Below are 228,645 nucleotides of genomic sequence, written 5' to 3' on the forward strand. Positions count from 1 at the left end.
ACGCCCGCGGCCGCGACCGCGCCGAAGGTCCCGCAGGTGGCGGTCACGTGGAAGCCGCGGTCGTAGTGGGAGTCGGGCCCGACCGCCTCGCCGACGGTGCAGGCGACGTCGTAGCCGGCGGCGACGGCCGCGCGGAACCGCTCGATGTCGGCGTCGGCCGCCTCGGCGGCCGCGAGCGCGGCCGCGATCGTCGGCGCACCCGGATGGAGCGAGGAGGGGAGGTGCGTGTCGTCGAAGTCGAGGCTGTGCGCGAGCGCGCCGTTCGCGAACGCGGCGTCCGCGGGCGTCATCAGTTCGCCGGTCGGGAGGACGGTGGCCGTCTCGTCCGTCGCCGGGTCGGGGGTCGGCCCCGCGATCCGGTCGATCCCGTCGCGGATCGCGGGCGAGGAGTCCGCGTGGGCCGCGCCGCCGATCGCGACGGCGAACCAGTCCAGCAGGTGCGCCGGCAGGTCCGGGCGGTCGCCGTCGACGGTCTCGCAGTGGGCGACGATGCGGTCGGTTACCATGTCGGTGGGTGAACGGCGGACCGCATCAAGGTTCGGCTGACGGCAGGAGGGAAGGGGGGGACGGGCGAAAAAGCGACAGGACGTTCGGTCAGGCCGTGTGCTTCGCTTCCGCGGGATCGTCGACGACCTCGACGCCGCGGTTGTTGACGGCGTGGGGGTCGAGCCCGACCTCCTGGAGGAACTGCTTGTAGAGCCGCTCGACGGTCTCGCCGTCCTTCTGCTTGTCGCTGGCGTGGTCGCACAGCTCGATGAGGTTCTCCGGCACGTCGTTCTCGTGGACGATCCAGTGGTTGATCGTGTCCGAGAGCCGCCGGATGGGCGAGGTGAAGTGGCCGTAGATGTCGAAGTTGAGCGCGTGGTGGCCGCCGAACGGGTCGTTCATATACTTCGCGCGGGGCATCACCTTCAGCACGGCCCGCTGGATCTTGTTGAGCTGGCGCCCGGGCGACTCCTCCAAGGCGGCGTTGACCGCCTTCCGCGGGTCGTCGCCCCACGCGTCGCCGGGGATCGAGACGCCGTCGAGCTCCTGGATCTCTTTGAGCGCCTCGCTCCACTGGTCCGGCGTCGGCTGCGGGTGGACGCGGTACATCGCCTCGACGCCGCGGTCCCACATCAGCGTGTGCGTGACCGCCTTGTTCGCCTTCAGCATCGACTCCTCGATGATGGTGTGCGCGCGGTCGCGGCGGGGGTTGAGGACGAGCGAGCCGTCCTCCTTGCGCTGTTCGTGCATGCGGTCGGCGAGCTCGAAGGCGAGCTCGTTCTCCTCGCCGAGCGGGAGCGAGGGGTCCTCCAGCCGGTTTTCACACTCCTTGTACGTGAGCCGCTCGTCGGAGTTGATGACGGATTTGTAGATGTCGATGTCCTCGAACGAGAGGGTCTCGTCGTCGATCTCCATCTCCACGGTGTGCGCGAGGCGGTCCTCGTTCGGCACGAGCGAGCAGACCGTCTCGGCGAGCACCGGCGGGAGCATGTGGATCGTGTAGTCGGGCAGGTAGACGGTGTTGGCTCGCTGGACCGCTTCCTCCCACATCGCCGTCTCCGGGGTGACGTAGTGGGTCACGTCGGCGATGTGGACCCACAGCCGATAGGCCCCCTCCTCTCGCTTGATCGAGATGGCGTCGTCGAAGTCCTGCGCGTCGACGGGGTCGGTGGTCCACGTCGTCAGGTCGCGGAGGTCCTCGCGCTCGTCGATTTCGGCTTCGATCTCCGCGTACACGTCCTCGGTCCGCGCCTCAGCCTCGCGGATGACCTCCCTCGGGAACTCGTCGCGGATCTCGAACTCCTCGAACAGATCCGTCCGCTTCTCGGCGAGGCGGTCGGCCAACTCCGGCGTGATCGTCACGGGACCCTGGTCCTCCGCGGACCCCGGTTTCGGCTCATCGTCTGGCATACGGTGACCAACGCGTGTCCGTTAGAAAGGCCTGTCGGGGCGAAGGGGTGGGGACATCAGATCGGGACCGAGAGGAGGTCGTTCTCCGCGTCCCGCGCCCCCGAACCACCGTACCCGATCGCGTCACCGGTCGCGCTCGGAGCGGCCGGGCGACTCGCCGTCGTCGGCGACGGCGTCGGCGTAGCGGTCGAGGAACTCCTCGCGAGAGAGCCCGTCCGACTCGATCGAGAGGATCAGCGATTCGAGCCCGTTCCGCGGCTGGTGACAGATCTCGTCGTCACAGTCGGTACAGAGGTACTCGAACTCCTTGTCGCGCCGGTTCCAGCGGTCGCCCTCCTTGTCGTACTCGCGCGCGTCCTCGCGCAGCACCGAATCGCCGCACGCGATGCAGACCACCGTCCGCCGGTCCCGGCTCTTCCGGGAGCGCCACATACTGGCCACGTCGGACCGGGCGTACTTAGCGTTTGGTGCGCGGCAGACGTCCGTCGGACGCCCCGAGGGGGTCGGCACGCCGGAGAACTGCGAGGCGTTCGAGGAGATCCTCACCGGATGAGCGGCCAGCACGGCGCGGCTCTCCCGGCCAGCGAGGAGGTGGACGGCGGTGGCTGAGTACCTCCTCGAGCTCGGATCGTGTCCGCCTCGACGGAGTACGCCCACGAGATCGAGGCGCTGCTCGAACCCGTTCGCGACACCTTCGCGGCGGTGTTCTTCTTCTGGATCGGGCTCATCACCGGCCCGCTGCTGTTCGGCGGCGTGGCGGCCCTGATCGCGCTCGCGGTAGTCGTGACGACGCCGACGAAGCTCGTCACCGGCTTCCTCGCCGGGCGCGCGTTCGATCTGGACGCCCGCCGGTCGGCCCGCGTCGCGCTCGGGATGGCGACCCGCGGCGAGTTCTCGCTGATCATCGCGACGGTCGCCGTGACCGCCGGGGAGGCCGGCGCGTTCGACCCGGCGCTCGCGGCGAGGATCAACGCCTTCGCGGTCGGCTACGTATCGTGATGGCTATCCTCGGGACGGCGCTGATGCAGTACTCCGGGGCGTTCGAGTCGGCCGCGACCTCGTGGCTGGATCGAGGCGGAGACGACGGCGCGGGCGCTCGGGCGTAATCGGGTGGGGCGGACGCAATCGAGCGCGGAGACGGTGGGGGGGACGAACGGATCCGGATCTCCCCCGACCACACGGCACCGCTCACCGCCCCGGTCGGGTTAGAGTAACTGCCGTCGCTGCTGGGTGGTCGTGAAAACCGTCGGCGGTGGAGTAGTCGTCTACGCTTCCAGCGCTTCGAACACGGCGTCGACCAGCTCGCCGGTGTCGGCGATGATCGCGTCCATCTCCTCGTCGTCGGTCGGGAGCCCGAGGAGCCGCGCGACCTTCATGATCGAGACGTGGTAGACGACCTGCTCGTTCGGCGACTCCTGCCGGATGACCATGTTACACGGGAACAGCGCGCCCATCCGCCCCTCGGTCGCGTCGAGCGCGCGGTCGGCCATCTCGGGGTTGCAGGCGCCGAGGACGTAGTACGGATCGCGGCCCGCATCGGCCTTCTCGTTGAGCATCTCCGACGGGGAGAACTCGACGGGAATCCCGAACCCCGCGTCGAGACACACCTCGCGGACGCGCTCGATCGCCGACTCGTGGTCGGTTTCGAGCGTGGTCTGCGTCTCGCCGTACTCCTCGGGATCGAGCTCGTGCGGGTCGAAGGGAATCGCCATACGCCGAGTCCGTGTCGCCCGGACAAAAACCTCGCGACGGACGGGAAGGGAGACGGACCGGACGCGGGGAGGAGGGCGGAGCAGGGAGAGAGACGGAGCAGGGAGACGAACGAAGCAGAGAGAGGCGAGAAACGGCGGACGGCTACTCGGTCGCGACTGGACCGGAACCGATTATCTCCTCGACCTCGGTCACGAACTCGCCTCGGCCCTCGAACAGCGGGACCTCCGACGCCGCGAGCACGTCGTCGAGGTCGCGGGCGCCCTCCGGCGTCCGGATCGTCGCGTCGCCCTCCTGGGCGCGCAAGTCGCTGCGCTTCGCGGGCCACGTGAGACGGGACGCGACGCGGGCGATCGGCTCGCCCGCCACGTCCGGCCCCTCGCCAAGCTCGACGGCCGGCTCCTCCGCTTCGGCCTCGTCGTTGTCGCTCATACCCCGCGCTTTCGCTCCGGCGACACTAATGGTTTCGATGCGAGCCAAGGTGCGGGGCGATTCGGCGCCGCACCGGGAGGGGCCGGCCCGCGGTCGAGGCGGTGCACCCGAAACAATTCGGTGGTGTGGTTATACGATCCGGCGACAACTGTCAGGCGGGATCGCGCACACGACTCCCGCGATGTCGTGCCGCGACGGCACGCACTGATTCCCCCGACCCCCGTCCGTTTTGACGCGTCTCACCGCCAGCCGCGGTCGGTGCCGTTCAGCCGCTCGCACCCGTCCTCGGTGACGACGACGAGGTCCTCGATCCGGCAGCCGAACCGCCCGTCGAGGTAGACCCCCGGCTCCACAGAGAAGACCATCCCCGGCTGTAGCTCCCGGTCGTTGCCGGCCACGACGTACGGCTCCTCGTGGACGTCGAGCCCGACCCCGTGGCCGGTGCGGTGGACGAACGCGTCCCCGTAGCCGGCGTCCTCGATGACCTCGCGTGCGGCCCGGTCGACCGCCTCGGCGGCGACGCCCGGTTCGACCGCCGCGACCGCCGCGGCCTGCGCCTCGCGGACGGTCTCGTGGACGCGCCGGTACTCGGCCGGCGGCTCGCCGTCGAAGACGAGGGTCCGGGTCTGGTCCGAGGGGTAGCCGTCGACTCGAGTGCCGAAGTCGAGCACGACGGGCTCTCCCGCCCGGATCTCTCGGTCGCCGTGCCCGTGGTGGGGCTTCGCCCCGTTCGGCCCCGCGCCGACGATCGTCTCGAAGGAGACCCCCTCGCCGCCGTGCGCGGCCAGCCGGTCGGCGATCCGGTCGGCGAGGGCGCGTTCGGTCATCCCGACCGCGTCGGCGCCGAGGTCGCGGAGGTCCCGGACGGCCTCGTCGGCGGCGACCGCGGCCGCGCGCAGCGCGTCGATCTCGGCCGCGTCCTTCCGGACGCGGAGGGCGGCGAGCGCCTCGCTCGCGAGCCCCCACTCGGCGTCGGGCGCGGCGTCCCGGAGGTCCTGCGCGAACGTCGCCCACATCGTGTCGTCGACGAGCAAGCGCCCCTCGCGGAGCCCGAGGTCGCCGAGCAGCTCCCGGACCGCGGCGGCCGGGTCGTCGCCGTCGGCCCACGTCCGCACCGCGTCGACGGTGGTCGCCTCCCGGACTTGCGTCTCGTAGAGAGCGGGGACGAACAGGGTCGGCTCGCCGGCGGCGGGCACGACGAGGAAGAGGTGTCGCTCGCCCGGCTCCTCGACGAAGCCGGTGAGATACTGGAGGTTCCGGCTGGGGAAACAGACGAGTCCGTCGGCGCCGACGCCCCGGAGTCGTGCCGCCGCGCGCTCGCGCCGTTCCGCGTGGACGTCTTCGGTCACGGTCGCCTTCGTCCCGCCGACCGCTTATAAGTAGGCACTCGTTGAGCGGGCGGCAAGCGCCTCATAACGATATGCGAAGCACCCGCACGATGATGTATGAGCAGTCAGACCGAGTCGACGTTCGACTGTCCCGAGTGCGACGTGACCGCTCCGTCGGCGTCGGTGCCGTACGACGCCCTCGGCTACGCCGTCTGTCCGGTCTGTTCGCACGCGACGGCGCCGACGGACGACGGGAACTGATCACGCCGCCGTCGAGACGCCGCTCCCGAGGCCGCACACCCCCGACGCCGAACCGCGCCGCTTTAGCCGCGTCGCGCGCGCTCTCCGGTATGCCCTGGTCACTGGGACGAGAAGACGACGTGATCACCGAGTGGGAGCGCTCCGACGACTACGCGACGGTCCGGATCCGCGAGCGCGGCGACGGCGGGTTCGTCGCCCGCCTCGACGTGATGGAGCAGGCCGCCGACGAGTCGGCCTACGAGCGCGAGCGGTTCGACGACCGCGAGGCCGCACTCGAGCGCGCGGCGACGTGGCGCGAGGAGCGCGACGTCGAGTAACCAGAGGCGTCGACAGGGAGCGTCGCCCCCACCACACCGCGACTCCGGCGAGGCGATCGAGCCGACGGTCAGGGGAGTGACACCGCGTCGTCGAGGAACGCCTGGCACTCGACGGTCCGGCCGTCCGGATCCTCCGCGAAGAACTGGTAGATGTCGTAGCGGTCGTTCCGGTGTGGCGACCCGACGGCGTCGGCTCCCGGCGCCGCATCGAGTCGCTCGTGGACCTCGTCGACGGCGTCAGGGTCCGAGTACACGAACGTGATCGTCCCGCAGTCGTCGGTGTGGTCGCGCTCGCAGAACCCGAACAGCATGTTGTCGTAACCCAATATGGTGCAGTCGGGCTGTTCGAGCCGCACCGTGGCGCCCATCGTCTCGCGATAGAAGTCGACGACTGCGTCGTGCTGCTCCGTCGCGTTGAACACGATTCCGGACATGGCTCGGAGATCGGACACGGGACACTTCACGGCACCGGGCGGCTTCGGTCGTCCCGGTCCGGAGTCCCGCGAACGCGGCGCCGAGGAGCGTGGCTTTTTATTATCGCTGGGGGTAGGAACCCAGCATGACCGAACCAACGCGTCGTGACTGGCTGCGGGCCCTCGGTGGCGCGACCACCGCGGGGGTCGCGGGACTGGCCGGCTGTTCCGGCCTCGACACCGACGGATCCGGCGAGGGCGATACGGCCGGGAGCGGGGGATCCGGAGACGGGAGCGACGGCGAGGACGACCGACCGACCGAGGGGCCCGACGACGGGCTGTCGACGCAGTTCCGGCGAGGCCTCCGGAACACCGGGTACGTCGACGCGACGATCCCGGAAAGCGTCGAGACCGCGTGGGAGGTGCCGGCCAACCGCGGCGACCACTCGGCCTCGAAGGGGAGTCCGGTAAAGGCGCCGAACGGGGCGATCGTGCTCGCGGACGACACCGGGCGGGTGCAGTCGATCGCGCCGGACGGCTCGGTGAACTGGGCGACCTCGATCAGCGACGACGACCGCGGCAGCCACGGGACCCCGGCGATCGCGGACGGGAGCCTGTACGTCGGCACCTACGACGGCGTGGTCTCGTCGGTGGCGCTCGACGACGGCGAGATCCTGTGGCAGACCGACGCCGGCGACGCCGCCGCCGCCAGCCCGACGTACCACGACGGGAAGCTCTACGTCGCCATCGAGCACGCGACCCCGAGCGGGAGCGTCGTCAAGATGGACGCGGAGAGCGGCGAGATCGAGTGGCGCGACGAGCGCCCCACGAACCACCCGCACTCGACGGTCGCGATCGACCGCGAACGCGGTCGTCTCATCTTCGGCTCCAACGACGGCCACTGCTACGCGTGGTCGTTCCCCGACCTGGAGCGCGAGTGGGCCTACGACACCGGCGGCGACGTGAAGCTCCCCCTGGCGATCAGCGAGGGGATCGCGGTCGTCCCCTCGTGGGCCGGGACCGTCACGGGGCTCGACGTCGAGGACGGCTCCGTGTTGTGGGAGTTCGAGACCGACGGCGGCGAGACGGCGAGGGGGAGCCCCGATCCGGGAGACACGGGCGGCGTCATGTGCGCGCCGGCGGTCCACGACGGCGAGGTGTACGTCGGGAGCCACGACAGCAACGCGTACGCGATCGACCTCCAAACCGGCGAGAAGCTGTGGGCGACGCCGACTGGCGGCTGGATCACCGGGAGCGCCGTCGCCACGAACGACCACGTGCTCGTCGGCTCGTACGACGCGAAGCTGTACGCGCTCGACCGCGACGACGGGTCCGTCACCTGGACCGCCGAGGGCCGGGGCGACGTGACCAGCGCGCCCGCCGTGACCGACGACGGGATCTACTACGCGGAGCGCGCCCCCGAGGACTCCGACGAGGCCGGCATGTGCTACAAGCTGGTCGCGAGCGACTGAGGACCGCCCGCGCCGGCTTCCCTCGCCTCCCGCCGACTACCGCTCCGGGTGGACCGGTCCGTCGAAGCCGCCGCGGACGAGCGGCTTCGCGACGTGTCGCCGGGCGCTCGGCGGGACCTCGTACCAGCCGTGCTCCAGCTCCCGCTCGATCGGTTCCTCGACTTTTCCGGGCGCGTCGGTGCCGCAGTCGCGGCAGCGGTACCCCTGTCCCCGGCCCGCCGACGACATCGACCGCCCGCAGTCGGGACAGGTGGGGACGGCGGGCTCCGTCGCGACGAGGTCGCGCACGGCGAGCTTCTCCAGTTTCAGCGTCGCCGTCGGCCGGTCGCTCTCCGAGCCGTCGCCTCCGGCGGTGTCCCCGGCCGGCCGGACCTCGTGCTCGCCGCACACCGTCACCCGGTCGCCGGGACGGAGGGCGCGCACGCGGTCGCGGAACCGACCCGTCGGTTTGAACGCGACGCACCGGAGGCGTGGGCGGCCGTCGTCGCCGGGGAGCACCACGCGATCGCCGTCGGGGGCCGCCACGTCGACGTGGACGTGACCCCCCCGTTTCGTCTCCGGCTCGCTCGCAACGGTCCCGGCGACGCGGTAGCCCGCGCCGTCGCGCAGGTCGCCGATCGCACCCGGCGCGAGATGTGCGTCTGTGCCCTGATTCGTCAGGAACGTCGCGGCGCGCTCGACCGGCTCGGCGGCGATCGACTCGGCGACCTCGCGGCACGCGTCGGCGTCGTCTCCGCGGATTCCGTGGAGGATGGGGCCGGGCGCGTTCGGGACGCAGACCGCCTCGCCCGTCCCGCGGTCGACGGTGTCCCACACGGTCGGGTACCCCCGGCCCGCAGCCGCGAAGAGGCTCTCGACGTCGACGTCGCGGGGCGTGCCACAGCGGTCCAGCTCGCGGTAGGAGATGCGCTCGACGGTCCAGTCGTCGAACGCCGCCGGGGCGCCGACGGCCGCGAGCGCGCCGATCCGCCCGCGTCCCGCGACCGCCTCCGCGTCGGTCTCGCCGCCGGAGCCGAACGCCGCGTGCCGAAAGCCGTGCGCGTCGGCGAGGGCGAGGGCCTCGTCGAGCGGGAGGCGTCGCCGGAGCGCGCGGCGGGCGAACTCGGCCACGTCGGCCGGGATCGGCGGGGTGATCGACCCGAAACGGTCGCCCGCGGCGTCGCGGTCGGTCGGGTCGGCGTCGACAAAGTCGAGATCGGCGACGACGACACCGGGGGAGGTCCGAGGGTCGTCGGCCGCCGCGAACTCCCGGACGGTCTCCGCGGCGATGTCGAAGGCCGCGTCGGCGTCGAACCCGGCGACGTGGAGCGCGACAGCGGCGTTGCCCCGCGTCTTGTGCTTCACGGCGGGGTTGAGTCGGACGAGGAGGCGGCGGCGGACGCGACCGCCGGCCGCGTCGAGCCGCTCGGCCAGCCGCGCGCCGACGTACGTCGTGCACATCCCGCGCTCGCGGGAGTCGGTGTCGTCGACGGCGACGATGGGCATACGCGTCCTTTTGGGCTCCCGGACAAACCGGTTTCGGGCGTGGACGAGCGGGAGCGCCGGCGAACGGGTATATAACTGCATCGCCACCCCGATCGGGAAAAACGCAGGGTGGCAGGGGTTTCGAGCGGCTACAACTGACACAACGCATATATACGGCGAGCCGCTTGTTTCGACTATGTCCCGGACTGCGCTGATCGAGAACGTCACCGCGATGCTGGAGGACGCGGGCTTCCTCGTCAGCGACCGGTGTGCGGTCCGGCCCAAGAGCTTCGACGTGGCGGCACGCCGCGGCGAGGACCTCGTGCTGTTGAAGATCCTCGGCAACGTCGACGCGCTCGACGCGGAGACCGGCGCCGAGATGCGGCGGCTCGGCGAGTACCTGCAGGCGACGCCGATGGTGATCGGGGTCCGGACCCGCAACGAGGATCTGAAGCCGGGCGTCGTCTACTTCCGGCACGGCGTTCCGGTGATCAACCCCGACACGGGGTACGACCTGTTCGTCGAGGGGATGCCCCCGCTCATCTACGCGGCGCCCGGCGGCCTGTACGTCAGCCTCGACGGCGACCTGCTGGCCGACGAGCGCGAGGAGCGCGGCTGGTCGCTCGGCCGCCTCGCGACCGAACTCGGCGTCTCGCGCCGAACGGTCTCGAAGTACGAGGACGGGATGAACGCCTCCATCGAGGTGGCGATCCAACTGGAAGAGCTGTTCAACGAGCCGTTTTCCAGCCCGGTCGACGTGCTCGACGGAGCCGACGAGGTCCGCGACGCCGACCCCACCCCCTCTGCGCCCGAGACCGACCCGGACGACGAGCACGTCCTCCACGTCCTCACGAACGCGGGGTTCACCGTCCACCCGACCGCCCGCGCGCCGTTCAAGGCCGTCTCCGAGGACGAGGGGAGCGCCGTGACGCGGGTGCTCACCGGTCACTCGGCGTTCACGCCGGCCGCAGAGAAGCGCGCGCGGATCATGTCCTCTATCGGCGAGGTGGCGCAGACCCGCTCCGTCTACTTCACCGAAGAGGACGAGAAGCGCGAGTCGGTCGACGGCACCGCGCTCGTCTCCTGTGAGGAGCTCGCCGGCATCACCGACCCCGAGGAGATCCGCGAACTCATCCGCGACCGAGCGGAAGCCCCCTCCGAAGCCTGATCGCGGGCGGGAGACGCTCCCACCGCTCTGACTGTTGAAACCCCGCCGCTCTGACTGTTGAAACCCCGCCGCTCTGACTGTTGAAACCCCGCCGCTCTGACTGTTGAAACGCCCGTCCGTTATCGGCCGAGCAGCCGGCTAAAGAAACCGCCGTCTCCCTCGTCGTCCTCCTCGTCGTCGTCCTCCTCGGAGAGGACGGTGTTCATCGTCCCCGTGTCGTCGTCGCGGAAGGGGACGCTGCCGGCGAGTTCGTCGTCGGGATCGGAGTCGGTCTCGTCGTTCGGTTCCGACCCCGGCCCGGATTCCGACTCCCCGTCCGCGTCGCGGGCCTCGCTCGGCGAGGGCTCCGCCGGCGTGTCGGACGCGGGCGGTTCGACCGACTCGGCCGCCTCGTCCGTATCGGCGCTGTCGTCGGGCTCGTCGTCCCCCTCGTCGAACTGGTCCGCGTCGAGGTCCGATTCGATCATCGCTTCGAGGTCGTCGCCGTCGACGTGGTCTTCGCCGACCGTCTCCGTCTCGCCGTCGACGGCGTCGTACTGGTCCGCGGCCGGGGCGCCCGCGACATCGGACGACTCATCACCGGCGCGCTCGGCGGGTTCGTCGGTCGCATCCTCGGCGGCGGGGGCGGCCTCCTCGGCCTCCTCGATATCTTCGACGGGCGACTCCGCGGCGACGATGATGTCCTCCTCGTCGCTCGGGTCGCCGAGCCCGCCCTGATCGGCGTCGGCGACGATGATGTCTTCCTCACCCAGCGCAACGTCGTCGGGCTCGGTATCGTCGGCCTCGGCCGTCTCGGCAGGTCCGGCGTCGCTGTCCGCCGCGGCGCCGACGCCCGCGTCGCCGTCCGCCGCATCGTCCGCTTCCGCGTCGCCCGCTTCCGCATCGTCGGCGTCCTCGTCGTCCGGCGCCACGGCGGCGAGCCCGGGACCGTCGATCGACGCGCCGGTCAGCGCCCGTGTCAGGTCGCGGTACGCGCGGGTCGCCGGGGCGTCCGGAGCGAAGACGGGGAGCGGCTCGCCCGACTCCACCGCGCGCAGCACCGCGTCGTCATCGGGGATGCGCCCGATCACGGGTGCGTCGAGGGTCCGGTCGACCGCCTCGATCGGAGCGTCGTCCGCGGCGGTCGCGGGGTCGAGACGGGTGATCGCGGCGCCCGCGACGGAGCCGCCGAGCCGCTCGGTCAGCTGGCGCGTTTTCTCGGTGTCTCCGAGGGCGCTCTGTTCGGCGGTGGAGACGAGCAGGGTCTCGTCCGCGAGCCCGAGCGGGAGCGTGGAGTCGTGCGAGAGCCCCGCGCCGGCGTCGACGAGCACGTAGTCCGCGTCGTCGAAGGCCTCGACGACGTCGCGGAGCCCGGAGGGGTCGGCCGCCGCGTACGCGTCGAGGTCCGCGGCCCCCGGGACGACACGGAGCCCGGACGGTCCCTCGTGGACCGCGTCGGCGGGCTCGGCCGCTCCCGCCAACACGTCGTGGAGGGTGATCCCGCCGGAGGGGACTCCCACGGCCGCCGCGAGGTTCGCCATGCCGAGATCGGCGTCGATCGCGACGACATCGGCACCCGAGTCGGCCAGGAGCGTCGCAACCGCGGCGGTCGTGGTGGTCTTCCCGACCCCACCTTTCGCCGACGCGACCGCATACACCGTTGCCATACGGTGAGGGTCCGGCGACTGGTACTTAAATGTAGGCGGCGACAGCGCGATCGGAGCCGCATTCCGGCGCGATCGACCGTCTGCGTCGCCGGAAGCGCGAGCACACTTTCGCAAACACCTTATACGTCGCTTGTAGAGTTTCAGGCGATTAGTAGCATGGCGAGACCAGAGGTGCTCAACTCGATCAAGCAGGCCGAACGGGACGCGGATGAGATTATCGCGGAGGCTGAGTCGGACGCCGACGGGCGCCTCGCTGAGGCTCGAGAGCGCGCGGACGAGATCCGCGCCGAGGCTGAGGAAGCGGCGGAATCCGAGGCCCAAGAGCGGCTCGAATCGGCCCGCGAGGAGATCGAGGAACGCCGCGAGGAGATCCTCGAATCGGGTCGTGCCGACCGCGACGAGCTCGAACGCGAGGCCCGCGACCGCGTGGACTCGGCCGTCGACTACGCCGTCGAACGGTTCGAAGAAGCGGTGAACCAACAGGCCGAGGAGGCGGTGGATGCTCAGGCCTGAGCGGATGAGCAAGGTGTCGGTGACGGGCTCGAAGCGCGTCATCGACGACGTGATCGAGGCGACGTACGAACACCACTCCCTGCACGTCACCGACTACGACGAGCGCTACGAGGGCTTCTCGCCCGGCGAGTCGCTCGACGGCGCGGAGACCGTCAACGAGAAGCTCGTCACCGTGCGCTCGCTGGAGAGCATCCTCGGCGTCGAGGGGGACGAAGTCGACGGGGCCCGCCCGCTCGACGACGAGGCGCTCGAGTCGGAGCTCGCCGACGTGCGCGAGCGCGTCAACGATCTCAACGACCGCCGCGACGACCTCCAAGCCGAGATCCGCGACCGCGAGGAAGAGATCGAGCGGATGGAGCCGTTCGCGGACCTGGGCATCGAACTCGACCTGCTCGGCGGGTACGACTCGCTCGAAGTGGTCGTCGGCGAGGCGAAGCCGGACGCGGTCGAGGCGACGCTCGCCGACGCGGACGGGATCGACGCCTTCGACGTGTTCGCCGGGAGCGACGTCGTCGCGATCTTCGCGCGCCCCGCCGACGGGGCCGACGAGGGCGTCCTGCAGGACTCGCTCGTCGGCGTCGACATCGCCCTGCTGGAGGTTCCGGAGGCGGACACCAGCCCGGGCGAGTACGTCGCGGAGCTGGAGCGCGAACGCGAGGCGCTCCGGAGCGACCTCGAGGAGGTCGAAGCGGAGCTCGACGCGGTGCGAGAGGAGGCCGCCGGCTTCCTGCTGCGCGCCGAGGAGCAGCTCACCATCGAAGCGGAGAAGAAGCAGGCGCCGCTCTCCTTCGCGACCACCGAGAACGCCTTCATCGCGGAGGGGTGGGTTCCGACCGAGACGTTCTCCGACCTGAAGGCGGCCGTCACCGACGCGGTCGGTGACCACGCCGAGGTCGAGGAGCTGGAACGCGCCTCCTTCACCCCCGACGGCGACCACCACACCGAGGCTGTCGCGGACGGCGGCGCGGAGCCCGCGGCGGCCACCGACGGCGGCCACGCCGGACACGGCGACGACGACCCGCCCGTCGTCCAGAACAACGGCAGCGCGGCCGGTCCGTTCGAACTCCTCGTTCAGGCGTTCGGCCGGCCGAAGTACTCGGAGTTCGACCCGACGCTCCTCGTCTTCCTCACCTTCCCGGCGATGTTCGGGTTCATGATTGGCGACGTGGGGTATGGCGCCCTCTACGCTGCCATCGGGTTCTTCATGTACACCAAGTTCGACGGCGCGTTCCGCGAACTCGGCTCCGTCGCGATGTGGGCCGGCGGCTTCACGATACTGTTCGGGATCTACTACGGCATCGACCTGTTCGGCTACCACGCCTACCAGCTGCTCGGGATCCACTGGCCGGTCGAAGGGAAGGGCCTCTCGCCCGCCGACCTCGACTGGGGGCTCTCCTTCCTCGTCGCCAGCGTCGTGTTCGGGATCGTTCACCTGAACATCGGCCACGTGCTCTCGTTCATGAGCACCTCCCAGCAGCACGATCTAAAACACGCCGTCTACGAGGCTGGCTCGTGGCTGCTAATCCTCAACGGCGCGTGGATCTGGATCTTCAGCGGGGTGTTCCCTAACGCGAAGCCCGACTTCCTGTTCGAGGCGGTCGGGGTGCTGACGTTCGGCGCCGTCTCGTTCAACGGATTCCCGGTCCTGATCGGCTGGGCCGGCGCGGTCGCCGCGGGGCTCGGGCTTGTCCTGCTCGGGATCGGGGAACTGCCGGAGCTCGCGGAGTTCCTCTCACCGCTCGTTAATGCCATCTCGTACGCTCGGCTGATGGCCGTCCTGCTCGCGAAAGGCGGGATGGCGCTCGCGGTCAACTTACTCGCGTTCGGTGCCTACGTCGACGATGGCGGGGAGGGGAGCTTCCACTTCATCTTCACGCCGAGCTACCTCGCCGAGGTGCAAAACACCGCGGACTACCAGATCGTCTTCTCGGGGCTGACGACGGCGTTCGATCCGAGTGTAGTGGGGATCCTCGCGGTCGCGGGCGGGGTCGTCGTGGCCGTCGTCGGCCACATCGTCGTCCTGCTGCTCGGGGTCACGTCCGCCGGCATTCAGGCGGTCCGTCTTGAGTACGTGGAGTTCTTCGGGAACTTCTACGAGGGCGGCGGCCGCGCGTACCTGCCGTTCGGCCGTGACCGGAAGTACACCCGCGACGACTGACGACCGTCTGCCCGCTCGACCCGGGCTTCCGTCTCGCTGTGTTCGCTACACGGACCCGACGATTGCGTCGAGTTCAAAACCGCGTTAGCCGCCGCTTTTCGCTTCGGTTTCCCCGAATTCGTTCGATCGTTTTGGGAAGCTTTATGACTCCTGTGGGGTCAAATAGCAACTGTTCGGAGACGAGCAACCGCAACTACTACCAATGCTTGAAGCTACCAATGCACTCGGGAACGCCGTACTGTCCACCGGAGGAGGAACCCTCACTGACCCCACTGCCGCGGCAGCCATTGCCGTCGGCCTCGCTGCACTCGGTGCGGGCTACGCGGAGCGTGGTATCGGCTCGGCCGCCGTCGGCGCGATGGCCGAGGACGACGACCTCTTCGTCAACGGGCTCATCCTGACGGTGCTCCCCGAGACGATCGTCATCCTCGCACTAGTTGTCGTTTTCCTGGTCCTGTAACGACGACTCCTCTTCTATATCCATGAGTTTGGACACTGTCGTTGAGGACGTTCGAGACGAAGCCCGCGCGCGTGCAGAGGAAATCCGCGAGGCGGCGGAGTCCGAGGCGGACGAGATCGTCGCCGAGGCGGAGGCCGATGCCGAGCGCATCCGCGAAGAGCGGCTCGCCGAGGTCGATCGCCAGATCGATCAGGAGCGTGAGCAGACGCTCTCCTCGGCCAAACTCGAGGCCAAACAGGAGCGGCTCGGGGCCCGTCGCGACGTCTTGGAGGACGTCTACGACGACGTCGAGGCCGCCATCGAGGAGCTCGACGGCGACCGCCGCCGCGAGCTGACCGAGACGCTGCTCGACGCGACCCTCGCGGAGTTCGACGACGACGAGAGCGTCGCCGTCTACACTCGCGCCGAGGACGTCGAGCTCGTCGAGGAGCTCGTCGAAGACCGCAACGCCGCGGTTGACGGCGAGATCGACTGCCTCGGCGGTATCGTCGCGGAGAGCGACACCTCTCGCGTTCGCGTGAACAACACGTTCGACTCGATCCTGGAGTCCGTCTGGGACGACGAGTTGAAGAACATCTCGGAGCGACTGTTCGACCAATGAGCGCCGTCGGGAGCTCGAACCCAGAGTACGTCGTCGCGCGGGTTCGTGCCCGCCGCGGCAGCCTCTACGGTGACGAGGAGTACCGGAAGCTGACCCGGATGGGCCCGGCGGAGATCGCCCGGTTCATGGAGGAGTCGAGCTACGGCGCGGACATCAACGCCCTCGGCAGTCGCCACGGCGGCGTGGACCTGATCGAGTACGCGTTGAACCGGAACCTCGCCGGGCAGTTCGACGACATCCTCGACTGGAGCGAGGGGTCGCTGTACGACCTGATCGCCCGGTACCTCCGCAAGTTCGACGCCTGGAACGTGAAGACGGTCATCCGCGGCGTCTACACGGACGCGGACCAGTCGGCGATCGAAGTCGACCTGATCCGCGCCGGCGAGTTCGACGACCGACGGATCCGGCGGCTGCTCGAGGCCGACTCGATCGACGCGGTCGTCGAGGTGCTCGAAGACACCATCTACGGGGACCCGCTTCGAGAGGCGCACGCCGAGTACGAGGAGACGGGCGTGCTGGTGCCGCTGGAGAACGCCGTCGACCGCGCGTTCTACGAGCGGCTCCTGTCGGGGCTGGGCAACGACGAGCCCACCCGCCAGTACGAGGCGTTCCTCAAGGCGGAGGTCGACTTCCGGAACGCGGCGAACGCCCTCCGGCTCGCCCGGTCGGGCGCGGATATCGACCCCGCGGCGTACTTCATCGAGGGCGGCGAGCTGTTCACCCGGGGGTCGCTCGCGCGGCTCGCGCGGAACCTCGACGACCTCGTCGAGTACATCGCTGACAGCCAGTACGGCGACGAGCTCGGGCCCGCGCTGCGCGAGCTCGAGGAGGCGGGCAGCCTCATCGCGTTCGAGCACGCGATCGACGCCGCCCTGTTGGCTTACGGCGACCGGCTCGGCACGATTCACCCGGTGTCGGTCACGCCGGTGATCTCGTACATCCTCGCGAAGGAGCGCGAGGTCGAGAACATCCGGGCGATCGCCCGCGGGAAGGAGGCCGGTCTGTCGGCCGACCAGATCGAATCGGAGCTGGTGATAACATGAGCCAGGAGATCGCCGTCGTCGGGAGTCCCGAGTTCACCACCGGATTCAGGCTCGCCGGCGTGCGGAAGTTCGAGAACGTACCGGACGACGAGAAGGACGAGCGGCTCGACGACGCCGTCGAACGGACCCTCGAAGACGAGGGGACCGGCATCATCGTGATGCACGACGACGACCTCGACCACCTCTCGCGGGGGACCCGCGAGACGGTGGAGGGGAGCATCGAGCCCGTGCTCGTGACTCTCGGCGGGTCCGGCGCCGGCAGCGGCGGGCTGCGCGACCAGATCAAACGAGCCATCGGGATCGACTTGATGGAGGAGGACGACTAATATGAGTAAAGCAGAATCCACGGAGACCACCCCAAGCGAAGACGGTGTTATCCAAAGCGTGAGCGGTCCGGTCGTGAGCGCCCGCGACCTCGACGCCCGCATGAACGACGTCGTCTACGTCGGCGACGAAGGCCTCATGGGGGAAGTGATCGAGATCGAAGGCGACATCACGACCATTCAGGTGTACGAGGAGACCTCCGGGGTCGCCCCCGGTGAGCCCGTCGAGAACACGGGCGAGCCGCTGTCGGTCGACCTTGGTCCGGGTATGCTGGACGCCATCTACGACGGCGTTCAGCGTCCCCTGGACGTGCTGGAGGGCAAGATGGGCAGTCCGTACCTCGACCGCGGGGTCGACGCGCCCGGCATCGACCTCGAGAAGGAGTGGGAGTTCGAGCCCACCGTCGAGGTCGGCGACGAAGTCGGCCGCGGCGACGTGGTCGGCGTCGTCGAGGAGACGGTCACCATCGACCACAAGGTGATGGTGCCGCCGGACGCCCTCGACGAGGGCGAGACCACCGAGGTCACCGCCGTCGAGTCGGGCTCGTTCGACGTCACCGAGACGGTGGCCGAGCTCGCCAACGGGACGACCGTCTCGATGCATCAGGAGTGGCCCGTCCGCGAGGCGCGCCCCTCCGCGAACAAGAAGACGCCCCGGACGCCGCTGGTGTCCGGTCAGCGCATCCTCGACGGCCTGTTCCCCATCGCGAAGGGCGGGACGGCCGCGATTCCGGGGCCGTTCGGCTCCGGGAAGACGGTCACGCAGCACCAGCTCGCGAAGTACGCTGACGCCGACATCATCGTCTACGTCGGCTGCGGCGAGCGCGGCAACGAGATGACCGAGGTCATCGAGGACTTCCCGGAACTCGAGGACCCGGCCAACGGCAACCCGCTGATGGCCCGGACCTCGCTCATCGCGAACACCTCGAACATGCCCGTCGCGGCGCGTGAGTCCTGTATTTACACGGGGATCACGATCGCCGAGTACTACCGCGACATGGGGTACGACGTGGCGCTGATGGCCGACTCCACCTCGCGGTGGGCGGAGGCCATGCGCGAGATCTCCTCCCGGCTGGAGGAGATGCCCGGCGAGGAGGGGTACCCCGCGTACCTCGCCGCCCGGCTCGCGCAGTTCTACGAGCGCGCCGGCTACTTCGAGAACGTCAACGGGACGGAGGGCTCCGTCTCGGCGATCGGCGCGGTGTCGCCGCCCGGCGGCGACTTCTCGGAGCCGGTCACGCAGAACACGCTGCGCATCGTGAAGACGTTCTGGGCGCTCGACGCGGACCTGGCGGAGCGCCGCCACTTCCCGTCGATCAACTGGAACGAGTCGTACTCGCTGTACAAGGACCAGCTCGACCCGTGGTTCGAAGACGAGGTCGCCGACGACTGGGCCGAGAAGCGCCAGTGGGCGGTCGACGTGCTCGACGAGGAGACCGAGCTGCAGGAGATCGTCCAGCTCGTCGGGAAGGACGCCCTCCCCGACGACCAGCAGCTCACCCTCGAGGTCGCGCGCTACCTGCGCGAGGCGTACCTCCAGCAGAACGCGTTCCACCCGGTGGACACCTACTGCCCGCCGGAGAAGACGTACCTCATGCTGACGACGATCGAGACGTTCAACGACGAGGCGTTCAGGGCGCTCGAAGCGGGCGTCCCCGTCGAGGAGATCGTCGACACGGATTCCGCACCCCGGATCAACCGGATCGGCGTCCAGGAGGACTACGAGGAGTACGTCGAGGAGCTCAAAGCGGAGATCACCGAGGAACTCCGGAGCCTCTACTAACATGAAAGAGTATCAAACCATCACCGAGATCAGCGGTCCCCTCGTGTACGCCGAGGTCGACGAGGCCATCGGCTACGACGAGATCGTCGAGATCGAGACGGCACAGGGGGAGACGCTGCGCGGACAGGTGCTCGAATCCTCGGAAGGCGTCGTCGCCATCCAGGTGTTCGAGGGCACCTCCGGTATCGACCAGAACGCGTCCGTCCGCTTCCTGGGCGAGACGATGAAGATGCCCGTCACCGAGGACCTGCTCGGACGGGTCCTCGACGGCTCCGGTCGCCCGATCGACGACGGTCCGGAGATCGTTCCCGAGGAGCGACAGGACATCGTCGGCGCGGCGATCAACCCGTACTCGCGGGAGTACCCCGAGGAGTTCATCGAGACGGGCGTCTCCGCGATCGACGGGATGAACACCCTCGTTCGCGGCCAGAAGCTCCCGATCTTCTCGAGCTCCGGTCAGCCGCACAGCGAGCTGGCGATGCAGATCGCCCGGCAGGCCAGCGTGCCCGAAGAGGAGGAGGGCGACGACGAGGAGAGCTCCGAGTTCGCCGTCATCTTCGGCGCGATGGGGATCACGCAGGAGGAGGCGAACGAGTTCATGCAGGACTTCGAGCGCACCGGCGCGCTGGAGCGCTCCGTGGTCTTCATGAACCTCGCGGACGACCCCGCCGTCGAGCGGACGGTCACCCCGCGGATGGTGCTCACCACGGCCGAGTACCTCGCCTTCGAGAAGGACTACCACGTCCTCGTCATCCTGACGGACATGACCAACTACTGCGAGGCGCTCCGCGAGATCGGGGCGGCTCGCGAGGAGGTCCCGGGCCGACGCGGCTACCCCGGGTACATGTACACCGACCTGGCGCAGCTGTACGAGCGCGCCGGCCGGATTCAGGGTCGTGAGGGCTCGGTCACCCAGATCCCGATACTCACGATGCCGGGCGACGACGACACCCACCCGATCCCGGACCTGACCGGGTACATCACGGAGGGGCAGATCTACGTGGACCCCGACCTCAACAGTCAGGGCCTGCAGCCCCCGATCAACGTCCTCCCCAGCCTGTCGCGGCTGATGGACGACGGGATCGGCGAGGGGCTCACCCGCGAGGACCACGCCGACGTGAAAGACCAGATGTTCGCGGCGTACGCGGAGGGCGAGGACCTGCGCGACCTCGTGAACATCGTCGGGCGCGAGGCGCTCTCTGAGCTCGACAACAAGTACCTCGACTTCGCGGACGCGTTCGAGTCGGAGTTCGTCGACCAGGGCTTCGACCAGAACCGCGACATCGAGGAGACGCTGGAGATCGGCTGGGACCTGCTCTCGATGCTCCCGAAGGACGCCCTCAACCGGATCGACGAGGAGTTCATCGAGGAGTACTACCGCGAAGACGACTCCGAGCGCGAAGTCGTCGAAGCGGCCGACTGATCGCGGCTGCTCTCTTTCCGCTCTTTCGCACGCCGTCCCGACCAGCGGCGGCAGCGCGCGACTCGCCGGGAACGTGAGTCGATCGGCCTCCGACCGGACACCCCCGGTTACCCCACACGTTTTGGTTGTCCGACACCTTGAGAGTGTATGACACGCCCGGGGCTCCAGACCGACGCGGGGACCGAACGACCGGCGCGTGCGTCTGGAACGGTGACATCGGCGAGTACCGAGACCGTCGATGAGGCGCTCAAGACCCGTTCGATGGACGAGGCGCCGGTCGGGATCACGGTTGCGGACGCGACGCAGCCGGATATGCCGTTGATCTACGTGAACGCCGCGTTCGAGCGGATGACGGGGTACTCGCCGTCGTACGCGGTCGGACGCAACTGCCGGTTCCTGCAGGGGGAGGCGACGCGGGAGAAGCCGGTCGGGCAGATGCGTGCCGCCATCGAGGACGACGAGGCGACGACGGTCGAACTCCGCAACTACCGACGGAGCGGCGAGCTGTTCTGGAACGAGGTGACGATCGCACCACTGCGGGACGACGCCGGTGAGGTCGCGTACTACGTCGGCTTTCAACAGGACGTCACGCGTCGCAAGCGCGCCGAGCAGGCGGCCGCGAACCGGGCGGCGCGGATCGAACACGAGCGGGTCGCGCAGGCGCGCCTCTTGGAGCGGTTGGACGGCGTCGTCGCCGACGTCACCGAGGCGGTAACGCGGGCGTCGTCCCGCGAGGACCTCCGGCAGGAGGTGGTTCGGAGCATCGCGGACACGTACACCGGGGCGTGGATCGGAACGTACGACCCGGCGACCGAGGCGATCGAACCGCGAGCGGCGGCCGGCGAGGTCGGTCCGGAGACCGGACGGATCAGTATCGCGACCGCCGACTCCGACGGGCAATCGGTCAAGCGGGCCGTCGCGGCGGCGATCGACAGTCGGCGCGTACAGCTCGAACCGATCGGCCCGGACGAGGAGGGCGAGGCGTCCGCGGTCGCCGGGGTGCCGCTCTACTTCGGCGGAGCGGTTTACGGCGTCATCGCCGTCTACGCACAGACCGAAGCGTTCCGGCGGCACGAGCGCGACGTACTGACGGCGCTCGGGCGGACCGTCGCGATCGGGATCAACGCGCTCGAGAGCCAGCGGACCCTCCGGGGCGAGGGCGTCGTCGAGTTCGAACTGGCGTTCCGCGGGCACCCGCTGGGCTCGTTCGCCGAGGCGCTGTCCTGCTCGCTCCGCCACGCGGGGACCGTCGGCGACCGCGACGAGCGGTCGCTGCTGTTCGAGACCGACGGAGCGGCGGGCGTCGACGCCGAACGCATCCGCGCGGCCGGCGAGGCGGCGGGCGTCACGGTCCACGCGGTTCTCGCCGCGGAGACCGACGTTCCCGTGATCGAGGTGTCCGTGGAGGAGACGGGGCTGGAGGAGTTGCTCAGGGAGTACAGCGGCGAGGTGTGCGGCTGGGCGATCGAGGAGAACGTCGCGGTCGTAACGATCGAGGTCGGTCGAGAGGCGTTGGCGCGGTCGCTCGCGACCGATGCGATGGAGCAACTGCCGGACGCAGACCTCCGCAGCTACTGCCGGCGTGAACAGACGCGCCAGACGCCCCGCGGGTTCGCCGCGGAGATCGAGTCGCAGCTGACGGAGCGACAGCGGGCCGCGCTGATCCGCGCGTACACGAGCGGGTACCTCGAGTGGCCACACGAGACGAACGGAGAGGAAATCGCCGACTCCATGGGCGTGACCCGGTCGACGTTTCACCAGCACCTGCGAGCGGCACAGCGCAAGATCGCGACGGCGATCTTCGAACGCTGAACGGGCTCGATCGACGGCGAACGCCTGCCGTTAGGGAAGTTTCGTCCGGGTCACTCGGACGGCCACACTAGTTGTGTACGCCGCTTACATCTGATCTTTCCATATGTTTACGTGCGCCATGATGGCACAACCCGGTAGCGAAGGGATCTGGCTCTGGATAGGGACGCTAGGTATGCTCCTGGGGATGGTGTACTTCATCGCCAGGGGGTGGGGGGAGACCGACAGGCGGCGGCAGGAGTTCTACATCGTGACGATATTCATCACCGCCATCGCGTTCGTCAACTATCTCGCGATGGCGCTCGGATTCGGGCTAACGACGGTGACGCTCGGCGGCGAGGAGCTGCCGATATACTGGGCCCGGTACACCGATTGGCTGTTCACGACGCCGCTCCTGCTCATCGACCTCGGCCTGCTCGCCGGAGCGACCCGTAACCAGCTCGCGTCGCTGGTCGGCCTCGACGTGCTGATGATCGCCACCGGGGCGATCGCGACGCTGTCGACGAGCGCGGCCGTGCTCTCCGCGGGCGGGACGCGGCTCGTCTGGTGGGGCGTCTCCACCGGGTTCCTGCTCGTGCTCCTGTACATGCTGTACGGGTCGCTCGACGAGAAGGCGTCCGAGCTGTCGGGGTCGGCCGCGTCGACGTTCAGCACCCTCCGGACGCTGATCGTCGTCGTCTGGCTGGTGTATCCGGTCTGGTGGATCCTCGGCACCGAAGGGTTGCAGATCATCTCGCTCAACGTCGAGACGGCGGGATTCATGGTGCTCGATCTGGTCGCGAAGGTCGGATTCGGGTTCATCCTGCTGTCGAGCCGCGAGGTCCTCGACGCCGCCGGCTCGGCGACCGCGGAGCCCGGAGCGGCGGACTAACGGGGGCCGACGCGCGACCGACGTTCCGGACGGGATCGGCGCGCCACACCCGGCTCGGGACGCCGGTCGGTGTCGACCGGCGGAGCGGCGAGGTGCTCGATCGATGATGCGTCGGTCCGTCCGACGCGTCGTGTGAACCGATCCGTGCGGTCACCGCGGTTACCACCAATGAACGTTCCGTTCACCTACGTCCAGTTTCACCTCGCGTTCCTCGTCCCGGCCGTGCTGTTCCTCGTCGCGACCGGCTTCGTGAGCCGGTCGTCGAGCGACGGAAGCGACACCGGCCAGTCGCACGGCTGGCGACACTACTGGGCCGGCGTGGTCATCATCACGGCCGTCGCGCTGGCGTACACGACCCCGTGGGACAACTACCTCATCGCCAGAGGAGTGTGGTGGTACGGTGACGGGCGAACCGCGCTGCGGATCTGGAACGCCCCGATCGAAGAGTACCTGTTCATCGTCGTCCAGCCGTGGCTGACCGCGTTGTGGCTCTCGCACTTCGATGCCGACAACTCGTGGGAACGATCGGCACGCCCCGTGGCGGGGCGGGTCGTCGGCGTCGGGGCGGCGCTCGCGGTCGGCCTCGCCGGATGGCGACTGCTCGGCACCGACGGGGGGTTCTACCTCGGTGCGGTCCTCGCGTGGTCGGCGCCGGTGGTGGCGCTGCAGTGGGCGGTCGGGGGGCCGCAGCTCTGGGCCCGTCGGCGGGTCGTCGCGCTCGGAACGCTGCTCCCGGCGCTGTACCTCTGTCTCGCCGACCGGATCGCCATCGAGTTCGGCGTCTGGGTCCTCTCCGCCCGGTACACCACGGGAGTCGCGATCGGAGGACTTCCGATCGAGGAGGCGACGTTCTTCGTCGTGACGAACCTGTTCGTCGTACAGGGAGTGATCCTCTACCGGCTGGTGACGATCCGGTGGGCGACTGGGACCGCGGGCGACGAGCAGTCGGGCGACGAGCAGTCGGCCGTCAGGCGGGCTTCCGGCGATGGGAAGCGGGGACGCGTCGGTCCCGGCGTCGACGGCGAGTTCGAGGACGCCGGCGGCTGACAGACGAGAGCGCGACGAGCGCTGGAGTCCGTCGACGAACAATAAAAGGTTAACAGGCTCGGTTCGTTATCTCCCTCCAATAGATGGCCAAGGACGTCAAACCGACACGCAAGAACCTGATGGCGATCGAGGACCGCATCGAGCTCTCCGAGCGCGGTCACGACACGCTCGAGCAGAAGCGTGACGGCCTCATCATGGAGTTCATGGACATCCTCGATCAGGCGCAGGACGTCCGGTCGGACGTGTCCGAGAACTACGAGACGGCCCAGCGCAAGATCGACATGGCCCGGGCGATGGAGGGCGACGTCGCCGTCCGCGGCGCGGCCGCGGCGCTGAAGGAACACCCCGAGATCACGACCCAGTCGAAGAACATCATGGGCGTCGTGGTCCCGCAGATCGAGTCCTCGAAGGTGCGGAAGAGCCTCGACGAACGCGGCTACGGGCTGCTCGGTTCCTCCGCGCGGATCGACGAGGCCGCGGACGCCTACGAGGAGCTGTTAGAGAAGATCATTCTCGCCGCCGAGGTCGAGACGGCGATGAAGAAGATGCTCACGGAGATCGAGACCACCAAGCGCCGCGTGAACGCGCTGGAGTTCACGCTCCTCCCGACCCTGTACGAGAACCAGGAGTACATCGAGCAGAAGCTCGAAGAGCAGGAGCGCGAGGAGATCTTCCGCATGAAGAAGATCAAGGCCAAAAAGGAGGAAGAGGAGGCGGAAGCGGAAGCCGAGGCCGCCGCCGAGGCCGCAGCGGCCGAAGCCGGGGACCCGGAGCCCGCGGACTGACCCCGGCCGCCCGCTCGCGCGTCTAGCAGTCAGATCGATTCGTCTCTATGTCTTGTCCCCACTGCGACGCCGCCGTCGTCGCGTTCGCCGTCCCGCCCGCGCTCCGCGAGCACGCGCCGGCTCCGACGACGGCGATCTGCACGCGGTGTCTCCGGACGTACCCGGCCAGCGACGCCGACGCCCCGACCGACGAGCGCGCCACCGACGGGTCCGGTCCGGACTTCTCGGCGGTCGACCCCGCGTTCCCCGCCGGCGAGGCGGGTATCGCCCTCGCGCTCGCCTGCGGGCAGCTGGAGTCGCTGGCGCTCAACCGGGCGTCGATCGAGGCGCTCGTCGCGCACGCGGAGCGGTCGGGGGCGGACGCCTTCGCCTTTTTCGAGCGACTCGACGCCGCCGACGCCGCGTTCGACCTCGAACGGCGGCGGTCGGCGTTACTCGATCTGCTGTAGCCGAGCTCCCACGGTCGCCGTCGAAGGCGCCGCCCGCTCACCGATCGTCGTCGATGTCGATCCCGTCCGGATCGTTCCACTCGTTCTCTCCGTCCGACCCGTCGCTGCCGTCGTCCGCCTCGGTCCCGGCCGGGCCGAGCCCTTTCTCCCCTCGCCGCCGCTCGTGGACGGCGAGACCGGCCGTGCGCGAGTCGCTCCCCGGCGCGTAGGGGTCCTCCGACGGGTCGTAGTCGCGCTCGCCGCGCTCGAACACGTACGCGAAGAAGCCGAAGAGCGGGACGAAAAAGCAGATGAGCGCCCACTTGTTCCGATTCATCCCGTGGTTCGGCGCGTCGAGGTAGGCGTAGGCGGCGAACGCGACGAGCCAGCCGAGCGGGACGCCGACGAGGATGACAGCGACGAACGGCTCCATACCTCCGCTTCGGGCTCATCGGCTTAAACGCACGGGTGGTGACGGGGAACGAGTCGACGGGGCCGAGCGGACACCCGTCGGCCGACCCGATGGCTCGCCCCGCAAGCGGTGGCGGCGGTGGCTCCGATCAGCGACGCTCGCCGCGGCCGGGCCCGCCGCGTGTCGACCGAGTGACTGCGATCCGGCACGCGAGGGTCGTGAGTACGGCGATCGCGACGCGCGAGACGGACCCCAGCGGGAGTTGGACGATCGACACGAGTGTGGTCGTCAGCGAGAACATGACGACGACGGGGAGTACCCAGCTGACAGCCAGTATCCACGGCGTGGCCAAGCCGCCGAGGCGGCCGGCGCCGAGCCGGAACTCCGCGACCGCTTCGTCCCGGAGCACCCAACCGCCGATCGCGAGGAAGGCGAACAGGCCGACCGTCAGCATGACGTCGACGACCTGCCCGGAGACGAACCGGAACGCCGGCCCGACGAGGGCGAGCGCGCTTCCGGTCGCGGCGATCAGCGCCGTCACGAGCAGCGTCGCCGACCGGCGCGACGCGTCGTAGTTGTCGACGAGCGTTGCGACGGGGGTTTCGAGCAGATTGATGCCGCTCGTCACCGCCGCCAAGAGGACGGTCGTGAAGAAGACCGTCGCGACGAGGGGGCCGCCGGGGAGCGAGGCGAAGGCGGTCGCGAGCGCGACGAACAGCGCGCCGGGGCCGCCCTCACCGGGAGGGGTCCCCTGTGAGATCAGCAGCGGGAGGACGACCAGCCCGGCGAGCACGCCGATGGCCGTGTTCGAGACGGCGATCACGAGCGTGTCGCGCGGGAGCGACGCGTCCTCGTCGAGGTACGAGGCGTAGGTGAGCATCGAACCGGCACCCAGCGAGAGCGTGAACAACGCCTGTCCGGCCGCTGGCCCGAGTACGTCGAAGAAGTGCGCCGTGAGGTACTCCACGTCGAAGTCGAGGTAGAATGCGTACCCCGCGGCCGTGTTGGGCTGGGTGGCCGTCCACACGGCGAGCCCGGCCAGCAACACGACGACCGCGGGAAGCATGACCTTCGAGACGCGTTCGATCCCCCGACTCACGCCGAAGAAGACGATCGTGGCGATGATCGCGAGGAAAACCAGGTGGAAGGCGACCGCAGGGAGCCCGTGGCTCGCCTGACCGAAGTACTGCTGTGGCCGGGCGAAGTACACCCCGGTCGGCGACGACATCGCATACCTGAGGATCCAGCCGCCGACGACCGAGTAAAATGACAGCATGACGACGGTCGTGACGACGTTGAACGCGCCCACCGGTGTGCCCCATCGAGAGCCGATGAGCGCGCGGAGTGCGCCGATCGGCGTCTGGCGGCCGCGCCGCCCGAGGACGAACTCGGTGAGCAGTCCCGGAACGCCGACGCCGACGACGAGGAACAGGTACAGCACGAGGAAGGCGCTCCCGCCGTTGTCAGCGGTCAGCCACGGGAACCGCCAGATGTTCCCGAGGCCGGCCGCGCTGCCGACAGCCGCGAGGACGAACCCCACATTCGAGACCCACGAGTCACGATCGACCATCAGTGTACGATGGTGGCCGGTATACGCGCAAATTTGTGTTGGTTCGGCGGCTCGTCGAACGGGAGGCCGGACCGCGGGACCGAGTTCGGGCTCTCGATGGTGGCCGACATCGCGAAGGCGCACGGGTGAGACGTTAGCGCGGCCGAGGAAGACGATCACGCGGAGGGGGTTCGATCCGCCGGTGTTCAGGCCCAGTACGTCTCCGTCGGCGTTCCGGCCGAAGGACACTATCCGGTCGAGCCCGTATCGACTTCATGCAGCTGTTCTGGCACCGACGGGATCCGCGGACGCGCGACAACGCCGGGCTCGCGGCGGCGGCGGAGGCGGGGACCGTCCTCCCCGTCTTCGTCCACGACGCCGACCCGTTCGAGGCCGTGAGCGCACGCCAGCGGGCGTTCGCTCTCCGCCACGTGAAACGGCTGAAGGCGCGCTATCGGGAACTCGGGAGCGACCTGATCGTTCGGGCGGGCGATCCAGACGAGGTGCTCCCCGCCCTCGCGGGCGAGTACGGTTCCGAGACCGTCTTCTACAACGAGTACTACCGCCCGGTTCGGCAGAGCCGCCGGCGGGCCGTCGACGCCGCCCTCGCCGACGCGGGCGTCGAGAGCGAGGCGCGGACCGACGCCGTGCTGGTGGATCCCGGGCGGCTGGCGGAGCGCTACGCGAATCACGGGCGGTTTCACGACGACTGGGCGGGGGTTCCGAAGGCCGACCCGTACCCCGAGCCCGAGCCGGACGCGCTGGCCGACGTGCGGGACGAGACGGGCGTCCCCGAGGCCGACACCGACGTCGACCTCCCCGGCACTGGGTACGAGGCCGCTCGCGAGCGGTTCGACGAGTTCCTCGACTACGGGATCCGGTCGTACGCCGACACCCGCGACGACCTCGCGCGGGCCGTCGAGGCCCCGACGCACGCGGTCTCCCGGATGTCGCCGTATCTCGCGACCGGCGCGATCGGGATCCGGGAGACGTGGGCGGACGCGACCGACGCGTTCGAGGCGGCGACGGGCGACGCGCGCCGCAACGTCGACAAATACCGCGACGAGCTGTCGTGGCGCGAGCAGATGTACCACCTGCTGTACTACAACCCCGATCTGGCCGTGGCGAACTACAAGTCGTTCCCGAACCCGATCGCGTGGCGCGAGGCCGACGGGGAGTTCGAGGCGTGGAGGCGCGGGGAGACCGGCTACCCGCTCGTCGACGCCGGGATGCGTCAGCTGAACGCGGAGGGGTACGTCCACAACCGCCCGCGACAGGTGGTCGCGAGTTTCCTCGCGAAACACCTCCTGATCGACTGGCGGCGCGGGGCGCGCTACTTCACCGAACAGCTGATCGACCACGACTACGCCTCGAACCACGGGGCGTGGCAGTGGACCGCCTCCACCGGCACCGACTCGGTCGACGTACGCATCTTCGATCCGGTGGCGCAGATGGCGAAATACGACGTCGACGCGACGTTCGTGAAGGCGTACGTCCCCGAGCTCCGCGACGTACCGGCCGAGAAGGTCGTCGACTGGCCGACCCTCTCGCGGGACGAGCGTGAGGGGCTCGCGCCCGACTACCCGCACCCGATCGTCGATCGAGACGACGGGTACGAGCGCGCCCAGCGGGTGTTCGAGGAGGCGCTCGGGAAGCGGTGAGACGGTCGCCGACCCGGTCGGAAGCCGCGACGGGGTGCCGGCCGTCCAGAGCGGTGGCACTTCGCATGCGGTGGGCTCGGTCCAGATCCGCTTCCGTTCGTGGCCCCGCGTCCGTCGACCCCGGACTGACTCCCGTGCTGTCGACGCCGCCCCGTTCGGGGACTCTCACCGACGCATCGTCAGGCGTGTCGGCGTCGGGAACCGCCTCGTCGCCGTCGACTGAGCCGACATCCGTTTCGAACTGATCGAGTGTGTCCGAGAGCCGGGCGGCGCGCTCGGAGAGCGACGAGAAGGATGGAGATGACGAGCTTCGCTCGGTAGTTCCGGCGGATCACCCCGGAGTGAGTCGCAGTGCGACCCGGCCAATCACCGATTCGCCGGCCTCGTCGCCCGCAGAGCCGTCGGAGTGGTCTTGGGGCGCTCCGCTGGTTCGTCGTCCCGTATCGTCACTCATGCGGCTCCCCCGTCTGCGGAGTCGACTTCGGGCCCGAGAATGCGCCGTCCGTTGCTCGCGGCGACCGGAAGCAAGCGTCACATCGACGGGATCGAGCGGTCGGCGATACGGGTTTACCGTCGGGGAGTGTAGCGGGACCGATGGCACAACGGTCTCTCCCCGTTCGCGCGCTCTGGTTCGTCTTCGTCGGGTGGTGGGCGACGCCGGTCGTCGTCAACACCGCGTGGCTGCTCAACGTCACGGTCGTCCTCCTCCCGATCGGCATCAAACTGATCAACCTCGTACCCACGGTGCTCACTTTCGCGGAGCCGCGGTCGCTTTCGGATCCCGACGCGGAGCGGGGGCAGCGCTCGCTCGCCGTCCGAGCCGTCTACTTCGTCTTCGTCGGCTGGTGGCTGAGTCTGCTGTGGGCGAACGTGGCGTCGGTCCTCGCAATCACGGTCGTCGGACTGCCGGTCGCCGTCTGGATGCTCAATCGGTTGCCGTACGTCACGTCGCTGTACCGGTTTCACGGGTGAGCACGGGGACGGTCGTCGAGGTCGGGCGACCGGTCGGCGGTCCGTATCCTCGCCCGATCCGACGGGTTAAAACTCTCACCTCAGCAATCACCCGGTAATGAGTCTCGTCGTTACCGACACTCTGGCAGACGAGCGCGTCGAGTTCACGGCCGACGGCGACGTCACGCTGTACGTCTGCGGTCTGACGGTGTCGGACGACCCTCACCTCGGACACGCCCGGCTGTGGTTCCACGCCGACGTGCTCCACCGGTGGCTCGAACACGTCGGCTACGACGTGCGCCACGTCGAGAACGTCACCGACGTGAACGAGAAGATCACGGCCCGCGTCGGCGAGCGCGACGCGTGGCGCGACGAGCGCGACGTGGCCGAGACGTTCACCGCGACGACCTTCGACGCGATGCGCGGCCTCAACCTCAAGCGAGCCGAGGTGTACCCCCGCGTCACCGAACACGTCCCCGAGATCGTCGACCTCGTCGAGACCCTCATCGAGAAGGGGTACGCCTACGAGTCGAACGGCTCCGTCTACTTCGACGTGACGCGCTTCGACGACTACGGGGCGCTCTCGAACCAGGAGATCGACGCGCTCGAAGCGCAGGGCGAACCGGACGAGCGGTCGGAGAAGCGGAACCCCGCCGACTTCGCGCTGTGGAAGGCCGACGGCGTGAGCGAGACCGCGGCGCGAGAGCACGCGAAACACGACCACGGCGAGACGACGCCGACCGGTGAGACGTGGGACTCCCCGTGGAGCGAGGGGCGCCCCGGGTGGCACGTCGAGTGCTCGGCGATGTCGACGACGCACCTCGGCGACACCCTCGACATCCACATGGGCGGGCGCGACCTGGTGTTCCCGCACCACGAAAACGAGATCGCGCAGTCGGAGGCCGCCACCGGCGAGACGTTCGCGCGCCACTGGCTCCACGTCGGCCTGCTGGCGATGGACGGCGAGAAGATGTCCTCCTCGATCGGCAACTTCTGGACCGTGCCGGACGCGTTGGAGGAGCTCGGCGTCAACGTCGTCCGAACCTTCTACGCCGGCGCCGCCTACCGCTCCGAGCAGGCGCTCACCGAGGAGACGATCGCCGAGGCCGAGGAGCGCTGGGAGCGCCTCTCGCGCACCTACGACCGCGCCGTCGACGCGCTCGACTCCGTGGACGCCCGCGCGAAGGCCGACGACGACGACCTGCGCGAGGCGGTCGAAACCGCCCGTGACGACTTCACGGCCGCGATGAACGACGACCTGAACCTCCGGGAGGCGACCGCGGCGCTCCTGGACCTCACCGACGCGGTGAACCGCCACGTGGACGCGGTCGAGGACGCGGGAGACGACGCCGGGTCCGCCTACGACTACCGCGCCCTCCGCGAGGCCGTCGGCGCGTTCGAGGCGCTCGGCGGCGACGTGCTCGGGCTCCAGTTCGAGTCGCCGACCGACGGCGACGTGGACCTCGCCGGCGAGCTTGTCGAGCTCGTGTTGGACGTGCGCGAGGCCGAACGCGAGGCCGGGAACTACGAGCGCGCCGACGACCTGCGTGACGCGCTCCACGAGGTCGGCGTCGAGATCGAGGACGGCCCGGACGGCGCGACGTACCGGTTCGAGTAGCGGTCGCTACTCGGCCGAAGAGGGACGGCGCCTCGTGAACAGAACCAACCCGCCGCCGACAGCGATGAGTCCGATCGGGAGGAGAGCCACCGGAATCGGGAGCCGGCACTCGTTCGTTCCGTCGGGCGTGTACAGCAGGTCCGACCCCGCAAGACCGACGAGGCCGACTCCCTGCCGCTGTGCCTCCGGGACGCCGACGTCGGTGCAGCCGCCGACCAACAGGCCGGGGAAGTTGGCCAGCTGCGCGAGGACGACGGCGGATCCGACCGCGAGAAACGCGCCGCCGAGGAGGGCGAGCCGCCTCATAGCCGACAGCTAACGGCGGGGACACGCATAACATGTGTGCCGACCGCGTCCCGTCATAGGTGTGGAGGTGTCCGTGATCGCACCCTTGCGAGCGGGCTGTTACTCCAACACGTGTTCGGTGTCGTATGACCCGAGCACTTTGACCCAGCCGTTGTCGGCGATGGCCTCGATATCCTCGACCGCCTTCGCCATGTGCTTCTCGTAGAGCCCGGCGTCGACGTCGAAGTGGAACAGGTAGTCGCCGAGGCGCTCGCCGCTCGGACGCGACTCGATCCGCGAGAGGTTGAGGTTGCGGTCGGCGAACGCCTCCAGCAGTTCGAGCAGGAGACCGGGGTAGTTCGCGTTCGGGTAGACGATGAGGGTCGTCTTCCCGCCGGCGTCGGAGCGCGCGGACTCGGGCGCGACGACGAGGAAGCGGGTCGCGTTGGACGTGCGGTCCTGGATGTCCTCGGCGAGGATCGTGAGGTCGTCGCCGGCGTTGTCCGGGTGGCCGATCCCGGCGATGCGGGCGTCCTCGCGGGCGCGTTCGACGCCGCGCGCGGTCGAGGCGACCGCTTCGAGGCCCGCGTTCGGATAGTTCGCCTCCAGCCAGTTGCGACACTGCGCGAGCGCCTGCGAGTGGCTGGCGACGACCTCGAACTCCGACCCCTGCGCGAGGAGGGCGTGGCGGATGGGGGTGACGACCTCGCGGGTGACCGACACGTCGTGATTCGCTAACGCGTCGAGACTCTCCGTGACGGAGCCCTCGATGCTGTTCTCGATGGGGACGACCCCCCGCTCGAACTCGCCGGTCGCGACGGCGTCGACGATGGCGGTGACCGACTCGCGGAACGACACCTCGGCGGCGACGGCCCGCGCCGCACGGTGCGAGTACGTGCCGGCGGGACCGAGCGTGACGGCGTTCATCGACACTACATATCAGACCGCGTTAGAAAAGCGTGCGGGTCGGACGGATATTGGCTGGACGCGTGAGGCGATCGCGATTGGCCGGATGGGGGGCGGCGGTCGATTCGCCGGTAGGGGCGACGGATCGCCGCCTCACTCCCCCTCGGTCGGCACCGCCGCCAGCGCCGCCTCCGCCGCCCGGACCGCGGTCGCACCGTCGCGCCGCCCCACCACGACGACGAGCGTCCCACCGGTGACGCCGGCGGCCTCGACCGCGACGCCGGCGGCCGCGAGCCGGCGGAGGACCGCCGCGAGCGCCGCGGCGTCGACCGCGCCGGTGGCGAGGAGCGCCGTGTCGCGTCCCTCCGGCACGACCGCCGCGCCGCCGACGCGGAGGAGGGGGTCTCCCTCGGTGACGGCGGCGTCTTCGGCCTCGGCCTCGACCTCGGCGATCCCCACCCCGCTCTGCATCGACACGCTGGCCGCGCGGTCGGCGGTCGCGTAGTCGGGGAGCTCCTCGCGGAACCGGCGGAGCGCGGTCGCGATCGCGTCGGTGTCGGCGTCGCCGTCGCCGTCGCCACCGAGACCGGCCTCGTCGACCAGCCACGCGGCGGCGGCGCTGTGGTTGAGGACGCCGGCGCGGAGCGCGTCGAGGACGAAGGGACGGGCCCGGGCGGCCTCGCGGGTCTCGGCTGCGAGCGACATGGCCGGACCTGCGGCGCGGGGCGCCATGGCGGTTTCGGTCGGGATCGAGACTCGCTGGGTCGGCGAGACATCGCAGCGCCGTATTCCCGCGACCTCACACGCTCCGAAGTCCCTAAGAGCGGCGCGCCCCCAGCATGTGTATGCAGTCGCTCGTCATCGTCGCACACGGCTCACACCTCAATCCGGAGTCGAGCGCGCCGACGTACGACCACGCGGACACCATCCGCGCGACCGGCGCGTTCGACGAGGTAACGACCGGCTTCTGGAAGGAGGAGCCGCACTTCCGGGAGGTGCTCCGCACCGTCGAGGGCGACGAGATCTACGTCGTCCCGCTGTTCGTCTCCGAGGGGTACTTCACCGAACAAGTGATCCCCCGCGAGCTCCGGCTCGACGGCTGGGACGTCTCCGAGTGGGACTCCGACGGGCTCTCTGCCGACCAGGCCACCCTCGTCGCCGAGGACATCGGTCGCGAGGTCCACTACTGCGGTCCCGTGGGGACCCACCGCGCGATGACCGACGTGATCGTCCGGCGCGCGGAGTCGGTCACCGGCGACCCCGACGTGGGCGACGACTTCGGCCTCGCCGTCGTCGGTCACGGCACCGAGCGCAACGAGAACAGCGCGAAGGCGATCGAGTACCACGCCGACCGGATCGCCGAACGCGACCGCTTCGACGAGGTGCGCGCGCTCTACATGGACGAGGACCCCGAGGTCGACGACCTCCCCGAGTTCTTCGAGAGCGACGACGTGGTCCTCGTCCCGCTGTTCATCGCCGACGGCTACCACACCCAAGAGGACATCCCGGAAGACGTTGGACTCTGTGAGGATCACACCGAGGGGTACGACGTGCCCGAGACGGTCGACGGCACCCGGATCTGGTACGCGGGCGCGGTCGGCACCGAACCGCTGATGGCCGACGTGATCCTGGAGCGCGCGGCCGACGCCGGCGCCGACCTCGGGACCGCGCTCGACGACGTGCGCGAGACGACCCGCGTCGCCACGGGGGACTGACCGTGAGCGACGTTACTCCCGCGGCGACCGACGAGCCCGCAGTGCCTGACATCGACCTCCCGAGCGACGCCTTCGACGCGGTCCTCGACGCGCTCGCCGACCGCGAGGCCGGCGACCCCCTCCGGTTCGAAGGGTTCAGCGTGGTGCGGAGCGGCGAGGACGACAAGGGGGACGGCGCATCCGCCGAGGACACCGCCGGCGGGTACGTCCTCGTCGACGGCGACCGCCGGACCGGGCTGAGCGAGCGAGAGCTCCACGAGGCGCTGGCCGAGCGCGCGCCCGCCGTCACCGACTGGTACGTCTTCGAGCGCGTGGTCGGCGAGTTCGGCCCGCGGCGCGCCTTCCTGCGCTGGCTGGAGGACGCCGACGGCGCGACGGTGGCGGCCCGATACGCCGCGCTCGCGGAGGGGATCGAGCGCGCGTGGGGCGAACTGACGATCACGGCCACCGTCACCGACCGCGGCGAGCGGCGGTACGACGTGCGCCACGCCGACGACGACGGCGTCCCGATCGACGAGCTCGACGCGTACGACGACCCCCTCGACGCCCGCGATCTCGTGACGCTCGACGAGAAGGGGCGCTACCGCCCCCTCAAGACCGCGCCGTCGCTCGCCGGCGGCTGGGCCTTCCCCGACCTCGGCCCGCGGGACGCGTACGAGACGGTCGAGACGATCTACCCCGCGACCGTTGCGAACTGGCACCGGGAGCGCGAGGGCGAGCTCGACGTGAACCACTGGCGCGAGACGATGGCGCGCCAGTCCGGCATCTACGGCGTGGTGAAGACGTGGGACCGCGGCGAGGGGCACGAACACGTCGACTGGGTGGCGGAGGCGTGCTGTGACGACTCGCAGTGTCTGAAGCGACGCGAGTGGCAGTACGACGACGAGACCGATCTCGACGTCGACGGCGGGGACGGCGTCTTCCCCTGCCGGGAGCCCTGCTCGGTCGTCGTCTCGGCCGCGCGCAAGTGGACGCGGCTCGAAAGCGAGCAGCCCCGGACCTACGAGTTCGAACTGACGCCGAGCGAGAAGGAGCAGGTGGAGGACATCATCGACGCGGTCGCGGACGGTCGGATCGACGAGATCCGCGAGGCCGACACGAAGGAAGGCGCGAACCGCTACCGAACCCGGTTTTTGCGCGCCAAGCTGTTCGACGACGAGGGGAACCTCGGCGGCGTGCCGACCGAGCCCGAAGGGGACGGCGAGGAGTAACACCCCCGGCATCGGGGAGGAATAGGGCCCCGACGTTCACCGCGTTGACTTTGGGTAGTCACGCGTACAGCCGCGCATGCGGGCGATCATAAACCCTGTCGCGAAAGCTTTAGACGGGGGAGCGGCCTACTCCGGGGCAATGAGTCGCGGCCCCGAACTGATCATCACGGAGAAGGACAACGCGGCGCGTCGCATCGCCGACATCCTGAGCGGCGAGTCCGCGACGGCGGAGCGGGAGAACGACGTGAACGTGTACAAGTGGGGCGGCAAGCGGTGTATCGGCCTCTCGGGCCACGTCGTCGGCGTCGACTTCCCCGCGGAGTACAACGACTGGCGCGACGTGGAGCCGGTCGAGCTGATCGACGCGCCGGTCACTAAGGAGCCGACCCAGGAGGGGATCGTCGCCGCGCTCCGGAAGCTCGCGCGCAACGCCTCCCGAGTCGTCATCGCGACCGACTACGACCGCGAGGGCGAGCTGATCGGCAAGGAGGCGTACGAGCTGGTGCGCGAGGTGAACGAGGACGCCCCGATCGACCGAGTCCGGTTCTCCTCGATCACCGAAAACGAGGTGCGGGAGGCGTTCGCGAACCCCGACGAGCTCGACTTCGATCTGGCCGCCGCCGGCGAGGCCCGACAGGTGATCGATCTGACGTGGGGGGCGGCGCTGACCCGCTTCCTCTCCCTGTCGGCCCGGCAGCTCGGCGACGACTTCATCTCGGTGGGGCGGGTCCAGGGACCGACGCTCAAGCTGATCGTCGACCGCGAGCGCGAGATCCAGGCGTTCGACCCCGAGTCCTACTGGGAGCTGTACGGGAACCTGACCAAGTCCGGCGGCGACCCCTTCGAGGCGCGCTACTTCTACTTAAACGACGAGGGCAACGAGGCCGAGCGCGTCTGGGACGGCGACGTCGCCGAGGTGCTCACCGAGGCGCTCGACGCGGCCGGCGAGGCGGTCGTCGACGACGTGCGCCGCCGCACCCGCACCGACGACCCGCCGACCCCCTTCAACACCACGGCGTTCATCCGCGCCGCGGGGTCGCTCGGCTACTCCGCACAGCGCGCGATGTCGCTCGCTGAGGATCTGTACACCGCCGGCTACGTCACCTACCCGCGGACGGACAACACGGTGTACCCCGACGATCTGGACCCGCGCGAACTGATCGAGGAGCTGTCGGCGGCCTCGACGTTCGGGGCGGACGCGAAGAGCCTGCTGGACGCCGACCGCGAGATCGAACCCACCGAGGGCGACGAGGAGACGACCGACCACCCGCCGATCCACCCCACCGGGGAGCTACCCTCGGCGTCGGACCTCTCGGAGGACGAGTGGGAGGTGTACGAGCTGATCGTCCGCCGCTTCTTGGCGACCTGCGCCGAGCCCGCGACGTGGGAGCGGCTCCGGGTCGTGGCGCTCGCGAACGGCGAGGCGACCGCGATCGCGGAGCGCGCGGACGGTCTCGCCGCCCTCCGCGACCCGGACGAGGCGTCCGGTCCCGGCGACCTCGCCGCCGACGGCGGGCTCCGACTGAAGGCGAACGGGAAGCGCCTCTTGCAGGCCGGCTACCACGACGTGTACCCGTACCGCTCCAGCGACGAGCGCATCGTCCCCGACGTCGAGGTCGGCGAGACGCTCGCGCTCACCGACCGGCGGACGGACGCGAAGGAGACCCAGCCGCCCCGTCGGTACGGGCAGTCCCGGCTGATCGAGGAGATGGAGAAGCGCGGCGTCGGCACGAAGGCGACCCGCCACCGCACGCTCGAAAAGCTGTACGACCGCAACTACATCGAGAGCGACCCGCCGCGGCCCACCCGACTCGCCGAGGCGGTCGTCGAGGCGGCCGAGGAGTTCGCCGAGCACATCGTGAGCGAGGAGATGACGGCGCAGCTCGAACGCGACATGCAGGCGATCGCCGCGGGAGAGAAGGAGTACGACGAGGTGACCGAGGAATCGCGGGCCCTCCTCGAGCGCGTGTTCGATGACCTCACCGAGTCGCGCGAGGCGGTCGGCGACCACCTCCAGAAGTCGCTGAAGGCGGACAAGACGCTCGGTCCCTGTCCCGAGTGCGGCGCCGACCTCCTCGTCCGGAAGTCCCGGCAGGGGTCGTACTTCGTCGGCTGCGACGGCTACCCGGACTGCGAGTACACCCTGCCGCTCCCGTCCACGGGGAAGCCCCTCATCCTCGACGAGACCTGCGAGGAGCACGACCTCCGCCACGTGAAGATGCTCGCGGGCCGGAAGACGTTCGTCCACGGCTGCCCGCAGTGCAAGGCCGACGAGGCCGACGAGCAGGAGGACGAGGTGATCGGGACGTGCCCCGACTGCGGCGAGGAACACGGGGGCCAACTGGCGATCAAACGGCTTCGCTCCGGCTCCCGGCTCGTCGGCTGCACGCGCTACCCCGACTGCGACTACTCGCTCCCGCTTCCCCGGCGCGGCGAGATCGAGATTACCGACGAGACCTGCGAGGAGCACGACCTCCCGCACCTCCGCGTCCACTCCGGCGACGAGCCGTGGGAGCTCGGCTGCCCCATCTGCAACTACCGGGAGTTCACCGCCCAGCAGGAGGGGTCGGAGCTGCAGACCGTCGAGGGGATCGGCGAGAAGACCGCCGAGAAGCTGAAAGACGCCGGCGTCGACGGCGTCGACGATCTCAAGTCGATCGATCCGGACGATCTGGCCGCCGACGTCGACGGAGTCGGCGCGGACACGGTCCGCGACTGGCAGGCGAAGGCGGACTGATCGGTGGCCGGCGGCGGCATCCCTCACAGTTTATACGCTCGGGGCCCATCCGACGTGTCATGAATGGATCGTGACGGCGAGTCGACACCCCGTGTCGTACGGTCGTTCGTCGAGGCAGTTCCGACCCCGACCGTAGCCTGCGATCCCGAAACGCACGCCATCAGGGCGACGAACACGCCGGCGACCGCGCTGCTCGGACAGGACCGCGGGACCCTGACGCTGATGGGGCTCTCGGACCTGGGCGAAGCAGACGAAACGACCGACGGCGAGCCGGTGTCCGCGGCGGTCGCCGACGCGGTCGACCGGGAGGGCGTCACCGAGTTCGAGTGGGAAATCGGCGGAGAGCGGGGACGCCGACGGCTCTCGCTGTCGCTTCACACGACGACGATCGCCGACGAGCGGTGGCTGATCGTCGGGCTGACCGACGTGACCGACCGCGTGGTCGCAGAGGCCGATCTCCGGTCGCAGCTGCGGATCGTCGACGCCATCGCCTCGACCGTGCCGACCGCGCTGTTCCAGTGTTCCGCGGACGGAACGCTCTCGCGATGGAACGCCCGGCTCGCCGACGACGCCGACCGCGGCGGCGAGGAGCTGTCGGGGACCGACCTGACGGCGCTGTTCGACGACGAGACCCGCGGTGCCGTCGCCGAGGCGCTCCGGCGCGTGTACCGCGAGAACGAGCCGGCCGACTGCGAGGCGACGCTGCTGACGCGGGCCGGAGAGCGCGTTCCCTACCGGCTCGCGCTGGGGCCGATCGTCGACGGCGGCGAGGTCGTCGGCGCGGTCGGCGTCGGCGAGGACCGCACGGAGGCGTCGATCCGCGAGGAGCGGCTCGCCGCCCTGACGCGGGTGCTCCGACACAACTTCCGGAACGATCTCAACGTGGTGATCGGGTTCACCGAGCGGGCCCTCGAGAGCACCGACGACCCGACGCGAGCGACGGAGCTCCAACGCGTCGTCGACACGGCCGAGCGCCTCCTCCGCGTCGGCGAGACCTCTCGGAGCGTCGAGCGGCTCCTCGCCGACCGCCCCGCGCCCGGTCCGATCGACCTCGCCGACGCGGTCGACGAGGCGCTGCTCTCGCTCTCGCCCGACCTCCGCAGGAGCGCGGACATCGAGGTCGACGTGCCGGATGGGATCACGGTGTCGGCGATCGGCTACCTCGCCGAGGCGATCGAAGAGCTCGTCGACAACGCGATCCGCCACAACGACGCCGAGCGCCCGCAGGTGGAGATCACGGCCGCCAAGCTTCCGAGCGAGTCGTGGGCGTCGCTCGTCGTCACCGACGACGGGCCGGGGATGCCGGCCGCCGAGCGCGCGGTGCTCACCGGCGAGGAGACGCCGTTGGAGCACGCCAGCGGGCTCGGCCTCTGGTACGTCAACTGGATCGTCGGCACCGGAGGCGGCGGCTTCGACATCAGCGAGAGCAAGACCGGCGGGACGCGAGTCGAGATGGAGCTGCAGACGCCGAACGGCGGGTGAGGCGGAGAGCGGTCGGTCCGCCGGGCGGCGTCACTCGACGAGTCGGACCTCGTCGCCGACCGCGACCGCGTCGGCCGCGCCGGCGGGAAGCTCGATCACCGTGTCTGCGCGCCCGCGACCCAGCCCGACGAACGGGGCGAGCCGCTTCGTCGTCTGGACCTCGCCGTCGACGAGCCACAGCGCGTCGATCGCGAAGGGGACGAACAGCATGTGGAGCCACTGCGTGTCCGGAGCGTCGAAGGGGAACACGAGCGCGTAGTCGTCCGGGATCGACCGCCGGAACATCAGCCCGCGGCCCTGTTCGAGCGTCGAGCGCGCCACGTCGACGTCGCTCGCGAGGAGCGACGACGCGTCGTCGCCGTCCGGCGAATCGCCGTGGTCAGAGGAAGCGCGTCGATGGACGAGTCGCACGCCGGACACGTGGCGGGCGGCGGATAAATAGCCTCGCGATCGGGCGGCGGGACCGACGGTGCGCGGTCGGAATCGGTTCCGGGCGACCCGCGACTAGCTCGCGTCGCCGTACGTCTCGTCGAGGTACTCGACGATGTCGTCGCTCTCGGACATCCCCTCGATCCCGTTGGCCTCGTCGACGAGGACGGGAACGCCGGTCTGTCCGCTGATCTCCTCCACCTCGGTGCGCTCGCCGTGCGAGCGCGGCACCAACACCGACTCGTACTCCAGCCCGAGGTCGGCGAGTTTGGTCTTCACTTTCGCGCAGTACGGGCAGCCTTCCAGTTCGTAGAGCGTCAGATCCGTCATCGGTTCCCCATACGGTACAGACCCGTAAAGAAGTACGGTGGGCGGTGCACGCCGCGCGCACGGGCGGTGAGAGAGACGGGAAAGCGGGCGGTTGGAAGCAGACGATTGGAAGCGGGCGATCGGATACGAGTGATTCGGGGCGACCGGACGCAAACGCCGGACCCGGATCGGACGGACGACGCCCGGTCTCAGAGGATGATGCCGCGCGTCTGCAGCACGTAGTAGACCACGAGCAGCGCCGCGATGACGTACTGGCCGAGCGCGACCTCGTCGTACTCGCCGACCGCGACCTTGATCAGCGGGTAGGCGACGATGCCGGCAGCGAGTCCGTCGGCGATCGAGTAGGCGAACGGCATCACGGTGACCGTGAGACCCGCGGAGACCGCCCACGCGGGGTCGTCCCAGTCGACCTCGACGAGCCCCCGAAGCATCATGATCCCGACGACGATCAGCGCGATGAAGGAGGCGTACTCGGGGATCGCGGCGACGACGGGGATCACGGCGAGCGACGCGAGGAAGAGCGCGGCGACGACCAGCGCGGTGAGCCCGGTGCGACCGCCCTCCTCGACGCCCGCGGACGACTCGATGAACGTCGTCACCGTCGAGGTGCCGACCATCGCGCCGAAGGTGGTCCCGACCGCGTCGGCCATCAGCGGCCTGTCCATGTCGGGCAGGTCGCCGTCCTCATCGAGGAAGTCGCCGAACTGTGAGATGCCGATGAGCGTCCCCGCGGTGTCGAAGAAGTCGACGAAGAAGAACGTGAACACGACCAGCACGAACGTGAGCGGGTCGATGTCGGCCAGCCCGTCGACGAACGCGCCCGCGAGCGGCGTGATGTCGTACTGCGCCGACGGCAGCGTCTCCGGCGTGACCGTCCCGCGGGCGAAGACGCCGCCGAGGGTGAGCGCCCAGCCGGCGATCGCGGTCGTCGCGATGCCGATGACGATGGCGCCCGTGATGTCGCGCGCCCACAACACGAACGTCAACACCAGTCCCATGATCCCGAGGATCGCCCACGGGTTCGCGAAGACGCCGCCGAGCGTGACCAGCGTCGTGTCGTCCGGCACGACGATCTGGAGCTCCTGAAGCCCGATGAAAAGCAGGAACAGCCCGATGCCCGCGCCGACCGAGCGCTTCACCGGCTCCGGGAACAGCCGGATGACGTACTCGCGCGCGCCAACCAGGGTCAGGAGTATGAACAGGACTCCCTCGACGAAGACGGCGGCCAGCGCGGTCTGCCACGGGACGCCGAGCCCATCCACAACCGTGTACGCGAAGAAGGCGTTGAGGCCGAGCCCGGGCGCGAGCCCGAACGGCCGGTTCGCGTACAGTGCCATCACCGCCGTCGCCACCGCCGCCGAGAGGACGGTCGCGATGGCGATCATCTGGACCACCTCGAAGAAGTCGTACCCGGGTATCTGGATCGCGTCGGCCAAGATGAACGGGTTCACGGCGATGATATACGACATCGCGAGGAACGTCGTGAGTCCGGCGACCAGTTCGGTGCGGACATCTGACCCGTGCGCCTCCACGTCGAACCGCGCGGCCAGCGTGTCTGAAAGCCCCATTGAACGGGTGGAGATACCCCCGGATCGGGTGATAAGGCTTGCTGAACGCCGCGCTCAGTAATACATGAATACGGATCGAGATGGAGTGATTTCCTGTCTATCTCCGAATAGTATGCGCGAACGTGGCTACTCGAACGTCGTCAGCGCGCCGACCGGCGCGTCGGTGATCGCTCGCGCGCGGTCCATCCCCTCGTCGCCGACCGCGATGAGCGCGAACACGCCGGTGACGTCGGCGTCGCCTTGGAGCGCGATGTCGAGGAGGAGTTCTTGAGTCTCGCCCGAGCGGATCAGGTCGTCGACGACCAGCACCGTGTCGCCGGCGTCGATGGCGCTCGCGGGGAGGTAGTAGGTGAGTTCGATGCCCGAGGCCAGCCGCTGGCGCGACTCGATGAACTCCTCGACGGCGGTCTCCTTCGACTTCTTCGCGTACGCGAGCCGGGCGTCGAAGAAGGAGGCCATCGCCGCCCCGAGCGTGATCCCGTCCGTGGCCGCGGTGAGCACCACGTCCGGCGACTCGAACTCGAACGTCTCCGCGGCGACCGGCGCCACCAGGTCGAGGAACGACTGGTCGAAGACGACGCCGGAGTTGTCGACGTACCCCTCGTCGTCGAACTCGACGCGGGCGAGGAGCTCGTCGGCGAGCGCCTCGCGGCCGACCGCCTCGACGACCTCGCTCGCGCGGTCCGTGCCGGGGAGGACGTGACCGTTGACGTACCTGTTCAGGTCGCCCGCGGGCAGCCCGGTGACCTCGGACAGCTCCTCGTAGGTTCGCGTCTCCTTCAGCATCCGCAACACGGCGACCGCCTGCAGCTGGAGGGCCGCCTTCTCAGCTCGGTTCATGTAGATGATCGTGATCGCACAAGTATGAATACGTCGAAGTCCACGGACGAAGGGATCGCCACGAACGTGGGTCTCGGTGCGACCGGCTCGCTCCAGGACGGATGGCGCTACTCCGCCGGGTCGCGGAAGAAGAGGGCAGGGTCGTCGACGGCGAACTCGACCCGGTCGCGGTCGTCGAGCGGGCGGAGTCGGAGCGTCAGCTGCCCCGCGTCGGCCGCGGCCGCTTCGAGCGCGTCCTCGTCCGAGTCGAGGACGTACGTCGGGAGGCAAACGGCGATCTCCGCCGTCGCGTCCTCCGCGACCACCAGCCGGTAGCTGGCCGTCTCGCCCGCCGCCGCGTACACGCGGACCGATCCGATCGCCGCCTCGGAGAGCAGCTCGTTGACCTCGTCGAACTCCGATCCCGGCAACAACACGTGGAGCCGCGCCTCGTCGGCGATCGGGTTCACGTCGCCGGGGTGGAGCGCGAGCGCCTCCCACCCGCGGTCGCGGTACTCCGCCGCGGTCGCCTCGGTGTCGTCGAACACGCGCTGCCACCGCTCGCCGAGGTCGGCTCTGCTCATAGGGAGGGAGCGACGCCGCTGGAAATTAAACCTTCCCGCCTCGGCGCGCGGGTCGATCGGCACGCGAATCGACCGAATGCGCGGCGCTGACACCGGCTATAACCGTGCTACGTGACCACAGATCTTATATCCCCCGATAGTATTGAACTGCCTATGTCACGCGACGACTCGGACGTGAACCGTCGGACGTATCTCACGTACGTCGGAGGCACTGCGGCCGCCGTCGGACTCGCCGGCTGTTCGGGCGACGGCGGCGACGGTTCCGACGGGAGCGACGGCGGCGACGGCGGCGACGGTTCTGACGGGGGCGACGGTTCCAACGGTGAGGACGGGGAACAGCTCCCGGAGCCGGAGACCCGCGAGGAGCACCTCCAGCGAGCGAACCTCCGGCTCAACCAGCGCGCGCCGTGGGTCTTCCTCAACCGCCAGTACAGCGTGTACGGCATCGCGAGCCGGCTCGACTGGACCGCCCGCCGCGACGAGCGGATCGAGGCGCAGGCCATCTCGGTGACCGAGGGCGAGCCGTCGGTCACGATCACCCAGTCGTCGATGGACTCGGGGCTCGACCCCCACGACCACCGCGAGACGCCGACCGACAACATCGTCGTGCAGGCTCACGACGGCGTGCTCGGCCGCAACGCCGACGGCGACATCATCGAGGGGCTCGCGACCAACTACGAGCGGCTCGAAGAGGGCCGGGTCCGGTTCGAGATCCGCGACGGCGTCACCTTCCACAACGGCGACGAGCTCCAGCCGTCGGACATCGCCTACAGCGTCAACCGGGTCGTCGACTCCGAGGTCGGGATCGAGAGCCCGCAGAGCGACCAGCTCGCCGGCGTCACGGGCGCCGAGGTCGTCGACGGCGGCGTCGAGGTGACCTCAGACGGGGTCAACCCGATCGTGTTCTCGCTGTTCGCCTCGTACTGTAAGGTCGTCCAGCAGGACTGGATCGAGTCGCGCGACTCCTCGGAGATCAACTCCGACATGAACGGGACGGGCCCGTTCCAGGTCGTCGAGTACGAACAGGACGTGGAGATCGTCTACGAGCCCTACGAGGACTACTGGGGCGACGCGCCGGAGATCGAGGAGCTGACGATCCGCGCGGCCAGCGAGTCGAGCACGCGCGTCTCGCAGCTGCTCGCCGGCGAGACGGACCTCATCGTCAACGTGCCGCCCCAAGAGGTGAGCCGCGTCCGCGACGAGGACACCACGGAGGTCACGGCGGTGCCGAGCACCCGCGTCATCTTCAACGCGATGCGGTACGACGTGGAGCCCTTCTCCAGCCCGGAGTTCCGGCAGGCGATGAACTACGCCATCGATCTCAACAGCATCATCGAGAGCATCCTGCAGGGGTTCGCCGACCCGACCGGCCAACCCACCCTCGAGGGGTTCGTCGGCGACAACCAAGACGTCGAGCCGTACCCGCAGGACGTCGAGCAGGCCGAACAGCTCGTCGAGGACTCCGGCCACGCCGGCGCCGAGATCACGCTCGAGACGCCCGTGGGCCGGTACCTCCGCGACGTGGAGATCGCGCAGGCCGTCGCCAGCCAGATCAACGAGCTCTCCAACGTCTCCTGTGAGGTCGAGCAGCGCGACTTCGCCTCGCTCGCGGGCGAGGTGACGAGCGGCAACATCGAGGATATGCCGCACTTCTACCTCCTCGGCTGGGGGAACACCACCTTCGACGCCAGCCAGACGATCATCCCGCTGCTCACCTCCGACGGAGCGCTCTCCAGCTACCGGGAAGACGAGGAGGTCGACGAGCTGATGGCCGACTCCCAAAACCTCCCGGGCGGAAACTAAGGCCCGATGGCGCTGGGACGGTTCCTCCTGAAACGCGGGATCCAAGGCGTACTGGTCGTGTGGGGGGTCGTGACCGCGGTGTTCCTGCTGCGGTTCATCACCCCGGGCAACCCGGTGACGTTCGTCGCGCCGCTGGACGCGGGTCAAGAGCTTCGCGCCCAGATAGCCGCGGAGTTAGGTCTCGATCAGCCGCTGTACGTCCAGTACGCCGACTACATCGTCGGGCTGCTGCAGGGAGATATGGGCTACTCGTACCTCCGCGGGACGGAGGCGAGCACGATCGTGCTCGCCCGCGTGCCGGCGACCGTCGAGCTGGCGGTCGCGGCGACCGTCGTCGCGATCGTGATCGCGATCCCGCTGGGCGTCATCAGCGCGACGCGGCGGCGCGAGCCCGCCGACTACGGGGCGACCCTGTTCTCGCTGGTCGGGATCTCGACGCCGAACTTCTGGCTCGGGATCATGCTCATCCTGGTGTTGTCGGTGCAGTTCGACCTGTTCCCGACGAGCCGGCGGCCGATCGGCCTCTTCGAGACGGTCACGTTCCTCGTCACGGTCGACAACGGGATCGCCGCCCCGATGAACGTCGGCGCGTTCCTCGCCGGGCTGCGGACGTGGCTGTGGCACATCGCGCTCCCGGCCGTGACGCTCGGGACGTACTTCACCGCGCTCGTCACCCGGCTCACGCGGAGCGGGATGATCGAGGAGCTCGGACAGCCGTACGTGCGCGCGGCGCGGGCGAAGGGGCTTCCGGAGTCGCTGATCCAGTACAAGCACGCGCTCCAGAACACCCTCATCCCGATCGTCACCGTGTTGGGACTCCAGTTGGGGACCCTGATCGGCGGCGCCGTGATCACGGAGGCCGTGTTCTCGTGGCCCGGGCTCGGCACGCTCGTCATCGACTCGATCAACGTGCGCGACTGGCCGCTGATCCAGGGGTCGCTGATCGTGATCGGGACCGGGTTCGTGCTGATCAACATCTTCGTCGACGCGCTGTACGCGTACCTCAATCCGCGGGTGGTCCACTGATGATGAACCGAAACTGCTCCGCTCGCTCACGTGGTGTCGAGTGTCGTCCGATCGGCGTCGGGTGCCGGCCGATCGAGGTCGCACGCGGGGAGTCCCCCCGACGTGAGCCCCCGACGATCGCTCCCGAGGTGAGCGTCCGATGATCTCGCCCCGGACGCTCCGGAACCTCCGGAGCGAGCTCTCCCGGAGCCTCCTCGCGAAGCTCGGGATCGCGATCCTCGCGGTCATCCTGTTTACCGCGCTGTTCGCTCCGCTCCTGGCGCCCCACGACCCGACGGAGCAGGACCTCGACAACACGAACATCCCGCCGCTCGGCTTCACGGCGACGGAGAACCAGACGACCTCGGAGATGGTCGACGGCGAGGTGAAGATCGTCGAGAAGCAAGTCGTCGTCAACACCACGGCCGAGCACCCGCTCGGGACCGATTCGCTCGGCCGGGACGTGCTCTCGCGGACGATGTTCGGCGCGCGCACGTCGCTGCTGGTCGGCCTGTTCGGGACCGCGATCGCCGTCGTGCTCGGCGTCACCGTCGGGATCACGGCCGGCTACTACGGCGGCCGGATCGACGACGCGCTGATGCGCTTCGCCGACGTGATGTTGGCGTTCCCGTCGCTCGTGTTGGCGATCGCGCTCATCGGGCTGTGGGGACAGGCCTCGCTCCGTCTCCCCGACCCGCTGGTCGCGTCCGGAATCGCCTCTCAGACGATGCCCGAGAGCATCGTGTTACCGGGGACCGTGATCGCCGTCGTCGCGCTCGTGAACTGGGTGTGGTTCGCCCGCGTCGCGCGGGGGGAGGCGCTCTCCGTGCGCGACCAGGAGTACGTGAAGGCGGCGCGATCGATGGGCGGAAGCGACCTCCACGTCATACTCAAACACGTGCTCCCGAACAGCCTGACGCCGATCCTCGTGCTCGCGACGATCCAGATCGCCGCGATCATCCTGCTCGAGTCCTCGCTGTCGTTCCTCGGCTTCTCCGGGGCACAGCTCTCGTGGGGCTTCGACATCGCGCAGGGGCGGCAGTACCTCTCGTCGTCGTGGTGGATCGCGACCGTCCCCGGGTTGGCCATCGTCGCCGCCGTCGTCGGCATCAACCTGATCGGTGACTGGCTGCGCGACGCCCTCGATCCGGGGATCGAGGGACAGGGGGGTGCGTCGTGACCGACCTGCTGCGCGTCCGCGACCTCTCGACGCGCTTCTTCACCGAGGAGGGACAGATCAACGCGGTCGAGGGCGTCTCCTTTACCGTCGAGGCCGGCTCCGCCCTCGGCGTCGTCGGCGAGTCCGGCAGCGGGAAGTCCGTCACCGGGCTCTCGCTCATCGATCTGGTCGAGTCGCCGGGAGAGATAACCAGCGGGGAGATCTGGTACAACAACGCCGACCTCGCGGAGCGGGTCGAGAGCGACCGGCCGGAGGCGGTCGACGGCGACTTCGTCGATCTCCGCCGGCTCTCCGAAGCGGAGCGTCGGTCGCTCCGTGGCTCCGCGTTCAGCATGATCTTCCAGGACCCGATGAGCAGCTTCAACCCCTCGATCACCGTCGGCGAGCAGATCGCCGAGGCGGCCGAGGTGCAGCGCCGCGCGAGCGCGAACCCGCGCTCGACCCGGTCGCGGACGCAGGGGTACGGGCTGGGTCGGATGCTCCTAGACGGCGTCCTCCCCGACCGCTCGTACACCTCAGAGGAGAGCTGGGACCGCGCGGTGGAGCTGCTCGAGCGCGTCGGCATCCCGGACCCGGCCGAGCGCGCCGAGGAGTACCCCCACCAGTTCTCCGGGGGGATGTTACAGCGCGCGATGATCGCGCAGGCGCTCGCCGGCGATCCGGATCTGCTCGTGGCCGACGAGCCGACGACCGCGCTGGACGTGACGATCCAGGCGCAGATTCTGGACCTGCTCGCCGACCTCCAGGAGACCATGGAGATGAGCGTCGTGCTCATCACCCACAACTTGGGCGTCATCGCCCGGGTCGCCGACCGGGTGAGCGTCATGTACGCCGGCGAGGTGGTCGAGCGCGGCACCCTCGACGACGTGTTCGGCGACCCGGTCCACCCGTACACGAAGGGGTTGCTGGGCTCGGTCCCGGACATCGACCGCCCCGGCGAGCGGCTCGAACCCATCGCCGGCAACGTGCCGGACCTCGTCGACGCGAACATGCCCGACCGCTGCTACTTCGCCGACCGCTGTCCGAAAGCCATGACCGACTGTCTCACGCGACCGCCGGAGTACGAGGTGAGCGGCAACCACCGCGCCCGCTGCGTGCTCGCCGAGCGCGAGTACAGCGAGGCCGACGCGGTCTCCGACGCGAGGCTCTCGGGGCCGACCGACGGCGGCGCAGGTGCCGCCTCGGACGGGTCGAGCGCGCCAGACGGGGAGGTGAGCGATGACTGACCCGCTGGTCCGCGTCGACGGCCTCGAGAAGTACTACTACGAGAACGACACGCTTCTGGACCGGCTGACCGGCGCGGAGCCGGAGGCCGTGCGGGCGGTCGACGGCGTCTCCTTCGAGGTCCGCGAGGGCGAGACGCTCGGCGTCGTCGGCGAGTCCGGCTGCGGGAAGTCGACGCTCGCGGAGACGCTGATGCGGCTCCGCGAGCCCACGGGGGGTTCCGTGACGTTCGACGGCGACCCGGTGTACGATCTCTCGGGCGACGACCTCGACGCGTTCAGGCGGCGGGCGCAGGTGATGTTCCAAGATCCGTTCTCCAGTCTGGACCCCCGGATGACCGCCGGCGAAATCATCACGGAGCCGCTCGCGATTCACGACGTGGGGACGGTCGCCGAGCGGCGCGAGCGCGCCGAGACCCTCCTGGAGGAGGTCGGCCTCTCCGCCGATCAGATCGATCGGTACCCCCACGAGTTCTCCGGCGGACAGCGCCAGCGCATCGGGTTCGCCCGGGCGCTCGCCATCGATCCGGAGTTCATCGTCCTCGACGAGCCGGTGTCGGCGCTCGACGTGAGCGTCCAGGCGCAGGTGTTGAACCTGCTCGCCGACATGCAGGCGGAGCGCGACCTGACGTACCTGTTCATCGCGCACGACCTGTCGGTGGTGCGGCACATCAGCGACCGCGTCGCCGTGATGTACCTCGGCGAGGTCGTCGAGATCGGTCCCACCGAGGAGATCTTCGAGAGCCCGCAGCATCCGTACACGAAGGCGCTGTTGGAGTCCGTGCCGCGGGCGGACACCGACGAGCGGGACCGCGTCGTCGAGACGATCCGCGGCGACGTACCCTCGCCGCGGAACCCGCCGTCGGGGTGTTCGTTCCGAACGCGGTGCCCGGAGCTGATTCAGCCGCCGGGACTGGACGTGCCGCAGGCGACGTTCCGCGAGATCAGCGACTTCAGGACCCGTATCGAGAACGGCGACATCGACGTGGACCTGCGGTGGGAGCAGGTCGGCGACGCGAACCGCGAAGACCGGGCGGCGTTCGTCGACTCGCTCCGCGAGGAGGCGTTCGACGAGGATCTGCCCGACGCCGACGAGGAGACGGTCCGTGAGGCGATCCGCGCGCTCGCCGACGGGGACCGCGAGACCGCCGCCGCGACGCTTCGGGAGCGGTACCGGTCGCCCTGCGAGGCGGTCGAACCCGCGCTCCCCGCGGGAGACCACCCCGACGCGTGCCTGCTGAACGAACAGCCGGACGACGTGGAAGCGGCCCGCGAGGAGTGGGAAGCGGAGCACGACGCGTCGGGAGCCGGGACGCCGTCGCAGTAGCGTCTCGCGTGTTTTCCGGTGATCGAGCGAGAGTAGCGAGAGGAGAGAGTAACGAAAGGAGAGAGTAGTAAGAGGGGAGAGTAGCGAGAGGAGAGAGTAGCGAGAGGAGGGTGGACGAAGCGGTGAGAACCCCGGAGCCGCTTCGCCTATCGCTCGCGGACGACGACGAACTCCGCGAGGTCCCGGAGGTACTCGATCGCCTCCGTCTCCGGGGGATCCGCGTCGTCGAGCGCGGCCAGCGCGAGGTCTGACTGCTCGCGGGCGCGCTCGTCGATCTCCTCGGGCGACAGCGACGTGACCTGCAGGACCGAGGGGCGGTCCATCTCCGCGTCCTGCCCGGTCGGCTTGCCGAGGTCGTCGGCGTCGGCGGTCGCGTCGAGCACGTCGTCGCGCATCTGGAAGGCGACGCCGACGCGCTCCGCGTACTCGCCGAACGAGTCGACCGCGTCGGGGTCGGCGCCGCCCGCGATCGCCCCCAGCTCGGCGGCCGCGCGGAACAGCGCGCCGGTCTTGCGGCGAGCCAGCTGCATGTACTCGGCCTCGGTGGTCGGGCGGTCGGCGAGTTCGGTGGCCTCGCCCTCGCCGAGTTCGACGAGCGCCTCGGCGACGGTCCGCATCGCCCGGGGCTCGGCGGAGAAGAGCGCGAACGCCTCCCCGAGGAGCCCGTCGCTGGCGATGATCGCCGGGCCGTGGCCGTACTCGGCCCACGCCGACGGCGTGCCGCGACGCACCTCGGAGCGGTCGATGATATCGTCGATCACGAGCGACGCGTTGTGAACGAACTCGATCCCGGCCGCGAAGTCGACGGCCGCGTCGGGGTCGCCGTCGAACGCCTCGCAGGCGAGGATCGTCACTGCGGGGCGGACCCGCTTGCCGCCGGCGAGGACGACGTGGCCGACCTCCGCGGACAGCTCGTCGGGTTCGACCTCGTCGATGACGGCCTCCAGCCGGTCTTCGACCAGCGCGACCCGGCGCTCCAGGTACTCCATCTATTGCACGGTGGGGCCGGTCGCGCAAAGGCCTAACGGAACGGCGCCCGGCCCCGGCTTACGTGAACTGGATGCCGAGATCGTGGAGCCCGTCGTTGTGCTGTGCGACGTTGATGAGAAGCGGCGTGAGCGCCTCGATCTCGGGCGCGTTGGCGATGCCGCCGGCGTCGAGCGCGCGGAGCCCCTCGATCCCCTCCGCGATGTCCGTGACCGTCCGCTTGGCGTCCTCGTCGTCGCCGATCACGAGCGTGTCGATCCCGAGGTCGGCGTCGAGGTTCGCGAGCCGGTCGGCCGCGAGGTTGTGGAACGCGCCCACGACGTCGACGCCGTCGGGCGCGGCGTCCGCCGCGATCCGCGTCACCGACCCCGCGCCGGGCTTGTGGTAGTGGAACCCCTCGTCGTCGCGTTTCATCCCCGTCGCCGGCGAGACGAGGACATCGCCGTCGTCCAGCTCGTCCGCGATCGCCTCGACCGTGTCACCCACGTGGTACGGCGGCACGGCGAGGACCACGACCGTGGCCGCGGCGGCGACCGTCGCGTTCTCGGCGCCCTCGACCGACGCGTCGAGACCGCGGCTCTCCAGCTCCGTGGTGTACTCCTCGGCCTTGTTCTCCGCATTCTCTGCCTCTCGCGAGCCGATCGAGACGCGGTGCGGCGTGTCGGCAGCCAGCCGGAGGGCCAACCCCTCGCCGATGTCGCCGGTGCCGCCGAGTATCGCGATCTTCATGGGATCAGTGGGACCGCTCGCGTCTTAGGGGTTGCGCGACCGGCCGTCCTCGCCGCGGTTCGGACCGAGAGACTCATTTGGGCTCTCGCAGACGCACCCGTATGGAGGAGCAAGACCGCGTGGCCGCGTTCGTCGCCGAGCACGGGCTGGAGACCGACCTCGCGTACCGGGTCCTCGACCTGAAGAGCGAGGTCGGGGAGATCGCGAAGGAGGTGACGACCTCGACCGACTACGGGAGCGACCCCGACGCCGCCGCGGTCGCGCCCGACGAGGTCGGCGACGCGCTGTTCGCGCTGCTCGCGCTCGCGGAGGCCGCAGGGATCGACGCCGACGAGGCGCTCGCGGCGTCGGTGTCGAAGTACGAGGCCCGGATCGACGCGTCTGGCGACGCCGGGTCGGGGCGATAGCGGCCGCGCGTCCGACCGCCGACCTCCCGAAGCAGGCGTCGGTTCAAGTGCGCCGGCCGCGTACCGGACACATGACAGACGCTCCGTCGCTCGCGCTGCGCTACGTCGTCTGCGACGCCTGCGGGACGGTGTTCGCGCTGCCCGACGACCCCGCGGAGCCCGACGCCTGCGCCCGGTGTGGCGCCCGCCCGCTCCGAGAGCTCCGCGGCGTTCGGGGACCGGACGCCTACTTCGCGCCGTGACCCAGTCCGAGATCCGCCGGATCCGCCTCCCCGTCGGCGATCGCCCGCAGTTCCTCGTCGGAGAGCCGGTCGATCACGAAGTCGGGTATCCCGTCAGGAAGTCCCGCCGGAACCGGTCGGTCGCCGGCAGACCCCCTCTTGACCGCCCCACCGTCGGTGCGAGACGCTCGAGCCGATCCGGCGCCGTCTCGGTCGCTCTCGGCCAACCGGCGCACGGTCTGTTCGACCGTTTCGACCGCCTCGGACTGTCGCTCGCTTTCGACCGCTAGGTCCTGCATCTCGTCGGAGATCCGGTTCGACTGCCGGACCACCTCGTCGACCGTGGCGGCGATCTCCTCGGCCGCGGCGGCCTGCTCGTCCGTCACGTCGGAGACCTCGTCGATCCCGCTCGCCGTCTCCGTCACCGCCTCGGCGATCGAGGTGAGGCTCTCCGTCGCGTCGCCGACGCGCTCGCTCCCTTCCTCCACCCGCTCGGTCGTCTCCGCGAGGCTCTCGGCGGTGTCCTCGGTGTCCGTCCGGATCCCCTCGACCATCGATTCGATGTCGCTCGCGTGCTGCTGTGACTCTTCGGCGAGCGATTTGATCTCGTCGGCGACGACGCCGAACCCGGCGCCGGCCTCGCCAGCCCGCGCCGCCTCGATCGAGGCGTTCAGCGCGAGCAGGTTCGTCTGGTCGGCGATCCCGTTGATCGCGTCGACGAACTCGTCGATCTCCTCGACGCGGCGTTGGAGCGACGCGACGTCGTCGGCCACCTCCTCGACCGCGGCGCCGATGTCGTCCATGGCCGCCGCGGCGTCGTCGGCCGCCGCGCGCCCGTCGTCGGCCATCGCCTCAGCCCGGCTGCTCGTGCGCTCGACCTCGTCGGCGGTCGACGCCACCTCCTCGACGGTCGCCGAGAGGTTCGACAGTTCCGAGGAGATCTCGGCGACGCGCTGAGACTGGTCCTCGGACGCGTCACCCACTTCGGCGGCGCTGTCAGCCACGTCCGCCGCCGACTCCCGGAGGTCGCTGAGCGGCTCGCTGACCTCGGCTTCCACCTCGGCCATCAGACGCTCGTTCCGCTCGACCTCGTCGGAGAGCTTCTCGCTGTACGAGTGGATGTACGTGTCCGTGACGACCTGCATGTCGAGGTTGACGATCCGGAGGACGGAGAGGAGATCTTCGACGGCGTCGTCGACCTCCTCCTCGATGGCCGCCTCGGTCTCGGCGGCGACCGCCTCGCCGGCACCGGCGTCGGCCAGCCGGTCTGTGAGCGAGTCGACGAGCCGATCGCCGATGAGCGGGAGGATGAGGTCGTAGTACACGGCGTACTGACCGATGTAGTGTTTCATCGGCATCTCGAGCAGGTCGTGGATTTTCCCGATCCGCGCCCGGTCCTCGAAGTACTCCGGGCCGTAGTCGCCCTGCGCGAGCGTCACGAGATACGCCGACTGGGTCCGCTTGAGCTGGTCGATCCCCTTGTCGGACCGACCGATCACGTCGGTGGTCTGTTCGTGGGCGGTGAGGTTCTCGTAGAAGTCCGCCGCGATCTGGTCGGCGTTCTCCGCGAACGCGTCCTCGTACTGGCGGAGCCGCCGCTCGTCGGCCTCGTCGAACCCGACGAACTCCTTTCGCCACGCGATCTCGTCGGCGTCGAGCCCGATCTCTTCGACGAGCTCGGCAACGTCGAGTCTGTCGTTCAAGCCGCCCTGCCCGAAGTCGTCCCGACCGTACTCTCCCGGGATAGCCATGCTGGGCCCTCCCCTGTCCCGTTATATAAGACATAATATCCGCGTCTCACGGGTGATACTGGTTTGGGCGACGCGGACCCGGAACTGCGCGGCGTCGATTCGAGACCTCGTGGAGGGGGAATCGCCGTGGAGTCCGCGTTACGCCGTTCCTCGACGGTCCAGCGCCCCGTTGATCGCCAGCGGCACGATGACACCGCCGCCGAGGAACAGCGCGATCGGGAGCCACTCCGGGTACGTCGTATCGAGCGATTCGATCGCCAAGGCGAGGGCGACGGTGAGGAGGATGCAGGCACCGATGACGGCGTTCTCGCGGGAGACCATGCGCGACCCGTCGGTCGCCACCGTCAAATCGGTTGCGGCCGCCCGACCGGCGCGCTCAGGCGACATCGCCGAGCCCGAGCGCGCGCAGGTCGACGTTGTCGGCGACGAGGTCCGCGGCGCGGTCGTAGGGGGACCGCCCGCCGTCCGCGCCGCCGGTCGGCTGGGGGCGGTCCGTCGGCCGCGAAGCGTCGGCCGCCGCGAAGACGGTCGACACGAACGCCTCGCAGACCCCCTCGTTCTCGAAGAGGCCGTGGAGGTAGGTCCCGAGCGCGCGGTCGGTCGCCGCGCTCTCCGGACCGAGCGGCCGCGCGACCGGCTCGGTCGGCGACGACCGACCCATGTGGATCTCGTAGCCGGTCGCGGTCCCGGACGCGCCGGCGAGGGGACCGACCCCGTCGACGGTTCGGCTCACGCGCTCCACGCGCTTCTCCGGCGAGAAGCGGGTCTCGACGGGGAGCACGCCGACGCCCTCGACGGTCGACACCGAGCCGGTTCCCTCGATGTCGGCGCCCGTGATCCGCTCGCCGAGGATCTGGTAGCCGCCGCAGAGGCCGACGATCGGGCCCTCGAACTCGCGGAGCGCCTCGTCGACTCCCGCGTCGCGGAGCGCGAGGAGGTCGTCGACCGTGTTCTTCGAGCCGGGGAGGACGACCGCGTCCGCGTCGCCGAGCGGAGCGTCGCCGGAGCCGTCGAGCGGGACGTACGCGACCCGAACGCCGGGCTCGCGAGCGAGCGGTTCCAGGTCGGTGAAGTTCGAGATGCGCGGGAGCCGCGGGACCGCGATCCGGACCGCCGCCTCCTCGGGAACCGCGTCGTCCGCGCCGAGAACGCCCCGATCGCCGGTGGCCGTCTCGTCCGGCAGCGAGAGACTGTCCTCCGCCGGGAGCCCCGGATCGTCGTGCGGCACGACGCCGAGGATCGGGACGCCCGTCCGCTCCTCGATCTCCGCGATGCCGGGCGCCAAGAGGGACGGGTCGCCGCGGAACTTGGTGATGACCGCGCCGGCGACGCGCTCGCGCACGTCGTCGGGGAGGAGTTCGAGGGTGCCGTAGAGGCTCGCGAAGGCGCCGCCGCGCTCGATGTCGACCGCGATCAGGACCGCGGCGTCGGCGAATCGGGCGCACTCGACGTTCGCGAGGTCCCGGTCGTGGAGGTTGATCTCGGCGATGCTCCCCGCCCCCTCGGCGACGATCACGTCGTGGTCGGCCGCGAGGCGGCGATGCGCCGCGACGGCGGCCTCGCGGGCGCCCTCCCAGTGCGACTCGTAGTACTCGCCGGCCGCGGCGTCGCCGACCGCCTCGCCGTCGATCACCAGTTGGCTCTCGCCGTCGCCGCGCGGCTTGAGCAGCACGGGGTTCATGTCGGTCGACGGCGGGACGCGCGCGGCCCGGGCCTGCACGTACTGAGAGACGCCGATCTCGCCCCACTCGCCCTCGGGCGTGAGCGCGACCCGGGCGTTGTTGCTCATGTTCTGGGCCTTGAACGGGGCGACGGCGGCACCGTTCCGGGAGAGGTGGCGGCAGAGCCCGGCCGCAAGCGTGCTCTTGCCGGCGTGGCTCGCCGTGCCGGCGACCAGTATCGTGTCGGTGTCGGGGGCGGTCACGTGCGACTCCGAGGGGTCACGCGTCTCAGTACTCCGTTCCCCGCCGGGCGCGGTGGCCCGCGTCGAAGGGGTGGGCCTCCTTCCGGACGTTGGTGATCAGGTCGGCGACTCCCTCCAGATACGCCGGCTCGGCGTGGCTCCCGGTGAGGACGAGCTCGAGGCCCTCGGGCTTCGACGCCGCGAGCGCGACGATCTCCTCGGGGTCGACGAGCCCGCGGTCGGCGGCGTACAACACCTCGTCCAAGATGAGCATGTGGACGCCGTCGTCGGGGTCGCCGTCGAGCGGGAGCGCGTCGGTCAGGTCCGCGTCGGCGGCGCCCGCGACGAGCGTCTCGGCGCGCTCGAACGCCGCGCTCGCCTTCGCCTCGTGCTCGTCGTCCGCGGAGCCGTCGAGGAGCCCGTGCCAGCCGTAGTGGCCGGCGTTCTCGTAGGAGAATCCCGGCATCGCGGCGATCGCATTGTACTCGCCCCTGACGCCCTCGACGCTGTCGGCGCCGCCCTTCATGAACTGGAGCATGTGGACGCGGTAGCCGTGGCCCGCGGCCCGGAACCCCATCCCCATCGCCGCCGTCGTCTTCCCCTTACCGTCGCCCCACCAGGCCTGCACGAGCCCGAACTCCTCGGGCGCGCTCGGCTCGATCGGCTGCGGTTCGGGGGCCGCACCGCCGCCGGGAGTCCGCGCGGCGGCGGGATCGTCGCCCTCGGTAGGCGCTCCGTCCGTCGATTCGTCGTCGCTGTCGCCGTCGTCGCGAGTGGTGTCGTCGTGTGTCATGGTTCGAAAACCGTCGCCCGGTCGTCGCCGACGACGCCGTGTTCGGCGTCGGCCGGCGGGCCGGGGTAGTCGCCGTCCGGATACCGCGACCGCAGGCTCGCGCGGACCGCGTCCCGGACGCAGACGCGGGCCGCCGACCCGACCGGGGTGGCGCTGCCTGAGAACGCCGCCGGCTCCCCGGTCGGGTCGTCGCCGACGACGACGGCGTCGCTCGTCGTCCCCGGCACGCCGGCCGTCGCGAGCAGCGTCGCCGCCTTCGCCTCGGCCGCGACCGCGACGAGGTTCGCCGCCGCGCCGTCCGCGAGCCGACGGGTCGTCCCGACGATCAGGTTGACCGTGCCGGGGCGCCGCGACGGCTCACTGGTCGGCGTCGCGGCGTCGCGCTCGGTGCCCCCAGCGTCGGCGTCGGCTGCCGCTCGCTCCGGCTCCATCGGCAGCGTCGCGGGGTTCGACAGCCCGGCGGTCGCGTACGCGATCACCGGTCCGAGGCGCGCACCGCGCGCGTGCGACATCGAGACGCCGGTGAACAGGGTCGGCGGGGCGGTCCCGGTCTCGAACCGCGCCCGCGCCAGTCGCTCGTCGCGGTACGCGCCGAGGTCCGTCCGGTCGAACCCCTCCGGGACCGAGGCGTTGTAGGCGGCGTCGCCGCGCGATCGTCCCCCGTTCCAGCCGGTCGAGAGCCAGCGCGTCTCGGGCCGGCGAACGCGGAGCACGCCCTCGCGCACGGTCGCGTCAAACATCGTTTCCACCCAACTCTCCACCGCCGGTCTGGTCGTCGCCCACGCCCAGCGCCGCGAGCAGGCGGTCGTTCTCGGCGGGCCGGCGCACCGCGACCCGGACGTGCGAGTCGAGTCCGCGGAAGGTGGTCGCGTCGCGGACCGCGACGCCGCGGTCGCGAGCCTCCTCGACGACCGCCTCGGCCGATCGGCCGTCGGCTCCGACGTCGAGCAGCAGGAACGGCGCCTCGGAGGGAGTCACGTCGTACCGCTCCTCGAGCGCCGCCGCCATCCGCGCCCGTTCCGAGCGGACGCGCTCGCGGGTGGCAGATATGAACGCGTCTCGCCGCATGCAGTGCGCGCCGGTCGCGAGCGCCGGGACGCTCACGTTCCACGGGCGGCGGGCGCTCGCGAGCGCCGCGCCGAACTCGCCCGTCGCGACCGCGAAGCCCGCCCGGATCCCGGGCAGGCCGAACAGCTTCGTGAGCGACCGGGCGACGACGACGCCCGCGGTCCCAGCGATCGAGGGGCGGTCGGTGAACCCGCGGAACGCCTCGTCGACGAGCAGGGGCGTGTCGGCCGCGCGGCACCGCGCGGCGAACCGCTCCAGTTCCGCGCGCTCGTAGTCGGTCCCGGTGGGGTTGTTCGGGGCGCAGACCACCGCGAGCGCGTGGTCGGTCGGATCGGCGTCGAGGACCGCGTCGGCGGCGACGAAGACGGGTTCGCCGCCCTCCAGGCGCACCTCGCGGGCGTACTCGCCGAAGCTCGGCGCCGGGAGCAGGGCGGTGTCACCCGCGTCGACCGCGAGCGCGATCGCGGCCCGGATGGCGGCGAGCCCGCCGGGCGTCGGCACGACCGCTTCCGGGTCGCACCCGACGTACTCGGCCGCGGCCTCGCGGTACGCCGCCGGGGGCTCCGCGGGGTACGACCGCGCGGCCGCGAACGCCTCGCGGTACGCGGTCTCGACGCCCGGCGGAACCTCGGGGTTGGTGTTCGCGGAGAAGTCCAGCAGGTCGGGGTCGTCGCTGCTGCCGTGCGGTTCGCGGTCGAGTCCGAGCGCGGTGTCGAGGTTCATTGGTCCGTGTGGTGGTCGACCGAACCGTCGACCGGTGGTTGCGTCACGTCGTGCTTCAGCAGTCGCTCCGCGGTCCGCGCGTCCGACGGGTAGTTGACGTTGACGGCGATCCGGACGTCGTCGGTGAGGTGGACCGCACCGCCGTCGCCGTCAGCGTCGTTCGCCTCGCGGTCACCCGTCCCGACGACGTTGATCCCGGCGGGGACGACCTCGCGACCGTCGATCGCCGTCGTCGCGTCCGCGCTGACGCCCAGCTCGCGCTTCCGGGCCGCCGGCACGCAGACGGTGAGCGAGTCGCCGTCGGCGGCGCGGGCCGCGTCGATGACCGCGTTCACCGCCGCGCCGTCCAACAGCGGAAGGTCGGCGGCGACGGTCAGGAGCGGGTCGCCCCCCGCGTCGACCGCGTCCATCGCGTACTGCAGATCGGCGACGTAGCCGTTTCCGGGGGCGTCGACGACCGGCGGCGACGGGGAGTCGGTCGCCCGCTCGGCGAGGTGGGCTCGCGTCCGCGTCGCGTGCGGGGAGACGACCGCGTGAGTCGCCGCGATCCGGCTCTCGGCGAGCGCGTCGAGCACCCGATCGACCATCGGCCGCCCCGCGATCGCCCGGAGCGGCTTCTCCGTCTCGTCGCCGAGGCGGCTGCCGCGGCCGCCGCACATCAGAAGCGCGTCCACGCGATCACCCCCGCGTGCAGCGCGGCGACCCGCGCGAGTTCGGTGGTGGCGCCGAGCACGTCGCCGGAGACGCCCCCGAGCCGTCGGCGAGCCCACCGCGCGACGAGCGCCGCCGTCGCCAGCGCGGCGAGGACGGCCGCGAACCCCGGCAGGAGCCGCGGCCAGCCGAGCAGCACGGCGGGCGCAGCCAGCGCGAGGACGGGGATGATCGCCCGAGGCGACGACTCGCCGGTCAGCGCGGAGCCGAGCCCCTCGTGGGGCGCGTCGCCCACGCAGACCAGCGTCGCGGTCGCCGCCTTCGCGCCGACTTCCGCGGCGACGACGAGTCCGACCACGGCGAGCGGACTGCCTCCAGCTCCCGCGCCTATCGAGCCTCCCGCGCCCGTCGCGCCTGTCGCTATCTCGGCCAGCGCGAGCGCGGCGGTCGCCAGCCCGCCGACGACCAGCGCGAGCGCGACCGTCCCGCCGACGCCGAGTGCCGAGTCCTTCAGCACGCGCCGGCGCTCCTCGCGGTCCCCGTGGACGACCGCGGCGTCGCCGAGGTCGGCCACCCCGTCGAGGTGGCCGATCCCGGTGACGGCGTAGACGGCGAGCGCGAACGCGAACGCGACCGTGGGGGCGGGGACCGACGCGGGGGGCGAGGCGAGCAGCAGCGGGAAGGCGACGAGCCCGCCGACGGGGTAGCCGACGACCGGGAACGTCCACGGCGACCGCGCGAACGCCTCCCACGCCGCCTCGCCGTTGCCGACCGGGATCCGGGTGAGGAAGCCGAGCGCGCCGCGGATCGCGGTCATGACCATCCGACCACCCCCGTCGGAGGCGTGAGCCAGCCGACCGCCGCCAACCACCCCGCCGCGAGGGCGACCGCGACCCCGCCGGCGACGCCGACGAGCCGGACCGCCCGCTCCGCGTCGGCGAGGCTCGGCGGGCTCGCGCCGGGGTTGAGCGCGTAGTGGCCGGGCTTTTCCAGCCGGACGCCGAGCGCGACCGCGGCGGTCGCCATCGGCCACCCGGAGTTGGGCGACCCCGGTTCCCGCGCCCACGGGGCCGCCCGGCGGAGCGCGCTGGGAGAGCCGGCCGCGAGCGCGAGGCACCCGGCGGTCGCGCGGGCCGGGAGGAACATGGCGGCGTCGTCGAGGCGCGCGCTCGCCCACCCGACCGGCTTCGAGCGGTAGCCGAGCATCGAGTCGAGCGTGTTGACGGCCTTCACCCAGACCGCGCCGGCGACTCCAGCTACGAGCGGGAGCGCGGTTCCGGAGCCGCCGACCGTGAGCCCGACCGTCGCCCCGAGCGCGAACCCGCCCAGCGGCGCGACGAACCCGTCGGCGAGGTTCTCCGCCGCGCTCTCGACGGCCGCGCTCCGGAGGTCGGCCGGCGAGAGGTCCGTCGCGTCCCGTCCCGCGAGCGCCCGGACCGACCGCCGCGCCGCGTCCGGGTCGGAGTCGGTCAGGCCGGCGACCTCGGCCGTCGTCGCCAACAGCATCCGGAGGCTGACGGTGGTGAAGAGGAGCGTCCCGGCGACGACGGCGGGGAGGGCGGCGGCGACGGAAGAGGCCGGAGGCGACGCCGCAAGCGCGACGATCCCGCCCGCGCCCGCCGCGGCGACGAGCGGGAGCGCGACCGCGACCGCGACGCCGACGATCCGGGGACGCGACCACGACCGGTCGAACCGCCCCACGACCGACCCGAACAGCGCGACAGGGTGAACTCGGGCCGGCGGCTCCGCGACCGCGAGGTCGAGGCCGACCGCGATCGCCAGCGCGGCGAGGGGAGAGAGCGCGGAGCCGAGAAGCGGAGCGGGCGACATCTGGATCAGAGCCCGTCCAAGAACGCGTCGAACGCCCCGCTCTCCGGGTGGACGTGACAGTACGTTCCGAGGGTTCGGTGCTCGATCAGGCCGTCGCGGTCGCCGTCGATCCCGGTCCCGCGCTCCACCTCGAAGGCGAACCGGGCGTCGGGCGCGGGGTCAGCCTCCGAGTAGTGGAACTCGTGACCGCGCAGCGTCGTTCCCGCCGACGCCGTCGGCGCGTCCCGCGTCGCCCGGAGTGCGACGTGGTCAAGCGCCTGATACCGGTCGCGCATCTCCACGTCGGCGGGGAGGACGCCCGCCATCGCGTGGCTCTCGCCCGCGGCGGTCGTCAGCGACTCGGCGAGCGCCATCAGCCCGCCGCACTCGCCGAGGACCGGCGTCCCCTCGGCGGCCGCGCTCGCGATGTCGTCGAGCGCCGGGCTCGCCGCGAGGTCCGCGGCGTGCAGCTCCGGGTAGCCGCCGGGGAGGTAGACGCCGTCGCAGGGCGGGAGCGGGTCGCCCGCGGTCGGCGCGAACGCCTCGACGGTCGCCCGCTCGCGCAGGCGCTCGATCGTCGCGGGATACGCGAAGCGGAAGGCGTCGTCGCGGGCGACCGCGACGCGGGGGCGGTCGCCGTCGGCGGGACCGACCGGGCCGGTTGGCTCCGCCGGTTCCGCCGGTTCCGCCGACCCTGCCGGCTCCCGCGCGAGATCGACGAGCCGGTCGGTCCGGAGCCCCTCGGCGGCCGCGGCGAGCGCGTCGTCGGGCACGGGCGACTCGTCGCCCATGTGGAGCCCGAGGTGGCGGTCGGGCACGTCGAGGTCGTCGTTCGGGGGAACGCGACCGAGATAGCTCACCTCGTCCGGGAGCGCCCCGCGGATCCCGTCGGCGTGGCGCCCGCCGTGTGCGCGCTGGGCGATCACGCCGACCACGTCGATCTCGCGGCCGATCCGGTCGGCGTACGCCCGGAAGCCGAGCGCGGTCGCGCCGACGCTCTCCATCCCGGCGCTCGCGTCGACCACGAGCACGACCGGGAGGTCGAGCGCCTCGGCGACCGCGGCGGTGCTCGACCCGTCGCCGTCGTACAACCCCATCACGCCCTCGACGACGCAGACGTCCCCCTCGCCCCGGGCGTAGTTCCGGCGGAGACCGCCCTCCCCCTGCAGCCACAGGTCGAGCGTGCGCGAGGGGCGCCCCGTCACGCGCTCGTGGTGGCTCGGGTCGATGAAGTCCGGGCCGGCCTTCGCGGCCTGGACCGCGTGGCCCGCGTCCTCCAGCGCCCGGATCGCTGCGAGCGTCGCGACCGTCTTGCCGACCCCGGACGCCGTGCCGCCGACGACGAAACCCCTCACGGCTGAGTCCCCTTCTCGGCCAGCAGCCGGTCGGTGAGGTCGGCCACGCGGTCGCGCACGTCGCCGGCGGGGACGCCGGCGCGCTCGGAGAGCGCCAACGCCCCGCCCATCCCGACGCCCTCCTTCGCCTCGCCGCGGGCGTACGCCGCCATCGCCGGGTGGTCGCTCTCGCCGAACGCCGGGTCGGTGGCGGCGAGCGTCAACTCGAGGTCGTCCGCGAGCGCGCCCACGTCGGCGGAGGGGTCGTCGGCGACGAACGAGGTGGTCGCGAGCGGGAGCCGTCGCTCGACGCCCGCGTGGCGCGCGAGCGCGGCGACCGCCGCCAGTTGGGTCCCGCCCGCGAGCGTGACCGGCACCCCGCGCTCGACCGCGCCGACGACGAGGCCGGCGGCCGCGGCGAGCACGGGGTCACCCATCAGCCGGAGCGCGGCGAGCGGGTCGCCGGCCGCGTCGCCGGCGGCGAGGCCGCTCGCGTCCAACCCCTCCTCGACGACCGCGCGCTTGGTCGCGAGGGGGTTCGCCGGCAGCGACGAGGAGACCGCCGGTCGCTCGCCGAGCGCGGTGAGCACGCCGAGCGCGGTCGTCGTGCCGCCGGGGATCGTCTCGGCGACGAGGAGTTCGCTGTCGCCGTCGTCGCCGCCGGACGCGGTCGCTTCCCCGCCCCGAGCTACCCGCGGCGCCAGTGCGCGCGCCGACTCGAAGATCGTCGCCGCGTCCGGGACGGGGTCCGAGTCTCGCACGTCGCCGCCGGGCGCGGCGCCCGCGTCGAGGACCGGCGCCCCCGTCGCGGTCGGGACCGCGAGGCCGGCGTCGACCCCGACGAACCCGAACCCGACGAGCTCGCGCACGGCGCGGGTGACGACCGCCGGCGTCGGACAGCCCGAGGGGCTGACCGGGACGGCCGAGTCGGGTGCGGGCCGCCCGTCGGCGACGATCTCGAGGTCGGCGCTCGGGGTGTGAGTCCGCAGGTCGGGATCCGCTCCCGCGGCGCTGATCCCGTCGATGGCGGCGGTCCGGGTCGTTCCCGCGACGACCGCGAGCGTCACGTCGGTCACGCCGCACCCCCGGCTCGTCGCCCCGATCTGTCGGGGGCGGGGGCCGGTCGATCGCGTCCGTCGCCCGCCCGGTCGATGACAACCACTAGCGGTTGATTAGCACAAGCGGACTTTAATCGATCGGGACTCCGGCTGATCGGTCGACGACGCCCGGCATCGCGGCGATCGATCGCCGGTCGGCCGGTGGGGACGGGGTAATCCGTGTGATTGACCTGCACATTTATATGGGCGGACACCCACGGACAATCGTTAACAATGGTAGCTAGAAGCCCGGATAACGAAAACAAGCGAAACCGGAACAGAGATATCGATGCGGGTTCGGAAAGCCGTTCGCCGGTCGGGCGGCGTCGATTCCTGCAGGCCGCCGGCGCCGGCGCGACCGTCGCGCTGGCCGGCTGTTCGGGCGGGGGTGGCGACGACGTGGTTCGGCTGGGCGCGACGTACATCCTCTCCGGGTTCGCCTCGCTGTACGGCGAGGCCGCCGAGCGGGGGATCGAGATGGCCCAGGCGGAGATCAACGACAACGGCGGCATCGACGGGCGCGACGTGGAAGTGATCGTCCGAGACACCGAAGCGAGCGCCGACACGGCGATTCAGCAGATGCGGAGCCTCGTCGAGGAGGATAACGTCCACGGGCTGTTCGGGCTGGACTCCAGCGGGGTCGCCCAAGCCGTGGCGCCGCAGGCGGCACAGCTCGAGATGCCGTTCATGATCACGCACGCGGCGACCCCGTTCGTCACCTCGCCGGAGGGCGAACACGAGGACTCCGTCGGCAACGACTACGTGTTCCGCGACTCCAACAACCTCACGCAGGACATCTACGGGGCCGCGCGGACCGCCGCCGAACTCGACGCCACGGAGTGGGCGACGATCGGTCCCGACTACGCGTTCGGGTACGAGACGTGGGACTACTTCCAGGACTTCTGTGCGGGCCTCGGTGTCGATGCCGAGTTCACCGCCGAGCAGTTCCCGCCGCTGGAGACGGGCGATTACACGCCGTACATCAGTTCGATCCTCGACGCCGAACCGGACGCGGTGCTCACGCCGCTGTGGGGCGCCGACCTCACCACGTTCATCGGACAGGCCGAGGACGCCGGCTGGTTCGATCAGATCGATCACACGCTGTTCAGCGTCGGCATGGGTACCGACCTCGCGAGCGACGGGAACCCGCTCCCGGAGGGCGAGTACGCCTCGACGCGGTACGACCCGTTCGCCCCCGACACCGAGGCGAACAACGCGTTCCGCGACGCGTACTACGAGGAGTACGACGCGCTCCCGACGTACAACGCCGAGGGCGCGTACCGCGCCGTCTACCTGTACAAGGAGGCGATCGAGTCGAGCGGGAGCACCGAGACCAGCGCGCTCGTCGACGAGTTCACCGGAATGGAGCACTCCGGCCCGGTCGGCGACTACCGGTTTAGCGAGACGAATCAGGCGACGGTGTCGTCCATCTGGGGCACCGTCACGTACGACGACGAGTGGGAGAGCAACGTGCTCGACCCCGTGAACGTGTACGACGCCGGCCCGGACGTGCTGTCCGAGGCGCTCGGTGACTCCGATCTGCCGGCGGGTATCTAACCTGGCGTCGACTCCATGAGCCTACCATCTCTCGTTCCGCTGATCGGGGTTGCCGACGTTGTCATCGGGCTGAGCCTCGGGAGTCGGCTCTTCCTGATCGCCGTCGGGTTGAGTCTCATATTCGGGGTGCTCGGCGTTCTTAATTTCGCACACGGGGGGTTCTACATGCTCGGCGCGTACGTGACGCTCGCCGTCGTGACGGGCCTCATCGACAACTTCTGGATCGCCGCCGTCGCCGGGGCCCTCGCAGTGGGCGTCGTCGGCGCAACCATCGAGTTCGCGGCGATCCGACCGTTGTACGATCGGGTCGACGCCGATCTCGATCAGCTCATCGTCACGTTCGGATTCGTCCTCGTGATCCACGAGGCGGTTCGATTCATCTGGGGGTCGGGATCGTACTCGATCGATCCGCCCGACGTGTTCAACTTCTCCGTGTCGCTCGGCGGGAGCACCTTCAGCGCGTACCGGCTGGTGGTCATCGGTCTCGCGATCGCCGTGTTGGCGGGGCTCTGGCTGTTCATCACGCGGACGTACTTCGGCTCGCTGGTGCGAGGGACCTCCTCTGACCGCGAGATGGCGTCGATGCTCGGCGTCGACGTGCCGCGGCTGTACACCGGCGTCTTCTTCCTCGGGAGCGTGCTCGCCGGGCTCGGCGGCGCGCTGTCCGCGCCGCTGCAGTCGACCAGCCCGGCGCTCGGGGACCAGGTGATCATCGACGCGTTCATCGTCGTCGTCATCGGCGGGCTCGGCTCGATGAGCGGGGCGTTCGTCGGCGCGATGCTCATCGGCATGATGCAGAGTCTGGGGCCGCAGTTCATCAGCGCCGGCAGCATCGCGATCCCGTTCCTCGCGATGGTGATCGTGCTGCTGTTCCGTCCCGAAGGGCTCTTCGGAGGGATCGGCGAATGAGCGCGACGACGACTGCCGGCGGCCGGGTCCGCGAGTTCGTCTCGGCCGCCGCCGACGGCTGGACCTGCGAGCGGTTCGGGATCCTCGGCGCGCTCGGCCTGATCCTGTTAGCGTTCGGGCCGTCCTTCCAGGTCTACCTGTTCACCGACTTCCTCGTCGTCGCGCTGTTCGCGCTCGGCTTCAACCTGCTGTACGGCTACACCGGACTGCTGTCGTTCGGTCACGGCCTGTTCTACGCGGGCGGCGCGTACGGCGTCGCCATCGTGCTGCGGGACCTCGGTCCGGTGTTCGCCGACATCGTCGGGTCCGGGATCTCCCCGCTCCTCACGTTCGTGGTCGGCGGCGTCGTCGGCCTCGCGCTCGTCGTCGGCGTCGCGGTGCCGGTCGGGTGGCTCAGCGTGCGGCTCGAGGAGATCTACTTCGCGCTGATCACCCTCGCGTTCGGGATGTTGGGGTACTCCCTGATCATCCAGGATCCGGCGGGACTGACGAACGGCACCGACGGGATCATCGTGCTGCTCGGCAGCGTCGATATTGGCGGCTCGAGCTTCCGGATCGGTGCTCGCCGGACGTACTACGCGCTCTCCGTGGTCGTCGTACTGGCCGCGACGTACGGGGCGTGGCGCGTCGTCAACTCCCCGTTCGGGACCGTCTGTAAGGCGATCCGCGAGAGCCCGGACCGGGCGTCGGCGCTCGGGATCGACGTCAGGCACCACCGCTGGATGACGTTCATCCTCTCGGCGGCGATCGTGGGGATCGCCGGCGTCTTGCGCGCGGGGCTCGCGGGCGTCGCGTCCCCGGGACTGACGCACTGGTCGACGAGCGCGATCGCCGTCATCGCCACCGTTATCGGCGGCGCAACGTACTTCTCCGGCCCGATCGTGGGCGCGTTCGTCTTCCTCTACATCCGCTGGGCGATCAGCCGCTTCCCGACGCTCGAAGCGTACTGGGAGCTGTTCTTCGGCGCGCTGCTCATCGCCGTCGTGCTGTACTTCAAGCAGGGGACCGTCGGTGGGCTCCTGCTGCTCCGGGATCGGCTGCTCGGGGACGACGACGACGGAGGCGAAACGGACGCCGGCGGAGACGGAGAAGCCCCCGACGGCGACGGGGACTCCGGCGGCGCGGGAGCGACTGTACCGGACGACGAAACACGGACCGACCGCGGTGATGACTCGTGACGACCGTTCTCAAGACCGAAGACCTCCGCAAGCAGTTCGGCGAACTGACCGCTGTCGACGGCGTGTCGATCGAGATCGATGACAGCGAAATCACCAGCATCATCGGGCCGAACGGGGCCGGAAAGACCACGTTCTACAACTTGTTGACGGGCGTGCTCCAACCGACCTCCGGCTCGATCTGGCTCCGAGACGACGGCGAGGGCGGCCTCGCCGACATCACCGACGCGGAGCCGCACGAGGTCGCGCAGGCCGGCCTCTCGCGCTCCTACCAGATCACGAACGTCTTCGAGGGGCTCACCGTCCGCGAGAACGTCCGGGTCGCTCGGATCAGCCACGAGAAGACGCGCCTCGACTTCCGGTCGCGAGCGAGCGGCGACGCGGCGCTCGAAGCCGACATCGAGGAGCTGTTGGAGCTGACCGGGCTCACCGACATCGCGGACACGTCGTGCGACACGCTGAGCCACGGCGAGAAGCGAACCGTCGAGATCGCCTTGGCGCTCGCCATCGAGCCGGACGTGTTCTTGATGGACGAGCCGACCGCGGGGATGAACCCGACGGAGGTGACCGAGATCGTCTCGCTGATCCGCGAGCTCGACGCCGACCTAGATGCGACGTTCGTCGTGACCGAACACAACATGGACGTCGTCACCGACATCTCAGACCGGATCGTCGTGCTCGCCGAGGGAGCGATCCTCGCCGACGGGACGCCGGAGGACGTGTTGAACGACGAACGCGTGACGGAGGCGTACTTGGGGAGTGATAGCGTATGACGATACTCGACGTTGACGAGATTAACACGTACTACGGGAACAGCCACGTCCTCCACGGGATCTCACTGGAGATAGACGAGGGCGAAGTGGTGACGCTGCTCGGGAGAAACGGCGCCGGAAAGACGACGACGATGCGCTCCATCGTCGGGGCGTCGCCGCCGCGGACCGGCTCGATCACCTACCGCGGCGAGGAGATCGCCGGCCTCTCCTCGGACGAGATCAACGAGCGGGGGATCTCGCTCGTCCCGGAGGACCGGCGGGTGTTCCCCACGCTGACCGTGCACGAGAATCTCCGGCTCGCGCACAACCTCGCGAGCGACCCGCGACCGGTCGCGGAGATGTACGAGCTGTTTCCGGCGCTCGAACCGCTGCGGAAGAACGACGGGCAGAACCTCAGCGGCGGCGAGCAGCAGATGGTGTCGGTCGCCCGCGCACTGGTGCAGGCGCCCGACGTGCTGCTTCTCGACGAGCCCACCGAGGGCCTCGCGCCCGTGATCGTCGACGACCTCCGAGAGATCGTTCAGACGGTCGTCGACGAGAACGTGACAGTCCTATTGACCGAACAGAACGTTGACTTCGCGTTCGATCTAGCCGAACGGGGGTATATCATGGACACCGGACAGATCGTGTTCGACGGCACCGTCGAGGAGATCCGCGACCGCGAGGACCTCCTCGAAACGTACCTCTCCGTGGGGACCGCGGATGCCTGAGGAGCTCACGCTCCGCCCCTTCTTCTGGCGGGCGACCAGGCTGTTCCCGGAGACGGAGGTCGTCTCGCGCACCCACGACGGGGTCGACAGGTACACGTACGCCGACTTCGGCGACCGGGTCCGGCGGCTCGCCGGCGCGCTCGCGGAGCTGGGCGTCGAGCCCGGGGACCGGGTCGGAACGCTCGGGTGGAACACCCACCGACACTTCGAAGCGTACTACGCGGTCCCGCTGTCCGGCGCACAGCTCCACACCGTGAACCTCCTGTTACAGGACGACCACGTCGAGTACATTATCAACGACGCCGCGGACGACGTGCTCATCGTCGACCGCGACGCCGTCTCGACGCTCGACGAGCTGTGGGACCGGATCGACGGGGTCCGCGAGGTCGTCGTCATGGGCGAGTCGGTGCCGGAGACGGAGTCCGATATCCCGCTCTCGGCGGTCGAGGAGCTGATCGCCGACGCCGACCCGATGGAGTCGTGGCCGCCGCTCTCGGAGGATGACCCGGCCGGGATGTGTTACACCTCCGGCACCACGGGGAAGCCGAAGGGCGTCGAGTACACGCACAAGATGATCTACGCCCACGCGATGATGGTGATGACGCCCGCCGCGCTCGACATCGCCGAGGACGACGTGGTGATGCCCGTCGTGCCCATGTTCCACGTGAACTCGTGGGAGTTCCCCTACGCCGTGACGATGGCGGGGGCGAAACAGGTGTATCCGGGGCCCTCTCCGGACCCGGCCGACCTCGTCGAGCTGATCGAGTCCGAGGGCGTGACGCTCACGGCGGGCGTCCCCACGGTGTGGATCGACGTGCTCGACCACCTCGACGAACACGGCGGCGACCTCTCCTCGCTCGAGCGGATCGTCGTCGGCGGGAGCGCGGCGCCCCGCGAGGTGATGCGCCGGTACGAGGACGAACACGACGTGACGATCGAACACGCGTGGGGGATGACCGAGACGATGAGCATCGGGTCGGTCTCGCGGCCGACCTCGGAGATGGCCGACGCCGATCGGGAGTCGAAGCTCGACAAGCGGGCGAAGCAGGGGCTGCTCTCTCCCGGGCTGGAGATGCGGGTCGTCGACGACGACGACGAGCCGGTCGCCTGGGACGGCGAGGCGTTCGGCGAGCTGCTCGTCCGGGGCCCGTCGGTCGTCGAGGAGTACTACGACCGCCCCGAAGCCGACGCGACGGACTTCCTCGCGGCCGACGACGGCGGGGCCCGGTGGCTCCGCACCGGCGACATCGCCACCGTCGACGAGGACGGTTTCATCGAGGTCGTCGATCGCGTCAAGGACGTGATCAAGTCGGGCGGCGAGTGGATCTCCAGCATCGAGCTGGAGAACGCCCTGATGGCTCACGGAGACGTCGCCGAGGCGGTGGTGATCGCGGCCGCCCACGAGCGCTGGCAGGAGCGCCCGCTGGCGTTCGTCGTGCCGAAGGCGGACCGCGAACTCGACGTCGAGGGCGTCCGGGCGTTCCTCGCGGACGAGTTCCCCCGGTGGTGGCTCCCGGACGACGTGCGGTTCCGCGAGGAGATCCCGAAGACCGCGACGGGGAAGTTCGACAAGAAGACGCTCCGAGAGACCGTCGACGATCCGCCCCTGCCGTACGCGCCGGGCGAGGGGGGAAGCGAATGACCGACGACGCCTCCCGGACGCCGGACGACGCCTCCCTGACGCCGGACGACGCCCTTCCGGACCTCTCGGGGCGTGTCGCCGTCGTCACCGGCGGGGGACGGGGGATCGGGCGAGCGATAACCCTCGGGATGGCCGCCGCGGGGGCGACGGTCGTCCCCTCGGCGCGGACCGCGGCGGAAGTCGAGGCGGTCGCGGGCGAGGCCCGCGATCTCGGCGTCGAGGCGCGGGGAATCACCGCCGACGTGACAGACGACGACGACGTGGCCGCGCTGGTCGACGAGACCGTCGAGGCGTTCGGCTCGCTGGACGTCGTGGTCAACAACGCCGGATTCAATCCCGGCGACGCGCTCGGCGACCCGGCGGATGTCGAGAGCGACGCCGTCGAGTCGGTCTTGGACGTGAACCTGCGAGGGGCGTTTCGAACCCTTCGGGCAGCCGGCCCACACCTGAAAGCGTCCGGCGGGAGCGTCGTCAACGTCGCCAGCGTGGCGGGGGTCGTCGGTCTGCCGAAGCAGCATCCGTACGTCGCCTCGAAACACGGGCTCGTCGGGGTCACGAAGAGCGCGGCGATGGACTGGGCGCCGGACGTGCGGGTGAACGCCGTCGCCCCGGGCTACGTCGCGACCGACCTTACGGAGACGCTACAGGAGAGCGAGCGCCTCCGGCAGTCGATTCTCGACCGGACCCCGCTCGACCGCTTCGCCGACCCGATAGAGATCGCGGGCCCGGTCGCCTTCCTCGCGAGCGACGCGGCGAGCTTCGTCACCGGCGAGACGCTCGCCGCCGACGGCGGCTGGACGGCGCGGTGAGCCCGGAGCCGGTCACAACCGGTCGGTCTCACCCTCGACGTACGCCAGCGTGCGCGCCGCGAGCGTGGGAACCTGCGTCTCCATCTTGGGGTACAGCGGGTCGTCGCTGTCGTCGTTCAGGTGCCGCGCGAGGAACATCTCGCCCAGCGCGGCCATCTTGTACGCCGCGAGCGCCCGGTAGAACCGCTCGTGGGCGAACTCGCGGCCCGTCGTGCTCTCGTAGCGCTCGATCAGCTCGGCGCGGGTCGGATACCCCTCGCGCGCGGTGAACGTCGACATCAGCTCGGGCATCGCCGGGACCGGATCGCCCTCGTCGTACCAGAACAGGAGCAGCCAGCCGAGGTCGGCGAGCGGGTCCCCGAGCGTCGACAGCTCCCAGTCGAAGACGGCGACGACCGCCGGCGGCGTTCCGGGGCCGTACATCACGTTGTCGAGCTTGAAGTCGCCGTGGACGAGCGTCTCGGGGTGGTCGTCGGGGACGTTGTCGGCGAGCCACTCGCCGACGGCGACCAGGTCGGGGACCGCCCTGACCGCCTCGGTCGTCTCGAACGCCCACTCGAGCTGCCCGGTCCAGCGTTCGACCTGTCGCGCCGTGTACCCCGTGGGACGGCCGAAGTCGTCGAGTCCGACAGCCTCGTAGTCGACCCCGTGAATCGCCGCCAGCGTGTCGACGAGTCGGGTGCCGACCCGTTCGCGGGCGGTCGGATTGGCGAAGCGGTCCGGCTCGGCCTCCCGGAGCACGTCCCCCTCCGTTCGCTCCATGAGGTAGAAGTCGCTGCCGAGGATCGCGTGGTCGTCGCAGGCGCGCAGGGTCTCGGGAACGGGAACGGTCGTGTCGCCGAGCGCGTCGACGACGCGGTGCTCTCGGAGCACGTCGTGGGCCGTGTCGGCCGTCTCGCCTGGGGGCGGTCGGCGAACCACCAGCTCGCGGTCGCCCCACGTGACGAACAGCGTCTCGTTGGAGTGGCCCTCGGCGTGTCGCTCGACCGCGAACGTGTCCGCCGGTCCGAGCTCGGCGGTCAGGTACGCCCCGAGCGCGTCGTCGTCGACCAACCGGTCGAGGTAGTCGGGGTCGCTCACGGCCGATCTGCTCCTGGACGGCCCCCCCTCGATCGGGCCGCCTCCGCCCACTCTGTTTCCGATCGGCTCGCCGCCGACGCGCCGCTTCCCGGCCAGTTCCGTACCGAACGGAGTTCGCCGATTATGGGAGATATGACTAACATTGTAAATCTGTTTGTGATATCGAAGTGGTTAGACTCGGTATTTATAGCTTTTTTGGGCATCTCGCCGGAACTACTATTTACATTGATAAACTACCAACGCTATGGAATACGACGATATCGGTCGCGGGCCGGAGATCGCCGACGCCGTCAGGCAGTTCGTCGACGAGACGGTGCTGCCGGTCGAACGCGAGTGGCTCGGTCGCGGGCCGATCCCGGAGGCGGAGATCGAGGCGCTACGCGACGCAGCGCGCGACAGGGGGATCTACGCGCCGCAGGTCGACGAGGAGTACGGCGGGCTCGGACTCGGCTTCCGCGAGATGCTGCCGGTGTTCGAGGAAGCGGGCCGCAGCCTGCTCGGGCCGACGGCGCTCCGGTGTGCGGCGCCCGACGAGGGGAACATGCACACCCTCGAAATCGCGGCCACCGACGCGCAGAAGGAGCGCTGGCTCCGCCCGCTGGCGGCCGGGGAGATCGATTCGGGCTTCGCGATGACCGAGCCCATGCAGGGCGGAGGCTCCGATCCGAAGATGCTGTCGACGACCGCCGAGAAGGAGGGTGACGAGTGGGTCATCAACGGCCACAAGTGGTGGACGACCGGCGGAGTCGACGCGGAGGTGCTGTTAACCTTCGCCCGCACGGACCAGGAGGCCCACCCGTACGCCGGCTGTTCGGTCATCCTCGTGCCCGCCGACGCCGACGGCGTCGAGGTCGTTCGGAACATCCCGCACCTCGGCGAGGGGTTGGTCGGGACGACGCACGCCGAGATCCGGTTCGACGACGTGCGCGTGCCGGTCGAGAACACGCTCGGCGAGGAGAACGAGGGGTTCACGCTCGTCCAGCAGCGGCTCGGGCCGGCCCGGCTCACGCACTGCATGCGGTACGCCGGAATGGCCGACCGCGCGCTCGACATCGCGACCGCCTACCTCTCCGAGCGGGAGGGGTTCGGCGAGCCGCTCTCGGAGAAGCAGGGGCCGCGGTTCCGGATCGCCGACCGCCGCACCGAACTCCACGCCGCCCGCACGATGGTGCGACACGCCGCCGGACGGATCGCCGACGGTCACGAGGGGCGCATCGAGGTAGCGATGGCGAAGACGTTCGCGGCGAACGTGACCCAAGAAGCGATCGACGACGCGCTCCAGTTCTGCGGCGGCAACGGCATCGCGTACGACCTGCCGATCGCGCGCTTCCACGAGAACGTCCGGCAGTTCCGCCTCGTCGACGGCGCCGACGAGGTCCACCGCCGGTCGATCGCCCGAGACGCCTTCGAGGACCCGCCCACCGAGGAGCTCGAAACCGTCACGCGGTTCGGCGAGTTCGACTGAGCCGGGAGTCCGCGCCGGTCACTCCTCGTCCTCCTGAAACACCTCGAACAGCTCGGGGTCGGTCCCGAACTTGAGGACGTTCGTCACGACGGAGTTGCGGAGGTTGTTGACGAGCTCGCCGTACTCCTTGTAGAACTCGTGTATCCACTTCGACTCCTGCTCGCGGTCTTCGAACATCATGATCGTCTTCCACTGGTAGTCGCCGTCGGAGAGGAAGTACATGAACGTGTGCCGGCTCGACCGGATATGCTCGAGGGCGTCTTCCCAGTGCTCGTCGAACCCCTTCGGATTGAACTGGAACTCGAAGAGCGAAAAGAAGAGATGCTCCTCGTTGGGGACCAACGCCTCCCGGAACACGCCGTCGGCGCGCATCCGCCGGATCGACTCGTTGACCGTGACGTGAGAGACGTCGATGTCGTGTTCCTCGGCGAGGAGGTCGCGGAGCCCCCGCGAGGTGAGCTGGGGGTCCCGAGCGAGCTCCTGAAGGATGATCGTGTCCCGCTCGGAGAGGTTCCAGTCGGGACGCGGCTGTTTCTCGGGCATGCTTTCCGTGGAAGTGAACGCGTCACGGTAATCAGTATTTGGCTCGACGGTCGCCGCCTCGGTCCGCGGTCCGAGTCGGTCGGGCTCTCCGTCGCGCATCGAGCGCGCGACGGAGAGCCCGACCCGCCGCTGTGCGGTGAGCGGGAACGACTCGGAGGGTGAGAGCTACTCGGTGAGCGGGAGGAAGATCCCGAAGATGAACGGGGTGGCGAGCGCGATCGCGGTGCCGAGGAACTCCAGATCGAGGAGGAGCTGCTCCTCCCACCCCGGTACCTGCGCGCCCGTCATGTGGATGTACGCCTCGCCGACGGCCCCGATCAGGAACAGTCCGATCCCGATCGCGACGCCGCGTTTGGTGATCGTCGGGTAGTCCAGGTTGCCGTACCGTCCAGCCATGGCCGTGGCTTGCCGAGAGAATCGCATAAGTGTTGCTCTCTGGTGAGTGTCGCGCCTGCGTCGACCCGGTGGCGCGACCCGGCGCTCACACCAACCCGCCCGCGGTGAACGCCGCGTAGCAGATCGCCACGAGCAGCCCGGAGTGGAACAGCGCCGCGTACCGCCCGCGAGAGGCGGTGCCGGCGAACCACCCCGACGCGAGCATCGTCGCCTGCGTGACGACGTACAGCCGGAAGCGTTCGAGGTCGGGGAGCACCGTCTCCGGCTCGGTCACGAGGTCGGTGGCGCCGGCGAGGTCGGCGAGCCGCGCGGCGTCGATCACCTGCGTGTTGACGACGGCGACGACCGCCGCGACAAGCGCGGCCGCCGCCCACCCGACCGCGACGTAGGGGTGCATCGAGGAGCGGAGCGCGCGCTGTTCGCTGTAGAGCCGCCCGACCTCGATCCGGAGCGTCTCGAAGACGGCGTCGGCGTCGCTCCCGGCGTTCAGGGCGTCGGTGACGACCCCGAGCGTCCCCTCGGCGAGCGGCGTTCCGACGCGGTCGACGAACCGGTCGATCGCGGCCTCCCGGACGTCGGATGACTGGTCCGACGCGTCGGCCCCCGCTGTGCCGCCCGTCGCCGTCGTCGACCGGAGCGCGAACGCGAGGTCGGCCACGTCGTCGTCGAGCACGCCGAGGTCCGCGTCGCGCGCGACCGCCTCGACGGCCGCCGGGAAGGGCCGCCCCTGCGCGACGTGACCCGAGACGGCGTGGACGAAGTCCGTCAGCTCGCGGTCCTTCGCGTCGTCGATCCGGGTGCGTCGCCCCGCGACGACGCCGACGGGGACCGCGAACGCCGCGTACGAGAGCAGTCCCACGTTGACGAGGGTGTACCCCGAGAACGCGAGCGCGAGCGCGATCAGGACCGCGGGCGGCGCGCAGACGACCGCGGCGCTCGCGGGATTTCGCCCGACCGAGGCGAGGATGCCGCGGGGAGTCGCCGGGAGGTCGTAGCTCGCGCGCTGGTTCGGCGGGCGCAGCGTCCCGACCGCGACCGCGCCGACGAGGCCGATGGCGACGAGGAAGGCGACGGCGCCGTAGAGGACGACCGCCCGCGTCGGCACCACGCCGACCGGGGTGTCGACCGGCGGAAGCAGCTCCGGAACGACGACGGTGAGCGCGGTCGCCGCGATGACGAGCAGCGCCGGTAACACCAGCACGACGACGAACAGCTCCGTGAGCAGTTCGAGGAATCGCCGGGCGCGCTTCCGCGCGCGATCCTGCCGGTGCGCGAGCATCCGGCGCTCGGTCCGGAGGTACTCCGCGAGCGCCGCGTCGCCGGTCGCCGCGTGCTTGCGGAACTTCAGGAGGAACGGCGCGAGCAGCTCCCGCGAGGGCGTGTCGCGGGCGACCCGACGGAGTCCCTCGTCGAGGCTCCCGGCGAGGCGCGCGGCGTTGAGCGCCTTCCGGAGCGAGGCCGCGGTCCCGCCGTACGCGTCGTTCGCGGCCGCCTTCTCGACCATCTCTCGGGGACCGTCGCTCCCGGCGGAGAGCAGTTCGAGGTAGCGGACGGCGGGCGGGAGCGTCCGCTCGATGTCGGTCCGGCGCGCCGCCGTGAGCCAGCGGAGGTGGAGCCCGCCGAGCCGCACCGTCGCGCGCTTGGCGAGGAGCCCGGCGAGGCCCGCGGCGACGACGGCGACGCGGTCGGCCGACAGCGACCCGACCGGGACCGGCGCGCGCGCGCCGATCCGGGCGTCGACCGCCGCGAGCAGGCCGGGGGCGGTCGACGCGGCGACGAGCAGCGCCGGGACGATGACGGCGACGCAGGCGACCCACGAGAGCCCGTACACCCTGGACAGGTACGTCTCGAACCCCGTGTCGAGCGCGGTGCCGCGGTACCGCTTCCGGTCGGCGTCGTGCCGGCGGTCGCTCGCGTGGCGCGCGAAGAGGGCGTACAGCACGCGGTCGATCACCGAGGAGCCGCCGGCGCGGGTGAACCCGTCGGCCTCGGCGGCGTCGAGGGCGCGGCGACCTCCCGAAGCGTCGGTCCCCGTCGGAGGCTCGCCGCTCACGGCCTCCCCTCCCCGCCCGTCGTGCGGGCGGCGCGCTCGACGGTCGCCGCCTCGTCGGTCCGGAGGTCCGCGAGGAACTCGAACAGCGCGTCGACGTCGTCGACCCCGTCGCGGACGAGGTACTCGACGTACCGTCGCTTGGACGCGAACTCCGCCTCGACGGCGCCGACATCGCGGTCGGTGTGGTCGGCGATGCGGGCGAGCGCGTGGAGGCGGCGCCCGTCGCCGGGCGCGGTGGGGGTCTCAGCGGCGTCGGAGTGAGACCCGTCACCGTCCGCGGACGGCGACCCACCCGGCGCGCCCGGGAACTGGAAGTCACCGTCGGCGTCGCGCCACGCGATCGTGTTGTAGTACACCGCCTCCGACCCCTTGTCGACGACGCCGGCACCGCCGTGTTTGGGGTTCCCCGTCGGGCTGTGCGCCGCCGCCGGATCGAGCGCCTCGTACTCAGCCTCGGAGAGGAGCTCGACCGCCCGAGAGACGTAGCGCTCGCCGTCGGCCTGCCGCGGGAAGACGACCAGGTCGACCTCGCGGAGGAGATACGCCGGGAGCCCGTGCTCGATCACGCGGTTGACGAGGGCCTCCACGTCCTCGGCGTGGGTGGTGCCGATCACGCCGTGGCCCGTATTCAGGGTCTCGGCGAACGTCTCGAAGCTCGCGGGCGTGTTGATCTCGGCGATCACCTCCACGTCGGGATTCAGGTAGTTCGCTTCGGCCATCAGCTCCGACATGCTCACGGCCTTGTACGCGTCCTCGTGGTCGCGGGTCGTGAGCGACACCCCGGTCTCGTGCGGGAGCCGGACCTCGCGGGACCCCTCGTCGATCGACACCGGCCGGTCGTCGAACGGGATGAAGGGCGTGTGCGCGTTGAGCAGGGTCGTCTTCCCCACCCCGGTCGGCCCGGCGAAGAGGACGACGCCGCGGTGCTCGTACAGGAGCCACAACAGGGTGACCAGATCGGGGGAGAGCGTCCCGCGATCGACCAGATCGACGGGAGTCAGGGCGTCCGCGCTCTGCTTCCGGATCGAGACGTGCGGGCCGCCCTCCGAGATGACGGGGAGCGCCACCGCACACCGGATCGTCTCGTCGACCCCGTCGACGTCGAGGTTCACCTTCGCCGACGGCGTGGAGGCGTTGAGCTCGGTGCCGTCGCGGGCGGCCAGGCCGGTGACGACGTTGACGAAGGCGGTCTCGTCGTCGAACGCGAGGTTGGTCGGGACGCGCCGCCCCGCGCCGCCGGCGTCGCCGAGGGCGTCGTCCGCGGACCCCCGCAGGATCGAGGTCCGGGGGACGACCTTCACGCGCTCGCCGACGCGGTTCGCCTCCACGTCCTCCAGGTTCGGGTCGCGGATCGGGACCGTCAGGATGCCCTCGCCGACGAAGTCGCGGAGCACGTAGTACGCGAGGTCGTCGAGCCGGTCGCGGGCGTACCGCGAGTCGACCGGCGGGACCGCGAGCCCGCGGTCGGCCAGCGCGGACCGGACGCGATGGGCCGCCGCGCCGAGCCACGCGCGGGTGTTGCGCGCGGTGAGCCGCCGCGAGAGGAACCGGCGGGCGTGCTCGGCGACGAACGCCTCGCGGTCGTCGACGACGCCGTTGACGGTCGTCTCCCAGATCCGCTCTTTACACTCCTCGATCAGCGCCTCGTCGCCGGGCAGGAGGTCGGGTTCGCGGACGGCGTACTTCGTCTCGAACGCGTCCGAGCCGAGCAGCCGCTCGCGGGCGACGACCACCTCGACGGAGAGCCCGGCGAAGTCGACCGCGTACCGGGCGAGCCGCTCGGCGGCGACGCGCTCGACGTACTCCGCGTCGGCGTCGATCCCCGTCTCCAGCGGCGCGAACGTCTCGGTGTGGACGACCAGCTCGCGCTCGTCGCCCACGTCGGCCACCTCGATCCGGTCGTCGAGGGCGAGCGGCGTCACGTCGCCGAGCAGCCGGAGGTCGCGCAGCGCGTGGTAGTCGATCCGGCGGCGCGCCGCCGCGCTCGCGTCGAGCAGCCGGTCGAGCGCGCGCTCGTACTTCGGCTCGAACCCCGACTCGGCCCGCTCGTTCACGCCGACCCGCGTGAGCGGGCGGCGGTGGCGCACCCCAGAGAAGTGGTCGCGGACGCGGTCGAGCGCGCGCTCGTCGGCCGCGGACAGCGGCGGCTCCCGAACGTCGTAGCCGAACCGACCGCCGTCCCGCTCGCGAACGGTCGCGACGACCCCGGGCTCCGATTCGTACTGCGCGCGAACCGCGGGCGCGTACCACGCCTCGGGGTCGTCCGGCGGCACCGGTGCCGGGACCGCACCGCTCGGATCGTCGTCCGCGTCGTCGACGATCCGGAGGGTCGGCCCGTCGCTCACGGCTCGGCACCCCGCGTCGCTCGGTTCGTCGCAGCGCGGGCGCCCAGTCTCCGGATCATGGTTCGATCGGCGGGTGGCCGGCGGACCGATTTAAGCGTTATTTTCTGTCAGCAGCGTTTTATTTCAGCGTTCGAAAACGTCCGTGTAAACGATCGGTTCCGGCGGCGGCGCGGCCGCCGGCGCCTCGAGAAGGTGAATGATCGTTCGTCCGAGTTCTCACATATGAAAACGCATTTATACGGATCTCCGTAATTCGCGTTCCACGCCTCAATGAGCAATTCACTGTCGAGCGGCGTGCAGCGTACCTTTCTGCGGTATCAGCACGTCCTCGTGTTCCTCGCCCCGCTCGTGTTCGTCGCGGGGGTGTACGGCTTCGCCCCGGCGCCGGCCGACGCCGGCGTCGGGTACTGGACCGAGTACTGGTGGCTGTTCATCGCGTTCGTCGTCGGCGCGACCATCGTCAACACCGTCGGGATCAGCGGGTCGGCGCTGTTCGTCCCGTTCCTCATCTTCGTCTTCCCGCTCGTCGCGTATCCGTTGGAGCCGACGACGCTGGTGAAGATCGGGCTCATCAGCGAGTCGTTCGGGCTGTCGAGCTCGTCGCTCGCGTTCATCCAGTACGGGCTGGTCGATCGGCGGCTCTCGCTGTCGCTCGTGCTCGGCGGCGTCCCCTTCGTCGTCGGCGGGGCGCTCCTCTCGTTCGTCATCCCGGAGCCCCTGTTCCACGCGCTGTTGGGTATCGCCCTGATCGCGGCGTCGTACCTCCTCTTTCGGGCCGATCTGGGTCACGGTGAGCCGACCGGGAGCACGGAGGGCGAAGGGGTCGCGACGGACGGCGGGGCGTCGCGTGACCTCCCGAACGACGCGAACAAGCTCGGTCCCGCAGGCGTCGAGACGGACGGTTCCGGGACGGTCACCCGGGTCGACCGCGACGGCGACGACTACGTCTACTCGCGCGGCGGCTACCTCGAGCGGTTCGCCAACTACAGCGTCGGCGGCGTGTTTCAGGGGCTCGCCGGCTTCGGGATCGGCGAGCTCGGGATCATCTCGATGCTCCGCACGGAGGTCCCGGTTCGCGTCGCGATCGGGACGAACCACATCGTGGTCGCGACGACCGCCGTGTTGGCGTCCGTCGTCCACGTGTTCGGCGGCGGGCTCGTCGGCGGCCACGCGATGGACCTGACGACGACGCCGTGGAACATGGTCGTCTGGACCGTTCCGGCGACGACGCTCGGCGGCCAGATCGCGCCGTACGTCTCGACGGCGCTGAACACCGAGACGATCAAGGCGGGCGTGGGCGGGCTGTTCGCGATCATCGCGGTGGCGCTGTTCGCGATGGCCGGCGGCGGCCTGTGAGTCGGTCGGGTCGGCGGCGGAGCCGGACACCCCGGCACCGAGTGTGACGCCCGCGGCCGGAAGCGCCCCGAGCGCGGTACGCCCGGCGGTCGAGGCCCTCGCGTCTGAAGCGGTCGAGGCCACAGCGGCGACCCACGAGGGCGACGGCCGGGGGCAGACGGAGAGCCTTGCCCGAACTGTAGCCCCTTTCAGTCGGTCGTGATTACGCCGACGAGATGACCGCACTGGACCGGATCGAGCGGGTGGGTGAGCTCACGAGCAAGTACTTCGTCCTCTGGGTCCTCGTCGCCTCCGGGGCCGCGCTGTACGAACCGTCGGCGTTCACGCCGATCGCCGACTACATCACCCCGCTGCTCGGGGTGATCATGCTCGGGATGGGGCTGACGCTGACGCCCGACGACTTCAAGCGCATCGTGGAACGACCGCGCGACGTGCTGATCGGCGCGGCGGCGCAGTGGCTGGTGATGCCGACGCTCGCGTACGCGCTCGTCGTCGTCCTCGGCCTCCCCTGGGAGGTCGGCATCGGGCTGGTCCTCGTCGGCGCGGCGCCGGGCGGCACCGCCTCGAACGTGATGACGTACCTCGGGCGCGGCGACGTGGCGCTGTCGGTGACGATCACGACGGTGACGACGATCACCGCCCCGCTCGTGATGCCGGCGTGGATCGTCGCGCTCGCCGGCGAGCAGATCTCCGTCACCTTCGCGCAGCTCTCGGAGACCATCATCTGGGTCGTGCTCGTCCCGGTCGTCGCGGGGCTCGCGCTCCGGCTCCTCCTCGATCGCTACGCGCCGACCGCGGCGAAGGTCGGGCTCTCGGTGTTCCCCGCGATCAGCGTCGTCGCCATCGTCGGCATCGTGGCCGCCGTCGTCGGCCTCAACGTCGAGAACATCCTCACCGCCGGCGCGCTGGTCGTCGCGGCCGTCGTCCTCCACAACGGCCTCGGCCTCGGCGCCGGGTACGGGGTCGGGAAGCTGACGGGGATGGCGGAAGACCGCGCCCGGGCGTGCGCGTTCGAGGTCGGGCTCCAGAACAGCGGGCTGGCCGTCGCGCTCGCCACGGCCTTCTTCGACCCCATCGCGGCGCTGATCCCCGCGCTGTTCAGCGTCTGGCACAACGTCTCGGGGCCGGCGCTGGCGACGTTGTTCACCCGTCTCGACGACGAACCGATCGCCGAGTACGAGTCGGCGGTCGGCGCGGACTGAGCAGCCGGGACCGACCCGCGCGCTTTTGTCTCGGGCGCCGGTAGCGAATCGCATGCGCGCCGCCATTTTCAACGGTCCCGGAGAGATCGACGTCGAGGAGCGACCGCGTCCCGAGATCGAGGCCCCGACGGACGCGGTCGTCCGCGTGACACACACCGCGATCTGCGGCTCCGATCTGTGGTTCTACCGCGGCGACAGCGACCGCGACGCCGGCTCCCCGGTCGGCCACGAGCCGATGGGGATCGTCGAATCGGTCGGCGACGACGTGACCTCGGTCGACCCGGGCGACCGCGTGCTCGCCCCCTTCGCCATCTCCTGCGGCGAGTGCGAGTTCTGCCGGAAGGGGCTCCACACCTCCTGTGAGAACCGCGACTCGTGGGGCGGCGACAACGGCGGCGGACAGGGCGAGTACGTCCGGTCGACCCACGCCGACGGGACGCTCGTGCGCGTCCCCGACCGCCACGCCGACGACGAGGACACCCTCCGGTCGCTGCTCCCGCTGACGGACGTGATGGGCACCGGCCACCACGCCGCCGTCAGCGCGGGCGTCGAGGCCGGCTCGACGGTGGCCGTCATCGGCGACGGCGCGGTCGGCCTCTGCGGCGTGCTCGCGGCCCGGCGACTCGGCGCCGAGCGGATCATCGCCGTCGGCCACCACGAGGACCGACTCGACCTCGCCGCGGATTTCGGCGCCACGGAGACCGTCTCGGAGCGCGGCGAGGAAGCGGTCGAGCGGATCCGCGAGCTCACCCACGGCGGACCGAACCACGTGATGGAGTGCGTCGGCGCCGCGAGCGCGATGAACACCGCGATCGACGCCGTGCGCCCCGGCGGCACCGTCGGGTACGTCGGCGTTCCCTACGGCGTCGACGACGAGGGGCTCGACGTGTTCGGGCTGTTCGGCGACAACGTGACGCTCGCCGGCGGCGTCGCGCCGGTGCGCGCGTACGCCGAGGAGCTGATGGACGACGTGCTACAGGGCACCCTCGACCCCGCCCCGATCTTCACGGAGACGGTCGGCCTCGACGAGGTCGCCGAGGGGTACCGCCTGATGGACGAGCGCGAGGCGATCAAGGTGGTCGTGAAGCCCTGAACCCTCGCGTCGGCTCTCCTCGGGCTCGTTCTCGGCACAATCCTTATCAGCCAGTAGTCCTTGACAATAGTTGTCATGTGTCATCACCATATCGAGGCGCGCTCGATCGAGGAGCTCCGAGAGCGTCACCGGTCCGAGGAGGCGGAGGAACGGCTCGATGCGGTCCCCGACGTCGACGCGGGAGACGAGCCGGCGGACGAAGCGGAGGAGACCGAGCCCCCGGCAGAGCCGCGCGCCCCGGCCGACGACTGACGCGGCCGGGTACGATCCCGCCTCGAACCCCGACTATTTTACGGACGGACATCGCGATGAGAGGTGCTGCACGACTCGGGCGGAGAGCGTCTCAGAAGCCGTTTCAGTCTCTCCTAGAAGATCTGTAGCGTTCCGGAGACGACGGTTCTGGCGGCGAAATACTACGTCGATGCCGGACCTCGGTGAGATATCTCTACCACCGAGCGCCGCAGTATGCATACGACCACCGACGCTCCGCTGACGATGAGGCGACGAACGGTGGCCGAGAGATGAGACGAGCGCGGTTCCGTGTCATCTCCGTTGCCACGGTCGTGACCCTGCCTACAGTCATCGCAACGGAGGCGACCGGGACCACGCCGATCGAGGAGACCGATCTGTTTTCGCTGACGACGCTCGGTGCGGTGGTCGGGGCGTTTCTTATCGCGCTGCTGATCGTGGCCGTAGTCCGGCGGCTGGACCGCTGAGAGCAGCGCCACTGCCCCGTCGCGTGGGCCGCGTCGTCGCGGGGGGCGAACGTCCGCGACGCGAATTCATTCAGTTCCGACTCAGAGAAAATACCCCCGCGTAAGGTATCTTTATTTTCATGGAAAAGTGTGATAGACCTGCTAGACATGACGGACGTTACTCTTCGACGAACGCAGCTTGCAACGCCCGCGAGCGACGAGAAGATGATGCACTCGGCGGCCGACAGCGACGCCGACGAGGTGTTCCTCGATCTCGAAGACTCCGTGGCGCCCAACGCGAAGCCCGACGCACGTGAGCCGCTGATCGAGGCGGCTCGCGAGGAGGACTGGAGCGATAAGGTCCTCAGCTTCCGGATGAACGGAATCGACACCAAGTGGTGGTACGACGACCTGATCACCGTCGTCGGCGAGGCCGGCGAGTTTATCGACGACATCATCGTGCCGAAGGTCAAGGCCGCCAGCGACATTCACACCGTCGAGAATCTGCTCGCGCAGGTCGAGGAGAACAACGGGCTGGAGGTCGGCGGGATCGGCCTCGAGCCCCAGATCGAAGACGGCGAGGGGATCCACAACGTCCACGACATCGCTCACGCCTCCGACCGGCTCTCCTCTATCATCTTCGGGCCGGGCGACTACTCCGCGGCGATGGGGACGCCCGGACTCGACATCGGGCAGTTCCCCGAGTACCCCGGTCACTACTGGCATCACGCTCTCTCCGAGTGCAACTCCGCGGCGAAGTCGGCGGGACTGCCGTGTCTCGACGGGCCGTACGCCGACATCGAGGACGCCGACGGGTTCCGCGAGTCCGCCGAGAACGCCAACATGATCGGCTGCGACGGGAAGTGGGCGATCCACCCTTCGCAGATCGAGATCGGTAACGAAGTGTTCGCGCCCGACCCGGAAACGGCCGAGCGCGCCAAGCGCATCGTCGACGCCTACGCCGAGGCGATGGAGAAAGGCCAGGGCGCCGTGAGCGTCGACGGTCAGATGGTCGACGAGGCCACCAACAAGATGGCCCAAGACATCGTCGAGACCGCCGAAGCCGCCGGCATCCTGTAACGCCCGGGGGCGATCTCCGATATCGCTGTTATTCGTGGAGCCGGCCTCGGAACGCGCCGTCCGCGGCGCTCGTTTGCTCGCCGCCTCTTCGACTCGTAGGATACACTCAGTCGACGGATCTCGGGAGGAACGGCGTCGGATCGTCGTGGACGAACTGCACGGTGTCGTCGTTCAGTCGCCGACAGAAGAGTCGGACGGCTCCCGTCTCCCTGATCAGTTCGATCGCCTCCGCCGACTGGCTCGGATCGTAGTACGCGGGGACGAACACGGCGGTCTCGCTCTCGGGGGCGAGCTCGACGACGAGCACGTACACCAGCTCGTCACCCTCCGCCCGGAACACCTCGACGTCCCGGAACTGGCGATCCTCGACGAGCGATTCGAGCTCTTCGAACTCCGGACCGGGGAGGACAACATCGAGGCCGGTCCGGCGGTCCGAGTCCACGAGGACGGAATCGCCCGGGTGGAGTTCGAGCGTCGTCCAGCCGCGCTCCCGGTACTCCGCCGCGGTCGCTTCCATGTCTTCGATGACCGCTGACCACCCGTTTCCGGCCTGTACGTTCGCAGGTGCGTCGTTGCCTGCAGGTTCGCCCATACGGAGAGACGCTCGGGTAGTAGTATAAAAGGTTCCACTAGCCCCAAAGATATTTTTCCGTAAGGCGCTCTACCGCCGATAGTGACTGACCTACTCTCGCTGTCGGCGCTCCGAACCCAATTCAGAACCGAACGGGGCGCAGTCAAGGCCGTCGACGGCATCGACCTCTCGATAGAACACGGCGAGACCGTCGGTCTCGTTGGCGAGTCCGGATCGGGCAAGAGCGTCACTGCCCTCTCGGCGATGGACCTCGTCGACGATCCCGGCGAGATCGCCGGCGGGCGGATCACCCTCGCGGATCCGGCGCTCGCCGCCTCCCTCCTCGAGGAGTTCGACGGCGCGTACGTCCCGTACCCGTCCGGACTGATCGACGCAATATCGGCCGTGAGCAGCGACCTCCGCGCCGGCCGACGCGTCTCCGACACGCCGGCGGAGCTCCGCGGAATGGCCGACGACCTCGCGGACGAGGCGGACCCCGACGACCTCGCGGGCGCCCTCGAGACCGCCGCCGAGCGCCTCGCGAACGGCGTCGATCCGGAGGCCGTCGGAGACGACCTCGAGGCGTCGCTCGCCGACGCCGTCGACGGCTTCGTCTTCCTCGACGCCGGCGCGCGCGAGCGGATCCGCGACGGGGCGACGCCGACCGACGTCGAGATCGGCGAGGGGATCGTCGACGTGACGGCCGCCCCCGAGGCGGCCGTCCGTCGGGTCCGCGGGGGCGAGATGGGGATGATATTCCAGGACCCGATGACCTCGCTCAACCCGGCGGTCACCGTCGGGGAACAGATCGCCGAGTCGCTGCGGCTCCACCGGTACGGCGGTCAGAAGAGCGACTCGTGGGCCAACGGGATCCGCGAGATACTCCCGAAGGTCGGGGGTCGCGAGGGCGACGAGGAGGTGATGGACGAGGTCGTCAGAATGCTCCAAGCGGTCGGTATCCCGGAGGCGAAACAGCGCGTGGACGACTATCCGCACGAGTTCTCCGGCGGGATGCGCCAGCGCGTGCTCGTCGCCATCGCGCTCGCCTGCCAGCCGAACCTCCTCATCGCCGACGAGCCGACCACCGCGCTCGACGTGACGATCCAGGCGCAGATCCTCGACCTGATCGACGATCTGCAGACGGAGTTCGGGATGTCCGTCCTGATGATCACCCACGACCTCGGCGTCGTGGCCGAGACCTGCGACCGCGTGGCCGTGATGTACGCCGGCGAGATCGTCGAGGAGGGGCCGGTCGAGGAGATCTTCTCCAACCCCAGCCACCCCTACACGTACACCCTGTTGGAGTCGATCCCCACCGAGGAGAAAGAGCGGCTAACTCCGATCGAGGGGAACGTTCCCGACCTGATCGATATGCCCGACGGGTGCCACTTCGCGCCGCGCTGTCCGTGGGCCGAACCGCAGTGTCGCGAGGGAGAGATCCCGTATCTCCAGCACGGTGCGGACGACGTCGACCACCGGTCGAAATGCGTTCACGAGGAGTTCGACAAGGCGGCGTACGGCACCGACGGCGTCGAGGTCGGCGCGAGGTCCGCCATCGGCGACCCGATCGTCGAGGTCAGCGAGATGCGGAAGTACTACCAACAGGAGGACGGCGCGCTCGATCGGGTGTTCGGCGGCGGCGACCCGAGCGTGAAGGCCGTCGACGGGATCGATCTCGACGTCCGCGAGCGGGAGACGCTGGGGCTCGTCGGCGAGTCCGGCTGCGGGAAGTCCACGGCGGGACGAGCGATCCTCCACCTGGACCCGCCGACCGACGGGAAGGTGGTGTTCGCCGGCGAGGACCTCGGATCGCTCTCGAAGTCGGACCTCCGCAAGCGGCGGAAGGACATGCAGATGGTGTTCCAAGATCCGATGTCGAGCCTCGACCCGCGGATGACCGCCGGCCAGACGATCATGGAGCCGCTGAAGATCCACGGGCTCGCCGAGGGGCGCCGACGCGAGCGCGTCTTCGAGCTGATGGACGCGGTCGGGCTGGAGCGCGGGCAGTTCGGCCGCTACCCCCACGAGCTCTCCGGGGGGCAGCGTCAGCGGGTCGGCATCGCGCGAGCGCTGGCCGTGGACCCGGACTTCATCGTCGCCGACGAACCCGTGTCCGCACTCGACGTGTCCGTTCAGGCGCAGATCATCAACCTCCTAGAGGACCTCCAAGAGGAGTTCGGCCTCACCTTCCTGTTCATCGCGCACGACCTGAGCGTCGTCCGGCACATCTCCGATCGGGTGGCCGTGATGTACCTCGGCGAGATCGTCGAGGTCGCCGAGACGGACGAGCTGTTCGAGACGCCGAAACACCCCTACACCAGGGCGCTCCTGTCCGCGATCCCGGAGCCGGACCCCCTCGCCGACACGGACGACCGAACGATCCTCAAGGGGGACGTTCCGTCGCCGATCGACCCGCCATCCGGCTGTCGGTTCCGCACCCGGTGCCCGTCGATCATCCCGCCGGACGACCTGGACATCGACCAGGACCGATACCGAGAGGTGATGTTCTACCGACAGCGCCTGGAGTCCGGGGACATCGACCTCGACGCCATCGAGTCCGAGGTCCGAATCGAGGACGAGTCGACGTCGACAGCCGTCGCCGACGGCGGCCCCCACGCGACGCTCTTCGAGTACTTCTTCGACGGTCCGCTCTCGGGGGAGGCGCGTGAGGTCGTCGCCGACTCCTTCGAACACCTGAAAAACGAGCGGTGGGAGGAGGCCGAGGCCACGCTGCGCGAGACGTTCGAGAGCGTCTGCGAACGATCGAACCCCGCCCTCGACGAGAGCGGCCACCCCGCCGCGTGTCACCTCTACGACGAGTGAGCTGAGGGGCAATCAAACGCGCGGACACTCAAGCGGAGTTTATTCGGTGAGTTGTCCTATCGCTCCACCAGAATTATTTAGGTAGCCTATTTACCACCGGTGTATGTCCCACGACACCACGGAAACATCACGGCGTAGCTTCTTGCAACGAGCGGGCGGCGCGACGGTCGCGACGGCGTCAGTCGCCTCACTCGCCGGTTGCGGCGGAAACGGCGGCGACGGCGGCGACGGCAGCGACGGAAGCGACGGCAGCGACGGCAGCGACGGGAGCGACGGCGAGGACGGCAGCGACGGCGGGGACACGACGTCCCTCCGCTACGGTCGCGGCGCCCACTCCAGCACCCTCGACCCGCAGAACACGACCAGCGGCGAGGTCGCGAAGGTCACGAACCAGGCGTACGAGGGGCTGATCGCGTTCCAGCCCGGAGAGGCCTCGCTCACCGAGTCGCTCGCCACCGACTGGTCGCTCGACGGCGATTCGGTGACGCTCACGCTGCGGGAGGGCGTGAGCTTCCACGACGGCTCGGAGTTCACCGCCGACGACTTCATCGCGACGTATCGGCGGTTCGTCGACGAGGACTACGAGTACCACTTCGAGGACGCCTCCGGGTACGGGCCGTTCACCCTCGGCAACTGGGTCGACAGCATCGAGGCGCCGAGCGACTACGAGCTCTCGATCACGCTCACCCAGACGTACGCGCCGTTCCTCCGAAACCTCGCGATGTTCGTCTCCGTCGCCATCTCGAAGGACGCGATCGAGGGCGACACGAACCTCGACGAGGAGATGGTCGGGACCGGTCCGTTCCAGCTCGAGACGCTCGACAACGCGAACAACCGCATCCGGCTCACGACCTTCGACGACTACTGGGGAGACGCCCCGAACGTCGACGAGGTGCTGTTCCTCACTCGCGGGCAGAACTCCACGCGCGCCCAGGCGCTCGTCGAGGAAGAGCTCGACATCATCGACGGGCTCGACCCCGACAGCATGCAGATCATCGAGGGGTCCGACACCGCCGAGGCCCGGACGGCGACGGGGATCAACATCGGATACATGGCGTTTAACCTCTCGCGCGTCGAGCCGTTCCGGGACCGCCGCGTCCGCCGCGCGATCAGCTACGCCATCGACACCCAAGCGATCGTCGAGAACATCTACTCGGGGATCGCCACGCAGGCCGACCAGCCGATCCCGCCCGCGCTGTCCGGCCACAACGACGACATCAGCCCTTACGAGTACGACCCCGAACAGGCGCAGAGTCTGCTCGAGGAGGCTGGCTACGGCGACGGGTTCTCGTTCTCGCTGACCACGTTCCAGAACCCCCGCGGATACAACCCGGCGCCGCTCCCGACCGCGGAGACGATCCGGTCGAACCTCTCCGAGGTCGGCATCGAGGTGTCGATCGACGACCGACAGTTCTCCGACTACCTCACGTACACCAACCAGGGGAACCACGACGCGACGCTCGCCGGCTGGTACACCGACAACGCCGACGCCGACAACTTCTGTTACGTCCTCCTCCACCCCCAGACCGACGTTCCGGAGGGGCAGGACTGGGTCTCCTGGGACACCGAGGGGTTCAACACCTCGAACAACGCCGCGTGGGCCAACAGCGAGTACATGAGTCTCGTCGAGGATGCCCAACGGACCACGAATCAGGAGGACCGCGCGGAGCTGTACCGAGAGGCCGCTCAGGTCGCGCACGACGAGGCGCCGTGGGTGTTCCTCAACTACGCCGACGAGGTCCGCGGCGTGTCTAACAGCGTAAGCAACTACAGCGTCGCCGCGATCGGGGGACCGTACCTCGAAGCGGTCGAGCTCGAGTAGTCGACGCCGAACACAGATTTTTTGACCGTCCCATGCGCTCCTTTTCCTGAATGGTCTCCAAACGTTTCGTATTGAAACGACTGCTCATGTTGTTCCCCGTTCTGTTCGGGGTCGCGACGGTGGTGTTCGCCATTCTCCACCTCTCGCCCGGCGATCCCGCCGTGGTGATCGCCGGTGAGCGAGCGAGCCAGGAGTTCGTCAATCAGGTCCGCGCCGACCTCGGACTCGACGACCCGCTCTGGCAGCAGTACGTTCGCTTCCTCGGCGAGGTCGCGACGTTCGACTTCGGTCAGTCCTACCAGGTGAACCGGGGCGCGGCGGTGAGCCAGATCCTCGTGGATCGGCTTCCGATCACGATCGAACTCGCGCTGCTCGGCCAGTTCGCCGGGCTCCTGTTCGGCCTCCCGCTGGGGATCCTCAGCGCGGTCAAACAGGACACGTGGACCGACCACCTCACCCGCATCGGCGCACTGAGCGGCATCAGCATCCCGATCTACTGGAGCGGCCCGCTTCTCATCCTGCTTTTCGCGCAGTTCCTCGGGCTCCTCCCGACCAGTGGTCGAATCGGCTCCGAGTACTTCGTCGAACCGGTCACGGGGCTCATCCTCGTCGACACGCTGTGGGCGGGGAACCTCGCGGCGTTCCAGTCCGCGGTCATTCACCTGCTCTTGCCGGTGGTCGTGCTCGGGATCTACCAGATGGCGCTGCTCTCGCGGATGATGCGCTCGTCCATGGTCGAGGTGATCCGCCAAGACTACATGCGGACCGCCCGGGCGAAGGGCCAGGGCTCGAAGATCACCGTGATGAAACACGGGCTCCGCAACGCGTTCATTCCCGTCATCACCGTGATCGGCATCCAGTTCGGATCGCTGCTCGGCGGCGCGGTGCTCACGGAGACCGTCTTCGAGATCAACGGCATCGGCACGCTGCTCGTCGACGCGATCAACCGCAGCGACTACCCCGTCGTGCAGGGAACAGTCCTCGTCTTCGCCGTGTTGTACACGCTAGTTAACCTCGGCGTCGACCTCACGTACTCGGTCCTCGACCCACGCATCGAACAATGAGCACAGAGACACAGACCGAAACCATCGACCGAGGCATCGTCGAGCGGCTGCGCGCGAGCCCGTTCCTCTCGCAGCTCCTCTCGAACCGACTCGCGATCACCGGGATCGTCATCATCGTGGGCGTCATTCTGCTCGCGATCTACGCGCGGATCACGTACGACCTCAGCGACCTCATGGCGACCCAGTTCGGGACGAACCCGTCCGAGGCCGCGCCCAGCGCGGCGTACCCCTTCGGCACGGACGGCCAGGCTCGGGACATCTTCCCGCGCGTGATGTACGGGGCCTGGTACGCGGTCCTCTACGGCACGGTCACCGTCGTCGCGTCGACGTTCCTCGGAGTGAGTCTGGGGATCGTCGCCGCGTACTACGGCGACCTGACCGACAACGTCATCATGCGGACGATGGACGTGCTGCTGTCGTTCCCGTCGCTGCTGTTGGCGCTGGCGCTCGTCACCATCTTCCCGGAAGAGCTTGGCCTGTGGCGGGCCGTCGGGGCGCTGACGCTCGTCTACACCCCGCGATTCGCCCGGGTCGTCCGGGGCGCCGCGCTGAAGGTGCTCGAAGACGAGTACACCGACGCCACGAAGGCGCTCGGCGCGACCGACCCGCGGCTGCTCATTCGGCACGTCCTGCCGAACTGTCTCGCGCCGATCACGGTCCAGTCGACGCTCAACTACGGGCTCGCGATCATCGACATCGCCGCGCTGTCGTTCCTCGGCTTCGGAGCCAGTCCGGGAGAGCCGACCTGGGGGATGATGCTCTCGAACGGCGTCGAGTTCGGGCTGTTCTCCGGGGCGTGGTGGTGGTCCTTCTTCCCCGGTCTGCTGCTCGCGCTGACGGTGCTCGGGTTCAACCTCCTCGGCGACGGGATGCGCGACGCGCTCGACCCGCGGATGCGGGAGACCGTTGACTGACCGCGACACCCGCCCGTCCGGGCGAACGATCGGCCGGTGGGTCGGCGTCGGCGGCCTTCTCGGGGTCGTCGTCGCGGGCGTGCTCTTCCCGATCGCCGGGGCGAAGCAGGCGACTGACACCTCGTTCGCGCTCGGCGCGCTCCTGTTCGGCTTCGGCGTCGCGACGTGGGGTGGCGCGGTCGGCTTCGGCGACTCCATGTCGGCGGTACAGGACCACCTCGGCGGCGAGTCGGAGTGGAGCCGCGAGGGGGCGCGCCAGGCGTTCGCCGTGTTGACTTGGGTCGGCGCCGGCTGGGCGGGGACCGCGGTCGCGGCGTCGATACTGTTCGTCGGAATCTAAGCGGGTCGCGTCGACGGCGACTCGGGACGCTTGGGGCGTGACACCGTCGCGCGGTCGGGCCGGGCGTCTCAGAGCGGCTCGATCAGCTCGACCGCGTGGCCGTCGGGGTCCTTCACGAACGCAGTGCGCGCGCCGGCCTCCGGCTGGTCGCCCGGCTCCTTCACGACGCCGTGGTGGTCGATCTCATCGAACGTCGCGTCGACATCGTCGACGCCGACGGCGACGTGGTCGTAGCGGTCGCCGTCGGCGCTCGGCTCCTCGCCGTCGGTGTCCGACAGCTGGAACTCGACGCCGGCGTCGTCGGCGACGTACACGTTGCGCGTGTCGCCGTCGGCGGTCGTGAACTCCCAGGAGCGCTCGAACCCGAGCTGCTCGACGTACCAGTCCGCGGTGCGGTCGGCGTCCGCCACGTTCAGACACGTGTGGAGAATCTCCATGGCCGGGGGTGTCGCGGCACCGTAATAAATCCCGGCGAGCGGCCGACTCGCGATTACCCCATGGAGTGTCATGAACAAAGGTTTTATTCGCGCTTCTCCCCCGCTTAGTATCATGGCAAGCGAGCCCACGCGAGGAGGGAACGTGCCCGACCTGGACACGTCAGCGGCGGCGCTCGGTCACGACCGACCCGACGTGCCGGCGTACCGATCGCTCGCGGCGGATCTCCGCGAGCGCGTCGCCGGCGACGTCCAGTTCGACGAGTACGCGCAGGTTCTGTACGCCACCGACGGCAGCATCTATCAGGCGCGACCGGCCGGCGTCGTGATCCCGCGCTCGGTCGCGGACGTACAGGCGACGATGGAGGTCGCCGCGGAGCACGAGGTGCCCGTCATCCCGCGCGGCGCCGGCTCCTCGCTGGGCGGCCAGACCGTCGGCCCGGGCTGTGTCGTCCTCGACTTCTCAACGTACATGGACGAGATCGTCGACGTCCGGCCCGACGACCGCCGCGCCGTGGTCCAGCCCGGCGTCGTGCAGGACCACCTCGACGACCGGCTCGCCGAAGACGGGCTCAAGTTCGCGCCCGACCCCGCCTCCTCCGCGCGAGCGACCGTCGTCGGCGGCATCGGCAACAACTCCACGGGCGCGCACTCGGTGCGCTACGGCATCACCGACGCGTACACGGAGGAGCTGAAAGTCGTCCTCGCCGACGGCTCGCTGATTCACACCCGCGAGGTCGTGCTCGACTCTCCCGAGTACGAGGAGATCGTCGCGCAAAACGACCGAGAGGCCGCGCTGTACGAGACCACGCGCGCGCTCGTCGAGGAGAACCAGGCCGCGATCGACGAGAAGTACCCGAACCTCAAGCGCTCCGTCTCCGGGTACAACCTCCACAAGGTGATCTACGAGAACGACGACGGCGAGGAGGTGATCAACCTCTCGAAGCTGTTCGTGGGCGCCGAGGGGACGCTCGGCACGATCGTCGAGGCCGAGGTGTCGCTCGTCACCCGCCCCGAAGAGACCGCGCTCGCGCTGTACACCTTCGACTCGCTGGTCGACGCGATGAAAGCCGTCCCCGAGGCGCTGGAGTTCCCGGTGAGTGCGGTCGAGCTGATGGACGACGAGGTGTTCTCGCTGGCCGCCGGCTCACAGGAGTTCGCGCAGTACGCCGAGCCGATCCCGGACCGCGCCACCGCCGCGCTCATGTTGGAGTGGGACTCTGAGCTCGTCGACGACTTCGAAGCGGCGATCGCCGACACGAACGCCCACTTCGTCGACGACGGCGACGCCTTCGACGTGCTGGAGGCGTACTCCCCCGAGGCCCAGGCCGACCTCTGGAACCTCCGGAAGGCGGCGATCCCCCTGCTGATGAGCATGCAGGGCGACCCGAAACCGTACCCGTTCATCGAGGACGCCACCGTGCCGCCCGAGGAGCTCGCGGAGTACGTCGGGCAGTTCGAAGAGGTCCTCACCGACCACGACACCTCGGCCGCCTACTTCGCACACGCCGGGAGCGGCACGCTCCACATCCGCCCCATCCTCTCGCTGAAAGAGGAGGAGGGCGTCGAGAAGATGCACTCCATCTCCGAGGACGTCACCGACCTCGTCTTGGAGCACCACGGCGCCTTCTCCGGCGAGCACGGCGACGGGCTCGCGCGCACCGAGTTCAACCCCAAGATGTACGGCGAGGCGCTCTGGCGCGCGTTTCAGGAGCTCAAGTCGACGTTCGACCCCGAGTGGCGGATGAACCCGGGGAAGGTCGTCTACGTCGACGACGACACCGCGACCGAGCGCGGCTACCCCGACACCGCCGCCGACACGGACATGCGCGAGAACCTCCGATACGGCCCGCAGTACCAATCGATCGAGCCGCAGACCGAGCTGGACTTCTCCGACGAGGGCGGGTTCTCCCATCTGGTCGAGCTGTGCAACGGCTGCGGCACCTGCCGGGAGACGGAGTCGGGCGTGATGTGCCCGACGTACCGCGCCTCCGAGGAGGAGATCCAGGCGACGCGCGGGCGAGCGAACATGCTCCGAGCCGCCATCAGCGGCGAGCTCGACGACGACGAGATCCACTCCGACCGGTTCCAGGAGGAGGTGCTCGGGCTCTGCGTCGGCTGTAAGGGGTGTCAGAGCGACTGTCCGACCGGCGTCGACCTCGCGAAGCTCAAAGCCGAGGTGAAACACGAACACCACGAGAAGGAGGGGTCGGGGCTCCGCGAGCGGATCTTCCGCGACATCGACCGCTTTTCGGCGCTCGGGAGCGCGCTCGCGCCGGTGTCGAACGCGGCGACGAAGATCCCCGGCGCCCGCGCGGTGATGGAGGCCGTCGCGGGGATCGCCGCGGACCGCGAGCTGCCGACGTTCCGATCCGAGAGCTTCGAAGAGTGGTTCGCGTCCCGCGGCGGGTCGACGGTCGACCCGGCGGACGCGACCGACACGGTCGTGCTGTTCCCGGACACGTACACGAACTACAGCTACCCGGCGGCCGGGAAGGCGGCGGTCGAGGTGCTGGAGGCGGCGGGCGTCCGCGTGGAGGTGCCGGACGATCTGGCGCCCTCGGGGCGCGCGGCGTTCTCGACCGGGTTCCTCGACGACGCCCGCGAGCGCGCGGAGGCGAACGTCGCGGCGCTCGCGCCGCGCGTTCGAGCGGGGCAGTCGGTCGTCTTCGTCGAGCCCTCGGACGCGGTGATGTTCCAGGACGAGTACCTGGACCTGCTGGACGGCGAGGCGGTCGAGGCGGTGTCGGCGGCCGCGTACGGGGTGTTAGAGTACCTCGACGCGGGGCGGGTCGACGAGCGGGTGGCGTTCGACGCGCCCGCGGAGTCGCTCACGTACCACGGCCACTGCAACCAGAAGGCGACGAACAAGGACCACCACGCGGTCGGCGTGTTGCGGCGGGCCGGCTACGACGTGGACCCGCTCGACTCCTCGTGTTGCGGGATGGCGGGCTCGTTCGGCTACGAGGCCGAGCACTACGACATCTCGAAGGCGATCGGCCGGATCCTCTTCGATCAGGTCGAGGAGAGCGGCGGCGAGACGGTCACCGCGCCCGGCGCCTCCTGTCGGTCCCAGCTGGGCGATCGCGACCGGGCCGAGAGCCCGCCGCACCCGATCGAGAAGGTCGCCGAGGCGGTGACCGGGCCCGCGTCCGACGCCGACATCGCTGCCGGCGAGCCGGCGAGCCCGGCGGCTGCCGACGACTGAGCGGGGCGCGCGTTCCGACCGGCGTTTCGTCCGGCTACGTTTCGTCCGACCGGCGGCCGCGCCACTTGCGGGGTCGACGCGAAAAAAAGTGCGGGGCCGTCCTGCCGAGTCCGCGTTCAGAAGACGCCGGGGAACACCACGTAGCTGAACAGCAGACACAGCAGTCCGACGCCGGTCGCGTAGTACAGCAGCGGGATCATGTTCAGCCGCATCACCCGCCCCTCCTGTCCGAGGAGGCCGACCGTCGCGAGCGCGGCGACGAGGTTGTGGATCGCGACCAGGTTCCCGATGGCACCGCCGACGGCCTGCGCGCCGACGATGACCGTTCGCGGGAGCCCGAGCTGGGTCGCGGCCTCGAACTGGAACGCGCCGAAGGTGATGTTCGAGACGGTGTTCGACCCGGCCATCGCGGCGCCGAGCGCCCCGATCAGCGCGGCGACGGCCGGGTACACGACGCCGAGAAGGTCGGCGGTCGTCTGTGCGAGCAGGACGATCATGCTGCCGACCGCCGGAGCGCCGGGATGCGCGCCGGACTGGAGCATCACCTGCACCATGGCGATGACGAAGACGAGCGCGATGAACGGCGACACGATCTTCCGAGCGGCCTCCTTCCACGCGTCAGTGACCTCCTCACCGGACATGCTGAAGATCGGGATCGCGAGCACGGCGCTCACGAGCAGCCAGAAGCCCGGCACGTTCATCCACGCGACGGCGCCGTCGAGGCTGGTGCCGAGGATATCGCTCCAACTGACGATGAAGATGTCGCGGTTGATGAAGTTCGAGATCGGACCGACCGCACGGGTCACGACCAGCAAGATCACGAGCAGGACGTACGGCGACCACGCCTTCAGCAGCGACATCTCTTCGCCGCCGCCGAGGTCGGCCGCCTTCGCCTCGGGCGAGACGCCGCCGCGAGTGTCGGCGCCCCCGCCGTTCGACCCGTTCGACTGGCCGGGTTCGATCGATCCGACCCAGTGGTCGGCCCACTTCTCCCGCTCCGGGAACTCCCACTCCTCGTCGGGCAGGAGGTACCCCGCGCGCAGGATGCTCAGGATGATGGCGCCGCCGACCATCGATCCGATAAGCGCCGGGAACTCGGCCGTGAGGAACCACGCCGAGACCCAGTACGGGACCGCGAAGGCGATCCCCGACGCCAGACAGAGCGGCGCGACCTCCCAGGCCGGCTCCAGCGAGCGGTCGTCCGGATCCCCGAAGAAGTAGACGACCATGCCGACCGCGAACAGCGGCATGACGAATCCGACCAGCGCGTGATACGTCGCCGCCCACGCCGCCACGTTGACCGAGAACTCCTGAACGGTCATCCCGCCGTCTTGGATCGCGGTGCGGGTGAACTCAACGCTCTCCATCGGACTCTGGATGCCGACCACGATCGGCGTCCCCACCGCGCCGTACGTGACCGCAATGATGTGTCCGATGATCCCGGCGACGACCGCCGCGAGCGCCGGGAAGCCGAGGCCCAAGAGCAGCGGCGCGACGACCGCGGCCGGCGTCCCGAAGCCGGCGGCGCCCTCGATGAACGTCGCCATGAAGAAGGCGATCAGGACGATCTGGACGCGTCGGTCGTCGCTGACCGTCGCGAATCCCCGATTGATCCGGTCGAACGCGCCGGCCTCCATCAGCGTGTACAACAGCACCAGCGCGCCGAAGACGATCCAGAGGATCTCGATCGCAGTCATGACCCCGACGGCCGACGCCGCCGCCAACCAGTTCACCGGCATGCTCCACGCGGTATAGCCGATCACCAGCGCCGCGACCCACGCCACCGGCATCGCGCGGGTCGCCGGCCAGAGGAATCCGATCAACAGGACCCCAGCGAGAAGCAGCGGAATCGCGGCCACCGCAACGTCGATACCGGTCGTCATGGATCCCCTCCGCGGTTACTCTCAATCGCTCGGTTCGGTCGACAACACATGTGACAGGCTACCATCCACATACGACGCGGAATACATCACGTTCATTAATTATAAAAGGTAACTTTTCGGACTCTCTTGCTTCGCAACTATTTCGTCCGGGAGCGAGTGGCACCGAGATCGGTTCGCTCGCGGTGGACATTCCCAGTTCGAGAGGTCAGCAGGCACGTCAGCGGGCACGTCACGACGGCGCGGATATATCCCCGCTCGGCACGTATCGATCCGCAATGGCACGCAGCGCGGCGAGCGACCGCGGGGGACCCCGCGAGCGCGACGGCGCCCGGTCCGGCGACGCCCCGTCCGGCGGAGACCCGGCGGACGCCTCCCCGCCGGCACTCGCGATCGAGGGCGTCTCGAAGCGGTTCGGCGACGGCGACGACTCGGTGCTCGCGGTCGACGACGTCAGCCTCGCCGTCGAGCGCGGCTCGATCGTCGGCCTGCTCGGCCCGAACGGGGCCGGCAAGACGACGCTGATCAAGTGCGCGCTCGGGATCGTCCTCCCCGACGCGGGGTCGGTTCGGGTGTTCGGCACCGACGTCGGCGACGGGCGACGGGCCGCCTACGCCGACGTCGACGCGATGCTGGAGGGTGCGCGCAACGACTACTGGCGGCTCACCGTCCGCGAGAACCTGCGCTACTTCGCGACGATCGCCGGCGTCGATCCGGACTCGGTTCGGGCCCGACACGACCGACTGCTCGACCGCCTCGAACTGACCGAGAAGGCGGATACGCCGGTCCGAGAGCTCTCGCGGGGGATGAAACAGAAGGTGTCGCTGGCGAGCGTGCTGGCGGGCGGCGCGGAGCTCGTCTTCCTCGACGAGCCGACGCTCGGACTCGACGTCGAGAGCTCCCGGACGCTCCGCCGGGAGCTCCGGCGGCTCGCCCGCGAGGAGGGGCTCACGATCGTCCTCAGCAGCCACGATATGGGCGTCATCGAGGACGTCTGCGACCGCGTGGTGATGATGGCGAACGGGCGGATCGTCGCCGACGACACCGTCGCGGCGCTCCTCTCCGGCACCGACCGCGACGTCATCCGGGTCGTCAGCGCGGACATCGACGACGCCGTCGTCGCGACCCTCCGGGACCGCTTCGACGTGCGGGCGGTCGAAACCGGGCCCGGCGCTGACGCCGCCAGCGTCGAGGTCGCCGCCGCGGGCGACGCACTGTACGACCTCATGGACGCGCTCCGCGAGGCGGGCGTCACGGTGGAGGACGTTCGGACCGTCCGTCCAGAGCTGGAGGACGTGTTCGTCGACCTCACCGGGATGGAACCGGACGGGCGAGGGAAGGCGCCGTGACGGGCGGCGAAGACCCCGCGGCGCGGACCGTCGCCGACCCAGACGACGAGCCCCGACCGGCCACAGACGACGAGCCCCGACCCGCCACGTACTACCACCTCGCGCGGGCCGTGCTCTACCGCGAGTACCTGATCTTCGTCCGGTATCCGGCGAACGCGATCGGGGGGATCGTCGTCGCGCTGTTCTTCTTCGGCGTCCTCTTCTACGGCGGGCGGCTGCTGGCCGGACAGGCGCTGACGGACTCGCTGTCTGGGATCATCGTCGGCTACTTCCTGTGGACGCTGTCGGTCGGCGCGTACTCGTCGGTGTCGAACGACATCGGCAGCGAGGTGCAGTGGGGGACGTTAGAGCGGCACATCACCACGCCGTTCGGCTTCGCGCCGGTCGCCCTGCTGAAGGGGGTCGCGAAGGTGGTCCGGACGTTCCTCACCTCGGCGGTCGTGCTCGCCGTCATGCTGGTGTTGACGGGGACCCGACTCAGCCTCGACCCCTTCACGGTCATCCCCGTCGCGGGGCTCGCGGTCACGTCGGTGCTGGGACTGGGGTTCGCCGCCGGCGGCGTGACGGTGCTATACAAGCGGATCGGGAACTGGCTGAACCTGCTGCAGTTCGGGTTCGTCGCGCTGATCTCGGCGCCCGTCCTCGACGCGCCGTGGACCCGAGTCCTCCCGTTGGCCCACGGGAGCGCGATGCTCCAGCGCGCGATGGTCGACGGCGTCCGGCTGTGGGAGTTCGGCGTCGCCGACCTCGGGCTCCTCGTCGGCGTGGCCGCCGGCTACCTCCTCGGAGGGTACGTCGTCTTCCACTACGCGACGCGACGGGCGCGGCGGCTCGGGGTCCTGGGCGACTACTGACCCCCGCGTCACCGACCCTCGCCCGGTTCGGCGGCGAGCGCGGCGTCGCGCAGCTCTCGGCACCGGTCGCCCGCCACCGTCAGCTCCGGGACCGGCGTCGGGTCCCCGTCGGCGTCGATTGCGACGAAGACGAAGTACGACTCCGTCGTCAGCTCGCGCTTGCCGGTCCGAGGAGACTCGCGGAACGCCCGGATCCGCGTGCGGAGGCTCGTTCGCCCGACCGCGTACACGTACGACTCGACGATGCAGGTGTCGCCCTGCGGCACCGGTCGCTTGAAGTCGAGCCCGTTGATCTTGGCCGTGACGCACGTCTCGCCGGCGGCGCGCATCGCCGACATCGCGCCGATCTCGTCCATCCACTTGACGACGTTGCCCCCGTGGGCCGACTCGTAGTTGTTGGTGTGGGTCGGCTGGACGCGCTGTCGGTTCTCGATGTACGTGTCGCTGACGCTCGGCATGCCCGTTGGTGGCGCGCCTGCGGGAAAAGCCCGCCCCAAGATCGGCTCCTGACCGACTCCTGACGGACTCCAGACCGACACCAGACCAGCACCGAACCTGTTCCTAACCCGCCCCCGAACCGGACCGAACCATCGATCCGCCGCCGCTCGCGGCTTCATCCACGGCGTTATCGGAACGTGTGATTTCGCCTTTAATCCGAAGTAGGGGAGCTTTCTCGGGGTGCGTAAGCAATGCTGAAATCGATCACCACACGGTACGGGGGCGGGTCGGGGCGGCGGTCCGCCTGACGCTCGCCGTGACCCTCGGATTTATCGCCCTCTTCGCGGGCCACGTCGCCACGGTCGGGACGGCGACGGCCGCGACGGCTGCGCTGACGTCGACGGCGGTCGTCGTCACGCTGAACCTCGGCCTGCTGGGTATCGTGCTGGTCGGCAACGTCGCGGTCGAGCTCCGTCGGCTGACGGAGACGTCCGAGGCGGTCGGGCGGGGCGAGTTCGACGCCCGCGCGACCTCCGAGCGGACCGACGAGTCGGAGCGGGCTCAGTCGGAGGCGGAGACGGCTCCGAGGAGACGAGCGAGGGCGGGGAACGCGGGGCCGGGCGTACGGAACCGGAAGCCGCGCCGACGGCGTCCGACTGATCGACCGAGGCGAAGCCCCGATCGGACGACCTCGTCTCTGGTCGAAACATCGAGCAGTTCTGCCGCCGAACACCGATCGTTCGTTGCCGTTTTCGCAGAACGATAAAGCCGCAACAAGATATTTATACTCGCGTGGCATTGTTTAGCATGCATGTCTAGTAGTGCACCCAGCGCGGACGACGACGTGTTCGACGAGTTCCTGTCCGACCGCGGCCACGAGACGGAGATCGCACGCTGGGAGCGATCCTATAACAAACTCCAGTGTCCGGAGTGCGGTGCGCTACACCCGGAAGGAACCGCGCAGTGTGACGTGTGCGACTGGCGTCCGACCTGACGCCAACGGCGTCTCACGGCCGGTTAGCGCTTTTCTTTCGAGGTAAATAGGCGGCAGCATTATGTGGTATCAATCGATAGTGGCGAGTATGCCGACCTGCCAGAACTGCGGTTCGTTCGTCACGACCGACTACGTTCGGGTGTTCACACCGAACGAGGTCGATCGGCCCCGAGTCTGCCCCGCTTGCGAGGATCTCGTTCGCGACGGCGCCGACGTGCGCGAGGCGCGTGCGACGCGAAGCAACTGAACGCGCCGTCCGCAGAAAGTACGTCGACATCCCCGCCAGCGAGCGCAGAAACGCGCCGATCCCGCGTGTGCTCCGGTACGGCCCGAGCCACGGCGTTTAAGGAGAGTCGGGATCTGGAGTAGATAATGACCGATCCCACGGTGACGCGACTGTTCGGCGGTCCGGGCAGCGGGAAGACCACGGCGCTCCTGGATCGCGTCGAGGGGATCCTCGACGACGAGGACGCCGACGTTCGCGACGTGCTCGTCGTCTCGTACACGCGCGCGGCCGCCGCAGAGATCCGCGAGCGACTCGCCGAGCGGCTCGACATCTCCCCGCGGAGCCTCCAGGGGAACGTCTGTACCATGCACGCGAAGGCGTACGAGCTGCTCGATCTCTCTCGCGGTGACGTGGTCGGCGAAGACGACAAGGAGTCGTTCTGCGAGGAGTACGGCGTCGAGTTCGAGGACCAGAACGGCGGCGCCGGGCGCCGGACCGCGCGGTCGACGACGATCGGCAACAAGATCATCGCCACCTCGCAGTGGCTCCAGCGCACCGAGCGCGACGTCTCCGACTGGTACGACGTGCCCTTCCAGTGGAACGTCGAAGAGGTTCGGCTCCCGCCCGAGGAGGACCCCAACGCCCAGCAGGGGAACAAGTACACCCCGACGTGGCCCTCCGACGACGACCGGATCGACATTCCCGAGACGATCCGCGCGTGGCGCGGCTACAAGGGCGACCACGACCTTGTGGGGTTCGCGGACATGCTCGAACGCGTCGCGCAGCGCTCGCTGGTGCCGAACGTCGACTACCTGATCATCGACGAGTTCCAGGACATCACGACGCTGCAGTACAACGTGTTCGAGGAGTGGAAACCCCACATGGAGAAGGTGCTCATCGCCGGCGACGACGACCAGGTCGTCTACGCGTGGCAGGGCGCCGACCCCGACCTGCTCCTCGACACCGACGTCGACGAGGACGTGGTCCTCCCGAACTCCTACCGGCTCCCCTCCGAGATCCTGAACGTCGTCAACGCGGAGATCCGCCACATCGACAAGCGGCAGGAGAAGGACCTGCACCCCCGCAAGGAGGGCGGCACCGTCGAGGCGATCGAGTCGCCGTCGATGCTCGAACTCGTCCGGAACGTCCGGTACACCGTCGAGGACGACGAGGGGAGCGTGATGTGTCTGTTCCGCGCCCGCTATCAGATGTTCGACTTCATCGACGAGTTCATCGACCACGGGATCCCGTTCACGATGCTGACCGACGGTCGGATGTGGACGGATCGGGTTCGGGACTACGTCAGCGCCATCGAGAAGGCCGACGCGGGCGATCCCGTGAACGGCTTAGAGGCCCGGCGGCTCGCCGACATGCTGCAGGACTCGGCGTTCGGTACCCACGAGCGCGACGAGTTCTACGACTTCCTCGACGACCGCGAGGAGGCGGCCGACGCCGACGACATCGCCCAGATCGACGTGACGACGGACGAGCTCGACGAGTTCATACCCTTCATGCCGGACGCCGCGAGCGCCGACGACATGGTCCGGAAGGTGACGAGCTTCCAGCGGAAGTCGATGGGCGCCTACTTCGATGGCGAGTACGAGGGGATGGATCCGACCCGCGTCCGCGTCGGCACCATCCACTCCGCGAAGGGCCGCGAAGCCGACCACGTGTTCGTCGCGACCGACCTCACGGAGAAGGTCGTCGAGCAGATGGCCGCCTCCATCGACGACCCGACCGACGTGGACGGCGTCGAGGAGTTCACGAAAACCACGAGCCCGGTCCCCGTCCTCACCGACAACGAGCGCCGGGTGTTCTACGTCGGGATGTCCCGCGCCCGCGAGCGGCTCGTGATCATGGAGAGCCTCATCAGCGGGGCGCCGACGCTCCCGATCAGCGTGCTCCTGTTCAACGAGCTCCGCGACGAGCCCCCACAGGAGCTCGTCGAAGAGGTGCAGGCCGAGCTGGCCGTTCCCGAACCCGAGCCGTGAGCGACGGGGAGGGAAAGGGGGACGACGGGGCGGACGGCGACCGTGAGGCCGGTTTCGGCTCCCCAGTCGACCCCGAGCAGCGCCGCCCGCTCCGCACCGATCTCACGCCGATCGTCGAGGCGGTCAGGACCGCGGACGCCGACGCTTTCGTCGCGGTCGGCGACCGCTTCGACGACGACCTGCGGTACCTCACGCGCGTCGTCGGCCCAGAACGGGAGTACGCGCTGGTGGTCGTCCCGGGCGACGGCGGAAGCGACGCCGACCGGGCCGTCCTCTGTGTCCCCCCGCCGTTCCGCGAGCAGGCCGAACGGGAGTTCGTCGCCGGTGCTCGGAGCCGACGTGACGGTGACGGCGAGTTCCACGACGGCGTCGCTCGCGAGGTGCGGATCGAGGGCGCCGACGACCACGCGGGCGAGCGCGCCGCGGCGGTCGTGCGCGACCTGCTCGGGGGCGCCGACGACCAGACACTCCTCGTCCCCGCGTCGATCCCGCACGACGCGGCGGTGTACCTCGAACGCGCCGGCAACGAGCTGGCATCGACCGACGCGGTCGCAACGGCGCGGGCGCGGAAGACCGACGCAGAGATCGATCGACTGCGCCGCGTCCAGCGGGCGGCGGTCGCGGGGATGGCGCGCGCAGAGACCGTGTTGGCCGAGAGCGAGGTCGTCGAGGCGGGACCGGCCGAAACCGGGGACGCGGACCACAGACCCCCACTTCGCTGGGACGGCACCCCCCTGACGACGGAGCGCCTGCGACGGGCCGTGAACGCGACGCTCGCCGCTCACGGCGTCCGGGACGCCGGCGACACCGCGATCGGCGTCGGCCCGTCAGCGGCGGACCGCCACTACGTCGGCGACGACCCGATTCGCCCCGGCAGGACGGTCCTGATCGCCATCTCGCCGCGCGGGCCCGACGGATACCGCGGCGAACTGACCCGGACGTTCGTGGTCGACGGGGACGGCGGCTGGGGCCGGCGGGCGTACCTCGCGGTCGAGTCGGCCCGGGACGTCGCGCTCGGCGAGATCGAGCCGGGCGTTCCCGCGAAGACCGTCCACGGCGAGGCAGCCGCCGAACTGGGCGCGTACGGGTTCGACCCGAACGCGGGGGAGAGCGAGGCGGGGTTCACACACGACGCCGGCCACGGCGTAGGCGTGAGTCGCCGCGAGCCGCCGTCGCTGTCGGGGGGGGCCGAACTGCGGCCGGGTCAGGTCGTCGCGGTCGGACCGGGAGTGTACGACCCGGGCATCGGCGGCGTCCGACTGGGAGACCTCGTCACCGTCACCGAAGACGGCTGCGAACCGCTGGCCGAGTATCCGCTCGGGATCGTGCCGCGGGAGCGCGGCGGGTAACTACGGTCGATCTTCGAGCTATCGGCGCTGCTCGTCGCCGCGCTCGTCGCCCCGGAGCCGTTGCGGTAAGAGCCCGGAGAGCAGCCGCCGGAGGATCTCGGTGGGGTCGAGGAAGTACTGCGGGAGGACGACCATCGCGATCGCGACAACGAGCAGGCCGGCGCCGAGCGCGACCTCGCCGGCGATCAGCCGGAAGACGGCGTAGTTCCCGAGCGGGATGGCGAAGACCAACGAGGCCGCCAACCCGATCATGTCCAGCAGTCCGAGTCGCATCGATGTCCCGTTGGCTCTCGGGGGTCAAAAGGGGCGCGGGACGCGGCGAGCGGCGGGCCACGCGTCGGTAAACGGGCGACCGCGCAGCCCGGAACGGCGGCGCGAAGCCAGAACCGATAACCGTCGCCCGCGCCCAGTTCCGGTATGTTTACCGGGATCGTCGAGGACACCGGAACCGTCCGCGCGCGGACCGAGACCGATGACGGGCTCCGCCTCCGGATCGCCGTCGACGGGTTCGACGACCTCCACCACGGCCAGTCGATCAGCGTCAGCGGGGTCTGTCTGACCGTCGAGGCGTACGGCGCCGCTGACACCGGCGACGACGACTGGTTCGACGTGTTCCTCGCGAGCGAGACGGTCGAAAAGACGTACCTCGGCGACGTGGAGGAGGGCGACGCGGTCAACGTCGAGCGCGCGATGCCCGCCGACGGGCGGTTCGACGGCCACGTCGTGCAGGGGCACGTCGACACCGTCGCCGAGGTGAGAGCGATCGAGCGCGTCGGCGAGGACTGGCGGTTCACCTTCTCGATCCCGGCGGGCCACGGCGACTACCTCGTCGACAAGGGGTCGGTGACGCTCGACGGCATCTCGCTGACGGTCGCGGAGAAGCGGGCCGGGGAGTTCGACGTCGCGATCATCCCGACGACCTACGAGCTGACGACGCTCTCCGAGAAGTCGGTGGGCGACCCGGTCCACCTCGAAGTGGACGTGATCGCGAAGTACGTCGAGAGTATGGTCGACGGATACTGATCCAGCCGGCAGCGCACGCCGGTCCCGACGCGTCCGACGCGTCTGCCCGAGCTACGCGTCCTTCGCGCCCTTCACCGTCTCGCGGACCGCGTCGACGCCCTCGTCGTGGAGGAGGTCGCCGACGACGATCACGTCGCTGTGGGCGGCCATCTCGTTGGCCGACTCGTAGCCGTGGATGCCGCCGCCGTAGAAGAGCGTGGCCTCGTCGAGCGCGTCGTGGGCGGCGGCGACCTTCTCCGTGTCGCCGAACATGCCCGAGTACTCGACGTAGACGATCTCCTGGCCGAACATGCGCTCCGCTACCTTCGCGTAGGCCGCCACGTCGTCGGCGCTGAGGTCGCAGTCGGCCTCGGTCAGCTGGGCGACCGACGCCTCGGGGTTCATCACGATGTACGCCTCGGTGTGCGTCCGGCTCCAGTCGAGGTCGTCGATCCGCACCCACTCCTTGTGCGCGCCGGTGATCCAGAACGGGCCGCCGGCGTTGAACACCGTCGGGATCAGGTACCCCTCGAGCGCGGGCGAGTCGATAACGACGCCCGGGTTCGACGGCTCCTGATACAGCGGCACGTCGTACTCGGCGGCGGCGTCGACGACGCGGGTCATCTTCTCCGCGGTGACGTCGAGGGTCCCGCCGATCTCGATCGCGTCGGTCCCGGTCCGGCAGACGTCCTCGAAGGTGTCGTTCCCGTACAGCTCCTTGTCCGGGTCGACCTTCAGCACGTGGTCCCAGTCGTCCCACGGGTTGTTCATCGGAAACGACTCCAGCGGGCGGAACCAAAAAGGTGCGGAACCTGTCTCGCCGGCGCGGTCGACGCCGCCGGTCCGCGCGACGAGGGCTCAGAGCAAGTCGTCGAGCTCGTCGTTCTGGAACGCTTCGGCGGGGTCGGGCTGTCCCTCGGGCTCGTCGCGGACGGCCTGCCGTGCGCGTTCGAGGAACTCCTCGACGCGGCGCGAGCGCTCGACGCCGCCGAGGAGGACCAAGGCGGCCACCCGATCGGAGTCGAGCGGGAAGTCCCCGCCGCGCACCTGCATCGAGCCGGTCTCCTCTTGGAGCCACTTGCGCGCCTTCTCCGCGCCCTTCCGGGAGATCCGCTCGGGGTCGCCCGCGATGGCGACCAGGGCGGCGTCCGCCTCGGTCGCGTTGGGGAGCGACATCCCCGTCATCACCGCGCTCCGGACCGTGCTCATCACGGTCGTCACGTTCTCCTCGGGGTCCGCGGCGGCGGGCGCGGACGCGAACCCGGCCGCGGCCATGCCGCCGGCGCGCAGCGTGTTGATCACCTCGCTCGTGTCGACGACCGACTCGGCGACCCCCTCCACCGACTCGCCGGCCGCGAGGAGGAGCCCGACCCGCTTCGCCATCGAGGCGTTGATCGCGGCGTAGCCGCCCTCGACCGACTCTCCCGAAGAGCGCCACGCGTCGTTGTCGAGCAGGAGTGTCGCGTCGGCCTCACGGACCAGCGTCTTCAGCGACCGTCCGGCGTTCACCTGGTACATCGCCCCCTCGTCGCGGCCGGGGAGGATCCCGACCGCGTACACCGGGATGTCGTACACGCGGCTCAGCTCGCGGACGAGCACCGGCGCGCCGCCGGAGCCGGTGCCGCCGCCGAGTCCCGCGACCACGAACAGCGCCTCCGCGGCGGCGTTCACCTTCGGCGCGAGCGCGTCGAGCACCTCGACGGCGTCTTCCGTCATCACTTCGGCGCCGAGCTCGTTGTCGCCGCCGACGCCGTGTCCGTTCACCCGAGACTGACCGACGAGGACCGTGTCGAGCGGGAGGGGATTCAGGTCCGCCGACGCGGTGTTTACTGCGAGCGCGTCGAGCACCGCACCGTAGCCGGCGTCGGCGTCAAACTCAGCGAGCGCGGTCGTGAGCTTCCCGCCCGCCTGTCCGACGCCGAGGAGGACCGCTTTCATGATCGTAAGATAACCGATCACGTGGTAATACCTTTTCCCCCGATGTTTAAGTAGAGAACTGCGGCCAATCGGCCGCGTGACCGACGACACGAGCGACCATGACCGACCGATCGTCGACGCCGACGAACCGTCCGAGACGGCGAGCGACGGGCGTTCGGAACAGCCACGGGCTTCCCACCGATCCGACCGCACGCCGGGCGAGACGGCCGAACGGGGCGACGACCGCGTCGAAGAGCGCCTCCGCGCGGTCGAGCGCGCGCTCACCGAAACCGACGACGCGGTCGCCGACGTGACCGACGAGGCGACCGCGACCGCTGAGCGAGCGGAGCTGTCGAAGCGACTCGACGACCTCGAGGGCCGCGTCGAGGAGTTGGAGGCGGCGACGCAGGCGATCAGAGGCTACGTCGGATCGGTCCGGGCGGTCAACCAGTCGGTCGAGCGCCGCGCCGATCTGGCGCTCGCGAAGGCGAGCGAGAACGGCGGCGTGGCCGCGGACGACGGAGCGACCGCGAGCGACGGCGAGGTCGCGAACGCGAACGAGGTCGGAGACACGACCGGCAGCGGCGGGCTCGACGGCGGCGTCCCCAGCGAGACCGATCTCGATACCGCCGTTCCAGCGGACCGGCGCCGAGGAGCGGGGGCGGGAGCGCCGGCAGAACCGGGAGCCGATCGGCTCGAGACGGACGAGGAGAGCGCGGACGACTCGTGGGGCTCCGGCGCGCTGGATCGGCTCCGTGACTCGCTGTAACCGACTCCGTGTCGCGGAGGCGAGCCGGTGATTCGCGTCGTTCTCACGGTCCTCGTCGCCGTCGCGCTCCTCGCGGTCTCGATGCCGGCGCTGGAAGACGCCCGCGCCGTGACGACCGACGAACGGCTCGAGGCCGAGTCGGACCGCGTCGAGCGGGCGATCGGGGGGCTCGCATCCGGGTCGATGAGCGTCTCTGACCCGTCGCTGGCCGCCCGGACGACGGTGACGGTCCGTGCGCCGAGCGGCGTCGCTGCCGCGCGGATCGACCGGCTCGCGCTGGTCGAACCGGAACGGCCGGGGGACGAGTCCGGCGCCGCGCTTCGGTATCGGATCGGCGGCGGACGCGACCGGACGGTCCGGATCGCTCCCGAGGCGGCGGCCGCGAGTGTCGACGTCGTCGACGGGCCGATCGCGCTCCGGACGCGCGGCGAGAGCCGTCTGGAACTCCGGCTCGTCGACGACGAGGGCCCGACTGTCGAGATCTCGCGACTCGAGTGAGGGTTTATACGTGATACCGAGGGCACGCCCGCCATGAGCTTCGATCTTCAGTCGCTGTCTCCGCTCGACGGCGACGCCGCGCCGCTCCGCTCGCTTCCGTGGGGCGGCGGCGACGGTGACGACTGTCGATGCGAGCCGTCGTTCAGAGAGCCGGCGGGGACCGGCGTTGAGGGGCGCGTGGTTCTCGCGGTCGACTCCGACGAGTGCCCCGGACGCGGCGACCTCGCCGAGAGCCCCGACTGCCTCGCGACCGTCGTGGAGGCGCTGACCGAACGCGACGCCGACGTGGTCCGGACGCGTCACGCCGGTCGGGAGCGAACCTACGCCGGCCGGGCCGCGGCGTGTCTGATCGCCGCCGGGCGGTTCCGAGAACAGGTCGGGTTCCACGAGACGCGGCTCGCGGAGCGGGTGACTCGCGAGCCGGTAGCGGCGGCGCGGGAGGCGAGCGGCCGTGAGGGGTCGCCGAAGCGAATCGCCGCGGAGACCGGGTTGATCGAGACCGTCGCGAACGCAGGGGAGGTCGACGACGTGATCCGTGCACACTCCGGGCCGACGATCGCGGCGACGCGCGTCGCGTCGGCGCCGCCGCCGGACGCGGCGCTCGTGGACCGGTGGGAGATCGACACCGGCGCGACCGTGCGGCTGTACGAGGGTGCGGGGCCGCTGCGGACGTACCACCTCACCCCGCCGTCGACGCGGCTCGACGACGGGGCGGTCGAGCGCCTCGCCGCGGCCAAGGACCGACTACTCGACGACCCGACCGGCGGCGACAGGGCGCCCGGTCGGGCGGTACGGTCGGTCGCGGCGGCGGGCGATCCGATCTCGACGCTGGTCGACGTGCTCCGGCGGCACACCCGTGGGTACGGCGCGTTCGAGCACGTGTTCGCCGACGAGCGCGTGAGCGACGCGACGCTCTCGGCCCCCGTCGAGGAGAACCCGCTTCGAGTCGTCGTCGACGGAGAGCGCTGTCGCACCAACGTCAGGCTGCCGCCCGAGGGCGCCGCGACGCTGGCGTCGCGACTTCGACGGACGAGCGGGCGGGGGTTCTCCCGCGCGAGTCCGACGCTCGACGCGACGATCGAGACCGAAGCCGGTCGCGTGCGGGTCGCGGCGACGACGGGCCCCGCCAGCGACGGCCTCTCATTCACGTTCCGTCGCGGCGACCCGGACGCGTGGACCCTCGCGCGGCTCGTGGACGTCGAGACGATCACCCCGGCGGCCGCCGGGCTCCTTTCGGTGGCGGTCGAGCGGGGCGTAACCGGGCTCGTCGCCGGCGGCCGCGGCGCGGGGAAGACGACCGCGCTCGGGTCGCTGCTCTGGGAGCTGCCCGCCGAGGCGAGATCGATACTGATCGAGGACACCCCGGAGCTGCCCGCCGGAGCGGTGGCCGCGGCCGGACGCGACATCCAGCGACTCCGCGTGGGCGACGGCGCCGAACCGTCGCCGAGCGAGGCGGTTCGGACCGCGCTCCGGCTCGGCGGCGGCGCGATCGTCGTCGGCGAGGTCCGGGGCGAGGAGGCGGCGGCGTTGTACGAAGCGATGCGCGTCGGCGCCGCCGGCGAGGCGGTCCTCGGGACGATCCACGGCGAGGATCCCGACGCGGTCCGAGAGCGTGTCGTCAGCGACCTCGGCGTCTCCCCCTCCTCGTTCGCCGCGACCGACCTGATCGTCGTGCTCGACGACCACCGCGTCCAGACGGTCGCAGAGGTCGTCGAACACGACGGATCGACCTCGTTCGAGCCGCTGTTTGAGCGAACCGGAGCGGGACTGACTCCCACCGGGCGGATCGATCGCGGAGAGAGCCGGCTCGTCGAATCGGTCGCCGAGACCGGCGAGTCGTACGCAGCCGTCCGCGAAGCCATCGATCGACGAGCGAACAGCATCGGGGAGGCGGCGAGAACCGGCCGGATCGCGCCGGAACGCTACGTCGGCCGCGACGGGACCGGTCGGCCGAGAGGCGGCGATGTCGCCGGTGGCGACCGATGACCGGGCCAGACGGTGATTGTGACGGGAGGCCGCGACGCAGTCCGGGGGACCACGAGGAAGGATCGGCGGAGCTCCGTCGGGCGGTGGCGTTCCTCGGGTGGGAGGCGACGAGCTCCCGGGTGATCGAAGCGGGATACCGGGCGGGGGTGGGAGTCGGCCTCGCCTGCGCCGTCGTCATCGCGTTCGTCTCCGGACCCGTTCCGGGACTGCTGTTCGGGCTGGCGGGCGGTCTGGGCACCGTACACGCCGTCCATCGCGGACCGGTGTGGCTCGCCTCGCTCCGCCGGACAAGAGCCTTGGGGGCGGCGCCCGGGCTCGTCGGGCGCCTCGTGTTGCGGATGCGGTTGGATCCGTCGACCGAGCGCGCCGTTCGGTTCGCCGCGCGGACCGGCGACGGGCCGCTCGCCGAGGGGCTCGCCCGACGCGAGCGAGCGAACGCCGACGGGCCGACCAGTGGACTTCGGGAATTCGCCCGCGAGTGGCGGCCGTGGTTTCCGGCGATCGATCGGGCGGCGGCGCTCGTCCGGACGGCGGCGTCGGCGCCGCCAGAGCGTCGGGGTCGGTGTCTGGACCGCGCGCTCGACGCGACGATCGCCGGAACGACCGATCGGCTCGCCGCCTTCGTCGGCGAGGTCCGGGGTCCCGTCTCGGCGCTGTACGCCTTCGGAGTGTTGCTCCCCCTCGCGCTCATCGCCCTCCTTCCGGCGGCCGCCGCGGCTGGCGTCCCGATCGGTCCCGGGATCGTCGCGGCGCTGTACCTCGGCGTGTTACCCGCGGGACTGCTCGCGGCCTCGGCGTGGCTCCTCTCCCGGCGTCCGGTCGCGTTCGCGCCGCCGAGCATCGGTGGGGACCATCCGGATGTCCCGGAGAGGGGGATCCACGCCACGGTCGCGGGGGCGGGAATCGGGGCCGTCGCCGCCGCCGTCGCGGCGCGGGTCGCCGCCGGATGGGCCGCTCCGATCGCGGGAATCGGCGTCGGCGCCGGCGTCGCGCTGTTCGTCGCCGTCCGCCGTCGCAGAGCGGTGCTGTCGAACGTTCGAGCCGTTGAGCGCACTCTTCCGGACGCGATGACGGTGATCGGCGGCGACGTGGCCGAGGGCGTCGCCGTCGAGACCGCGATTGCGCACGCCGGCGAGCGGCTCGACGGCGCGACCGGCGAGCTGTTCGAACTCGCCGGGCGACGGAGCGAGACGCTCCGCGTCGGCGTCCGAGAGGCGTTTCTCGGCCGCGGCGGCCCGGCGGTTCCGGTGCCGTCGCCCCGAGTGAAGGGCGCGGTCGCGCTGCTTTCCGTCGCGGCACGAGAGGGGCGTCCGGCGGGCGACGTGTTGCTCGAACTCGCCGACCAGCTTGAGGACCTCCGGGAACTCGAGAGCGACGCGCGGCGACAGCTCGCGACGGTGACGGGAACTCTGACGAACACCGCCGCGGTGTTCGCGCCGCTCGTCGGCGGAGCGACAGTTGCGCTCGCCACCGGTATCGACACCGTCGACGCCGGCGGACTGGGCGCCGGAGCGGCGGCCGGGGCGGACGCTCTCAGTACGGGCGGCGTCGACGGCTCCGGTGCACTCGGCGCCGACACGGGCGGAGGCGGCGCAGGGTCGAAGTCGGGTACCGGCGGTGCGCTCTCGATACCGGTGCTCGGGCAGATCGTCGGCGCGTACGTGTTGATCCTCGCGGCGCTCCTCACCGGGCTGGCGACCGGTCTCGAACGGGGGTTCGACCGGACGCTCGTCGCCTATCGGGTCGGGATCGCGCTCCCGACCGCGACCGCGACGTACCTCGGCGCGTTCCTCGGCGCCGGGTTGCTGCTGTAGCGAAACGGGAAGTGCGCCGAGGCCTGCGGACGAGCGTTTAAGTGCGAAGCCGCGGCCAGCCGGCCCGTGTTCGAGACCCATCTCGACGCCACGTACGCGTGGCTCGGTCTGGCGCTAGTGAGCGTCGCGGCTGTCGGCGTCGTCGCCGCGCTCCCTGCCTCTCCGCCGCCGGACGCGAGCGGCGTCGCGCACACGATCGATTCGGTCGCCGCCGGCGAACACCCCGCGACGGCGGAACACGGACTCGCCGCGGACCGCATTCGTCTCACCGACCGTTCGGTTGCGCTCGGCGGCGAAGGCGGGGCCGCGCGGGAGCCGCTGCGCGCATCGCGGATAACCCCGGTTCCGGCGGAGCGACACGGAGCCTCGGACGCCGACGGGCTCCGGCGAGTGCTCGGCGGCGTCCCGCCCGACGCCGCGTTCGACGATCCCGAGGCCTTCGCGGCCGCCGCCGAACGCGCCCGAGCGAGAGACGACGAGTGGCGTCCGGCACCGGATCGGCTGACGGTGAGACGCGTTCACTACGGAGGAGTACGTGTCACGCTCGTCGGGTGAGGGGTTCCTGCGCGGGGACCGTGCCGCAGTCGAACCGCTCGCCGCGCTCGTCGCCGTGCTCGCGGTGGGCGCGGCGCTGGGAGTGTACACTGTCGCACTCGACGACGCGGCGCCGGATCGGGAGCGCCCGACGGCCGAAACGACGCTCGATCGGGTCGAGCCGGTGGTGACGAGGGGCGGCGTCGTCGAGCCGGAACGGCTGCGCGGTGTCGATGAGTTCCGATACGCCGCGACCGTCACGATCGAGGCCGACGGGAAGACGTGGCGGGTCCGGTCGGGTGACAGGGCACCGGCGCCGACGACCACCCGGCGCACGGACGCGGTCGCGGTCGCCGAGCGGACGGTAACGGTCGGCGTCGGACCGGGGCAGAACGACCGCGGAACCCTTCGGGCGGTGGTGTACCGATGACGAGCACCGTGCTCGACGTGACGGTGCTGCTCCTGTGCGTCTCCGCGAGCGTCGTCGCGCTCGGTGCGGTCGGGAACGACCCCGCGGCGGCGGGACCTCGAGCCGCCGAAGTCGCCGATCTGGTCGCGACGGAGACGGTGACGGTGACGTACGCGTCGGACGAGGCGCCGAACGGGACGCGAACGATTCACGCGACACGCGCAGAGCTGGTGGCGCTGGTGGCGACCGAACGCGGAGGAGAAAGCGAAGAGCGCGCGCCGAGAGGGACGTTCGAATCCGAAGCGCTAGCGGCCGTCAAGCGAGGCATCGGTCCGCGAACGCGGATCGACGCGGAGGGAGGTGCGGGAGCGTCAGACGGCGCCGCGAGCGAAAGCGAATCGGGGGACCCGTCGACCGCGTCCGTATCGTCGGCGTCGATCGCCGTCGGGAGCGAACCGCCGCGGAGCGCTGACGTCACGGTCGCGGTGATCGCGCATCCGGTACCGAACGACTCGGGAGAGACCGAAACAGTCAGGATCGTGATCAGGAGGTGGTGAGCGTGGGAACGCGATCGGGCGAAACAGACGCCCCCGGATCCGGTCCGCGATGCCGATCCTTCACCGTCGACGAGCGCGCACGGGTCCCGTTCGCGCTGATCGGCGTGCTCCTCCTCGTGACGAGTTCGACGTACGCCGCGGGGATCGCCGATCAGGGGCTCATCAGCGAGGACCGAAGCGTGGAGCGCGCCATCGAGCGCGTCGACGCCGATTCGACCGCCGCGCTCAGGGCCGCGGCCCGTCGGGCGGCTCACGACGCGGCCGCGGAGCCGGTGACGCGGGCGCCAGACGAGGCGACCACTGGCCCGGGAGACGGACACGCCACGACCGCGGTCAGAAACGAGTCCGCCTTCGAAGACGCGTTCCGGATCCGGCTCGCGATCGCCGGTGCCGAGGCGCTGTCGGCCGTCGACGCCGAAGTCGGCGGCGTGAGGGCGTCGGCGTCGCTTCCGGCGGTAGACGATCCCGAGGAGTTGGCGGCGGCGAGAGGCCGGATCCGCGTCGAGCCCGCAGCGAACGGAACCGCGACGCGCGTGACGTTCGAGGACGTGGAGACGACCGCGACGCGGAACGGGCGAACGGTCGTCGAGCGAACGGAAGACCGGACGGTCGTCGTCGCCGTACCGACGCTCGCGGCCCACGAGCGGACGGCGCAGTTCGAGAGGCGGCTCGATCGGGGGCCGGCCGAGGGGCCGGGGCTGGGGCGTCAGCTCACCGCGAGCCTCTACCCGATGACGTGGGCGCGCGGATACGGCCAGTTCGCGGGGGCGCCGGTCGAGAACGTCCTCGCGAACCGCCACGTGGAGCTGTCGACGAACGCGGGGATCGTCCGGACGCAGCGGGACGTGTTCGGCGCGAGCGATCCGAACGCACGCGGTGGGGTGGCACGGGCGACGGCGCGAACCGGAGTCACCGACCTGCTCAAACCGACCGGCGTCGACGAGGGATCGTGGACGGAGGCCGTGCTCAGCGCCCCGACACCGGGAGAGAGCGACGGCGCGGGAAGGAGCCACGGCTCAGCCGAGAGCGGCGATCTGGCGCCGCAACCGAGCGAGGACGCCGCGTTCGAACCGCCGGGAGATCCGACGGACGAGCGAACGTCGGTCCCGGTCGGCCGCGCGGCCGACGAGGGGGCGACCCGCGTCTACGACGATCTGGACGCGATCATCGAGGACGCCTACCGGGTCGAAGCGAGCGTCGAAACGTCGACGGCGCTGGTCGTCGACGGCGGGCGTCCGACGCCACCGTCACCCGCTGCACCGGAGTCCACGACGACCGGCGGCTGGGACCGCGTCGACCTGACACGGACGGAACGGTCGCCGGTCGTCTCCGGGAGCGGCGTGCCGGAGGGCGTTCCGTCGGGGACGGTCGACCCCGGCGAGCGCGTCTCGTTCGGCGTCGCGACCCGCGAGGCGACCGTCGAGCGCGTCGCGATCGCTGAGTGGGAGCGTGTGACGATCCAGCGTGGACCAAACGGAACCGTCGTCGACGAGCAGGTTCACCGGACGACCACGCGCGACGCGGTGACCGACCGCTACCGGGTGCGAGTGTCGGTGTCAGGGGAACACGCTCCGACCGACGGGGCGCCCGACCGGGCCGCCGCGACGTTCGGCGCGGGCGACACCACCGACGGACCGGACCTGCGCGACGCGCCGTCGGCCGCCCGTGCCGATCTCGGTGTCGACACCGACGGCGGCGTCGACCGGATCGCCGAAGAGGCGGTCAGCCGCGGGGCGGTCCGCGATTCGACGACCGTCGTCGGCTCCCGATCGGCCGGCGATCGGGACGCCGTCGCGGCCGAGGTGGCCGCGCTCGCGAGCGACGTTCGCGACATCGAGACCGAGGCGTCGATGGAGAACGCGGCGGTCGGTGAGGCGGAGCCGTACGCCGACCTCGCTCGCGCGCTCCGCGACCGACGCAGTGCTCTCGTCGACGCGCCGGCGACGTACGACGGCGCCGTTGATCGGGCGGGGACCGCCGCCCGCGCCGCGTACCTCGACGCCGTGATCGACGAGCTCGAGGACGCTGCCGACGACCGCGAACGCGCGACGAACGGGTTCCTCGACCGCGTGAACGGCGCGTTCGACGGCCCCGACGTGGGCGACGCGCTCGCCAGCCGCGAGGCCGCCCGCGACCCCGGAACGTACGCAGTCGGCGCGGACGGTCCGGGTGGGGAAGTGACGTTCGCGCCGCGCGGGTCGCCGGGATACCTTCCGCGGACGACCGTCGACGGAGAGTCGGTCAGCGGCGTGAACGGAACGACGACGCGTCCGCTCGCGGTTCGCAACGTGAACTACGTCACGGTGCCGTACGGGGAGGTGTCGAGCGGCGTCGTCGACCGGATTCTCGGCACCGAGAACACGGTGCGGGTCGGGACCGCCGGTCGGTCGCTCCGCCTGGCGAACGAGGCGCTGGCGGTCGGCGACGACCCCGATCTGCGGGCGGATCGGGACGCGCTCGCCCGACAGATAGACGGATCGCTGGCCGAGGTGGACAGGGAGCTCGAAGCGGCGATCCGGGTCCGGACCTCGCTGTCGCGCGACGAGCGGCGCAGGGCGCTCGACGAGGCCGCAGCGAGCTACGGGACGACGGGCGAACGCGCCGTCGCCGTCGGCAACGGCTCGTACCCGGAACGGGTCGCCGCCGAGGCCGCGAGCGTCGGGTCGCTGTCGCCGGCGGCCGAGGAGGCGCTCGCCGCGAACCTCCGCGTCGCGACTCGGACCGCAGCCGGGAGAGACGCGGTTCGGGTCCCGACCCGGTTCGTCGACGACACGACGAGCGGCGCGCGAGTGCTACTCAGAGACCGGCTGGAGAAGGCGATCGAGCGAGAGGCGGCGCGAGCGGGCGAGGCGGCGGCCGGAACGGTGAGCGAGAAGGCGGTCGAGGAGCTGGGCGAGGAGTGGTCGCTGAAGCCTGCGCGGACCGTCGGCGCGGGGCTTCCGGTCGCGCCCGTTCCGGGGTACTGGGTGACGACCGTGAACGCCTGGCGGGTGCAGGTCCGCGGAGAGTATCCGCGCTTCGCGCTCCGTGCCGACGTGGGAACGCCCGGCGAGCGCTTCGCGTACGTCCGGAGCGAGGGCGACGTGACCGTCGAGGTCGGCGGCGAAACTGTGCAGCTCGGCGAGACGGACCCGGTCGCGTTCGAGACCGAAACGGTGGTGGCCGTCGCGGTCCCGGCCGGTCCGCCCGGCGTCGGCGACGTTGACGGAACTCGCGACGAGCGATCCGAGGGGTGGCCGTGCCCCGGCGCGATGGGGGAGCCGTCACCGAAAGGCGACGGGGGCGGGAGCTGTGCGGAGCCGTGACCCGACCGCAGCCGTTTTGAGACGCGACGACCGAGTGCGACCATGTTTCACGAGGTCGTCGTCGACGGCACGACGGGAGCCGAGAGCGGCGCGGACGAGGTGACCGCGGCAGCCCTGCTCGCGTCGTTCGAGACGCTGGTGAGCGAGGCGGCCGCGGAGGCCGAACGAGAAGCGCTCGCCGAGGAGACGGGACTCGACGAACCGACCCTCGACGCCGCCCTCGGCGGTGACGTGGCGGAGATCCGGTTCGAAGACGCGGCCGCGATCGTCGCCCTTCCGACCGATCGCGACGGCGACGCAGTCGTCGCCGAGGTCCGCGACCACCTGCTGATGGGGATGGCGACCGCGGTGCTCGACGTCGACTCGATCGCCGCCGCGATCGACGCGGATCTCACGGGACAGGAGGTCCAGCAGGCGCTCGAGGGGCGCGCCGCGATGACGCTCGGCCAGCTGGCGGAGATCATGGCGGTCATCGAGCAGCGGAAGCCATGAGAGTCGTCGTCGTCGGCTGCGGCTACGTCGGCCTCGAACTCGCCCGACAGCTCGCGGAGCGGGGACACGCCGTGACGGGGGTTCGGCGATCCGACGCCGGGATAGACGCGATCGGATCGGTCGGGGAGCGCATAGACGGCGAGGGGGACGCGGAAGGCGAGGGGCGGGTGGACGCCGTCCGCGCGGACGCGACGGACGCGGCGTCGCTCGACGCGCTGCCCGACGCCGACGCGGTCGTGTTCGCGGCCAGCTCCGGCGGGCGTGGCGCCGCGGCCGCCCGCGAGGTGTACGTCGACGGCCTCCGAAACGTGATCGAGGCGTACGGCTCGCGCGGGTCTGCTCCGGACAGACTCGTCTACACGTCGTCGACGGGCGTGTACGGCGACCACGGCGGCGCGTGGGTCGACGAGGAGACACCGATCGAACCCACGACCGAGAAGACCCGCGTCCTCGCCGAGGCGGAGCGGACCGCGCTGGAGACGGCGGCCGAGTTCGGGATCGACGGGACGGTCGCGCGCTTCGCGGGGCTGTACGGACCCGACCGCTACCGGCTCGACCGCTACCTCGACGGCCCGGTCACGGCCGGCTACCTCAACATGGTCCACCGCGACGACGCCGCCGGGGCGGTCCGATACCTCCTCGAAACCGACCGCGCACGCGGTGACGCGGTTCTGGTCGTCGACGACGAGCCGGCCGACAAACACGCGTTCGCCGACTGGCTGGCCGACGCGTGCGGCGTCGCGCGGCCCGAAAAGCGATCGAAGAGCGAACGGATCGCCGCCGGGGACCTCTCCGAAGCGGCCGAACGGCGGATCCGGACGAGCAAGCGCTGCTCGAACGACCGCCTGCGGGCGCTCGGTTACGAGTTGGCCTATCCGACCTTCAGAAAGGGGTACTGCGACGCGGTGCGGGCGTTCCGAACGGCGGACGAGTGATCCGTCCGACCGGCGCGGCCGGCTTCGCCCCGGTCATCGCGTCGTTGTCGGTGGGTCGAAACGGTAACGAACCTTGATGTATCGTGAGCGAGTCGACCGGCACGTATGTGGTCTCTGAGCGGGATCGACGACCGGCTCTCGCAGGCGGAAGTGCTGGCGCGGGAGAACCCGGAGCTCGTCGTCGTCGCCGCGGTCGTCGCGCTCGTCGCGCTCGTCGGTGCGTACGTGCTGTTCCGCGCTCGCAGGACGCCCGGCGTCAGGTTCCGCCGGCTGTTGGCCGATCGCGACGAGGTCGCGGTGCTGATGCACCCGAACCCGGACCCGGACGCGATGTCGGCGGCGCTCGGCGTCGCGTCGCTCGCGGAGCAGCTCGACGTCGACGCGACGGTCCAGTACCCCGGACAGATTCGTCACCAAGAGAACCGGGCGTTCCGCACGGTGCTCGATCTGGACTTGAAGCCGATCGAGCACGTGAGCGACCTCGCCGCCGAGTCGGTCGTGTTGGTCGATCACAACGAGCCGCGGGGGTTCGCCGGCGCCGACGGTGTGCTCCCGTTCGCCGTCGTCGACCACCATCCCGGCGACGGCGCCGGCGACGCGTTCACCGACGTGCGGACCGACTACGGCGCGACGGCGTCGGTGATCGCGGAGTACTTCCAACAGAACGGCGCGACGCCGGTGCCGCCGGACAAGCACGCGAGCGAGACGGACAGCGACCTCACGCTCCCCACCGACACGGCGACGGGGCTCCTGTACGGGATCCTCACCGACACGAAACATCTCACCGTCGGCGCGAGCGAACCCGACTTCGCCGCCGCCGCGTACGTGTACCCCGGCGTCGACCAGGACCGGCTCGACCGGATCGCCAACCCCGCGGTCGACGCCGAGGTGTTGGAGGTGAAGGCGCGGGCCATCGCCGGCCGCCGCATCGAGGGGTCGTTCGCGGTCGCCGACGTGGGGGGCGTGAACAACGTCGACGCGATCCCGCAGGCGGCCGACGAACTGATCCAACTGGAGGGCGTCAGCGCCGTCGTGGTGATCGGCGAGCGCGACGGGACGGTTCACCTCTCCGGCCGGTCGCGGGACGACCGCGTCCACATGGGGAACGCCATCGACGCCGTCATGTCCGACCGCGACAACAGCAACGGGGGCGGCCACTCACGGATGGGCGGCGGGACGATCGCGCCGACGGTCGACCCGACCGGCGACGAGGATCCGGAAACCGTCGACCGCGACGCGCTCGCCGACGACCTGTTCCGCGCGATGGCGGGCGACGTGTGAACGGCGACAGACAGCGGGAGAGGAGCAGCGCCGGAGACGGAGCAGCCACCGGGAGTTAAGTCGACAGCGACGAAGGGTCGGGTATGAGCACGGATCTCGCGCTCGGCGATCTGCCGACCGACGACGGGTGGCGCGCGCTCGTCGGCGTCGGCGTCGGTTACGCGATCGCGACCGGACTGATCTTCGCGTTCCTCTTCGTTCTGCCGTACGTGGTCGTACGCGCGCTGTAACGGCCGGCGACGCGTCGAACTGACGGACGGCGTCTCGAACGGTCGACGACGTGACCGAACAGGGGAGAAATCGGAAGCGGTGAGCCGTCTCAGGCGAACGCCAGCGAGTCGTCGGCACCGGTCTCGTCGTCCGTCTGGAGCTTCTCGTGAGCTCCGAGGAAGTCGTCGAGCGTAACCTCGGTGCGGTCGTCGCGGATCGCGAACATCCCGGCCTCCGTGCAGATGGCCTTGATGTCGGCGCCGGACGCGTCCGGCGTCAGCTCGGCGAGCTCGGTGAAGTCGATGTCGCTCGCGAGGTTCATCTTCCGGGTGTGGATCTGGAAGATGATCTCGCGGCCCTCGGTGTTCGGCTTGGGCACTTCGATGAGCCGGTCGAAGCGGCCCGGGCGGAGGATGGCGGGGTCGAGCATGTCGAAGCGGTTGGTGGCGGCGATGATCCGGACCTCGCCGCGCTCGTCGAAGCCGTCCATCTCCGAGAGCAGCTGCATCATCGTGCGCTGGACCTCGGCGTCGCCCGACGTCTTCGAGTCCGTCCGCTTCGAGGCGATCGCGTCGATCTCGTCGATGAAGAGGACGGCGGGCTGGTTCTCCCGCGCGACCTCGAACAGGTCGCGGACCAGCTTCGCCCCCTCGCCGATGAACTTGTGGACGAGCTCGGAGCCGGCCATCTTGATGAAGGTGGCGTCCGTCTCGTTGGCGACCGCCTTCGCGAGCATCGTCTTCCCCGTACCCGGCGGGCCGTACAGCAGGACGCCGCTCGGCGGCTGGATGCCCACGTCCTCGAACATGTCGGGATGTTCGAGGGGCATCTCGACGGTCTCGCGGACCTCTTGCATCTGGTCTTCGAGCCCGCCGATGTCGGCGTAGGTGACGTCGGGCGAGTGCTCGACCTGCATCACGCGGGCGCGCACGTCCGTCTCCTTCTCCAGCTTCTTGACGACGGACAGCGAGTTGTTCACCGCGACCCGGTCGTCCGGGTTGAGCTTCTCGCGCATCTCGGCGGTGATCTCGGTGAGCGCCTCCTGGTTGTTCCCGTGCTGCTTGATGACGGCGCCGTCGGGCGTGATCTCCTGAACCGTCGCCACGAACAGCGGGGACTGCTTCAGCTTCTTATTCTCGTGTGTGAGCCGCTCGAGCTTCTGCTGGTACTTGTTGTTCTCGGCGTTCGCGTCGAGGAGCTTGTCGCGCATCTCCTCGTTTTGCGACTCCAGCACGTCGAGCTCCTCTTGGAGGGACTCGATCTTCTCCTGTCTCGACGCCGACCCCTCGTCGTAAGGGAGCTCGACGTCGTCGACGGTGTCTGTCATTGTGCGTAATAAAGCGTCTCGCGGGTAAGAGGTTTCGGGTGGGGGAGAGATACCAGGCTGTGTTCGCCTAAAATATTTCCAATAGTAATTAAATAGGATAGTAAATATTATCTAATGGCATGAATTAGGAGAGTGTACGCATGAGTGCCACCGACGCCGTCACCGCCGAGGAGGACGTCACGGACCGCTGGAGCGCCGTCAGAGACCTGCCGCCGAGCGCGAAGCTCGTCGCGAAGGTGCTCGACTACAACGACACGCTCACGCAGAGCGAGCTCGCCGAGGAGACCCTGCTCCCGCCTCGGACCGTCAGATACGCGCTCTCGCGGCTGGAGGAGGAGGAAGTCGTCGACTCCCGGTTCTCCTTCGCCGACGCCCGGAAGCGGCTGTACACCCTGTCGGTGTAGCCGATCGGGAGCGACCGCTTCTTCTCGGACCACTCCCCGCCGCGTACACGCTCTCCATCCGACACACCCCAGAGCCACCGCTTATGAGCGATAGCGACCCAGCACGCCCATGGTCTCGACCGCCGCCGTCAAGCGGGCGCTCTCCGCGCTGGCCAGTCGCACCGACACCGCGACCCGACCGTCCGTCGCCGTGATCGACGAGGCCGAGGCCGCGCGGGGCGACCTGCGCCGCGCCGCCGCGTTCGTCGACGCCGACGGGCTCGACCGGCTCGACGACGCGATCGGCGCCGCCGAGCGCGCAGGTGACGAGGCCGACGCGGAACGCGGGCGCGAGGCGCGCGCCGCGTTTCGCCGGTTTCGCGAGGCGGCCGCTGGCAGCGACGTGCGAATCGTCGATGGCTGGAGCGACGAGAACGACGAGAGCGACGAGCGTCGCCGATAACCCGCCGGACCACTTCCGCCCCGCCCCCGGAACCACTAAACCCGATACCGGCCAAGACCGGGGCAGATGACACGGGTGATCCACACCGGCGACACCCACGTGGGGTACGCGCAGTACCACTCGCCGGTCCGACGACAGGACTTCCTCGACGCGTTCGCGGCGGTGATCGACGACGCGATCGACGGAGAGGTCGACGCGGTGGTCCACGCCGGCGACCTCTTCCACGATCGCCGACCCGAGCTCGCCGACCTGATGGGAACGATCTCGGTCCTCCGACGGCTCGACGACGCCGGGATCCCCTTCCTCGCCGTGGTCGGGAACCACGAGGCGACGCGGGGGGGCCAGTGGCTCGACCTGTTCGAGCGGCTGGGGCTCGCGACGCGGCTCGACGACGAGCCGACGGTCGTCGGCGACACCGCCTTCTACGGCCTCGATCACGTCCCCGTTTCGCGCCGCGACGACCTTGACTACGCGTTCGCGGACCACGACGCCGAGTACGCCGCCCTCGTCGCGCACGGGCTCTTCGAACCGTTCGGCTACGCGGACTGGGACACGGAGGAAGTGCTCGCGGAGAGCGACGTGGCGTTCGACGCGATGCTCCTGGGCGACAACCACACGCCCGACGTGGCCGAAGTCAACGGCACGTGGGTCACGTATCCGGGGTCGACCGAGCGGGCGAGCGCGAGCGAGCGCGAGGGGCGCGGGTACAACCTCGTCACGTTCGACGCCGACGCCGCCGGGGGCGACGACCGCGTGGAGATCCGGCGGCGGGCCCTCGACACCCGCCCGTTCGTCTTCGTGGAGGCGGATCTCCGCGAGGGAGAGGGCGCGGCGCGAGTGCGCGAGCGAGTCCGGCAGCACGACCTCGACGACGCGGTCGTCCTCGTCGACGTGACGGGCGAAGGCGATCCGGTCACGCCGGCCGCGATCGAGGAGTTCGCGACCGACGAGGGGGCGCTGATCGCCCGGGTGACCGACCGCCGCGAGGTGGAGACGGACGCCGAGGTCGACGTGAGCTTCGCCGACCCCGAGGACGCCGTCCGAGAGCGGGTCGAAGAGATGGGGCTGTCGGAGGCCGGACTCGACGTCGAGGAGGCGGTCCGCGCCGACACGGTCCCCGACACGAACGTCAGGGAGACGGTGAAACGACGGATAGAGGAACGGGTCGACGACCCCGACGACCTCGGCGCGTTCGACCGGAGCGAGGCCCGAGGCGGGGCCCGAGACGAGCCCGGCGACGGCGTCGAATCCGAAGCGGACGACGGCGGTGCCGACGAATCGACCGACGGCGACGCCACAACTGAACCGACCGACAGCGGCGACGAGCCTGACGGGCAGGTCTCCATGGAGGACTACCTATGAACTTCGACCGGGTCCGGCTCGCGAACTTCAAGCCGTACGGCGACGCCGACCTCCGACTGGCCGAGGGCGTCACCGTCATCCACGGACTCAACGGCAGCGGGAAGTCCTCGCTCTTGGAGGCCTGTTTCTTCGCGTTGTACGGGTCGAAGGCGCTCGACGGCACCCTCGAAGACGTGATCACGAACGGCGAGGAGGAGACCGACGTGGATCTCTGGTTCACGCACGACGGCGTCTCCTACCACGTCGAGCGGCGACTCAAGCGGTACGACGGGCGGATCGACCACCGGTGCACCCTCGAGTCGACCGACGGGAGCGACGTGTCCCGCGACGGCGCCCGGGCGGTCCGGGAGTTCGTCACCGAGCTCCTCCGGATGGACGCCGAGGCGTTCGTCAACTGCGCGTACGTCCGGCAGGGCGAGGTGAACAAGCTGATCAACGCCACGCCGCGCGAGCGGCAGGACACGATCGACGACCTGCTCCAGCTCGGCAAGTTGGAGGAGTACCGCGAGCGCGCCGGCGCCGCGCGGCTCGGCGTCGAGGACGTGCTGGAGAACCGCCGCGGGCGGCTCGACCAGCTCGACGACCAGATCGCCGAGAAGGAGGAGAAGGGCCTCCACGATCGGCTCAACGCGCTTGAGACCGACCTCTCCGAGGTCACCGACGAGATCGACCGGTACGAGACGCAGCGAGAGCAGGCGAAGGAGACCCGCGAGGCCGCCGCGGAGACGCTGTCGGCCCACGCGGAGAAGCGGGAGAAGCTGGAGTCGATCGAGGCGGAGATCGACGAGCTCGAATCGACGGTCCGGTCGACCGAACGCGAGCGCGACGAGCACCGCGATGCGATACGGGAGAGCCGCGAGCGGATCGCGGAGATCGAGGCCGCGATCGACGAGCGGCTCGACGACGCCGGGATCGACGCCGCGAGCGACGAAGCCATCGCCGAGCGGCGCGCCGAACTCGACGACAGGGAGGAGGCGATCCGCGAGGAGCTCGACGACGGGCGAGTGAGCGCCGAGGCGTTCCGGAATCAGGCGACGAACCTCGCCGGGAAGGCCGACGACCGCACCGAACGCGCCGCGGAAGTCGAGGCCGAGGCCGACGACCTCGCCGACGAGGCCGAGGCAGCCGCGGACGAGGCCGACGAGCGCGAAGCCTCGATCGAGGAGCTCCGCGAGGAGGCCGACCGGCTCCGCGAGCGGTTCGCGACCGCCGACGCCGAGGTCGACCGCGACGGCGTCGCCGACGAGCGGGAGGCGCTCCGCGAGCGACGGGGCGAGGTCCGCGAGCGGATCGCGGAGCTGTCGGCGGAGCTGAAAAACGCCCGGGAGCGCGTCGAAGAGGCCGAGGAGCTGCTCGCGGCGGGGAAATGCCCCGAGTGCGGCCAGCCGGTCGAGGACTCGCCGCACGCGAGCGGGATCGACGAGGACCGCGAGCGGGTCGCCGAGCTGGAGGCCGAGCTGGAGGCCGCCCGCGAGCGCGAGGGCGACCTCGGCGACCGGATCGCGGAGCTCGACGACCTCGCGTCGGCGGCGGACCGGCTCGACGAGATCGACGAGACCGTCGAGATGCTCGAAGAGCGGGTCGAGGAGAAGCGCGCGGAGGCGGAGCGGAAGCGAGAGGCGGCGACGGAGAAGCGAGCGCGCGCCGAAGACCTCCGCGAGGAGGCCGAAGAGACCCGCGATGTCGCCGCCCAGAAGCGCGAGGAGGCGACGGAGGCCGCGGCCCGCGTGTCGGAGCTGGAGGACGCGCTCGCGGCGGTCGACGACGCGCGAGAGGCGGTGGCGGCGATCGAGGAGCGGCTCTCCGCGATCGCGGACGCGGAAGGCGAGATCGAGCGCCGCCGCGAGAAGCGGGAGAACCTGAGCGAGGTGAACGACGAGCGACGCGAGCGGCTCGCGGACAAGCGCGAGCGCCGCGACGAGCTCGCCGAGGCGGTCGACGAGGACGCGGTCGACGAGGCGAAGGCGAAGAGAGAGCGGGCGGAGGAGTACCTCGAGCAGGTCGAGGCCGAGCTCGATCGGCTCGCCGAGCGGCGGACCGAGCTCGAGAACGCGATCGGCGGAGTGAACGGCGAGATCCGAGAACTCGAGAGTCTCCGCGGAGAGCGTGAGGAGCTGGCCGACACGGTCGCGGCGCTCGAAGACCTACACGAGGAGACGAGCGAACTGGAGGCGATGTACGGCGACCTCCGAGCGGAGCTCCGCCAGCGCAACGTCGCCGAGCTGGAGCGCACCCTCAACGAGACGTTCGACCTCGTCTACGGGAACGACGCGTACTCGCACATCGAGCTCGACGGCGAGTACGTCCTCACCGTCTACCAGAAGGACGGAGAGCCGCTCGACCCCGAACAGCTCTCGGGCGGCGAGCGCGCCCTGTTCAACCTCTCGCTGCGCTGTGCGATCTACCGGCTGCTCTCGGAGGGGATCGAAGGCGCGGCACCGACACCGCCGCTCATCCTCGACGAGCCGACCGTCTTCCTCGACTCCGGACACGTCTCCCGGCTGGTCCGGCTCGTCGAGGAGATGCGCGGCTTCGGCGTGCGACAGATCCTCATCGTCAGCCACGACGACGAGCTGGTGGGCGCGGCCGACGAGCTGGTGACGGTGGAGAAGAACCCGCGCTCGAACCGGTCGACGGTGCGGCGGGAGGACGCCGCCGCGCTCGACGTCGCCGAACTCGCCGACGACTGAGCGGGCTCGGGCGGAAGCGCGTCAGTCGGGGCCCGACGACCCGCCCCGCAGCGCCCCCATCGCGTCGACCGCGACCGTCGTCGCCTCGTAGCCGCGCCGCCCCGCGACCTCGACCTCCTCGATCAGGCCGGCCGCGCGGAACTCCGTGAGCGTGCCGTGGAGGTCGGACTCGCACATGTCGGCCGCGTCGAGGAGGTCGATCGCGGCGAGCGGCCCCTCGTCGACGACCACCGCGAGGAGCCCGAGGGACTGGTCGTCGCGGACCGCCCCGAGCGTCCGGCGGACCGGAGCCGGCACGCCCGAGGCCGCGGTCACGAGCGGCGACTCCCCGTCGACCACGCGAAGCTCGTCGTTGTCGACGTACCGCTCCTCGCCGGTGTCCGGGTTCCGGACCCTGCTCGACTCGGCGGAGCGTTTCACGAGGAGGTACGTCTCGCCGGCCGCGTCACGAACCGTCTGCATGGATCGGAGAAAGCGGTCGCGCGGACATTACGCTTCCGGGGTCTCGGTGTCGTCGTCCCGCTCGGCGTCCGGAGCGGAGTCGGCGTCATCCGACTCGGCGACTGGCTCGTCGGTGGTGGCTTCGTCGTCGGAATCCGACTCGGCGGCGTCCCGCGAGCGCTCCCACGACCGGTACGTCTGGTACGTCCGAACGCCCGCGAGAAGGCCGGCGGCGAACAGGGCCGGACCGATCCGCGACCACCCCTCGAAGAACCACAGCATCGGCCCGAGCGCGACGAGGAGCACCGCGGCGTTGGCGTAGATGACGGCGATCACGAACGCGCGAAGCGTCCCCGAATCGACGTCGCTGGCGCCCTCGAAGTCCCCGCCGTCGTCGAACGTCTTCACCGAGGGCGCCTTCGGGATGTCGGGCGTCATCTCCCGCTCGGCGTCGGAGCTCTCGCCGAAGGAGACCTCGCCCTCGTCGTCCTCGTCGAGGCTGAACACGTCGGACGTACGCGGGGACGGGGCAAAGGGGTTCCGTCCGACCGCGAGAAGGCCGGCGACGCGTCGGCTGGGAGTGAGACGCGCGGCGGAGGAACGTGAGACGGACGAAGCGACGACTGCGGCGAGCGGAGCGTCGATCAGGTCGCGTCGGCCAGCCGAACGGTTCGGCTCGCCTCGACCCACGCGAGGGGGTTCGCGGCGTCGAAAAGCACCACGTTCCCGTCGTCCTCGTACACCTCCACCTCGGCGTCGACCGCGTCGCGACCGGCCGGGCGAGCCACCTCGGGTTCCGAACGTGGGTCCGAAGACATAGAGCGTGGTATGCCGTCACACATTATATGCCTTTCCGTGCCGGGACTCCTCGCCGCACCCGAAAGCCGAGTTTTTTAGCCGGGTGCGCCGAAGCGGGGGTATGACTCAGTCGGGGTTGTCGGACTTCTCGTCGGCCAGCGCGGGCGACGGGGAGAGCGACGACACGGAAATCGAACGGGAGGAGCTGGCCGCACAGGAGGCGGCCGCCGTCGCCGGCGGCGGGCGCGGACACGTCAGCGACGTGGTCGACGTCGACGAGGCGAAGTTCCCCGAGTCGACGGGGACCGTCGAGCTGATGATCACCCAGATCGACTACGCCGTCGAGGGGTACGGGAGCGACGAGTACCCCGTCGTCCACGTCTTCGGTCGACGGCCCGTCGAGGACGGTGACGACATCCGCGAACACGTCCGCGTGCTCGGCGTCGAGCCGTACTTCTACGTCCCCACGGCCGACCTCGACCGCGACCCGGTCGAGGAGTACGACGTGGTTATCGGTACCCGCGAGGAGACGCCGGACGGCGAGGGGTACGAGAGCATCCGCGGCGAGCCGCTCACCCGGATCGTGACGCGAACGCCGCGCGACGTGGGGGCCATCCGCGACGACTTCGCGACCAGCTTCGAGGCCGACATCCGCTTCCCGAACCGATTCCTGATCGACAACGGACTCAACGGGGGGATCCGCGTGGAGGAGCGCCGGCTCGACGACGGCTCGGGAACGATGCAGGTCCACGAGGGGCAGTTGGAACCGGCCGAAGTCGACGCCGAGATGCGGGTGAACACCTTCGACATCGAGGTCGACGACCGCCGCGGCTTCCCCGAAGACGGCGAGGAGCCGATCATCTGTCTCACCAGCCACGACTCCTACGACGACGAGTACGTCGTCTGGCTGTACGACGCGCCGGAAGCCGAGATCCCTCCCCCGTCGGATCTCCCGGACTACGAGGGGATCGTCGACGAGGGCGGGGATCTCACCTTCGAGGTGCGCACCTTCGAGGCGGAGGCCGCGATGCTCGACGCGTTCATCGAGTATCTCAACGAGACGGATCCGGACCTGCTGACCGGGTGGAACTTCGAGGATTTCGACGCGCCGTACGTCCTCGACCGCATGGAGGTCCTCGACGACGGGAGCCAGTACGACCTCTCGGTCGACCGGCTCTCCCGGATCGGCGAGGTGTGGCGCTCCGGGTGGGGCGGCCCGGACATCAAGGGCCGGGTCGTCTTCGATCTGCTGTACGCGTACAAGCGGACGATGTTCACCGAGTTGGAGTCGTACCGGCTCGACGCGGTCGGCGAGCGCGAGCTCGGCGTGGGGAAAGAGCGCTACACCGGCGACATCGGCGACCTCTGGGAGCAGGACCCGGAGCGCTTACTGGAGTACAGCATCCGCGACGTGGAGCTGTGCGTCGAGATCGACCGGAAGCAGGACGTGATCGCCTTCTGGGACGAGGTGCGCACCTTCGTCGGCTGCAAGATCGAGGACGCGCCGACCCCAGGCGACACCGTCGACATGTACGTCCTCCACAAGGCGTTCGGGAAGTTCGCGCTCCCGACGAAGGGGCAACAGGAGTCTGAGGATTTCGAGGGCGGCGCCGTCTTCGATCCGATCACGGGCGTCAAGGAGATGGTGACGGTCCAGGACCTGAAGAGCCTCTATCCGATGTGTATGGTGACGATCAACGCCGGCCCGGAGACGAAGGTCGACCCCGCGGAGTACGGCGACGAGACGTACGTCGCCCCCAACGGGACGCACTTCCGGAAGGAGCCGGACGGGATCATGCGCGAGATGGTCGACGAGCTGCTCTCCGAGCGCGAGGAGAAGAAGGCGCTCCGGAACGACCACGACCCGGGCACCGAGCCGTACGAGCAGTACGACCGACAGCAGGGGGCTGTCAAGGTTATTATGAACTCTCTCTACGGCGTGACGGGATGGGATCGGTTCCGGCTGTACGACAAAGAAGGCGCAGCAGCCGTCACGGCGACCGGTCGCGAGGTTATCGACTTCACCGAGGAAGCCGCAGAGGAACTGGGCCACGACGTCGCGTACGGGGACAGCGTCACGGGCGATAGGCCCATCGTCGTGCGCGATCCTGAGGGAACAGTTCGAATCCTGCCAATTGCCGATCTCTTCGAGCGGTCGGACGCGACCGCGAGCGAGAACGTGCTTATTACCGCCGACGGCGGATCGGTCGCTTCGGTGTCGATCGACAAGGAACGGCGTCGCCTGGACGGATGGGAGGCGCTTTCGGTGACCGAGGACACCGAACCGGAGTGGCAGCCGATCGAGCAGGTGATCCGGCACGAGACCGACAAACCGGTGGTGAATCTCCAGCACAAGTTCGGCGAGTCCACGACGACTAGAGACCATTCGTATGTCGTCGAAGAAGACGGACAGCTGGTCGAAACGAAGCCGGAAGACGTCGAAGAGCCACTTCGGGTACCTGATCTCCCCGAGGTCGAAACAGTGAAGAAAATCGACGTGTACGACGTGTTGGAAGGATACACGCGAGAGTATGAGGACGGCCGAAGCGTCGGCAGCGAGAACGCGGAGAAGAAGGTCAAGCGAGTCCACGCGAACGACGACTGGGTCTGGTTCGGCCACAAGCATCACGATGCGATAGAGAAGAGCATCAAGGTACAGCGATACGTCGATTTGGACTCCGAAGACGGACGGGCGCTCGTTCGGTTGCTCGCCGCGTACGTCACCGAGGGGAGCGCATCGACAGTCGAGACGACGGCTTCAAGATTCGGCGCAAGCATCGCCGAATCCAGAACAGAGTGGCTGGAAGGCCTCCAAGAGGATTACCTCCGTCTGTTCGACGGAGCGATAGCGAGTGTTATTGCGTCGGACACGTCCAACGAACGAACCGTCGAGTACGGAACCGACGACGGGGACCAGCCAGTAACGTACGACGACGGCACCCACAAGCTCCAGATGATGAACGAGCTCTCGGCGGTGTTCTTCCGTGAGTTCGCCGGGCAGACGTCGCGTGGGAAGCGCATCCCTGGGTTCGTGTTCAACCTCTCCGACGATCTCCAACAGCTCTTTGTCGACGTGCTCGTCGAGGGAGACGGCTCACGCGAATTCCCGCGGTACTCGGCCGAGTACTGCGAGCGGAATTTCGACTTCGAGACGACGAGTCGAGAACTCGCTGCGGGGCTCTCCACGCTGCTCACACAGCGCGAGGAGAAACACTCGCTGAAGTACAGGGAGAGCAAAGGAAGCTACACGATTCGAACGTGTGATTACTACCGAAACGGGCGGGATCCGGTCGTCGAGGAAGTGGATCACGACGGGTACGTGTATGATCTCAGCGTCGCCGAGAACGAGAACTTCGTCGACGGCGTCGGCGGGGTCGTCCTTCATAACACCGACTCCGTCATGCTGTCTCTCGGACAGGAAGTGGATAAAGCGGAGGCCATCGAGACCTCCTTCGAGATAGAGGACCACATCAACGAGCGCTACGACGACTTCGCGCGAGAGGAGCTCAACGCCGATGCTCACCGCTTCCAGATCGAGTTCGAGAAGCTCTACCGGCGGTTCTTCCAGGCGGGCAAGAAGAAGCGGTACGCGGGTCACATCATCTGGAAGGAGGGGAAGGACGTCGACGACATCGACATCACCGGGTTCGAGTACAAGCGGTCGGACATCGCCGGGATCACGAAGGAGGTCCAGCAGAACGTCATCGAGACGATCGTGACGGGCGACGACATCGACGAGGATCTAGAGGAGGTGAAAGCGTACCTCGTGGACGTGATCGCCGAGGTGCTCGACGGCGACGTGGACCTCGACGAGATCGGGATTCCGGGCGGGATCGGCAAGAAGCTCGACGCCTACGAGACGCCGACCGCGCAGGTGCGCGGAGCGAAGTACGCCAACCGCATGCTCGGGACCAACTTCGGGAGCGGGTCGAAGCCGAAGCGGCTGTACATCGAGAAGGTCCATCCCGACTTCTGGGCACGGATGGAGGAAGAGAAGGGGCTCGACCCGCAGCGAGATCACCTGTACGGGGAGTTCAAACGCGACCCGGACGTGATCTGCTTCGAGTACGCCGATCAGGTGCCCGACGAGTTCGAGGTCGACTGGGAGAAGATGCTTGACAAGACGCTTCAGGGCCCGATCGAGCGCGTCATCGAGGCGCTCGGGATGTCGTGGGAGGAGGTCAAGACGGGGCAAGAACAGACCGGGCTCGGCTCGTTCATGTGAGCCGTTTCGACGCCTGAATCGGAAGCCCAAAAACCGCTTTTCGATAGTTGAGAAAAATTCTTACCGATCTCGGGAGATTCTACGGGGAGATGCGTAACCATTAACCCGTCAAGTCACCACTGTTGGGACACGAGGCACGAGAATACATATGGCAACTCTCGAAATCAACGATCTTCACGCGCGAGTGGCGGAAGAGGACGGCGAACGCATTCTTCGGGGGGTCGACCTGACCGTCGAGTCCGGGGACATCCACGCACTGATGGGCCCGAACGGCTCCGGGAAGTCGACGCTCGCGAAGGTGATCGCCGGCCACCCCGCGTACGAGGTCACCGGCGGCGAGGTCCTCCTGCATCTCGACGAGGAGGACGTCGCCGACATCGACGCCGAGCTCGACGACGAGGATTACCACTGGGAGCTGCTTGAGCTCGAACCCAACGAGCGCGCCGCGCTCGGCATCTTCCTCGGGTTCCAGTACCCGGCGGAGATCGAGGGCGTCACCATGACGAACTTCCTCCGGCAGGCGCTCAACGCCAAGGCGGACGAGCGCGAGGAGCTGTTCGAAGAGGAGGAGGAGGCGGAAGCCGACGCGGACGACGAGGACGACGGGTACGACACCTCCCCGATGGAGGGCCCCGCGGACGACGGCGAGATCGGCGTCGCCGAGTTCCAGGAGATCCTCTCGGAGAAGATGGAGCTGCTCGACATGGACGAGAAGTTCATGCAGCGCTACCTCAACGCCGGCTTCTCCGGCGGCGAGAAGAAGCAGAACGAGGTGCTGCAGGCGGCGATGCTCGAGCCCGCGGTCGCGGTGCTCGACGAGATCGACTCCGGGCTGGACATCGACCGGCTGCAGGACGTCTCGAAGGGGATCAACGCGCTCCGCGACGAGCAGGGCACGGGCGTCCTCCAGATCACTCACTACCAGCGGATCCTCGACTACGTCGAGCCCGATCACGTCCACGTGATGCTTGACGGCGAGGTCGTCAAGAGCGGCGGCGCGGAGCTCGCCGAGAAGCTCGAGGACAAGGGGTACGACTGGGTCCGCGAGGACGCGTTCGAGGCCGCGTAACCGAATCCAGTCACGCGATACACGTAAGTCCGGAACAACGTAACATCATACTATGAGCTCACAACAGGACGAACTGAAGGAGACAGACACCGAGGCCCGCTTCGAGTTCAAGAAGGAGGAGAAATCCGCCTTCCAGACCGAGAAAGGTCTCACCGAGGAGACGGTCCGCGTCATCTCGGAGGACAAAGACGAGCCGGAGTGGATGCTGGAGCGGCGCCTGCGCGCGCTCGAGCAGTTCCAGGAGATGCCGATGCCGACCGACTGGCCCGCCCAGCCGGACCTCAGCGAGGTCGACGTCGACGAGATCATCCCGTACATTCGGCCGGACGTCGACGTCCGCGCCGGCGTCGACGACTGGACCGAACTCCCGGACGAGATCAAAGACACGTTCGACAAGCTGGGCATCCCGGAGGCCGAGAAGAACGCGCTCTCCGGCGTCGGCGCCCAGTACGAGTCGGAGGTCGTCTACCAGAACATGCAGGAGCGGTGGGAGGAGAAGGGCGTCATCTTCTGTAACATGGACGAGGCCGTCCAGGAGCACGAGGAGCTCGTCCGCGAGCACTTCATGACGAAGTGCGTCCCCCCGAGCGACAACAAGTTCGCCGCGCTTCACGGCGCGATCTGGTCCGGTGGCTCGTTCGTCTACGTGCCGGAGAACACCACGGTCGACATGCCGGTACAGGCGTACTTCCGGATGAACTCCGAGGGGATGGGCCAGTTCGAGCACACGCTCATCATCGCCGAGGAGGGGTCCGAGGTCCACTACATCGAGGGCTGTTCGGCCCCGAAGTATTCGGCGTTCAACCTCCACTCCGGCGGCGTGGAAGTGTTCGTCGGCGAGGACGCCCACGTCCAGTACTCCACGGTGCAGAACTGGTCGAAGAACACCTACAACCTGAACACCAAGCGCGCCATCGCCGAGAAGGGCGGGCGCATGGAGTGGATCTCCGGATCGATGGGGTCGAAGGCGACGATGCTGTACCCCTCGACGATCCTGAAGGGGCGCGGCGCCTCCGACAACCACATCACCATCGCCTTCGCGGGCGAGGGGCAGGACATCGACACCGGGGCGAAGGTGTACCACAACGCGCCCGAGACCAAATCGACCATCGAGTCGAAGTCCATCTCGAAGGACGGCGGCCGCACGAACTACCGCGGACTCGTCCACATCGCCGACGGCGCCGAGAACTCCTCGACCGCCGTCGAGTGCGACGCGCTGATGTTCGACAACGAGTCGACCTCGGACACCATGCCGTACATGGAGATCAACGAGTCGAAGGTCGACGTCGCCCACGAGGCGACCGTCGGGAAGATCGGCGACGAGGACATCTTCTACCTGCAGTCGCGCGGGCTGGACGACGACGACGCCAAGCAGATGATCGTTTCGGGCTTCATCGAGCCCATCACGGAGGAGCTGCCCATCGAGTACGCCGTCGAGCTCAACCGGCTCGTCGAGCTGGAGATGGAGGGCTCGCTCGGATAACATGAGCACGCAAGCAATCGAGAGCCTCTCTGAGGACACGGTACGACGCATCGCCGAGGAACGCGACGAGCCCGAGTGGCTCTTGGAGACCCGTCTGAACGCGCTTTCCGCGCTTGAGACGGCCGAGCTGCCGGACGTGATCCAGACGCCCGGGCGGCGCTGGACGGACCTGGAGGCGCTCGACTTCGAGTCGCTGGTCGATCCGCTGAACCAGTCGGACACGACGGAGCGGTCCGTCGGCGACGATGAGGTCGTCGTCCTCCCCTTCACCGAGGCGTTCGACGAGTACGGCGACGTCATCGAGGCGAACTTCGGCTCGGTGCTCGACCCCGAACACAACTACCTCACCGCGCTGTCGGTCGCGCTCTTCACGACCGGGACGTTCGTCTACGTCCCCGAGGGCGTCGACGTCGAGGACGTGACGGTGCGCGCGGAGATGAACTCCCGCTCGCTGTTCAGCCAGACGCTCGTCGTCGCCGAGGAGTCGTCGTCGGTGACGATCCTCGAGTCGATCGAGCCGGGCGACGGCGAGGTCGACGCCGACCGGTACTTCTCGAACCTCGTCGAGATCGCGGCGGGCGAGAACGCGAGCGTCCAGTTCGGGTCGCTCCAGAACCTCGACGACGAGACGTACACCTACTCGCTGAAGCGCGCCGACGTCGGCGTCTACGGCACCGTCGACTGGATCGAGAGCAACTTCGGGTCGAAGCTGACGCGCTCGGACGTGGAGTCGGAGCTGAACGGCGACGGCGCAGAGAGCCAGATCGTCGGGACGTTCTTCGGCACCGAGGACCAGCACTTCGACATCAACGCCCGCGTCTGGCACCAGGCCGAGCACACGACGGCCGACCTGGTCACGCGCGGCGTGCTCGACGACGTGGCCCGCTCCGTCTACGAGGGCGTCCAGGACGTCGGCAACGACGCGTGGAACACCTCCAGCTACCAGCGCGAGAACACGCTGATGCTGTCCGACGACGCCGAGGCGGACGCGTCGCCGAAGCTGATCATCAACAACCACGACACCGAGGCGTCCCACTCCGCGACGGTCGGGCAGGTCGACGCCGAGGACCTGTTCTACTTGGAGAGCCGCTCGATCGACTCGCACACGGCCCGAAACATGCTCGTCGAGGGCTTCTTCGTCCCCGTGTTAGAGGAGATCGCGGTCGACGAGTTCCGCGACGACGTCGAGGAGCTCGTCTTCGAGCGCCTGCAGTAGTCCGGTCGCGGACCAGCGGCGTTTCTATTTCTCCGCGAACGGCGCGATGAGCGGTGAGCGTCTCGATCGGTCGGCGAATGAAGGGGAACTCCTTAAGTCGGACTACGTCTGAGTTGACGTGTATGCGAAGGGTCGTATCGAACGGTGACGGGTGGTCGCCGTGAGCGTGAGCCAGCGGATCGCCTCGGACGACCAGCTCGCCCGGCTGCTACAGATCGGGATCGTGCTGGAGGAGGTCGTGGAGGCGCGGGCGCACCACCACTACCAGAGCCTCGACGCCGAACTCGATCAGGAGATCGAGGACCTGCTCGCGGACGCCGCCGAGGAGTCCGCCGAACACCGCCAGCGGCTCGAATCGCTGATCGAGGGGCTCGGCGTCGACAGCGTCCCGTTCGACGAGATCGAGTCGCTCGTGGACGCGCGGTACGGACGGACTCAACCGGAGGACTTCGACGGGGTCCTCTACGACCAGCTGTGTAACGAGGAGACCGCTTACAAGTTCTACGACGACCTCATTCAGGCGATCGAGGAGTCGGACGCCGAGTTCTCGCTTGACCGCACGGAGCTGCTGGACGAACTGCGGGCGATCCGCGAAGACGAGGCCGAGGGGGTCAGCGAGGTAACGGAGGTCATGGAGCGACGATGAATCAGGGGATCGAGCCGACGACGAGCGCCGACGGAGGGAAGCCGTGAACACCGCAGACCAGTACCTCAAAACGATATACGTCGTACAGAAGCAGGAAGACGGTCCCGCCTCGACCGGGTCGATCGCCGATTCGCTCGGAGTCAGCCCGGCGAGCGCCAACGAGATGATCGGAAAGCTCGAGGAGCGCGGGCTCGCCGAACACGAGAAGTACAAGGGGGTACAGCTCACCGACGACGGGATCGTCCGGGCGCGGGACGCGCTCCAGACCTACTGTATCATCGAGCGCTTCCTAGCGAACGTGCTCGCGGTCGAGGAGTTCCGCGACGAGGCCCGCGAGCTGGAGGCGGTCATCGACGACACCGTCGCCGAGCGGCTCGACACCATTATCGACCGCCAGCCGGAGTGTCCGGACTGTTTCGATCCCGAGACCGACGCGTGCGCGTGTCTGGAGATCGCGACGCCCGTAGAGCCGGAGCAGTAGGGGAGAAAGCCGGAGAGATGTTTTCGACGCCGACGCTTAGACGCCCGTCGAGTAGCGCAGGATCCCAGCGATACCGCCGAACGCGTCGAGCAGCTGTTCGCCCTTCTCGAAGTCGGTGGAGATGAACTTGGTGTCGGTGCCTCGCTGCTCGGCGATCGCCATCAGGTGTTCGATCACGTCCTCGCGCTCGTCGACCTCGGCCTCCTCCCCGCACTCCGAACACTCGTGAGACGGGGTGGAGTGTCGCGAGTCGATGACTTCGTACTCCTCGTGGCCGTTCGGACACTCGTAGACGACCACGTCGGAGCGGAGGTCCTCGGAGATGAGCAGGCGGTCGACGGAGCCCATAATCAGGTTTCGGCGGGTCTGGTCGAAGCCGTACGTGGCCTCCTCGCCGGTGTTGAGGTTCTCGAAGAACTCCTCCATGTGGCGCTTATCCTCGACGATCTCCTGGTCGGCGAGCGCCTCGCTGGCGTTGTCGACGAGGTCCTTCAGCCCGGACTCGTCGGTATACGCCACGTCGAACTTGCCGAGCACCTTGTCCTGAAGCTCGTGGTGGAGGTAGTCGCCGTCGAGGAACTCGTCTTTGGTCGGGGAGGGGCCGCCGACGAGGATGCCGTCGAGCTCGTGGCGCTTGTCGACGAACAGGTCGTTGGCCATCCCCGCGACCTCCTGGTAGAAGTTGTCGATCGCTTCCAGCCGCAGTCGGGCGAACCGCTGGGCGGACTGGCCACCCTTCCGCTGCTTGCCGGGGACGAGCGAGGAGGCCGACTTGACGGCCTCGACCCGCTTCCCCTTCAGCCAGCCGACGTTGGCCTCGCGGCGGTCCAAGACGATGAGCCCGAACAGCCCGGTGTCCTCGAGCATGTGTTCGAGCGGCTCGGTGAGGAACGCGGAGTCACAGTGGTACCGGAACGACTGGACGGGCTGCGGGGGCGACTCCAGCGTCTTGGTGACCATGTCGGTCTGACCGCCGCCGGCGTCGATCGCCCCGGAGAAGATCACCATGCCGTTCTCCGGCGGGAAGGTGTCGTAGTAGCGGAGGCGGTCCTTGATCGACGTGAGCGCGTCCTGCACGTTCGTCCGGGTCTGCTTGGACTTGATGTTGGACGCCTCGCTGTGTTCCTGCGTGACGTGCGCGACCACGTCGGATACCTGCCGGTCTTCGGGGATGTAGATGGTGACGAGCTGCGTCCCGGAGCCCTCGTACTCGCGGAGCTCCTCGATGACCTTGCGGAACTCGTACTTCCGCCGGTCTTCGCTCGCCTTCTGTGCGTCGCTACTCATTACCCAAACTACGGCGGCGTGCGTGTAAGTAAGCTTTGACCTCCCCGCCGGCGCGGCGGAGCCGAGCCGCACGGCCGCCGAACGCGGTGCTGCGTGCCTCGCCGTCTCCTACATCGACTCCGGCGCCTCGACGCCGAGCACGTCGAGCGCGTTCGCCATCGTGTGCTTCGCGGCCGCGACGAGCGCGACGCGGGCGGCACGCAGCTCCGCGTCCTCGGCGGTCACCACGGGACACTCCCGGTAGAAGGCGTTGTACGCGTCCGCGAACTCGCGGGTGAACGTGGCGATCGTGTGCGGCTCCAGGTCGTCCGCCGCCGCCTCGATCGCGGCGGGGAAGCGAGCGATTTCGCGGAGGAGGTCGCGGGCTTCCGCGGTCTCCAGCGTCGACGCGTCGACGTCGAGAGCGCCGCCGTCGACGACTCCCGCGTCGTCCCCCGTCACGCCCGGCACCTCGATCCCCGCGTCGGCCGCCTCGTCTAAGATTCCGCAACAGCGCGCGTGGACGTACTGGACGAACGGGGCGGACTGCCCCTCGAAGTCGAGCGCGTCCTCCCAGTCGAAGGTGATCGCCTTCGCGGGCTGTTTGGAAACGATGTCGTACCGGACCGCGCCGATCCCGACCTGGTGGGCGATGCGCTCGACGTCCTCGTCGGTGAGGTCGTCGTCGCGGATGCGGTCGTCCATCCGCGTTTCGACCGCGTCGCGAGCGCGCTCGATCGCCTCGTCGAGCAGGTCGTCGAGCATCACGCCCGTCCCGCGCCGGGTGGACATCTTCCCCTCGGGGAGGTTCACGTACGAGTAGATGACGTGGCCGAGCTGGTCGGTGTCGTTGCCGAGCAGCTCCAGCGTCGCGTCGAGCTGGTCGGCCTGCAGCTTGTGGTCCTCGCCGAGCACCGTGACGGCGCGGTCGTAGTTCGCGAACTTCCACTCGTGGTGGGCCAGATCGCGGGTGGTGTAGAGGCTGGTGTCGTCCGAGCGCAGGAAGACGAGGTTCTTGTCGATCCCCCACTCGTCGAGCTCCAGCTGCCAGGCGTCCTCCTCGTAGACGGCGTGGTCGGTCTCCTTGAGCCGCGCGGCGACGTCGTCGGTCGAGCCGTCGCGCATGAACCGCGTCTCCTTGACGAACTCGTCGAACTCCGCGGGCAGGCGGGCGAGGCACTCCTTCATGCCGCCGAGCACCGCGTCGACGACCGCACTGACGCGCTCGTACGTCTCCTCGTCGCCGGATTCGAGCCCCTGGAGGATCGCGGCGATCTCGTCTTCGGCGGCCTCGACGGCCTCGGGGTCGGCCTCCTCCAAGAACGCGTTCCCCTTGCGGTAGTAGCGCACGAGGTCGTACTCGGCGCGGTCGCGGGCCGGTTCGGCGTCGAGATCGGACTCGTCGAACCGCTCGTACGCCCACGTGAACACCGCCATCTGGCGGCCCGCGTCGTTCACGTAGTAGTGGCGGTCGACGTCGTAGCCCGCGTACGCCAGGAGGTTCGCGACCGCGTCGCCGACGATCGGGTTGCGCGCCCGACCGACGTGGACCGGGCCGGTCGGGTTCGCGCTCGTGTGCTCGACGACGACGGAGGTCTCTTTGTCCGGGAGCGCCCCGTAACCCGCGTCGGGGGCGGCCGCGTCGAGCGTGTCGGCGAGGTAGCGCTCGCCGGCGTGGAAGTTGACGTACGGGCCGGCGGTGTCGACCGTGTCGAGGTAGTCGTACCCGTCGACATCGACCGCCGCCGCGACCGTCGCGGCCACGTTCGGGGGCGCGTCGCCGACCTCGCCCGCGAGCCGGAAGGCGACGCTGGAGGCGAGCGTCGCGTCCATGTCGTCCGGCGGGCGTTCGATGCCGAGGTCGTCGGTCGGGAGGTCGAGGTCGTCGAGCGCCGCGGTGAGCGCCGTCTCGACCTCCGACCGGAGCTGCCTGAACATACCGTCCGTTCGACGGGCGGGTTAAAAGGCCCTTCCGAAGCGGCGCGGGCGGAGCCGCGCCGTCCGCCGAGGCTGCGGAGGCGTGAGGGCGGGATTTTCGAGGTCCCCTCGACGTCGGTAGCGGCGAGCCTACCGCAACCGCGCTGTCGAACTCAGTCGGGCCCGTCAGGCGCGGCGCGGCCGAGACGGGGGTTCATTCGGCACCGAACTCGACGCCGGTTATCTCGAAGCGTGCGCCCCCCTCGTCACCGTCTGTCACGTCGATCTCCCACTCGTGGGCCTCCACGACCCGTTGGACGATACCCAATCCGAAGCCGGTCCCGTCCGCCTGCGTCGAGTAGCCGGCGTCGAAGATGGCCTCGCGTTCGTCCGCGGGGATTCCGGGGCCGTCGTCCTCGACGTAGAACCCCGCGTCCGTCTCGCCGACCGTCACGGTCACGTCCCCGTCACCGTGCTCGATGGCGTTCCGAATCAGGTTCTCGAACAGCTGTTTCAGACGGCTCTTGTCGGCCCGTACGGTTCGGTCGGTGTCGGTGATCAGCGTGGCATCGCCCGTTTCGACGTTCGCCCAGCACCCCTGGATAAGTCCGGTCAACGCGACCGACTCGAACTCCGTTACCGCCTCGCCCTCACGGGCGAGCGTCAGGAGGTCTTCGATCAACGCCCACATTCGCTCGTGGGCGCGCTTCACGTGTTCCAAGTGCTCGCTGTCGCACTCCGTGGCAGCCAGCTCCAAGTGCCCTTCGGCCACGGTGATCGGGTTCCGAAGGTCGTGAGAGACGATGCTGGCGAACTCTTCGAGCCGGTCGTTCTGCTCGGTGAGCTCCCGTTCGCGATCCCGGAGCTGCGCGGTTCGCTCGACCTGTTCAAGCGCTCTCGTCAGCCCGCCGGCCAAGATCTCGCCCAAGAGCACGTCCTCGTCGTCGAACGACTCCGGTGACGGCGATCCGGCGATCAGGATCCCGTAGTCCGCGAGCGGGAGGTAGAGTTCGCTCCGAACCGGCGTGTCCGGATTGTATCGGTCCGGGTCTTCGTGGACGTCGTCGACTGCGCGTGGCTCCCCTCGCTGATAGACGCGCCAGGCGATGCTGTCCTCGCCGGTGAACGACGGAGGCTCGCCGATGAGGTCGTACACCGCGTCGGTGGCCGCCGCCGGGACGAGCGCCCCGGCGTCCTCGTCGTAGAGGTGGATCGCATTAAGCTCGATTCCCAGGAGGTCTCTGGTCGTCTCGGTTCCGATCTCGAGGATCTCGTCCCGCGTTTCCGCACGCATGAGCACTTGGGTGACCTGATTCAACGCTTCGAGCTGCTGCTCGCGGACCATGCGTTCGGTGATCTCCGTCGCAACGCCGAAGACGGCGACGGGCGAGTCCGGGTCGGAGCGCCTCCCCGTATCGTAGACGGGGACCTTCGTGGTCAGGAAGATCAGCTCGTTCCCGTCGACGGCGATCGATTCTTCGACCTCGATCGGCTCGCCGCGCTCGATGACGGTACGGTCGTTCCGTCGGACGTCGGTAGCCATCTCCGAGGAGTGGATCTCGCCGTCCGTCCGCCCGACGATTTCCTCGTCCCGGAGGTCGAAGAGGTCGCGGTACGCCTGATTGACGAAGAGGTACTCACCCCCCTCGTCCTTCATAAACATCGGCGTCGGCGTGTTCTCGAGGACGGCTTCGAACCGCCGCTGGATCGTTTCGATCTCGTGGTCGCGGATCTTGCGAGCGGTCACGTCCCGGTACACCCACAGATGTCCCTCGCCGTTCGGGAGCTCGATCGGTCGGTGGGTCCGTTCGAACGTTCGCCCGTCAGCGAGTTCAAGCTCTTCCTCGTCCGCCGGTTCGCCTTTCGCGATCAGTTCGTTGGTGCGCTCGACGAACCACTCGGAGTCGGCGAACATGTCGCTGATCGCTTCGGCCAGACGCTCACAGTCCTCACCGACGACTCCCTCGGGCGAGCTCGGCAGCTCGAAGAGGTCGAACATCTGCTGATTGACCGCCAAGACGTTCCGAGCGTCGTCTTCGACGAGAACGCCCTGGGGGAGCGCGTCGAAGAGCGTCGAAAGCAGCGCGTTTGTCTGTTCGATCTCCCGCTGATGTCCCTTCTGGGCGGTTATGTCACGGGTGACGCCGACGACTCCTTCGACGGTCCCGTCGATCGTGAGCGGAGTTAATCGGTACTCTAACACGGCGTGTCCGTGGTTGGGAAACTCCGCTTCGATCTCCCCCGATATTTGGTCGCGCTGTCCGTCGAGAAGCGCTTGATAGGGGTCTCCGTTGTCGGCCCGCTCTTGGACGATCTGGATGAGGTTGCTCTCTTCGCCTTCGAGCGCCTCGCGAGTCGTATTGTACCAGCCGGCCAGATACTCGTTCACGATCTCGAAGCGGCCGTGTTCGTCGTAGAGGCAAGCGGCTTCGTACATCGAGTTGATCATGTGTTTATACCGGCTGAGGTCTCGGTCTCGTTCGACCAGTTTCTGTTGAGACCGGCGTGATTCGACGACGTTCCCGATGCGATTGGCTAAGACCGCGTAGTGGTCAGTTCCGCTCCCTTTTTGCAGGTAATCGGTGACCCCCGCGGTGATCGCGTCCGAAGCGACTTCCTCGGACCCCTTCCCGGTGTACAGGATAAACGGGAGGTCGGGACACTCCTCGCGCACCTCCTCGAGGAACTCGATCCCGTTCATGCTCGGCATATCGTGATCGGAGACGATGCAATCGAACGCCGGGAGTTCGAAGGTAGCGAGCGCGTCGCAGGCACTGGTCGCCGTTTCGACCTCGAATCGGTCATCCTCACGTTCGAGGAACGTCGCGGTCAGATCTGCGAAATCTGGTTCGTCATCGACGTGGAGGACGGCGATCGTGTCAATCGTGCCAGTCATTCCTGTGGCACGATGACATGGCTAGGCATATGTGTATGGGGGTGTCTCTCAATCTGAATAATTGCCCCTGAGATCGCAGCCGTAGCTGCGGGATCGGAAGCGGGCGCGTCGTTCGCGCCCCGTATACAGCGCAGCCTCCGACGCCTACTCCGCGATCTCGTCGATCAGTTCGCGCGCGCTCCGCCGGACGGCCTCGTCGCTCTCGATCGAGGGCTCCCAGCCGAGGTCGGTGAGCTTCTCGATCGACAGGCGCATTTTGGGCACGTCGCCGGTCCAGCCGCGGTCGCCGCCGGTGTAGGCGTACTCGGGGTCAACGCCGAGCTCGTCGCTGACGATGTCGGCGATGTCGGTGACGGACGTGGTGGTCTCCGTCCCGAGGTTGTACACGTTCAGCTCGTCGGCGGCGTGCTCGACGACGTGCTGGATGGCGTCGACGCATTCGGAGACGTGCATGTACGACTTCTCCTGCCGTCCGTCCCCGAGGATCTCGAGCTCGCTCGGGTCGGCGTCGAGCTTCTGGATGAAGTCGGGGATCACGTTCCCGCGCTGGTGGGGGCCGACGATGTTCGCGAAACGGAACACCCACGATTGCACCCCGTAGGAGTGGGCGTGCGTCGAGATCAGCGCCTCGTCGGCGAGCTTCGAGGAGCCGTAGATGGAGATGGGCTCCAGGGGGCCGTGGTCTTCGGGCGTCGGGCGAGGCGCCTCGCCGTACACCGTCGAGGAGGAGGTAAAGGCGAGCCGGTCGACGCCGACCTCGTGCATGCGTTCCAAGACGTTGTACGTCATCTCCGTGTTCGCCTCGAACAGCTCCCGGTCGTCGTCGTAGTTCGTGTCGGTGTACGCGGCGAAGTGGAAGACGACGTCGAGGTCGCCGGTGACCGCCTCGGCGACGCCGTCGGGAGCGGTGAGATCCGCCCGGACGAACTCGACGCCGTCCGGGACGCGCTCGCGGTCCCCCTTCGAGAGGTCGTCGGCCACGCGGACCGTCGCCCCGCGGTCGCGGAGCCGCGCGGCAAGGTGGCTTCCGACGAGCCCCGCGCCGCCGGTGACCAGTGCGGTCGAATTGGAGAGGTCCATACCGGGTTCATGAGGCCGAGTCGGGTAAGTAGGTGCGGAATCGGGACGCGGCTCACGCGGGAGCGGCGCGAGGGAGCGGCCCCGCGTTCAGAGCCCGTCCTCGCCGCCCTCCTGCGCGAGCATGACGACCATCGAGAGCCCGGAGATGACCAGGAGCAGGAGGGTCGGGACGACGGCGTACTGGTAGAGCCCGGACTCCTGTGCGCGCCAGATCTGCGTGACGATCGTCTCGAACCCGGAGGGGCGGAGAATGAGCGTGACCGGGAGCTCCTTCATCGTCGTGAGGAACACGAGGGCGGCGCCGGCGACGATCCCGGATCTGACGAGGGGGAACGTCACGCGGCGGAAGGCGCCCATCGACGACTCGCCGAGCGCCCGGCTCGCCTCGACGAGTCGGGGGTCGACGCCCAGGATCGAGGTCCGCGTCGACCCGACCACCTGCGGGAGGAACCGGACGACGTACGCGAACACCAGGAGCGGGAGCGTCTGGTAGAGCCACGGAAGGTAGCCCGACCCGAAGTAGACCAGCGCGAGCGCCAACACGATCCCGGGGACCGCGAAGCCGACGTACGTCGCGCGTTCGAACAGCGTCGACAGCGGGGTGTCGTGGTTCGCGGCGAAGTACGCGACCGGGAGCGCCGCCAGCGCGGCGACGACGGCGGCCGCCGCGGCGACCGACACCGAGTTGAGCGCCTGTACCCACTCGAACGCCATCGAGGGGCGGCGGCCCGTGTCGGTGCGGACGAGCCACAGATAGAGGATCCACAGAGGGACGACGAGCGCGACCGCGGACACGGACGCTGGCAGGAGCGTCGCCGGCCAGCGCCAGCGCCCCAACCCGACGAGCCGGTCGGTGTGACCCGCGTCGTCGCCGTGCGCGCTGCCGTCGGACTGCACGAGCCGCTCCAGCGCGAGCACGACGAGCACGACGGCGAGCAGCTGCAGGGAGAGGAGGGCGGCGTAGTCGCTCCCGAAGGAGTTGTACTCGACGTATATCTGGCGCGTGAAGACGGGGAGCCGCATGATCGTCGGCGTCCCGAAGTCGGACACCGCGTACAGCGCCGCCAACAGCGACCCGGCGGCGATCGCCGGGCGGATCACGGGGAGCGTCACGCGGCGGAACGCCTCGAGCCGCCCGTGGTTCAGCGTCCGCGCCGCCTCGATCAGCGTCGTGTCGAGCGAGAGGAGGGCGGCGCGCGTGGTCAGGTAGACGTACGGGTACGTGTACAGCGAGATGACGAGGATCGCCCCCGGAAGGCCGTAGATGTCGGGGAGCCGCTCGATCCCGAGCGGCGCGAGCAGGTCGTGGAACTCGCCGCTCGGGCCGAACGCGGAGACGAAGGAGAACGCGCCGACGTAGCTCGGAACGACGAGCGGGAGCGCGACCGCGATCGACCAGAACCGGCGGAAGGGGAGGTCGGTCCGCGCCGTGAGATACGCGAGCGGAACGCCCACCAGGATCGAAAACGCGGTGACGCCGCCCATCAGCAACAGGCTGTTCACCAGGATCTCGGCGGTCCCCGCGCTGAACAGCAGCTCCATCGCCCGCGACCGCTCGACGGTGACCGCCCGGATCACCAGCCACGCCAGCGGGAACACCAGCGTGCCGGCGATGGCGGCGGAGAGCAGCGTCAGCCCCACCGGTAGTCGGTCGTCGCCGTCTGTCAGGATGTCGCGGATCCGGCGTGTCAAGCTCATGGTCCGGAAGGGACGGGTTATCGGGAGGAGGCCACACCGACCGTTAGCAGTTGCGATCCGGTCGTCGATCGGGTCCGACGGATATAATAGTTTAGGGAAGCCTAAACCGAACATGGAACTGACGCGGCGCGACGCCGTTGCCGCGCTGGCGACCGTCGGCGCGACCGGCGGCGTCGCCCTCGGCACGCGCCGATCGGACGACGGAGGCGACGGCGCCGAGGGAGCGGACGGCGCCGGGGAAGCCGAAGCGGCGGCTCTCGACGAGGCGGCCGTCCGCGCGTCGATGGCCGCGGTCGCGACCGTCGTCTACCCGGAAGCGGTCGACGGGGTCGAGGCGTTCGTCGACCGCTTCCTCGACGGTCGGCTCGACGGGTCGGCACACGCCGCGGGACTGCGAGCGACGGTCGGCGACCTCGACGACGCCGCCCGCTCGTGGCACGGGGCGCCGCTCGTCGACCTTTCCGAGACCACGCGGGACGAACTCCTCCGCGAGGTCGGCGCCGACGTCGCCGACGAGGTCCCAGACGGAACGCTCGCCGAGCGGGTGCGCTACTACGTGGTCAACGAGCTGCTGCTTGCGCTGTACGCCTCGCCGACCGGCGGCGAGCTCGTGGGACTGGAGAACCCGCAGGGCCACCCCGGCGGGACCGAGAGCTACCGGCGAGGGCCGCGATGAGCGCCGGAGACGTCGACCGGACTCCCGTGGCGGACGCGGAGGTCTGCGTGGTCGGCGCGGGGCCGGCGGGGGCGCTCGTCGCGGACCGGCTGGCCCCCGATCACGAGGTGGTCGTCCTCGACGCCGGCCCCCGGTTCGATCCCGCCGACCGACTCGCGCGACAGGAGCGGGCGATCCGACCGAGCGACGGTCGACCGGACGTGTGGGACGTGGGGGGTGAGCGCGACGCCTACGCCACCTCCGGGGAACGCTCCTACCCGCTGAACCACGCCCGCGTCAAGGGGCTCGGCGGGTCGACGCTCCACTGGCAGGGGATGGTGATGCGGCTCCACGAGGACGATTTTAACTCGGGGACCGAGCGCGGCGTCGGCCCGGACTGGCCGATCGACTACGCCGACCTCCAGCCGTACTACGCGGAGGCCGAACGCGAGCTGGGCGTCGCCGGTGCGTCGGACAACCCCTACGCGCCGCCGCGCGAGGAGCCGCACCCGATGCCCGCGTTCAAGCCCTCGTACAGCGACTCGCTGTTCGCGGAGGCCTGCGAGGAGCTCGGGATCGACATGCACTCGGTGCCGAACGCGCGCAACTCCGAGGCGTACGACGGTCGGTCGGCCTGCGCCGGCTACGGCACCTGCCAGCCCGTCTGTCCGGCCGGCGCGAAGTACGACGCCACGGTCCACGTCGAGCGCGCGGAGGAGCGAGGCGCGACGGTCATCGACCGAGCGCCGGTCCAGCGGCTCGAACACGACGGCGACGACTCGGTGACCGCCGCGGTGTACGCGACGCCCGACGGGACCGAACACCGGCAGGAGGCCGACGCGTTCGTCGTCGCCTGCGGCGGCGTGGAGACGCCGCGGCTCCTGCTGCTCTCGGCGACCGACGCGTACCCCGACGGCCTCGCCAACTCCAGCGGGACGGTCGGGAAGTTCTTCATGGACCACCTGTTCGCGGGGGTGCGCGGCACCCTCGACGAGCCGACGCGACAGAATCACGTCGGCTTCTACACCAGCGCGTGCGACCAGTTCTACGACGAGGCGGACGAGGAGGTCGCCCCGTTCAAGCTGGAGTTCTTCAACTACGCCGGCCCCTCGCCCGTCGAGATGGCGCTGACCGGCGACGACTGGGGCGACGAGCTGCTGGGTCGGCTCCGCGACGGCTACGGCACTCACGTGGCGATGGGCGGGCTCGTCGAGCAGCTCCCGCGGTCGGACAGCTACGTGACCCTCCACTCCGAGCGCACCGACGACCGCGGCAACCCCGTCCCCGAGGTCCACTGGAGCGTCGGCGACCGGGCCCTCCGGACGATCGAGCGCGCCAACGAGATCCAGCGGTCGATTCTCGAAGAGCTCGGCGCGGAGATCGAGTGGGTCGTCGGCCCCGACGCGACCGGCCCCGCGTACCACCACATGGGAACGACTCGAATGAGCGAGGACCCCGACGCCGGCGTCGTCGACGCCGACTGCCGGACCCACGATCTGGAGAACTGCTGGATCGCCTCCAGCAGCGTCTTCCCCACGAGCGGCGCGATGAACCCCACGCTGACGATCGCCGCGCTCGCGCTACGCGCCGCCGACGACGTTCGAGAACGCCTCTCGCAGTTGCTTTAGGTAAACCTAAAAACTCAAGTGCGTAGGGTGACTCGTCGGGAGTAATGAGTTCGATCACGACGCCCGACGACGAGGCGACCGACGGGGCCGACTCCGTCGCTGTCGACGCGACCGCACAGGCCGACGGCGCGACCGAGGAGGAGAGCGGGGACGCGTACACCTTCGACGACCTGAGCGTCGTCATGGGGACGTACAACGAGGAGGAGGCGATCGAGACGGTCCTCGACGACATCGAGCGCGTCACGGACGGGCGCGCCGAGGTCGTCTGCGTCGACGGCTCCTCGGACCGGACCCCCGAGATCGCCCGCGAGCACGGGGCAACGGTCATCGAGCAGAAGCCGCAGGGGTACGGCGTCGCCGTCCGAGAGGCCGTCCTGACCCCCGACCGCCCGGTCGTGGTCACGACCGACTGCGACGACACGTATCCGATGGAACGGCTTCCCGACTTCCTCGACGCGATCAACGACGGCGCCGACGTGGTCAGCGGCGATCGCCTCTATCACGGCGCGGACGCGATGCCGGCGTTCAACCGGTTCGGGAATCAGGCGTTCGCGGCGCTCGCGTCCCTGCTCATGAGCGAGCGCGTTCACGACACCACGACCGGGATGCGCGCGTACCGCCGCGAAGTCGTGCAGGACATCGGGTGGACCGAGAACACCGGCCTCTCCGCGGAGCTGCTGATCCGCCCGCTGATGCGGGGATACGACGTGCGCGAGGAGCCGATCGCGTACGCCGAGCGGCTGGGTGAGACGAAGCTCGACCCGATCGAGGGGGGCGCCGCCATCGCGAAGTCGATCGTGACCGTCTGCCTCGAGGAGCGGCTGCGGCGGTTCTGAGCGGGAGCGATCGCCCTTCGGAGATGGATGGGGCCGTCACAGCAACGCGGACTGCCGGCGTCGACTGTGTATCGGAGCAGTTGCTAACGCGATTTCTGCACGCAGACGAGCGGCTGAAACTGAAAGGACAGAATTGGTACGCACGGGGAGGGCATTTATCTGATGTAGATTCAACGGTCAGTGTAAGATGACGGCTGGAGACGTGATTGGGGGGCTGCTTTTGATTGTAACAGGGCTCGGAACGGTTTACGTTGGGCGTCGAACACAGACAGATGACCGGGCGGATCTCATTTTCGCACCAAACGCCAGTGGCCCACCGGAACACACTGCACGGGTCGGTGGGTGTGGGGCGATTCTCGGCGGCCTCGCCACGATCGGTCTCGGGCTGGTGCTGTGTTTCGTTCCCCCCACCGGACTGCGTTGGTTTGTCCTCCTCGGGGCCTATACTGCGCTCTGCTTGGCGATCGGAATCGCGAGTTGGCGAGGGATCGGAAACCAGCCGAACTGATCCGTTTGCAGATGTAATGAACCGGCGTTTCACCGCTACCACCGATTGACATCCTCCCGCGCCTGAAGACGCGGGAATCCCACGGCACCGCGCCGCTGAGTTGGGATATTAAGATTCGCGGTTCACGACCTGTTCTCGTGGGGCGAAAATGCCCTCACTACGGTCGAACAGGTGAACCGCTGGCTGTGCCAACCAGCCGTTATCCCTATCACCGCCATCTGTGGCGAGACTCGGGAGTACCTTTTGCCGAATGTTCTCCGCACCGTTCACGTCGGCGTTCGCCACCGTGTCGCACTCCTCACACACGTACAGTCCACGCTCCACACGCTGGTTGTCATCCGTGTGACCACATGCTGAACACGACTTCGACGTATCGCGTTCCGACACCAACTCCACGTCGATGCCCTCGGCTTCCGCCTTGTAGTCGAGTAGCGTCGTGAACCGATCGAACGCCCACCCGTGCAAATCGAGATTACCGTGGTCGCCCCAATTCCGAGGCTCGCCGGTCTCCTCGTCTTCTCGGATGCCACCGAGGTCACCAACGACAAGTGTACCGACACCTCGTTCAACACACTCCTCTACGATTGATTTCGAGAGTGCGTGTAAGAAGTGCGTCCGCCGACCAGTTCGCGTCAGGTCGAGACGGGTGGCCTCTCTGGACGAGGAATCGTCGCACTTGGATCTCTTTTTTGTAAAGTAGTATTCGTCTTCTTTGAGTGCGCCACCGGGATACAACACCGATTCACCACCGAACGAGACGGCGGCGAAGTTACAAATCCCGAGGTCAACACCCGCCACTTCGTCACCCGGCGATTCCGGGTCGATGACGGTGCGACAGACAAATTGTAACCGCCACTCGTCACGCTTGTAGACAGCGCGAACCTGTTGAATGTCCCACTCGGTCAGGTCAACATCTGGTCGAGTCTGGTACTCGCACAAGATGAAGTCCGAACGGTGTTTCTTCAGGCTTCGTCCTTTCGAGAGGCGGACACGAGTGAACTGTGCGTCGTGCTTGAAGCCAGCCGATTTGAACGACACGGTTGAACGCGGATGTGAGTCTCCGTGTTTGCGGTAGCCGGGCGGTCGGGCACGGTCGTCGCCGTTCCGACGCTTTTCGAACCAGCCGTTGAACGCTTCAGCGAGTTCTTCGAGAACGCGCTGACTGGATTGAGAATGCAAGTCCGTGTAGCGTTCGTGGCCTTTGAGTTCGGATTTGAGTTCCCCGTCGTCGGGAATCTCGCCCGTTTCGTCCCACTGTTGTTGTGCGTAGTAGCGACCGACATTCCAGAGTTTTGAGGCGGCCCATCCGAGTTGGTCAAGATCGTCACGAACCTGCCGTCGGTTCGTAATCGTGGCCTCGAAAGTTCGGATGGTCCGACTCATTTCTGGCTTCATAACTGGTTATGAACACTATTTTGTTAATACTGTCGGTTGGCATGGCATATCCGCCCTTGCTATCTCGGGTGGACAGTGTAGGCGTTGTCGGATTCATCCTGACCCTGAAGGGTCAGGTATTCTCCTCGATCTGTATAAAGAAGCAGGATTGGCAACTACTGAAAGATGACCGAGACGGTGGTGCGCGCCTCCGAGTGGCCGTCTCTGGCGGCCACGAGGTGCGCGTGCGGGGCCACCATCGCGGAACCGCCGACAACCGCTTGGAACCAACCGCCGGCGACTCACCGATCGTCGACGCCGTCAGCGCGCGTCTCGAAGACCACCCACTCGGCGTGAGCGTCCGGGTCCTCCGGGAGGTACGTCCCCTCGGTGCCGCACTCGGTGACCAGGCGGCACACCGAGCGCTCCGGGGGCCAGACGACCTCGACGCCGGCGTCCGCGGTGCCACCCGCTTCACTACCGCCCGCTTCCCCGCCGCCCGCGGCTCGAACCGCCGCCTCCTGTCGGTAGGTGAACGTCGAGCCCGTCGGGTCGACGAGCGTCACCGTCACGATCGCCTCGTCGCCCTCGGGGGCGATCGGGACGGTCGCGTTCGGCGCGCCGGCCAGCCGCACCCCGTCGGGCCCGACCGACCAGTCGACCGAGAGCGAGCCGTCGGGGTCGTTCACGACGTAGCGCGCGAACTCGTCGCCCGCCCCCTCATCGGCAGCGCCACGCACCGTCTCCACGCGGATCTGCGCGGTCTCGACGCGCTCGGGGATCCCGACCGTCGTCGTCGCGTCGACCCGCGCGCCGGCGCGAACGTCGAGGGGTTCGAGCTTGGGGTCGACGTGGCGGTCCGGGTCCGGCGTCCACTCCCCCTGGTACGCGTACCGATGGAGGTCGCGGTCGGGGTAGGCGTCGATCACCGCGAAGTCCTCGACCGGGTCGCGGTCGAGCGCGTACACCACCTCCCCATCGAGCCCGGGGTCGTTCCGGAACGGCTGGAACGGGTGATGGAGCCACTCGCCGTACGGGGTTGGGACGAAGACGAGGTCGTCGTCGAACGTGGCCGACTCGACCGGCTCGTACGCCGTCTCGTACTTGTCGGCGTGCGCCGCGTGCCGGTCGAGCGGCGCCTCGACCGCGGCGGCGGCGCCGAGCGCCCCGCCGAGGAGCGCGAGCGCCGCGACCGCGACGACCGCGGCACGCGCGGTTCGCGGAGGGATCCGAGATGAGAGCCGCGCGCGGAGCCGGGAGAGCCCGCGCCCGCCGGCGGCGACGGCGACGCCGCCGAAAACGGACAGCGGAACGAGGAGATCGAAGTGGTAGAACGGGCCGAAGCCGGCGACGAGCCCGTCGGTCGGGTCCGAGAACGTCGCGAGGAGGTTGTTCGTCCCCCAGAAGAAGAGGTTTCCGAGGACGACGGCGACGACGACGCCGGCGAGCAGGAGCCCGGCGGTGCGCTCGAACCGTCGCATCGCGCGGGCGTCGGCGTCGTTTCGGTCGCTCTCGTCGCTCCCGTCACTCGCTCCGAGGGCCGGCCGGCCGGACAGCCACCGCTGCGCGGCCGCCCCGCCGCCCGCGAGCGCGAGCAGCGTGCCGAGCGGTCCGGCGACGACCCAGCGCGTCGCGAGGTACCACAGCGCGTACCCGTTGGAGCGAAGCGCCAGTTCCGGCGTGTACTCCTCGGTGTGACCGAGGATGCGGCGCTCGCCGAAGCCGGGACCGTCCATCGGTGCGAACGCCTCGTACGGGAAGGTCAGGGGCGACCCCGTCATCCGGAAGTTGTACGCGAGCGTGACGCCGACGAACAGGGTGCCGAAGAGGGCCGTGAGCCCGTGGCGGCGGACGGGGTCGGGGAGGGGGAGTGGCGGACCCCCCGCGTCTCGGACCGCGACGGCGACCCGGACGAGCGCGTGCAGGATGAACGGCGCCGCGAACAGCACCGCGGTGTACGGCCGGGCGAAGAAGGCGAGCCCGATCGCGACGCCCGCGAGTCCGGCGAACGCGACGGACCGATCGCGGACGCTTCGGAGGTAGGCGACCGCGAACACCAGGTTCAGGAACGTCGTCGGCGCGTACGGGAGGAACACCGAGGAGGTGACGAGCGCCATCGGCGAGGCCGCGAAGAGGGCGGCGGCGGCGAGGCCGACCCGCCGGTCGAAGACCGTCGCGCCGAGCAGGTACACGAGCGCCGCGTTGCCGGCCGCGACGACCGCGAGCGTCACCCGGGGCTCGCCGAACAGCCACATCGAGACCGCGTACATCGCCGCGGGGACCGGGTTGTACTTCGGGTAGAGCCGGCCGCCGTCCTCGATGAAGAACCACGGGTGGACGGCGTCGGCGAGCTCGCCCGCGTGGATCTCCAGTTGGCCGGAGAGGAGCAGCGCGGCCTGCATGAGGTACACGCCCTCGTCGTGGTTGACGGAGTGGCGCGCGAAGACGGTCGCGGCGATGCCGAAGGTGAGGACGCCGACCGCGACGGCGAGGAGGGCGGCCGCGAGCGTGAGGCGGTCCGCGCGGGCGATCCGGGCGCGCCCGCGGCTCACGAGGCGGCGTGCGAACGAGCGCGGGGCAGAAGGGTCCTGACGGGACGACACGGGAGTCAGTGGGGGGAGTGCCTAGACCTCGACGCCGGCGTCGCGCATGAGGTCGATGGTCGCTTCGAGGTCGGACAGCTCCGCCAAGTCGATGTCGGGAACGTCGAGCTCGTCGATCGTCGGCAGGTCCCCGATCGGCTCGACGTCGGGGATGAGCGGGTACTCGAACGTCGACCGGGCGAAGTAGTCCTGCGCCTCGGCCGACAGCAGGTGGCGGACGAAGTTCCCGGCGAGCGTCGCGTCGCTCGCCGTGTCGACGACTGCGGCGCCGGCGACGTTGAACACCGCGCCGGCGTCACCGCTGGTGAACGCGGTGGCGATCGACGCCCCCGGGTTGCCGTCGAGGACGCGCTGGATGTAGTAGTGGTTCGTGAACGCCGCGTCGATCTCCCCGTCGGCGATCCCCTGACAGGCGGCGAACTCGTTGTTGTACGGGGTGATGCCCGACTCGACGACGGCTTCGAGCCACTCGCGGGTGGTCTCCTCTCCCTCGATGGTCCGCATCGCGGTGACGAACGCCTGACAGGAGCCGTAGGAGGGGGCCCAGCCGAGGTCGCCGTCGAACTCCTCGGGGTACGCCATGATGTCGTCGGGCATGTCCGACTCGGAGAACGACTCGGTGTTGTACGGAACGGTGCGGGCGCGGCCGGACGTGCCGATCCACTGGTCCGTCCGGAACTCCTCGCGGACCAGTTCGGCGACGTCGTCGGGGATCGCCTGCGTGCGTCCCGCGTCGGCGAGCGCGCCGAGCGACCCCGCGTTGACCGAGTAGAACACGTCGGCCGGCGACCCCTCGCCCTCGTTGACGATCGCGTTGACGTGGTCGGTGGAGCCGGCGTACCGAACGGTCAGGTCGAAGTCGTCGTACAGCTCTTCGATGTAGCTAACGAGCTCGCCGACGAGGAACTCGCCGCGCCCGGAGTACACCGTGAGCTCGCCCTCGAGATCGGGCATCTCGGCCATCGGCGTGCCGCCGGGGGCGTCGCGGCCCTCACGGCCGGAGCCGATCTGGCCGATGGACTCCCCGGCGTCGCCGTCGCCGCCGTCGCCGCCGTCGGAACTCTCGCCGTCGTCGTTGTCGTCACCCATGCATCCGGCGAGCCCGACGACGCCGACTCCTCCGGCCGCAGCGAGGAACCGTCGTCGGTCGACGCTCTCGTCTGATCCGTGTGTCGTCATGTGTTTTAGGCCAACCTAAATAGACTTAGTGGTGTCGGTTCAGTCGTCGGCGGGCGCCGGCGTCCGGCGGAGCGCGTCGAGGCAGTCGAGCCAGTCGCGCATGTACTCGCCGCAGTGATTGAGAAACGCGCCGTTGTTCCACTCGGCGAAGTCGCCCTCGGCGAGCGCGTCGGCCATCGCGTCGAAGACGGCCGCGTACGAGTCGGCGTCGTCGCCCGCCGCATCGATGACCTCCCAGACGTGCTCGTTCAGCTCCAACCCCGCCACCTCGTTCGCGAGGTCGTCGAACGTCGACCGCGCGGCCTTGTTGTGTTCACACAGCGGGTCGCCGTTGTAGATCCGCTTGTCGAGCACGTCGCAGGCGCGCTTCAGGAACAGGCCCGACCAGATGTCGTCGAACCGCCCCACGTCCCACTCGTTGTCGTCCATGGGAAGCTGGTAGAACGCCGGGATCACCTCGCGGCGGAACGCGAGGTTCATCGAGCAGACGGTGAGGTAGTTGCCGCGGGCGGCGACGAAGTCGCTCCCGAAGTCGTCGGCCGTCGTCCGCGTCTGGGCCTGTCCCTCCAGGTCGCCGTCCATGAGTATCCGGACGGCGTCGAGGTCGGGGACGTTCGTCCACAGGCCCTGGGAGGCGACGACCTCGCCGGGCTCGACATCGACCGTGTCGGTCTCGACCACCTCGTCCATCGCCGAGTACGGGTAGCCGCGCGGGTAGAGCCCGTGCTCGTCGGCGTTCTGATAGAGCACGTTGACCCAGCTCTCGTCGGAGCGGACTCGCTCGATCTCGCCCCCGAACGCGAGGTTCTCCATGTGGCGGCCGAAGTAGTCCTCGTCGTCGTGCGGGAGGGTGTCGTCGTCGATAAAGAGGCCGTACTCGAAGGAGTCGTCGGCCCACATGTACAGCAGGCCGAAGCTCGTCTCGGCGTGGCTCGCGGCCGGGACGACGTGGCCGTACTCCGCGACCCCGTTGGCCTCGTACCACTCCTCGCGGCGGCTGCCGTCGAACACCTCGCCCGAGACGTCGAGGTCTGAGAGCAATGCTCGCATCTCCTCGACATCGCAGAAATCCTCCGTGACGAGCACGAAGTGGAGCCGAGAGACGTCGAACCCGTGGTCCCGGGCGTTTGCGACGTACTCGCGGAGGCACTCGTACTCCCGAATCGTGGGGACGATCACGCAGATGTCCCCGCTCTCGACGGCTGAGCGGCGTTCTTCCATACCCCGATGTTTTTAGGTGTGCCTAAAACTTTGACGATCCGGGATGCGACGGCTCGCTCTCGGCGTCGGTGGTGCTTCTCCCGTCGGGTTCGGCGGCGCCCTCGCCGTCGACTTCGGCGGGGCTTCCCCCGTCGGTCTGTATCGAGGGAGTCGCCTCGCCGTCCCCGGCGGGCCCGGCCGTCGGCGAGAGGCCGAGCGCGATCGCCGCGACCCCGCCGCCGGCGAGCGTGATCGCGTTCTTCAACGCGTGGTCGAGGATCGCCGCTGCGAGCGCCGTCTCGACCGGCAGTCCCGTCGCGCTCACGACGAGGCCGGTGAACGCCGCCTCGTACAGCCCGATCCCGCCCTGCGAGAGCGGGAGCACCTTCGCGAGGTTCCCGACGCTGACCGCGAGCGTGCCGACGACGAGCAGCGTCGGCGTGGGGACGAGGCCACCGATCCCGCCCACGAGCGCGGCGAGGACGAGCACGGCCGTGAGAACGTCGAGCGCCCAGACGACGGTGCTCCAGAGGAACACCGCACCGAGGCTCCGGGGGTCGGCGGCGACGACCCGGACGGCGGAGCCGAACCGGACGACGGCGTCGACGGCCCGAACGAGTCGGGGGCGCGCGACCCGCGCGCGGAGCGCGGGGCCGACCCGCCGGTCGCTCCGGGCGACCGCGACGGCCGCAGCCGACACCGTTCCGGCGACCGCGGCGATGCCGGCCGCGGCGGCGAGGGCGGTCGAGGGGGCGACCGCGCCGATCGAGTCGCCCGATCCGGGCGAGCGGCCGGTCAGGAGCAGGACCCCGAGCGCGACGCCGCCGAGACCGCCGATCGCCACGAGGTCGAACGCGCGCTCGACCGCGAGCGAGGCGACGCCCGTCGGGTACGGAACGTCCCGGCGCTCCTTGAGCAGGTACGCGCGAACACCGTCGCCGGCCCGCGCGGGGATCACGAGGTTCGCGGTCTGGCTCGCGAACACCGTCGCGGTGAGGAACCCGACCCGACAACGACGGCCCATCGCCGCGAGCACGTCGGCGTACCGGCGCCCGCGGACCGGCCACGAGAGGAGGTAGACGACGAGCGCGGCGCCGAGCAGCGCCGGATCCGCCGCCGTCGCCGCGCCGACCACCTTGTCGGCGTCGAGCGTTCGAACCGTGACGGCGACCCCGATCGCGAGGACGGCGAACGTCCCGACGACCGTGAGCCGCTCCCGCGAGAGGTGGGTTCGGAGCCGGCCTCGAACGCGGCCGTCACTCATGGGCCAACCGCCGTTCGACGACGTTCGAGGAGTCGTTCAGCGTGCACACGTTGATTTAGGCCGGCCTAAATAACTTAACGTTGGCGGTCCTCACCGCCGAGAGCGACGGGCTCGGTTGGCCGAGGGCGGCGAACTGCCGGTCGCTCGGCACTCCGGCTCGTCATATCGGCCCGATCGCTACCCGGAACCCGTTTGTGTGTAGAATTCGAAAGACAACACATGACTGGTTCAGAAGTCGACGCCGAGGCCGAGCGCGTTCGGATGTGGCTCGTCGAACGCACCTACTCCGACGACGAGCAAAACATGGTGATCCTCACGTACGCGACCGCGGACGGCAAGCGCTACTTCCGCAAGGAGCGGGCGCTGACCTCCTTCACCGACGTGCGCGACACGACGGCCGCCGTCGATGCCGCCCCCGAGAACGTGGGCGTCGTCGACGACCCCGCCGACCGTGAGCGGTACGCCGCCGAGGCCGAGCGGATGGCCGCGGAACACGACCCGGACGACGTGATCTGACGCCGCCGCATTCGGATTTAACCGACTCCGGCGTGAACGAACGCACGATGCGTGCCACGGTCGAGACCCTCGCTGTCGCGACGCTCGTCGGAATCGCACAGCTCGCGTTGAGCGTCGTCGGCCTCGCGGGGATCTTCGCGCTGTCGACGCCGCTTACCGCCGCGCCGTGGACGCTCGCCACCAGCGTGTACGCGCACGGATCGATCGGCCACCTGCTGGCGAACGCGCTCGCGCTGGTCCTCGTCGGCCCGCTCGTCGAGCGACGGACCACGCGGCTCCGGTTCCACGCGTTCGTGCTCGGAACCGGCGCGCTCGCTGGGGCCGCCCAGGTGACGCTCGGCGGGCTGATCGGTCCGCCGACGGCGGTGCTGGGACTGAGCGGCGCCGTCTTCGCGCTCGGCGGCTACCTCCTCGCGGGCAACGTCGTGAGCGCGACGCTGTTCGACCGGCTGCGGCTCTCCGCCCGGGCGCAGTTCGCGCTGTTCGGGCTCGCCGCCGTGGTCCTCACGGCGACGACCGCGGCGCCGGGCGTCGCGCTGATCGCCCACGCGACCGGCGCGTTCTGCGGGCTCGTCGCCGGGCGAACGCGGTTGCTCGACGCGCGATAACGGCGCGACCGACGTGTAGTCATCGGCGCCGAACGGCGGCGACGCTAGCGAGCGTGTAAGAAAACGAAGGGAGCGTGTGAACGGACGCCCTAGCGCTTAGTCTTCGAGAACGATCTCGATGCTGACGTCGTTCGGCACTTGGACGCGCATGAGCTGACGGAGCGCGCGTTCGTCGGCGTCGATGTCGATCAGACGCTTGTGGACGCGCATCTCCCAGTGCTCCCACGTCGCCGTCCCCTCACCGTCCGGGGACTTGCGCGACGGGATCTCGAGCGTCTTCGTCGGCAGCGGGATCGGGCCCGACAGGGCGACCCCCGTCGAGTCCGCGATCTCGCGGACGTCGTCGCAGATGTCGTCGAGGTCCTCGGGGCTCGTGCCGGCGAGGCGGACGCGTGCCTGCTGCATCGATTATCGCTCGTTGACTTCAAGCACCTTGCCGGCCGCGATGGTCTGACCCATGTCGCGGATGGCGAAGCTGCCGAGTTCCGGGATCTCGCCGGACGGCTCGATGCTGAGCGGTTTCTGGGGGCGCACGGTGACGACCGCGGCGTCGCCGGACTTGATGAAGTCCGGGTTCTCCTCGGCGACCTCACCGGACGACGGGTCGATCTTCTGGTCGATCGACTCGATCGTACAGGCGACCTGCGCCGTGTGGGCGTGGAAGACGGGCGTGTACCCGGCCGTGATGACCGACGGGTGCTGCATGACGACGACCTGCGCCTTGAACGTCTCGGCGACGCTCGGCGGGTCGTCCGCGGGGCCACAGACGTCGCCGCGGCGGATGTCGTCCTTGCCGATGCCGCGGACGTTGAATCCGACGTTGTCGCCGGGGCCGGCCTGCGGCACTTCCTCGTGGTGCATCTCGACCGTCTTCACTTCGCCGCCCACGTCGGACGGCTGGAAGGAGACGTTGTCGCCCGTGTTGAGCATCCCGGTCTCGACGCGTCCCACGGGGACGGTCCCGATACCGGAGATGGTGTACACGTCCTGGATCGGCAGGCGGAGCGGCGCGTCCGTCGGCGGCTCGGCCTCCGGCAGGTCGTTGAGCGACTCCAGCAGTGTGGGGCCGTCGTACCAGTCGGTGTTCTCGGACTCCTCGGAGATGTTGTCGCCCTCGAACGCCGAGATCGGCACGAACGTCGTGTCGTCGGTCGCGAAGCGGACCTGGTTGAGGAGATCGTTGACTTCCTCGACGACCTGGTCGTACGAGGACTCCTTGTAGTCGACGAGGTCCATCTTGTTGACGCCGATGATGAGCTCGTTGATGCCCAGCGTGCGGGCCAGGAACACGTGCTCTCGGGTCTGGGGCGCGACGCCGTCGTCTGCCGCGACGACGAGCACCGCGTTGTCGGCCTGCGAGGCGCCCGTGATCATGTTCTTCACGAAGTCACGGTGGCCCGGGCAGTCGACGATGGTGAAGTAGTACTCGTCGGTGTCGAACTCCTGGTGGGCGATGTCGATCGTGACGCCACGCTCGCGCTCCTCGGCGAGGTTGTCCATCACGTAGGCGAACTCGAAGCCGCCCTTGCCCTTCTCTTCGGCTTCCTCGCGGTGCTGCTCGATTACGTGCTCGGGGACGCTCCCCGTCTCGAAGAGGAGGCGACCCACGAGCGTACTCTTGCCGTGGTCGACGTGGCCGATAATGGCCAGGTTCTGGTGCGGTTTGTCACTCATGGGGTAATCACGCGCTAAGGCGCTCTGTGAGTAAGTTTCGGTAGATTCCACTAAAACGGTTTCGATACGCCCCACAGACGATCGCGACGCCGTCGGGCGATTCTCGACAACGCGGCGCACGGGAAGACGACACACGGCCCGGTTCGCGTCCCCGGTCCGGTGAGGCGGTTCGGAAGCGAAACGGGTTACTCCAGCCGCCCGACGTCGCCGAGCACCGCGCTCGCGGTCTCCGGACCGCCCGCGCCGCGCCCGGAGATGTTGAGCCGGCCGGCGTGGGTGGTCTCGATCTGGACGATGTTCTGCGTCCCGGAGACCGCGAGGGTTCCGTTCTCGGGGACGAGCCGCGGCGCGACGCGGACGGTCTCGCCCGTCGCCTCACCGATGAGCCGGACGGTCCGACCGTCCTCGGCCGCGAGCCGGAGCGCGGAGCCGGGCACGTCGCGGATCCCCTCGACATCGGCGTCGGCGAGCGTGAACTCCCGGGCGTCGGCCGGGTCGTCCGCCGCGCCGAACGAGAGCACGTTCGCGAGGATGACGCATTTGAGCGCCGCGTCGGTCCCGTCCACGTCGAACGAGGGGTCGGCCTCGGCGACGCCGAGGTCCTGCGCCTCCGCGAGGACGTGCTCGTAGTCGAGCCCCTCGGCGGCCATCCGCGTGAGGATGAAGTTCGCCGTCCCGTTGAGCACGCCCCGGACCGCCGTGACGTGGCCCGGTTCGATGTCCTCGACGGTCGAGACCGCGGGGATCGCGCCCCCGACGGTGGCCTCGAACCGGATCTCGCCGTCGCTGTCGTCGACGAGCCCCCGCAGGTCCCCGAAGCGCTCCGCGACCGGGCCCTTGTTCGCGAGCACGGCGTGGCGGTCGCGCTCCAGCGCGGTCCGGACGTGAGAGAAGCCGGGCTCGGCGTCGCCCAGCGTCGTCGGCGTCGCCTCGATGAGGACGTCGTAGTCCGCCGCCAGCGCGTCTTCCGGATCGTCGTCGCCGACGATCCCGCGCTCGGCCTTGCGGGCCACCACCGCGTCGGAATCGACGCCGGAGTGTCTGCTGTCCACGCCGTCCGCGACGACCGCGCTCGACGAGTCGGCGACCGCCACGACCTCGTGGCCGTACTCGCCCGCGAGGTCGACGACCGATCGACCGACCGCGCCGGCGCCGACGACGGCGAGCCTCACGCTTCCACCCCCGTGAGCGGCTCGACCAGACGCAGATCCTTCTCGTCGGCCAGCTCTCGGACCGCCGCGAGCGCCGCCTCGGTCTCGCCGGCGCGGGCCTCCAAGCGGAGCCGGGCGCTCGACGCCTGCTCGGTCCCCTGCGGCGCCGCCAGCGACACGTCGGCGACGGACGCCGACTCGCAGGCCTCGATCCGGGAGAGGGAGTCCGACAGGTCCGTGTCGATGAGGTGGCCGAAGAGCAGGATGGTCACCTCCTCCGCGTACCGCTCCGTCCCCGCCTGCATCACGTTCACGCCCTCGCTTCGGAGGGCCTCGACGATTCCCTCGAACCGCTCTTGGGTCGCCTCGAAGTCGACCTCGACCGGGATGCGACCGCGGGGCGTCTTGTTGCCGCGCTCGTGGTAGATCGAGAGGAGGTTCCCCCCGTTGTCGGCGATCGGGTGGAGCGCGGCGAGCAGCTGTCCCGGTTCGTCGACGAGCTCGAGCCGCACCGTGTGCGTCGAGGGCGTCGTCGCGGCGTGGCCGCCGTCGGGGGTCGCGTCCTCGCCGTCCGCCGCCTCCTCGGGGACCCCGTCGCGGGCGTCGCTCACGCCGCCACCTCCGCGGGACGCGTGGTGACAGCGATCCGGCACGGTCCTGTCGGCGGGGCGGAGCGGTCGCTTGCTGGCTCCGTCACGATGCGCCGAGCGGGAGTCGTGCCCGTCTGCATACCCGGAAGAAGTCGGGGGATCAGGTATAAGCCTTCGGCGATGGCAGGCGTTGCCTCGCTTCAATCGTGTGAACTCACGGCACGGCGACGGGATCGCCCCGACAAGCGGAACACAAGAGTGAGAGGGGCAAAAGGGAGCACAGGACCGACGCGAGATCCGTAGAAAGCCGCAGAAACCGCGAACCGCGTCGTCGACTTAGAAGTAGTCGTTCTGGAATAATCTTACACAAGTTTTATTCATTGGGCTACTCTACTTGAGGTAGATGGCAGATAAAAAGCGTGTCAATCTGATGGTTAGTCCGGAGACGAAAACAGAGTGGGATAACGCTGTAGAGGACTCAACAGAGTACAGTAGCCTCTCAGATCTTGTTCGCAAGAGTGTCGCACATGAGCTTTCCCAACCGCCAGACGCGGCCCCACGCACAGCAGAGGGCCGCAAGGCGACGCAGTCGGCAGAGACACAAGCCCAAACAGAAGCAATAGAGCAGATAACGGAGACACTCGGTCGAATGGAAACTACTCTGTCAGACTTAGATAGTCGTCTGACAAACGTTGAGCAAGAAGTCACAGCCACCGCGCGCGCAGATCTAAAGAATCAGGTGTTCGGTGCGTTACCTGAGTACGACTCAGAAAATAGCCCGGACGGAAAATCGGCAGCGGAAATAGCGGAGGAAATCGACTCTGAAAGAGAGAGGGTTTCAGATGTTCTCGCACGGCTAGAGGACCAAACAGGTGCCATTAGAGTAACTGCTAGTGAGGAAGGTCAACAATTCTACGCACGCGAGGGCGGGCAATGATGGAGTTTGATGAGATTCTGGAACAATTTGAAAAGCGGCGTAGCAGAAACTCTAGCGAGAGAACAGTTGACATCTACTCACGAGAGATTTGCAATTGGAGGGAATGGTTAACGGAAAAACGCAATAAGGGTCTATGGGAGGTGGAGACTATGGATCTCCGCGTTCGGATAGAGAGTATGTCGGACGCTGGCAAAGCGCCCTCAACAATCACCAAGCAGGTGTCTGCCATTTCGAAATTCTATCAAGATTGTGAAAAGATAGCAGAGAGGTACGATATGCCGGAGGTACCAGAAAATCCCCGTGACGGCCTTGACAGCGAAGATAAGCAGCTACTCAGAGGGGATACGAAAAAGAAAGAAGCGATGAAGGAGAGCGGAGGAGATGAGTATCCGTACTTGGAACCAGAGAAGGTTTCGCAACTTGTTGACAACGTTCCATCTCCCCGGCTACGCAACGAGCTAATTATTAAGCTGCTATTCAACTGCGGATTTCGGCGTGGAGAATTGGCCAAAGCAAAGATCGAACACATAGACAGAGAAGATAGGTCTATCCTCATTCCCCCTCGAAAGTCCCCTGAGTCGCGCAACGTTGCTTATGACGAGGGATACCTTGGCTTCCAACTTGATCAATGGCTCGATTACGGTGGCCGCGACAGCATGACCTACGCTGAGGAATCAGAATATCTCTTTCCGACAAACAGCGGTGAACACATCTCCGGCGTTGCAATGAACCGAATGGTTAGGAAGGCCGCTAAGAGTGCTGGCCTTCAAGAAGTAATTGATGAGTACGTAGATGGTCGCGAAATGCACAAAGTCACGGCTCACACGTTGCGCCACTCGTTTGCCATGCAATCAATCAACTCTGGGATCGACATTAAAACCCTTCAGACTCTCTTGGGTCATGAAGAGTTAGACACTACTCTCATCTACCTAGACCAAGCAAAAGACGAGGCTAAGGAGAACTCAAGGGCCTTCCAGCCTAGAGGGTAGGTATTTACAATCGATTTACGAATTAAGAAAATCAGTCAGAACAAACACGTTGCTACTGAGAAGAAAGATATTCGTTATGTCCTTCTCCTAACAAGCCACAGTCCCGTTGGTGCAACCACAAATCCAAGAAGTCCAAGATTAGATTGGAAGTTATTTTGTTTTCTGTTGTTTTCGAACTGTTTTTGATAGTCTTCTTGGCTTTCGCACGAGAACGATCCTGCTTCCTGACCATCTATTTCAATAGTTTCCACGCCACAATCTACGTCTGGTTCCGGATAGATTGTCTCTGCTAAAGCACCGCCCATCAAACTAAAAGTTATCAACCCAAGAATAGCTGTTATACCAAACACGGTGACTGGACGGATATACCTCTTCAAATCCCGGCTTTCTGGCCTTTCTGCCTCGGGAATTCTACTATCATTACGAATAAGCAAATAAATTAGTATTGACATCACACCAAGTATCAAAACCGCAATAAACCAAAATAATCTGTCGTGGCCTCGACTCTGAGCATCTTTAGCAGTAAAGTACGCTAATACAAAATGAAAAAGACCTGATATGATGAGAACTGATAACAGTAGTCCGATCATTGTATGTTCTAAAAGTAAATTGACTTAAAGTTCTTATGGAGTATGTTCAGAAAGATATTATTAATTTATCTGAGAAATCTCACGGCTACCAAAGACTCAACGCTCACGCTCCCGTCCTTACGGCTAAGTAGCTCGCTGCGAACTCTTCCATAAATTAGAAACATCTATCGAAGGGGGGACGGAAGCCGCTGTCAAGCGGCAGTCTCCCCCCTGAGATGGGTTGCATCCATCGGTTGCGCTAGCTTTCCGGCTACTTCCTAAGGACTCTTAGCCGCCTAGCACGGCGCTGTCAGTCGGGTTATGTTCCCCTTCTGACGGCGTCACTCCGTGGCGGTCCACCACCGTAAGCTGAAACGCTAGAGTCCTGCCTCATGGACAAGACCCTTGACCTCAATCGGATGTACTACTCAACCGGAAGCCCCGCCGGTCACCGTTGCTGCTCTGTTCAAACTCTAACTGAAACCCGGAAGGTGCCGGGAGACTCAGTCGTGCTAAACGTCTACATCGGGCGCGCGTTCCATCAGGAGAGACAGAATCTCACCGTACGGAATCTCTGTAGTCCCCGTCATTTGATAGCCGGCTTCATCGAGTCGTTGCTTCTCGTTCTGACTAACGCGGATCGTTGTTCCTCGTGGCATGATTGAGTTCAGATAGAATGGCTACGCTCGTAGCTACTCCTCCACTATAATGAAAGGTCAACGCTTTATATAGGTATGTCAGAACCCGGTTACAGAGTCTCTAGCGGTGAAAAACAGACCCCATGAGTATAACAGAATTATTATATTATAATATATTCTAAACAATCAAAAGAGCCAATAAAGGCAAGAAAAGCTATTTTACACCTTCTAATCTTTTCTAATACAGTTTCTCGCCCGCGCCACTCTCGCGGCTAAGACTCAAGCCTCGTGCTTTCGTTCTTATAGCTAAGTGATAGGTCGACAAAGGTAGCCTGTGGCTCAGACGAAAGAACAACTCGGATTGTCAGAGGAACAAGCAACGACACCGATCCACGTTAGCGGGGAATTGTGGTCACTACTAAAAGCCGCCCGCTACCTCCATGACGCACGTCGGGACGACAACCCAAACCGAAAGACGGCATTAGAACTGGCGGCGGAACTGGCGCGGTTACGTCGAGAAGCCCAAGAGATGGGAGACACGGAACTTGTCGGGGTCGCCGATGCGCTGGAAAAGTCGGCCCGTGAGGTTTGGACGGCAAACGGTTAGCATACATCTCACAAGGCTCAGGCTCTGTGATGTTCTCCCACGATTTCCGCGAAAATCTGACTGAGATCACGATGCAATGTAAGCCGGGTTACTAATATATGTGCGATGTCTGCTCGACAATGTTCTAACCGTAGAGAGCTTTAGAAGAGCTATACTGGTCTTTCTATCCTCCTTCCATGACACCCGTTTACCTAAACGCAGCTTAGAGTTTGGAACCGAGCGCAACGTCGCACGCAAAACAATAACGCTCCGTCAGTTGAACAGGTTATTCAAAACCTATTCAATCTGATTTCAGAAGTAGTCGATCGACTGCGGCAGTTCCAGCTTCATCCCCTTACGCTCGCGGATCTCCATGATCTTCTCGCGCTGGAGGTTGTCGACGAGCACGCGGAAGCCCGCGTTCTCGGTGTTCCACGAGGCGCGGCCCTCGGTGGCCGAGCGGATGTCGGAGGAGAAGCCGATCATCTCCTCGACGGGCGCGATGCCCTCGACGACCATGAGGTCGCCCTCCTGGTACATGTCGTCGACGCGACCGCGGCGACCCTGAATCTCGCCGGACGCGGCGCCCATGTGCTCCGAGGGCACGTCGATCCGGACGTCCTGAATCGGCTCCAGCAGGCGGACCTCGCCGTCGATCAGCGCGCGGTGGACCGCGTCGCGGACCGCGGGGATAACCTGTGCCGGACCGCGGTGGATGGTGTCCTCGTGGAGCTTCGCGTCGTGCAGCCGGAACAGCGACCCCTGGACGGGCTCGGCGGCGAGCGGCCCGTCGTCGAGCGCCTCCTGAAGCCCTTCGAGGACGAGCTCCATCGTCTCGTTGAGGTGCTGGATCCCCTTCGTGTCGTCGATGAGGATGTTCGTCCGGTGGATGTCCTCGACGTTCTGGGAGGTGTCCTTGTCCATGCCGGCCTCCTGCAGCGCCTCGCGGCGCTCCAGTTCGGGCATGTCCATCGAGACCTCGCCGAGCTGGATGGCGTCGACGATCTCCTGGTCCATCGGCTCGACGGTGATGTAGAACTTGTTGTGGCGGTTCGGCGACTGCCCCTCGACCTCGCGGGAGGACTCCTGCGGCTGCTCGCGGAAGACGACGATCGGCTCACCGGTGATGACCGGGATGCCCTGGTTGTCGCGGATCCGCTGGGTGATCACTTCGAGGTGGAGCTCGCCCTGCCCGCTGATGAGGTGCTCGCCCGTGTCCTCGTTGATCTCGATCTGGATCGTCGGGTCCTCCTTCGCGACCTGCTGGAGCGTCTCGATGAGCTTCGGCAGGTCGTCCATGTTCTGCGCCTCGACGGACTTCGTGATGACCGGCTCCGAGATGTGCTCGATGGACTCGAACGGCGTCATCTCGACCGAAGACACCGTGGAGCCGGCGATGGCGTCGCGCAGGCCGGTGACCGACGCGATGTTCCCGGCCGGAACGCGGTCCACCTCCTCGCGCTCGGACCCCATGAAGAGCCCGACGCTCTGGATCCGGTTCTTGCCGGCCGTCCCGGAGACGTACAGCTCCTGGCCCTTCTCCAGCGTGCCGGAGAAGACGCGACCCGTCGCGATCTCGCCCGCGTGCGGGTCCATGGAGATGTCGGTGACCATGAAGACGACATCGCCGTCCTCGTCGACGAGCTGCATCCCCTCGGCCAGCTCCGAGTCGGCGTCGCCGCGCCAGATGCGCGGGACACGACGGGGCTGCGCGTCGACCGGGTTCGGGAAGTGCTCACAGACCATGTCGAGCACGACGTCCGAGAGCGGCGTCCGGTCGTGGAGCTCGTCGCGCTTGTCGTTCTGCTCGAGGTCCATGATATCGCCGAAGTCCATGCCGGTCCGCTGCATCGACGGCATCGAGACGCCCCACTTGTACAGCGCGGAGCCGAACCCGACCGTCCCGTCCTCGACGGAGACGGTCCAGTCCTCGGGGATGTCTTCCATGTTCTCGGCCATCCCGCGGATGAGCTCGTTGACGTCGGCGATGACCGACATCAGCCGCTCCTGCATCTCCTGGGGCCCCTCCTGGAGCTCGGAGATGAGGCGGTCGACCTTGTTGATGAACAGCGCCGGCTTCACGCCCTCGCGGAGCGCCTGCCGGAGCACCGTCTCGGTCTGCGGCATCGCACCCTCGACGGCGTCGACGACCACCAGCGCGCCGTCGACCGCGCGCATCGCGCGGGTGACGTCACCCCCGAAGTCCACGTGGCCCGGGGTGTCGATGAGGTTGATGAGGTGGTTGGTGTCCTCGTACTCGTGGGTCATCGAAACGTTCGCCGCGTCGATGGTGATGCCCCGTTCCTGCTCGTCCTCCTTCGTGTCCATCGCGAGCTGCTCGCCCGCGGTGTCCTGGGAGATCATGCCGGCACCGGCCAGCAGGTTGTCGGAGAGCGTCGTCTTCCCGTGGTCGACGTGGGCGGCGATGGCGATGTTCCGGATGTGCTCCGGGTTGTCCATCAGCCGCTCGCACTCTTGAACGATCTTCTTGCGTCGGCCCATTATACCGCTTGTTACCGATAGGAGGGTCAAAAGGGTAGTGTTTCGCCTCGGCCGTTTCGACCGGATCGACCCGCGATCGCCGCCGTTTTCGTGTCGATCGGTCGCACGATCGGAGGCTCAGTCGGAGAGCGATCTCCCGTGCGCATCCGGTTCTATTTAAGTAGTCGTCAGAAACGAGGGCGTATGAACGAGACGCTCTCACGGCTCGTCGACAGCGGCGTCGTCGCGGTGCTGCGCGGGGTCGAGGCCGACCAGCTGATCGAGATCACCGAGGCGCTGCGCGAGGGCGGGGTCACCGCCGTCGAGATCACTGCGGACACGCCCGACGTGACCGAAAAGCTCGGCGCGGTCGCCGGCTCCTTCGACGACGAGGTCGTCGTGGGCACCGGGACGGTCCTCGACAGCGAGACCGCGAGGGCGACCCTGATGGCCGGCGCGGAGTTCGTCGTCTCGCCGAGCCTCCACGAGGACGTGATCGAGACGTGCAACCGCTACGGCGCCGTCAGCGCGCCCGGCGTGATGACCCCGACCGAGGCGGTCCGCGGCTACGAGGCCGGCGCCGACTTCGTGAAGGTGTTCCCCGCGAAAACCGTCGGCCCGGCCCACCTCGGCGCGATGAAGGGGCCGCTCGGCCAGATCCCGATGATGCCGACCGGCGGCGTCGGCCCCGACAACGCCGCGGAGTATATCGACGCCGGCGCGTTCGCGGTCGGCGCGGGCGGCGCGCTCGTCGACTACGACGCCGCCGAGCGCGGCGACTACGAGGCGATCACCGAGACGGCCCGCGAGTTCACGCGGGTGGTCGAGGAGGCGCGGGCGGACGACTAGAGCCGCCGGAGATCGCGCGGCCCGACCGCGTCACATGAAGTCCGCGATGCCGGACTGCTTGTTCGTGTCGTCCTCGAAGATCGACTCCAGCGACTGGTCTAACACCTTCAGCCGCTGTTTCGTGTAGGGACGACAGCCGAACCGGTCGGCGACCTCGATCGCCGTGTCGACGTACTTGTTCACCGATCCCTGGTGGACGGTGAGGTTCACCCGACCGCCGCACTCGCGGCAGTCCCCGGACAGGGGCATCCGGCGGTACTTCTCGCCGCAGTCGAGACACCGCGTCTCCTGCCGCGAGAACGCTCTGAGGTTGCCGATGATGTCCGGCAGGAAGTGGTACTCGATCACGCGCTCGGCCACGTCGGTCTCGTCGACCGCGCGCAGCTTCCGGGCCAGCTCCAGCTGGGCGTCCATCTTCTCCATCATGTCGCCGAGCGTCTTGTACGCCGACAGGTCCGGCCCCATCGCGATGTCCGTCGTGTCGTGGGTGTGACCGAACCCGTGGTACTCCTCGTCGGTCCCGAGCGTGTCCTCGCCGATCTGAATCAGGTCCTCGACCGACTCCGGATCGGGCATCTCCAGCGTCGCGTCGTAGAACTCGCGGGGGTACTCCCGCGCGATGTCGACGTTGTGCGCCTCGTCGTCGATCTCCGACGGATCGATCCGCGAGGACATCACGAGGGGCGCGTCCATCCGCCCGCCGCGCTGGTCCGGCAAGAACGATTTCGAGAAGTTGAGCAGTCCGTCCATGAGGAGCATCACGCAGTCCTCGTCACCATCGCAGTTTCTACGTTTGGCTGCGTGAAAGTACGGATGAGCGTATCCCACCGCTGCCGACGTGAAACCCACCACTCTCCCGACAGTCGCCGCGCTCGTGTGCGGCGCCATCCCGAAGACGAGCTCGCCGACGAGGTCGTCGCGCTCGTTGACCTCGTAGAAGCGCGGGATGTCGTAGAACTGCTCCAGCAAGTCGTCGACGAAGTCCGCGGTCTTGAGCATGTGTTCCGCGGCGCCGTCGGAGAGGACGATGTCCTGCACGCGGAGCTCCACGAGCTGGTCGTCGTGGCGCAGCGGTTCGCCGTCGATGTCCGTCTCGTAGCCGATCTCCCGGAGGTGGTCGGCGGTGACGTCGAGCTCCTCGGGCCGGACCGACGTGACGGGGAGGTCGGTCATGTCGTAGCGGACCGTGCCGTCCTTGAACGACGTGACGCCGTTCTTCGCGCGGAGGACTCCCTTCTCGATCGGTTCGGGGGTCTTGTTCCGCGAGGTGAGCCCCTGAACCCCCTTCAGGATCTCGAAGGCCGACTCCCGCTCGCCGACGTTCCCCAGCGCGGAGCGGTACGCGTCGTTGAGATCGACCTCTTGGCGGGTCGCCGCGGTCACCTCCCACTCGCAGCGCGGACACTCGACGCGGCCGGCCTCGTCGGGTTCGCAGACGGTGCCGCAGTCGCTGCACTCGTAGTGGAGGTCGGTGTGGATCTCGCAGTCCGGGCACTGCGCCCGGTACGTGTGCTCGCCGCACTCGGGACAGACGCGGTCGGAGACCTCCAGGTCCAGCCGTCCCCGGTGGCCCGTGTCGTCCATGACGCTCGCCGCCTCCGCCACGTCGCGCTGGGGGCCGCCGGCCTCGTTGATCGGGAACAGCGTGTGGACCGCGGGCGAGAGGTCGCGGCTCTCCGACTTCTCCGGGCGACCCATCCGGTTGCCGATCCGGGTCGGCGCCCGCTCGCGGACCTCGAAGGGAGCGACCTCGTTGACGGCTTTCACTGCGTTCTCGCCGTCGTCCCACTCGCGGGACGCCGCCGAGATGTCCCCCGCTTCCCACGTCTTTCGGAGCCCGTCGTCGACACCGAGCGACCGCGCCAGCGGGCGCCATACCGGGACCCGGAGCGCGTCCGGCGTGGCGACGTGTTCGATCAGCAGCGACTCCAGCGCGTGCTGCGTCGTCTCGGTGCGCTCGAGCGCGAGGACGCCCCCGACCACGTCGCCGGCGGCGACCGCGTCCGCGAGCGCCTCGAACGCGTCGACCGAGACGTCGTGCCAGAGGTAGGTGTACGTCGGGTGGAGCGGGCAGTCGTACTCGCGCGCCCACGCGAGCGCCTCGTCGACGTCTGGGTGTTCGAGGTCGATGTGCGGGTCGTCCCGCATGGCCTGCACGTCGGCGCCCGCCGCCTCGAACTCCTGGACCCACCACTCGTAGACGTACGAGGCGGGCGCGAGCGGGTGGTTGTTCTCGACGAACTCGCCGTAGTTGACGAGGTACTCGCCGAGATCGAGCACCTTCTCGACGCCGTTCCGGATCTCCTTCGCCTCCTCGGGGTCGTCGATCCGCCGGACCTCGCCGTTCGCGAGCCGGACGGTCGGCCCCTCGATGGAGTCGACGGGAACGACGCCGTGGGCCTTCCCCGGGCGCTCCGTCTTGATCTGGGTGCCCGCCGCGAGGAAGTCGTCGACGAGGTGCATCGTCGCCGGGTGGACCCCGCCGGTCGCGAACCCGTGATTGCGCGCGCGGCCGTACCGGAGCCGGAACCCGCCCGCCTCGCTCGGATGGGTGAAGACGGGGCGACCCGCGATCAGGTCGCGGAGGAACTTCTGCGAGGGCTTCGGGCGGAGAGGGCCGTCGGGCTCGGCGGCTTCCGAGTCCGCGGCGCCACCGTCCGTCGCGTCGTCGGCGTCGTCGCCGCCGGTGTCGTCACTCTCGGCGCTCTCGGCGTCCGCCTCTCCGTCGGCGTCCGCGGCGGCCTCGTCGCTCGCGCCCGCCCCGTCCTTCCCGATCGTGCCGTCGATCAGGTCTTGGAGCCACGGCCAGTCGACCTCGTCCAGATCGCGGGTGTACCGCTGGATCTTCGGGGCCTTCAGCGCGATCCCCTCGGCGGCGACGAGACACATCCCGCCGCGCGCGGAGTTGGTGTCGACGCGCTCCAGATCGCGGAACCCGGAGACCTCCTCGTCGCCCGTCGCCTCCCCGTCGAGCATGACGGGCATGTGCTGGGCGATGAACTTCGACTCCTTATCCTTCGGCGTGTACTGGAGCCCGGTCTCCTTGTCGTAGAGGGCGATCTCCTCGGCGTAGCGCTCGACCTCCACGTCGCGAGGTTTGTACTCGTCGATGTCGAGCAGCGACCGGGCGTAGTCGGCGACGAGCACGGAGAGCGCCTGCGCGGTCCCGCCCGCCGACCGGATCGGGCCGGCGTAGTAGACGTTGACGAACTCGCTCCCGTCATCGTTCTCCAGCAGCTCCACGCGGTCGATCCCCTCGATCGGCGCGGCGACGACCCCCTCGGTGAGCAGCGCGACCGCGGTCCGGACCGCGCCCTCGACCTTACCGGCCCGGGAGTCGTAGTCGCCGACGGTGCCCTCGACGAAGTCGGTGACGAGCTCCAGCGCCGCCTCCTCGCGGGACATCTCGCCTTCCAGCTCGCGGACGCGCTCCGCGACCCCGTCGATCCCGAGGATGTTCTCGACGCGGTCCGCCATGTCGCGGGCGATCGGGATCTCGATCTCCGGTTTCGGGTCGTGACCCTGCCGTTTGGCGGCCTCGGCCACGTCCCACGCCTCGTCGAGCCGGTCTTCGATCCGGGCGAAGTAGCGCTCGTCGTCCTGCCTCATCGCCGCGTGTCCCGCCTCAGAGCCATAGGTCGAGGTCGGTGGCCTCGTCGTGGGAGCGCTCCAGCGGCTCCGCGAACGCCCGGAGATGACACTCGCCGGCCCAGACGGTCCCGGCGTTGAGGTGTCCCGCGAGCGCCTGCCCGCTCGGCCGCGACAGCACGGCGTGCGTGTGGGCGAACACGTCGCCCTCGAGCAGCGAGACGTTGCCGACGCAGGCGGCGACCTCCAGCGGCTCGTCGAACGTCACCGAGCGGTACTCGGTCTCCTCCTGGTCGTAGAACCACACCTCCGCGTCCTGCACGGCCCCGAGCGCCGTGAACCAGCCCGCCTCGACGTCCTCCGCGCGAGCGAGGTCCTCGATCTCCTCGCGCCAGTCGGCGCCAGTTTCGAATCGTGCGACGTACTCCGCCGTCGACTCGACTTCTCGATGGTGCATAGGAACCGTCCACGACCGCCGGGGGCAAAAACCCTTCAGTCGGACGGCGGTCGTGAATTGATATAGCGAAATGTGATTTAACGCGAGTCAGCGACCGTCGGCCACGTCCACACGAAATCGGCCGGAGAGACGCCACTCACCGGATAACCGAACGAACAGCTACCGACGGGTGAAAAACGCGAGCCGCAGAGGGGGAGAACCGCTCAGAACGGGGCCTGGGGGCCTTCGTCGTCGCCGCCGTCGTCGGTCGTCTCGCCGGGGAAGGAGGGCGACATGCCGCCGCTGCTGGTGCCGCCGAGGTCGCCGTCGGCGCCCGAGTCCATCCCGGTGTCCGCGTGAACCGTCTCGATCTCGGGGATCTCCTTGACCATCCGGGACTTGATCGCCTGGATCGTCATGGGGGAGATACCGCAGCCGGAGCAGGCGCCGCCGAGCTGGATCGTGACCTCGCCGTTCTCGCGGTCGAGGTGGCTGATGGCGGCGCTCCCGCCGTGCATCTGGATCTGCGGAAAGTTGCGCCGCAGGAAGTTCGTGATCCGCTCGCGGAGGTCGTTGTCCGCGTCAGTCGTGTCCGTGCTCATGCCAGCGGGTTGGCGTCCGGGCGGCTTATGCCTTTGGTTCGACGGAACGCGCGCCGCGAGAATCGGCGTATCGGGCGGTGAAGCGGCCGGAACGCGGCGGTGTCACTCTGGACGCTCGACGCCCAGCGTCCGGTACAGCTCCGTCTCGATCCGGTCGACGTACTCGTCGAGCGTCTCCTCGAACGTCTCGTCGTCGACGGGGACCGCTCCGCGGATGCGCTCGCGGGGGTTTTCGGGAAGTTCGACGCGGAACTCGCCGTCCTCGTAGAACGGTTCGGACTCGTTGAGCACCGTCTGGTCGATCCCGTGGATCAGCTCCGAGTCGTACCGGTCGTTCATCTGGTTGAACGCGTTCTTGTACGCCCGCTGGAGCTCGTTGAAGTAGTTCGCGTACTTGTCCTCGAACTTCTCGGGGTCGAACTCGTCGGCCATACGCGGGCTGACGGCACGACGGGGAAAAAGCCGGTCGATCGTCGCTCAGGGGGCGGAATCGACCGGCGAGGCGGTCGTCGCCGTCGATCGGGAATTGAGGGCCCGATCGAGTTTTAAATGGTATGTCGCTATACTAAATATGTATTCGCGGGCCATCCGTACCCCACCGAGAGAGCCCCCCACAAGACCCTTCACACGCTGGCGGGCAGAACGAGTATGCGCCGACGCTCCCTCCTCGTTGGCCTGTCGGCCACACTCGGAACGCTCGCCGGCTGCAACACGACAGGGAACGAGTCGACCGATCCGGCAGGCACATCCGGGCCGACAACCGACTCGGGGTTCGCCGGGATGTCGGTGCCGGATCTTCCAGGCGAGAACGAAGTCACTTGGTACCACGAGTCCGACGAAACGACTCAGGGGTTCGTCCGTCCGAGCACCGAAAGGACGGAACTGCCTGCTCAGATCGACTTCACGTATCACAATCGATCACAGGAATCGACCAGTTGCGGCCACTGGAGCCTCTACAAGCTGAGAGACGACCGGTGGTTTCTCGTCGGCCCGTACGGCCACGATGGCATCTGTCACAATCTCCCCGCGGGCGAGAGCGAGACGTGGACAATAGCGGCGGCGACCGGCGAGGTGGACGACGGAGACGCGGATCGCTATCCGTACCTCGGTGGCGGCCGCTACGCGGCCGTCGCGGGATACGGGCACGCGACGGCGAAGAGCGCCGCCCTCGTCGAGTTCGACGCACCGCCGGTCTCCGTCGTGTCGACGGACGACGCGACGAGCGACTCGAACGGGAGCGCGGTGACCGTCACCGCGGACAGGTGGCGTACCGCCGACGGCGGAGAGCGGGCCACCCTCACGCTGGAGCGAGCGCAGACGGCCGGCCGCACGCTCATCGTCGAGCAGGTGATGCGACATCCGAACCGCGGCTACCGAAATCTGCTCGCGTTCGTGGACGAAGACGTCGAGCGGGTGGTCCTCCGGACGGACAGGCAAACGGCAGACTGGATCGTCGACGACGGCGAGACGGCCCGGGTTCGGTACGACGATCAGGCGTACAGTGTCACGAAGAGCGAGCCGTGACCGGGGCTAGCGGCCTCGCTCACCGTAGCCGGCCGAGGATCCGGTAGTCGCGGTCCGGCTTGTACCGGCGGAACAGCAGGCTGTTGGTGAGCACGCTCACGCTGGACAGCGCCATCGCCCCGGCGGCCAGCGCGGGCTGGAGCAACCCGAGCGAGGCGAGCGGGATCATCAGCGTGTTGTAGCCGAGCGCCCACACGAGGTTCTGTTTGATCTTCTGGAGCGTCGCGTCCGAGATCCGGATCGCCTTCGCCACGTCGACGGGGTCGTCTCGCATCAGCGTCACGTCCGCGGCCTCGATGGCCACGTCCGTGCCGCTCCCGATGGCGGTGCCGACGTACGCGACCGCGAGCGCGGGCGCGTCGTTGACGCCGTCACCGACCATCATCGCGTGACTGCCGTCGGCCTGAATCTCCTCGACCGCGTCGGACTTGTCCTCGGGGAGGACCTCGGCCCGGACGTTCTCGGGGGCGATCCCGACCTGCTCGGCGACCGCGCGGGCCGTGCGCTCGTTGTCTCCCGTGATCATCATCACGTCGATACCGCGGTCGCGGAGGGCCGCCACGGCGTCGCCCGCGCTCGGCTTCACGGTGTCCGCGTCGGCGACGGCCCCGACGAGGCGGCCCTCGTTCGTGCCAGCGGCCACGCGGGCGACGAGCATCGCCGTCTTCCCCTCGCGTTCGAGGCGCTCCATCGTCTCCGCGGCGGGCGACGGGTCGATCCCGTTGTCGCGCAGCAGCTTTCGGTTGCCGACCAGCACCTCGTCGCCCTCGACCGTGGCACGGACCCCGTGCCCGGGGACGTTCTCGAACGCGTCGGGCGATCGCACGTCGATGCCGCGAGATTCGGCACCGTCGACGATGGCGCGAGCGAGCGGGTGTTCGCTCCCCCTCTCGGCGGTCGCGGCGATCCGAAGCACCTCGGTTTCGGCGTCGCCGTCGGCGTCGAGCGCGGCGCGATCGTCGTCGGTGGGCGATTGCGACGCCGTGCCGCCGTCCGGGGCGGGATCGCTGTCCGGCACGGACCCGCCGTCCGAGATCGGGTCGCCGTCGCTGTCGAAGGCGACCACGTCGGTGAGCTCCATCTCCCCTTCGGTGAGGGTCCCGGTCTTGTCGAAGACCACGGTGTCGACGTCCTTGGCGCGCTCGAGCACGTCGCCGCCCTTGAACAGGACGCCGTACTTGGCGCCGATCGTCGTTCCGACCATCGTCGCGGCGGGCGTCGCCAGCCCGAGCGCACAGGGGCAGGCGATGAGCACCGCCGAGGCGAACACGACGACCGCGAACTCCGAGACCGTGATCGTCCCGCCCGCGACCGCGGGACCGCCCGCGACGAGGTCCCACAGCGGGAGGGCGTCGACGAACCCGGCGAGCGCCTCCGGGAAGAGGAACCAGACGGTCCCCCACAGCAGGGCGTTGACGATGACCGCCGGGACGAAGTACGCGGAAATGCGGTCGGCGAGGTTCTGGATGTCCGGCTGGCGCGACTGCGCCTCCTTCACCGTGCGGACGATCTGCTTGAGCGCGGTGTCGGCGCCGACCTTCGTCGCCTCGACGACGAGCACGCCGTTCTCGTTCACCGTGGACCCGACGACCTCGTCGCCCGTTCCCTTCTCGACGGGGACGGACTCCCCCGTCACCATCGACTCGTCGACCGCGCTCTGGCCGTCGACGACGACCCCGTCCGTCGGGATCTTCTCGCCCGGGCGGACCTTCATCCGGTCGCCGACCGCGACCTCGTCGATCGGGACCTCGCGCTCGGACCCGTCCTCGTCGACGGCTTCGCCGTCTGCATGCGGCGTCTCCGACGCCGCTCTGTCGACGAGCGTGGCCGTGTCGGCCTCCATCTCCAACAGCTTCCGGAGCGCCTCGCCGGCGCGCCCCTTCGAGCGGGCCTCCAGGTAGTTTCCCAGCGTGATGAACACGAGGATGAACGCGGCCGTGTCGAAGTAGAGGCTCCCGGCGATCACGCCCGAGAGCGCCGCGACGGAGTAGACGTACGCGGTCGTGGAGCCGAGCGCGATCAGCACGTCCATGTTGGCGCGCCCGTTCGTCACGAGCGCCTTGTAGGAGTTCTCGTAGAACGGGCGACCGAGCACGAGCTGGACCGGCGTCGCGAGCAGGAACTGGATCCAGCCGAGACGCACGCCGAAGACGCGGTCCGGGAAGAGCTCGCCGGCGAAGAGGAGGTGGTCGGTCATGAACGCAAGGAGCGGGGCCGCGAGGACCGCCCCGAAGAGGGTCAGCCGGAGCTGTCTGCGGATCTCCCCCTCACGGGCGGCGTCGCGGGCGTCCTGTCGGCTCTCGCCGTCGCTGGACGCTCCGGAGCCCTCCCCGTCACCGTCGCTCCCGCTTCCCTCGCGGACCGGCGAGTAGCCCGCCGACTCGACCGCATCGTAGAGGTCGCCGAGGGAGGCGTCGGCCGGATTGTACCGGACCTGCGCCTCGTCGGTCGCGTAGTTCACGTCGGCGGCGATCACGCCCGGCGTCGATTCGAGGGCGTCCGCGTTGGCCTCCGCGCAGTTCGCGCAGGACATGTCCGTGATCGCGACCGAAACCGTCTCGCTGACCGCGCCGTAGCCGGCGGACTCGATCGCGGAGTAGATCTCGGCGAGCGATACCTCCTCGGGATCGTACTCGACCGACCCCTCGTCGGTGGCGTAGTTGGCGTTCGCCGACGCCACCCCGCCGAGGTCGTCGAGGGCGTCCTCGATCGTCGCCGAGCAGTTGGCACAGGACATCCCCGTGACGTTCAGGTGGGCTGTTCTCGTTGGCATGTCTACTACTACGTGTCCCACCCTTAGGCGGTTTTCTGCTTCGATTTCGGGGGTTCGGGTGGGTCGATATCTTCGATTCCAAAGCGGCCAGCTCGGGAGAGAGATGGGAGGGTGACGAGCCCGATCGACAGACAGCAGCGATTTAAAAAGCGGTGGCGCGCCGCCGCCGAGCGCCCGCAGGGCGCGAGGTGCACGCGCGAGGGAGTCGCGAGCGCTTTTAAGCGCGAGCGACGAGGCTGGGGAGGCGTGAGGATGCGGTGCTGTATGGGGCGGAGAGGGACTCAAAGCCCCAGTCGAGAGTGGCACAGAGGCGATGTAAGCAGCGTGGCGCTACGCGCCACGGGCAGCCGGCGGCTTTGCCGCCGGCGACACCGCAGGGAACGAGCGCAGCGAGTGACCGAGGACCGCGGCGAGCGTGCGCACCGCTCGCGATTGGGGCTTTAGAGATTATCACCCCAAAAACGACTTATAAACAACTACTTCGTCGGATTATACCCCCTCCTCCAGTCGCTGGTACCGCTCTCGGAATCGCGACAGACAGGACGAACAGCAGAAGTGATACACCTCGCCGTCGATCCGCGCCGTTTCACCTTCGCTATCAACGGTGTTCGAACACTCCGCGCACGTCAACGCGAACTCCACGCCCTCGATCGAGGGCGTCCACTCGAACTCGTCGACCAGCGTGACGGCGTAGTCGTCGACGGCGACCCCCTCGAACAGCCCGGACACCCACTCTCGCGCGGTTCGTCCTTCGACCCGGGCGTACACGCGGAGGTCGCCCTCGGCGGTGACGAAGACGTGCTCGACGGCGTCGGCGTCCCGCACCCGATCTCGCGCCGCGTCGAGCGCCTCGGGCCGGTTCGGCGGCAGTTCCACGTCGATCAACACCGGAACCCCCGCTCGCAGCTTCGTCCGGTCGACGTCGATCGTGAACCCCTCGATGATACCGGCCTCCTCCAGCCGCGTGACGCGGTCGGAGACCGCCGGCCCCGACAGCCCCACCCGGTCGCCGATCTCGCTGAACGGGCGGCGGGCGTCCGCGGCCAAAAGCGACAGAATCTGCACGTCCGTTTCGTCGAGCTCGCGCATACCTCCCGGTACGGCACCGATGTATAAGACGGTTGGGCGGTGCGCTTCGAATTCCAAAGTGAGACGTGCGTTTGACCCCCGATCGTGAAGCAGAAAGCGACAAACTCCCGCCTCCCCTACCTCCACCCGCCATGAGTCAGACGATCACCGTCGAGGGAATGTCGTGTGAACACTGCGAACAGAGCGTCACGGAGGCCCTCGAGGGCGTCGAGGGCGTCGAGAGCGCGACTGCGGACCGCGAGAGCGAGTCCGCGACCGTCGAGGGCGACGCCGAGGCGGACGCGCTCGCGAGCGCGGTGAGCGAGGCGGGCTACGACGCCTCCGCGTAAACGAAAGGGCGGCGGCCGAGTCCGCCGACGACCGCCGACGTAGCGGTTCGTCGAGACCTACCGGTTCAGCGTGTGAATCGCCTGTCCGCGGGCGTTCTCCGCGGCCTCCATCACCGCCTCCGCGAGCGTCGGGTGGGTGTGGACCGTCGCCGCCACGTCCTCCAGAGTCGCGCCCATCTCGATGGCGAGCGCGGCCTCGGCGATCAGCTCCGAGGCCTCCGGGCCGACGATCTGCGCGCCGAGCACGAAGCCGGTCTCGTCGTCGGCGACGAGCCGGACGAACCCCTCGGTGTGGCCGGTCGTCATCGCGCGGCCGGAGGCGTTGAACGGCATCTCGCCGACGACGGGGTCGAACCCCTCCGCCTCGGCCTCGTCCTCGGTCAGCCCGACGGTCCCGATCTCGGGGTCGGTGAAGACGGCCGCCGGGATCGCCTGCTGGTCGAGCGCGGCCGGCTCGCCCGCGATGACCTCGGCGGCGACGATCCCCTCCTTCGAGGCCGCGTGCGCGAGCATCGGATCGCCCGCCACGTCGCCGACGGCGTGGACGTGGTCGACCGCGGTGCGGGTGCGGTCGTCGGTTTCGATGAACCCGCGGTCGTCGGTCTCGACCCCGGCCTGTTCGAGGTCGAGCCCGTCCGTGACCGGGCGGCGGCCGACCGCGACGAGGACCTTATCGACGCCGTACGTCGATTCGTCTCCGTCCTCGGTCTCCGTGTGGAGGAGGTAGCCGCCGTCCGCGCCCTCCGACCACTCGCTCGCGCCCTCGCCGAAGTGGAACTCGACGCCCAGCTCCTCGGCCCGCTTGCGGACGATCCGCTTCACGTCGTCCTCGTAGGGGTCGAGGATGTCGTCGAGCATCTCGACGACCGTCACGTCGGAGCCGAGCTTGGCGTACGTCGTCGCCAGCTCCATCCCGATGTAGCCGCCGCCGACGATCCCGAGCCGGTCCGGCACCGTCTTCGCGTCGAGCGCCTCCGCGGAGCTCCAGACGTGGTCCTCGGCGAAGTCGAAGCCGGGGATCTGGATCGGGCGCGAGCCGGTCGCGACGATCGCGTGCTCGAACTCGATCGACTCCGAGCCCTGCCCCTCCCCGCCGTGGGCGACGCGGGCCGTGTGCGCGTCGGCGAACGAGGCGGTCCCCTCGATCAGGTTGACGCCGTTGGCCTTACAGAGCTTCTCGACGCCGCCGGTGAGTCGGTCGACGACCCCGTCCTTCCACTCGACCATCTTCCCCATGTCGACGGCGGGGTCCGCGTGGATGCCCATCGACTCGGCGTTGCCGGCCTCGTGGGCGAGACCGCTCCCCGTGATCAGCGCCTTCGAGGGGATACAGCCGCGGTTGAGGCAGGCGCCGCCGTAGGCGTCCTTCTCGACGAGCGTCGTGTCGAGCCCTTCCTGTGCGGCGCGGATGGCGGCGACGTAGCCGCCCGGTCCCGCGCCGATCACCAGTACCTCCGTTCCGGTTGCGATGTCTCCAACGACCATTAGTGTGTCAACAGTAGCAGCGGGTGTTCAAGGTGTTCCATCACGGTGTTCGCGAACTCGGCCGCGACCGCGCCGTCGATCACGCGGTGGTCGATCGACAGCGACAGGGGGAGGGTGGGCGCCGCGACCACCTCGCCGTCGCGGGCGACCGGACGCTCCTCGATGGCGCCCAACCCGAGGATCGCCGTCTCGGGGTAGTTGATGATCGGCGTGGCGTACTCCCCGCCGATGGCGCCGAAGTTCGTGATCGAGAACGTACCGCCCTTCATCTCCGCCGGCTTGAGCTCGCGCTCGCGGGCGCGGGAGGCGAGGTCCCTGACCTCCTCGGCCAGCTCGAAGAGCCCCTTCTCGTCGACGTTCTCGACGACGGGCACCATCAGCCCGGCGTCGGTGGCGACCGCGATCCCGAGGTTGTAGTCGCCCTTCAACACGATCTCCTCCTCGTCCTCACGGAGCTCGCTGTTGAGGGACGGGTACTCCTTCAGCCCCGCGACGATCGCCTTCATCACGAACGGCATGTAGGTGAGATTCACCCCCTGCTCCTCCGCCCGCGGTTTCAGCTCCTCGCGGGCCTCCACGAGGGCGTCGACCGCGACGGTGTCGTGGTGGGTGACGTGCGGAGCGGTGTACTTCGACCGCTCCATCTGCTTCCCGATGGTGCGTCGCACCCCGCGGTAGGGGACGGTCTCGTCGGTCGACACCGACTCGCTTGCGGGGGACGCTCCGGTGGCGCCGGCGGCGTCCGCGCTCGTCGAGACGTCGACGGACTTCGGTTCGGGCGCCGACGCGTCGGCAGATGCCTCGGCCGCTTCTCCCGCCGACTCCGGCGCCTCCGCGTACGCCCGAACGTCCTCGCCGGTGACGAACGCCTCGCCGTCCCGCGTCTCGTCGGTCGGCACGTCGTCGATGTCGACGCCGAGCTCGCGGGCGACCTTCCGGGTCGCGGGCGTCGCGAGCGTCGTCTCGCGACCGGCGGGGTCGGGGGCGGCCGCCCCCGTCGACGCGGTGGCCGCGGCTTCCGATCCCGAACCCGCCCCGCTCGCGCCGCGCTTTTTGACCGCCGATTTGCGACCGCCGGATCCGGTGTCGGTCGGCGTCGGCGCCGGCTTCGGGTCGGGCGCGTCGGACGCGGACTTCACGGACGGGCCGTCGTCGCTGTCGCCGTCGTCTCCCGTGTGCGCACGCACGTCTGCCTCGCTGATCCGGCCGCCGGGACCGCTCCCGTCGACGGCCGCGATGTCGACGCCGAGTTCGCGCGCGAGCCGGCGGGCCGACGGGGGCGCGAAGGTCCGGCCGGACGGGGTCGCGGGTTCCTCCGCGTCGGCCTCGGCCTCGGCGCTGGCGCCAGTCGCCGACTCCGTCGCGCCCGCGTCGCTGTCCCCGGTCGGCTCGCCGGTCGGCTCGCCGGTCGCCTCGCCTTCAGTCCCGCCGCCGTCGCCGTCCTCGCCGACGCGGAACGAGATGATCACGTCGCCGACGGGGACGATCTCCCCCTCCTCGACGAACAGCTCCTCGACGGTCCCGTCGTACCGCGAGGGGACCTCGACGAGCGCCTTGTCGGTCTCGACCTCCGCGACCGCCTGGTCCTCCTCCACGCGGTCGCCGGGCGCGACCAGCCACGTGACCAGTTCGCCCTCGGCGACTCCCTCGCCCACGTCGGGCAGTTTGAACTCTTTGACCGGCATACTCAGAACTCCACCGCCTCCTTGATACCCTCCTCGATGCGGGCCGCGGTCGGGAGGTAGTAGTCCTCCAGCGCGTACAGCGGGTACGGCACGTCGAACCCGGTGACGCGCTTGACGGGCGCTTCCTGGTACAGCAGCGACTCCTCCTGGATGATGGCCGTGATCTCGGCCGCGAGCCCGCCCGTCTTGGGGGCCTCGTGGACGACGACGGCGCGCCCGGTGGCCTCGAACGCCTCGACGATCGCCTCGCGGTCGAGCGGGGAGACGGTGCGGAGGTCGACGACCTCGCAGTCGATCCCCTCCTCGGCGAGCGCCTCGGCGGCCTCGAGCGTCGGGCGCGTCATGGCGCCGTAGGTGAACACCGCCACGTCGTCCCCCTCGCGGCGGGTCGACGCCTCGCCGATTGGGAGGGTGTACGGCTCCTCGGGCACCTCGTCGCGGAACGCCCGGTAGATGAGCTTCGGTTCGAGGAAGATCACCGGGTCCGGGTCGCGGATCGACGCCGCCAACAACCCCTTCGCGTCGTACGGGGTCGACGGAATGACGACCTTCAGTCCGGCCTCGTGGGCGTAGAACGCCTCCTTCGACTCGGAGTGGTGCTCCGGCGCTCGGATCCCGCCGCCGTACGGGGCGCGGAGGGTCATCGGCAGGTTGAACCGCCCCCTGCTTCGGGTGCGGAACCGGGCCATGTGGGAGACGATCTGGTCGAAGCCGGGGTACATGAACCCGGAGAACTGGATCTCGGGGACCGGTTTGAGCCCCATGGCGGCCATGCCGACCGCGGCCCCGACGATCCCCGACTCCGCGAGCGGGGTGTCGACGACGCGGTCGCCGCCGAACTCGTCGAACAGCCCTTCGGTCGCGCGGAAGACGCCGCCGTTCTTCCCGACGTCTTGGCCCAACACGAGGACCTCGTCGTCCTCGCGCATCTCGGTGTACAATCCGTCTCGGACCGCCTGTACCAGGGTGAGGTTCTGTGTCTCGCTCATTTACTCCTCCAGGAACGCCTCGTCGCCGTGCGCGTCGCGGAACGCCGCGAACGCCTCGTACTGCCGCTCCAGCTCCGGCGGGAGCTCCGCGTACGCGTGCTCGAACATCTCTTTCGGCATCGGGCGCGCCTCGGACTCGGCCGCCTCGATCGCCTCGGCCACCCGCGCCTCGACGACCGTCTCGATCTCCGCGACCCGCTCGTCGTCGATCACGCCCTCGGACCGGAGGTACCGCTCTAGCCGCGGGATCGGGTCCTTGCGCTTCCAGCTGTCGACCTCGTCTTCGTCGCGGTAGACCGTGGGATCGTCGGCGGTGGTGTGCGCGCCGAACCGGTACTGGATCGCCTCGATCAGCGTCGGGCGCGGCCGGTCCGTCTCGGGGTCGCGCGCCTTCTCGACGGCCGCCCGCGTGACGCTGTACACCGCCAGCGGGTCCATCCCGTCCACCTGGACCCCGTCGATCCCGTACGCCTCCGCCTTCTGGGCCAGCGTCGCGCTCCGCGTCTGTCGCTCGCGGGGCACGGAGATGGCCCACTGGTTGTTGTTACAGAAGAAGACGGTCGGCGTGTCGAACACGCCCGCGAAGTTGACCCCCTCGTGGAAGTCGCCCTCGCTCGTCGCGCCGTCGCCGAAGTAACAGAGGAACGCGTCGTTCTCGCCGCGGAGCTTCGAGGCCCACGCCGCGCCGGTGGCGTGCGGCACCTGCGAGGCGATGGGGACCGCGACCGGGAACACGTTCACGCCCTCCGGCGTCGCGTTGCCCGCCTCGTGGCCCATCCAGTAGAGCAGGGTCTGTTTCAACGGGAGTCCGCGGACCAAGGCGGCTCCGTGCTCGCGGTACGACGGAACCATCCAGTCGTCCTCGTCGAGCGCCGTCGCGGAGCCGATCTGTGCGCCCTCCTGCCCCGAGAGGGGCGGATACGTCCCCATCCGCCCCTGCCGCTGGAGGCTCACGGCACGCTCGTCGAAGTGCCGCGCCAGCCGCATGTGCCGGTACATACCGACGAGCTCCTCGTCGTCGAGGTCCGGCACGTCGCCGACGACCTCGCCGTCCTCGTCGAGCACGCGGACCGGATCGTCGTACGCCCTGTCGAACACGCTCACGGTCGGACCAACCTCTTCATACACGAAGGGTTCTCCGCCCGGGTATTATGGTTTTCGTAGATAGTTTATTATAGTCAGAAATCGGTAGAAGGGACGCGGAACTGTCCATCAGATTCGGAGAGAATCTGACGTTTTTGAACAAACGAAGGTGCCTTCGGCAATATTTTCTCCCAGATCGGCGGTTCCTCGAACAGTACCGACCGAACGGAACTTCTCCTCGAGCGGCGCCGCCGCTGGGCAGACGGAACGCTGTCGGGGGAGAATCGGTCAGCCGTCGCTTATCCGAGCCGGAAGGAGGGCTCGTCGGGCTCGCCGTCGAGGTCTTCGAGCTGGATCACTTCCTCGTCGCCGTCCTCCAGCTGCTCGCGGAGGTAGTTGACGTAGCGTTTGTGCTCCTCCAGCTGCTCGCGGAGGTGGTCGGCCTCGAGCTCCAGCCGCTCGTGCTCGCGCACGAAGCTCTTCGGGACCTCGATCTTCGGGGGGAACGACTCCCCGCTCTCGCCCATGCTGTCGAGCTCCGCCTCCGGGACGACCCGGACCTGTCCGTCGTGGGCAACGAGCGTATCCACGTAGTCCCGGAAGACCGCCGACAGCGAGATGTCCCGCTCCTCGGCGATGTCACGGAGCGTCTCGAACGCGTCCTCGTTGACGCGGAACGAGATCGTCTTGTTCTTGTTGCCCATTATCGGACCGATCGTCGCGCAATGTACTTAAGCGTTTGTCAGACGGTCGCAAGAATGAAAATTCGGTCCGGCGGACGGGCCGGGGTCGGACCGCGCCGACCGCGTCAGGGCTCCGGCCTGCCGGCCGGATCCGACCCGCCGGGGGCGGCATCGTCGCCCGCGGGCGCATCGCCCGCAAGCTCGTCGCCGTCGCCCTCGTCGAGGTCCTCGAGCGCCGACAGCGCGGCGGCCTTGTACGTCTCGGGGTCGAGGTCGTACTCTTCGCGGGCCATCCGCGCGTACTCGTTCCCCTCGTCGTCGAACGCGGCGACGCGCTCGATCGTTCGCTTGGCCGTCTCGGCGACCCAGCGGTCGCGGGTGTCGGCGTCGACCTCGGTGATCGACTCGGGGCGGACCGACACCCGGACGGTGCCGTCGTCGGTCTCGTACGTCCGGGGCTTCCCCACGACTGCGACGTAGGCGGGGGGTTCCAGATCGCGGAGCTTGGAGGCGGCCTCGGGCTGGTACTGGCCGGCGTACACGAAGAATGTGCCCGTCGGGTCGACGATGCGACCGCGCCAGTACTCGGCGTCCTCGCCGACGTCCTCCTTCTCGGTGAGGGTCCCGACGAAGAACACGCGGTTCGAAGACTCGCCCGTCGGCAGCAGCGCGTAGACGGGGGCGCGCTCGTCGTCGGACTCGGTGAACGTGAAGCCGGCGTCGTTGAACTCGCTCGCGAACACGCGCCGGGCGACTTCTCTGGTGGGTGCGGATTGGCTCATTCAGATCGACCTCGCTTCGATCAGCGCAGTTTCAACGTCGACGGCACCGGGGTCTTCCATCTCGTCGACCAGGACGTACCGGCCGAAAGTGGGACCGGTGACGCGGTAGTACCGCCCGAGCACGTCGTCGCCCATCTCCTCGGCGACGACGGTGGTGTCGAGCGCGTCCATCGCCATGTCCTTGGCCTCCGCTAAGCCCATCCCGGTGAGCTCCTCGGTGGCCTCGCGGTCGAAGATGACCTCGGTGACGGTCTCGCCGTCGTCGAGGACGCCCTTGATCCGGAGGTCGAACTCGCCCTCGACCTGTCCGTGCTCGGAGCACCGGCCGTTCTGGAGGACGCGCGTGCAGTCGTCCTCGGGGCAACGCTTGATCAGTCCGGAGCCGGACTGGATGTCGACGAGCGCGCCCTCGACGGTGTCGGCGTTGTCGCCGACCTCGATCTCGTCGTCGATCTCGGTGATCTGGGTGGTCCGGTTGAGCTTCACCGAGTAGCTCCCCTCGTACTCGTCGGTGACGACGTTGGAGAGCTCGTACGCCTGCCCCTCCGTCAGCTCGGGGAGGTCGGAGGTCTCGAAGGCGACGAACTTGATCGTGCCCGACTCGTCGCCTAAGAGCCCGACCTGCGAGATCGAGTCGCTGCGGGGCTCCCACAGGTCGACGAGCTCCACGCGCAGGTCGACCCACTGCTCGTCCTCGTCGATCTCGTTGACGAGCACGGACTCGCTGCCGCCGCGGCCGAGCTCGTCGCGCTCCATCCCGGCGTCTTCGAGGTAGCTGTTGGTGACGCTCCGGCGCGCCTCGTCGAGGGGGACGCGGTACTCGTTGACGAGGTTCTCCAGTCGCTCCTCGATCTCGCCGGCGTCCACGTCGAGGTGGTCCGAGAACTGTTCCGCTATCGCTTCCGCTTCCTGTCGCAGTTCGCTCATGGGGTGTCTCCGCCTCCGGTCGTGTTTCAATGGGAGGCGTACGGCGGTTGGTTCCTCACGGTATTAAAACGTGCGTGACCGGAGTGAAAGTGGACGGATCGACGCCTCCAACGCCGCTTCCCGGGGTTCCGTCGTTTCGGGAAAGGTGGCGTCGGCTCGGCCGCTCCCGTCGGCGTCTGACGCGCGTCAGCCAGACGCGGGCGCCGTTTCAAGTGGAACCGTACCACGCGAAACGTCCACAGGCGACGAGATGGAGGCCGACGGGGGTGTCGCGAGCAGCGACTGTGGCGCCCAGTGAGGAGACAGCGACGACGGCACCCGGTGAGGAGTGCCCCACGCCGGTTCCGCCACCTGCGGACCGAGTCCCCCGTATCGCCAACGGACCTATATCCGACGCGCCGAAACGGCGGGTATGGACGACCGACTCGAACGCGCCATCCGCCAGCAGCTCCGGAAGGCGGGCAAGCAGTTCGAGGAGGCCAAGCGGGCGTACGCCGAGGCGAAAGACGATCCCGCGGGCGACGGCGCGGGGGCGAAGCGATACGACCTCCCGACCGACGACGAGGGGCGCGCTCGGATCGTCTGTCGCCGGCACGCGGAGCGCCGGACCGTCCCGGTGGACGAGGAGGGGCGCCCGTCGTGTTTCGAGAGCGGCCACCCCGACTGCGAGGGGTGCGCGGAAGACGTGCGGGAGGGGTTCGTGGAGACGTGGTGAGCGGAGGGCGCGCGGCGGTCGGGGGGCCCACCCAAAGGCGTTTCTCTCCCGGTGAACTCAACACCACCCATGAAACGGACGACCGTCGTCGTCGCGCTCCTCGTCGCGGTCGGGGTCGGCCTCGGGGCCTCCGGGCTCCTCGCCGGAGCGGGCGACGAGGCGCCGCCGCCGACCGTCGAGGAGCCGTCGCCCTCCCCGGTGGAGGAGGCGTCGCTCGTCGAGGTCGCCGGCGACTACCGGCTCTGGCCGTACACGAGCCGGGGCACCTCGGTCGAGGGGCGGACGCTCGCGATAAACGTCCTCTTTTACGCCGACGCGGAGGCGACCCGCCGGGCGATCGAGCGGCGGGAGGGGGCCGACTGGGAGGCGACCGAGGAGGCAGAAGCGGCGGCGACGGCCGACGCGGAGCAGGTGGCCGCGCTCGTCGCGCGTGACTGGGCGGACGCGCACAGTTCCGACCGCTACAGCTACGTGGAGGGACCCGACGGCGGCGTCTGGCTGGAGGAGACGTTCGAACTCCACGACGGCGCGTACCTCGGCGTGCGCGACCACCTCCGGGCGTACGAGTCCCCGGACGGCGCCTACACCGCCGTGCAGGCCCACGAGGAGTACTACGACTGGTTCCGGCTCCGGCACACGGTGCCGGGGATCGACGATCCGGCGGTCCGGCTCGAAGACGAGTTCATCCACGGCGCGGTCGACGCCGAGGTCAGCCGCGAGTATCGCGGCATCAGGGGCGGGTGGAGCGACGGTTGGGTCTCGGTGATCGAGCTGGCGTCGGTGGCGCTGCTGTCCGGCGCGCTGCTCCGGCGTCGAACTCGGGCCGCGGCGGTCGAACTCGCCCGTCGCGGGCGGCGAGAGGCGGGTCGACACGCGGACGCCGCGCTGCTCGGCGCCGCGCTCGCGGCCGTCATCGTCGGCGTCCGGGTGGCGGGCGTCGCGCTGGAGACCGCGTACCCCGGGATCGGACCGAAGGTCATCGCCGCCCCGCTGTACCTGGTCATCTCGGTCGGGATCCCGGCGCTCGTCGTCGCGCGAGCGCCCGACTCGGAGCCGAGCGCGGCGCTTCTCGGCGTCGTCGTCGGGGTCGGCGCGGGGTTCGTGATCGACTTCGCCGCGCTCGGCGTGGCGGTGCCGCCGGCCCTCCTCGTCCACCGGGTCGCGCTCCTCGCCGCGCTCGGCGTCGTCGCGACGGGACGCGCCGCGGGGGATCGCCCGGTGCTCGCGGCGGGGCTGGCGGCGTGGGTCGTCGGACTGGCACTCCCGCTCGCAGACGTGATCTGAGGGGCACTCCCGGTCGGACCGCCTCGGTCGGGTCGGTGGGCGCGGCGCGCGGTCGATCGGGGCCGGGCGACAGCGACGGCGCAGCGTCATCGTCGCGACGATGACACCACAGAAGAGATATACGCGAGGGACGAAACTGCGACGAACACATGGTTCGGCAGATCAGTCGGCGCGGAGCGCTCGCAGGGGGCGTCGCGGCCCTGAGCGCCGGCTGTCTCGGCCGCACGCGGAACATCGCCGGACGCGACCGGTCCTCGCAGCTGACGCTGGAGATCAACGCCCCGCCCGCCGACAGGGATCCGAACGCGATCCGGATCGCCAGACACCTCGCGGAGAACCTGGACGCGGTGGGTATCGACGCCCGGATCAGCACCCTCGGCCACACCGACCTCCGCCGGAAGGTGCTTATCAACCACAACTTCGACGTGTACGTCGGGCAGTTCCGGGAGGCGGAGCCGTTCGATCCGGACGCGATGTACGGGTTCGCTCACTCGCAGTTCGCCGCGGAGGCGGGGTGGCAGAACCCGTTCGGATTCACCGACATCAACGGGGTCGACGAGCTGCTCGCGGACCAGCGTCGGGCGGAGGGCGACGAGCGGCGCGAGGCCGTGGCGGACCTCCAGCGGAGCCTCGGCGAACTGCAGCCGTTCACCGTCGTCGCGTTCCCCGACCCGCTCACGGCGGTCCGCGAGGACCGCTTCGAGAACTGGACGAACCGGCAGCCGCTGTCGATCGGGGGGTTGCTCGACTTGGAGCGCGTCGACCCGGCGGACGGGGACGCGGGCGGAAGCGAGGCCGAGAGCGGCAACGAGACCGCCGACGGCGGCGCCAACGAGACCGCTAACGAGACCGAGGACGGGCTGATCGACGACAATCCGCTGACCGACGACGAGGAGAGAAACCCCGGAACCCTCCGCCTCGTGACGACCGACGAGCGGATCACCCAGAACTGGAACCCGATCGCGGCCGAGTATCGGCGCTACGGCACGTTCACCTCCCTGCTGTACGACCGGCTCGCCCTGGTCGACGACGGGGAGGTGATCCCGTGGCTCGCCGCCGACTGGGAACGGGTCGGCGACGCGTCGATCGAGGTTTCGCTTCGGGAGGCCGACTGGCACGACGGCGAGCCGGTGACGGCCGACGACGTGGCGTTCACCTACGAGTTCCTCCGTGACACCGCGATGGGAACCGCCGATTCGCCGGTGCCGACGCCGACGTTCCGGGGGCGCGTCTCGGCCGTCGCCGACGCGACGGCCGTCGACGAGACGACGGTCCGGCTGACGCTCGACGAGGTCAACGAGGCGGTCGGCGTGCGCGCGCTCCAAGTACCGATCCTCCCGGAACACGTCTGGGGGGACCGGACGGGGATGGCGACGATCGCCGGGTTCGAGTTCGACACGGAGACGACCGAGGCCGTGGTGACGAACAACGAGGATCCGGTCGGGAGCGGCCCGGTTCGGTTCGTCGAGGCCGCCCCGGGCGAGACGGTCGCCTTCGAGCGCAACCCGGACCACTTCCTCGTGCGAGAGGCGGACGGCGACGGGTCGGCCGGCAGTACGGACGGCGGCTCGGCGGACGAGGAGGCGGACCCGCTCGCGGGGATCCCGGAGCGATTCCGGGGCAAACCGGCGTTCGACCGGCTGGAGATCGAGGTGATGGGGTCGGACATCGCGGCGGTGCAGGCGGTCGGCGACGGGCACGCGGACGCGACCGTCTCGAATCTCGGACCGGACTCCGTCCCGCGAATCGGGCGCGAGGCCGACGCGCGGCTCGTCACGGGGCGGGCGGGCGGGTTCTACCACGTCGGGTACAACACGCGGCGCGCACCGCTGTCGAACCCCCGCTTCCGTGCGGTTCTCGCGTCGCTGATCGACAAACGAACGCTCGTCGACACCGCGTTCAGCGGGTACGCCGAGGCCGCCGCGTCGCCGCTCGCCGCCAGCCCGGAGTGGGTTCCGTCGGACCTCCAGTGGGAGGACCGCGAGACGGACCCGCTCCACCCCTTCGTCGGCGCGTCGGGCGGGTTCGACCCCGAAACGGCCCGCGACCGGCTCCTCGAGGCGGGGTACCGGTTCGACGAGGAGGGGCGGCTGCTCGCGCCGGGGACGTGAGCCCGCTTCTGTCCGTCGTGGGATCGCTCGCGCTGTGGGTGGGGTCGGCCCTGCTCATCGCAAGCATCGCCATCATCCGCCCGTGGCGGCTGTACGCGCTCTGGGACGACCTCCGCGAGCGGCTGTGGGAGATACGGAATCCGATCGCCGCGCTCGTGGTGGTTCTGATCGCGAGCGCGATCGGCCGGAGCTCCCTCCAGACGGTCTCCGAGCTGGTCGGGCTCCAACTGACGTGGGCCATCTACGCGCTGGAGGGGAACTTCGTCGCGTGGATACAGGCGACGTTCGGCTCCCCGCAGCTGACGATGTACTTCTCGTCGGTGTACGTGTACGGGTACGTGTTCCTGGTCGCGTTCCCGTTCCTCGCGTACCTGGCCCTGCCGCGGACGACGACGGTGAAGCGGCTCATCGTCGCGTACGCGCTCAACTACGGGATCGGGCTCGTGTTGTACACGGTCGTGTTCGCGTACGGCCCGCGAAACGTCATGCCCGACATGGTGACCTCGCTGCTGTTCACACACAACCCGGAGTTCATGGCGCTGACGAGCGAGGTGAACGAACCCACGAACGTCTTCCCCTCGCTGCACACGTCGCTGTCGGTGACCGTCGGAGCGTTCGCGGTCCTGACCCGCCGGGAGTATCCGCTGTGGACGCCGATCGCCGCGTGGCTGGCGACCTCCGTGGTGATCGCGACGATGTATCTCGGGATCCACTGGCTCACCGACGTGATCGGCGGGACGGCGCTGGCGCTCGGCACGGTGTACCTGTCGTATCAGATCGTGGACGGCGAGGAGCGCCGAGACGAGAGCGGAGTAGGCAGAGAGGGGAGGCGGCGTCGCTGAAACGACTACCCCTCGACGAGCCGCTCGAGCTGCTCCGGCGGCACCGCGCCGCGCGCGGCGTGGCCGTCGTACGCGAACGTCGGGACACCGGTGACCCCGCGCTCCCGCGCCGCGGTGAACAGGTCCGTAACGCGGTCGCGGAGGTCGTCGTCCGCGAGCGCCTCGTCGACGACCGCGGGGTCGAGCCCCTCCACGTCCGCTGCGATGTCGGCGAGCACCGCGCGGTCCCCGATGTCGCGGCCGTCCTGCCAGAGCGCCGCGAATATCGCCTCGTCGAAGGCGAGCCACGAGTCGGGCGCGGTCTCCCGCACGTGCACGGAGACGACCTGTGCCGGGAGCGAGTCAACGTCGGTCCGGAGCTCCTGGGCCATCTCGGCGTCGTACTCGTCCTGTAGGCGGCGGACGTTCTCGCGCGCCTGCTCGTAGTACTCCTCGTCTTTCCCGTTGTCGGCGGTGTCGTCGATCTCGCCGTCCGGACCGCGCTGGCCCGCCCGGAGGTCGAACGGGTGCCAGTCGATCGCGAGCGGCTCCGCCCGCGTCTCCTGATACCGCGCGAGCGACTGCCGGCCGAGGTAGCAGAACGGACAGACGTAGTCGGAGTAGACGGTGATCGACTCCGTCTCGTCCGGAGCCGGCTCCTCCGCGCCGTCCGCGGCGTCGGTGTTCGACATACCGCCGTTTCGACCGCGAGAGGCAAAGGCCGTTCGGCGGCGGCGATCGCCACAGTTTTTCATAACTAGGTGGTACCACCTGAGCATGACGCCCGCACGCGATCCCGTTTCGCCGCCCGTCGCGCTCGCGATCGCCGGCAGCGACGCCGGCGGCGGCGCGGGGATACAGGCCGACCTGAAGGCGATGACCGCACACGGCGTTTTCGGCGCGTCGGTCGTGACGGCGACGACCGCACAGAACACCCGCGGCGTCCGGGACGTGCACGCGGTGCCGTCGGCGCACGTCGCGAGCCAGTGTGACGCCGTCTTCGACGACTTCGACGTGGGTGCGGTCAAGACCGGGATGCTGGCCACGGCCGAGACGGTCGAGACGGTGACCGGCGTGGTCGAGGGGGTCGAGGCCCCGCTCGTGGTGGACCCGGTGATGGTCGCGGCGAGCGGCGACCGCCTGCTGTCGCCGGACGCGGAAGCCGCCTACGAGGAACTGATCGGGGCGGCGACGCTCGTCACGCCGAACGCCGACGAGGCCGAGGTGCTGGTCGACGCCCCGGTGGAGACGCCGACCGACGCCGAACGCGCGGGGAGAGAACTGGTCGCGACGGGCGCCGACGCCGCGCTGGTGAAGGGCGGTCACATCGGCGACGGGGCGCGCGTGACCGACACGCTCGTGATCGGGCCCGACGGAGGCGGGGACGGAACGGTCGACCCCGATTCGACGACCGCGCGCCGCTTCGAGAACCCCCGCGTCGCGACCGATGCAACCCACGGCTCCGGGTGCGCGCTGTCGAGCGCGATCGCCGCGCGGCTGGCACGCGGCGAGCCCCTCACGACGGCGGTCGCCGACGCGGTCGACGGGATGGACGCCGCGATCCGGCGCGGCTACGACGTTGGGACGGGTCCCGGTGCGGTGAACCCGACCGCGTTCGACGGGGGGTCGTAGCGGTCTCCCGCGCGATCAGGAGACGGTGAGCGGCGTACTCAGATGACGGTGAGCGGTACCATCAGCAGGACGCCGAGCGCGATCCCGCCGGCGAGCACCGCTTTCCCGCCGCCGGGCAGGTCGCGGCCGGTGTCGAGCGCTTCGGGGATGAACTCGGAGAGGACGAGGTAGATCATCGCGCCCGCCGCGAAGCCGAAGCCGTACGGGAGGAACTCGCGGGCGTAGCGGACGAACGCGAACGCCACGACCGCGCCGATCGGCTGGGGGAGACTGGAGAACACCGCCCACCACACCATCTTCCACTTCGAGACCCCCATCGCCCGCAGCGGGATGGAGATGGCGGTCCCCTCGGGGACGTTGTGGATCGAGATCGCGAGGGTCATGAACACCGCTAAGAGCGGCACCGTGAAGCCGAGCAGCTGGGTTCCTCCCTCCAGTCCGAGATCCGCGAAGGAGACGCCGACCGCGATCCCCTCCGGGAAGCTGTGAACCGTCAGCACCCCGAGGATCAACACGAGCTTCTTGAAGTCGGCCTCCTCGTACTCCCTCGGATCGATCTCGGCGTCCACCAGCACGTCGTGGGCGAGGATGACGAGAGCGATCCCGGCGAACATGCCGATCCCGATCTCCGCGGGCGTCCCCTCGGCGAGCCCCTCGTCGACGAGGCCGAACAACGAGGCCGCGAGCATGATGCCGGAGGCGAACCCCCACAGCGCCACGTTGCCGCGGTCGCTGATCGAGTCGAAAAAGAAGAACGGGAGCGCGCCGACGCCCGTAGCCAGCGCCGTGACGAGTCCCGCGACGAAGACGAACCCCAACGCGTCGAGCGCGACCATACGTTCGATAGTTCGATCGGCTGGCACTTAATAATCGTGAATCGGATACGCAAGACCGCTGAGAAAACCGAAAATGAGGGACAGCAGGACCAGCAGGGCCAACAGCAGCAGTACCGCCAGCTTCGTTCCGATCGGAGGCTGACGAGAACGCAGCCACGGACACCGGCTCTCCGCGGGGCCCCGTGGTCGAATCGGGGGGTGCACCGTCACACCTCACTCGGGGACAGCGGTGGAAGACCGACCGACCGATCGGCGCCGATACTCGTCGATCCGAGGGCGTCGACGCCGATCGACGGGGAGATGTTGGCGGTCGCGTTCCCCGCGGGTGCCGACTCCGTCGGTTCCGGATCGTCCGGGTCCGTGGGGTTCGCCGCTTCCGGCGGTGCCTCGTTTTCCGATGGCGTCTCAGCTTCGGGCTGGGTCTCCGCTTCCGGCGACGGCGTCTCGTCTTTCGGTGCCGGAGCGTCGGCGCTCGGTCCCTTCTCGGCTTCCGGCGGCGTCTCGTCTTCCGGTGGCGTCTCTGCTTCCAGTGGTGCCTCCGCTTCCGGTGGTGCCTCCGCTTCCGGTGGTGCCTCCTCTACCAGCGGCGGATCGCCCGACTCGGAGACGTTCTCCGAGCCAGAGACGTTCTCCGAGCCAGAGACGTTCTCCGGTCCGGTGACGTTCTCGATCCCCTCCACGGGGGCCGTCTCCTTCGCAACGTCCGTCTCGTTCCCGCCCGGAGCGGTCACGTCGGCGACATCGCCACCGGACGAGTCATCGATCTCGGCGAGATCGTCGACCGCCTCGAAGGTCGTCGTCACGTTGACACTCGACGTGAGAACGGCGACGGTGACCCCGCCGCCGAACGCGACTCCCCAGACCAACACGACGAGGGCGAGGACGCTGACGAGACCGCGGTTCGCGGCCATCAGTTCCCCTCCCCGGCGCCGTCGGATTGCGCTGGCACTGCGGTCGGCGCGGTCGGCGGAGGAGCCCCCGACCCGTCAGCCGCTGCGGTGGGGTCGGCGTCGCCGTCATCGACGCGCTCTGTCACGTCGGGAGCCTCCCAATCGGCACCGGTTGTGGGGGGCGACGGGGCGGCGCCTCCGTGATTCGGGTCGGACGCGCCGTCGTCTGCGGCCGGCTCCGAGGGCGATTCGCCGCGATCGAGGACGCCGCTGGCCGGGAGCCACGCCGCGAGCGCACCGAGCAGGAGCGTCGACGCCCCCACCGCGACCGCGATCGCGGCGGCGGTGCGAAGTTGGAACGCGACGTAGACGGCGTACGGGGCGAACACGACGAGCACCCCCGCCGCCCCGCCGACGGCGTCGACGGAGACGCCGCCGGACCCGCCTGCGGTGGACGCGTCCGCCGGCAGCCCGGACTCGGTCGGCTCCGCGTCTGGCTCCGTAGTCGGCTCTTCGTCCGGCTCCGTGGTCGGCTCCGCGATGGACTCCTCGGCCGACGAGACCGGCGCCGCCGCGTCATCGCGGCCGCGGACGATCGACCAGACCTCCGTGACGGCGAGCAGCCCGAACGGAAGCAACACCAGCGTCACGAACCCGACTCGCGTGCCCGCGAACTGGATCACGTATCCGATGTACGGGATCGTCAACATCACCGCGCCGACGAGGCTCACCGCGGGGACGAGGCCGGGATCCGGTCCCTCGTTTGCGTCGCCCATCGTCTCGAACGCGAGCGCGCCGCCCTCGTCGACGACGCCGATCACGCGGTGCGTCACCGGCACGTCGCTCGTGCCGCGAGCGAACGTGATCACGTCGCCTTCGACGATCGACGTCGGGTCGCGCTCGTCGACGATAACCACGTCGCCCGGCGCGATGGCGGGCGTCATGCTCGCCGTGAGCACGACGAAGCTCTCGTCGGCGCCGACGACTTCCGGGACCGCGTACACCGCGAACGGGACGACGAGCGCGATCAGCAGGACGACCCCGAGTACGTTCGCCGCGCGTTTCGTCCGTGGTGATGTGAGTAGTTGGATCATCAGTTCTCCTCCGTCCCGCAAATCGGCTGGCCGTCCGTCGTCGTCGCGTCGGTGACTTCGAACAGGTCACCGTCGCCGAATCGCATTCCGACCGCGAGCGGCTCCGAGCAGCTCACGTGAAGCGACGTCGGGCTCCCGCCGTCAACCGTAATATCGATCTCTGGACCGAGCTTGTCGGAAGTGCCGGCGTTGCCGTTGTTCCCGTTCCCGGTTCCGTTGCCGTTGTTCCCGTTCCCTCCCCGAATCACGTCGCTGCCGAACAGCGTGAACTCCCCGTCGGGGGCGACCGTGCCGTCGAAGAGGGTGCCGCCGGTGTTCCCCTTCGCCGAGACGACGGTGATCGACGCGTCGTCGTCACCGCGGTAGCGGATGTCGAGCGACGCGAGCGAGACGTTCCCGTCGTCACAGACGGCGCACTCGCTCGAACTGCCGTCGTCGCCATCGCCGTCGTCGTCGTCACCGTCGCCGGAACAGACGGAGAGGAGGATGTGGCTGATCTCAGAGGGGGTGCCGCTGGAGTTCGGGGGTGCAAGCAGGATGTCACCGGTCTCGGGGGCGGCCGGGTCGATATCGTAGGGGTTGGCGTCTGGCCCTCCCTTGACTTCGACGGTGCAGAGGTCCGGCCCGCGGGTACCGTCGGCGGCGCGGAGGACGAACGCGGCGCCGATCGCCTCGTCGCCGTCCTTCGTCTCGACCGCGGTGATCTCGATCTCGTGTGGGCTCGTCCCCGGGGGGAGGTCGACCACCGGAAGGACATCTCCGACCGCGAGTGCGGCGTCGGTGCCGTTCACCTTCCCGAACTCGACGCACGCGGGGCAGTCGTCGTCCGGCTCCCCGCATCCCCCGACGAAGGGGTTCGACCCCGCGGCGTCGGCCTCGGAAACGTGGCGGCACTGCTCGGCGTACAGCCGAACGGTCAGGTCGGTCGCCTCGCCGGCGACAGCGTCGGGCGCGTCGGCCGGGAGGTACGGGTACACCTTGACGACGATCGGGCCGTCGTCGGGAGCGAGACAGCCGGCGTCGATCCGGAGGCCGGTCGCGAGCAGGCGTTTGGCCTCGTCAAGGGGGCGGTAGCCGTCCGTCACGGAGTCGCCGTCGACGACGATGTCCACTTCGAGGACCGCCTCGAGGGGGTCGCCGCTCGGACAGCGAGTCGCGAGCCACACCCGCACGGGGTTCGCCGACGCCTCGATATCGAACCGCTCGGGGGTCGGTCTGTCGTCGGAGCGGCGCCGATTAACCGCGAACGGGCCGAGGGAGACAGTCCCGTCGGTGGGCTCTCCGTCGACCGTCAGCCCGACCTCACCGGCGCCGAAGACGTTGTCCGGGAACGTCTCTCGGTCCGTGAGATACGCGCCCGTTCCGATCCCGCTCGCCATGCCGATGGCACCGACGCCGCCGATCCCGGCGAGCAGTCGGCGACGGCTCAGTCCGCTCGGGCGCCCGGCGTCGTCTCCCTCGGAAGTCATAGCGGCTCCTCCGTGCCGTCGGATGGCCCGTCGCCCGTGTCGCCGTCCATCTCGAAGAGATTGCCCTCGGCGGCGCAGTCGTCTGCGAGGAACTTCACGTCGAAGTCGACGGCACCGCCTTGGCCGGCGTTGCCGCCTTCGTCGTCGAACTCCCACGCGACGATCAGACAGTGCTGGCCGTCGGTCGAGAGACAGCCGTTGTCGAAGCGTCCCGGGTTGAGTTCGATCCCGGTCGCCAGCGCGGAGCCGTCGAGCGACGCGAGCGTGCCGGACGCGATCGGCTCGCCGTAGCCGGCGAAGCCGCTCTCGGCCCCGCCACAGCCACCGATCCCGAGAATTCCGGTGTCGTACCGGACATCGAGCGAGATGCGGTCGGCGAGCGCGGCGCTCGCCGGGTCGTTTGTGTCGAAGCTGGGGACGATCTGCAACCACACCCGAACGCCGTCCGGTGCGGTGTCCGCGGGGTCGTCGAGCCGGAGCCCGACGCTCGCGGTCCCGGTGTCACCCGGGAGCGCGTTGCCGACGTCGACGAGCCGGATCCCGTCGCTCCGCACCTCGTCTTCGGCGTCCGACGGGCTCGAACCGACGATCGTTCCGTTCTCCGTGCGCCGCCAGCCGACGAGGAGGTCCCAGGGAGTGTCCGTCTGGGCGTACGTGTACTGCGAGTACCCGGTCCAGCTGTCCGTGCCCGTCGACCGTCCGGAGGCGGCACCGAGGGCCGCGAAGCCGACGGCTCCGATGCCCGCGAGCGCCTTTCGTCGGGTGAGTTTCGATTCCTTTTGAGTCATTGTGTGTCGTTGCGGCTCCGGACGGCCGTGTCGTCGATACCCTTCCTACTCTCACCTGGCCCGTATGTATGCGCGCCCTACCCGGCTGGAACGACGGTCGTACCCGAGAGTACGGATACCATACCCCGTCGCTGTCGTCCGATCCGATACCCGACCTGCTACGGTCGGCCGTTCGCCGGACCGACGCAGACCGGCGTATCAGGCCGGCAGATCCGGACCGGTGCCGTCGTTGTGCCGCGACTGCTCGGTGTAGAACCCGAGATCGAAGGCAAGCGTGTCGCCTTGAACCTCGTTGCCCACGTCGAACGGGAGCTCCCACGAGAGCGCGACGCAGTGCATCACACCGTTGCCCTCGAACGGATCACGGGTCGGGTGGTCGGGGTCGTCGCCGAGTTCGTCGTACGGCGTCGCGCGGTTGCCGTCGAGCGGGACGCCGTTCCCGTCGGCGAGCGCCGCGAGGATGTTACCGAGCGAGTCGTCCATGATCACCTTCTCTTGGACCGTCTGTGCCGCGAGGTTGCCGAATACGGTCGGGATGTTGAGCGGGTCGTCGACGTCGTTGAAGAACGTCGGATCACCGCCCGCCCCGCCGGCGGGGCCGGCCATCGCCTGGAGCGTGCTCGCGCTGCCGTCGACGTTGATCGTGTACACGTCAGTCGCGGGGTTCGGTGACGCCGCCCGCGCGTCGGTCGCGGCGCCAGTCGGCGACGAGAAGGTGGTACTGCCGGTCCCGTTGAACGACTCGCCGTCCGAGAGGACGATGTTCCGCTTCGCCGCGCTGGGGCGGCCGTTCGCGTCGAGATCGGCCTGCGCATCGTCGATGCCCTCACCGATGTACGTGCCCGTTGCGATGCCGCTCGCGTTCGCGAACGGGTTCGGGTCGCCGTCGCCGTCTCCCGGCGACGAGGGCTGGCTGCCGGTCACCACGTCCGCGAGCTTCTGCCGGAGGCCCGACAGCGCGGCGTCGACGAGCGAGAGGTCGCTCGTCAGAGACTGAATGACGCCCGTCCGCGGCACGGTGTCGTCGCTGCCCTCGCCGTCGAAGTACGTGACGCCGACCTGGACGTCCGACGCCTGCGACTGGAGGTAGTCGACGAACTGCCGCGTGCCGAGCTCGACGAGGTCTATCTTCGTCGTCTCGGCGTAGGTGCTCCCGCTGACCGCGATGTCGTCGTCGCTGACCACGCCGCCGTACTGGTCGTACAGCATCGACCCCGAGAAGTCGAGCGTGAGCATGATGTCGACCGGCTCCGCGGGGTCGTACACGTTGTCGCAGTCCTCGTCGTACCAGAGCTTCGCCTGAATGGCGTCGCCGAGGTCGCCGACTCCTGCGTCCTGAAGGAGCGACTCGGGCTCGGTGAACGTCCCACCGTCGTCGCTGACGTTGCCCGCCTGCATCCAGATGTAGCCGGGGTTGTCACAGAGGTGGAGCGAGAAGGTGATCTCGCCGGAGTCGCCGGGCTTCACGTCGGTGAGCTGGACGAGAGATCCCATCTCCTCGCCCGTGACGGGGTCCGTCCCGAAGTCCGCCTCCTCTAGCGGCGGGATGTTCTCGCAGTCCAGCACCGGGAGGTTCGCCCCGTTGCTGTCATCGTCCTCGTTGTCCGGGAAGTCGCTGTAGCGGAACACCTCGCCGTCGGTCTCGACCGACTGCTCGCCGTCGCCGTCGTGGTCGGGATGCGCGCTGACGAACTGGTCGCCCTCGCCGAAGTCGTACGTCTGCTGCCAGTCGACGAGCAGGTCGAGCTGGCCGGCTGTGAGGGTGTTGCCGTCGAACGACTCGGTGTCGTTGAAGTACGCCGTCGTGCCGAGGCCCGCCCCGGCGGAGGCGACGCCGACCGCCCCGAGGCCGGCGAGGAGCTTGCGTCGCGAGAGGTCGAATGTGCCGATGTTGTCTTTATCTGCCATGATTGTGATTCCCCGAAGGGAGTCCCACCGACGGAGTCGAACCGTCGCACGCCGGTGTGGGAGTGGTTACGGTCGGCGCGCGAGCGCCGAGAGCGATTACTCGACGCTGATGTCGAAGGCGACACCCTCCTCGCTGCCGGAGTAGTCGCCCTGAAGCGAGACAGTCACGTCGCCGCTGATGGTGAACGCGTTCGCGACGTCCGCGGCGTCGGTGTCGAACACGAGGTAGGTGATGTCGCGGTCGGCGCCGTCGTTGGTCGCCGAGATCGCGTCGGGACCGCTGAGGGCGGTCGGGGCGCCGTTCAGGTCCAGTGAGAGGTTCGCGACGGAGACGGTCGCCTCGTCGGCCTTCGTCGTGATCGCGAGTTTACCGCTCGGGGCGGGGATCGCGCTTCCGACGTTCACGCCGTCGAGGGTGAACGAGGCGTTCCCACTGCCGTTGTAGGTGTAGCTGAACGGGACGGTGGTTCCGGAGCTCCAGACGTAGTTCTCCGTGTCAGCGCTCCCGACGTCGGGGCCGACCGCGACTTCCCACGAGCCCGAGGAGCCGTTGTTCCCGAAGCGCCCGCGGGCGAAGGAGGTCTCCTGCTGGGTGGCGAACTCCTCCTGCTTGGCGAAGCCCTCGCCGGTCCGGGTCGTGATGCTCGGGACGCACGGGTTCGCCGTGCCGTCGTTGTGGCGCGACTGGACCGCGTGGAACTCGAAGTTCATCGTCAGCGAATCCGTCTGGATCTCGTTGCCGACCCCCGTCGGGATCTCCCAGAACAGGCAGACGCACGGGCCGGTGATGTACGACTCGCCCTCCTCGGGCTCGACGACCTCGGAGTACTCCGCCTGGTCGCCGGGGGTCATGCCGGCCATTCCCATCCCGTCAAGGGGAACGCCGCCGGTGATCGCCGCGATGACGTCGACGAGCGAGCCGGAGACGAGCTCTTCGCCCTCAACGAAGTCGCCCGCTTCGTCGCGCTCGCAGAAGACGAGCCGCGCGTTGATGGCGTCGCCGAGCTCGCCGAGGTCGGGGGTGTCGTCGACCGACATCTCGGGTTCGGACATCCCGTTCTCCGCCTGCGAGAGGTCACCGCACGCCCACATGTACGAGGGGTTGTCCACGATCCGGAAGCAGAACTCGACGTGGCCCGAGTCGCCGGGCTTCACGTCGTCGAGGTCGTAGAACATCCCCGCCGGGGTGCCGTCCTGCTCGCCGGCCGCCGTCTCGGCCTGATTCACGACCGTCCCGTCGCTGTCGTACGAGGCCTCGTAGTCGACGAACAGGTCGAGCGAGCCCGCCGTCAGCGTGTTACCCTCGAAGGATTCGGTGTCGTTGAAGTACGCCGTGGTGCCGAGGCCCGCGCCCGCGGAGGCCACACCGACCGCTCCGAGGCCGGCGAGCAGCTTGCGCCGCGAGAGTCCGATGGTGTCGTTTGTGTCCGGGTTCATGGTTCTCGCCGACTCGCCCCCCGTCCGCGGTGGTCAGACCGAATCGGTTACTTCTCCCTCCGAGGGGTACCCTCCTAGTTACGCGCTCCCATGTCACCGCCCCACGAAGAGTTCGATCCGTCAAACGAGGCGTTGGATTCGATCGGCCGACCGGTTCTCGCGGTCAAACGCTACGTTCGATCGGCGGTCCGGCGTCCCTACTCGAGGCAAAAACGGCGGTAACACGGCCGTACTTCGAGCCGAGAAGTCGGTACGGATGCCGTGCCGTGTCGGCTGTGGCACGAATCGCGGCCGAAACCGGAGCGGCGACGTGGATCGGGGCGCAGTCGACCGGTTTGTCGACACGCGCCTCCATCGGGGAACACCCAAACCGGGTCCACCGTCGGGCCCACCGTCGGAGTAACGGGCGCATACATATCCCCTCAAGGGAAGATGTAGCGCCAACGACCGATCGCCGTGCCGTGCGGGATCACCGATCTCACACCCATGAAACTCAGAACAGACGTGCTCCCGGCGGAACAGGTGTACGCCATCCTCGCGAACGAACGCCGTCGACGCGCCCTCGAGCAGCTCGGCGGCATCGGCGGCGTCGTGACGGTCCACGAGCTGTCGGCGCTGGTGGCGGGGCAGGAGACCGGCGAGAGCCCGCCGCCGAAGCGCTGTCGCGAGAGCGTGTACACGTCGCTCGTACAGACGCACCTGCCGAAGCTGGAGGAGCTCGGCGTGATCGAGTACGACCGGGGGACCCAGACGATCGAGATGTCGCGCCACGCGCGGGACGTGGCGCTGTACACCGAGGTGGTCGCAAGCGTCGGCGTCACGTGGTCGGAGCTGTACCGCGCGCTGGGCGTCGCGTCGCTGACGGTCCTGCTCGCGGCGCTGCTCGGCGTCCCCCTCGTCTCCGCGGTCGACCCGGTCCTGCTGACGAGTCTCGCGCTCGCGCTGTTCGCCGTCGCGAGCGCCTATCAGCTGTGGATCAATCGGTTCTCGGTGTTCCGGCAGCTCCGAGTCGGACGAGGCGGCGCCCCCGGTCGACGACGAGACTGAGGCGGCTGCGGCGAAGCCGGGATACGGCGGACCCGCTGTTTTCGCGACCGCGGATACGAACTCGAGGCAAGACCCCGCCTGAGGAGTGAAACGGATGGCAAAAACCCGCGGTCGTGACGCCGACCGACACCTGCGAGAAGACGACTGAGGAGTCAGCGCCTTACCGGCTCCGCGCCGAAGGACTCGCCGCGTCCGGCCGCGCGTCCGCGAGCGACGGCGGGAGATCGAGCTCGAACAGCCGCGCGTTACACGCGGTACAGCGGCCGGCGACGACCTCGTAGCTCGAACAGCAGGACTCGACGACCCGCTCTTCCAGCCGCACCGTCCCCTCGCAGGTCGGACAGCGCTCGACGAACAGGCGGAGCGCGCCGAGCACCCCGCTCCGCGAGGCGAGCGGGAGCGACTCCCAGTCGTCGAGATGCGCCGCCAGCGCGCGGTCGGCGGCGACGTCCGCGAGGAACGCCGACCGCGACTCCCAGTGGCCGATACGCTCGTTGCCGGCGTGTGCGAAGCCGGGCTCACCGAGCCACCGCAGCGAGAGCCCGTCTTCGTCGATGCCGGTGAGCCGAGCGAGCGCGGTGACGTCGGCCGGAGAGGCGGGACGCGTGCCGTCGGGAGCGGTTGCGGCGGCCTCGTCGCCAGCGGCAGTCGCGTTCGTTACGCCACCGAACGCCGTGTCGGCCGCGTCGCGAAGCGCGGCGAGGTGCGTCCGCCACGCCGACTCGAACCACGGCGCGAACGCGAGATCGGTCCCGTCCGGCGCCTCGACCAACACGTCGGCGGACAGGAGGTACGACTCCGCGTCGACCTCCGGAGGCGGACCGGCGTCGCGGCCCTTCCCGAACAGCCGGAGCGTGCGCTCGGGGAGGTAACGCTTCGTGAGTTCGGGCGTTCCCGGGACGAGGTAGCCGCGCAGCCAGATCGCCGCGAGCGAAACGACGAGGAGGGCCGCGCCGAGTTCGACCGCGACCAGGGCGCCGACGCCGACCGCGCCGACCGCGGCGATCGCGATGTTGACGACCGTACAGGGCAGACAGCGGTTCTCGCCGGTGTACTCCGGACGCCGAAAGCGGCCGAGACGGGTGTCGTGTGATGCCGTCATACCCGTCGTTGGCGACGGAAAGACCTATGTATGCGTGGCCTACCGGTGTTCGGGAGGCGGAACATGGCGGCGCCGACGGCTTCGACCGCGACGGAGAGCCTGACCGCGGCCGGAATGAAACCCGGAGTCGATCGGTTCAGCGTTCCGAGGAGTACCCGGACGAGGGGGGGTAGGTCAGGCCGAGACGTGCGAGACGCGAAAATCGTTGCCGCTTCGAATCATACGGATTCCACACTTTCATGACGTGACATTAATACATAATGATATATACTCCGGTTTCGATAGGTAGTGTGACATAGTGCGTGAGAGTACCATGACACCGCAAGTGACGGGAGAACCGAAGGTAGCCGGCAGCGACGCCGACAGGCCCTCCCGCGACGAGGTGTTTACGGCGCTCAGCAACCGACGGCGGCGGAACGTGATCACCTATCTGAAAGAGAACGGCGACGGCGCGCGCGTCAGGGACATCGCGGAGCAGTTGGCGGCGTGGGAGAACGACCTCGAGATCAACGAGGTGACGTACAAACAGCGCAAGCGGGTGTACACCGCGCTGCACCAGTCGCACCTCCCGAAGCTCGCCGAGAGCGGATTCATCGACTACGAGCCGGATCGCGGGATCGTCTCGCAGACGGAAGAGAGCCGTCAGCTCGAGGTGTACCTCGAGGTCGTCTCCGAAAACGAGATCCTCTGGGGCGAGTACTACATCGGCCTCGCGGCCGTCTGCGGGCTACTCGGCGGCGCAGCGTGGATCGGGACCGTCCCGTTCGCGTCGGTCTCCGGCTACGCCTACGCGGTCCTGTTCGCGGCGCTGTTCGGTGTCTCCGGGGTCATTCACCGGATGTCGACGCGACGGAATCGGGTGGGGTGACGCTCGCGCCGCGGACGGGCGGGCGCCCGCCGCGGCCGACCGCACACCCGTAGGGTTTTACCCGCCGACGGCGGGAGTACGGATATATGCCAACGGGGATCGTCGGGGAGTTCCTCGATCTCAAGGCGGAGACCGACGCGGACGTCCTCGCCATGCAGTGCGGCGACTTCTACGAGTTCTTCGCGGACGACGCGGAGCTGGTCGCCGACGAACTGGACCTGACGGTGTCACAGAAGTCCTCTCACGGCTCGTCGTACCCGATGGCGGGCGTGCCGCTCTCCGAGCTCACCCCCTACGTGAAGGCGCTCGTCGAGCGGGGGTACCGGGTCGCCGTCGCCGACCAGTACGAGACGGACGACGGCCACGCCCGCGAGATCACGCGGGTCGTCACGCCCGGCACCCTCCTCGAGACCGCGGACGACGACGCGCGGTACCTCGCGGCGGTCGTCCGCGAGGGCGACGACGCCGACGGCCCCTACGGGCTCGCGCTCGCTGACGTGACCACCGGGCGGTTCCTCGTCACCGAAGTCGAGACCGCCGGCGACCTCCGCGCCGAGCTGTACCGGTTCGACCCCGCAGAGGTGCTTCCGGGGCCGCGCGTCCGCAACGACGACCGGTTGCTCGGGGCGGTCCGCGAGGATCTGTCGGGGGCCGTCTCCGTCTTCGACGCGGAGGCGTTCGCACCGGGGCGCGCGAAACACGCGGTCCGCGAGCAGTTCGGGCGGGAGACCGCCGACAGCGTCGGGATCGACTCCGATCTGGCGCTCCGCGCGGCGGGCGCCGCCCTCGGCTACGTCGAGGAGACCGGCGCGGGCGTGTTGGCGTCGATCACGCGGCTCACCGCCTACGGCGACGACGACCACGTCGCCGTCGACGCCACGACCCAGCGCAACCTCGAGCTCACGGAGACGATGCGCGGCGACGCCGACGGCTCGCTGTTCGAGACGGTCGACCACACCGTCACCGCCGCCGGAGGCCGGCTCCTCCGCGAGTGGCTCACGCGACCGCGGCGGGACGGCGCGGAGCTTGCCCGCCGGCTCGACGCGGTGGAGGCGCTCGCGTCGGCGGCGCTCGCGCGCGACCGCCTGCGGGAGACGCTCGGCGACGCCTACGACCTCGAACGGCTCGCCGCGCGGGCGACGAGCGGGAGCGCGGGCGCGAGGGAGCTCCTCTCGGTGCGGGACTCGCTCGCGCTGGTGCCCGCGCTCGCCGACGCCGTGTCCGGGACCGCGCTCGCCGGCTCGCCGGTCGCCGAGGTGCTGGAGCGCATCGACCGCGGGCGCGCCGCCGCCCTCCACGGCGAGCTCGCGGAGGCGCTCGCGGAGGACCCGCCGAAGACGAAGACGCAGGGCGGGCTGCTCCGGGAGGGGTACGACGACGAGCTCGACGACCTGATCGCGCGCCACGAGGAGGCGAACGAGTGGCTCGACGGGCTCGCGGAGCGCGAGAAGCGGCAGCACGGCCTGAGCCACGTCACCGTCGACCGCAACAAGACGGACGGCTACTACATCCAGGTCGGCAAGTCCGCGGCCGACGGCGTGCCCGATCACTACCGCGAGATCAAGACGCTGAAGAACTCCAAGCGGTTCGTCACCGACGAGCTCGAAGAGCGGGAGCGCGAGGTGCTCCGGCTGGAGGAGGCCCGCGGCGAGCTGGAGCACGCGCTGTTCGAGGAGCTCCGCGAGCGGGTCGCCGACGACGCCGAACTGCTGCAGGACGTGGGGCGGGCGGTCGCCGAGATCGACGCGCTCGCGTCGCTGGCGACCCACGCCGCCGGCAACGACTGGACGCGCCCCGAGCTCACCGACGAGCGCCGGCTCGACGTGGAGGCGGGGCGCCACCCGGTCGTCGAGCGGACGACCGACTTCGTGCCGAACGACCTCCGGCTCGACGGGGAGCGCGGCTTCCTCATCGTCACCGGCCCGAACATGAGCGGGAAGTCGACGTACATGCGGCAGGCGGCGCTGATCCAACTGCTCGCGCAGGCGGGGTCGTTCGTGCCCGCGCGGGCGGCCACCGTCGGGCTCGTCGACGGGATCTACACCCGCGTCGGCGCCCTCGACGAGCTCGCGCAGGGGCGCTCGACGTTCATGGTGGAGATGCAGGAGCTGTCGAACATCCTCCACTCGGCGACCGCGGAGTCGCTCGTCATCCTCGACGAGGTCGGGCGCGGCACGGCCACCTACGACGGCATCTCGATCGCGTGGGCCGCGACCGAGTACCTCCACAACGAGGTGCGCGCGCGAACCCTCTTCGCCACGCACTACCACGAGCTGACGACGCTGGCCGACCACCTCCCGCGCGTGGAGAACGTCCACGTCGCCGTCGACGAGCGCGACGGCGAGGTGACGTTCCTCCGGACCGTCCGCGACGGGCCGACGAACCGGTCGTACGGGGTCCACGTCGCCGATCTCGCCGGCGTCCCGGAGCCTGTCGTCTCCCGCGCCGACACGGTGCTCGACCGCCTCCGCGAGGAGAAGGCGATCGAGGCGAGGGGCGGATCGCGGGGCGGAGGAGCGGGGGCCGGGGGGGGCGACTCCGACGGCGCCGCCGTCGGCGACACGAGGCAGGTCGTCTTCGACCTCTCGTCCGGGTCGTTCGCGGAACGCGACGACGCCGGAGCGCCGGAGGCCGACGCCACCGCCTCCGGCGAGGGCCGTAACGGGACGGGGTCCGGGTCGACGGCGGACGGCGACGGTGAGACCGCGGAGGCCGCAAGAGCCGGAGAGGCCGTGGGAACCGCGAAAAACGCCGGAGCCACTGAAACCGCGGAGATCGATCGGGTCGACCCCGAGACCCGCACCGTGATCGAGGAGCTGAGCGACGTCGACCTCGCGGAGACGGCGCCGGTGGAGCTGTTGTCGCGGGTCCAAGCGTGGCAAGAGCGGCTCGACGAGAACCGCTGACGACCGGCGCGACGTCGCGTCTGACGTAAGAACTAATGTCTAACCTCGTCGTGTAGTGCGTATGGGTATTATGAGCAAGATCCTCGGCGGGGGCGGGAACCGCTCCGTCGACGACTACGTCGAGCTCGACCTCGACGACTTCGCCGAGGCGCACGCGGACACAGGGATGCAGGTACACATCGCGGAGATCGGCGACCAGGGCGACGTGATCCCGATCAAAGACGCCGTCTACGACGGCGACTTCGTCATCGCGGACATCACCCGTCACTCCACGTCCGACCGGACGATCGAGCACATCATCGACGAACTGCGGCAGGTCGCACAGGAGGTCGACGGCGACATCGTCCAGAAGGGCGACGACCAGATTGTCGTCACGCCGACCGGCGTGAGCATCTCGCGAGAGAAGCTGTAACGGGGACAACAGATCGGCGATCCAGCGCGTCGCGGGCGAACCGTGTCTTATATGCCCGTCTCGCGCCCACGTACGACCGAATGGACGAGCCGGTCCTGCTGACGGGCGCCGGCGGACGGGTGGGACAAGCCATCCTCCGCGGCATCGGCGACGACTACGAGTGGCGACTCCTCGACAGGGAGCCGCTCCCGGCGGCGAAGGTGCCCGACGGGGTCACCGACGCCGACCGGTACGTCGCCGACATCACCGACCCGGACGCCGTCCGGGAGGCGATGGACGGCGTCGGCGCGGTGATTCACCTCGCGGGCGACCCGCGGAAGACGGCGCCGTGGGACTCCGTGCTCCGGAACAACATCGACGGGACGCAGGTCGTGATGCGCGCGGCCGTCGACACGGGCGTCGAGAAGTTCGCGTTCGCCTCCTCGAACCACGCCGTCGGCGGCTACGAGACCGACGATCGCACGCCGGACCTCTACCGCCCCGACGACGGCTACCGGCTCGACGGCACCGAGCTCCCCCGGCCGGGGAACCTCTACGGCGTGTCGAAGGCGGCCGGGGAGTCGCTCGGGCGCTTCCACCACGACGAACACGGGATGAGCGTCGTCTGCGTCCGCATCGGGAACCTCACGAAGGACCACCCACCGCGGGAGTACGAGCGCGGGCAGGCGATGTGGCTCTCACACCGCGACTGCGCGCACCTCTTCGACCGCTGTCTGCAGGCCGACTACGGCTACGAGATCGTGTACGGCATCTCGAACAACGACCGACGCTATTACTCGATCGAACGCGCCCGCGAGGCGCTCGGCTACGACCCGGCCGACAACTCCGCCGACTACACGTTCGAAGGGGAGCCGAAGGGTGATGACGGCGAGACCACCGAGGGTGACGAACCGGCCGGTGACGGCGGGTTCCCGAACCGAGACGACGCTCCCGTCGAGCCCAACTTCCCGACGGATCCCGACACGCCCACCGACGGCGCCTGATCGAGGGGGTTCAGAAGAGGCCGTCGACGTCGCGGCGCTTCCGCTCCGCCAGTTCCACGTGATCCGCGAGCCGCGCGGCCACCTGTCGGCGGGTGTCGGGCGTGCGGAGGAACGCCAGCAGCAGCTCCGCGAACGTCGTTCGGCCCGTGCCGCGCTCCTCGCGCGCGAGCGCCGCCGCGGTCTCGAACGTGTCCTCGTCGCCGGGAGCGACCGCGCCGGCCAGCGCCGGCGCCGCGAGCAGCGCGGCCGGGAGGTCGAGGTCGCCGAACCGCGGCGCCGACCCCTCGACCCGGAGCGTCGGCGGAGCCGCGCGCTCGATCGTCACCGGGTCGGCCGCGATCCGGCGACACCAGTCGCGGACGGGCTCGACGGCGACTCCTCTGGATACCGATCCTACCTCGGTGAGGTACTCGACCGCGTTGGCCGCACAGCCGACGGCGCCGGACCAGTTGTGGCCATCGGCGTGGTGAGTCGCCGCCGCAGCCGCGATCAGGCCGTGGAGCAGCCGCTCGTCGGGGCCGTCTCCGAGCGGGAGCCACGCCGCCTCCCACGGGTCGTGCGCCGCGAGGACGTACCCCTCGTTGAAGAGGGCGGCCCCGGCGCGGAGCGCGGCGGGAACGGGTGGGCCGGCGTCGGAGCCGAAATCGTAATCGGTCATACCGATCCGTCGGAGTCTCCGACTGATAAGCGATGAGGACGAAGGTGGAGGGGCGAACCGTCAGCGGAGCGTCGGTGGCCCGACGCGATCAGCCGTCGGCGGTACCGACCCCCTCGTCACCGGGCGCCGAGGGCGAGCGGTCGAACACGCGATCGAACGCGTCCGGGTACCGGCGGTGGAGGGCCGCGCCGGCGACCCCGCCGGAGACCGCGGCCGCGACGAACGCGGACGCGGTCGGGAACGCGGCGATCGCGAGCGCCAGAACCGGCAGCGCGGCGAGCGCCGCGGTCGCGCGCCACGAGGGCACGCGATGGGGCGGGACCGGACCGGTGTAGCGGTCGGGGCGTCTCGTGCGTCTGGAGGGTGAGTCTCGTGACATCGTGGTGTGGTGGGGTGGCGCGAGACCTCGCGCCGCGGTCGGAGTCGGTTCGTCGGTCGGGGACCGCGCGGGCCGGGGTCGCCCGGCGTCACCGGGGACGCGCCTCGTGGACCCCGACGAGCTCGGTGAGGTCGTCGACCTCGGCGTCCGGCGCGAGCCGGAGCGAGGCGTCGACCTCGACCGTGAGGTCGTTGAGGCGCGGCCGGAGGGCGACCACGTCGACGCGTTCGACGTCGACGCCGTCGCAGCCGGCGAGCTTGGCGCGGACCCCGGCGTGGAGATCGCCCGCGGCGTCGCGGGGGACCGCCAGCCGGAGCGCGACATCGGTCGCGCGGTGGCAGGAGTGGACTGCCATACGGACCCGGGAGGGAGTCGATTCCTCACCCCGGAGGCTCTGCCGCTTGAGCTACCGGGTCCAACTGTCGGAAAGGGGGAGAGAGAAGGCGGCGCTCGCTCCGACGGGCGAAGCCGACCGCCCCCGCGTCGGGGTTACGCGGCGACGGCGTCGGAGCAATCGACGACCGTTCCGCGACCCCGTTTCCCGACGCTCCAGAGGGGGGCGAACGTCGGGATGGTGTCGCGGATGGTCATGATGGGGTCGCCCAGCGGGGGATTCCGCTCGGGCGTATATTCGTTGACAGGAGGAACTGAGTTAATAGTTGCTCGAGAGTGTGAACCAATAGCGTGATTCATCGCAATGATTGTATGCCCAACAATAATCAGATGGGCCGACGGCACGGACGGGCGCAACTCCTCGGCCCACCAGTACACTAAGAAGGGCGGCGGTTGTAGGCCCCGTAGACGTGTCTAGCCTGTTGCCGGTCATCGCGGCGATCCTCGTGTCGGGACTCGTCGTCCAGCTGATCGCTCACCACCTGAAGGTGCCGAGCGTCATCTTCTATCTCCTCATCGGCGTCGCGTTGGGACCGGAGGCGTTGGGGCTCGTGACCCTCGAGACGTTCGGGGAGGGACTCGAGATCATCGTGGGACTCAGCGTCGCGATCATCGTCTTCGAGGGGGCGTTCGCCCTGCGGATCGAGCGGATCCGAGGCGCCTCCACGGTGTCGCTCCGGCTGGTGACGATCAGCGCCCTCGTGATGTTTCTCGGGACGGCGGCCGCGGTCCGGTTCCTCGAGGGGGCGAACTGGGAGATCGCGCTGCTCATCGGGGCGCTGCTCGTGGCGACGGGGCCGACCGTGATCACGCCGATACTCAACGTCGTCCGCGTTCGGGACCACGTCGCGACCGCGCTGGAGACCGAGGGGATCGTCAACGACGTGACGGCCGCGATCGTCGCCGTGGTGATCTTCGAGACGCTGCTGCTCGACGACCTCGGGGTGCCCGCGACGCTCTTCTCGTTCGTCGAACGGTTCGGCGTCGGCGTGGGCGCCGGGGTGCTCGCGACGGTGATCATCTACTACCTCCTGGACAGCGAGCTCGTCCCCGAACGCGACGTGCAGGCGTCCCAGTTCCTCGTGCTTGCGGCGGCGGTGGGGGCGTTCGCGGCCGCCGAGGCCGTCGCCGCCGAGGCGGGCATCGCGGCGGCGGCGACGAGCGGCATCCTGCTCGGGAACCTCGACATCGACAACAGGGAGGAGATCGAGCGGTTCGCGGAGAACACGACGCTCGTGGTCCTCTCGTTCGTGTTCATCTCGCTGGCCGCGCTGATCGACGTCGAGGCGATCGCGGCGCTCGGCCTCGGCGCCGTCGGGCTCGTGCTGGTGATCATGCTCGTGCTCCGGCCGCTCGGGGCGATCATCGCCACCGCCGGCGTCGAGCGGTTCACGTGGCCGGAGCGGCTGTTCATCGCCGGAGTGGGCCCGCGGGGGATCATCCCGGCGAGCGTGGCCACGCTGTTCGCGATCGAACTGGAGCTGGCCGGAAACGTGGCGGCGGGCGAGCTGCTGGTCGGAACGGTGTTCGCCGTCATCTTCGCCACGGTCGCGATCGAGGCTGGACTGGCGCGGCAGCTCGGCGACGTTCTCGGAGTGTCACCAATGCGCACGATAATCATCGGCGGCGGCCGGGTCGGCCGGGCGCTCGCCACACGACTGGAGCGGCGGGGTGAGTACGTCGTCATCGTCGAGAACGACGACGAGGTAGTCGAGCGGACTCGCTCGATGGGGTTCACCGTGTTCGAGGGCGACGGCAGCGACACGGAGACCCTGCGGGAGGCGGGCATCGGCGACGCGAAGCGCGTCATCACGGTGACCGGCGACGACGACATCAACCTGCTCACGTGCCAGCTCGCGATCACGAAGTTCGGCGTCGAGTCGGCGTTTTCGCGGGTGAACAAGCCGGACAACGTCGACGCCTTCGAGAGCATCGGCGTCAAGGCGATCGACTCGCCGACGGCCACCGCCGTCGCCATCGACGACGAGATCGAACGCCCGGCGATCACCCACTGGATGAACGAGCTGGGCGACAGCCACGACGTTCAGGAGGTCGAGGTGACCGCGGAGGCCCTCGCCGGACAGACGATCCGGGATCTCAACGCGCGGATCCCCGACGGCGCGTTCGTCGCCGTCGTCAGCCGCGACGGCGAGAACCACGTGCCGTCGGCGGACAGCGTGCTGGAGTACGGTGACCACGTCACCTTTATCGGCGACACGGAGGCGGTCAAGCGCGCGATGAAGCGGTTCCATCCGCACGACTGACCATCGTTTCGCGGATGTGCGTATGGCATCCTCGGAGACGCGCGCGTCCGATCGGCGATGCTCGCCGTGTAGTGTGTCCGAAAACGTCCTGACGGAGATTTGAACTCCGGTCCCTGGCTCCGCAAGCCAAGAGGATAGTCCACTACCCTACCAGGACTCAAATGAACGTACCGCGCTGTTACTTAAGACGGTTACGGTCCGTAGAGCGCGTGGCGAACGGTCGCACACGGCGCGATCGCGTCGCAACTGGTCGACGCGTGGAGCCGCGAGACGGCCGCCACCGATCGGCCGGCCGGCGCGTAGCGATTGCACACCTTTTGTATCGACGGGACCGATGAAGGGGTATGACGACGCCCCGACCCGCGACGACGACGACGCCGCGGCGCACGCGGAGCGAGCGCCCGAATTCGACCGCGAGACCCCCGCAAGGACAACGCTTATCCGCGGACTCGACAACCGAGGAGGTACGCGTATGGGAGTGATAGAGGACGTCTACGAGGATCTCGACACCGACGTCGAGTTCGAGGAGTTCGAGGCGGCCGTCGAGGACAAGGTCGAGCAGATGGGCGGGCTCGCCGACGAGGAGACCGCCGCGATGCTCATCGCCCACGAGCTGCGCGACGAGGAGGCCGAGACGATCGCCGACATCGAGCCCGGCATGAACGACGTGAAGTTCCTCGGCAAGGTGACCTCCATCGGCGATATTCGCACGTTCGAGCGCGACGACGAGGACGCCGAAGAGGGGCGCGTCTGCAACGTCGACGTGGCTGACGCCTCCGGCTCCGTGCGGGTCGCGCTGTGGGACGAGATGGCCGCGGCGGCCGAAGAGCAGTTGGAGGTCGGCCAGGTCCTCCGCGTCATGGGCCGTCCGAAGGAGGGGTACAGCGGGCTCGAAGTGAGCGCGGACAAGGTCGAGCCCGACGAGGACGCCGAGGTCGACGTGCAGGTGCTCGACACCTACCGGGTGGAGGACCTCTCGCTCGGGGCGTCCGACGTGGACCTCGTCGGCCAGGTGCTCGACACCGATTCGGTCCGCACGTTCGACCGCGACGACGGCAGCGAGGGGCGGGTCGCCAACCTCACCGTCGGCGACGAGACGGGTCGCGTGCGCGTGACGCTGTGGGACGACAAAGCGGACCTCGCCGAGGAGTTCTCGGCCGGCGAGGTCGTCGAAGTCGGCGACGGCTACGTCCGCGAGCGCGACGGCGACCTCGAGCTCCACGTCGGCGACCGCGGCACCGTCGAGCGCGTCGACGAGAGCGTGGAGTACGTTCCGGAGACGACCGACATCGCGGACGCGGAGATCGGCGAGACCGTCGACATCGGCGGCGGCGTCATCGAGACCGACCCGAAGCGCACGTTCGACCGCGACGACGGCAGCGAGGGGCAGGTCCGGAACGTCCGCATCAAGGACGACACCGGCGAGATCCGCGTCGCGCTGTGGGGAGACAAGGCCGACCGCGAGATCGAACTGGCAGACCGCGTCGTCTTCACCGACGTGGAGATCCAGGACGGCTGGCAGGACGACCTCGAGGCCTCGGCGAACTGGCGCTCGACCGTCACCGTCCTCGACGAAGGGAGCGATGCGGCGGGCGCCGACGGAGGGTCGGGTAGCACCGGGGCCGGCGACCGCGCCGGCGACACCGGGCTCGGCGCCTTCGCCGAGGACGGACAGAAGGCGGCCGCCGAGGCCGTCGCGGGCGAGACCGGCGGTGAGGACGGAAGCGGCGTCGAGAGCGACGGCGGAAACGCCGGATCCGGTGGCGCCGCGGCCGCGACGGCGGAACGGTCGGCCGAGGATGTCGAGTTCACCGGGACGGTCGTCCAGACCGGCGACCCCGTCGTGTTGGACGACGGACAGCGCACGAAGAGCGTCGAGACCGACGCGAGCCTCCGGCTCGGCGAGGAAGTGACGGTCCGCGGGACGGAGCGCGACGGGACGATCGACGCCGACGACGTGTTCTGATCGGCAGGGCGCGCGACGAGAGCGGTAGTGGTCGCCGGGATCGAGGCATCGAGTAGTGCCGATGCAGTCGCTCGACGGCGGAAAGCGGGTTAACGGAAACGTTTTACGGTGCACGGACGCGACTGTGTGTATGAGTGTCGAGTTGCCGTTCGCGCCGGTCGACGGGATCATCCGGCGGAACGCCGGGGAGCTCCGCGTCAGCGCGGACGCCGCTGAGGAGTTGGCTCGCCGGATCCAAGCGCACGGCGCGGAGCTGGCGATCGACGCGGCCGAACGGGCAACCGAAGACGGACGGAAGACGCTGATGGCGTCCGATTTCGGCGTCGAACAGGTGATCAATCGCGAGGATCTCACGCTGCCCGTCGCCCCCATCGACCGGATCGCGCGGCTTCGGATCGACGACCGATACCGGGTCGGCGTCGACGCGCGGATCGCGTTGGCGGACATCTTAGAGGACTACGCGGACAACGTCGCGAGCGCGGCCGCGACGCTCGCGCGTCACGCCGACAGACGGACCGTACAGGCCGAGGACATCGAGACGTACTTCGCGCTGTTCGGGTAGATGCGCTTCGGATACAACGAGCGGTGTCTCGAACACGACACCGGCGAACGACACCCCGAAAACCCCGACCGGCTGCGCGCGATCCGCCGCGGACTGGCGAAGCGACACGGCGTCGAGTACGCGGAGGCGGATCCGGCGACCCGCGGGGAGGTCGTCGCGGTCCACGACGCGGAGTACGTCGACGAGCTGGAGACGTTCGTCGCCGACGGCGGCGGGAGCTGGGACCCGGACACCGTCGTGAGCGAGGGAACGTGGGACGCCGCGCTCAGCTCGGCCGGCCTCTCGCAGTGGGCGGCTCGGTCGGCGCTCGACGGCGACGACGGGCGGGATACCCCCTTCGCGCTCGGGCGCCCGCCGGGCCACCACGCGGTGCCCGACGACGCCATGGGCTTCTGCTTTTTCAACAACGCCGCCGTCGCGGCACAGACCGTCCTCGACGACGGAGCCGCCGATCGGGTTGCGATCTTCGACTGGGACGTCCACCACGGAAACGGGACGCAAGACGTGTTCTACGACCGCGGCGACGTGTTCTACGCGTCGATCCACGAGGAGGGGCTCTACCCGGACACCGGCGCACTCGACGAGACCGGCCGCGGCGACGGAGAGGGGACCACCGCGAATATCCCGCTCGCGGCCGGCGCGGGCGACGCGGACTACCGCTACGCCATCGACGAGGCGATCGCCCCGGCGCTCGGACGGTTCGACCCCGACCTCCTGATCGTCTCGGCCGGATTCGACGCCCACCGACACGACCCCATCTCGCGGATGCGCGTCTCCTCCGAGGGATACGCGCTGATGACCGATCAGATTCGGACCGTCACCGACGAGATCGGGGCCGCGACCGCCTTCGTCCTCGAGGGCGGGTACGGGCTCGACACGCTGGCCGAAGGCGTCTCGATGGTTCACGAGACGTTTGACGGGCGCACCCCCGTCAGCGACGACGACGATCCCGACGAGAAGACGGAGTCGCTGGTGGCGGAGCTGCGAGAACAGCTCGATCTGTCGTGACGGAACGTTGACCGTTCTCTGAGTCGGGGCCGAGAGCGTTCGGCGTCGCCGGATTCGCCTTCGCTCCACACTCGTCGGCGGCGACAGAAACGTCCGAATCAGGACGTGAACCCAGAGGGAGCCGCTTACTCAGTTGGGTCGTCCACAGAGGCAAACCCGTGAGCGCCGATGCCGACGAGCGGTCGCTCCGCTCGTCGTGTTGATCGTCGAAAACGCCCGGAGCGGGATTTGAACCCGCGTCACGACCGTGACAGGGTCGTATGATGGGCCACTACACCATCCGGGCAAACAGCGACTAACCCCGAAGCGTGGGGACGCCCGGAGCGGGATTTGAACCCGCGTCACGACCGTGACAGGGTCGTATGATGGGCCACTACACCATCCGGGCTTGTCGCAGTCATTCGTACCCCTGTCTGGCAAATAAGGCTTGTCATCCCCGACGACGATGGTGACCGATGACAGGGAGGGTGCGGCGTCGGTGGGAGCCCGATCGGCCCCTCGACGAGACCGACGACGAGGGCGACGACGAACGCGCGGTCGATCGCGGCGGTACCCTTTTGTGTGATACCCGCATGAGTTGGAGTATCGCACGCCCCTGTCGCCGTGAGCCGTGCGTGGCGGAGCCGCTTGACAAGCCTTATGAGGTTGGCGCATATAGCGATCTGTAGTATCTCGTGATAGCTTCTTTCAATAACCACCACCCATGGTAGACGTAAGCCAACACGAACTCGTCCCGGACCACGTTCTCCTCGAACCCGAAGAGGTCGACGAGGTTCTGGCGGAGTACGACGTGAAACGGACGAACCTACCGAAGATCAAACGCACTGATCCCGCGCTCCCCGACGACGCCGAGGTCGGCGACGTGGTGAAGATCGTTCGAAACTCCCGCACGACCGAGGAAGCGGTCGTGTACCGACTAGTCGTCTCATGAACAGGCAAGACCGACGCGTGGTGTCACGCGAGTATTTCTCGGACGAACGGCTCGCCGAACACCACTTCCGATCGTTCAACAATTTCCTGGACCGCGGCATGCAGGAGGTCGTCGACGAGAAGGAGACGATCGAAACCGACATCGGCGACAAGGAGGGCCAAGAGCCCGTCTACGTCGAGCTCGGCGACGTGCGGATGGTCACCCCGCGCGTTCGCGAGGCCGACGGCTCCGAGGAACTGTTGTACCCCCAGGAGGCCCGACTCCGAAACATCACCTACTCGGCGCCCGTGTTCATGGAGATGTCCATCGTGCGCGGCGGCGAGGAGGAGCCCGAGCAGGTCGTCGACACGACCGAGACCAAGGTCGGCCGGATGCCGATCATGGTCGGCTCGGACAAGTGTAACATGGCCGGCTTCTCTGACGAGGAGCTCATCGACATCGGCGAAGACCCCGTCGACCCCGGCGGCTACTTCATCGTCAACGGCTCCGAGCGCGTGCTGATGACCTCGGAGGACCTCGCACCGAACAAGATCCTCGCCGAGTACGACTCGAAGTACGGCGACGAGATCCAGGTCGCGAAGACGTTCTCCCAGCGCCGCGGGTACCGCGCGCTGGTGCTCTGTGAGCGCAACCGCGAGGGGCTGCTCGAAGTGTCGTTCCCGTCCGTCTCGGGCTCGATCGACTTCGTGACGCTCGTCCGCGCGCTCGGGCTCGAATCCGACGAGGAGATCGTCCACCGCGTCTCCGACGACCCCGAGATCGTGAAGTTCATGCTGGAGAACTTGGAGGAGGCCGACGTGCAGACGACCGAGGAGGCCATCGAGACCCTCGGCGAGCGCGTCGCCTCCGGCCAGGGGAAGAACTACCAGCTCAAGCGGGCGAACTACGTCATCGACCGCTACCTTCTCCCGCACCTCCACGAGGAGGGCGTCGAGGAGGAGGACGTGCGGATCAACAAGGCGTACTACCTCTGCCGGATGGCCGAGGCGTGCTTCGAGCTCGCCTTGGACCGCCGCGAGGCCGACGACAAGGACCACTACGCGAACAAGCGCCTGAAGGTCTCCGGCGACCTGATGCGCGACCTGTTCCGGACCGCGCTGAACAAGCTGGCGCGCGACGTGAAGTACCAGCTCGAGCGTGCGAACATGCGGAACCGCGAGCTCACCGTCAACACGGTCGTCCGCTCCGACGTGCTGACCGAGCGGCTCGAACACCCGATCGCGACGGGGAACTGGGTGGGCGGCCGCTCCGGCGTCTCCCAGCTCGTCGACCGGACCGACTACATGGGCGTGCTCTCGCACCTCCGGCGCCTGCGTTCGCCGCTGTCGCGCTCGCAGCCGCACTTCAAGGCGCGAGACCTCCACGCGACCCAGTGGGGTCGCATCTGTCCCTCCGAGACGCCGGAGGGGCCGAACTGCGGACTCGTGAAGAACTTCGCGCAGGCGATGGAGCTCTCGCAGACCGTAGACGACGAACAGGGGCTGAAACGAGAACTGGCGTCGATGGGTGTCGAGGGGATCCCCGGCATCGAGGGCGTCGAACGACAGACGGCGGACGACTAATATGGCTCAGGCAGAACGCGAAGCGAAGGTGTACGTCAACGGGAGCCTCGTCGGGACCCACCCGGACCCCGAGGCCCTCGCCGAACAGATCCGCGAGGCCCGCCGACGCGGCGACGTCTCGGAGATGGTGAACGTCTCGGTCAAGGACCGAACCCAGGAAGTGATCGTCAACGCGGACGCGGGGCGCGCCCGCCGCCCGCTGATCGTCGTCGAGAACGGCGAGCCGCTGCTGGGCGACGAGCAGGTCGAGGCCGTCAAACGCGGCGAGGTCGAGTTCGAAGACCTCGTCGAGCGCGGCTACGTCGAGTTCATCGACGCCGAGGAGGAGGAGGACATCCTCGTCGCCGTCGACGAAGAGGACGTGACCGAGGACCACACGCACCTCGAGATCGATCCGCAGCTCGTGTTCGGTATCGGCGCGGGGATGATTCCGTACCCCGAGCACAACGCGAGCCCGCGGATTACGATGGGCGCGGGGATGATGAAGCAGTCGCTCGGGCTCCCCTCCGCCAACTACCGCATCCGGCCGGACACGCGTCAACACCTGCTGCACTACCCGCAGCTGGCGATGGTGAGGACGCAGACGTCCGACCAGATCAGCTTCGACAAGCGGCCGGCGGCGCAGAACTTCGTCGTCGCCGTGATGTCCTACGAGGGGTTCAACATCGAGGACGCGCTGGTGATGAACCAGGGCTCCGTCGACCGCGCGCTCACCCGCTCGCACTTCTTCCGGACCTACGAGGGCGAAGAGCGCCGGTACCCCGGCGGTCAGGAGGACCGCTTCGAGATTCCCGACCAAGACGTTCGCGGCGCACGCGGCGAGGACGCGTACACCCACCTCGACGAGGACGGCCTCGTCAACCCCGAGACGAAGGTGGACGAGTCCTCGGTGCTGCTCGGCAAGACCAGCCCGCCGCGCTTCCTCGAGGAGCCGGACGACATGGGCGGGCTCTCCCCGCAGAAGCGCCGTGAGACCAGCGTGACGATGCGCTCGGGCGAATCCGGCGTCGTCGACACGGTGACGCTGATGGAGGGCGAGGACGGCTCCAAGCTCTCGAAGGTGAAGGTGCGCGACCAGCGGGTCCCCGAACTGGGCGACAAGTTCGCGTCTCGACACGGCCAGAAGGGCGTCGTGGGGCACCTCGCACCACAAGAGGACATGCCCTTCACCGAGGAGGGGGTCGTCCCTGACCTCGTGATGAACCCGCACGCGCTGCCGTCCCGGATGACGGTGGGCCACGTGCTGGAGATGCTCGGCGGGAAGGTCGGGTCGCTCCGCGGATCGCGGGTCGACGGCACGCCGTTCCAGGGCGAAGACGAAGAGGAGCTTCGCGGTGGACTGGAGGAGCACGGCTTCAAATCCTCCGGGAAGGAGGTCATGTACTCCGGCGTCACCGGCGAGAAGATCGAGGCGGAGATCTTCGTCGGGACGATCTTCTACCACAAGCTGTACCACATGGTGTCGAACAAGCTCCACGCCCGCTCGCGCGGTCCGGTGCAGGTGCTCACGCGCCAGCCGACCGAGGGGCGCGCCCGCGAGGGCGGCCTGCGTGTCGGGGAGATGGAGCGCGACACGATCATCGGCCACGGCGCGTCGATGGTGCTCAACGAGCGGCTCTTGGAGTCCTCGGACGCCGAGACGGTGCACGTCTCCGCGGAGACGGGGCTCGTCGCAGTCGAAGACCGCGAACAGCGCCGGGTGTACGACCCGGTCACGGGCGACGAGGACGACATCCACGAGCTCGAAGTGAGCTACGCGTTCAAGCTCCTGCTCGACGAGATGATCGCCCTCGGCATCCGACCGAAACTCGAACTGGAGGACGCAATTTAAATGTCAATGCAAACACCGAAAGTGCTCGGCGGCATCGACTTCGGCCTCATGGACCCGGAGACGTACCGGGACATGTCCGCGACGAAGGTGATCACGGCCGACACGTACGACGACGACGGCTACCCGATCGACATGGGGCTGATGGACCCGCGGCTGGGCGTCATCGACCCCGGCCTGGAGTGTCGGACCTGCGGCTCCCACTCCGGCTCCTGTAACGGCCACTTCGGCCACATCGAGCTGGCCGCGCCCGTCATCCACGTGGGCTTCACGAAGCTCATCCGGCGGCTGCTCCGCTCGACGTGCCGCGAGTGCGGTCGGCTCGCCCTCGACGAGGCGCAGCGCGACGAGTTCCGCGACCGCTACGAGCGGGCGCAGGAGCTCGGCGACGACGAACACGACGTGCTGAAGGCCGCCGTCCGGCAGGCCCGGAAGGCGTCGACGTGCCCGTTCTGCGGCGAGCCGCAGGCGGACATCAAACACGAGAAGCCGACGACCTACTACGAGGTCCAGGACGTGCTCTCGGGCGACTACTCCGAGCGCATCGCGGCCGCGATGCAGCCCGACGAGGAGGAAGACGATCCGGGCACCTCGCCGCAGGAGCTCGCCGAGAAGACGGACATCGCCTTGGACCGGATCAACGAGATCATGGCCGGCGAGTTCCGTCCGCGCAAGGAGGACCGCCGCGCCATCGAGAAGGCGCTGGACGTCGACCTCACCGAGGAGGACATGAACAAGCTGATGCCCTCGGACATCCGCGACTGGTTCGAGGACATCCCGGACGAGGACCTGGAGGTGCTCGGTATCGACTCCGAGCACTCCCGACCGGAGTGGATGATCCTGACGGTGCTTCCGGTCCCGCCGGTCACCACGCGTCCCTCGATCACGCTCGACAACGGGCAGCGCTCCGAGGACGACCTCACGCACAAGCTGGTCGACATCATCCGGATCAACCAGCGGTTCATGGAGAACCGCGAGGCGGGCGCCCCGCAGCTGATCATCGAGGACCTCTGGGAGCTGCTCCAGTACCACGTCACCACGTTCGTCGACAACGAGATCAGCGGGACGCCGCCGGCGCGACACCGCTCCGGCCGTCCCCTCAAGACCCTCAGTCAGCGGCTGAAGGGGAAGGAGGGACGCTTCCGCGGCTCGCTTTCGGGGAAGCGCGTCAACTTCTCCGCCCGGACAGTCATCTCGCCGGACCCGACCCTCTCGCTGAACGAGGTCGGCGTCCCGGACCGCGTGGCGAAGGAGATGACCCAGACGCTCAACGTCACCGAGCGCAACGTCGAGGAGGCGCGTCAGTACGTCCGGAACGGCCCCGAGGCCCACCCCGGCGCCAACTACGTCCGCCGCCCCGACGGTCGCCGACTGAAGGTAACCGAGAAGAACTGCGAGGAGCTCGCCGAGAAGGTCGAGGCCGACTGGGAGGTCAACCGCCACCTCGTCGACGGCGACATCGTGATCTTCAACCGGCAGCCCTCGCTGCACCGGATGTCCATCATGGCCCACGAGGTCGTGGTGATGCCGTACAAGACGTTCCGGCTCAACACCGTCGTCTGTCCGCCGTACAACGCCGACTTCGACGGCGACGAGATGAACATGCACGCGCTCCAGAACGAGGAGGCCCGCGCCGAGGCGCGCGTCCTCATGCGCGTCCAAGAGCAGATCCTGAGCCCGCGGTTCGGCGGGAACATCATCGGCGCCATTCAGGACCACATCTCCGGGACCTACCTTCTGACGCACTCGAACCCCGAGTTCACCGAGACGCAGGCGCTCGACCTGCTGCGCGCGACCCGCGTCGACGAGCTGCCCGAGGCGGACGGCGTCGACGACGAGGGGCGCGAGTACTGGACCGGTCGGACGCTGTTCTCGGAGCTGCTCCCCGACGACCTCTCGCTTGAGTTCACCTCCTCGACGGGCGACAGCGTGCGCATTGAGGACGGCCAGCTGATCGAGGGGACGATCGACGAGGACGCCGTCGGCGCGTTCGGCGGCGAGGTCGTCGACACCCTCACCAAGGAGTACGGGGAGACGCGCTCGCGCGTGTTCATCAACGAGATCGCGTCGCTGGCGATGCGCGCGATCATGCACTTCGGGTTCTCGATCGGGATCGACGACGAGTCGATTCCGCCGGAGGCCGAAGAGCAGGTCGACGACGCGATCGGGAGCGCCTACGACCGCGTCCAAGAGCTGATCGAGACGTACGAGGCCGGCGAGCTGGAGTCGCTGCCGGGCCGCGGCGTCGACGAGACGCTGGAGATGAAGATCATGCAGACGCTCGGGAAGGCGCGCGACTCGGCCGGTGAGATCGCCGACCAGCACTTCGGCGACGACAACCCGGCGGTCGTGATGGCCCGATCCGGCGCGCGTGGGTCGATGCTGAACCTCACTCAGATGGCCGGCTCCGTCGGTCAACAGGCGGTTCGCGGCGAGCGGATCAACCGCGGCTACGAGGACCGGACGCTCTCCCACTACAAGGAGAACGACCTCTCCGCGGAGGCGCACGGGTTCGTGGAGAACTCCTACCGCGGCGGGCTCACGCCCGAGGAGTTCTTCTTCCACGCGATGGGCGGCCGCGAGGGGCTGGTCGACACGGCGGTCCGGACCTCCAAGTCCGGCTACCTCCAGCGCCGGCTCATCAACGCGCTCTCCGAGCTCGAGGCGCAGTACGACGGAACGGTCCGGGACACCTCGGGCCGGATCGTCCAGTTCGAGTTCGGCGAGGACGGCACCTCGCCGGTGAAGGTCTCCTCCGGCGAGGGCGACGGCATCGACGTCGACGACATCGTCGACCGCGTCGTCGACGCCGAGTTCGAGTCCAGCGACGAGAAGGAGCGGTTCCTGGGCGAGCGGTCGCCGCCGACGAACCTCTCGGAGCATTCCGGACCGGGCCTGAACAAGGCCTCGGGGGTGGAGTCGGATGACTGAGTACGCCCACGTCACCGACGACATCGAGGCGGTCGTGGAGGCCACCGAGCTGCCCGCCCGCCTCAAAGACGAGGTGTACGAGGCGATCGACCGGAAGGCCGAGGAGACCGGCGAGGTCACGGTCGAGCAGGCCACCGACATCGCGACCGGCGTCGAGAACCGGTACATCGAGACGCGGGTCGACCCGCTCGATCCGGTCGGGACCGTCTCCGCGCAGTCGATCGGCGAACCCGGGACGCAGATGACGATGAACACGTTCCACTACGCCGGCGTCGCTGAGATCGACGTCACGCAGGGGCTCCCCCGGCTCATCGAGCTGGTGGACGCACGGAAGACGCCCGACACGCCGATGATGACGGTCCACCTCGAGGGCGAGTACGCCACGGACCGCCAGAAGGCCCACGAGGTCGTGTGGTCCATCGAGGCGACGCGCATCCTCGCGCTCGGCGACGTGTCGACGAACGTCGCGGACATGCTGGTGCGGATCGACCTCAACGACGACACCCTCCTCGAGCGGTGGCCGACCCACTCTGACCCGACCGAGGTCGCCGGGATCATCGCCGAGACGATCGAGGACTCGCTCGGCGTCGACACCCGACAGTCGGGGACCGTCGTGGAGTTCGGACCGAACGAGCCGAGCTACCGCGAACTGCTCCAGCTCGTCGAGCGGCTCCGGGAGATCGTGTTCAAGGGGATCGAAGAGATCGAGCGCGTCGTCATCCGGAAAGAGGAGATCGACGGCGACGAGGAGTTCGTCCTCTACACCGAGGGGTCGGCGTTCGGCGACACCCTCGATATCGAGGGCGTCGACGCCTCGCGGACGACGTGTAACAACATCCACGAGATCTACCGCAACCTCGGGGTCGAGGCGGCCCGCGAGACGATCATCGACGAGACGAAGAACACGCTCGAAGAGCAGGGGCTCGACGACGTGAACGTCCGCCACCTCATGCTCGTGGCCGACATCATGACGAACAACGGCGAGATCGAGTCGATCGGTCGCCACGGCATCTCGGGGTCGAAGGACTCCGTGCTCGCTCGCGCGGCGTTCGAGGTGACGGTGAACCACCTGCTCGACGCCGCGATCCACGGCGAGTACGACGAGCTCGACGGGGTCATCGAAAACGTCATCGCCGGGAAACCGATCTCGCTCGGCACCGGCGACGTCGACCTCCGGATGGGGTCGCGGGTCGTGGGCGACGACTGATGCGGGTCGAGCTCTCCGACGAGGCACGGCAGTACATCGGTCGCTTCGACGAGCTGACCGGGGTGGCGCCGAAGGACTGCCTCGTGGAGGGCGACCGGCTCGTGTTTCTCGTGCCGGCCGGCGAGATGGCCGCTGCGATCGGGCAGGCCGGCGAGACCGTCGAGGAGACGGAGCGCCGACTCGGCAAATCCATCGAACTGGTGGAAGACGCCGACACGCCGGAGGCGTTCGTTGCGAGCGCGCTCGCGCCCGCGGCGGTCAACGCCGTGACGATCTCCGAGCAGAACGACCGCGTCGCGTACGTCGAGGTGCCGGAGCCGGACCGCGGCGTCGCCATCGGCGCCGACGGCGCCAACATCGAGACGGCGCGGACGCTGGCGAAGCGCCACTTCGACATCGACGACATCCAGCTGACCTGAGGCGGAACCCCGCCCCTTTTGCCGACGCGGTCGTTTGTCGCGGCATGGACCGGAGACGCTTCCTCGCCGGGGTCGGGACCGGAGTCGCCGTCGGAATCACCGGCTGTCTCGGCGGGGGATCCGACCGCCCGTTCCCCGACGCCGACTGGCGAGACGAAGACGGCCTCGACGTGGTGACTCTCTCGGAAACCCACGTCCAAGCGCTCGTCGATGCCGGGGGCGCCACGCTGTTCTCGGTCGCGGAGACGACCCACGATGGCGACGCGGAGCCGAGCCCGTGGCTCCCCTCGCAGGAGTACGAGTCCGCGTACGACCTCGAGAACGGGCGCCAGTACGTGCGCCAAGAGCTGACGGAGACCGAAGAGACCGACATGTCGGAGCTGTACGTCGCCGACGACGAGGTGCTGGTCCGCCAGCAGACCGGCGACGAGACGCGGTACGGTCGGCAGCCGGTCGACCGGTCGGCAGACGACCTCGGAGAAGTGATGCGTATGGAGGTCGTGACAGGGATCCGCGTCGAAGGCGAGACCGCGGGCGGCGAGGCGGAGTACGAGGGGTTGAACCTGTGGAACCCGACGAGCGACGGCGAGGGCGAGGTGCGCGGGGAGCCGACGGCCCGGTTCACCGCCGACTCGTTCGATGGCGAGCGGAACGTTCCCGGGACGATCGAGACGGCGTCGGCGAGCGTCCACGTGTACGAGTCGGGCGTGGTGCCGCGGCTCGAGCAGTCGTGGGCCGGCGAGCACGACGGACAGGAGGCGACCGTCGACGTCGACATCGACTACCGCGACCTCGGCGCGACGGTGTCGGAGCCCGATTGGATCGAGGAGGCGCGCGAGGCCACGAGCGCCTGACTCGCGGGCGCGATCTCGAATCGATACCGTCCGGGCGAAACGACGGGCGCTCGCAACTTTTGAGCCGGTAAGCCGGCGAGAGCACCCGTCGTTTTCGACCGACTCGTTCCGGAAAACACCCTCAGAACGGACGAGAGGTACCGTTCGAGCGATCTGAGGGCGTTTCTCCGGGTCGAAAGACGACGCTTAAGTAGCTCCGTTTGGAAGTGGATGTACGATGGCGAACGGCAAATACGCGGCCCGTAAGCTCAAACAGGACCGGCAGAAGCGCCGCTGGTCCGACTCCGAGTACGCTCGGCGAGAGCGCGGGCTCAAGAAGAAGTCCGACCCCCTCGAGGGCGCCCCGCAGGCCCGCGGGATCGTGCTGGAGAAGGTCGGGATCGAGGCAAAGCAGCCGAACTCGGCGATCCGAAAGTGTGTCCGCGTTCAGCTCATCAAGAACGGGAAGCAGGTCACCGCGTTCTGTCCCGGTGACGGCGCCATCTCGTTCATCGACGAGCACGACGAGGTCACGATCGCCGGGATCGGTGGGGCGAAGGGTCGCGCGATGGGCGACCTCTCCGGCGTCAACTACAAAGTCGAGAAGGTCAACGGCGTCTCCATGATCGAACTGGTTCGCGGAAACGCGGAGAAGCCCGTCAGATGAGCGGGGAGGAGACCGAGGCGCCGTCCGACGCGGACGTCGCCGCCGACGAGCCGGATCCGGACGCGCCCGCGTCCAGCGAGGCCGCCAACGAGAACGCCCAGCTGTTCGGCGTCTGGGACGTCACCGAGATCGCCTACGAGGACCCCTCGACGAAGCGCTACATGACCGTGACGCCCATCGCGCACACGATGGGCCGACACGCGTCCAAGCAGTTCAAGAAGTCCGAGATCTCCCTGGTCGAGCGGCTGATCAACCGCCTGATGCAGACCGACGAGAACACGGGCAAGAAACAGCAGGCGACGCGGATCGTCCGCGACGCCTTCGACATCATCCACGAGCGGACCGAGGAGAACCCGGTCCAGATCCTCGTGACGGCCGTCGAGAACGCCGCGCCCCGCGAGGAGACCGTCCGCCTGAAGTACGGCGGGATCTCCGTCCCGAAGGCGGTCGACGTCGCGCCGCAGCGCCGCGTCGATCAGGCGCTGTTGTTCATCTCCGACGGCGTCGCTAACGCGACGTACAAGTCGACGACCGCCGCCGCCGAGGCGCTCGCCAACGAGCTCATCACGGCCGCGGACTACGACCCCGAACGCTCCTACTCCATCTCGCAGAAGGAGGAGCGCGAACGCGTCGCCGCCGCGGCCCGCTAACGCCGGTTCCGCGTTGGGACCGACGGGACGCGTTTTCGCGGTTCCCCCGCTTCACTCCGACCCGCAGAGCGACGGCGCCGTGCAGCGTCACTCACGGAGACGATCGCGACCGTCGACCGAGAAGGTCGACCACGTCGGCAATCCGCGTAGCCGCTGCTGAAGGTGTAGGCGCGCGAAAAATGGAGAACGCAGATGCCGAAACGGCGCGTCGACCGCGGGACAGCGCGCTCAGTCGTCGGCCGGCGCTGCGCCGGAGTCGCCGTCAGCGTGCTGCTGTTTGACCCACGAGAGCTTGCCGCCGGCCCCGAGGATGTCGCGCTCGCGCTCGGAGGCGTCGAGGTCGGCCGTGAACTCCCACTCGCCGTTGACGCTCACGGTGAACTCCTCCTGGCCGGAGGCGACGCCCGCGGGCACGTCGTCGACGATTTCGATGTCGTCGCCCTGGTCGATCTTCTCGTACGTCTCCGCGTCGATCGCGAGCGGGACGATACCGAAGTTGAACAGGTTCGCCTTGTGGATGCGGGCGAAGCTCTGCGCGAAGACGGCCTCGATGCCGAGGTACATCGGACAGAGGGCCGCGTGCTCACGCGAGGAGCCCTGCCCGTAGTTCTCGCCGGCCACGAGGACGCCGCCGTCGGCGTCGAGAGAGCGCTGCGCGAACGTGTCGTCGACGCGCGAGAGCGTGAACTCGGAGAGCTTCTCGATGTTGGAGCGGAACTTCAGGATGTCCGCGGTCGCCGGGATGATGTGGTCGGTGGTGATGTTGTCCTCCATCTTGAGGAGGGCCTCGCCGCCGTCCACGTCGATCCCGTCTTTGAGCGGCACGTCGCCGATGTTCGGGCCCTTGACGAGCCCGTCGTCGATGGCCTCGTCGGGCGAGATGATGTCGGAGTCGTCCTCTCCCATGCCGGGGCCGTACTTCGTCCCCATCTCCAGGCCGGGCGCCTCGAGGTCGCCGAGGTCGTCGGCGAGGTCGCGCGGGTCGACGATTTCGCCGGTGATGGCCGCCGCGGTGGCGACCTCCGGCGAGCAGAGGAAGACGGAGTCGTCTTCGATGCCGGAGCGGCCCTCGAAGTTGCGGTTGAAGGTACGCAGCGAGACGGAGTCGGAGGCGGGCACGTGGCCGATCCCGATACACGCGCCACACGTCGCCTCGGAGAAGTTGACGCCGGCCGCCATCATCTCCGCGGTCCATCCCTCACGGGCCAGCATCTCGGAGGCCTGCTTGGAGCCGGGCGCGACGATCATCTCGGTCTGCTTGGCGACCTCGCGACCCTTCAGCATCTTCGCGCTGGGAAGGATGTCCTCGTAGGCGCCGTTGGTACAGGAGCCGACGATGACCTGCTCGACGTCGGTGCCCTCGTA

General features: G+C 69.0%; 204 protein-coding genes, 3 tRNA genes and 2 pseudogenes (2 of these 209 running past the window's edge). 115 read left to right on the plus strand and 94 right to left on the minus strand.

Annotation, left to right across the window (positions count from 1 at the left end; all coding sequences use genetic code 11):
• The 3 genes from ACT4MF_RS04455 to ACT4MF_RS04465 form a co-directional block, all read right to left on the minus strand.
• Window positions 1-506: the 5' portion of an MmgE/PrpD family protein gene (locus ACT4MF_RS04455; RefSeq protein WP_444681858.1), read on the minus strand. It extends 874 nt beyond the left edge of the window; 506 of the gene's 1,380 nt are visible here — the first part of the coding sequence; the start codon lies at window positions 504-506; its stop codon lies beyond the left edge, outside the window.
• Window positions 507-594: 88 nt separating this feature from the next.
• Window positions 595-1,896 carry a ribonuclease catalytic domain-containing protein gene (locus tag ACT4MF_RS04460; protein WP_099256183.1) on the minus strand — a complete coding sequence of 434 codons (1,302 nt, stop codon included), beginning with the start codon at window positions 1,894-1,896 and terminating at the stop codon, window positions 595-597.
• 123 nt (window positions 1,897-2,019) lie between these two features.
• Window positions 2,020-2,328 carry a DUF7562 family protein gene (locus ACT4MF_RS04465; RefSeq protein WP_099256184.1) on the minus strand — a complete coding sequence of 103 codons (309 nt, stop codon included), beginning with the start codon at window positions 2,326-2,328 and terminating at the stop codon, window positions 2,020-2,022.
• Window positions 2,329-2,532: 204 nt separating this feature from the next.
• Here ACT4MF_RS04465 and ACT4MF_RS04470 point away from each other — a divergent pair.
• Window positions 2,533-3,002 (plus strand): annotated as a pseudogene (locus ACT4MF_RS04470) (cation:proton antiporter); the annotation flags it as partial.
• Window positions 3,003-3,161: 159 nt separating this feature from the next.
• Here the strand turns inward: ACT4MF_RS04470 and ACT4MF_RS04475 are convergent.
• From ACT4MF_RS04475 to ACT4MF_RS04485, 3 genes are all read right to left on the minus strand, one after another.
• Entirely contained in the window at window positions 3,162-3,608 is a 447-nt protein-coding gene (locus ACT4MF_RS04475; protein WP_444681859.1) for a DUF302 domain-containing protein, read from the minus strand.
• A gap of 142 nt (window positions 3,609-3,750) precedes the next feature.
• A complete protein-coding gene (locus ACT4MF_RS04480; protein WP_099254542.1) occupies window positions 3,751-4,038 on the minus strand; it encodes a DUF5789 family protein in 288 nt (95 codons plus the stop codon).
• Between the two features lie 239 nt (window positions 4,039-4,277).
• Window positions 4,278-5,387: an aminopeptidase P family protein gene (locus ACT4MF_RS04485; RefSeq protein WP_444681860.1), complete on the minus strand. Its 1,110-nt coding sequence runs from the start codon at window positions 5,385-5,387 to the stop codon at window positions 4,278-4,280.
• A 96-nt stretch (window positions 5,388-5,483) separates the two neighbouring features.
• Here ACT4MF_RS04485 and ACT4MF_RS04490 point away from each other — a divergent pair, with 96 nt between their 5' ends.
• Window positions 5,484-5,627 (plus strand): hypothetical protein, encoded by a 144-nt coding sequence (locus ACT4MF_RS04490; protein ID WP_180271725.1) that lies wholly within the window; start codon window positions 5,484-5,486, stop codon window positions 5,625-5,627.
• An 89-nt stretch (window positions 5,628-5,716) separates the two neighbouring features.
• Window positions 5,717-5,944 (plus strand): DUF7543 family protein, encoded by a 228-nt coding sequence (locus ACT4MF_RS04495; RefSeq protein WP_444681861.1) that lies wholly within the window; start codon window positions 5,717-5,719, stop codon window positions 5,942-5,944.
• A gap of 68 nt (window positions 5,945-6,012) precedes the next feature.
• On the opposite strand, the gene ACT4MF_RS04500 is transcribed toward ACT4MF_RS04495, so the two are convergent.
• A complete protein-coding gene (locus tag ACT4MF_RS04500; protein WP_444681862.1) occupies window positions 6,013-6,378 on the minus strand; it encodes a VOC family protein in 366 nt (121 codons plus the stop codon).
• 125 nt (window positions 6,379-6,503) lie between these two features.
• On the opposite strand from ACT4MF_RS04500, the gene ACT4MF_RS04505 reads away from it, so the two are divergent.
• Window positions 6,504-7,829: a BamB-related PQQ repeat family beta-propellar protein gene (locus ACT4MF_RS04505; RefSeq protein WP_099254546.1), complete on the plus strand. Its 1,326-nt coding sequence runs from the start codon at window positions 6,504-6,506 to the stop codon at window positions 7,827-7,829.
• A gap of 36 nt (window positions 7,830-7,865) precedes the next feature.
• Here the strand turns inward: ACT4MF_RS04505 and ACT4MF_RS04510 are convergent, their stop codons facing one another.
• On the minus strand, window positions 7,866-9,314 hold the full coding sequence (locus ACT4MF_RS04510) for a TiaS agmantine-binding domain-containing protein (RefSeq protein WP_444681863.1): 1,449 nt from the start codon (window positions 9,312-9,314) through the stop codon (window positions 7,866-7,868).
• Window positions 9,315-9,489: 175 nt separating this feature from the next.
• On the opposite strand from ACT4MF_RS04510, the gene ACT4MF_RS04515 reads away from it, so the two are divergent.
• Window positions 9,490-10,461, plus strand: coding sequence for a transcriptional regulator (locus ACT4MF_RS04515; RefSeq protein ID WP_099254548.1), 972 nt, complete (start codon window positions 9,490-9,492; stop codon window positions 10,459-10,461).
• A gap of 119 nt (window positions 10,462-10,580) precedes the next feature.
• Here ACT4MF_RS04515 and ACT4MF_RS04520 read toward each other — a convergent pair whose 3' ends face one another.
• Entirely contained in the window at window positions 10,581-12,107 is a 1,527-nt protein-coding gene (locus tag ACT4MF_RS04520) for a nucleotide-binding protein (protein ID WP_444681864.1), read from the minus strand.
• A 156-nt stretch (window positions 12,108-12,263) separates the two neighbouring features.
• Here ACT4MF_RS04520 and ahaH point away from each other — a divergent pair, with 156 nt between their 5' ends.
• The 13 genes from ahaH (at window position 12,264) to ACT4MF_RS04585 (ending at window position 25,372) form a co-directional block, all read left to right on the plus strand.
• Window positions 12,264-12,620, plus strand: a complete 357-nt coding sequence (gene ahaH / locus ACT4MF_RS04525; protein ID WP_444681865.1) for an ATP synthase archaeal subunit H — start codon at window positions 12,264-12,266, stop codon at window positions 12,618-12,620.
• A 4-nt stretch (window positions 12,621-12,624) separates the two neighbouring features.
• Window positions 12,625-14,778, plus strand: coding sequence for a V-type ATP synthase subunit I (locus ACT4MF_RS04530; protein WP_444682022.1), 2,154 nt, complete (start codon window positions 12,625-12,627; stop codon window positions 14,776-14,778).
• A gap of 202 nt (window positions 14,779-14,980) precedes the next feature.
• Window positions 14,981-15,238: an ATP synthase subunit C-like protein gene (locus tag ACT4MF_RS04535; protein ID WP_444681866.1), complete on the plus strand. Its 258-nt coding sequence runs from the start codon at window positions 14,981-14,983 to the stop codon at window positions 15,236-15,238.
• Between the two features lie 22 nt (window positions 15,239-15,260).
• A complete protein-coding gene (locus ACT4MF_RS04540) occupies window positions 15,261-15,839 on the plus strand; it encodes a V-type ATP synthase subunit E (RefSeq protein WP_099254552.1) in 579 nt (192 codons plus the stop codon).
• Window positions 15,836-16,882 carry a V-type ATP synthase subunit C gene (locus ACT4MF_RS04545; RefSeq protein WP_444681867.1) on the plus strand — a complete coding sequence of 349 codons (1,047 nt, stop codon included), beginning with the start codon at window positions 15,836-15,838 and terminating at the stop codon, window positions 16,880-16,882. Before ACT4MF_RS04540 ends, ACT4MF_RS04545 begins: the two co-directional genes overlap by 4 nt.
• Window positions 16,879-17,208, plus strand: coding sequence for a V-type ATP synthase subunit F (locus tag ACT4MF_RS04550; RefSeq protein WP_099254554.1), 330 nt, complete (start codon window positions 16,879-16,881; stop codon window positions 17,206-17,208). The genes ACT4MF_RS04545 and ACT4MF_RS04550 overlap by 4 nt, the downstream gene beginning before the upstream one ends.
• A gap of 1 nt (window position 17,209) precedes the next feature.
• Window positions 17,210-18,988, plus strand: coding sequence for an ATP synthase subunit A (locus ACT4MF_RS04555; RefSeq protein WP_099254555.1), 1,779 nt, complete (start codon window positions 17,210-17,212; stop codon window positions 18,986-18,988).
• Between the two features lies 1 nt (window position 18,989).
• Entirely contained in the window at window positions 18,990-20,411 is a 1,422-nt protein-coding gene (locus ACT4MF_RS04560) for a V-type ATP synthase subunit B (protein ID WP_099254556.1), read from the plus strand.
• A 147-nt stretch (window positions 20,412-20,558) separates the two neighbouring features.
• Entirely contained in the window at window positions 20,559-22,223 is a 1,665-nt protein-coding gene (locus ACT4MF_RS04565) for a PAS domain-containing protein (RefSeq protein ID WP_444681868.1), read from the plus strand.
• A 121-nt stretch (window positions 22,224-22,344) separates the two neighbouring features.
• Window positions 22,345-23,091, plus strand: a complete 747-nt coding sequence (locus ACT4MF_RS04570) for a bacteriorhodopsin (RefSeq protein ID WP_099254591.1) — start codon at window positions 22,345-22,347, stop codon at window positions 23,089-23,091.
• Between the two features lie 168 nt (window positions 23,092-23,259).
• On the plus strand, window positions 23,260-24,138 hold the full coding sequence (locus ACT4MF_RS04575) for a lycopene cyclase domain-containing protein (RefSeq protein ID WP_444681869.1): 879 nt from the start codon (window positions 23,260-23,262) through the stop codon (window positions 24,136-24,138).
• Between the two features lie 83 nt (window positions 24,139-24,221).
• The gene (locus ACT4MF_RS04580) at window positions 24,222-24,923 is read left to right on the plus strand and encodes a V-type ATP synthase subunit D (protein WP_444681870.1); all 702 of its coding nucleotides are present in this window, start codon (window positions 24,222-24,224) and stop codon (window positions 24,921-24,923) included.
• Window positions 24,924-24,970: 47 nt separating this feature from the next.
• Window positions 24,971-25,372, plus strand: coding sequence for a DUF6276 family protein (locus ACT4MF_RS04585; protein WP_444681871.1), 402 nt, complete (start codon window positions 24,971-24,973; stop codon window positions 25,370-25,372).
• Between the two features lie 37 nt (window positions 25,373-25,409).
• Here the strand turns inward: ACT4MF_RS04585 and ACT4MF_RS04590 are convergent, their stop codons facing one another.
• Window positions 25,410-25,784: a PLD nuclease N-terminal domain-containing protein gene (locus tag ACT4MF_RS04590; RefSeq protein ID WP_444681872.1), complete on the minus strand. Its 375-nt coding sequence runs from the start codon at window positions 25,782-25,784 to the stop codon at window positions 25,410-25,412.
• A gap of 127 nt (window positions 25,785-25,911) precedes the next feature.
• Window positions 25,912-27,333 carry a sodium-dependent transporter gene (locus ACT4MF_RS04595; RefSeq protein WP_444681873.1) on the minus strand — a complete coding sequence of 474 codons (1,422 nt, stop codon included), beginning with the start codon at window positions 27,331-27,333 and terminating at the stop codon, window positions 25,912-25,914.
• Window positions 27,334-27,587: 254 nt separating this feature from the next.
• On the opposite strand from ACT4MF_RS04595, the gene ACT4MF_RS04600 reads away from it, so the two are divergent.
• The 3 genes from ACT4MF_RS04600 to cysS all read left to right on the plus strand — a co-directional run bounded on the left by ACT4MF_RS04600 (window position 27,588) and on the right by cysS (window position 31,542).
• The gene (locus ACT4MF_RS04600) at window positions 27,588-28,973 is read left to right on the plus strand and encodes a cryptochrome/photolyase family protein (protein ID WP_444681874.1); all 1,386 of its coding nucleotides are present in this window, start codon (window positions 27,588-27,590) and stop codon (window positions 28,971-28,973) included.
• A gap of 594 nt (window positions 28,974-29,567) precedes the next feature.
• Window positions 29,568-29,945 (plus strand): YccF domain-containing protein, encoded by a 378-nt coding sequence (locus ACT4MF_RS04605; protein WP_444681875.1) that lies wholly within the window; start codon window positions 29,568-29,570, stop codon window positions 29,943-29,945.
• Between the two features lie 97 nt (window positions 29,946-30,042).
• Window positions 30,043-31,542 carry a cysteine--tRNA ligase gene (gene cysS, locus ACT4MF_RS04610; RefSeq protein ID WP_444681876.1) on the plus strand — a complete coding sequence of 500 codons (1,500 nt, stop codon included), beginning with the start codon at window positions 30,043-30,045 and terminating at the stop codon, window positions 31,540-31,542.
• A gap of 6 nt (window positions 31,543-31,548) precedes the next feature.
• Here cysS and ACT4MF_RS04615 read toward each other — a convergent pair whose 3' ends face one another.
• The 3 genes from ACT4MF_RS04615 to ACT4MF_RS04625 all read right to left on the minus strand — a co-directional run bounded on the left by ACT4MF_RS04615 (window position 31,549) and on the right by ACT4MF_RS04625 (window position 33,438).
• Complete coding sequence (locus tag ACT4MF_RS04615) at window positions 31,549-31,848, minus strand: hypothetical protein (RefSeq protein ID WP_444681877.1); 300 nt, start codon at window positions 31,846-31,848, stop codon at window positions 31,549-31,551.
• Between the two features lie 99 nt (window positions 31,849-31,947).
• On the minus strand, window positions 31,948-32,754 hold the full coding sequence (gene pheA, locus ACT4MF_RS04620; RefSeq protein WP_099254567.1) for a prephenate dehydratase: 807 nt from the start codon (window positions 32,752-32,754) through the stop codon (window positions 31,948-31,950).
• Window positions 32,755-32,886: 132 nt separating this feature from the next.
• The gene (locus tag ACT4MF_RS04625) at window positions 32,887-33,438 is read right to left on the minus strand and encodes a DUF7523 family protein (protein ID WP_444681878.1); all 552 of its coding nucleotides are present in this window, start codon (window positions 33,436-33,438) and stop codon (window positions 32,887-32,889) included.
• A 140-nt stretch (window positions 33,439-33,578) separates the two neighbouring features.
• Here ACT4MF_RS04625 and ACT4MF_RS04630 point away from each other — a divergent pair, with 140 nt between their 5' ends.
• The 4 genes from ACT4MF_RS04630 (at window position 33,579) to ACT4MF_RS04645 (ending at window position 39,878) form a co-directional block, all read left to right on the plus strand.
• On the plus strand, window positions 33,579-34,448 hold the full coding sequence (locus tag ACT4MF_RS04630; RefSeq protein ID WP_099254569.1) for a CbiX/SirB N-terminal domain-containing protein: 870 nt from the start codon (window positions 33,579-33,581) through the stop codon (window positions 34,446-34,448).
• A gap of 2 nt (window positions 34,449-34,450) precedes the next feature.
• The gene (locus ACT4MF_RS04635) at window positions 34,451-35,659 is read left to right on the plus strand and encodes a DR2241 family protein (RefSeq protein WP_444681879.1); all 1,209 of its coding nucleotides are present in this window, start codon (window positions 34,451-34,453) and stop codon (window positions 35,657-35,659) included.
• 139 nt (window positions 35,660-35,798) lie between these two features.
• Window positions 35,799-38,396, plus strand: coding sequence for a DNA topoisomerase I (locus tag ACT4MF_RS04640; RefSeq protein WP_444681880.1), 2,598 nt, complete (start codon window positions 35,799-35,801; stop codon window positions 38,394-38,396).
• A gap of 63 nt (window positions 38,397-38,459) precedes the next feature.
• Window positions 38,460-39,878, plus strand: a complete 1,419-nt coding sequence (locus tag ACT4MF_RS04645) for a sensor histidine kinase (RefSeq protein WP_444681881.1) — start codon at window positions 38,460-38,462, stop codon at window positions 39,876-39,878.
• 30 nt (window positions 39,879-39,908) lie between these two features.
• Here ACT4MF_RS04645 and ACT4MF_RS04650 read toward each other — a convergent pair whose 3' ends face one another.
• From ACT4MF_RS04650 to ACT4MF_RS04670, 5 genes are all read right to left on the minus strand, one after another.
• Window positions 39,909-40,298 carry a DUF192 domain-containing protein gene (locus ACT4MF_RS04650; protein ID WP_099254573.1) on the minus strand — a complete coding sequence of 130 codons (390 nt, stop codon included), beginning with the start codon at window positions 40,296-40,298 and terminating at the stop codon, window positions 39,909-39,911.
• Window positions 40,299-40,382: 84 nt separating this feature from the next.
• Complete coding sequence (locus ACT4MF_RS04655) at window positions 40,383-40,637, minus strand: glutathione S-transferase N-terminal domain-containing protein (RefSeq protein WP_444681882.1); 255 nt, start codon at window positions 40,635-40,637, stop codon at window positions 40,383-40,385.
• Between the two features lie 188 nt (window positions 40,638-40,825).
• A complete protein-coding gene (locus ACT4MF_RS04660; protein ID WP_099254575.1) occupies window positions 40,826-42,205 on the minus strand; it encodes an NCS2 family permease in 1,380 nt (459 codons plus the stop codon).
• 126 nt (window positions 42,206-42,331) lie between these two features.
• Window positions 42,332-43,045: a phosphoribosyltransferase family protein gene (locus ACT4MF_RS04665; protein ID WP_099254576.1), complete on the minus strand. Its 714-nt coding sequence runs from the start codon at window positions 43,043-43,045 to the stop codon at window positions 42,332-42,334.
• A 107-nt stretch (window positions 43,046-43,152) separates the two neighbouring features.
• Window positions 43,153-43,608, minus strand: a complete 456-nt coding sequence (locus ACT4MF_RS04670; RefSeq protein WP_444681883.1) for a DUF7529 family protein — start codon at window positions 43,606-43,608, stop codon at window positions 43,153-43,155.
• A gap of 153 nt (window positions 43,609-43,761) precedes the next feature.
• On the opposite strand from ACT4MF_RS04670, the gene ACT4MF_RS04675 reads away from it, so the two are divergent.
• The 5 genes from ACT4MF_RS04675 (at window position 43,762) to ACT4MF_RS04695 (ending at window position 50,146) form a co-directional block, all read left to right on the plus strand.
• On the plus strand, window positions 43,762-45,411 hold the full coding sequence (locus ACT4MF_RS04675) for an ABC transporter substrate-binding protein (protein ID WP_444681884.1): 1,650 nt from the start codon (window positions 43,762-43,764) through the stop codon (window positions 45,409-45,411).
• A gap of 6 nt (window positions 45,412-45,417) precedes the next feature.
• Complete coding sequence (locus ACT4MF_RS04680) at window positions 45,418-46,437, plus strand: ABC transporter permease (RefSeq protein WP_099254579.1); 1,020 nt, start codon at window positions 45,418-45,420, stop codon at window positions 46,435-46,437.
• A gap of 139 nt (window positions 46,438-46,576) precedes the next feature.
• Window positions 46,577-47,596: an ABC transporter permease gene (locus ACT4MF_RS04685; RefSeq protein WP_444681885.1), complete on the plus strand. Its 1,020-nt coding sequence runs from the start codon at window positions 46,577-46,579 to the stop codon at window positions 47,594-47,596.
• On the plus strand, window positions 47,593-48,822 hold the full coding sequence (locus ACT4MF_RS04690) for an ABC transporter ATP-binding protein (RefSeq protein ID WP_444681886.1): 1,230 nt from the start codon (window positions 47,593-47,595) through the stop codon (window positions 48,820-48,822). Before ACT4MF_RS04685 ends, ACT4MF_RS04690 begins: the two co-directional genes overlap by 4 nt.
• Window positions 48,815-50,146 (plus strand): oligopeptide/dipeptide ABC transporter ATP-binding protein, encoded by a 1,332-nt coding sequence (locus tag ACT4MF_RS04695; RefSeq protein WP_444681887.1) that lies wholly within the window; start codon window positions 48,815-48,817, stop codon window positions 50,144-50,146. The genes ACT4MF_RS04690 and ACT4MF_RS04695 overlap by 8 nt, the downstream gene beginning before the upstream one ends.
• Before the next feature lie 146 nt (window positions 50,147-50,292).
• Here ACT4MF_RS04695 and ACT4MF_RS04700 read toward each other — a convergent pair whose 3' ends face one another.
• Both ACT4MF_RS04700 and npdG read right to left on the minus strand, forming a co-directional pair.
• Window positions 50,293-51,135 (minus strand): polyprenyl synthetase family protein, encoded by an 843-nt coding sequence (locus ACT4MF_RS04700; protein WP_444681888.1) that lies wholly within the window; start codon window positions 51,133-51,135, stop codon window positions 50,293-50,295.
• Between the two features lie 58 nt (window positions 51,136-51,193).
• On the minus strand, window positions 51,194-51,862 hold the full coding sequence (gene npdG / locus ACT4MF_RS04705; protein ID WP_444681889.1) for an NADPH-dependent F420 reductase: 669 nt from the start codon (window positions 51,860-51,862) through the stop codon (window positions 51,194-51,196).
• Window positions 51,863-51,963: 101 nt separating this feature from the next.
• Between npdG and ACT4MF_RS04710 the strand changes: the two genes are divergently transcribed.
• Together ACT4MF_RS04710 and ACT4MF_RS04715 are read left to right on the plus strand one after the other, a co-directional pair.
• Window positions 51,964-52,269, plus strand: coding sequence for a MazG-like family protein (locus ACT4MF_RS04710; RefSeq protein ID WP_444681890.1), 306 nt, complete (start codon window positions 51,964-51,966; stop codon window positions 52,267-52,269).
• A 71-nt stretch (window positions 52,270-52,340) separates the two neighbouring features.
• Window positions 52,341-52,511 carry a hypothetical protein gene (locus ACT4MF_RS04715; RefSeq protein WP_180271726.1) on the plus strand — a complete coding sequence of 57 codons (171 nt, stop codon included), beginning with the start codon at window positions 52,341-52,343 and terminating at the stop codon, window positions 52,509-52,511.
• Here the strand turns inward: ACT4MF_RS04715 and ACT4MF_RS04720 are convergent.
• From ACT4MF_RS04720 to ACT4MF_RS04770, 11 genes are all read right to left on the minus strand, one after another.
• A complete protein-coding gene (locus ACT4MF_RS04720; RefSeq protein ID WP_444681891.1) occupies window positions 52,496-54,241 on the minus strand; it encodes a methyl-accepting chemotaxis protein in 1,746 nt (581 codons plus the stop codon). The two genes, ACT4MF_RS04715 and ACT4MF_RS04720, sit on opposite strands and share 16 nt — an antisense overlap.
• Before the next feature lie 138 nt (window positions 54,242-54,379).
• Window positions 54,380-54,562: a DUF7987 family protein gene (locus ACT4MF_RS04725; protein WP_444681892.1), complete on the minus strand. Its 183-nt coding sequence runs from the start codon at window positions 54,560-54,562 to the stop codon at window positions 54,380-54,382.
• Between the two features lie 55 nt (window positions 54,563-54,617).
• Complete coding sequence (locus tag ACT4MF_RS04730; protein WP_444681893.1) at window positions 54,618-56,165, minus strand: cobyric acid synthase; 1,548 nt, start codon at window positions 56,163-56,165, stop codon at window positions 54,618-54,620.
• Between the two features lie 25 nt (window positions 56,166-56,190).
• Window positions 56,191-56,937, minus strand: a complete 747-nt coding sequence (locus ACT4MF_RS04735; RefSeq protein ID WP_444681894.1) for a cob(I)yrinic acid a,c-diamide adenosyltransferase — start codon at window positions 56,935-56,937, stop codon at window positions 56,191-56,193.
• Window positions 56,934-57,677, minus strand: coding sequence for an adenosylcobinamide amidohydrolase (locus tag ACT4MF_RS04740; RefSeq protein ID WP_444681895.1), 744 nt, complete (start codon window positions 57,675-57,677; stop codon window positions 56,934-56,936). The genes ACT4MF_RS04735 and ACT4MF_RS04740 overlap by 4 nt, the downstream gene beginning before the upstream one ends.
• On the minus strand, window positions 57,670-58,728 hold the full coding sequence (locus ACT4MF_RS04745) for an aminotransferase class I/II-fold pyridoxal phosphate-dependent enzyme (RefSeq protein WP_444681896.1): 1,059 nt from the start codon (window positions 58,726-58,728) through the stop codon (window positions 57,670-57,672). Before ACT4MF_RS04745 ends, ACT4MF_RS04740 begins: the two co-directional genes overlap by 8 nt.
• The gene (locus ACT4MF_RS04750) at window positions 58,725-59,387 is read right to left on the minus strand and encodes an NTP transferase domain-containing protein (RefSeq protein WP_444682023.1); all 663 of its coding nucleotides are present in this window, start codon (window positions 59,385-59,387) and stop codon (window positions 58,725-58,727) included. Before ACT4MF_RS04750 ends, ACT4MF_RS04745 begins: the two co-directional genes overlap by 4 nt.
• Window positions 59,387-60,202: an adenosylcobinamide-GDP ribazoletransferase gene (gene cobS, locus ACT4MF_RS04755; RefSeq protein ID WP_444681897.1), complete on the minus strand. Its 816-nt coding sequence runs from the start codon at window positions 60,200-60,202 to the stop codon at window positions 59,387-59,389. Before cobS ends, ACT4MF_RS04750 begins: the two co-directional genes overlap by 1 nt.
• Entirely contained in the window at window positions 60,193-61,209 is a 1,017-nt protein-coding gene (locus tag ACT4MF_RS04760; RefSeq protein ID WP_444681898.1) for a CobD/CbiB family cobalamin biosynthesis protein, read from the minus strand. The genes cobS and ACT4MF_RS04760 overlap by 10 nt, the downstream gene beginning before the upstream one ends.
• A gap of 5 nt (window positions 61,210-61,214) precedes the next feature.
• Window positions 61,215-62,543 (minus strand): cobyrinic acid a,c-diamide synthase, encoded by a 1,329-nt coding sequence (locus ACT4MF_RS04765; protein ID WP_444681899.1) that lies wholly within the window; start codon window positions 62,541-62,543, stop codon window positions 61,215-61,217.
• Window positions 62,540-63,598 carry a nicotinate-nucleotide--dimethylbenzimidazole phosphoribosyltransferase gene (locus ACT4MF_RS04770; RefSeq protein ID WP_444681900.1) on the minus strand — a complete coding sequence of 353 codons (1,059 nt, stop codon included), beginning with the start codon at window positions 63,596-63,598 and terminating at the stop codon, window positions 62,540-62,542. The genes ACT4MF_RS04765 and ACT4MF_RS04770 overlap by 4 nt, the downstream gene beginning before the upstream one ends.
• Window positions 63,599-63,853: 255 nt before the next feature.
• On the opposite strand from ACT4MF_RS04770, the gene ACT4MF_RS04775 reads away from it, so the two are divergent.
• The 7 genes from ACT4MF_RS04775 to ACT4MF_RS04805 are packed head-to-tail and all read left to right on the plus strand — an operon-like array spanning window position 63,854 to window position 71,194.
• A complete protein-coding gene (locus ACT4MF_RS04775; protein WP_444681901.1) occupies window positions 63,854-65,176 on the plus strand; it encodes an ABC transporter substrate-binding protein in 1,323 nt (440 codons plus the stop codon).
• A 15-nt stretch (window positions 65,177-65,191) separates the two neighbouring features.
• On the plus strand, window positions 65,192-66,085 hold the full coding sequence (locus ACT4MF_RS04780) for a branched-chain amino acid ABC transporter permease (RefSeq protein WP_099254239.1): 894 nt from the start codon (window positions 65,192-65,194) through the stop codon (window positions 66,083-66,085).
• Window positions 66,082-67,263 (plus strand): branched-chain amino acid ABC transporter permease, encoded by a 1,182-nt coding sequence (locus tag ACT4MF_RS04785; RefSeq protein ID WP_444681902.1) that lies wholly within the window; start codon window positions 66,082-66,084, stop codon window positions 67,261-67,263. The genes ACT4MF_RS04780 and ACT4MF_RS04785 overlap by 4 nt, the downstream gene beginning before the upstream one ends.
• Complete coding sequence (locus ACT4MF_RS04790; RefSeq protein ID WP_099254241.1) at window positions 67,260-68,033, plus strand: ABC transporter ATP-binding protein; 774 nt, start codon at window positions 67,260-67,262, stop codon at window positions 68,031-68,033. Before ACT4MF_RS04785 ends, ACT4MF_RS04790 begins: the two co-directional genes overlap by 4 nt.
• On the plus strand, window positions 68,030-68,743 hold the full coding sequence (locus tag ACT4MF_RS04795) for an ABC transporter ATP-binding protein (protein WP_099254242.1): 714 nt from the start codon (window positions 68,030-68,032) through the stop codon (window positions 68,741-68,743). The genes ACT4MF_RS04790 and ACT4MF_RS04795 overlap by 4 nt, the downstream gene beginning before the upstream one ends.
• A complete protein-coding gene (locus ACT4MF_RS04800) occupies window positions 68,736-70,385 on the plus strand; it encodes a long-chain fatty acid--CoA ligase (protein ID WP_444681903.1) in 1,650 nt (549 codons plus the stop codon). Before ACT4MF_RS04795 ends, ACT4MF_RS04800 begins: the two co-directional genes overlap by 8 nt.
• Complete coding sequence (locus ACT4MF_RS04805; protein WP_444681904.1) at window positions 70,382-71,194, plus strand: SDR family NAD(P)-dependent oxidoreductase; 813 nt, start codon at window positions 70,382-70,384, stop codon at window positions 71,192-71,194. Before ACT4MF_RS04800 ends, ACT4MF_RS04805 begins: the two co-directional genes overlap by 4 nt.
• Window positions 71,195-71,206: 12 nt before the next feature.
• Here the strand turns inward: ACT4MF_RS04805 and ACT4MF_RS04810 are convergent, their stop codons facing one another.
• Window positions 71,207-72,274 carry a phosphotransferase family protein gene (locus ACT4MF_RS04810; protein WP_099254245.1) on the minus strand — a complete coding sequence of 356 codons (1,068 nt, stop codon included), beginning with the start codon at window positions 72,272-72,274 and terminating at the stop codon, window positions 71,207-71,209.
• Between the two features lie 244 nt (window positions 72,275-72,518).
• On the opposite strand from ACT4MF_RS04810, the gene ACT4MF_RS04815 reads away from it, so the two are divergent.
• Window positions 72,519-73,739, plus strand: coding sequence for an acyl-CoA dehydrogenase family protein (locus ACT4MF_RS04815; protein ID WP_099254246.1), 1,221 nt, complete (start codon window positions 72,519-72,521; stop codon window positions 73,737-73,739).
• Window positions 73,740-73,757: 18 nt separating this feature from the next.
• On the opposite strand, the gene ACT4MF_RS04820 is transcribed toward ACT4MF_RS04815, so the two are convergent.
• From ACT4MF_RS04820 to ACT4MF_RS04835, 4 genes are all read right to left on the minus strand, one after another.
• Window positions 73,758-74,282, minus strand: coding sequence for a winged helix-turn-helix domain-containing protein (locus tag ACT4MF_RS04820; protein WP_099254247.1), 525 nt, complete (start codon window positions 74,280-74,282; stop codon window positions 73,758-73,760).
• Window positions 74,283-74,447: 165 nt separating this feature from the next.
• The gene (locus ACT4MF_RS04825) at window positions 74,448-74,678 is read right to left on the minus strand and encodes a DUF7860 family protein (protein WP_444681905.1); all 231 of its coding nucleotides are present in this window, start codon (window positions 74,676-74,678) and stop codon (window positions 74,448-74,450) included.
• A gap of 85 nt (window positions 74,679-74,763) precedes the next feature.
• A complete protein-coding gene (locus tag ACT4MF_RS04830; RefSeq protein WP_099254249.1) occupies window positions 74,764-76,731 on the minus strand; it encodes a type II secretion system F family protein in 1,968 nt (655 codons plus the stop codon).
• Window positions 76,728-79,076, minus strand: coding sequence for a type II/IV secretion system ATPase subunit (locus ACT4MF_RS04835; protein ID WP_444681906.1), 2,349 nt, complete (start codon window positions 79,074-79,076; stop codon window positions 76,728-76,730). The genes ACT4MF_RS04830 and ACT4MF_RS04835 overlap by 4 nt, the downstream gene beginning before the upstream one ends.
• A 270-nt stretch (window positions 79,077-79,346) precedes the next feature.
• On the opposite strand from ACT4MF_RS04835, the gene ACT4MF_RS04840 reads away from it, so the two are divergent.
• From ACT4MF_RS04840 to ACT4MF_RS04865, 6 genes are all read left to right on the plus strand, one after another.
• Complete coding sequence (locus ACT4MF_RS04840; protein ID WP_444681907.1) at window positions 79,347-80,432, plus strand: sulfite exporter TauE/SafE family protein; 1,086 nt, start codon at window positions 79,347-79,349, stop codon at window positions 80,430-80,432.
• A 215-nt stretch (window positions 80,433-80,647) separates the two neighbouring features.
• On the plus strand, window positions 80,648-81,634 hold the full coding sequence (locus tag ACT4MF_RS04845) for a bile acid:sodium symporter family protein (protein WP_099254252.1): 987 nt from the start codon (window positions 80,648-80,650) through the stop codon (window positions 81,632-81,634).
• Between the two features lie 52 nt (window positions 81,635-81,686).
• Window positions 81,687-82,727: a zinc-dependent alcohol dehydrogenase family protein gene (locus tag ACT4MF_RS04850; RefSeq protein WP_444681908.1), complete on the plus strand. Its 1,041-nt coding sequence runs from the start codon at window positions 81,687-81,689 to the stop codon at window positions 82,725-82,727.
• Between the two features lie 75 nt (window positions 82,728-82,802).
• A complete protein-coding gene (locus ACT4MF_RS04855) occupies window positions 82,803-82,979 on the plus strand; it encodes a hypothetical protein (RefSeq protein ID WP_180271704.1) in 177 nt (58 codons plus the stop codon).
• Between the two features lie 269 nt (window positions 82,980-83,248).
• Complete coding sequence (locus ACT4MF_RS04860; RefSeq protein WP_099254254.1) at window positions 83,249-83,443, plus strand: hypothetical protein; 195 nt, start codon at window positions 83,249-83,251, stop codon at window positions 83,441-83,443.
• Between the two features lie 147 nt (window positions 83,444-83,590).
• Complete coding sequence (locus ACT4MF_RS04865; protein ID WP_444681909.1) at window positions 83,591-84,502, plus strand: HpcH/HpaI aldolase/citrate lyase family protein; 912 nt, start codon at window positions 83,591-83,593, stop codon at window positions 84,500-84,502.
• A gap of 106 nt (window positions 84,503-84,608) precedes the next feature.
• Here ACT4MF_RS04865 and ACT4MF_RS04870 read toward each other — a convergent pair whose 3' ends face one another.
• Window positions 84,609-85,094, minus strand: coding sequence for a DUF7529 family protein (locus ACT4MF_RS04870; protein ID WP_099254256.1), 486 nt, complete (start codon window positions 85,092-85,094; stop codon window positions 84,609-84,611).
• 81 nt (window positions 85,095-85,175) lie between these two features.
• On the opposite strand from ACT4MF_RS04870, the gene ACT4MF_RS04875 reads away from it, so the two are divergent.
• From ACT4MF_RS04875 to ACT4MF_RS04895, 5 genes are all read left to right on the plus strand, one after another.
• Entirely contained in the window at window positions 85,176-87,896 is a 2,721-nt protein-coding gene (locus tag ACT4MF_RS04875) for an ABC transporter ATP-binding protein (RefSeq protein WP_444681910.1), read from the plus strand.
• A gap of 103 nt (window positions 87,897-87,999) precedes the next feature.
• Window positions 88,000-89,718 (plus strand): ABC transporter substrate-binding protein, encoded by a 1,719-nt coding sequence (locus tag ACT4MF_RS04880; protein ID WP_099254258.1) that lies wholly within the window; start codon window positions 88,000-88,002, stop codon window positions 89,716-89,718.
• Window positions 89,719-89,768: 50 nt separating this feature from the next.
• A complete protein-coding gene (locus ACT4MF_RS04885) occupies window positions 89,769-90,782 on the plus strand; it encodes an ABC transporter permease (protein ID WP_099254259.1) in 1,014 nt (337 codons plus the stop codon).
• Complete coding sequence (locus ACT4MF_RS04890; RefSeq protein ID WP_099254260.1) at window positions 90,779-91,696, plus strand: ABC transporter permease; 918 nt, start codon at window positions 90,779-90,781, stop codon at window positions 91,694-91,696. Before ACT4MF_RS04885 ends, ACT4MF_RS04890 begins: the two co-directional genes overlap by 4 nt.
• Window positions 91,689-92,036: a DUF7268 family protein gene (locus tag ACT4MF_RS04895; RefSeq protein ID WP_099254261.1), complete on the plus strand. Its 348-nt coding sequence runs from the start codon at window positions 91,689-91,691 to the stop codon at window positions 92,034-92,036. Before ACT4MF_RS04890 ends, ACT4MF_RS04895 begins: the two co-directional genes overlap by 8 nt.
• A 68-nt stretch (window positions 92,037-92,104) precedes the next feature.
• Here the strand turns inward: ACT4MF_RS04895 and ACT4MF_RS04900 are convergent, their stop codons facing one another.
• Complete coding sequence (locus tag ACT4MF_RS04900; RefSeq protein WP_099254262.1) at window positions 92,105-92,473, minus strand: VOC family protein; 369 nt, start codon at window positions 92,471-92,473, stop codon at window positions 92,105-92,107.
• A gap of 112 nt (window positions 92,474-92,585) precedes the next feature.
• Here ACT4MF_RS04900 and ACT4MF_RS04905 point away from each other — a divergent pair, with 112 nt between their 5' ends.
• Entirely contained in the window at window positions 92,586-95,678 is a 3,093-nt protein-coding gene (locus ACT4MF_RS04905; RefSeq protein ID WP_099254263.1) for an FAD-binding and (Fe-S)-binding domain-containing protein, read from the plus strand.
• Between the two features lie 116 nt (window positions 95,679-95,794).
• Here the strand turns inward: ACT4MF_RS04905 and ACT4MF_RS04910 are convergent, their stop codons facing one another.
• Entirely contained in the window at window positions 95,795-97,561 is a 1,767-nt protein-coding gene (locus ACT4MF_RS04910) for an L-lactate permease (RefSeq protein WP_099254264.1), read from the minus strand.
• Window positions 97,562-97,836: 275 nt separating this feature from the next.
• Here ACT4MF_RS04910 and ACT4MF_RS04915 point away from each other — a divergent pair, with 275 nt between their 5' ends.
• Window positions 97,837-98,907 carry an ABC transporter ATP-binding protein gene (locus ACT4MF_RS04915; RefSeq protein WP_099254265.1) on the plus strand — a complete coding sequence of 357 codons (1,071 nt, stop codon included), beginning with the start codon at window positions 97,837-97,839 and terminating at the stop codon, window positions 98,905-98,907.
• Window positions 98,904-99,761, plus strand: coding sequence for an ABC transporter permease (locus ACT4MF_RS04920; protein WP_099254266.1), 858 nt, complete (start codon window positions 98,904-98,906; stop codon window positions 99,759-99,761). Before ACT4MF_RS04915 ends, ACT4MF_RS04920 begins: the two co-directional genes overlap by 4 nt.
• An 8-nt stretch (window positions 99,762-99,769) precedes the next feature.
• On the opposite strand, the gene ACT4MF_RS04925 is transcribed toward ACT4MF_RS04920, so the two are convergent.
• Window positions 99,770-100,219, minus strand: coding sequence for an acyl-CoA thioesterase (locus ACT4MF_RS04925; RefSeq protein ID WP_444681911.1), 450 nt, complete (start codon window positions 100,217-100,219; stop codon window positions 99,770-99,772).
• Between the two features lie 231 nt (window positions 100,220-100,450).
• Here ACT4MF_RS04925 and ACT4MF_RS04930 point away from each other — a divergent pair.
• The 5 genes and pseudogenes from ACT4MF_RS04930 to ACT4MF_RS04950 form a co-directional block, all read left to right on the plus strand.
• Window positions 100,451-100,782, plus strand: a pseudogene (locus tag ACT4MF_RS04930) (methyl-accepting chemotaxis protein); the annotation flags it as partial.
• A 228-nt stretch (window positions 100,783-101,010) separates the two neighbouring features.
• On the plus strand, window positions 101,011-101,193 hold the full coding sequence (locus ACT4MF_RS04935; RefSeq protein ID WP_099254268.1) for an HVO_0416 family zinc finger protein: 183 nt from the start codon (window positions 101,011-101,013) through the stop codon (window positions 101,191-101,193).
• An 88-nt stretch (window positions 101,194-101,281) separates the two neighbouring features.
• Window positions 101,282-101,440, plus strand: coding sequence for a DUF7563 family protein (locus ACT4MF_RS04940; RefSeq protein WP_008002314.1), 159 nt, complete (start codon window positions 101,282-101,284; stop codon window positions 101,438-101,440).
• 125 nt (window positions 101,441-101,565) lie between these two features.
• Window positions 101,566-103,410 carry a UvrD-helicase domain-containing protein gene (locus ACT4MF_RS04945; protein ID WP_099254269.1) on the plus strand — a complete coding sequence of 615 codons (1,845 nt, stop codon included), beginning with the start codon at window positions 101,566-101,568 and terminating at the stop codon, window positions 103,408-103,410.
• A complete protein-coding gene (locus ACT4MF_RS04950) occupies window positions 103,407-104,759 on the plus strand; it encodes a M24 family metallopeptidase (RefSeq protein WP_444681912.1) in 1,353 nt (450 codons plus the stop codon). The genes ACT4MF_RS04945 and ACT4MF_RS04950 overlap by 4 nt, the downstream gene beginning before the upstream one ends.
• Window positions 104,760-104,777: 18 nt before the next feature.
• Here the strand turns inward: ACT4MF_RS04950 and ACT4MF_RS04955 are convergent, their stop codons facing one another.
• Window positions 104,778-105,032 (minus strand): DUF7533 family protein, encoded by a 255-nt coding sequence (locus ACT4MF_RS04955; protein WP_099254270.1) that lies wholly within the window; start codon window positions 105,030-105,032, stop codon window positions 104,778-104,780.
• Between the two features lie 144 nt (window positions 105,033-105,176).
• Between ACT4MF_RS04955 and ACT4MF_RS04960 the strand changes: the two genes are divergently transcribed.
• Window positions 105,177-105,782 (plus strand): riboflavin synthase, encoded by a 606-nt coding sequence (locus tag ACT4MF_RS04960; protein ID WP_099254271.1) that lies wholly within the window; start codon window positions 105,177-105,179, stop codon window positions 105,780-105,782.
• 51 nt (window positions 105,783-105,833) lie between these two features.
• Here ACT4MF_RS04960 and ACT4MF_RS04965 read toward each other — a convergent pair whose 3' ends face one another.
• Together ACT4MF_RS04965 and ACT4MF_RS04970 are read right to left on the minus strand one after the other, a co-directional pair.
• Entirely contained in the window at window positions 105,834-106,532 is a 699-nt protein-coding gene (locus ACT4MF_RS04965) for a phosphoglycerol geranylgeranyltransferase (RefSeq protein WP_099254272.1), read from the minus strand.
• Between the two features lie 87 nt (window positions 106,533-106,619).
• On the minus strand, window positions 106,620-107,699 hold the full coding sequence (locus ACT4MF_RS04970; RefSeq protein WP_444681913.1) for a tubulin/FtsZ family protein: 1,080 nt from the start codon (window positions 107,697-107,699) through the stop codon (window positions 106,620-106,622).
• A 76-nt stretch (window positions 107,700-107,775) separates the two neighbouring features.
• Between ACT4MF_RS04970 and ACT4MF_RS04975 the strand changes: the two genes are divergently transcribed.
• From ACT4MF_RS04975 to ACT4MF_RS05030, 12 genes are all read left to right on the plus strand, one after another.
• Complete coding sequence (locus ACT4MF_RS04975; RefSeq protein ID WP_444681914.1) at window positions 107,776-108,447, plus strand: DUF7310 family coiled-coil domain-containing protein; 672 nt, start codon at window positions 107,776-107,778, stop codon at window positions 108,445-108,447.
• A 27-nt stretch (window positions 108,448-108,474) separates the two neighbouring features.
• Window positions 108,475-108,945 carry a DUF7311 family protein gene (locus ACT4MF_RS04980; RefSeq protein ID WP_444681915.1) on the plus strand — a complete coding sequence of 157 codons (471 nt, stop codon included), beginning with the start codon at window positions 108,475-108,477 and terminating at the stop codon, window positions 108,943-108,945.
• Window positions 108,946-108,978: 33 nt separating this feature from the next.
• Window positions 108,979-110,931, plus strand: coding sequence for an ATPase, T2SS/T4P/T4SS family (locus ACT4MF_RS04985; protein ID WP_444681916.1), 1,953 nt, complete (start codon window positions 108,979-108,981; stop codon window positions 110,929-110,931).
• Complete coding sequence (locus ACT4MF_RS04990; RefSeq protein ID WP_444681917.1) at window positions 110,928-112,745, plus strand: type II secretion system protein; 1,818 nt, start codon at window positions 110,928-110,930, stop codon at window positions 112,743-112,745. Before ACT4MF_RS04985 ends, ACT4MF_RS04990 begins: the two co-directional genes overlap by 4 nt.
• A 66-nt stretch (window positions 112,746-112,811) precedes the next feature.
• A complete protein-coding gene (locus ACT4MF_RS04995; protein ID WP_444681918.1) occupies window positions 112,812-113,300 on the plus strand; it encodes a DUF7283 family protein in 489 nt (162 codons plus the stop codon).
• Window positions 113,281-113,709 (plus strand): DUF7285 family protein, encoded by a 429-nt coding sequence (locus tag ACT4MF_RS05000; protein ID WP_444681919.1) that lies wholly within the window; start codon window positions 113,281-113,283, stop codon window positions 113,707-113,709. The genes ACT4MF_RS04995 and ACT4MF_RS05000 overlap by 20 nt, the downstream gene beginning before the upstream one ends.
• Window positions 113,706-114,245, plus strand: a complete 540-nt coding sequence (locus tag ACT4MF_RS05005) for a DUF7284 family protein (protein WP_444681920.1) — start codon at window positions 113,706-113,708, stop codon at window positions 114,243-114,245. The genes ACT4MF_RS05000 and ACT4MF_RS05005 overlap by 4 nt, the downstream gene beginning before the upstream one ends.
• Window positions 114,239-117,550, plus strand: coding sequence for a DUF7286 family protein (locus ACT4MF_RS05010; protein WP_444681921.1), 3,312 nt, complete (start codon window positions 114,239-114,241; stop codon window positions 117,548-117,550). Before ACT4MF_RS05005 ends, ACT4MF_RS05010 begins: the two co-directional genes overlap by 7 nt.
• A 42-nt stretch (window positions 117,551-117,592) precedes the next feature.
• Window positions 117,593-118,042 carry a DUF5791 family protein gene (locus ACT4MF_RS05015; protein WP_099254282.1) on the plus strand — a complete coding sequence of 150 codons (450 nt, stop codon included), beginning with the start codon at window positions 117,593-117,595 and terminating at the stop codon, window positions 118,040-118,042.
• Complete coding sequence (locus tag ACT4MF_RS05020; protein WP_444681922.1) at window positions 118,039-118,977, plus strand: NAD-dependent epimerase/dehydratase family protein; 939 nt, start codon at window positions 118,039-118,041, stop codon at window positions 118,975-118,977. Before ACT4MF_RS05015 ends, ACT4MF_RS05020 begins: the two co-directional genes overlap by 4 nt.
• 105 nt (window positions 118,978-119,082) lie before the next feature.
• Window positions 119,083-120,258: a DHH family phosphoesterase gene (locus ACT4MF_RS05025; protein WP_099254284.1), complete on the plus strand. Its 1,176-nt coding sequence runs from the start codon at window positions 119,083-119,085 to the stop codon at window positions 120,256-120,258.
• An 83-nt stretch (window positions 120,259-120,341) separates the two neighbouring features.
• Complete coding sequence (locus tag ACT4MF_RS05030) at window positions 120,342-120,488, plus strand: hypothetical protein (protein ID WP_180271706.1); 147 nt, start codon at window positions 120,342-120,344, stop codon at window positions 120,486-120,488.
• 89 nt (window positions 120,489-120,577) lie between these two features.
• On the opposite strand, the gene pan1 is transcribed toward ACT4MF_RS05030, so the two are convergent.
• Window positions 120,578-121,795 carry a proteasome-activating nucleotidase Pan1 gene (gene pan1, locus ACT4MF_RS05035; RefSeq protein ID WP_099254285.1) on the minus strand — a complete coding sequence of 406 codons (1,218 nt, stop codon included), beginning with the start codon at window positions 121,793-121,795 and terminating at the stop codon, window positions 120,578-120,580.
• A 140-nt stretch (window positions 121,796-121,935) separates the two neighbouring features.
• Between pan1 and ACT4MF_RS05040 the strand changes: the two genes are divergently transcribed.
• The 4 genes from ACT4MF_RS05040 (at window position 121,936) to rad50 (ending at window position 126,693) form a co-directional block, all read left to right on the plus strand.
• Entirely contained in the window at window positions 121,936-122,199 is a 264-nt protein-coding gene (locus ACT4MF_RS05040) for a MarR family transcriptional regulator (protein WP_099254286.1), read from the plus strand.
• 109 nt (window positions 122,200-122,308) lie between these two features.
• Complete coding sequence (locus ACT4MF_RS05045) at window positions 122,309-122,641, plus strand: DUF7966 family protein (RefSeq protein ID WP_444681923.1); 333 nt, start codon at window positions 122,309-122,311, stop codon at window positions 122,639-122,641.
• A gap of 66 nt (window positions 122,642-122,707) precedes the next feature.
• Window positions 122,708-124,003, plus strand: a complete 1,296-nt coding sequence (mre11, locus tag ACT4MF_RS05050) for a DNA double-strand break repair protein Mre11 (protein ID WP_444681924.1) — start codon at window positions 122,708-122,710, stop codon at window positions 124,001-124,003.
• The gene (gene rad50 / locus ACT4MF_RS05055) at window positions 124,000-126,693 is read left to right on the plus strand and encodes a DNA double-strand break repair ATPase Rad50 (RefSeq protein ID WP_444681925.1); all 2,694 of its coding nucleotides are present in this window, start codon (window positions 124,000-124,002) and stop codon (window positions 126,691-126,693) included. Before mre11 ends, rad50 begins: the two co-directional genes overlap by 4 nt.
• A gap of 21 nt (window positions 126,694-126,714) precedes the next feature.
• Here rad50 and ACT4MF_RS05060 read toward each other — a convergent pair whose 3' ends face one another.
• The 3 genes from ACT4MF_RS05060 to ACT4MF_RS05070 all read right to left on the minus strand — a co-directional run bounded on the left by ACT4MF_RS05060 (window position 126,715) and on the right by ACT4MF_RS05070 (window position 127,952).
• A complete protein-coding gene (locus tag ACT4MF_RS05060; protein ID WP_444681926.1) occupies window positions 126,715-127,155 on the minus strand; it encodes a DUF7346 family protein in 441 nt (146 codons plus the stop codon).
• Window positions 127,156-127,182: 27 nt separating this feature from the next.
• Window positions 127,183-127,641 (minus strand): DUF7322 domain-containing protein, encoded by a 459-nt coding sequence (locus ACT4MF_RS05065; protein WP_444681927.1) that lies wholly within the window; start codon window positions 127,639-127,641, stop codon window positions 127,183-127,185.
• A gap of 137 nt (window positions 127,642-127,778) precedes the next feature.
• On the minus strand, window positions 127,779-127,952 hold the full coding sequence (locus tag ACT4MF_RS05070) for a DUF7331 family protein (RefSeq protein ID WP_180271707.1): 174 nt from the start codon (window positions 127,950-127,952) through the stop codon (window positions 127,779-127,781).
• Between the two features lie 101 nt (window positions 127,953-128,053).
• On the opposite strand from ACT4MF_RS05070, the gene ACT4MF_RS05075 reads away from it, so the two are divergent.
• From ACT4MF_RS05075 to ACT4MF_RS05100, 6 genes are all read left to right on the plus strand, one after another.
• Window positions 128,054-132,157, plus strand: a complete 4,104-nt coding sequence (locus ACT4MF_RS05075) for a DNA polymerase domain-containing protein (RefSeq protein ID WP_444681928.1) — start codon at window positions 128,054-128,056, stop codon at window positions 132,155-132,157.
• A gap of 148 nt (window positions 132,158-132,305) precedes the next feature.
• Window positions 132,306-133,226, plus strand: coding sequence for an ABC transporter ATP-binding protein (locus ACT4MF_RS05080; protein WP_444681929.1), 921 nt, complete (start codon window positions 132,306-132,308; stop codon window positions 133,224-133,226).
• A 52-nt stretch (window positions 133,227-133,278) separates the two neighbouring features.
• Window positions 133,279-134,709, plus strand: coding sequence for a Fe-S cluster assembly protein SufB (gene sufB, locus ACT4MF_RS05085; RefSeq protein WP_099254294.1), 1,431 nt, complete (start codon window positions 133,279-133,281; stop codon window positions 134,707-134,709).
• Window position 134,710: 1 nt separating this feature from the next.
• Entirely contained in the window at window positions 134,711-135,925 is a 1,215-nt protein-coding gene (gene sufD / locus ACT4MF_RS05090) for a Fe-S cluster assembly protein SufD (protein WP_444681930.1), read from the plus strand.
• Between the two features lie 160 nt (window positions 135,926-136,085).
• Entirely contained in the window at window positions 136,086-136,571 is a 486-nt protein-coding gene (locus tag ACT4MF_RS05095; protein WP_099254321.1) for a rubrerythrin, read from the plus strand.
• 43 nt (window positions 136,572-136,614) lie between these two features.
• On the plus strand, window positions 136,615-137,052 hold the full coding sequence (locus tag ACT4MF_RS05100; RefSeq protein WP_099254296.1) for a metal-dependent transcriptional regulator: 438 nt from the start codon (window positions 136,615-136,617) through the stop codon (window positions 137,050-137,052).
• Window positions 137,053-137,088: 36 nt separating this feature from the next.
• On the opposite strand, the gene prf1 is transcribed toward ACT4MF_RS05100, so the two are convergent.
• The 5 genes from prf1 to ACT4MF_RS05125 all read right to left on the minus strand — a co-directional run bounded on the left by prf1 (window position 137,089) and on the right by ACT4MF_RS05125 (window position 145,909).
• Window positions 137,089-138,339 (minus strand): peptide chain release factor aRF-1, encoded by a 1,251-nt coding sequence (prf1, locus tag ACT4MF_RS05105; protein WP_099254297.1) that lies wholly within the window; start codon window positions 138,337-138,339, stop codon window positions 137,089-137,091.
• Between the two features lie 108 nt (window positions 138,340-138,447).
• Window positions 138,448-140,256, minus strand: coding sequence for an arginine--tRNA ligase (gene argS, locus ACT4MF_RS05110; protein WP_444681931.1), 1,809 nt, complete (start codon window positions 140,254-140,256; stop codon window positions 138,448-138,450).
• Window positions 140,257-140,449: 193 nt separating this feature from the next.
• Complete coding sequence (locus tag ACT4MF_RS05115; RefSeq protein WP_444681932.1) at window positions 140,450-143,131, minus strand: PAS domain-containing sensor histidine kinase; 2,682 nt, start codon at window positions 143,129-143,131, stop codon at window positions 140,450-140,452.
• A 144-nt stretch (window positions 143,132-143,275) separates the two neighbouring features.
• A complete protein-coding gene (locus ACT4MF_RS05120; RefSeq protein WP_444681933.1) occupies window positions 143,276-144,211 on the minus strand; it encodes an NAD-dependent epimerase/dehydratase family protein in 936 nt (311 codons plus the stop codon).
• A gap of 87 nt (window positions 144,212-144,298) precedes the next feature.
• The gene (locus tag ACT4MF_RS05125) at window positions 144,299-145,909 is read right to left on the minus strand and encodes an ABC transporter permease (RefSeq protein WP_099254300.1); all 1,611 of its coding nucleotides are present in this window, start codon (window positions 145,907-145,909) and stop codon (window positions 144,299-144,301) included.
• 112 nt (window positions 145,910-146,021) lie between these two features.
• On the opposite strand from ACT4MF_RS05125, the gene ACT4MF_RS05130 reads away from it, so the two are divergent.
• From ACT4MF_RS05130 to ACT4MF_RS05140, 3 genes are read left to right on the plus strand one after another with little or no spacing between them, the layout of a single operon-like run.
• A complete protein-coding gene (locus ACT4MF_RS05130; protein WP_444681934.1) occupies window positions 146,022-146,585 on the plus strand; it encodes a gluconate 2-dehydrogenase subunit 3 family protein in 564 nt (187 codons plus the stop codon).
• On the plus strand, window positions 146,582-148,192 hold the full coding sequence (locus ACT4MF_RS05135; RefSeq protein ID WP_444681935.1) for a GMC family oxidoreductase: 1,611 nt from the start codon (window positions 146,582-146,584) through the stop codon (window positions 148,190-148,192). Before ACT4MF_RS05130 ends, ACT4MF_RS05135 begins: the two co-directional genes overlap by 4 nt.
• A gap of 44 nt (window positions 148,193-148,236) precedes the next feature.
• Window positions 148,237-149,028, plus strand: coding sequence for a dolichyl-phosphate hexose transferase (locus tag ACT4MF_RS05140; protein ID WP_512053217.1), 792 nt, complete (start codon window positions 148,237-148,239; stop codon window positions 149,026-149,028).
• Window positions 149,029-149,644: 616 nt separating this feature from the next.
• Here the strand turns inward: ACT4MF_RS05140 and ACT4MF_RS05145 are convergent.
• The 5 genes from ACT4MF_RS05145 to ACT4MF_RS05165 all read right to left on the minus strand — a co-directional run bounded on the left by ACT4MF_RS05145 (window position 149,645) and on the right by ACT4MF_RS05165 (window position 157,156).
• Window positions 149,645-150,919 (minus strand): RNA-guided endonuclease InsQ/TnpB family protein, encoded by a 1,275-nt coding sequence (locus ACT4MF_RS05145; protein WP_099255320.1) that lies wholly within the window; start codon window positions 150,917-150,919, stop codon window positions 149,645-149,647.
• A 293-nt stretch (window positions 150,920-151,212) separates the two neighbouring features.
• Entirely contained in the window at window positions 151,213-153,513 is a 2,301-nt protein-coding gene (locus tag ACT4MF_RS05150) for an ArnT family glycosyltransferase (RefSeq protein WP_444681936.1), read from the minus strand.
• A gap of 21 nt (window positions 153,514-153,534) precedes the next feature.
• Window positions 153,535-154,692 (minus strand): extracellular solute-binding protein, encoded by a 1,158-nt coding sequence (locus ACT4MF_RS05155; protein WP_444681937.1) that lies wholly within the window; start codon window positions 154,690-154,692, stop codon window positions 153,535-153,537.
• A 39-nt stretch (window positions 154,693-154,731) separates the two neighbouring features.
• Entirely contained in the window at window positions 154,732-155,913 is a 1,182-nt protein-coding gene (locus ACT4MF_RS05160) for an alpha-1 4-glucan-protein synthase (RefSeq protein ID WP_099254306.1), read from the minus strand.
• A gap of 22 nt (window positions 155,914-155,935) precedes the next feature.
• Entirely contained in the window at window positions 155,936-157,156 is a 1,221-nt protein-coding gene (locus ACT4MF_RS05165) for a lysylphosphatidylglycerol synthase transmembrane domain-containing protein (RefSeq protein ID WP_444681938.1), read from the minus strand.
• 219 nt (window positions 157,157-157,375) lie between these two features.
• Here ACT4MF_RS05165 and ACT4MF_RS05170 point away from each other — a divergent pair, with 219 nt between their 5' ends.
• Complete coding sequence (locus tag ACT4MF_RS05170) at window positions 157,376-157,672, plus strand: DUF7967 family protein (RefSeq protein WP_444681939.1); 297 nt, start codon at window positions 157,376-157,378, stop codon at window positions 157,670-157,672.
• Window positions 157,673-157,719: 47 nt separating this feature from the next.
• Entirely contained in the window at window positions 157,720-158,280 is a 561-nt protein-coding gene (locus ACT4MF_RS05175; protein WP_099254309.1) for a rhomboid family intramembrane serine protease, read from the plus strand.
• A gap of 96 nt (window positions 158,281-158,376) precedes the next feature.
• Here the strand turns inward: ACT4MF_RS05175 and rpsJ are convergent, their stop codons facing one another.
• The 5 genes from rpsJ to ACT4MF_RS05200 all read right to left on the minus strand — a co-directional run bounded on the left by rpsJ (window position 158,377) and on the right by ACT4MF_RS05200 (window position 161,835).
• On the minus strand, window positions 158,377-158,685 hold the full coding sequence (rpsJ, locus tag ACT4MF_RS05180) for a 30S ribosomal protein S10 (protein ID WP_004048854.1): 309 nt from the start codon (window positions 158,683-158,685) through the stop codon (window positions 158,377-158,379).
• Between the two features lie 3 nt (window positions 158,686-158,688).
• Complete coding sequence (tuf, locus tag ACT4MF_RS05185) at window positions 158,689-159,954, minus strand: translation elongation factor EF-1 subunit alpha (protein ID WP_099254310.1); 1,266 nt, start codon at window positions 159,952-159,954, stop codon at window positions 158,689-158,691.
• A gap of 185 nt (window positions 159,955-160,139) precedes the next feature.
• Window positions 160,140-161,126, minus strand: a complete 987-nt coding sequence (locus ACT4MF_RS05190) for a homoserine dehydrogenase (RefSeq protein WP_099254311.1) — start codon at window positions 161,124-161,126, stop codon at window positions 160,140-160,142.
• Window positions 161,123-161,716 carry an amino acid-binding protein gene (locus ACT4MF_RS05195; protein ID WP_099254312.1) on the minus strand — a complete coding sequence of 198 codons (594 nt, stop codon included), beginning with the start codon at window positions 161,714-161,716 and terminating at the stop codon, window positions 161,123-161,125. Before ACT4MF_RS05195 ends, ACT4MF_RS05190 begins: the two co-directional genes overlap by 4 nt.
• Entirely contained in the window at window positions 161,713-161,835 is a 123-nt protein-coding gene (locus tag ACT4MF_RS05200; protein WP_275539509.1) for a hypothetical protein, read from the minus strand. Before ACT4MF_RS05200 ends, ACT4MF_RS05195 begins: the two co-directional genes overlap by 4 nt.
• Window positions 161,836-162,098: 263 nt before the next feature.
• Here ACT4MF_RS05200 and ACT4MF_RS05205 point away from each other — a divergent pair, with 263 nt between their 5' ends.
• Complete coding sequence (locus ACT4MF_RS05205; protein WP_444681940.1) at window positions 162,099-162,632, plus strand: hypothetical protein; 534 nt, start codon at window positions 162,099-162,101, stop codon at window positions 162,630-162,632.
• Window positions 162,629-163,621: a tyrosine-type recombinase/integrase gene (locus ACT4MF_RS05210; protein WP_444681941.1), complete on the plus strand. Its 993-nt coding sequence runs from the start codon at window positions 162,629-162,631 to the stop codon at window positions 163,619-163,621. Before ACT4MF_RS05205 ends, ACT4MF_RS05210 begins: the two co-directional genes overlap by 4 nt.
• 74 nt (window positions 163,622-163,695) lie before the next feature.
• On the opposite strand, the gene ACT4MF_RS05215 is transcribed toward ACT4MF_RS05210, so the two are convergent.
• Complete coding sequence (locus tag ACT4MF_RS05215) at window positions 163,696-164,211, minus strand: hypothetical protein (RefSeq protein ID WP_444681942.1); 516 nt, start codon at window positions 164,209-164,211, stop codon at window positions 163,696-163,698.
• Between the two features lie 1,515 nt (window positions 164,212-165,726).
• Complete coding sequence (locus ACT4MF_RS05220) at window positions 165,727-167,916, minus strand: elongation factor EF-2 (RefSeq protein ID WP_099254313.1); 2,190 nt, start codon at window positions 167,914-167,916, stop codon at window positions 165,727-165,729.
• Between the two features lie 183 nt (window positions 167,917-168,099).
• Here ACT4MF_RS05220 and ACT4MF_RS05225 point away from each other — a divergent pair, with 183 nt between their 5' ends.
• Window positions 168,100-168,744: a bifunctional 4-hydroxy-2-oxoglutarate aldolase/2-dehydro-3-deoxy-phosphogluconate aldolase gene (locus ACT4MF_RS05225; protein ID WP_444681943.1), complete on the plus strand. Its 645-nt coding sequence runs from the start codon at window positions 168,100-168,102 to the stop codon at window positions 168,742-168,744.
• Window positions 168,745-168,774: 30 nt separating this feature from the next.
• On the opposite strand, the gene ACT4MF_RS05230 is transcribed toward ACT4MF_RS05225, so the two are convergent.
• The 4 genes from ACT4MF_RS05230 to ACT4MF_RS05245 form a co-directional block, all read right to left on the minus strand.
• Window positions 168,775-172,353 carry a DNA polymerase II large subunit gene (locus tag ACT4MF_RS05230; protein ID WP_444681944.1) on the minus strand — a complete coding sequence of 1,193 codons (3,579 nt, stop codon included), beginning with the start codon at window positions 172,351-172,353 and terminating at the stop codon, window positions 168,775-168,777.
• A gap of 16 nt (window positions 172,354-172,369) precedes the next feature.
• Window positions 172,370-172,789 (minus strand): PPC domain-containing DNA-binding protein, encoded by a 420-nt coding sequence (locus tag ACT4MF_RS05235; RefSeq protein WP_099254316.1) that lies wholly within the window; start codon window positions 172,787-172,789, stop codon window positions 172,370-172,372.
• A 203-nt stretch (window positions 172,790-172,992) separates the two neighbouring features.
• Complete coding sequence (locus ACT4MF_RS05240) at window positions 172,993-173,370, minus strand: NifU family protein (RefSeq protein WP_099254317.1); 378 nt, start codon at window positions 173,368-173,370, stop codon at window positions 172,993-172,995.
• A gap of 102 nt (window positions 173,371-173,472) precedes the next feature.
• Window positions 173,473-173,802: a DUF5783 family protein gene (locus tag ACT4MF_RS05245; RefSeq protein ID WP_444681945.1), complete on the minus strand. Its 330-nt coding sequence runs from the start codon at window positions 173,800-173,802 to the stop codon at window positions 173,473-173,475.
• Window positions 173,803-174,018: 216 nt separating this feature from the next.
• Here ACT4MF_RS05245 and ACT4MF_RS05250 point away from each other — a divergent pair, with 216 nt between their 5' ends.
• Window positions 174,019-174,894: a hypothetical protein gene (locus ACT4MF_RS05250; RefSeq protein WP_099254319.1), complete on the plus strand. Its 876-nt coding sequence runs from the start codon at window positions 174,019-174,021 to the stop codon at window positions 174,892-174,894.
• A gap of 19 nt (window positions 174,895-174,913) precedes the next feature.
• Here ACT4MF_RS05250 and ACT4MF_RS05255 read toward each other — a convergent pair whose 3' ends face one another.
• The gene (locus ACT4MF_RS05255) at window positions 174,914-177,667 is read right to left on the minus strand and encodes a heavy metal translocating P-type ATPase (protein WP_444681946.1); all 2,754 of its coding nucleotides are present in this window, start codon (window positions 177,665-177,667) and stop codon (window positions 174,914-174,916) included.
• A 489-nt stretch (window positions 177,668-178,156) separates the two neighbouring features.
• The gene (locus ACT4MF_RS05260; RefSeq protein ID WP_444681947.1) at window positions 178,157-178,756 is read right to left on the minus strand and encodes an AsnC family transcriptional regulator; all 600 of its coding nucleotides are present in this window, start codon (window positions 178,754-178,756) and stop codon (window positions 178,157-178,159) included.
• Between the two features lie 131 nt (window positions 178,757-178,887).
• On the opposite strand from ACT4MF_RS05260, the gene ACT4MF_RS05265 reads away from it, so the two are divergent.
• Window positions 178,888-179,085 (plus strand): heavy-metal-associated domain-containing protein, encoded by a 198-nt coding sequence (locus ACT4MF_RS05265; RefSeq protein WP_099256080.1) that lies wholly within the window; start codon window positions 178,888-178,890, stop codon window positions 179,083-179,085.
• A gap of 57 nt (window positions 179,086-179,142) precedes the next feature.
• Here the strand turns inward: ACT4MF_RS05265 and lpdA are convergent, their stop codons facing one another.
• From lpdA to ACT4MF_RS05300, 7 genes are all read right to left on the minus strand, one after another.
• Window positions 179,143-180,570 carry a dihydrolipoyl dehydrogenase gene (lpdA, locus tag ACT4MF_RS05270; RefSeq protein WP_099256079.1) on the minus strand — a complete coding sequence of 476 codons (1,428 nt, stop codon included), beginning with the start codon at window positions 180,568-180,570 and terminating at the stop codon, window positions 179,143-179,145.
• On the minus strand, window positions 180,570-182,255 hold the full coding sequence (locus tag ACT4MF_RS05275; RefSeq protein WP_444681948.1) for a dihydrolipoamide acetyltransferase family protein: 1,686 nt from the start codon (window positions 182,253-182,255) through the stop codon (window positions 180,570-180,572). Before ACT4MF_RS05275 ends, lpdA begins: the two co-directional genes overlap by 1 nt.
• A 2-nt stretch (window positions 182,256-182,257) precedes the next feature.
• Window positions 182,258-183,244, minus strand: a complete 987-nt coding sequence (locus tag ACT4MF_RS05280; RefSeq protein WP_444681949.1) for an alpha-ketoacid dehydrogenase subunit beta — start codon at window positions 183,242-183,244, stop codon at window positions 182,258-182,260.
• On the minus strand, window positions 183,245-184,348 hold the full coding sequence (gene pdhA, locus ACT4MF_RS05285; RefSeq protein ID WP_444682025.1) for a pyruvate dehydrogenase (acetyl-transferring) E1 component subunit alpha: 1,104 nt from the start codon (window positions 184,346-184,348) through the stop codon (window positions 183,245-183,247). It abuts the gene before it with no gap.
• Window positions 184,349-184,626: 278 nt separating this feature from the next.
• Window positions 184,627-185,031, minus strand: a complete 405-nt coding sequence (locus tag ACT4MF_RS05290; RefSeq protein ID WP_004048800.1) for a DUF8146 domain-containing protein — start codon at window positions 185,029-185,031, stop codon at window positions 184,627-184,629.
• A gap of 104 nt (window positions 185,032-185,135) precedes the next feature.
• Entirely contained in the window at window positions 185,136-185,792 is a 657-nt protein-coding gene (locus ACT4MF_RS05295) for an RPA family protein (protein ID WP_444681950.1), read from the minus strand.
• Window positions 185,793-186,719, minus strand: coding sequence for a replication factor A (locus tag ACT4MF_RS05300; protein WP_444681951.1), 927 nt, complete (start codon window positions 186,717-186,719; stop codon window positions 185,793-185,795).
• 412 nt (window positions 186,720-187,131) lie between these two features.
• On the opposite strand from ACT4MF_RS05300, the gene ACT4MF_RS05305 reads away from it, so the two are divergent.
• From ACT4MF_RS05305 to ACT4MF_RS05320, 4 genes are all read left to right on the plus strand, one after another.
• Entirely contained in the window at window positions 187,132-187,434 is a 303-nt protein-coding gene (locus ACT4MF_RS05305) for a DUF7091 family protein (protein ID WP_099256073.1), read from the plus strand.
• A gap of 69 nt (window positions 187,435-187,503) precedes the next feature.
• Window positions 187,504-188,718, plus strand: a complete 1,215-nt coding sequence (locus ACT4MF_RS05310) for a hypothetical protein (protein ID WP_444681952.1) — start codon at window positions 187,504-187,506, stop codon at window positions 188,716-188,718.
• A 149-nt stretch (window positions 188,719-188,867) separates the two neighbouring features.
• Window positions 188,868-190,829, plus strand: coding sequence for an ABC transporter substrate-binding protein (locus ACT4MF_RS05315; RefSeq protein WP_444681953.1), 1,962 nt, complete (start codon window positions 188,868-188,870; stop codon window positions 190,827-190,829).
• Entirely contained in the window at window positions 190,826-191,671 is an 846-nt protein-coding gene (locus ACT4MF_RS05320) for a phosphatase PAP2 family protein (protein WP_444681954.1), read from the plus strand. Before ACT4MF_RS05315 ends, ACT4MF_RS05320 begins: the two co-directional genes overlap by 4 nt.
• A 5-nt stretch (window positions 191,672-191,676) precedes the next feature.
• On the opposite strand, the gene ACT4MF_RS05325 is transcribed toward ACT4MF_RS05320, so the two are convergent.
• Window positions 191,677-192,342, minus strand: a complete 666-nt coding sequence (locus ACT4MF_RS05325; protein ID WP_099254348.1) for a DsbA family oxidoreductase — start codon at window positions 192,340-192,342, stop codon at window positions 191,677-191,679.
• Between the two features lie 85 nt (window positions 192,343-192,427).
• Here ACT4MF_RS05325 and thiD point away from each other — a divergent pair, with 85 nt between their 5' ends.
• Entirely contained in the window at window positions 192,428-193,282 is an 855-nt protein-coding gene (thiD, locus tag ACT4MF_RS05330; protein ID WP_444681955.1) for a bifunctional hydroxymethylpyrimidine kinase/phosphomethylpyrimidine kinase, read from the plus strand.
• Between the two features lie 38 nt (window positions 193,283-193,320).
• Here thiD and ACT4MF_RS05335 read toward each other — a convergent pair whose 3' ends face one another.
• The 7 genes from ACT4MF_RS05335 to ACT4MF_RS05365 form a co-directional block, all read right to left on the minus strand.
• Entirely contained in the window at window positions 193,321-194,118 is a 798-nt protein-coding gene (locus tag ACT4MF_RS05335; RefSeq protein ID WP_099254346.1) for a ZIP family metal transporter, read from the minus strand.
• Window positions 194,119-194,324: 206 nt separating this feature from the next.
• The gene (locus ACT4MF_RS05340; protein WP_444681956.1) at window positions 194,325-195,029 is read right to left on the minus strand and encodes an NADH-quinone oxidoreductase subunit E; all 705 of its coding nucleotides are present in this window, start codon (window positions 195,027-195,029) and stop codon (window positions 194,325-194,327) included.
• Window positions 195,029-196,102 carry a signal peptidase I gene (locus ACT4MF_RS05345; RefSeq protein ID WP_444681957.1) on the minus strand — a complete coding sequence of 358 codons (1,074 nt, stop codon included), beginning with the start codon at window positions 196,100-196,102 and terminating at the stop codon, window positions 195,029-195,031. The genes ACT4MF_RS05340 and ACT4MF_RS05345 overlap by 1 nt, the downstream gene beginning before the upstream one ends.
• On the minus strand, window positions 196,102-197,571 hold the full coding sequence (locus ACT4MF_RS05350; protein ID WP_444681958.1) for a DUF7467 domain-containing protein: 1,470 nt from the start codon (window positions 197,569-197,571) through the stop codon (window positions 196,102-196,104). The genes ACT4MF_RS05345 and ACT4MF_RS05350 overlap by 1 nt, the downstream gene beginning before the upstream one ends.
• Window positions 197,568-198,359, minus strand: coding sequence for a hypothetical protein (locus tag ACT4MF_RS05355; protein ID WP_444681959.1), 792 nt, complete (start codon window positions 198,357-198,359; stop codon window positions 197,568-197,570). Before ACT4MF_RS05355 ends, ACT4MF_RS05350 begins: the two co-directional genes overlap by 4 nt.
• 198 nt (window positions 198,360-198,557) lie before the next feature.
• The gene (locus tag ACT4MF_RS05360) at window positions 198,558-200,267 is read right to left on the minus strand and encodes a SipW-dependent-type signal peptide-containing protein (protein WP_444681960.1); all 1,710 of its coding nucleotides are present in this window, start codon (window positions 200,265-200,267) and stop codon (window positions 198,558-198,560) included.
• 96 nt (window positions 200,268-200,363) lie between these two features.
• Window positions 200,364-201,704 (minus strand): choice-of-anchor W domain-containing protein, encoded by a 1,341-nt coding sequence (locus tag ACT4MF_RS05365; protein ID WP_444681961.1) that lies wholly within the window; start codon window positions 201,702-201,704, stop codon window positions 200,364-200,366.
• A 486-nt stretch (window positions 201,705-202,190) separates the two neighbouring features.
• Here ACT4MF_RS05365 and ACT4MF_RS05370 point away from each other — a divergent pair, with 486 nt between their 5' ends.
• Complete coding sequence (locus ACT4MF_RS05370) at window positions 202,191-202,751, plus strand: DUF7344 domain-containing protein (RefSeq protein ID WP_444681962.1); 561 nt, start codon at window positions 202,191-202,193, stop codon at window positions 202,749-202,751.
• Window positions 202,752-202,911: 160 nt separating this feature from the next.
• Here ACT4MF_RS05370 and ACT4MF_RS05375 read toward each other — a convergent pair whose 3' ends face one another.
• Window positions 202,912-203,853 carry a DUF8054 domain-containing protein gene (locus ACT4MF_RS05375; RefSeq protein ID WP_444681963.1) on the minus strand — a complete coding sequence of 314 codons (942 nt, stop codon included), beginning with the start codon at window positions 203,851-203,853 and terminating at the stop codon, window positions 202,912-202,914.
• Window positions 203,854-204,166: 313 nt separating this feature from the next.
• Between ACT4MF_RS05375 and ACT4MF_RS05380 the strand changes: the two genes are divergently transcribed.
• The 4 genes from ACT4MF_RS05380 to azf all read left to right on the plus strand — a co-directional run bounded on the left by ACT4MF_RS05380 (window position 204,167) and on the right by azf (window position 209,022).
• Window positions 204,167-204,721 (plus strand): DUF7344 domain-containing protein, encoded by a 555-nt coding sequence (locus ACT4MF_RS05380; protein WP_099254235.1) that lies wholly within the window; start codon window positions 204,167-204,169, stop codon window positions 204,719-204,721.
• A gap of 86 nt (window positions 204,722-204,807) precedes the next feature.
• Window positions 204,808-207,627, plus strand: a complete 2,820-nt coding sequence (gene mutS / locus ACT4MF_RS05385; protein WP_444681964.1) for a DNA mismatch repair protein MutS — start codon at window positions 204,808-204,810, stop codon at window positions 207,625-207,627.
• A 61-nt stretch (window positions 207,628-207,688) separates the two neighbouring features.
• Window positions 207,689-208,039 (plus strand): cell division protein SepF, encoded by a 351-nt coding sequence (locus tag ACT4MF_RS05390; RefSeq protein ID WP_004048756.1) that lies wholly within the window; start codon window positions 207,689-207,691, stop codon window positions 208,037-208,039.
• 80 nt (window positions 208,040-208,119) lie between these two features.
• Complete coding sequence (gene azf / locus ACT4MF_RS05395; RefSeq protein ID WP_444681965.1) at window positions 208,120-209,022, plus strand: NAD-dependent glucose-6-phosphate dehydrogenase Azf; 903 nt, start codon at window positions 208,120-208,122, stop codon at window positions 209,020-209,022.
• A gap of 10 nt (window positions 209,023-209,032) precedes the next feature.
• Here the strand turns inward: azf and ACT4MF_RS05400 are convergent, their stop codons facing one another.
• The 3 genes from ACT4MF_RS05400 to ACT4MF_RS05410 form a co-directional block, all read right to left on the minus strand.
• The gene (locus ACT4MF_RS05400) at window positions 209,033-209,680 is read right to left on the minus strand and encodes a DUF309 domain-containing protein (protein WP_444681966.1); all 648 of its coding nucleotides are present in this window, start codon (window positions 209,678-209,680) and stop codon (window positions 209,033-209,035) included.
• 88 nt (window positions 209,681-209,768) lie between these two features.
• A complete protein-coding gene (locus tag ACT4MF_RS05405; RefSeq protein ID WP_245851419.1) occupies window positions 209,769-209,987 on the minus strand; it encodes a hypothetical protein in 219 nt (72 codons plus the stop codon).
• 160 nt (window positions 209,988-210,147) lie between these two features.
• Complete coding sequence (locus tag ACT4MF_RS05410) at window positions 210,148-210,414, minus strand: hypothetical protein (protein ID WP_099253852.1); 267 nt, start codon at window positions 210,412-210,414, stop codon at window positions 210,148-210,150.
• Window positions 210,415-210,874: 460 nt separating this feature from the next.
• Here ACT4MF_RS05410 and ACT4MF_RS05415 point away from each other — a divergent pair, with 460 nt between their 5' ends.
• Window positions 210,875-212,716: a cation:proton antiporter gene (locus tag ACT4MF_RS05415; RefSeq protein ID WP_444682026.1), complete on the plus strand. Its 1,842-nt coding sequence runs from the start codon at window positions 210,875-210,877 to the stop codon at window positions 212,714-212,716.
• Window positions 212,717-212,800: 84 nt separating this feature from the next.
• On the opposite strand, the gene ACT4MF_RS05420 is transcribed toward ACT4MF_RS05415, so the two are convergent.
• Window positions 212,801-212,873 (minus strand) — tRNA-Arg (locus ACT4MF_RS05420).
• A gap of 315 nt (window positions 212,874-213,188) precedes the next feature.
• Between ACT4MF_RS05420 and ACT4MF_RS05425 the strand changes: the two genes are divergently transcribed.
• From ACT4MF_RS05425 to ACT4MF_RS05435, 3 genes are all read left to right on the plus strand, one after another.
• Complete coding sequence (locus tag ACT4MF_RS05425) at window positions 213,189-214,682, plus strand: single-stranded DNA binding protein (RefSeq protein ID WP_444682027.1); 1,494 nt, start codon at window positions 213,189-213,191, stop codon at window positions 214,680-214,682.
• A 130-nt stretch (window positions 214,683-214,812) separates the two neighbouring features.
• Window positions 214,813-215,244, plus strand: a complete 432-nt coding sequence (locus ACT4MF_RS05430; protein ID WP_444681967.1) for a histone — start codon at window positions 214,813-214,815, stop codon at window positions 215,242-215,244.
• On the plus strand, window positions 215,245-216,252 hold the full coding sequence (locus ACT4MF_RS05435; RefSeq protein WP_444681968.1) for a histone deacetylase family protein: 1,008 nt from the start codon (window positions 215,245-215,247) through the stop codon (window positions 216,250-216,252).
• Window positions 216,253-216,465: 213 nt separating this feature from the next.
• On the opposite strand, the gene ACT4MF_RS05440 is transcribed toward ACT4MF_RS05435, so the two are convergent.
• Both ACT4MF_RS05440 and ACT4MF_RS05445 read right to left on the minus strand, forming a co-directional pair.
• A tRNA-Asp gene (locus ACT4MF_RS05440) sits at window positions 216,466-216,538 on the minus strand.
• Window positions 216,539-216,567: 29 nt separating this feature from the next.
• Window positions 216,568-216,640: transfer RNA gene (locus tag ACT4MF_RS05445), tRNA-Asp, on the minus strand.
• Window positions 216,641-216,955: 315 nt separating this feature from the next.
• Between ACT4MF_RS05445 and ACT4MF_RS05450 the strand changes: the two genes are divergently transcribed.
• The 9 genes from ACT4MF_RS05450 to ACT4MF_RS05490 all read left to right on the plus strand — a co-directional run bounded on the left by ACT4MF_RS05450 (window position 216,956) and on the right by ACT4MF_RS05490 (window position 227,280).
• Window positions 216,956-217,183, plus strand: a complete 228-nt coding sequence (locus ACT4MF_RS05450) for a DNA-directed RNA polymerase subunit H (RefSeq protein WP_444681969.1) — start codon at window positions 216,956-216,958, stop codon at window positions 217,181-217,183.
• Window positions 217,180-218,745 carry a DNA-directed RNA polymerase subunit B'' gene (locus tag ACT4MF_RS05455; protein WP_099255832.1) on the plus strand — a complete coding sequence of 522 codons (1,566 nt, stop codon included), beginning with the start codon at window positions 217,180-217,182 and terminating at the stop codon, window positions 218,743-218,745. The genes ACT4MF_RS05450 and ACT4MF_RS05455 overlap by 4 nt, the downstream gene beginning before the upstream one ends.
• A gap of 1 nt (window position 218,746) precedes the next feature.
• Window positions 218,747-220,576 (plus strand): DNA-directed RNA polymerase subunit B, encoded by a 1,830-nt coding sequence (rpoB, locus tag ACT4MF_RS05460; protein ID WP_099255831.1) that lies wholly within the window; start codon window positions 218,747-218,749, stop codon window positions 220,574-220,576.
• A gap of 6 nt (window positions 220,577-220,582) precedes the next feature.
• The gene (locus tag ACT4MF_RS05465; protein WP_444681970.1) at window positions 220,583-223,504 is read left to right on the plus strand and encodes a DNA-directed RNA polymerase subunit A'; all 2,922 of its coding nucleotides are present in this window, start codon (window positions 220,583-220,585) and stop codon (window positions 223,502-223,504) included.
• Window positions 223,497-224,711 (plus strand): DNA-directed RNA polymerase subunit A'', encoded by a 1,215-nt coding sequence (rpoA2, locus tag ACT4MF_RS05470; protein WP_099255829.1) that lies wholly within the window; start codon window positions 223,497-223,499, stop codon window positions 224,709-224,711. The genes ACT4MF_RS05465 and rpoA2 overlap by 8 nt, the downstream gene beginning before the upstream one ends.
• Complete coding sequence (locus ACT4MF_RS05475; protein WP_099255828.1) at window positions 224,711-225,130, plus strand: NusA-like transcription termination signal-binding factor; 420 nt, start codon at window positions 224,711-224,713, stop codon at window positions 225,128-225,130. Before rpoA2 ends, ACT4MF_RS05475 begins: the two co-directional genes overlap by 1 nt.
• Window positions 225,131-225,174: 44 nt before the next feature.
• Window positions 225,175-225,984 carry a hypothetical protein gene (locus ACT4MF_RS05480; RefSeq protein ID WP_444681971.1) on the plus strand — a complete coding sequence of 270 codons (810 nt, stop codon included), beginning with the start codon at window positions 225,175-225,177 and terminating at the stop codon, window positions 225,982-225,984.
• Window positions 225,985-226,201: 217 nt separating this feature from the next.
• Window positions 226,202-226,630 (plus strand): 30S ribosomal protein S12, encoded by a 429-nt coding sequence (locus tag ACT4MF_RS05485; RefSeq protein ID WP_004048726.1) that lies wholly within the window; start codon window positions 226,202-226,204, stop codon window positions 226,628-226,630.
• Window positions 226,627-227,280, plus strand: a complete 654-nt coding sequence (locus ACT4MF_RS05490) for a 30S ribosomal protein S7 (RefSeq protein WP_444681972.1) — start codon at window positions 226,627-226,629, stop codon at window positions 227,278-227,280. Before ACT4MF_RS05485 ends, ACT4MF_RS05490 begins: the two co-directional genes overlap by 4 nt.
• Window positions 227,281-227,508: 228 nt before the next feature.
• Here the strand turns inward: ACT4MF_RS05490 and ACT4MF_RS05495 are convergent, their stop codons facing one another.
• Window positions 227,509-228,645, minus strand: the 3' portion of a protein-coding gene (locus ACT4MF_RS05495; RefSeq protein ID WP_099255825.1) for an aconitate hydratase. The gene runs 849 nt beyond the window's last position; 1,137 of the gene's 1,986 nt are visible here — the last part of the coding sequence; its start codon lies beyond the right edge, outside the window; the stop codon is at window positions 227,509-227,511.

Source organism: Halorubrum sp. FL23, from assembly GCF_052439115.2.
Classification (GTDB): domain Archaea; phylum Halobacteriota; class Halobacteria; order Halobacteriales; family Haloferacaceae; genus Halorubrum; species Halorubrum persicum.

Coding starts and splice junctions, on each gene's coding strand:
- ACT4MF_RS04865 (WP_444681909.1), top strand. CDS start 83,591: ATGACGGACGTTACTCTTCGACGAACGCAGCTTGCAACGCCCGCGAGC.
- prf1 (WP_099254297.1), bottom strand. CDS start 138,339: ATGAGTAGCGACGCACAGAAGGCGAGCGAAGACCGGCGGAAGTACGAG.
- ACT4MF_RS05215 (WP_444681942.1), bottom strand. CDS start 164,211: ATGATCGGACTACTGTTATCAGTTCTCATCATATCAGGTCTTTTTCAT.
- ACT4MF_RS05020 (WP_444681922.1), top strand. CDS start 118,039: ATGAGAGTCGTCGTCGTCGGCTGCGGCTACGTCGGCCTCGAACTCGCC.
- rpoA2 (WP_099255829.1), top strand. CDS start 223,497: ATGACTGAGTACGCCCACGTCACCGACGACATCGAGGCGGTCGTGGAG.
- ACT4MF_RS04925 (WP_444681911.1), bottom strand. CDS start 100,219: ATGCCGAGCGTCAGCGACACGTACATCGAGAACCGACAGCGCGTCCAG.
- ACT4MF_RS05335 (WP_099254346.1), bottom strand. CDS start 194,118: ATGGTCGCGCTCGACGCGTTGGGGTTCGTCTTCGTCGCGGGACTCGTC.
- argS (WP_444681931.1), bottom strand. CDS start 140,256: ATGTTCAGGCAGCTCCGGTCGGAGGTCGAGACGGCGCTCACCGCGGCG.
- ACT4MF_RS05350 (WP_444681958.1), bottom strand. CDS start 197,571: ATGACTTCCGAGGGAGACGACGCCGGGCGCCCGAGCGGACTGAGCCGT.
- ACT4MF_RS04520 (WP_444681864.1), bottom strand. CDS start 12,107: ATGGCAACGGTGTATGCGGTCGCGTCGGCGAAAGGTGGGGTCGGGAAG.
- ACT4MF_RS04460 (WP_099256183.1), bottom strand. CDS start 1,896: ATGCCAGACGATGAGCCGAAACCGGGGTCCGCGGAGGACCAGGGTCCC.
- ACT4MF_RS04815 (WP_099254246.1), top strand. CDS start 72,519: ATGGAATACGACGATATCGGTCGCGGGCCGGAGATCGCCGACGCCGTC.
- ACT4MF_RS05120 (WP_444681933.1), bottom strand. CDS start 144,211: ATGGACCTCTCCAATTCGACCGCACTGGTCACCGGCGGCGCGGGGCTC.
- ACT4MF_RS04825 (WP_444681905.1), bottom strand. CDS start 74,678: ATGGCTGGACGGTACGGCAACCTGGACTACCCGACGATCACCAAACGC.
- ACT4MF_RS05145 (WP_099255320.1), bottom strand. CDS start 150,919: ATGAGTCGGACCATCCGAACTTTCGAGGCCACGATTACGAACCGACGG.
- ACT4MF_RS04990 (WP_444681917.1), top strand. CDS start 110,928: ATGACCGGGCCAGACGGTGATTGTGACGGGAGGCCGCGACGCAGTCCG.
- ACT4MF_RS05390 (WP_004048756.1), top strand. CDS start 207,689: ATGGGTATTATGAGCAAGATCCTCGGCGGGGGCGGGAACCGCTCCGTC.
- ACT4MF_RS04905 (WP_099254263.1), top strand. CDS start 92,586: ATGGCAAGCGAGCCCACGCGAGGAGGGAACGTGCCCGACCTGGACACG.
- ACT4MF_RS04550 (WP_099254554.1), top strand. CDS start 16,879: ATGAGCCAGGAGATCGCCGTCGTCGGGAGTCCCGAGTTCACCACCGGA.
- ACT4MF_RS05200 (WP_275539509.1), bottom strand. CDS start 161,835: ATGCAGACGGGCACGACTCCCGCTCGGCGCATCGTGACGGAGCCAGCA.
- ACT4MF_RS05485 (WP_004048726.1), top strand. CDS start 226,202: ATGGCGAACGGCAAATACGCGGCCCGTAAGCTCAAACAGGACCGGCAG.
- ACT4MF_RS04955 (WP_099254270.1), bottom strand. CDS start 105,032: ATGCGACTCGGACTGCTGGACATGATCGGGTTGGCGGCCTCGTTGGTC.
- ACT4MF_RS04645 (WP_444681881.1), top strand. CDS start 38,460: ATGGATCGTGACGGCGAGTCGACACCCCGTGTCGTACGGTCGTTCGTC.
- ACT4MF_RS04640 (WP_444681880.1), top strand. CDS start 35,799: ATGAGTCGCGGCCCCGAACTGATCATCACGGAGAAGGACAACGCGGCG.
- cobS (WP_444681897.1), bottom strand. CDS start 60,202: ATGGTCATGACCGCGATCCGCGGCGCGCTCGGCTTCCTCACCCGGATC.
- ACT4MF_RS04740 (WP_444681895.1), bottom strand. CDS start 57,677: ATGTTTGACGCGACCGTGCGCGAGGGCGTGCTCCGCGTTCGCCGGCCC.
- ACT4MF_RS05045 (WP_444681923.1), top strand. CDS start 122,309: ATGGTCTCGACCGCCGCCGTCAAGCGGGCGCTCTCCGCGCTGGCCAGT.
- ACT4MF_RS05280 (WP_444681949.1), bottom strand. CDS start 183,244: ATGAGCGAGACACAGAACCTCACCCTGGTACAGGCGGTCCGAGACGGA.
- ACT4MF_RS05250 (WP_099254319.1), top strand. CDS start 174,019: ATGCGCCGACGCTCCCTCCTCGTTGGCCTGTCGGCCACACTCGGAACG.
- sufD (WP_444681930.1), top strand. CDS start 134,711: ATGAGCACGCAAGCAATCGAGAGCCTCTCTGAGGACACGGTACGACGC.
- ACT4MF_RS05375 (WP_444681963.1), bottom strand. CDS start 203,853: ATGACGGCATCACACGACACCCGTCTCGGCCGCTTTCGGCGTCCGGAG.
- ACT4MF_RS05125 (WP_099254300.1), bottom strand. CDS start 145,909: ATGAGCTTGACACGCCGGATCCGCGACATCCTGACAGACGGCGACGAC.
- ACT4MF_RS04480 (WP_099254542.1), bottom strand. CDS start 4,038: ATGAGCGACAACGACGAGGCCGAAGCGGAGGAGCCGGCCGTCGAGCTT.
- ACT4MF_RS05080 (WP_444681929.1), top strand. CDS start 132,306: ATGGCAACTCTCGAAATCAACGATCTTCACGCGCGAGTGGCGGAAGAG.
- ACT4MF_RS04685 (WP_444681885.1), top strand. CDS start 46,577: ATGATCTCGCCCCGGACGCTCCGGAACCTCCGGAGCGAGCTCTCCCGG.
- ACT4MF_RS04750 (WP_444682023.1), bottom strand. CDS start 59,387: ATGTGCGGCGGCCGCGGCAGCCGCCTCGGCGACGAGACGGAGAAGCCG.
- cysS (WP_444681876.1), top strand. CDS start 30,043: ATGAGTCTCGTCGTTACCGACACTCTGGCAGACGAGCGCGTCGAGTTC.
- ACT4MF_RS04710 (WP_444681890.1), top strand. CDS start 51,964: ATGGAGGAGCAAGACCGCGTGGCCGCGTTCGTCGCCGAGCACGGGCTG.
- pheA (WP_099254567.1), bottom strand. CDS start 32,754: ATGAACGCCGTCACGCTCGGTCCCGCCGGCACGTACTCGCACCGTGCG.
- ACT4MF_RS05325 (WP_099254348.1), bottom strand. CDS start 192,342: ATGTCGAACACCGACGCCGCGGACGGCGCGGAGGAGCCGGCTCCGGAC.
- ACT4MF_RS04820 (WP_099254247.1), bottom strand. CDS start 74,282: ATGCCCGAGAAACAGCCGCGTCCCGACTGGAACCTCTCCGAGCGGGAC.
- ACT4MF_RS05175 (WP_099254309.1), top strand. CDS start 157,720: ATGCGTGCCACGGTCGAGACCCTCGCTGTCGCGACGCTCGTCGGAATC.
- ACT4MF_RS04545 (WP_444681867.1), top strand. CDS start 15,836: ATGAGCGCCGTCGGGAGCTCGAACCCAGAGTACGTCGTCGCGCGGGTT.
- ACT4MF_RS05210 (WP_444681941.1), top strand. CDS start 162,629: ATGATGGAGTTTGATGAGATTCTGGAACAATTTGAAAAGCGGCGTAGC.
- ACT4MF_RS04915 (WP_099254265.1), top strand. CDS start 97,837: ATGGCACGCAGCGCGGCGAGCGACCGCGGGGGACCCCGCGAGCGCGAC.
- ACT4MF_RS04785 (WP_444681902.1), top strand. CDS start 66,082: ATGAGCGCGACGACGACTGCCGGCGGCCGGGTCCGCGAGTTCGTCTCG.
- ACT4MF_RS04560 (WP_099254556.1), top strand. CDS start 18,990: ATGAAAGAGTATCAAACCATCACCGAGATCAGCGGTCCCCTCGTGTAC.
- ACT4MF_RS04970 (WP_444681913.1), bottom strand. CDS start 107,699: ATGAAAGCGGTCCTCCTCGGCGTCGGACAGGCGGGCGGGAAGCTCACG.
- ACT4MF_RS04590 (WP_444681872.1), bottom strand. CDS start 25,784: ATGGAGCCGTTCGTCGCTGTCATCCTCGTCGGCGTCCCGCTCGGCTGG.
- ACT4MF_RS04885 (WP_099254259.1), top strand. CDS start 89,769: ATGGTCTCCAAACGTTTCGTATTGAAACGACTGCTCATGTTGTTCCCC.
- ACT4MF_RS04510 (WP_444681863.1), bottom strand. CDS start 9,314: ATGCCCATCGTCGCCGTCGACGACACCGACTCCCGCGAGCGCGGGATG.
- ACT4MF_RS04700 (WP_444681888.1), bottom strand. CDS start 51,135: ATGGAGTACCTGGAGCGCCGGGTCGCGCTGGTCGAAGACCGGCTGGAG.
- ACT4MF_RS05355 (WP_444681959.1), bottom strand. CDS start 198,359: ATGACTCAAAAGGAATCGAAACTCACCCGACGAAAGGCGCTCGCGGGC.
- ACT4MF_RS05380 (WP_099254235.1), top strand. CDS start 204,167: ATGACACCGCAAGTGACGGGAGAACCGAAGGTAGCCGGCAGCGACGCC.
- ACT4MF_RS05305 (WP_099256073.1), top strand. CDS start 187,132: ATGGACGACCGACTCGAACGCGCCATCCGCCAGCAGCTCCGGAAGGCG.
- ACT4MF_RS05345 (WP_444681957.1), bottom strand. CDS start 196,102: ATGATCCAACTACTCACATCACCACGGACGAAACGCGCGGCGAACGTA.
- ACT4MF_RS05005 (WP_444681920.1), top strand. CDS start 113,706: ATGACGAGCACCGTGCTCGACGTGACGGTGCTGCTCCTGTGCGTCTCC.
- rpoB (WP_099255831.1), top strand. CDS start 218,747: ATGGCTCAGGCAGAACGCGAAGCGAAGGTGTACGTCAACGGGAGCCTC.
- ACT4MF_RS04475 (WP_444681859.1), bottom strand. CDS start 3,608: ATGGCGATTCCCTTCGACCCGCACGAGCTCGATCCCGAGGAGTACGGC.
- azf (WP_444681965.1), top strand. CDS start 208,120: ATGGACGAGCCGGTCCTGCTGACGGGCGCCGGCGGACGGGTGGGACAA.
- ACT4MF_RS04840 (WP_444681907.1), top strand. CDS start 79,347: ATGAGCAATTCACTGTCGAGCGGCGTGCAGCGTACCTTTCTGCGGTAT.
- ACT4MF_RS05480 (WP_444681971.1), top strand. CDS start 225,175: ATGGACCGGAGACGCTTCCTCGCCGGGGTCGGGACCGGAGTCGCCGTC.
- ACT4MF_RS04580 (WP_444681870.1), top strand. CDS start 24,222: ATGGCCAAGGACGTCAAACCGACACGCAAGAACCTGATGGCGATCGAG.
- ACT4MF_RS05410 (WP_099253852.1), bottom strand. CDS start 210,414: ATGGCAGTCCACTCCTGCCACCGCGCGACCGATGTCGCGCTCCGGCTG.
- ACT4MF_RS05225 (WP_444681943.1), top strand. CDS start 168,100: ATGAACGAGACGCTCTCACGGCTCGTCGACAGCGGCGTCGTCGCGGTG.
- ACT4MF_RS04515 (WP_099254548.1), top strand. CDS start 9,490: ATGTCCCGGACTGCGCTGATCGAGAACGTCACCGCGATGCTGGAGGAC.
- ACT4MF_RS04490 (WP_180271725.1), top strand. CDS start 5,484: ATGAGCAGTCAGACCGAGTCGACGTTCGACTGTCCCGAGTGCGACGTG.
- ACT4MF_RS04965 (WP_099254272.1), bottom strand. CDS start 106,532: ATGAACAACCCGTGGGACGACTGGGACCACGTGCTGAAGGTCGACCCG.
- ACT4MF_RS05140 (WP_512053217.1), top strand. CDS start 148,237: ATGAGTTCGATCACGACGCCCGACGACGAGGCGACCGACGGGGCCGAC.
- ACT4MF_RS04860 (WP_099254254.1), top strand. CDS start 83,249: ATGAGACGAGCGCGGTTCCGTGTCATCTCCGTTGCCACGGTCGTGACC.
- ACT4MF_RS04880 (WP_099254258.1), top strand. CDS start 88,000: ATGTCCCACGACACCACGGAAACATCACGGCGTAGCTTCTTGCAACGA.
- ACT4MF_RS04775 (WP_444681901.1), top strand. CDS start 63,854: ATGGTAGCTAGAAGCCCGGATAACGAAAACAAGCGAAACCGGAACAGA.
- ahaH (WP_444681865.1), top strand. CDS start 12,264: ATGGCGAGACCAGAGGTGCTCAACTCGATCAAGCAGGCCGAACGGGAC.
- ACT4MF_RS04910 (WP_099254264.1), bottom strand. CDS start 97,561: ATGACGACCGGTATCGACGTTGCGGTGGCCGCGATTCCGCTGCTTCTC.
- ACT4MF_RS05230 (WP_444681944.1), bottom strand. CDS start 172,353: ATGAGGCAGGACGACGAGCGCTACTTCGCCCGGATCGAAGACCGGCTC.
- ACT4MF_RS04625 (WP_444681878.1), bottom strand. CDS start 33,438: ATGTCGCTCGCAGCCGAGACCCGCGAGGCCGCCCGGGCCCGTCCCTTC.
- npdG (WP_444681889.1), bottom strand. CDS start 51,862: ATGAAGATCGCGATACTCGGCGGCACCGGCGACATCGGCGAGGGGTTG.
- ACT4MF_RS04505 (WP_099254546.1), top strand. CDS start 6,504: ATGACCGAACCAACGCGTCGTGACTGGCTGCGGGCCCTCGGTGGCGCG.
- ACT4MF_RS05475 (WP_099255828.1), top strand. CDS start 224,711: ATGCGGGTCGAGCTCTCCGACGAGGCACGGCAGTACATCGGTCGCTTC.
- ACT4MF_RS05165 (WP_444681938.1), bottom strand. CDS start 157,156: ATGAGTGACGGCCGCGTTCGAGGCCGGCTCCGAACCCACCTCTCGCGG.
- ACT4MF_RS05365 (WP_444681961.1), bottom strand. CDS start 201,704: ATGAACCCGGACACAAACGACACCATCGGACTCTCGCGGCGCAAGCTG.
- ACT4MF_RS04670 (WP_444681883.1), bottom strand. CDS start 43,608: ATGAGCAGAGCCGACCTCGGCGAGCGGTGGCAGCGCGTGTTCGACGAC.
- ACT4MF_RS05490 (WP_444681972.1), top strand. CDS start 226,627: ATGAGCGGGGAGGAGACCGAGGCGCCGTCCGACGCGGACGTCGCCGCC.
- ACT4MF_RS05240 (WP_099254317.1), bottom strand. CDS start 173,370: ATGAGCACGGACACGACTGACGCGGACAACGACCTCCGCGAGCGGATC.
- ACT4MF_RS04600 (WP_444681874.1), top strand. CDS start 27,588: ATGCAGCTGTTCTGGCACCGACGGGATCCGCGGACGCGCGACAACGCC.
- ACT4MF_RS05370 (WP_444681962.1), top strand. CDS start 202,191: ATGAAACTCAGAACAGACGTGCTCCCGGCGGAACAGGTGTACGCCATC.
- ACT4MF_RS04935 (WP_099254268.1), top strand. CDS start 101,011: ATGTCTAGTAGTGCACCCAGCGCGGACGACGACGTGTTCGACGAGTTC.
- ACT4MF_RS04745 (WP_444681896.1), bottom strand. CDS start 58,728: ATGAACCTCGACACCGCGCTCGGACTCGACCGCGAACCGCACGGCAGC.
- ACT4MF_RS04780 (WP_099254239.1), top strand. CDS start 65,192: ATGAGCCTACCATCTCTCGTTCCGCTGATCGGGGTTGCCGACGTTGTC.
- ACT4MF_RS04850 (WP_444681908.1), top strand. CDS start 81,687: ATGCGCGCCGCCATTTTCAACGGTCCCGGAGAGATCGACGTCGAGGAG.
- ACT4MF_RS04940 (WP_008002314.1), top strand. CDS start 101,282: ATGCCGACCTGCCAGAACTGCGGTTCGTTCGTCACGACCGACTACGTT.
- ACT4MF_RS05025 (WP_099254284.1), top strand. CDS start 119,083: ATGTGGTCTCTGAGCGGGATCGACGACCGGCTCTCGCAGGCGGAAGTG.
- ACT4MF_RS04665 (WP_099254576.1), bottom strand. CDS start 43,045: ATGAACCGAGCTGAGAAGGCGGCCCTCCAGCTGCAGGCGGTCGCCGTG.
- thiD (WP_444681955.1), top strand. CDS start 192,428: ATGACGCCCGCACGCGATCCCGTTTCGCCGCCCGTCGCGCTCGCGATC.
- ACT4MF_RS05430 (WP_444681967.1), top strand. CDS start 214,813: ATGAGTGTCGAGTTGCCGTTCGCGCCGGTCGACGGGATCATCCGGCGG.
- ACT4MF_RS05450 (WP_444681969.1), top strand. CDS start 216,956: ATGGTAGACGTAAGCCAACACGAACTCGTCCCGGACCACGTTCTCCTC.
- ACT4MF_RS05315 (WP_444681953.1), top strand. CDS start 188,868: ATGGTTCGGCAGATCAGTCGGCGCGGAGCGCTCGCAGGGGGCGTCGCG.
- ACT4MF_RS04680 (WP_099254579.1), top strand. CDS start 45,418: ATGGCGCTGGGACGGTTCCTCCTGAAACGCGGGATCCAAGGCGTACTG.
- ACT4MF_RS05115 (WP_444681932.1), bottom strand. CDS start 143,131: ATGACTGGCACGATTGACACGATCGCCGTCCTCCACGTCGATGACGAA.
- ACT4MF_RS04715 (WP_180271726.1), top strand. CDS start 52,341: ATGACAGACGCTCCGTCGCTCGCGCTGCGCTACGTCGTCTGCGACGCC.
- ACT4MF_RS04800 (WP_444681903.1), top strand. CDS start 68,736: ATGCCTGAGGAGCTCACGCTCCGCCCCTTCTTCTGGCGGGCGACCAGG.
- ACT4MF_RS05245 (WP_444681945.1), bottom strand. CDS start 173,802: ATGGCCGACGAGTTCGACCCCGAGAAGTTCGAGGACAAGTACGCGAAC.
- ACT4MF_RS04535 (WP_444681866.1), top strand. CDS start 14,981: ATGCTTGAAGCTACCAATGCACTCGGGAACGCCGTACTGTCCACCGGA.
- ACT4MF_RS05300 (WP_444681951.1), bottom strand. CDS start 186,719: ATGAGCGAACTGCGACAGGAAGCGGAAGCGATAGCGGAACAGTTCTCG.
- rpsJ (WP_004048854.1), bottom strand. CDS start 158,685: ATGCAGCAGGCACGCGTCCGCCTCGCCGGCACGAGCCCCGAGGACCTC.
- ACT4MF_RS04870 (WP_099254256.1), bottom strand. CDS start 85,094: ATGGGCGAACCTGCAGGCAACGACGCACCTGCGAACGTACAGGCCGGA.
- ACT4MF_RS05290 (WP_004048800.1), bottom strand. CDS start 185,031: ATGGGCAACAAGAACAAGACGATCTCGTTCCGCGTCAACGAGGACGCG.
- ACT4MF_RS05160 (WP_099254306.1), bottom strand. CDS start 155,913: ATGGAAGAACGCCGCTCAGCCGTCGAGAGCGGGGACATCTGCGTGATC.
- ACT4MF_RS05360 (WP_444681960.1), bottom strand. CDS start 200,267: ATGGCAGATAAAGACAACATCGGCACATTCGACCTCTCGCGACGCAAG.
- mutS (WP_444681964.1), top strand. CDS start 204,808: ATGCCAACGGGGATCGTCGGGGAGTTCCTCGATCTCAAGGCGGAGACC.
- ACT4MF_RS04960 (WP_099254271.1), top strand. CDS start 105,177: ATGTTTACCGGGATCGTCGAGGACACCGGAACCGTCCGCGCGCGGACC.
- ACT4MF_RS04720 (WP_444681891.1), bottom strand. CDS start 54,241: ATGGCTATCCCGGGAGAGTACGGTCGGGACGACTTCGGGCAGGGCGGC.
- ACT4MF_RS04890 (WP_099254260.1), top strand. CDS start 90,779: ATGAGCACAGAGACACAGACCGAAACCATCGACCGAGGCATCGTCGAG.
- ACT4MF_RS04845 (WP_099254252.1), top strand. CDS start 80,648: ATGACCGCACTGGACCGGATCGAGCGGGTGGGTGAGCTCACGAGCAAG.
- ACT4MF_RS04675 (WP_444681884.1), top strand. CDS start 43,762: ATGTCACGCGACGACTCGGACGTGAACCGTCGGACGTATCTCACGTAC.
- ACT4MF_RS05205 (WP_444681940.1), top strand. CDS start 162,099: ATGGCAGATAAAAAGCGTGTCAATCTGATGGTTAGTCCGGAGACGAAA.
- tuf (WP_099254310.1), bottom strand. CDS start 159,954: ATGAGTGACAAACCGCACCAGAACCTGGCCATTATCGGCCACGTCGAC.
- ACT4MF_RS04575 (WP_444681869.1), top strand. CDS start 23,260: ATGAACGTTCCGTTCACCTACGTCCAGTTTCACCTCGCGTTCCTCGTC.
- lpdA (WP_099256079.1), bottom strand. CDS start 180,570: ATGGTCGTTGGAGACATCGCAACCGGAACGGAGGTACTGGTGATCGGC.
- ACT4MF_RS04465 (WP_099256184.1), bottom strand. CDS start 2,328: ATGTGGCGCTCCCGGAAGAGCCGGGACCGGCGGACGGTGGTCTGCATC.
- ACT4MF_RS04585 (WP_444681871.1), top strand. CDS start 24,971: ATGTCTTGTCCCCACTGCGACGCCGCCGTCGTCGCGTTCGCCGTCCCG.
- ACT4MF_RS04805 (WP_444681904.1), top strand. CDS start 70,382: ATGACCGACGACGCCTCCCGGACGCCGGACGACGCCTCCCTGACGCCG.
- ACT4MF_RS04555 (WP_099254555.1), top strand. CDS start 17,210: ATGAGTAAAGCAGAATCCACGGAGACCACCCCAAGCGAAGACGGTGTT.
- ACT4MF_RS04615 (WP_444681877.1), bottom strand. CDS start 31,848: ATGAGGCGGCTCGCCCTCCTCGGCGGCGCGTTTCTCGCGGTCGGATCC.
- ACT4MF_RS04530 (WP_444682022.1), top strand. CDS start 12,625: ATGAGCAAGGTGTCGGTGACGGGCTCGAAGCGCGTCATCGACGACGTG.
- ACT4MF_RS05220 (WP_099254313.1), bottom strand. CDS start 167,916: ATGGGCCGACGCAAGAAGATCGTTCAAGAGTGCGAGCGGCTGATGGAC.
- ACT4MF_RS04985 (WP_444681916.1), top strand. CDS start 108,979: ATGAGCTTCGATCTTCAGTCGCTGTCTCCGCTCGACGGCGACGCCGCG.
- ACT4MF_RS05465 (WP_444681970.1), top strand. CDS start 220,583: ATGCAAACACCGAAAGTGCTCGGCGGCATCGACTTCGGCCTCATGGAC.
- ACT4MF_RS04495 (WP_444681861.1), top strand. CDS start 5,717: ATGCCCTGGTCACTGGGACGAGAAGACGACGTGATCACCGAGTGGGAG.
- ACT4MF_RS05060 (WP_444681926.1), bottom strand. CDS start 127,155: ATGCAGACGGTTCGTGACGCGGCCGGCGAGACGTACCTCCTCGTGAAA.
- ACT4MF_RS04900 (WP_099254262.1), bottom strand. CDS start 92,473: ATGGAGATTCTCCACACGTGTCTGAACGTGGCGGACGCCGACCGCACC.
- ACT4MF_RS05040 (WP_099254286.1), top strand. CDS start 121,936: ATGAGTGCCACCGACGCCGTCACCGCCGAGGAGGACGTCACGGACCGC.
- ACT4MF_RS05310 (WP_444681952.1), top strand. CDS start 187,504: ATGAAACGGACGACCGTCGTCGTCGCGCTCCTCGTCGCGGTCGGGGTC.
- ACT4MF_RS05275 (WP_444681948.1), bottom strand. CDS start 182,255: ATGCCGGTCAAAGAGTTCAAACTGCCCGACGTGGGCGAGGGAGTCGCC.
- ACT4MF_RS05135 (WP_444681935.1), top strand. CDS start 146,582: ATGAGCGCCGGAGACGTCGACCGGACTCCCGTGGCGGACGCGGAGGTC.
- ACT4MF_RS05015 (WP_099254282.1), top strand. CDS start 117,593: ATGTTTCACGAGGTCGTCGTCGACGGCACGACGGGAGCCGAGAGCGGC.
- ACT4MF_RS05170 (WP_444681939.1), top strand. CDS start 157,376: ATGACTGGTTCAGAAGTCGACGCCGAGGCCGAGCGCGTTCGGATGTGG.
- ACT4MF_RS04660 (WP_099254575.1), bottom strand. CDS start 42,205: ATGGGGCTTTCAGACACGCTGGCCGCGCGGTTCGACGTGGAGGCGCAC.
- ACT4MF_RS04500 (WP_444681862.1), bottom strand. CDS start 6,378: ATGTCCGGAATCGTGTTCAACGCGACGGAGCAGCACGACGCAGTCGTC.
- ACT4MF_RS05070 (WP_180271707.1), bottom strand. CDS start 127,952: ATGTCTTCGGACCCACGTTCGGAACCCGAGGTGGCTCGCCCGGCCGGT.
- pan1 (WP_099254285.1), bottom strand. CDS start 121,795: ATGACAGACACCGTCGACGACGTCGAGCTCCCTTACGACGAGGGGTCG.
- ACT4MF_RS05075 (WP_444681928.1), top strand. CDS start 128,054: ATGACTCAGTCGGGGTTGTCGGACTTCTCGTCGGCCAGCGCGGGCGAC.
- ACT4MF_RS04565 (WP_444681868.1), top strand. CDS start 20,559: ATGACACGCCCGGGGCTCCAGACCGACGCGGGGACCGAACGACCGGCG.
- ACT4MF_RS04655 (WP_444681882.1), bottom strand. CDS start 40,637: ATGACGGATCTGACGCTCTACGAACTGGAAGGCTGCCCGTACTGCGCG.
- ACT4MF_RS04540 (WP_099254552.1), top strand. CDS start 15,261: ATGAGTTTGGACACTGTCGTTGAGGACGTTCGAGACGAAGCCCGCGCG.
- ACT4MF_RS04795 (WP_099254242.1), top strand. CDS start 68,030: ATGACGATACTCGACGTTGACGAGATTAACACGTACTACGGGAACAGC.
- ACT4MF_RS05265 (WP_099256080.1), top strand. CDS start 178,888: ATGAGTCAGACGATCACCGTCGAGGGAATGTCGTGTGAACACTGCGAA.
- ACT4MF_RS05260 (WP_444681947.1), bottom strand. CDS start 178,756: ATGCGCGAGCTCGACGAAACGGACGTGCAGATTCTGTCGCTTTTGGCC.
- ACT4MF_RS04695 (WP_444681887.1), top strand. CDS start 48,815: ATGACTGACCCGCTGGTCCGCGTCGACGGCCTCGAGAAGTACTACTAC.
- ACT4MF_RS04595 (WP_444681873.1), bottom strand. CDS start 27,333: ATGGTCGATCGTGACTCGTGGGTCTCGAATGTGGGGTTCGTCCTCGCG.
- ACT4MF_RS05255 (WP_444681946.1), bottom strand. CDS start 177,667: ATGCCAACGAGAACAGCCCACCTGAACGTCACGGGGATGTCCTGTGCC.
- ACT4MF_RS05425 (WP_444682027.1), top strand. CDS start 213,189: ATGGGAGTGATAGAGGACGTCTACGAGGATCTCGACACCGACGTCGAG.
- ACT4MF_RS05130 (WP_444681934.1), top strand. CDS start 146,022: ATGGAACTGACGCGGCGCGACGCCGTTGCCGCGCTGGCGACCGTCGGC.
- ACT4MF_RS04725 (WP_444681892.1), bottom strand. CDS start 54,562: ATGGTCTCCCGCGAGAACGCCGTCATCGGTGCCTGCATCCTCCTCACC.
- ACT4MF_RS05340 (WP_444681956.1), bottom strand. CDS start 195,029: ATGGCCGCGAACCGCGGTCTCGTCAGCGTCCTCGCCCTCGTCGTGTTG.
- ACT4MF_RS04760 (WP_444681898.1), bottom strand. CDS start 61,209: ATGTCGCCCGCTCCGCTTCTCGGCTCCGCGCTCTCTCCCCTCGCCGCG.
- ACT4MF_RS05295 (WP_444681950.1), bottom strand. CDS start 185,792: ATGAGCCAATCCGCACCCACCAGAGAAGTCGCCCGGCGCGTGTTCGCG.
- ACT4MF_RS04605 (WP_444681875.1), top strand. CDS start 29,568: ATGGCACAACGGTCTCTCCCCGTTCGCGCGCTCTGGTTCGTCTTCGTC.
- ACT4MF_RS04855 (WP_180271704.1), top strand. CDS start 82,803: ATGTGTCATCACCATATCGAGGCGCGCTCGATCGAGGAGCTCCGAGAG.
- mre11 (WP_444681924.1), top strand. CDS start 122,708: ATGACACGGGTGATCCACACCGGCGACACCCACGTGGGGTACGCGCAG.
- ACT4MF_RS05435 (WP_444681968.1), top strand. CDS start 215,245: ATGCGCTTCGGATACAACGAGCGGTGTCTCGAACACGACACCGGCGAA.
- ACT4MF_RS04945 (WP_099254269.1), top strand. CDS start 101,566: ATGACCGATCCCACGGTGACGCGACTGTTCGGCGGTCCGGGCAGCGGG.
- ACT4MF_RS05235 (WP_099254316.1), bottom strand. CDS start 172,789: ATGCACCATCGAGAAGTCGAGTCGACGGCGGAGTACGTCGCACGATTC.
- sufB (WP_099254294.1), top strand. CDS start 133,279: ATGAGCTCACAACAGGACGAACTGAAGGAGACAGACACCGAGGCCCGC.
- ACT4MF_RS04735 (WP_444681894.1), bottom strand. CDS start 56,937: ATGACACACGACGACACCACTCGCGACGACGGCGACAGCGACGACGAA.
- ACT4MF_RS05455 (WP_099255832.1), top strand. CDS start 217,180: ATGAACAGGCAAGACCGACGCGTGGTGTCACGCGAGTATTTCTCGGAC.
- ACT4MF_RS05030 (WP_180271706.1), top strand. CDS start 120,342: ATGAGCACGGATCTCGCGCTCGGCGATCTGCCGACCGACGACGGGTGG.
- ACT4MF_RS05400 (WP_444681966.1), bottom strand. CDS start 209,680: ATGACCGATTACGATTTCGGCTCCGACGCCGGCCCACCCGTTCCCGCC.
- ACT4MF_RS04570 (WP_099254591.1), top strand. CDS start 22,345: ATGGCACAACCCGGTAGCGAAGGGATCTGGCTCTGGATAGGGACGCTA.
- ACT4MF_RS04630 (WP_099254569.1), top strand. CDS start 33,579: ATGCAGTCGCTCGTCATCGTCGCACACGGCTCACACCTCAATCCGGAG.
- ACT4MF_RS05155 (WP_444681937.1), bottom strand. CDS start 154,692: ATGACGACACACGGATCAGACGAGAGCGTCGACCGACGACGGTTCCTC.
- rad50 (WP_444681925.1), top strand. CDS start 124,000: ATGAACTTCGACCGGGTCCGGCTCGCGAACTTCAAGCCGTACGGCGAC.